The organism is Stenotrophomonas sp. YJH_SMC_40 (genome assembly GCF_059368615.1).
The window spans coordinates 225916-440209 of sequence record NZ_JCAFRX010000005.1 but is presented as its reverse complement, the minus strand read 5'-3'; the positions used below and the strand labels follow the sequence as shown (position 1 = coordinate 440209).

Below are 214294 nucleotides of genomic sequence, written 5' to 3'. Positions count from 1 at the left end.
CGGTGCCGTAGGCGGCACGCTCAACAACACTGTAGGCGCCGTGGGTGGCGCACTGAATGGCACCGTAGGCAGCGTCGGTGGTGCGGTCGGTGGTGCCCTGAATGGCACGGTTGGCAGCGTGGGCGGCGCCGTAGGCGGCACGCTCAACAACACTGTAGGCGCCGTGGGTGGCGCACTGAACGGCACCGTAGGCAGCGTCGGTGGTGCGGTCGGCGGAGCCCTGAATGGCACGGTCGGCAGCGTCGGCGGTGCCGTAGGCGGCACGCTCAACAACACTGCAGGCGCCGTGGGCGGCGCACTGAACGGAGCCGTGGGCACCGTCGGTGGTGCGGTCGGCGGCGCCCTCAATGGCACCGTCGGCAGCGTGGGTGGCGCAGTCGGCGGCACGGTTGGCAGCGTCGGCACTGCGGTCGGCGGCACGCTCAACAACACCGTCGGTTCCGTCGGCGGTCTGCTCAATGGCGCCACCGGCTCCGGCACTGGCCTGGGTGGGCTGCTGGGCAACACGCTCGGCAACGTCGGCAGTGCCGTGGGCAACCTGCTCAACGGCAACCTCAATGGCACCCTCGGCAATCTGGGCAGCGCGGTCGGCGGCCTGGTCGGCGGCACGCTCGGTGGCCTCGGCCTGACCAAGCCCTCGGCGATCCCGCCCACCAGCCCGAAGGCGCCGGCTCCGGCCGATCCGAATGCGGGGTTGATCATCGGCACTGGCGGCCTGGTCGGCAATGTCGGGCAGCTGATCGGCCCGACCACCACCAGCCTGTTCGGTGGCAACGGCTACCTGAGCAACGGCAACCTCAAGCTCAGCAACGCCAACGTGATGCAGACCTACTCGACGGTCAATGTGCTGGGCCTGCCGGTGGTCAACCTGTCGCCGGTCGGCAGCACCCTCAACGGGCTGGGCGGTGCCGCTACCGGTGGCAGCTCGCACCTGACCCTGATCGGTGGCGTCACCTCCGACAGCTACATCTACAACATCAACAACGGCAATCCGGGTGGCCTGCTGGGCCTGCTGCTGCCGAAGGACTCGCCGGCGTGGGCCGCCAAGTGCCTGGACGTCGCCCTGGCTGACATCTCGTGCTGGGCCGTGAACGCCGCGCAGGACTACCAGGTGCTGATGGGCGATGGCGCCTTCGCCAACGGTTCGAAGGAAGTGGTGATCGGTGCCAATGCACGGCACGAACTGCCGAAGGTCGATGCCAACGTCGCCTTCCCGGGTGATGGGGTCAACGACCCGAGCAATCCGACCGGTGTACCGACCGCCGACTACGCTGCGCGCATGGGCCATTCGGTGATCGTCGGCGACAGTGCCGTCGGTACCGCAAACGGGCAGACCCTGCTCGGTGCTGAAGCCACCTCCAACCAGGCCAACTCGGTCGCACTGGGCTACCGCTCGGCCGCACTGCGCGGCGCGCAGGCCAGCTACAGTGCTTACGGCCTGACTGCTCCGCAGGTTTCGGCGGGCGAAGTGTCGGTGGGCACCGCCGGTGGTGGCGAGCGCCAGATCACCAACGTGGCTGCCGGTAGCGTCAACACCGATGCGGTCAACGTAGCCCAGCTGAAGGGCGCGATCAGCCTGATCAACGGCGTGGCCGATGCCGCCGTCACCTACGACCTGGATGCTGGCGGCAATCCGAACTACCGTCGTGTCACGCTTGGCGCGGGCACCGGCACCACCACCATCGGCAACCTGGCCGGCGGTGCGGTCACGGCAGGCAGCCTGGAAGCGGTCAATGGCGGCCAGCTGGCGGCGACCAATGCTGCCATCGCCAGCTTCTTCGGCGGCCGCGCGGCCTTCGATCCGGCCAGCGGCGCGTTCACTGCACCGCTGTTCGAGATCAGCACCATCTCCACCGGCGGCGCCATCGCCAAGGGCCTGTATGAGAACGCCACCGATGCTTTCGCCGCGGTCGACGGCTCGCTGGTCAATCTCAACACGCAGATCACCGATATCCGCAACGGTGGCACCAAGTACCTGCGGGTGAACTCGACCGGTACCGAGGCGCTGGCCACCGGCGCCGACTCGATCGCGGTCGGTACCAACGCCCGCGCCACCGCCGCCAACAGTATCGCGGTGGGTGCCGGCAGCCTGGCCGACCGTCCCAACAGCGTGTCCATCGGTGCGGCCGGTGCCGAACGCCAGGTCACCAACATGGCCGCCGGTACCGCCGCTACCGATGCGGTCAACCTGGGCCAGCTGCAGGCGTCGGAGCAGGGCGCCCTGCGCTATGACCTCAACGGCGACGGCAGCGTCAACTACGCCAGTGCCACGCTGGGCCAGAGCGGCACCGCCACCACGCTGCGCAACCTGGGCCCGGGCCAGGTCAGCGCCACCAGCAGCGAGGCCATCAACGGTGCCCAGCTGTTTGCGGCCAACCAGGCAGTTGCCACCCACCTCGGAGGTGGCGCGGCGGTCAACGCGAGCGGCGTGCTGACCGCACCGACCTACTCGATCAACAACGTCGCCGCCAACGGCACGATTACCAAGGGCAACTACAACGACGTCGGTACCGCCTTCGACGCGGTCAGCAATTCGCTGGCCAACGTTGCCGACCAGACCGGCGAGATCGACAAGCTGGCCGTGAAGTACGACGTCGACGCCAGCGGCAACGTGCTCAACCGCGTGACGCTGACGGGCACCGGCACCGGCGCGGTGAAGATCACCAACGTCGCCGCCGGCAGCATCCTGGCCGGCAGCAGCGATGCCATCACCGGCGACCAGCTGTTCAGCACCCACAGCACCATCGCCAACTACTTCGGTGGCACCACCGCCTACAACGGCACCACCAACGTGTGGACCGCGCCGAAGTTCAGCATCTCCAGCATCGCTACCGATGGCACTTTCACCAGCGGCGACTACAACAATGTCACCGCCGCCTTCACTGCGGTGGACGGCTCGCTGAAGGTCCTCAACCAGCGCATCACCAACGGCGGCGGTGGCAGTGCCTACCTGGCGGTGAACTCGACGGCAGCGGCCGCAACGGCGGCCGGGGCGGAGGCGGTGGCGGTCGGCCCGCAGGCCAGTGCGGCCGGTGCCAACAGCGTGGCGGTCGGCAACGGCGCCAGCGCCAGTGCCGGCAACAGCGTGGCACTGGGTGCAGGTTCGGTGGCCAGCGTCGGTGCGCAGAGCGGCTACACCGGTGCCTACGGCCAGACCGGTGCCAGCAACTCGGCCGGTGAGGTCTCGGTCGGCAGTACTGGCAGTGAGCGCAAGATCACGCATGTCGCCGACGGTTCCGATACGTACGACGCAACCAATGTCGGCCAGCTGAAGAACGGCGTGAACTACGCCATCGACGAGTCGAAGAAGTACACCGACCAGAAGATCCAGAACATCACCAACGTAGCCGGCAGCTTCCGCGCCAACAACACCAACAACCTGGCCGACCCGTCCGCCAGCGGTGCCAACTCGGCCGCCGGTGGTGCAGGCTCAACCGCAGCCGGCGCCAACTCGACCGCGCTGGGCAATGGTTCGCAGGCGCAGGCCGACAACTCGGTGGCGCTGGGTGCGGGTTCGGTGGCGAACCGGGCCAACACGGTCTCGGTGGGTGCCGCTGGTGCCGAACGCCAGGTGGTCAACGTGGCCGACGGTTCGCAGGCCACCGATGCGGTCAACGTACGCCAGCTGCAGGCCTCGCAGCAGGGCACGATCCGCTACGACACCACGGTGAACGGTGCGACCAACTACAACAGCGTCACCCTGGGCAGCACCAACAGCGGCCCGACCACGGTGCGCAACGTCGCCGCCGGCACCGCCGGTACCGACGCGGTCAACGTGGACCAGCTGAAGTCGGGCATGGCGCAGACCCTGGATTGGTCGAAGGCGTACACCGACGAGCGCATGGGCGGCTTCGAGCGCGACCTGCGCAAGACCGACAACCGCGCGTCGGCCGGTATCGCGTCGGCGATGGCCACCGCAGCGCTGCCGCAGCCCAGCGAAGCGGGCCGCAGCATGGCCTCGGTCGCCGCTGGCAGCTACAACGGCGAGTCGGGCGTGGCGATCGGTATCTCCGGTGTCTCTGAAGGTGGTCGCTGGATCTACAAGTTCAGCGGCTCCACCAACAGCCGTGGCGAGGCCGGTGTGGCCGTCGGTGCCGGCATCCAGTGGTGATCCCCGCGGCCGGGCCGCACGCGCGGCCCGGCATCGCGGAAACGTCCAAAGGGGGGAATGACATGAAACAGCATCGCATCGCCCGCACCGGCCAGATGGCCGCAGTGCTGGGCCTGGTCCTGGGGATGGGCCTGCTGGCCGCCTGCCGCAGCCATGCGCCGGCCGCCGACCGTCCTGCCGACACCACCGCCGTGCAGTTCCCGGAGGCGTCGAAGGCTTCGTTGAAGGAGGGCATCTATCCCGACGTCGCCGACCTGCGCAGATTCGCGCCGGGCATGAGCAAGCGGCAGCTGTATACCTTGCTGGGCACGCCGCACTTCAACGAAGGCATGTGGGGCGTGCGCGAGTGGAACTACCTGTTCAACTTCCGCACCGCGCAGGGCGCGGAGTATTTCACCTGCCAGTTCCAGGTGCGCTTCGACAGCAAGGGCATCGCCCAGGGGGGCTACTGGAAGCCGGAGTCGTGCGCGGCGGTGATCGAACCGCCACGGCCACCGGCGCCGCCTGCACCGGCACCGCTGCCGGAGCAACCCCTGCGGCTGTCGGCCGACGCGCTGTTCGGATTCGACAGCGCGGTACTCAGCGCCGAAGGCCAGCAGGCGGTGCAGGGCATCCTGGCGCAGGTGCGCGAGGCTGCGCAGGTGCAGTCGATCCGGGTGACCGGGTACACCGACCGTATCGGCAGTGCCAGCTACAACCAGACCCTGTCGCAGCGACGTGCCGAGGCCGTACGCAGCGCGCTGGTGCAGGGCGGGGTGCCTGCGGCCAGCATCAGCGCCGAAGGGCGGGGCGCAGCCGAGCCGATCGTGCAGTGCGAGCAGCGCAATCGGCGCGAGCTGATCGCCTGCCTGGCGCCGAACCGTCGCGTGCAGATCGCTGGGATCGCCCAACCGCGCTGAGAGTCCCGCACCGGGGCCATGCCCCGGTATCCCGAGTCCCCCCTGACCGTCGGCAGGACGTGGTTACGTCTCCCCCGTTGACCACGCCTGCCGGCGGCTCAGGTTTCCCATGGTGCACGCGATGAACGCTCAATTCCTGCCTCTTTCCATGAAGACGGAAACCACACTCAGCGTGTACGGCCAGCTCGGCAACCATGCCGTGGTACGCATTCCCGGGCGGCGCCTGCCGGGGCTGATCCTGCAGGCAGACACCGTGGCGGGGTTCCTGGCCCAGCTGCAGGAAGCCCAGGCCTGCCTGCGCAGTGGCCGCGCACAGCGTACCGACGACGAGCTGGACATGCTGATCGACGTGCTGCAGCAGTGGTATGCGCTGATCGAATCGCGCCTGGCCGACGCCGGCGAGGCGCTGTAGGGAAAAAGGGGACGGAGGGGATTAAGTCGTTTCCGGCACACTCGGGGCAAGAGCGACTTAATCCCCTCCGTCCCCTTTTCCTAGCCGCGGGCGCGGACCAGCCAGCAGGCGGCATCCACGCGTACGCGGTCGCCCTCGATGAACGGGGTGAATGCCGCTACCGCCTTGTTCCGGAGCGAGGTGGCCCGGTCTTCGGGCAGATTGCGCAGTGCCAGGCCCAACGGGCCCAGCTGGCCGACATAGGTCGGCAGGTCTTCGCGGGCGAGCGAGCAGGGCAGGTCGACCGCAACAACCTCCACGTCATTCCAGCCGGCGGCCTGCAGCAGGTGCTGCACACGCTCGCCATCGGCAAAGGCGAACTGGCCCGGTGCGCCGGGCGCGCGGGGCGGAAGATCCAGTGCATCGCCGATGGCGCGCTCGGCCGTTGTCATGAACGGGTTCTCCGCTGCGCTGCGCCAGGCGATGAAACGCAGGCCGGCACCCGGTCGCGCGGCACGGTGCAGGTTGGCGAAGGCGGCCTGGCTGTCTTCGAAGAACATCACACCCAGCCGCGATTGGATCCAGTCGAAGTGCGCGGTGGGCAGCGGATGCTGCTGTGCGTCGGCGACGATGAAGTCTGCGTCCAGTCCTGCCGCCTCGGCGCGTTGACGGGCCAGCGCCAGCATCGGCGCGGAGATGTCCAGGCCGGTGCAGTGCGCCGACGGGCGTGCGGCGGCTGAGGCCAGCAGGCTGGCACCGGTCCCGCAGCCTACATCCAGCAGTTGCGTGACGGTGTCGGGCAGTTCGTCGACCAGCAGGTCGGCCAGGGGTTGGAACAGGCCGTCGAGGATGGCCTGCTGCGCAACCCAGATCTGACCGCCGGGGCCGTTCCACAGCGCGTTCTGATCAACGGGGGATGTACTGGTCATGGTCTTGCCTTGCGGGGAAGTCGCCCATAGGTTGGCGCTTGAAGGTCACTTGAGGTCAAGCCCGTGCGTGAACTGGATATCGGCGAGGTGGTCAAGCGCAGTGGCGTGCCGGCCTCGACCCTGCGCTACTACGAACAGCTTGGGCTGCTGCAGGCACTGGGCCGTCGCGGCCTGCGCCGGCAGTACGACGAGCGCGTGCTGGAACGGCTGGCGCTGATCGGTCTTGGCCAGGCGGCCGGATTGTCGCTGCAGCAGATCGGGTTGTCGCTGCCGCCGCAGGATGGATGTATCTCGCTGGACCGTGAGGCGCTGCTGGCACAGGCCGATGTGCTCCAGCGGCAGATCACCCAGTTGCAGCGGGTGCGCCGGCACCTGCAGCGCGCGGCGGCCTGCCCGGAAGCGCAGGACGCGCGGCAGTGCGGTTCATTCCGCAAGCTGCTGCGCGCACAGCAGCGCATGGCGGGTGGGTGAGAGAAGCATCCACGCATGGCGTGGATCTACTTCACCTCGACCTCGGTAGATCCACGCCATGCGTGGATGAATCAATCGCGGGTGCTGACTTCCCAGGTGGCATGCAGCACGCCCGGCACCTGCTCCATCCGCGCCAGCACCACATCCAGTTCATCGGCACTCACGGCGGTACTGACCAGCACCGCGATCACATCGGTGGGCGCGTCGGCATGTTCGACCACCTGCACATCACCGACCGGATACTGCGCCGCTTCCAGCGCATCGACCAACCGCTCGCGCACCCGCGGCACGGCGTCGGCATCCACGCTCAGGCGCACTTCGTAGGTGGCTTCGGTGGCGGCCTCGTTGATCGGGATGCGGTTGATCGCATTGACCAGCGGCCGCAGCAGGGTGTTGCCGGCGATGATCAGCACGGTCAGCAGCACGCCTTCGGCCAGCATGTCCGCGCCGGTGCAGCTGCCCACCGCCGCCGAGCACCACAGGGTGGCGGCGGTGTTGAGGCCGCGAACGTTCATGCCTTCCTTCATGATCACGCCGGCACCGAGGAAGCCGACGCCGGAGACCACGTAGGAGATCACCCGTACCGCCTCGGCGCTGCCGGCGATGCGCATGCCGAGGTCGACGAAGGCTGCGGCGCCGACGGCGACCAGCACGTTGGTGCGCAGGCCGGCGGTGCGTTGCCGGTACTGGCGCTCGGCGCCGATCAGCGTGCCCAGCACGAAGGCGGCCAGCAGGCTCACCACGGTGTCGGCGAAGGGACCGGCCTGGAAGGTCTCAATGAAGCGCATGGCCGGAGTCTACCCGGTCATGGTGACAGTAGATCCACGCCATGCGTGGATTTCCAGCGGTCCACGCCACGCGTGGTTAGTCAGGTACCAGAAACGACTTAATCCCCTCCGTCCCCTTTTTGCGGGGTCAGTCGGTGTCCTCGACGCGCTCGCCCATCAGTTCGCGCTGGCGCTTGTCCAGTTCCTCGGCGTAGCGCTTGCGTACGAAGGCTTCGGAGACCACGCCCAGCACCAGGCCGTCGGCGGCGACCACGGCCAGTTCGTCGGCCTGGGTCTGGTCGAAGCGCTGCATCACGCTGACCACGTCCGCGGCCGGCGACAGCGACACACCACGGTTCTCGGCCAGCTCGCCGATCGTGGTTTCCGGCTTCACGCCGTCGCCGTAGACGCGCGGAATCTGCACGATGCCGGCGTAGTGGCCTTCGCTGTCGATCAGGATCACCCGGCTGCCCGAGCCCAGCGGGAAGCGCTGGCGGAACGCGGCGGCATCGAGATCGGCCGGCGCGGTGGCCACGCCCTTGCGCATCAGCCGGCCGGCGTTGAGGTTCTGCACCCAGCCGACGTCGCGGGCGCTCTTGATGGTCTCGCCGCGCAGGTGCATGCGCCAGGTCGAGAACGAGTAGCCGAACCACTGCCGTACCAGCGTGCTGGACACCAGCACCGCGCTCATCACCACGCTGGTCAGCAGGAAGTCGTGGGTGCCTTCCAGCACCAGCATGGCCATGGTCATGGGCGCGCCGACCACCGCCGCAGCCAACGCTGCCATGCCGGCCAGCGCAGCGGACGTGGCGTCGACCACCGGCACGCCGGTGGCCATCGCCAGCAGGCCGGCGAACAGGGCGCCGACCAGGGTGCCCATGAACAGCGAGGCGAAGAACAGGCCGCCACGGAAACCAAACCCGAGAGAGATGCCGGAGGCCAGGCACTTCAGGGTCAGCAGGCCGCCGATCCAGATCAACGGCAGGTGGGTAGTCAGGTCCAGGTGCAGCGCGCCATGGCCGGACGAGAGCACCTGCGGGCTGGCCAGGGCCAGCGGGATCAGCAGCAGGCCGCCCACCACCGGGCGACCCCACAGCGGCAATGGACTGCGCTTGACCGTGCCTTCGATCGAAGCGATCAGGCGCATGATGACAATGCCGACCATCGCGCAGCAGCAGCCGAGCAGGCCGTAGATGGCGTAGTCGGCGGCACGCACGTCGATGGTAGAGGCAGCGGGCAGCAGGTAGGCCTCGATGCCAGCCTGGTCGGCCACGAACGCACCGGCCAGCGCGGCGACGGCCACCGGTGCCAGTGCGGCCGGGGTGTAGGCGCCAATGACGATTTCGAAGGCATAGAACGCACCAGCGAATGGCGCACCGAAGGCGGCGGCGATGGCACCGGCGGCACCGGCACCGACCAGGATGCGCACGTCGTTGCGACGCAGGCGCATCACCCGGCCCAGCTGCGAGCCGCTGCCGGCACCCATCTGCGTATACGAAGCCTCCAACCCGACCGAGGCGCCGCAGCCATTGGACAGCAGGGTCTGGGTCAGCACGATCAGATTGTCGCGCATCGACATGCGGCCGCCATGCAGGGCATTGGCTTCCACCGCATCGAGCAGGGGGCGCTTAAGCCGCGTCGCCGCCAGGCTGACCAGGCCGACCAGCAGCCCGCCCAGTGGCAGCACCAGCAGCGCGGTCCAGGTCAGCGAGGGCAGGGAGCTCAGGCGCATGCCTTCGTCCAGCCCATACAGCGTGCCCTGCAACCAGCGCGCGATGCCCGACTGCAGCAGGGTCAGGTAGCCGGCGATCAGGCCGACCAGCAGCGCCAGTGCGATGAACCACAGATCACTGCCACGCAGTCGCAGGCGCAGGCCCTGGAAGGCCAGATGCAGGCGCGATGGCAAAGCAGACGGTGACATGGTGGCGGCATGATACGCTGCCACCGTGATCGCCACCGTCACTGCATCGGGCGATTACCGCTTCAGAAGCGGTAGTGGCCCTGCACGTAGAAGGTACGCGGCGCGGCCACCATGCGGCCGGCGTTGCCATCGACATTGCGGGTGTACCAGCGCTTGTCGGCCAGGTTGTTCACGCCCAGTGCGATCTCGCTGTCACCCAGTCCCGGCACCTGCCAGGCCACCTGCGCGTTCCACAGGCGAACACCCGGCACGCGGCCCACGCGCGCATCGGCGCTCTCGGCCCAGGTGTTGGCGGCGTCGGCGTACTGGCCGCTCTGGTGGGTGCTGGAGACATTGAAGGTCCAGCCGGCCAGTGCGTAGCGGGCGCCGACGCTGTCGGTGTCGCGCGCGTAGAAGGGCACGTCCAGGCCACGGTTGTCGCCGGACTGCTGGATCGCCTTGGTCCAGGTGTAGTTGGCGTACAGCTCCAGCCCGGCCAGCGCGCTGTCCTCGGCGAAGCGGTATTCCAGTGCGCTCTCCACACCCTTGTGATCGGTGGCGCCGATGTTCTGGAAAGTCGGCGGAGTGATCCCCGGCACCTGCAGGATCTGGTTGTCGAAGCGCATCTTGAACACGGTTACTTCCGCGCGCAGTGCACCGTCCTGCCAGCGCGCACCGAGTTCGGTGGTCTTGGCGATTTCCGGGTTCAGCGGATTGCTGGCGGTCTGCGAATTCAGCTGGATGTTCTGCACCGGCCCGAACGAGGTGGTGTAGTTGCCGAACACGGTCAGCTGCGGGGTCAGCAGGTAGGCGATGTTGAGCGAGGGCAGGGCCTTGTCGTTGCGGCTGCTGAAGGTCGCCGTGCCACCGGCCTGGCGGCGGTCCATGTCGATCCATTCCATGCGCACGCCCGGGGTGATCCGCCACTGGCCGATCGCAATGCGGTCGTCGATGTAGAACGCGTGGGCGTCGGTGGCGTTGTCGAAGCGGTTGGTGGCGCTGGCCACGCCGGTGCGGCGGGTGACGGTGTAGCTGCGGTCGTTGCCACGTTCGCGCAGGAAGCGGTAGCCGGCGGTGATGTCGTGCACGCTGGCGCCCCAGTGCAGGCGCTGGGTGTAGCGCGGCTCGATGCCGAGCACGCGGTAGTCACGCGGCTGCACGGTCAGCTGGGTGTTGGCGGCGTTGATCAGCGAGCTGGCGCGGCTGCTTTCGTTGTAATAGGCCAGCACCTCGAACTCGCTGTTGGCCGACAGCGTGTTGGTGTAGCCCAGGTCGATGCCGGTGCGGTGGCCCTTCCAGAAATCGGTGGGGCGGGTGTTCTGGAACGGATCGGCCTGGTACTGGGCGCGGGTCAGGCCGCCCGGGGTCAGCGAACGCACATCGTAGTAGGACAGTTTGGCGCGCAGTTCCTGCTGTTCGTCGATGGCATAGGCGAACTTCAGCGCGAGGTCGTTGAAGCGGTCATCGCTGCCCTGGCGCCAGCCACGCCCGTCCTGGCCGGAGTAGAGCAGCGCCGCGCCGAGGCCGTTGCCGCCGGTGCCGCCGAGGAAGGCGTTGTACTGGGTGCTGTCACCGCCGCCATGGTCGTAGGCGCTGTAGCGCACACCCGCTTCGCCGTGCAGGCCCGCGCCGGTCGGAATGGCGCGGGTGCTGAAGTTGATGATGCCGCCCACGTTCTGTGGGCCGTAGCGCACCGCGCCGCCGCCGCGCACCACGTCGATCGATTCGATGTTGGACAGGCTGGTCGGTGCGAACGACAGCTGTGGCTGGCCATACGGCGCCACCGCCAGCGGCACGCCGTCCAGCAGTACGGTCGAGCGCGGCGAGTAGCGCCCGGTCAGGCCGCGCACGCCGATGTTCAGCGAGACCGAGCTGCCGGCCGTGCCGGAGTTGTCGGTGACCTGCACGCCGGGGATGCGGCGCATGGCATCGCCGATGCTGGCCGCGCCGCTGGCCTCGATGCGCTGGCGGTCGACCACCGTGCGCGCGCCGGCGAAGCTCTTGACGCTGTCATGCAGGCCGGTGCCCAGCCAGCTGCCGGAAACCTGGATGCTGTCCAGCGTGGTGGCGCCGTCCTGGGCGAAGGCACGGGTGGCCGGGAGCAGGCACAGGGCGAGGGCGGCAGCCAGGGACAGGCGGGCCGGTTGCAGGGCGTGAATGGGCATCGGTGCGGGTTGTGGAAGGTCGTAAATGAGAATTATTGCTGATTCCATTCGCTATTGGAATGCGCCTCCGGTTCATGCCGATGCCCCGGTGGTAGAGTGGGCGATTGCTTCCTGACTCGCTGAGATCCGCCATGTCCCAAGCTGCTTTCTACCCCGTCGGAACCCCTGGCCAGCCGTGGGGAGCGGCGGAGCGGGAGGCGTGGCGTGGCCGCCAGCAGCGCCTGCGTCGCTATGACGAAGAGGTGCTGCCGCGCATCGAGGCGTTGGCTTCGCGCTTTGACAAGGTGGCCTACGGCCAGCTCGACTACGCGGGCGAGACCTACACCTTGTTCGCCCTGCGCAGCCGCGACTGGAACCCGGCGCTGCCGGCTGCCCTGGTCACCGGTGGCGTGCACGGCTATGAGACCAGCGGCGTGATGGGCGCGCTGGAGTTCCTCGAAAAGCACGCCGCCGACTATGCCGGCAAGGCCAACCTGCTGGTGACGCCGTGCGTGAATCCGTGGGGCTTCGAGCGCATCAACCGCTGGAACTTCGATGCGATCGACCCGAACCGCAACTTCCGCGCCGACGGCCCGGCCCGCGAATCGACCGCCGTCATCGAACTGATCGCGCCGTACAAGGGCCAGTTCGTGCTGCACATCGACCTGCACGAAACCACCGACAGCGACGAGAGCGAGTTCCGCCCGGCGCTGGCCGCGCGTGACGGCAAGCCGTTCGAGCCGGGCCTGATTCCCGATGGGTTCTACCTGGTGGACGACAGCGAGAACCCACAACCGGCCTTCCAGCAGGCGGTCATCGCCGCGGTGGAGAAGGTCACCCACATCGCGCCGGCCGACGACAAGGGCGAGATCATCGGTTCGCCGGTGGTGGCCCATGGCGTGATCGAGTACCCGCTGGTGAAGCTGGGCCTGTGCGCCGGCATTACCGGTGCGAAGTACACCACCACCACCGAGGTCTACCCGGACAGCCCGCGGGCAACCCCGCAGCAGTGCAACGACGCGCAGGTGGCGGCGGTGTGCTCGGCGCTGGACTACGCGCTCGCCCATCGTTGATCGGCAGTGCCGGCCGCTGGTCGGCAACCACGGGACACTGGGATTGCCGGCCAGCGCCCGGCACTACCTCATCCAAGCGCGTCGGCCCACCATAGTGCGGCCGGTCCGGGAGGCGTGTCGCGACGCCACAGCAGTGCAACGACGCGCAGGTGGCGGCGGTGTGCTCGGCGCTGGATTACGCGCTCGCCCATCGTTGATCGGCAGTGCCGGCCGCTGGCCGGCAACCACGGGACACTGGGATTGCCGGCCAGCGGCCGGCACTACCTCATCCCAGTGCGTCGGCCCACCACAGTGCGGCCGGTCCCGGCGGGGTGTCGCGACGCCACAGCAGTGCAACGACGCGCAGGTGGCGGCGGTGTGCTCGGCGCTGGACTACGCGCTCGCCCATCGTTGATCGGCAGTGCCGGCCGCTGGCCGGCAACCACGGGACACTGGGATTGCCGGCCAGCGGCCGGCACTACCTCATCCAAGCGCGTCGGCCCACCATAGTGCGGCCGGTCCGGGAGGCGTGTCGCGGCGCCACAGCAGGTCGCTGTGGATGCGCCGCGGCCACCCGGGCAGGGTCAGTTCCACCAGTTGCCCGCGGTCGTAGCGTTGCACCAGCGCGCGGGGCAGCTCGGCCCAGCCGATGCCGTCCTCGGCCATCTCCATCACCATCAGGTAGTCGGTGGCGGTCCAGGCCAGGCCGGTGACCACGCGGGACTGATCGACCTCCGCGCTCAGGCGCACCTGCCGATGCCGCGCCAGTTGTGCGGCGGCGCGACGCCCGGCGCTGGCCAGCGGATGGTCGCGCGCCACGTACACCGACAGTTCGCTGTGGTGGGCCAGCGGCCGGGCCATCAGGCCATCTGGATAGTGTTCCTGTCGCGGCAGCAGGCCCAGTGCGGCGCGGCCGCTTCCGACCAGCTCCAGCACGTCCTCACCCTCCGCATCCAGCCATTCCAGTTCGATCTCCGGGAACGCCTCGGAGAAGCGCTGCAGGATCCGCTGTTCGGGATCGAGCTGATAGACATCGGAGAACACCACGGTCAGTCGCGCTTCGACCGGTGCGGCCAGGCGCACGCTCAACTGTTGCAGGCGCGCATCGGCAGCCAGGATCTCCTGCGCGTGCCCCAGCACCTGGCGCCCGGCCTCGGTCAGCTGCGGGTAGCGCCCGCTGCGATCGAACAGGCTCACGCCCAGGTCGGTTTCCAGGTGGGCAATGGCGGTACTGACCGTCGACTGGGTCTTGCGCAGCCGTCGCGCGGCGGCCGAGAACGAGCCCAGCGCCGCGGCTTCCACGAAGGCCTGCAGGGATTCAGGGGAGTAGGGCATATATCCATCGCTCCTGTCGATGGAATCCATTTTGATTCCACCGTAAAAGGCGATGATACTGGCCGCCGTCGCCCCTGTCTGCGGGGCGTTCCGGACCCTCCACGCATGCCGTGGATCCATTGATGAGGCGGCGTGGTCCCCGCCCTGCAAGGAGCTTCACATGTCCCGTACTGTTCCCGCCCGTGGCGCGCTGGTCGCCTGGGCCTGCCTGACCGTGGCGATCGTCGCCGAAGTGGTCGGCACCTCGTTCATGGCCCATGCCGCCCGCGATGGCGGCTGGACCGGCTACCTGATCATGGCCGGCGCACTGGCGCTGTCCTACTTCTTCCTGGCGCAGTCGGTGCGCCGCATCGCCGTGGGCGTGGCCTACGCAGTGTGGGAAGGCCTGGGCCTGACCCTGCTGACCGTAGTCGGCCTCACCGTGTTCGGTGAGAGCCTGTCGCTGCAGCAGCTGGCCGGCCTGGTGCTGGCAGTGGTCGGCATCGTCTGCGTCACCCTCGGGGAGGCGCACTGATGAACACCCTGGCTCTGTTTTTCGTGATCTGTTCGGCGCTGATCGACGTCGCCGCCAACATGATGGTGGCCAAGTCGGAGGGGTTCCGTCGTTGGCGCTGGGGCGTCGGTGCGATCGTCATGGTCTGGATCGCCTTTGCCCTGCTGGGCCAGGCCGTGCGCTACATGGACCTGGCCACCGCGTATGCGATGTGGGGAGCCATCGGTGTGATCGGCACCGCCACCTGCGGTCGCCTGTTGTTCGGCAACCGCCTGCGTCCGATCGGCTGGATCGGCATCGCATTGGTGACCGTCGCGGTGCTGCTGCTGAGTACCGCGAAGTAACGCGTCGCCGTGCCAACCAAGGTTGGCACCTACCAGTGCTGAGTCGCTGTGCCAACCAAGGTTGGCACCTGCCAGAGCGTGAGCCGCCGCAAGCAAGCGCCCCGGGAATGATCTCCCCGGGGCGTTGCTGTTTCTGCCGCAGTTAGAAACGTGCGGTGAAGTTCAGCCGCGTGGTGCGGCCCGGGCCCGGCATCAGGCTCATCGCCAGCGTGTCCATGTAGTAGGTGTTGCGCAGGTTGCTGACCACCAGTTCCACTTCGGCCTTCGGGGTGAACTGCCAGCGCGCATAGAAGTCATAGATCGCGGTCGGCAGGTAGATGTTCTGCAGGCCGGTCGAGCCGGTGGTGTTCCAGGGCTTGTCCAGTTCATGGGTAGGGCCGCTGTTGTAGGTGCGGCGGATGCCGGTATCCAGTCGCTTGTCGAACAGGCGGAAGCCCAGCGTGCTGTGGATCGAGTACTTCGGCGGGTTCTGCGCGTTGACGAACGAGGTGCCGAAGCCGCCGTCCACGCAGTCCGGCGTGGTGTCCAGCTTGCTCCATTTCGCATACGGGTCTTCGCGCAGGCGTTTGGCAGTGGCCGCATCGCAGGTGCGCGCGCGCTGGTAATAGCTGGCCGACAGGTCCAGGTAGGCAATGCCGGCGTCATAACCGGACTGCAGCTCGTAGCCCGACACCGTGTAGTTGTCGACATTGTCGACGTAGAAGGCCCAGTTGCTGGAATCGAAGCGGCGGGTGATGGCGTTGTCGATATCGTTCTTGAACCAGGCCACCTTGAACGCCAGCCGGTCACCGTCGCGCCACAGGTCCTGCTTCAGCAGGCTGAAGCCGATGTCCCAGGAGCGGTTCTTTTCCGGCTTCAGGTCGGCCACCGGCGCCGAGGTGCTGTTGCCCAGCGTCGATTCGAACAGACTGGGCATCTTCCAGCCCTGCGCGTACTTCACGTAGAAGAACATGTCCGCGTCGAGGTTGAAGCGCGCTTCTGCATAGGGCGCAACGCCGTGGCCGGAGCGACGGATCGCCGGCTTGTAGCCCCAGGCGGTGGGAATCTGCTTGGTATGGAAGCCGTTGGCACCGCGCGGGTCACGGATGAAGCCGTCGAAGTCGTAGGTCTGGCCCAGCGTGCTGTCGCCATAGGGCGTGGCGCGCAGCGAGTCATACGTATAGTTGCCCTGCGCATCCGGGTACCACTCCTTGTACCAGCCTGGCAGCAGCTGGCCGCCCTTGCTCAGGCGCGCGAAGGTATAGCGCAGGTCACGCGATTCACTGACGAAGGCCACGCGGTTGCGGTCGCGGGTGCGGTAGTCGATGAAGCGGCCGCCTGCGGTCAGCGACAGCCAGTCCCACGGCTGCCATTGCAACGACGCCACCACGCTGGCCTCGCGGCGCGTGCCCGATCGCAGGTAACGGTTGTTGTTGTAGTCCACCGGCAGCACCGGTGAGTTCGGTGCGGTGTCTTCGTGCTGGAAGGACGCGCCATAGCGCAGCGTCCAGTCGCCCAGATCGTTGCTGAAGCGGGTGGTGTTGCTGCTGTCCAGGCCCCAGCGCCGGGTCTTCACGTCCGACTGCAGGCCCGGGCCGTAGGTCTCGCCCAGCGTGTCGGGCATCTGGTCGTTGGGCACGTCCTTGAACAGCGGCGTGTTGGCGATGTTGCTGTTGAACATGCGGCTGGTGGCGGTGGTGAACCACAGCGTGCTGCTCAGGTCCAGCCACGGGTGCGCCTCGGGGCGGTAACGATGGCGAAACGAGGTGGCGTTGACCCGCATCTTCCCGGGCTCGAACTGGAACATGGTGTTGGCCTTGTCCACGTAGGTCACCCATTCGTTGGACTCGCCCACGCGGCCGATCGCCGACGGCATGATTTCGCCGAAGCTGGAGTTGAAGAAGCGGTGGCTCAGCTCCATGCGCTGGTCCGGGTTGGGCGTCCAGGTGAACTTCAGCAACGCCGATTCGTTTTCGGTGTGGGTGTTCAGGACTTCATCGCCCGGGTGGTACAGCTTGGAAACGGCCTGGCTGGACATGCCGGTACCGCCGCTGGACAGGTGCTGGTCGTCGTAGCGGTGGGCGCCGTTGCTGCCGGCGAAGTAGTTGCCCTGGCGGCGCCGTGCGTAGGCTGCGACAAGCTGCCAGTCTTCGCCGCGCTGGGCGAAGGCGACGCTGCCGTTCCAGTCGCGCGGGTCGCGCAGGCTGTTGCGGTTGTCGCTGCCACGCGCGATCTGCTTGAAGGTGCGGGTGCGGTCGATGCTGTTGTCGGCCACGCCGCCACGCACGCGCAGCCCCCAGCCCTGGCCGTCGTCGAGGATGTCCTCGGCCTTCAGCGTTTCCATGTAGACCACGCCACCGATCGCGCTGGCGGCATTGGCGGCCAGGCTCGGCCCCTTCTCGATGCTGATCGCGCTGATCAGGTCCGGGTCCAGGTAGCTGCGCTGCTGCACGCCGGCATAGCCGCGGTACACGTCGATGGCCTGCTGGCCACCATCAATGATCACCGGCACCCGGTTCTGGCCCTGCAGGCCGCGGATGTTGACGTCCAGCGCACCACCATTGCGTACGTCTCCGGTGTGCACGCCGACTGCGCCGGCCAGCACATCGCCGATCGACTGGCCGCGGAAGCGTTCCAGCTGCTGGTGGTCCAGATGCACGCGCGAGCCGCTGTCGCGGTAAACGGCATCGGCATCGGCCAGGCCCCACGGCGAAGCGCCGTCGCCGGCCTGGCCGGCCACACGCAGGGTGCCGATCTGGCGCACGCCGGCGTCGGTGGCGGGGGCGGCCTGCAGCACCACGCCGCTGGCATCACGCTGGAAGGTCAGGCCAGTACCGGCCAATACCTCCGCCAGCGCGGCCTCGGTGTTGAGCGAGGCCTGCACGCCACCGCTGTGCCGCCCGCGGGTCAGGCGCGCATCGGCAGCGATGGACAGGCCGGACTGCTGACCGAACGCGGTCAAGGCCTGGTCGAGCGGACCGGCCGGGATCTGCCAGCGAAAGGCGGCGGCAGCATCCTGTGCGTGGGCGGCGGCCGGCAACAGGCACGGCGTGGCCAGGGCCAAGCACAGCGCGATGGCAAGCGGGCGAGGGGAAGGGCAGGGTCGTTTCATGGGGGCGGCAACATCCGCAATGGGTTCCCTTGTAGTGCCCGCCGAGCGCGCAGAAAGGGAACCGCGATTTCAACGCGGACGCACAACGGTCCACCATGGCCAGCGCTGCTCGATGCGGATCGGCAGGGCGCGCGCCAGCAATTTCAGGGCCTGCAGGCTGTCCAGGCGCGGCAATACCGCGGTGACATTCAATGCGGACAGTGCCGGATCACAGCCCAGATAGCCCCGATGGTGACGGGCCAGTTCGTCGATCACCAGGATCAGTTGCGTGTCCTGCACCTGCAGGCGTCCGTCCTGCCAGTCGCCGCGCAGAGGATCGGCAGCGACCGTTGTGAGTCCCCCCATCGGTCCGATCTGCAGCGCACTTCCCGCAGGCACATCCAGCGCCGCGCCGAACATCGGCAGGCACCGCACCACGCCTTCGAACACGTCCAACCGGCTGTCCTGCGCTTCGCGGCCGACCGCGAAGCGTGTGCCGATCGGCTGCAGGCGCGCGCCGGGTACATGCACGCTCAGGGGCAACCCGACGAATGCGGGGTGGTGGCCGGTCTGCAGCAGCAGTTCGCCGCGCAGCAGATGCAGGGCGCGGTTGCCGTTGCCGATGTCGACGGTCACTTCGCTGCCGGCGTTGAGCCACAGCTGGCTGCCATCGGCCAGCGTCCAATGACCGGTGCGCCCGGCAGCGGTGCGTTGCGTCTGCAGGTGGCGCTGCGCCTGCAGCCCGTGCAGGCCGAGAAGCGAGACCGCACCGATGCCGAGGGCGCCACCGAGACTGCGAAGCGCGCGCCGGCGGCGATGGCCGGCGGCATCGAGCGCCGTTGCTGCGGCCGGTGCCGACAGCGGGGCGAACGACTGCCAGACCGCCTCGACCCGGCGCCAGGCGTCGGCGTGACCGGCGTCGGCCTGCAGCCACGCACGCCAGTGTTGCTGGTCGTCGTCGCTCCAGCCCTGTTGGCGCAGCGCGAACCACTCTGCCGCCTGCTCCAGCGCCGGGCCGGCCACTGCCGCGCTCATGCCGCCGCGTCGCCGGACAGGCGCAGGCAATGCAGCATCGCCTGCGCCATGTACTTCTTGACCATGCGCTCGGACACGCCCAGCTGTTGGCCGATCTCCGCATAGCCCAGTCCGGACAGCCGGGCCAGCAGGAAGGCACGCCGTGGCCGCTCGGCCAGCCCGCATAGCATGTCAGCGATGGCATGCAGCAGCTGCAGCGCCTGCGTACGTTCCTCCGCAGAGGGATGCACCGGCTCCGGTTGTGCGGCCAGCGCGGTCAGATAGGCGCGCTCCAGGTCCGCGCGCTGCCAGTGGTTGACCAGCAGCGCGTGCGCGATGGTGCTGAGATAGGCGCGCGGCAGGCGCAGTTCGGACGGATCGACGCGCCGGCTGAGCAGGCGCAGGAAGGTGTCCTGGGTCAGATCGGCGGCGCAGTCGGCGTTGTGGGTGCGGCGGCGCAGCCAGCCCAGCAGCCAGCCATGGTGTTCGCGGTAGAACCCCGCCAGCGCGGTGCTGGAGGCGGCGGGCACGGCCATCGGCACGGGTCATTAATGAGAATGATTCCCATTATAGGGTGATCGGGCGGCGCACGACAAATCCTGCGCATGCCGCAGCAGGAGAGATCGCCGGATTTGCGATGCCCGGCGTGCTCGCCGACACTGCGGCTTTCCACAAGGAGTGCCCGCATGTTCAGCCACATCACCGTAGGAACGAACGACATGGATGCCGCGCGCCGCTTCTACGATGCCCTGTTCGCCGCGATGGGGGCACGTCCGGGTGTGTTCGACGAAAAGGGTCGGCTGCTGTACTTCAAGGATGGGCGGATGTTCGGCGTCACCGCGCCCATCGATGGGCAGCCTGCATGCCATGCCAACGGCGGCACCATTGGTTTCACCCTCGACAGTGCCGAGGCCGTGCGCGGTTGGCAGGATGCTGGCGTGGCCCATGGCGGTACGGCCATCGAAGACCCGGCTGGCATCCGCAGCATCGCCGGGCGCCAGCTGTTCCTGGCCTACCTGCGCGATCCGGATGGCAACAAGCTGTGCGCGGTACATGTGATGTCGTGATTGGACAGTACGCGCGTGGCCGCGATGCACGCGGTCCGCGCGCGGCTGCGCTCGCAGATATGCTTCGGCGCGCGCGTGATAACACGGAATGGCGGGCCGGGCCTGTGACCACAGGCCGCAACTTCATGCTCTGTCCACTGCGGTTCAGCCAGAATTGGTCGGCTAACCCTTTGATCTACCGGAGAACGCCGCCCCATGGATGTACTGGAGCCGCAACAATCCCCGGTGCGCACCCTTCGGCCTGTGTTCGCCTTCGCGGCGATCGTTGTCGTGGCGTTCGCGCTGTTCGTCAGCCTGTTCCCGCTCGGTGCGGGCCGCCTTCTGGTCAAGGCGCAGGACTGGGCCGCACTCAATGTCGGCTGGTACTACCTGCTGGCGATGACCCTCTACCTGGTGTTCGTGGTGGGGGTGGCGCTGTCCAAATACGGTGGCATCAAGCTCGGCGCCGACCATGACGAGCCGGAGTTCAGCTACCTCTCCTGGGCCGGCATGCTGTTCGCCGCCGGCATCAGCATCACCCTGTTCTTCTTCTGTGTTTCCGAACCGCTGACCCACTACCTGCAGCCGCCGCAGGGCGATCCGGCCGCGGGCGAGGCCGGCGCACGCCAGGCCATGCAGCTGCTGTTCCTGCACTGGGGCCTGCATGGCTGGGGCGTGTTCGCGCTGGCGGCGATGGCGATGGCCTACTTCGCCTACCGTCACAACCTGCCGCTGGCGCTGCGTTCGGCGCTGTATCCGCTGATCGGCAAGCGCATCAACGGCCCGATCGGCTACACCGTGGACGCGCTCGGCATCGTTGCCACCGTGTTCGGCATTGGTGCCGACATGGGCTTCGGCGTGCTGCACCTCAACGCGGGCCTGTCGCACCTGTTCAACATCCCGCACTCCAACCTGGTGCAGATCATCCTGGTGGTCAGCATGATGGGCGCGGCGGTGGCCGTGGCGGTTTCCGGCGTGGAGAAGGGCGTGCGCTGGATGGCCAACATCAACATGCTGCTGGCGATCGCGCTGGTGCTGTTCATGCTGTGCGCCGGCCCCACCCAGTACCTGCTCAGCACGCTGATGCAGAACCTGGGCGACTACCTGGGCAGCGTGGTCGGCAAGAGTTTCGATGTGTATGCCTATGGCGGCCGGCCGGAATGGCTGGGTGGCTGGACGGTGTTCTACTGGGCCTGGTGGATCGGCTGGGCGCCGTTCGTCGGCCTGTTCATCGCGCGCATCTCGCGTGGCCGCACCATCCGCGAATTCGTGTTCGGCGTGCTGCTGATTCCGCTGGGCTTCACCCTGGCGTGGCTGTCGATCTTCGGCAACAGTGCGCTGGACCAGGTGCTGCACCACGGCCAGCAGCAACTGGCACAGCTGGCGGTGGATGATCCACCGACAGTGCTGTATGCACTGCTGGATGGCTACCCGTGGAGCCGCACGGTGATCGCGGTGACGGTGCTGGTCAGCTTCATCTTCTTTGTGACGTCGGCCGACTCGGGGGCAGTGGTGTTGTCCACGCTGTCCTCGCACGGCGGTGCGCCGGAGGATGATGGTCCGCGTTGGCTGCGCGTGTTCTGGGGCACGGTGATCGCGGTCCTGACTGCTGGGCTGCTGCTGGCTGGCAGCATCGATGCGCTCAAATCTGCAGTGGTATTGGCCTCGCTGCCGTTCTCGGCGGTACTGCTGCTGATGATGTGGGGCCTGACCCGCGCCTTCAGTGACGAATCGCACCGCAAGCGCGCGCTGCAGTACCGGCCATCGCCGCTGATCGGCGACGATCGCCATCACCAGGGCTGGCGCCAGCGCCTGAGCCAGGCCATGCACTTCCCGGTGCGCGACCAGGTCTATCGCTTCATGGACGACACGGTGAAGCCGGCGATGGAAGCGGTGGCCGAGCAGCTGCGCGGGCAGGGCTGGGATGTATCCACCCGCTTCGAGGCCGGCGACATGGAGCTGACGGTGAACCACGGCGAGCAGCAGGACTTCCTGTACCGGGTGATCCTCAGCGGCTACCTGACCCCGTCGTTCGCCGCCCAGCAGCTGCGCAACCAGCGCTACTACCGCGCCGAGGTGCACTTGTTCGAAGGCAGCCAGGACTACGACCTGGTGGGCTACAGCCGCAAGCAGATCATCAACGACATCATCAGCCAGTACGAACGGCACCTGCAGTTCCTGCACCTGAGCCGGTGATGCACGACCGCCGGGCATTCCCCCGGCGGTCGGTGGATTCGATGGTAGTGCCGGCCGCTGGCCGGCAACGCGAACGGGGCGGCCCATCACCGCCGCCCCCTTTGCCGCATCAGAACCGGTAGCGCGCCCCCAGCGAAATGAACTGCCCGCGCAGGTTGTACTGGCTGATGTCGAAACCATTGGAGCCACCGGCCGGGTCGAACGGCGGGTCCTTGTCGGTCAGGTTCAGCACCGACAGCGACAGCGTGGTGTTGGGAATCCCCTCGTAGGCCACGTACAGGTCCAGCTGGTGATACGGCTTGATGCGATCACGCAGGCCGGGGTTGCTGGTCGCTGTCGCCACGCGCTGGTCGTAGCCGCTCACGTACTGCAGGCTCAGCGTGCTGCTCCAGTCGCCCACTGCCCAGTTCAACGACGTGGTGCCGCGGGTGCGCGGCAGTGCGCCGTGGCGGTTGTTGCCGGCCCCTTCATACGGTGCCTGGCCGGCCACCAGCGGCTGCTTGAAGCTGAGCAGATGGGTCCAGCTGCCGGCCACGGTGAAGTTGCCCCAGCCTTCGGTGCGGAAGGTGCGGTTGGCTTCCAGGTCCAGGCCCGAGGTGGTCAGCTCGCCCTGGTTGGCGTACTGGTTGGTGATGAACGTGATGCGCCCCTGTGCATCACGCTGCACGCGGCCGGGGAACAGCGTCGGGTTGTCGACGATGAACTGCGCGCTGTCCGGCTTGACCAGGTTGTCCTGCTCGATGCGGTACCAGTCCAGGCCGATGCTGGTATCGCCATCCGGCGACCACACCGCGCCCACGTTGAAGTTGCGCGAGCGTTCGGCCTTCAGGTCCGGATTGCCGGTGCGGATGTTGGTCACGCCACGGCTGCCACCGGGCTGCAGCGGGTCCAGCGGATCGATCACCGAGCCGTAGCTGACGGTCTGGCCCGGCGCGATCTCCGGCAGCGACGGTGCACGGAAGCCACGCGAGAACGAACCACGCAGCAGCAGGCTGTCCAGCGGCTGCCAGCGCAGCGCCACCTTCGGCGAGAACGCGTTGCCGAAGTCGTCATAGTGGTCGCCACGACCGGCCACCTGCAGCTCCAGCGTGCGGTGCAGCGGCACGCTCAGTTCGGCGTAGGCGGCGCTGACCTGACGCTCGCCGTTGACCACGTTGATGGCCGGGCGCAGTTCGGTGCCCGACAGCACCTGCGCACTGGTGCGCGCGTCCAGTGATTCCTTGCGGAACTCGGCACCCCAGGCGAAGCCGACCGCGCCGGCCGGCAGCTCCCACAGCGAGGTCGAGGCCTTCACGTTCAACGAATGCAGCTTGTACCAGCCCGGACGCTTGGTCTGCAGGCGCAGTGCATCCAGCGCCCCCGGCGTGCTGGACGGGTTGAGGAAGTTGTAGCTGCCATCGCGCAGGATCTGCTCGAACGCGTAGCGGTTGACGAAGTTGTCGACGTATTCGCGCTGCGCGCTCTGCGAGGTCAGCGCCGCCACTTCCCAGTCCCATCGCTCGCCGCTGCCGCGCACGCCGGCCAGCGCACGGTAGAACACCTGCGTGTTGTCCTTCAGGCGCGGGCCGAGATCGAAGAAGGTGTACTCGAACGGCAGCGGCACGCTGCCCGGGTTGTTCGGATGGCCGACCGGCAGCACCGCCGGCACGTCGATCAGGGTGCCGGTGGCCGGGTTGTACGCGCGCAGGCCCGGGCCGACGGTCAGCGGCGCGCTGAAGATCTGGTCGGCCTTGTTGTGGCTGTACAGCACATCGGCGAACGCCTCGACGCTGTCGTTGAAGCGGTAGGTCGCACTCAACGACGCCTGCAGGCGCTCGGCGCCGGGCTGCAGGGTCTTGAACGGCTGCGCGTTGAAGGCGCAGGCCTGGCCGGGCAGGGTGCTGCCGAAATCGCTGTACGGGCGCAGCTGGCTGCCATCCGGGCAGTTGGCGAACGGTTGCGGTGCGCGCGGGTTGGACAGCCAGTTGCCACCGGCGGTGGACCAACCGGCCAGGCGACCGCCGGGCTTGTCGCGGAAATCGCCGCTGCGGGTGTAGGCACGCTGGTCGGCGTCGAGGCGATCACGCTTGAGCAGGTCCAGCCCGAACAGCACGTTCCAGCCCTGCTGTTCGAGGTCACCGAAGCCAGCCAGCAGGCTGGCCTTGCGCTCGTTCAGGCCGCCCTGAGTGGCGGTACCGAAGCCGCCGCCGACTTCCACGCCCTGGAAGTTCTTTCGCAGGATGATGTTGATGACGCCGGCGATGGCATCGGAACCGTACACCGCCGAGGCGCCATCCTTCAGCACTTCGATGCGTTCCACTGCGCTGATCGGCAGCGCGTTGAGGTCGACGAAGGTGTCCTGGGTGTTGAGCGCGAAACCGAAGTTGGAGACGCGGTAGCCGTTGACCAGCACCAGCGTGTTCTTCGGAGACAGGCCACGCAGGCCGATCGAGGCCGAGCCGGCGGCGAAGCTGCCGGTGTACTGTTCGTCGAAGCTGTTGCCGGCATTGGCCGACAGGTTGCGCAGCACGTCGGTGAGGGTGGAGCGGCCGGTCTGCTCGATCTGTTCGCGGCTGACGATCTGCACCGGGTTCGGCCCGGCGGTATCGCTGCGCTTGATGTTGGAGCCGGTCACCAGCACGGCGCCGAGGGTGGTGCTGTCCTTGCCGGTGTCGGCGGTTTCAGCGGCGCCGGCAGCGCCGGCGGTGAGGCCCAGCGCGATCGCGCCGGCAAGCAGGTTCAGGGTGGTGCGGTACATGGAAGCGACAACGCCGAACGGGGGAGGAGCCGTCAGTACCGCACGCAGGCACGTGCGCCTTCCAATGACGAAAGCGCATTCAGTTATACATCACAGGTTCTTAACGAAAGTCGGTGCCTCCGTTGGAGCAGACCCACTCGGTGGGTGCGGCACCGATCTTTGGTGGGTGCGGACCGTTGGTCCGCATACCCTGCAGGGTCACAGCCCTTTCCCTGTGGAAAGAAGCCTTATCCCCCCGCGCTACGCGCGAGAGTCGACTGACAGTCGACTCTACCGGGACAGCGCCATTACCGGGACAGCGCCATCCGCTGAGGCATCAAGGCCGCAGCAGCACCTTGCCGTTACGGCCCGAACCGGCGCCAGCCTTCGCTGCCTGGGCGATGTCGTCCAGTGCGAAGATCTGCTCCACCGGCAGGGTCAGTTCGCCGCTCCCCGCACGCTTCAGCAGTTCGCCGACCAGCCGGCGCTTGTCCTCCACCGCCATCGCCTGGCTGACCTTGCTGCCCCAGAAACCCTTCACCGTGGCTTCCTTGTAGATCAGGCCGCCGGCGGGAATGCGCATCGGTTCGCCGCTCATCACTCCGAACGACACCAGCGTGCCGTGGTGGCCGAGCAGGTCGACCAGGTCACCGCTGGCGTCGCCGCCGATGGAATCCACGGCGGCCGCCGCCTGTGCTTCGCCGGTTGCTTCACGAACGCGATCCTTCCAGCCGTCCACCGAGGTGTCGAACACATGATCGATATCCAGCGCCTGCAACTGTGCGACGGCATCCGCATTGCGCACCAGGTTGGCTACATGCACGCCACGCGCCCGCGCCAGCATCGCCAGCGACTTGCCCACCGCGCCGTTGGCGGTGTTCTGCACGATCCACTGGCCCGGCTCGACGTGCAGGAACTCCAGCAGCATCAGCGCGCTCAGCGGCATGGCGATCAGCTGTGCGGCCATTTCGTCGGGGATCGCCTCCGGCATCGGAATCACCATGCGTGCCGGCGCGATGAACGCTTCGGCCCAGGTGCCGTGTACCGAGGCTGCGGCGACGCGCTGGCCGATCTGCAGGCCGTCGACACCATCGCCGAGTGCATCGACCACGCCCAGCGCTTCACTGCCACCGATCGCCGGCAGGGTCGGCTTGTAGCCGTAGAGGCCGCGCACGGTCAGCAGATCGTGGTTGTGGATCGAGGCCAGCACGGTGCGGATGCGCACCTCGCCGGGGCCGGGCTCAGGCAGCGGCGCATCGGCAATGGCAAGGACGTCGGCCGGGTTGCCGAAGGAGGGGTACTGGGCAGCGCGCATGGGCGGTGTTCCGGGGAAAGTGGATGTTGTACCGAACTGGGGACGCAGGCGTTGTCGACAAGGCGCCGCAGCTGCAACACGGCATCCTGCGACTGATCGTCGCGACATGTGCTGATTACCGCATCTTGTGTTGACGGTTCGGGATATCCCCACTATGTTGTGGCCGTCACTCCCGGTCAGCCGCCGCCGCCGGACATGCAGCAAACGTCCCGCGGACCGCCCCTGAAGGCTTGCCGTGTCGACGCGGCCGCCATCGTGCGGACGCAGGTCGCCCCCACGGCCCGGATACCGGCCGCAGGCGCAGGCAGATGCCGACGACCTACGTTCCCGTGCCCTGGCAATCCACCCGTTCGCCCCGTGCGCCGGTATCGCGTTCAGGGCCGCCATGGCGTCGACCGCCAAAGCGCGTGCGAGCCTGGAGTTTCACCACCATGACCGACAGTACCTTCCGCGTGGCCGATCTGGCCGGCGCCGGCGACGCCTTGCGCGCCGGTGGCGAGCGCGTGCCGACCTGGATCACCAAGGAGGCCGGCAACCGCCGCCTGCCGTTCGAGGCCGAGCGCCTGCAGCGCAGCATCGACGCCGTGCATGCCGAGTTCCCGCAGCTGGACGTGAGCGACTATCGCCGCGTGGTGCAGGCGATGGTCGAGCGCAAACCGAGCATCAGCGCCGACGACCTGGTCGATCTGCTGATCCGTGAGGCCGAATCGCGCGTGGACCTGGTCGCACCGGAGTGGGAGCAGTTCGCCGCGCGCATCTACCTGCGCCGCCTGTACAAGCGCGCCAGCCGCAACCGCTTCTACGATGTCAGCCTGAAGTACGGTTCGTATGTCGGCCTGCAGGAGAGCCTGGCCGACCGTGGCATCTACAGCAACGACATCCTGCGCTGTTATTCCAAGGAAGAGCTGCAGCAGGCCGGCGAGATGATCGATCCGGAGCGCGACCGACTGTTCGCCTACAACGGCCTGTACCTGCTGGCCACGCGCTATCTGGCCAGCGATCGCAGCCGCGAGGTCTACGAGCTGCCGCAGGAGCGTTGGCTGACCATCGCGCTGTACCTCATGCAGGAAGAAAAACCGCGTGAGCGGCGCATGCAGCTGGTCGGCGAGGCGTACTGGGCGCTGTCCAACCTGTACATGACGGTCGCCACACCAACGTTGGCCAATGCCGGCAAGGTGGGTGGGCAACTGTCCAGTTGCTTCATCGACACGGTGGATGACAGCCTGCAGGGCATCTATGACTCCAACACCGATATCGCCCGTGTGTCCAAGCATGGCGGCGGCGTTGGCGCCTACCTGGGCTATGTGCGCAGCAGCGGCGCACCGATCCGCGGCGTGCCCAATTCTTCCGGCGGCGTGGTGCCGTGGATCAAGCAGCTCAACAACACCGCGGTGTCGGTTGATCAGCTCGGCCAGCGCAAGGGCGCGGTGGCGGTGTACCTGGACATCTGGCACCGCGACATCGAAGCGTTCCTGGACCTGCGACTGAACAACGGTGACCAGCGCCTGCGCGCGCACGATGTGTTCACCTCGGTGTGCGTGCCCGACCTGTTCATGGAGGCGGTCGAGCGCCGTGCCGACTGGTACCTGTTCGACCCGCACGAAGTGAAGCAGGCCAAGGGTTGGTACCTGCAGGACGTCTATGACGAGAAGCGCGGTTCGGGCAGCTTCCGCGACCGCTACGCCGAACTGGTGGCCGATGAGCGCATCAGCCGACGTACGGTGAAGGCCATCGATCTGTTCAAGCGGATCATGCTCAGCCAGCTGGAAACCGGCAACCCGTTCCTGTTCTACCGCGACGAGGTCAATCGCAGGAATCCGAACAAGCACGCGGGCATGATCTATTCCAGCAACCTGTGCACCGAGATCCTGCAGAACATGAGCCCGACGCGGATGATCCAGGAGATCGTCAGCGGCGACCAGATCGTCACCACACGCCGTGCCGGTGATTTCGTGGTCTGCAACCTGTCCTCGATCAACCTCGGCCGGGCGATCAGCGCACCGGATGACCTGCTGGCCACCGATGTACTGGAGCGCCTGATCCCGATCCAGGTGCGCATGCTCGACAACGTGATCGACCTCAATGCGTTGCCGGTGCCGCAGGCCACGATCACCAATCGCAAGTATCGCGCCATCGGCCTGGGCACGTTCGGTTGGCACCACCTGCTGGCGCAGCAGGCAATCCAATGGGAATCACCGGATGCCGAGGCGTTGGCCGACCGGCTCTACGAACGCATCAATTTCCTGACCATCCAGGCCAGCGCGCAGCTGGCGAAGGAGAAGGGCAGCTACCCGATGTTCGCGGGTAGTGACTGGCACAACGGGCGTTACTTCCGTGACCGCGACTACAGTGGCGCCGCGTGGGACAGCCTGGCCCACGAGGTGGCCACGCACGGCCTGCGCAACGGCTGGCTGCTGGCGGTGGCGCCGAACATGAGCACCGCGCAGATTGCAGGCTCCACGGCCTCGATCGACCCGATCTACAGCGCGTTCTACTACGAGGAAAAGAAGGACTTCCGGCGGCCGGTGGCGGCGCCGGGCCTGTCGCTGGAAACCTGGCCGTACTACGAGAAGGGGGCCTACAAGGTCGACCAGTTCGCCAGCGTGCGCCAGAACGCGCGCCGCCAGCGCCATGTCGACCAGTCGATCAGCTTCAACCTGTACGTGCCCAGCACCATCCGCGCCAGCACGTTGCTGGAGCTGCACCTGAGCGCCTGGCGCGAGGGCCTGAAGACCACCTACTACGTGCGCTCCAACGACATCGACATCAGCGAATGCGAGTGGTGCTCCAGCTGATCAATGGTAGTGCCGTCCGCTGGCCGGCAACCCCGCGATCTTCGGTAGTGCCGGCCGCTGGCCGGCAACCCCGTGATCTTCGGTAGTGCCGGCCGCTGGCCGGCAACACGATAGAAAGAGAACGAAGGCAGAAAACCATGGCAACTTCCCTCGACCGCATCAAGATCCTCGAACCTCGCCATCCCAACCGCAGCACCGGCATCATCAACGGCCAGACCAGCGGCATCCTCAACTGGAACGACATCCCGTACCCGTCGTTCTATCGGGCCTACAAGGAGCTGTCCACCAACTTCTGGATTCCCGACGAGGTCGACATGAAGCTGGACGCCCGCCAGTACGGCGAGCTGAACGCACGCGAGAAGAACGCCTACGACTCGATCATCGGCCTGCTCGCCACGCTGGATTCACCGCAGACCCGCTTCATCTACAACGTGGCGGAGTACATCACCGACCCGGCCGCGCACGCCAATGCGGCGATCATCGGGCAGCAGGAAGTGATCCACAACGAGAGCTACAGCTACGTGCTGGCCTCGATCACCGACCTGCCGAACCAGAACCGCATCTTCGAGATCGCCCGCACCCACCCGACCATCATCAAGCGCAATGCGCCGATCATGGGGGCGTATGACGATTTCATGCGCGAGAAGACCGCCGAGACCCTGCTCAAGTCGTTGATCCAGTCCTCGATCCTGGAGGGCATCAATTTCTATTCCGGGTTCGCCTACTTCTACAACATGGTGCGGCAGAACCGCATGAACGGCACCGGCAAGATCATCAGCTTCATCAACCGCGACGAGCTGGCGCATACCAAGTTCATCAGCGAGCTGATCCGCGCCATCATCGGCGAGAACCCGGAGCTGCAGACCAATGAGCTGACCGCCTACGTACACCAATCGTTCGAGCATGCCATCGAGCTGGAGACGCAGTGGTCGTCGGAGGTGCTGGATGGCATCGACGGCATCGACGTGGACGAGATGGTGCGCTACGTGAAGTACCGCGCCAACAAGATGGCCGGCATGCTCGGCATCGAGCGCCTGTACAGCGATACCACCGACAACGTGATGCCGTGGATCAAGGCCTACGCCGACAACTTCACCGAAACCAAGACCGACTTCTTCGAGATGCGCAATGCAAGTTACAAGAAGACCAACGTCGACAACGGCTTCGACGACCTGTGAGTCCGGCGCCGCGCTGAGCATCCTGGTGGTGGTCGCCTCGTTGAGCGGCAATACCCGCGAACTCGGCCGGCAGATCGCCGAGCGCTGCCGCGCTGCCGGCCATGCGGTTCACTGGCAGGAGGCTGACGACCTGCGCCAGGCGCCGCCGCTGGCGGCCGACGAGGCCGACCTGGTGCTGCTGGGTTGCTGGACCGACAACGCCGGCCGCACGCCGTCGGAGATGAAGGCATGGGTGGCCGGCATCGCCGAGCGCGGCGAGCGGCCGCGGCAGCTGGCGGTGTTCGGCACCGGCGAAACGCAGTGGGGGCAGGAGTATTACTGCGGCGCCGTGCACCGCCTGATCCGCTACTTCCGCAGCGACTATCCGCCGCTGGAAATCGAACAGATGCCGCATGGTCAACGCCATGCGGGGGCCATCGAGGCCTGGACCGACGCGGTCCTGGCCCACTATTGGAGCAACACCGATGCAGATCATCGACGCCACCACGCCTGAGCAGTTCCATCAGCTGCTGGCCGAGCACCCGCGGGTGCTGGTGGATTTCCACAAGGACCAGTGCCCGGGGTGCCGGATGCTGGAGATGTCGTTGCACCGGGTGGCCAACAGCGTGGCGGGGCAGGGCACGACCCTGCTGCGCGTGCAGCTGGAAGTGCTGGGTGAGGCGTTCTTCAGGGAGCTGGGGCTGCGGCAGACGCCGACGCTGTCGCTGTTCCGTGACGGTGACGAACGTACGCGCCTGGCCGGATTCCAGTCGCCGCAACAGATCGAGGCCGCGATCGCGTTGCATCTGTAGCGTGGAGATGGTGGGGTCATCCCTTGCCAGAGGCAAGGGCTCTGACCCCGCATCGTGTAAAGGCATCCACGCATGGCGTGGATCTACTGGGTCCAACCCCTGGATCTGGCATTACCCGCCGCTGAAGATGTCGACCAGCAGCTTCACGTTCAACCCCACGATCACCAGCGCGATCACCCAGGCAATCGCGCCCAGCCAGCGCGGGGCTACCAACGCGCCCATGGTCACCTTGTCGGTCACGATCCGCACCAGTGGGATGATCGCGAACGGCAGCTGCATCGACAGCACCACCTGGCTCAGCACCAGCAGCTTTACCGCGCCCTGGTCGCCGAACAGCATGATCACCACCACCACCGGAATGATTGCCAGTGCGCGCGTGATCAGCCGCCGCAGCCACGGCGGCAGGCGCAGGTGCAGGAAACCTTCCATCACGATCTGGCCGGCCAGCGTGGCGGTCACTGTCGAATTCAGGCCCGACGCCAGCAGGGCCACTGCGAACAACGTTGCCGCCGCGCCCACCCCCAGCATCGGCGCCAGCAGCTGGTGGGCCTGTTCGATGTCTTCCACATCAAATCGGCCATTGGCATGGAACACCGCCGCCGCCAGGATCAGGATGCTGGCGTTGATGAACAGTGCCAGGGTCAGCGCAAGGGTGCTGTCGGTCACCGCCCAGCGCAGCGCGCTGCGACGGCCCTCATCGGTGCGCGGGTAGGCGCGGGTCTGCACGATGGACGAATGCAGGTACAGGTTGTGTGGCATCACCGTGGCACCAATGATGCCGATCGCGATATACAGCGCGTGCGGATCGGTCACTACCTGCGCGCGCGGAATGAATCCGCCCAGCACGTCCATCACCGGCGGTGCGGCCAGCGCGATCTGCACCATGAAGCAGCCGAAGATCACCATCAGCAGCGCGATCACGAAGGCTTCCAGCGCCCGGAAGCCGCGGTTCATCAACAGCAGTACCAGCAGCGTGTCCAGAGCGGTGATCACCGCGCCCCACAGCAGTGGCAGATCGAACAGCAGTTTCAGTGCGATCGCGGTGCCGATCACCTCGGCCAGGTCGCAGGCGATGATCGCCGCCTCGCACAGCGCCCACAGCGCCAGGTTCACCGGCTTGGGGTAACGCGCGCGGCAGGCCTGCGCCAGGTCCATGCCGGTGGCGATGCCGAGCCGAGCCGACAGCGCCTGCAGGATCACCGCCATCAGGTTGGAGACGAGGATGACCGACAGCAGCAGGTAGCCGAAGCGTGAACCGCCGGCGAGGTCGGTGGCCCAGTTGCCCGGGTCCATGTAGCCGACCGAGATCATGTAGCCGGGGCCGAGGAAGGCCAGCAGGCGGAACCACCAATGGCCCTTGTCGGGCACCGCGACCGAGGCGTTGAGCGCACCCAGGCTGGCCGGAGTGGAGGCCGAAGGGTCGCGGGGCGCCAGGGTGTTCATGGATTCGAATATAGCTCCTGCTATAGTCATTAGCAATGTGAAACAATCGTCTTTATCGCGTCACTGGTCCAGAATTCAGGTTCAACACCGGATCCCCCGGAAGGACAGGCGCAGGCGTGGGCAAGACCGACGATTCGACATCGCTGAAAAGCACCCCCTTGATCGAGGCCGAGCGCCAGGTCGAGAGCTTCCGGCAAGTGCGCGAGGCGCACCGGATGGAGCTGGTGGAGGACTATGTCGAGCTGATCTCGGACCTGCTGGCCGACGGCGGCGAGGCCCGCCAGGTCGACATCGCCACCCGCCTGGGCGTGGCCCAGCCCACCGTGGCGAAGATGCTGCGGCGCCTGGCCCGCGATGGCTGGGTGGTGCAGCGGCCGTACCGCGGCGTGTTCCTGACTCCGGAAGGCGAGGCGCTGGCCCATGCCAGCCGCCAGCGCCACCAGACCGTGGAGCGATTCCTGCTGGCGCTGGGCGTGGACCCGGATACCGCACGGCGCGATGCCGAGGGCATCGAGCACCACGTGAGCGAACAGACGCTGGCGTTGTTCGAGGCGTTCGTGCGCAAGGCCGAGGGCGGGGCGCCTTAACGGTAGCGCCGGGCCATGCCCGGCGGGCGCGTCGCCGTGTTCATGCCTTTCGCCGGGCATGGCCCGGCGCTACCGTGGTTGGATGGCGCCGCTGGGGCAGCGCGCCTGTTCCTGCGCGCAGGCCCGTTTGGTCCATTCCTTCAACACCGCTTGCAGGCCTTCATAGCGCCGGCCTTGCCAGCCATTGGCCAGCACCGTGCCGTCGGCATCGATCAATACCAGATTCGGCGGGGCCAGCCCGGCCAAGGCCTGCAGTGCGGGCATGCGCGCGGCGCGGCGTGGGTCCAGTACCGGCCACGGCATATTCTGCGCGTGCATGTAGCGGCGCAGCGCGCTCTCACTCTCATCCAGGCTGACGTACACCACTTCGGTATCGGCGCCGGCCTCGCGCAACGCGTCGCGCACGCTGCGCAACGTGGGTACGAAGGCGTGGCACGGTGCACACCAGTCGGCGCCGAAGTACAGCGCCACCAGTTTCGGCGGCGGCGTCCACTGCATCGGTCGCAGCGAGCGCTGTTCCGGCCGCATCAGCGAGGCCGAAACCTGCGCGTGCAGGTCCGCAGCCATCGCCGGTGCGGCCAGCAACACGGCACAGGCCAGCAACAACGCTCGCTGCAGCTCAGAACGCATAGCGCAGGTTGACGTACCACGAACGTGCGAAACGCGGCCCGTAGACATAGTCGCTGTCTCGCAGCGCGCCCACTTCCAGATCCTTCTGGCGCTGGTCGAATACGTTCTTGACGCCCGCAGCTACCGACACTTCCTGCTGCGCCTGCGCGCCCAGATGGCGGTGCCAGCGCGCCCCGAGGTCGGTGACCAGGAATGACCGCGTGCGGTGCAGCTCGCCCAGCCGGTTGTTCAGCACCGACATCGGCCCGGTATGGCGCAGCGCGACGAAGGTCTCCCACGGTTCGGCCGGCATCCAGCTGAGCTGTGCCAGGCCGGTCCAGCGCGGGGTCTTCAGGTAGTCGCGGCTTTCGATCACGGTGTCGCCACCGTCGCCGGTGTCGTCGAAGATGCGCTGCGGTTCGCGGAAGCGCGAGCGATACCACGAGGCACCGGCGGTCAGGCGCCATTGCGGTGAGGGTTGCCAGCCCAGGTTGGTTTCCGCGCCCAGCACATTCGAGCCGGAAGCGTTGTAGCGCAGCTGGCTCAGCTGGCCGTCATCGCCGCGCTGGATCTCGCCCAGCGCGAAGGTATCGCGGATGCGTGCATAGGAGGCCGTAGCATCCCAGCTCCACACCGGATTGGCCGGGTCCGAACGCCAGTCGAAGCCGAACAGGGTGGTCAATGCGCGCTCTTCCTTCAGGCCATCGGTATTGCGCACGCGTACCTGTTCGCCGCCGAGCGTATCGACGTGCACGTCCTCGACGAAGATCTCCGGAGCACGGAAGCCGGTAGCGATGCCGGCGCGCCATTTCAGGTTCGGGGTAGCCTGCCAGGCCAGCGCGATGCGCGGCGAGAACACCGCGTTGTCCAGCTCCGAGCTCTTGTCCACGCGGGCGCCCACCACCAGGTCGACGTTGTCACGCAGGCTCCATTCGTCCTGGATGAAGGCGCCCAGGTTGTGGAAGGTCGCATCCTCCAGCACCGCAAGACGCTGGCCGTCACCGGTGCGATTGTCGTCGCGCAGCGCCTCGTGCTTGTACTGCACGCCGAAGGCCAGCGCGTGCGCGCCCAGCCGCCAGTTCAGCTGGCTGTCGATGTAGTGCAGCGGGTTGTGGGTGCGACCGTACTGGCGCCATGAACGCGAGGCCGCGCTGCCAGCCACGTTCGGGTCCAGCTGCGACGGGTCATAGCCGGGCGCGGACGGATCGGTAACGACGTCGCCAAGACCGCCATAGAAACTGTCGCGATCGATGTCTGCGAAGGCGTAGGCCAGGCGGAAATCGACGTCGGCGTTGACTTCCTGATCCCACGACACGCTGCCTCGGCGATATTTCGTATCCAGCGATTCGGCGATGTTGGCCAGATACTCTGGCTGGTCCAGGCGGTTGCCGCCGCGGCGGGTTTCATCGGTCACCTGCAGGTCCAGGCGCAGCCGCGTGCCCGGCGTGGGCGCATACCAGGCCTGCAGCCCGCCGACCTTGAGGTTCTTGCGGGTGATCTCGGTGTAGCCGTCACCGTTGTAGTCGATGCCGCTGTTCCAGTTGCGCTGGGCAATCACCGACAGGCCGGCGTCTGCTTCCTTGGCCACCAGGTCCAGCCGCACATCGGCGTTCTTCTGCGGCGTGCCTTTCAGTACATCCACGCCGGCCTGGGCATGCCCACCGCTGCGCGGCGGCAGCGGCGGAATCAGGTTGATCACACCGGCAACCGCACCCGGCCCATACAGCGCCGAACCACCGCCCTTGACCACTTCGATGCGGTCGACGAATCCGGCAGGAATCTGTTCCAGGCCGTACACGCTGCCCAGCGTGGACAGCAGCGGGATGCCATCGAACAACAGCTGGTTGTAGGCGCCGGGCAGGCCCAGCAGCTGTACTTCGCTGGTGTTGCAGTTCTGGCAGTTGCTCTCCACGCGCAGGCCGTTGATCAGCTCGGCGGCACGCGAGAAGTCGGTGGCCGCGCGCAGCGCGATGTCTTCCTTGCGCAGCACTTCGGTGCGGATCGGGACATCGGACAGCAGGCGTTCGCTGCGGGTGGCGGTGCTGACCTTGACCTGCACGCGGTCCAGCTCGGTTGGCTTCGGTGTGGCGGCCAGTGCGGGCAGCGGCAGGGTCAGGGCGATGGCGGCGGCCAGGGGCAGCCGATGGAAGAAGGGGGTGGCAACGGGCATGAGGGCGTCGTCCTTGGGGAAGAAAGGCGGCGAGGGCGACCTGGCTGACGCATATGAAAGCAGCGGCTCATCAATATAGCAAGTGCTATACAAAGAAGCCACAGCAATTCCGAGTGGAGCGCTGGTCGAGTCAGATCATGCAGGTGTTATAACATTACATAAAAGACCGGCAACCCTGCCGGTCGTCATGTCCGGAAGTTGGAGTTGCCGTTTGGGGCAGGGAGACGGGGGCAGTGCCCTTTCCTGAGGAAAGCGACCCGGCCCCGGGGCCGATCGTCAGCCGCGGCGGAACGCGGCGGGGGTGCGGGCGCCGACGATGATCATGCGGATCATCGTGGAGATCTGCTCGACCAGTTCCGGATCTTTCTCCGGCGGCAGGTCCATGGCGGTGGCGCCCATCGCGAACACCAGCCGGGTGATGGCCTTGGCCACCAGTTCCGGGGCATGCAGTACGGCGCCATCCAGTGCGGCCAGGCGCACCAGGTCGTGCTGCAGCTCTTCTTCGAAGTAGTGCAGCTCGCGTTCGACCGCGTGCTTGAAGTCGTCCGAGCCGACCGCGCCTTCGCGCAGCAGCACGTGCAGCAGCTTGTCGTCGGCGCGCAGCTGCTCCATGAAGGTCTCCACGGAAACGCGCACCACGCTGGTGGCGGTAGAGGTGGCGCGCTGGCGGGCCTCGCCGATGATGGTGCGCAGCGAGCGGCCGGCGGCGTCGATCAGCGCCACGGCCAGTTCATCCATGTCGCGGAACTGACGGTAGAAGCTGTTCGGCGCGATGCCGGCCTCACGTGCCACTTCGCGCAGGCTGAGCGTGGACAGGCTGCGGTGCGGCCCGATCAGTTTCAGGGCGGCGGCCAGCAGATCCTCGCGGCTCACCGTACGGCGGGCCGGGCTGTTGGCATCTTCGGGCGTCGACAAGGCGGTGGCGGCGGCCATGGGGGTTCCGGTGGGGCGAGGCTGAATCATACCCAATCCGGTTCAATATACACGTGTATACACAGGTGTATGTGCGCCCGTATAGTTCGCTCATGAGCGCTGTCGTCCGTCCGTCCCTGTTCTCTCCGTACCGCTGGGTCTCGCCGTCGCTGTTCGATTTCTGGGCGGGCCAGCTCAATCCCCTGTGGACCCTGCGCGAGCCGGTGGCCCGCCTGGTCCGGCGTGAGCCGGCCGGCGAGGGCGCGGCGACCCTGGTCCTGCGCACCAACCGGCACTGGGCCGGCATGCGCGCTGGCCAGCACGTCACCCTCGGCGTCGAGATTGAAGGACGCCTGTGGCAGCGCAGCTACAGCCCCACCGCACTGGGTCGGCGCGAGCTGGCGATCACCGTCAAGGCGGTCGATGGCGGCCGGGTCAGCCAGCACCTGGTCAACCACGCGCAGCCGGGCGAACTGTTCCGCCTCGATGCCGCCTTCGGCGAGTTCCATATGCCGGCCGCGGCGCCGGTGCTGCTGCTGGCGGCCGGCAGCGGCATCACGCCGATGCGCAGCCTGTTGCGCGACGCCTGCCAGCGCCCGCTGGCAGCGCCGGTGGACCTGTTCTACTGGGAGCGCACCGCCGCCCATCTGCAGTTCCGTGATGAACTGCAGGCGCTGGCCGCGGCCCATGCGAACCTGCGCGTGCACCTGCTGACCACCCGCGAGGGTGAGGCGCCGGCCGCGCGAATCGATACCCATGATCTGCAGGTGGCCGGCGATGACACGCCGCTGGCGCAGCGCCATGTGCTGGCCTGCGGCCCGGACGGCTTCGTTGCTGCCGCGCGTGAGCGCCTGGCGCACCAGGTGGCTGGTTTCCAGGCCGAAGCCTTCACCCCGCCGGCGCCGCTGCGCGATGCCAGCAGCGAAGGCGAAGTGTCGCTGACGCTTGCGCGCAGTGGGCGCCAGCTGAGCGTGCCGCGTGGCCGCTCGCTGCTGGAAAGCCTCGAAGCCCATGGCATCAAGCCCAAGCATGGTTGCCGCATGGGCATCTGCAATACCTGCACCTGTGATCGCGTCAGTGGCGCCACCCGCCATCTGCGCACCGGCGACCTGCAGTCCGAATCGGCACAGCCGGTGCGGATCTGCGTGAGCGCACCGACCACCGACCTGACTTTGGATCTCTGAGGACGCCTGCCATGACCCGCGCTACCGACCGTGCCCTGAGTACTGCCGAGATGCATGCCTTCGGTGAGGAACTCGACGCGATCCGCGACCGTGTGATCGGCAGCCTCGGCGCTTCCGATACCCGCTACATCCGCCGGGTGGCTGCCGCCGTGCGCTGGTTCGGCGTGGGCGGCCGTGGCCTGCTGTTCCTGGCGGCATTCTCGCCGCTGTTCTGGATGCCGCTGCTGTGGCCGGCTGCGATCACCGGCACGCTGCTGCTGGCGCTGTCGAAGATCCTGGAGAACATGGAGCTGGGCCACAACGTCATGCATGGCCAGTTCGACTGGACCGGCGACCCCAAGCTCAACGGCAACACCTACGAGTGGGACATCGTTGCCACCGCCGACAACTGGCGCAAGACCCACAATTTCCGCCACCACACCTACACCAACGTGCGTGGCATGGACGATGACATCGGCTATGGCCTGCTGCGCATCTTCCCGGAACAGCGCTGGAAGCCGTTCTACCTGCTGCAGCCGATCATCGCACCGATCTTCGCGCTGCTGTTCCAGTGGGGCGTGGCCGCGCAGGACCTGCGCCTGGGCCGTTGGCTGAAGGGCCGCATCAGCGGCCGTGCGATGTGGATGCAGACCCGCCCGGTGGCGCGGAAAATGGCCCGCCAGGTGCTGAAGGACTACGTGTTCTTCCCGCTGCTGGCCGGCCCGTTCTTCCTCACCGTGATGCTGGGCAACATGGTGGCCAACGGCCTGCGCAACATCTGGACCTACGTGATCATCTTCTGCGGCCACTTCACCGCCGAATCGGAAACCTTCCCGAAGGAATGCCTGCGCAATGAATCGCGCGGTCACTGGTACCTGCGCCAGCTGCGGGGTTCGTCCAACATCAGCGGCGGCTTCCTGATCAACGTGCTGTCGGGCAACCTCAGCCACCAGATCGAGCACCACTTCTACCCGGACCTGCCGGCCAACCGCTATGCGGCCATTGCCAAGGAAGTGAAGGACATCTGCCGCCGTTACGGCCAGCACTACAACAACGGCTCGCTGCCGCGCCAGTTCGGCCAGGTGGTCTGGCGCATCCTGCGTCACGCGTTCCCGAGCAAGCCGCGCCGCCTGCCGATGTCGGACATCATGTCCGCACCGGCATCGGCCAACGCGGGCTGATCGACTCAGCCCGCTTTCGCCAGGTCCGCCTGCTCGCGGTCCAGGCGTCGCAGGAACACCTGCATTTCCTTGCGTGCCTGCTGGTCGCCCTTGCTGCCGGCCACGCTCAGGCCGCGTTGCCATGCTTCGCGCGCCGCCTGCGGCTGGCCACTGGCCAGCCAGGCCTTGCCCAGCAGCTTCCACGCCGCCGAGTACTGCGGATCAAGCACCACGCAACGGCCCAGATGGGTGGCCGCGCGCACCGGATTGCCGGCGTCCAGCCAGCCCTTGCCCAGGCCGAAGCGCAGCAGCGCGCCGTCCTTGCCGGCGGCGAGCATGCATTCCAGAGCTTCGATGTTCATCAGCGCACCTCCACCAGCAGCTCGGCCGGGCCGGGCTGGAAGCGGCCGCGATGGAACAGCAGCGGCGCGCCGCCGTTCTCGTGCACGTCGATGATGCGGCCGGCCAGCAGCAGGTGATCGCCCACCGGCCACTGTGCGTGGCGGGTACAGGTGAGATGGGCGACCGCACCGGCGATGCGCGGTGGGGCGTCCTCGTCGTCATCCAGCAATGCCAGGCCATCGAAGCGGTTGCGCAGCTGCGGATCGGCAAAGCGCCGGGCCAGCGCTTCCTGGTCGGCCGCCAGCACGCTGATCGCAAAGCGGGTGGCGCGCTGGAAGGTGGACAGGCTCTGCGCGTGCAATGCCAGGTTCCACAGCACCAGGGGCGGCTGCAATGACACCGGCACGAACGAATTGATGGTCAGGCCGATGGGCTTGCCCTGCGCATCGCGTGCGCAGACGATGGCCACGCCGGTAGGAAAGTGGCCGAGCAGCCGCCGCAGTGCGCGCGGCGGCATCTCGACCGACGGCACCGGGGCCGGGGCGGGGAATACCCCCGCCCACGGCCCGGCGTACGGCAGTGTCTCGCCGCTCATGAGGCCCTGGCCTGGCGGTAGCGGCGGCCGACCTCGGCCCAGTTGATGATGTTGAAGAACGCACCGATGTAGTCCGGGCGACGGTTCTGGTAGTGCAGGTAGTAGGCGTGTTCCCAGACATCCAGTGCGAGGATCGGGGTGTTGCCCGACAGGCCCACGGCTGCACCCATCAACGGGCTGTCCTGGTTGGCGCTGCTTTCCACCTGCAGGCGGCCATCGCGATCGCTGGTCAGCCAGGCCCAGCCGCTGCCGAAGCGGGTCTGCGCCGCCTTGGTGAAGGCGTCCTTGAAGGCATCGAAGCCGCCAAGATCGCGGTCGATGGCGGCGGCCAGCTCATCATCGGGTGCACCACCGTGGGTGCTGAGTACGGTCCAGAACAGGCTGTGGTTGGCGTGGCCACCGCCGTTGTTGCGGACCGCGCCACGCTGGGCCTCGGGCACGGCATCCAGGTTGGCGATCAGCGCCTCGACCGGCTGCTCGGCGATGCCAGCCTGCTCGATGGCGGCGTTGAGGTTGTTGACGTAGGTCTGGTGGTGCTTGCTGTGGTGGATCTCCATCGTGCGCGCATCGAAATGCGGCTCAAGGGCGTCGTAGGCGTAGGGGAGCGGGGGAAGCGAGTACGACATTGAAGCAATCTCCGTGGGGAAGGCCAGAGGGCTGACCGTGGGGAGACTGTTATCGCACCTCAACATTGGTTGAGGTCAAGGGGCGGGATTGAAATGCGTGCGCGTTCGTCGCCTTGATTCTTCCTGGCAGGCAGGGGCTGATGGGGCAGCGCAGGACACGCCGTGAACCCATCCATGGGGGCTCGATGGCGCTATCCTTGGCGCCAACGGTCCTGCGCTGACCCATCAGCCCCTGCAGGACAGCTCCCTGCGCTGGCGCGGAGACGGAGTCAAAGGCAGGAGCAGGAGGGACGTGGTAGTGCCGGGCGCTGGCCGGCAATCAGCGAAGGTCGGGTTGCCGGCCAGCGGCCGGCACTACCAGAACCCGCTTTTCGAATCCTCACCGGCGCGCTGTTGCGCTGCCCGCGCTCGCAGGAAACTGTCAGGAGGGGGCGGGGGCCGCTGGACAGGGCCGTTGGCGCCAAGGATGGCGCCATCGAGCACCATGGAGGGGCTTTTGCGTGTCCTGGCCAGCGGCCCCCGCCCCCTCCCGCACGGATCAACAAAAGCGCCGGCAGGCGAACCAGCCGCCGGCGCCTTCATCAACTCAACTCAACCAATCCTTGCACGCACCATCAACCTGGTCACCGCACGCCTGCTGCATCCGCTGCTGCAGCCGCGCCAGTGTCTCCGCGCCCTGGTGCTTGCCGCTCCACGCCTTCAACTGCCCGGCCAGGCGCTCGAAACGCTGGCGGGTGCGCTGGTGGTAACCCGACGGCTGTGCTTCCAATTCGGCGATCAGTGAGGCGGTGGCCTGCTCGATGCGTGGTGCATCGTCCGGCGCCAGCTTCAGCAGGCCCTCCACGTACAGCACGCCCCATTGCACGCGGGTGGCCGGGCCCTGGGCACCGTCGTAGGCACGCTTCAGCCAATCCAGCGCACCGGCGGTGTCGCCGCGCTGCTCGGCCAGTTCGGCCAGCTCGGGCATGTAGTAGTAGGGCTGTTCGCTGCGCTTCAGCTCGGCCAGCAACAGCGCCTCGGCACCCGCGTCGTCGCCGACCTCACGCAGGGCATAGACCGCGCTGCTGATTGTGGCCTGGCGCGCATGCGCATCGGTGGCGGCGGCATCGGCAGCGGCCACGCGCTGCTTGACCCGCTCAACCAGGGCCGCGGGCAGTGCACCCTTCGGCTGCTGCTGGCGGGCCAGCGATACTTCGGTCAGCGCACGCGACAACGCGTCGTCCGCGCGATCACCGCGCTCGGCATCTGCGCGCTCCAGTGCGACCAGCAGCTGCTGTCCCAGCGTGTTGCTGGTGGCCGGCCCGGCACTGGCCTGCTTGACCAGCTGCACGCCTGCATAGCCCAGCAACTCACGGTTGCGGCGTACTTCTCCCGGTTGCGCCAGCACTGCCTGCAGCAGCTCGCGTACTTCGGTGGGCGAGGCATCGGGTTTTTCGGCCGTTGCCAAGGCAAGCAGAGCGAAGCGGCGCTGCAGGGCGGCATCCGGTGCGGCCTTGGACAACTGGCGTAGTACGTCCTGGCTCCTGCGCTCGCCGGCCAGGCGGTTTGCGTCCACTTCCCAGCCGTAGTCGCCCAGTACCTGCCAGTCTTCGGTGGCCAGTCGGTCCGGCGTTGCCAACGCGGTGGCCAGGGTGGCGGCAACAGCACTGCGGCGGCCTGCGGCAACGGTCAGTGCCCGGGTCAGTTCGGCGGCGTCATTGCCGCCGGCCACGCGGGTGATTTCGTTGCGCTGTGGGTCCAGCACGATCAGGGTCGGATAGCCGCGTACGCCGAAGCGCTCGCCCCAGGCCTGCGCACCTTCCTCGTCGCCATCCAGATAGACGGGAACGAATTTGCTGGTCAGCGCGATGAAGGCCGGGTCCTTGAACAGGCCCGCCTTGAGCTGGTTGCACGGAGGGCACCAGACCGCGCCCCAGTACAGCAGCACCGGCTTGCCGCTGTCGGCGGCTTCGGCGAAGGCATCGTCCACATCGCCCTGGCGCCAGGCGATGGCGGACGCCGGCGCGGGTGCCTCGGCGGAGTTGGCGGTGGAAACCGGGGCCGGGGTGCAGGCGCTCAGCGCCGAAGCCAGCAGCAACACGGAAAGCGCGACGCGCATCGGCAGCATCTCGAAGGGCAGGGTGACAGGCCATTGTAGGAACCGCCGGCGAGCCCGCTGATTCAGTTTGCTCATGACGGGCGTGCTGCAGGGCATGACGCCCACCCGGCATTGCCGGGCAACGCCGGGCGCATGCCTTCAGGCCGCTGCCCGCACCATCTGCTGATACACCAACCCATTGAACTCGCCGACGTCACCGTCCAGCGCAAAGCCATAGCGCAGGTAGGTCGGTACCGCATTGAGCGAGGCGCGCACGGTAAGGACCGGATCGCGCACCTGTGGAAGCACCGCCTCGAACAAAGCATGGCCAATGCCCTGGCCCTGGCAGGCGGGATCGACGAACAGCATCGCAAGGTGCCGGCCCTCCTTCAGTTCGATCACGCCGACGACACGGCCGTCCTGCTCGGCCACCAGGATGTGGCTGTCACCGTGCAGGCGCGCGCCGAATGCTTCGGCAGCGGCGACACTGCCGAAGGTGGCGATGCCGGCCGCGCTGAGCGAAGGCGCGACCGCCGCAGTGAACGCGGCCAGGCACACCGCGCTGATCGCAGGCAGGTCATCGACGTGGGCAGGGCGGATCGTCGGCATGCAGTGTTCTTCCGGTAGTGGGCGGCGCGTCATCGTTGCCGCAGGCCTGCACGCTAAGCTGGCGGCATGAGTGATTTCAATCCTGCTTACGCTGCCTTGTTTCCGCAACAGGGCCTGAGCCTGGGCCTGATGACGCCTGTCGCCGCGCATGGACTGGCCGATCCGAATGAGGCGCGGCGCATTGCGCGACTGGCCGATGATCTGGGCTTTGCCGCATTGTGGACGCGTGATGTACCACTGATGGTGCCGCAGGGTCCGGACGCGACAGCAAGCGCGCTGGATGACCCGTTCCTGTGGCTGGGCATGCTGGCTGCCGCGACCGGACGCATCGTGGTCGGCAGCGCGGCCATCGTGCTGCCATTGCGGCAGCCGCTGCAGGTGGCGAAGTCGGCCTTGAGCCTGGACCGGATCAGCGGCGGACGGTTCGTGCTGGGCCTGGGTTCGGGGGACCGCCCCGAAGAGTTCGCCGCATTCGGCGAGGATCTGGAGGGCAGGGCGGCGACCTTCCGTGCGCGCTGGACGTTGCTGCGCGCGGCGCTGTCACCGGAGGCCGATGAGCGGACCGCCGTACTGCAGGCGACGGGTGGCTTCGACGTGCTGCCGGCGCCGGCAACCCGCATCGCGATGCTGGTGGTGGGTACCGCGCGGCAGAGCCTGCAGTGGATCGCGCGCGAGGCCGAAGGCTGGGCCACCTATCACCGCGAGGAGGCCGCGCAGGAAGGGCGCATCGGCCTGTGGCAGCAGGCGCTGGTGCAGCGTGGTGGGCCAGCCAAGCCGTTCGTGCAGTCGATGCTGCTGGACCTGCAGGCCGATCCGCAGGCGCCAGCCGAGCCGCTGCCGCTGGGCCTGAAGGTCGGCCGCGATGGCCTGCGTGACTACCTGCTGCGCGTGCGTGCGCAGGGCGTGGCGCACGTGATGTTCAACCTGGTCGACAACGGGCGGCCGATGGACGCGATGCTGCGTGAGATCGGGGAGCACGTTCTGCCACACACGCTCCGGTAGCTGTCCACCTCGGTGGGCACGCTCCAGCAGTCGAGCACGGCTCGACTCTACATGGGGTTCGCATCTGCGTATCATTCGCATTTGATACCCCGATGCTGGAGCCCCGCGTGACCCAACGTTCCCCCATGCACCCGACCGGACGTCTGTTCGCCGCGGTCGCTTTCATCGAGGCCGTGACCTGGGCCGGCCTGCTCATCGGCATGTGGATGAAGTACGGCCCGATGGCCAACGTGGCGCTGGTGAAGCTGTTCGGGCCGCTGCACGGCGTGGCCTTCCTGGTCTATGTGGCAGTCACCCTGTTCGCGGCGGTGCGCCTGCGCTGGCCGTGGTGGGCCAGTGCGCTGGCGCTGCTGGCAGCCATCCCGCCGCTGGTGACGCTGCCGCTGGAGTGGTGGTTCAAGCGCCGTGGCTTGCTCGGCCTGCATGCAATGCGCTGAACCCACTGTTGCGCGCCCATTCAAGAGAATGGGTATCAAATGCAAATACGAGCCGTTATCATTTAAGGGTGGCGTCCGGTCCTGAGCAGGGCCGGTGCCGGGCGGGGTGCGCAGGCGTGCCCGGCCATCCTTTCCTGTTACGGCTGGTGTTCCATGCACGCACGTCCCGTCGTTCCCGGCTTGCCGGCGCTGGTGTTGGCTGCCCTGATCGGCACCATGGCGATGATGTCCTTCGTCGCCGTGATCGGCCCGGTGGTCCGCATGCTCGGCTTGTCCGAGTGGCATGCCGGCCTGTCGGTCACCGCCGCAGGCGTGTTGTGGATGCTGGCCGCGCGCCCCTGGGGCCAGCTCAGCGACCGCATTGGGCGCAAGCGCGTGCTGATCCTGGCGATGAGTGCCTATACGGCGGTCTACATCGCACTGGCGGTGTTCATCGACGTCGCCCTGCAGGCGGTGCCGCCGGTACTGGTGTCGGTGCTGGTGCTGGTCGGCGCGCGTGGCCTGATCGGCCTGTTCTACGCGGCGGTGCCTCCTACCGCAGCCGCGCTCATCGCCGACAAGGCACCGACCGGCCAACGTGCGAAGTTCCTCGCCCGCCTGGGTAGCGCCAACGCGCTGGGCATGGTGCTCGGCCCGGCCGCCGCGGGCTGGCTGGCCTATACGAGCCTGTCGTTGGCGCTGTACGTGGCCGCGCTGCTGCCGTTGCTGGCACTGGCGTTGCTGGCCTGGCGGCTGCCGGCCACGCCGCCGGTGGTGGGTGTTTCCGCGCAGCGCCGCGCGCCGATGAGCCGTCTCGACGCGCGCCTGCGCCTGCCGCAGCTGGCAGCGTTCATCGCGATGGTCTCGGTGACCATCGCGCAGGTCACGGTCGGCTTCTTCGCGATTGATCGCTTGGGCCTGGATGCGGCGGCCGGTGCACGCATGGCCGGCATCGCACTTACCGCCGTTGGTGTTGGCCTGATCCTGGCGCAGGCGCTGGTGATGAAGCTGGAGGTGCATCCACGCCGGTGGATCGTCCTTGGCGCCCTGATTTCCGGCATTGGCTTTGCCTCGGTGGCAGGCGTGCAGCAGGCCTGGCAGTTGCCGGCGGCGTATGCGCTGGCCGCGTTTGGCATGGGCTTCGTATTCCCCTCGTTCCAGGCGCTGGCCGCCGATGCGGTGGAGGCGCACGAGCAGGGCGCCGCCGCCGGCACCGTCGCTGCTGCGCAGGGGCTGGGCATGGTGGCCGGGCCGATGCTCGGCACGCTGTTGTATCGCGGCGGGCCGAGCCTGCCTTACCTGCTGGTCGGTGCGCTGCTGCTGTTGCTGTGCGCGCTGGCTGCAGCGCATCGGATGAAGGAGACCCCATGAACGATTCCCTGATGCAGGGCGCGTGGCCGGAGGCTGCGCCAGCGCCACTGGACAGCGCCTACGACGCGTCGCTGTTCCTGCTGCAGCATGCCGGCCAGCACGTGCATGCACGCGGCTGCCGCGCCACGCTGCCGGCCGGTGCACTGGCGACATTGGCAGAACGCGTCTCGGCGTTCTTTGCCCGGCAGCGTGGCGGCCCGGGCCTGCTGGTTGGCGCAGTGCCGTTCGAACCGCGTGCGGACGATGCGCTATTCCAGCCCGAGCGCTTGCTGCCGGCGCTGGCACTGCAGCCGCAGGCCGCACCGCCGCTGGACGGTTCCCTGAAGGCCGAGCCTGCGCCGCAGGACTATGCGTCAGCGGTTGCAGCGGCGGTGCAGGTACTGCGCGCGCCCGAACTGAACCTCCAGAAGGTGGTGCTGGCGCGCAGCCTGCTGGCACGCACCCGCCAGGCGCTGTCTCCGGACGTGCTGCTGGCACGCCTGGGCGCAGATCCGTCGGTGGCGACCTACGCGGTGCCGTTGCCGGTGGAGCTGGGCCAGGCACCGGCCTGGCTGGTGGGGGCGACGCCGGAACTGCTGCTGCGCAAGCGCGGCGCCGAGTTGTTGTCGCATCCGCTGGCGGGTTCCGCGCGGCGCAGTGCCGATGCCGCCGAGGACGAGCGCGCCGCGCAGGCGCTGCTGGCCTCGGCCAAGGACCACGACGAGCATCGCCACGTGGTCGAGGCCATCGTCGAGGGCTTGGCACCGTACTGCAGCCACATCGATGCGCAGCCGCGCCCGGTGCTGCATGCCACCGCCAGCATGTGGCACCTGGGCACCCGCATCCACGCCACCCTGAAGGATCCGCAGACGTCTGCCGCCGAACTGCTGGCGCAGCTGCACCCCACGCCGGCAGTCTGCGGTACGCCACGGTTGGCGGCGCTGCAGCGCATCCGCGAGCTGGAACCGGTGCCGCGCGGCTTCTACGCCGGTGCCGTGGGCTGGTTGGACGCGCAGGGTGACGGCGACTGGTACGTGGCGATCCGCTGCGCGCGCCTGCAGGGCAGGCAGCTGCGCCTGTATGCCGGTGCCGGCATCGTCGCCGAGTCACACCCCGAGGCCGAGGTGGCCGAAACCGCAGCGAAGTTCGCTGCCCTGTTGAACGCGCTGGGTGTCCATGAATCCGCGCCCGCCATCGAGCCTGCCGCATGAGTACCTCCACTGACTCTTCCCGCCTGCCGCTGCAGCAGGTGTGGCCCGACACGCTGGTGGCGCGCTATCGCGAAGCCGGTCACTGGCGTGGCGAGACCTTCCCGGGTTTCCTGCGCGAGCGTGCAGAACGCTATGCCGATGACATCGCGGTGGTCGCCGGCGACGTACGCCTGAGCTATGCGCAGCTGTGGCATGAGGCAGGCCGCATCGGTGCGGGCCTGCTGGCGCTCGGCCTGCAGCCTGGCGAACGGGTGCTGGTGCAGCTGGGCAATACCGCCGGGTTCATCACCACGGTCTGCGGCCTGTTCCGCGCCGGCCTGGTGCCGGTGTATGCGTTGCCGGCGCACCGCATCACCGAGCTGGTCCACTTCGCCAGCAAGGCGGAAGCCAGTGCCTACATCACCACCGCACTGCACGATGGCTTCGATCATCGCGGGTTGGCAAGGGCGCTGCAGGCCGAAGTGCCGGCGGTTCGCCATGTGGTGATCGACGGCGATGCGGCGGAGTTCATCGCGCTGGAGGCACTGCAGGGCGATCGCAGCCAGCTGCCGTCCGATCCGGACCCGCAGTCGGTGGCGTTCCTGCAGATATCCGGAGGCAGCACCGGGCTGTCCAAGCTGATTCCGCGTACCCACGACGACTACATCTACTCGTTCCGCGCCAGCAATGACCTCTGCGGCATCGACCGCGACAGCGTCTATCTGGTCGCGCTGCCGGCCGCGCACAATTTCCCGATGAGTTCGCCGGGCTTCTTCGGCGCACTGTATGCCGGCGCCCGCGTGGTGCTCAGTCCCGGCCCCGGTCCGGATGCGGCCTTCCCGCTGATCGCCCGCGAGCAGGTGACCTGCTGCGGGCTGGTGCCGCCGCTGGCGTTGCTGTGGGCACAGGCCGCCGCCACCAGCAAGCATGACCTGTCCAGCCTGCAGGTACTGCAGGTAGGCGGCGCCAAACTGGTGCCGGAAGCCGCACGACGGGTGATCGATGGCCTTGGCTGCACGCTGCAGCAGGTGTTCGGCATGGCCGAAGGCCTGGTCAACTACACACGGCTGGATGACCCGGAGGAACTGATCGTGGTCTGCCAGGGCCGGCCGATCAGTCCGGATGATGAAGTGCGCGTGGTCGATGACCATGACCAGCCGGTGGCCGAAGGCGAGGTAGGGCATCTGCTCACCCGTGGGCCGTACACCATCCGCGGCTACCACAACGACGCGGTGGCCAATGCGCGCTCGTTCACCGACGACGGCTTCTATCGTACCGGCGACCGTGTGCAGCAGCTGCCCGGAGGCTACCTGGTGGTGCAGGGCCGCGCCGGTGACCACATCAACCGTGCCGGAGAGAAGATCTCCGCCGAAGAGATCGAAGATCACCTGCTGGCCCACCCCGGTGTGTTCGACGCCGCCGTGGTCTCCATTCCCGATGAGTACCTGGGCGAGCGCAGCTGCGCCTTCGTGATTCCGCAGGGCGAGCCGTTCAAGGCGCCGGCGCTGAAGTCCTGGATGCGCGGGCGCGGCCTGGCCGCGTTCAAGGTGCCCGACCAGGTCGTGTTCGTCGACAGTTTCGATACCACCGCGGTCGGCAAGATCAGCCGCCGCGAACTGCGCGCGCAGTTGCGTGCGCGTCATCTGCAACAGACAGGAGGAACGCGCTGATGGCGCTGCCCCGTATCACCGATTACCCCTTGCCGACCGCCGCCGAACTGCCGCAGGCACGCGGCCCGTGGCGCCCGCAGCGCGATCGTGTCGCCTTGCTGGTGCACGACATGCAGCGCTACTTCCTGGCCGCATTCGACGCCGGCAATGCACCGCTGCGGCCGGCCGTGGACAACATCGCACGCCTGCTGGCGCATTGCCGCGCGCGCGGTATTCCGGTGTTCTACACCGCCCAGCATGGCGACCAGGATCGCCGTGACCGTGGCCTGCAGGCCGACCTGTGGGGACCGGGCATGCGCCGCAGCGCCGACCATGAACCGATCATCGACGCGCTGGCACCGCAGCCGGGCGAGCACGTGCTGGTGAAGCACCGTTACAGCGCGTTCCAGCGCAGCAACCTGGAGACGCTGATGCGGGTGCGTGGCCGCGACCAGTTGCTGGTGACCGGCGTGTACGCCCATATCGGCTGCACCGCGACCGTGGTCGAAGCGTTCCAGCGTGATATCGAGGCCTTCATCGCCGCCGATGCCGTGGCGGACTTCTCGCGCGCCGATCACGATCAGGCGCTGCATTGGATCGCACGCACCTGTGGCGTGCCGATGACCACCGACCAGTTGCTGGAGGTGCTGTGATGGCTGCCACCGCTGAGATGCTGGATCTGGAGCGGATGCGTGCCGACGTGGCGCGCGTTCTGGAATGTACGCCGGCCGAGATCGGTGACGACGACAACCTGATCGACCTGGACCTGGACTCGATGCGCATGCTCGGCCTGGTCCTGGCCTGGGGCAACACCGGCCTGCCGATTGAGTTCTCGCAGTTGGCCGAGCACACCACGCTGCGCCAATGGTGGAACGTGGTGCAGACGCTGCAGGCCGCGCAGAACGCATGAACGCCGCTGCGCTGGCCACGCCGGTGGCATTGACCGAGGCCCAGACCGGACTGTGGTTTGCACAGCGGCTGGCGCCGGACAATCCGTCATTCAATACCGCGCACGCGGTGTGGATCGATGGCCCGCTGGACGTGACCGCGTTCGTTGCAGCGGCAGACCAGGCTGCGTTCGAAGCCCAGGCCTTTGCGCTGCGCTTTGCCGAAGGGGCCGATGGCCAGCCGCTGCAGTGGTACGACCCGGCACACGTGCCGCTGCTTTCGGTGCGTGATGTTTCCGCCGAAGCGGATGCTGCCGCTGCGGCACGCAGCCTGATGCACGCCGACCGGCTGAGCCCGGTCGACCCCGCCCGCGACCGGATCAGCCAACAGATGCTGCTTGAGCTGGGCGGGCAGCGCTGGGTCTGGTACCTGCGGGTGCATCATCTGGCGGCTGATGGCTATGGCATGGCGCTGTTCACCGATCGCGTGTGCGCGTTGTACGCCGGCCGCATGGGTGAGCCACTGCCGGGGCTGGCGGGCGTGCTGGCCGATGATGCCGCTTATCGTGCCGATCCGCGCCGCGCGCTGGCCGGGCAGTGGTGGCGTGAGCACATGCAGGGCGCACCGGCAGGCGTGGGCCTGGCCGGCACGCTCGCGGCCAGTGACGACGCGCTGCGCTGGGTGCAGCCGCTCGATGCGGCCTTCCGTGAGCAGCTGCTGCAGGCCTCGGTGCGTTGGCTGCAGCCCTGGCCGGATGTGCTGGCCGCGTTGTCGGCCGAGTACCTGCGGCGGATGAGCGCGGCCGATGAAGTGGTGCTGGGCGTGCCCTCCATGGGGCGGCTCGGCAACGCGTCGGCGCGGGTGCCGGCGATGGTGATGAATGTGTTGCCGCTGCGCGTAGCGGCCGGCGAGGGCAGCGTCGAGGCCTTCACCCGCGGCCTGGGCCGGAAGCTCAGCCAGGGGCGCAAGCACGGCCGTTACCGCGGTGAGCAGCTGCGCCGGGACCTCGGCCTGGTCGGAGCGCAGCAGCGCCTGCATGGCCCGTTGGTGAATGTGCAGCCGTTCTACAAGCCGCTGGCGCTGGCCGGCGTGCAGGCGACGCTGGAGGTGCTGTGCACCGGGCCGGTGGATGACCTGACGCTGGGCTTCCGTGGCGATGGCCAGTCGCTGCTGGATCTGGAAATCGAGGCCAATCCCGCGCTGTACAGTCGCGAGGATGTCGAGGCGCACGCAGCGCGGCTGCTGCATTTCGTATCGGCGGCGCTGCAGGCTGACGATATCGCAGCCGTGCCCCTTGCGACGCCCGAGGAGGCGCAGCAGGTGCTGCAGGAATTCAACGCCACCGCGCACGCGCTGCCGGAGACGACCCTGGTCGAGCTGCTACAGCAGGGCATGGATCGGGACCCACACGCGCCTGCGCTGGTGTTCGGCGACGCTGCTTTGGATTACGCAACGCTGGAAGCGCGCAGTTTCGCGCTGGCGGCGCAGCTGCGGGCGATGGATGTCGGCCCGGGCAGCGTGGTGGCGGTGGCATTGCCGCGCTCGCTGGAGCTGGTGATCGCGCTGGTCGCGGTGCTGCGCGCAGGCGCGGCCTATCTTCCGCTGGACCTTGCCCATCCCGATGAGCGACTGGCGCGTATTCTCGCCTCGGCACAGCCTGTGTGCGTACTGGCTGCGGCCGAGGATTCGGCGCGCATGGCTGGCGTACCGATGCTCGCGCCGGAACAGTGGACCGCGCTGAGCTTCGCCGCGCCATGGGCCGATCCGGCGCCCAGCGATGCGGCCTATGTGATCTACACCTCCGGTTCGACCGGAGAGCCGAAGGGCGTGGTCATCGAACACCGTGCCATCGTCAACCGCCTGCTGTGGATGCGCGAGCACTACGGCATCCGCGCCGATGACCGCGTGCTGCAGAAGACCCCGGCCACCTTCGATGTCTCGGTCTGGGAGTTCTTCCTGCCGCTGCTGTGTGGGGCCACCCTGATGGTCGCCGGACCTGACGCGCATCGCGATCCCACCGAACTGGCGCGCTTGATCCGTGGGCATGGGATCACCACGGCGCATTTCGTGCCGTCGATGCTCGATGCCTTCCTCGCTGCGCCGGCTTCGGCAGGGCTGCAGCTGCGCCGGGTGTTCACCAGCGGTGAGGCGCTGGACGCATCGCTGCGCGATCGTTTCCATGGGCGCGTGCAGGCCGAGCTGCATAACCTGTATGGCCCGACCGAGGCCGCAGTGGATGTCAGCTACTGGCCGGCGTCGGCGCAGGATCGCTCGCGGCCGGTGCCGATCGGGTTCCCGGTCTGGAATACCCGCCTGTACGTGCTGGACGCGCGGATGCAGCCGGTGCCGATAGGCGTGGCCGGTGACCTCTACCTGGGTGGCGTGCAACTGGCACGTGGCTATCTCGGTCGCGATGACCTGACTACCGAGCGCTTCCTTGCCGATCCTTTCCTGCCGGGCGAGCGTATCTACCGCACCGGAGACGTGGCACGCTGGCGGCGCGATGGTGCGGTGGAGTACCTGGGCCGCAGCGACCACCAGGTGAAACTGCGCGGCCTGCGCATCGAGCTGGGCGAGATCGAGGCGGCACTGCGCGAACTGCCTGGCATGGAGCGCGTGGAAGTGCTGCTGCGCCAGGATGCGCCCGGCGATGCCCGGCTGGTGGCCTATGTGCCAACCGCGCTTGCCGATGCCGTAATGCTGCGCAGCCACCTGGCCACGCGCGTGCCGGACTACATGGTGCCCTCGGCGTTTGTCGGCGTGGACCACTGGCCGGTAACCGCCAACGGCAAGCTCGATCGCAACGCGTTGCCGAAGCCACCGCAACTTGAAGTTGCCGGCTTGGCGCCACGCACGCCGTTGGAACAGGAGCTGGCGTTGCTGTTCGCACAGGCGCTTGGGCGTGAGGCGCCGGTGGCGGTGGATGCGGACTTCTTCAGTCTCGGCGGTGACTCGCTGTCGGCGGTGCACCTGCTGCTGGCGATCGAGCAGCGCTGGCGCTGTGATCTGGGTCTGGGTGCCTTGTTTGCCCAGCCCACCGTGGCCGCGCTGGCAGTTCGCATTGCCGAGCCGCCCGCGCTGGCCGATCACGCACTGGGGCCAGTGATCGCGCTGGCCGCGACCGACGCTGCCGGGCCCACGCCGCTGTTCGTGCTGCACCCGGCCGGGGGCATCGCCTGGAACTACCGCACCCTGGCCCGGGCACTGCAGCCGGCACGCCCGGTGTATGGCCTGCAGTCGCCGGCCCTGGACGCGCGGCTGCCGCTGCCAAGCAGCATCGAGGCGATGGCCAACGACTACGTACAGCGCGTGGTCGCACTGCAGCCGAAGGGGCCGGTGCATCTGCTGGGCTGGTCGGTGGGTGGCATCCTCGCCCAGGCGATGGCGGTGCGCCTCCACGAGATCGGCCGCGAGGTAGGCGAGCTGGTGCTGCTGGACGCTTATCCCAGCGAGTGCTGGCGGGCCGAGCCGGAACCCGATGCCATCGCTGCATTGCGGGCACTGCTGGCGATTGCCGGTCATGACCCGGATGCGCATCCGGAACTGGACAGCCGTGAACGCATTCTCGCGTTCCTGCGACGTGGCGGTAGTGCACTCGGCAGCCTGCCGGATGTGGTGCTCGATGGCGTGGTGCGCGCGGTGACCGGCACCAATCGATTGATCCGCGAACACATCCACCAACCGTTCGACGGCACGCTGGTGCACGTCCGCGCGGGCCGGGATCACCACGCGCGGCCGCAGCTGCAGTCGGCGTTGTGGCGGACCCACGCGCGCAAGGTGCAGGCGCTGGAACTGCCGTTCCTGCACGCCGAGCTGACCGGCCGCGATGCGGTGGCGAAGCTGGCGCCGTGGTTGTCGGCGCGACTGCGCCAATGGGATGAGCAACAGGAGATCGCGACATGCAGTTGACTGGCTTTGAAGGCCGCGTGGCGTTGGTGACCGGTGCCGCCGGCGGCATCGGCGAGGCACTGGTACGGCTGTTGGCCGAGGCCGGCTGCACGGTGGTGGCGACCGATCGTGAGGCGCCACACGTGGCCGATACGCGGGTCAGGTCGTTCGCACTCGACGTGACCGACAGCGCAGCGGTGGACGCCCTGGTGGATCAGGTCGAATCCAGCATCGGGCCGATCACGCTGGCGGCCAGCGTGGCCGGCGTGCTGCACGTGGGCAGCGTCGCCGAGACCGGCGACGCCGACTGGCGCCGAGTGTTCGCGGTCAACGCCGATGGCGTATTCCACGTTGGGCGTGCCTTGGCGCGGGTGATGTCGCCGCGCCAGCGGGGCGCGATCATTACCGTCAGTTCGAATGCCGCCGGCGTGCCGCGGCACGGCATGGCCGCCTATGCCGCGTCCAAGGCCGCCGCCACCATGTTCACCCGCTGCCTCGGGCTGGAGCTGGCGCCGCTGGGCATCCGCTGCAACATCGTCGCCCCGGGGTCCACGTTGACCCCGATGCAGACCGGCATGTGGCAGGACGAGCGCGGTGCCGAGCGGGTAATCGCCGGCAGCCCGGAGACCTACAAGGCCGGCATTCCACTGCGCAAGCTGGCCACCCCCGAGGACATTGCGCACTCAGTGATGTTCCTGCTCTCCGACCAGGCCGGGCATGTGGCGATGAGTGATCTGTACGTCGACGGCGGCGCCACCCTACGCGGCTGAGCCCCGACGGCCGCCTGCCGGCAGTGGTAGTGCCGGCCGCTGGTCGGCAATCCATAGTCCCGGTAGTGCCGGCCGCTGGCCGGCAATCCATAGTCCCGGTAGTGCCGGCCGCTGGCCGGCAATCCATAGCCCCGGTAGTGCCGGCCGCTGGCCGGCAACCTCATTCAACTTCAGACATCTCCCAACCTCCATCGAGGCATGGCCCGACAGCCAACGCCCAATGATCGACCCATCATGGCGCATGAGCAGCCATCGCCTCCGTCTGGGCCGTCACTCGATCATCGGTCAGTCCTACGTTCTGACAACCACGACACACCAGCGCCGCCGGCTCTTTGAAAGCGAAGCTGCAGCAGCATGTGTAATCGACCAGTTCCACTACATCGAACAGCGCGGGCTCGTACAGTCACACGCATGGGTCGTCATGCCGGATCACGTCCACTGGATGTTCGAGCTGCGCGCAGCTCACCTTCCCGACATCGCGCGCCGGATGAAATCGTCGAGCGCGCTTGCGCTGAATCGCTTGGTGGGGCGTCGATGTACGGTCTGGCAGCCTGGTTACTTCGATCACGCAGTGAGGGCCGAGGAGTCGCTGGCGCGACAGGCGCTGTACATCCTGGGGAATCCGGTACGCGCCGGTATTGCTGGGCAGATTGGTGAGTATCCGTATGCGTGGTCGGTCTGGTTGTGATGCCGGCCAGCGGCCGGCACTACCAGTGAATGTTCAGCACGGCCATTCGCTGTTCAGCGCCGCTTTCGCGCGCGTCGGCGATGGTCGGCCTGGTTGTGATGCCGGCCAGCGGCCGGCACTACCACAGCAAAGGCGAAGCGCAGCGCAGATTGCGTTCCGGCGCACTGAGCACCCTCGGTGGTAGTGCCGGCCGATGGCCGGCAACCTCATGACCTGCGCGGAGATGCATGGCTGCCGGCCAGCGGCCGGCACTACCAGTGAATGTTCAGCGCGGCTTGCGTGTCCGCTTCGGCTTCGCGGTATCTGCACCGCTGGCGGCGCCGTCCTGCAGCGCCTGCAGCCACGACAACGTATCCACATAGTCGATGAAGTGCCGCAGGTAGCCGGGGCTGGTGGCCTGCATCGTGTCCAGCATGCGCTGCACCAGCACCGCCGAGTTCAGCGGGCCGCCGTCGGCCGGGGCCTCGGTGCGCAGTGAGCGGCGCACCTGCAGTTCACTGCGCAGCTCCGACCACTCGCGCTGCACCTGCTGCAGCATCGGCACCTGCGGGTAATGCGGCAGCGAGCGCGACCCCGCATCGAGGTCGCGCACCAGTGCGCGCAGGCCTTCGAGCGCTGGCGGCTTACTTGGCATCCGGAGCCTTGGGCTTGGGAATCGGCGCGATTTCCACGCGGCGGTTGCGTGCGCGGCCTTCCTCATTGGCATTGGAACTGACCGGCTGCTCGCTGCCGAACGCGGCGGCGAACACGGCGTCAGCCGGTACGCCATCGGCGATCAGGGTGCGGGTCACGGTCAGCGAGCGCTGCGCGGACAGCTCCCAGTTGTCGGCGAAACGCCGGTTGCCTTCGCGTACCGGCGCGTCATCGGTGAAGCCGCTGACCATCAGGATTTCTTCGCGGCTGCCCAGGTAGGCGGCCAGCGGCGCGGCCAGGCTGCGCAGCAGCTCCTGGCCTTCCGGCTGCAGCTGGTCGGAGTTCAGCGCGAACAGCACGCTGCCGCTGATGCCGATGCGTCCATCGACCAGGGTCACGCGACCGGCGGCCAGCGGGCCAGCCAGTGCCTGCTCCAGTGTCTGCAGGCGCTTGGCTTCGGCCTGGCGCTGCTTCACTTCCTGGTCCAGCCGCTGCGACAGCTCCAGCTGCACCGCGACCACACCGACCAGTATCAGCACGAACGCGCCCAGCAGCACCGACATCAGGTCGCCGAAGGCGGCCCAGATCGGGGCATGCGAGCCGCCATCGACCTCCAGCTCGTCGCTCATGCGCTGCCGGCCTTGCCGCGGCGCGCGGCCAGCTGCTGCAGTTCTTCCATCACCTGCTTCTGCGACAGCAGGCTGAGGTCGACCACCTCGCGCGCCTGCGCCACGTAGTAGGCCAGCTGCTCGTCGCTGCGGGCCAGCGAGGCGTCCAGTGCGCCGCCAATCTGTTCCAGGCGGCCGGACAGCTCGGTGGAGGCGCTGCCGAACTGCGCGACCGCTTCGCCGAAGCTGCTGGCCAGCTGGCCGACTTCACCGGCGCTGTCGTGGAGCGCTGCGGCGATACCGTCCAGCTTTCCGGTCTCGGCGGCGATATGGTCGGTGAAGCGGTTGCCAACGCGTTCCAGCAACTCGGCCGAGCCACCGACCAGTGCGTCCACAGCGGTGCGCTGTTCGTGCGAGGCATGGTTGATCGCATCCAGCAGGGTCTGCACGGTGGCCAGCAGGCGTCCGCGCTCCTCCAGCATCGCGTTGTCACGCACCAGGCTCTCGGACAGCGTGCTGCGCAGCTCGTTGATGACGTCGGCTGCGGCCTTGGGCGCGGCGGCGGCGGTCTGCAGCACGGTGGACACTTCGGCCAGCGTGGCGCTGGCCTGTGCGCGACCATTCTCGCCGATCTGCTGTGCGGTCTCCGCCAGCGTGTCGCAGACGCGCTGCTGCTGCGCGGCCAGGCGTTCGCCATTGGCCTGCAGGCGCTCGGCCAGCTCGGTGGAAACGTGCTGCAGAGCATCGCTCCAGCGCTGCAGGCGCTGTTCGTCGCCGGCCTGCAGCTGCGCCTGCAGGGCGGCGTGGGCCTGCTGCAACTCGGCGCTGACCGCGTCCCAGCGGGCCTGGCGTTGCTGCTCGCGGCTGTCCAGGCTGGCCTGCAGTTCGGCGTGCGCGGTCGCGGCGCTGGCCTGCGCGGCCTGCCACTGCTGCGAGCGCTGCGCTTCATGATCCTGCAGCAGCGACTGGCTGGCGCTGTGCTGCTGCTCCAGTGCCTGCAGCAGCGCCTGCGCACGCGCGTCCAGATGCTCGCTGGCGGCGATCAACGCCTGCTGCTGACGTTCGACCAGCGCAGTATTCAGGGCCTGCTGCTGTTCGGCGGCAGCACGCAAGGCCTCCGCATTGTCCTGTGCATCGGCCTGCAGGCGCTCGCCGATACGTGTGACCAGCGCTTCGGCATGCGTGGCCTGGCCATCGCTGAAGGCCTGCAGGTGCTGGCGCAGGTCGCTCACCAGTGCCTGCTGTGCCTGGGTCTGTTCACTCACCACCTTGGCCCAGCTGGCCTCGGTTGCGACGCGGCTGCGCTCGAAACCGTCGCTCAGGCCGGCCAGCTGCTGCTGCACGGCCTGCTCGACGCGGGCATGCAGTGCTTCGCCGTGATGGGCCAGGCCAGCTAGGGTGGTCTCGGCCATCGGCTGCAGCGCGCCACCGATGGCGGCGGCGCTGGCTTCAGCTCCTTCGCGCAGCGACTGCTGCAGCGAGACCGCCAGGCGTTCCTGCAGTGCCTGGCTCTGGGTCAGGAACTCGGCCTGGCCGGCCAGCAGGCGCTCATTGGCGGCCGCACTGTGCTGTTCAAAGGTGCTGGTCATCGCCTGCAGGCGGTCGACCAGCGCCGGCAGCGCCGCGGACTGTGCCTGCAGCAGGCGCAGCGACTCGGCGCGCTGCCAGGCCTGCGAGTACGGATGCAGGTCGCCGGAAATGGCGCGATCCAGCTGCTGCACGGCCTGCAGGCGGTCACGACGCAGCAGCGCCGCCAGCAGGCCGAGCATGGCCGAGCTGGCCACACCGGCGATCGAGGTGCCGAATGCCACCGCCAGACCCTGCACCGGCGAGGCCAGCGAGCCGCGGATCGCGGCCATGTCGGTCGCGCTCTGCAGGGCCAGTCCGGTGCCACGCAGCGTGTCCATCATGCCCAGCAGGGTGCCGAGCATGCCCAGCAGCACCAGCAGGCCGACCAGGTAAGGGGTCAGCACCGGAGCGGGCAGGGCGGTACGCTCGCCTTCCACGCGCAGGCGCACGGCGTTGCGCAGGCCTACCGGTACGCGCTCCAGCCAGGGAGCGAGGCTCTCCTTCGCGCTGGACAGGTCGTTCAGTGCGCTGCGCAGGCCGTTGCTGGCCTGGCGGTAGCGGTACAGCTCCACGCCACCGGCGATGTAGCAGGCCGCGATGATCGCCGCCACCGCTGCACCCAGCGGATGCACCGAAACATAGCCAATGCCGATCCAGCACACGGCCAGCAGGCCGACAAGGAAAACAACGACATGGAAAGCAGTTCTGGACATGGTGTTCCGGTCAGTGGGAGCGCAGGGCGTCTTGCAGCCCTTCGATCGGGTGGAAGCGCAGCTGCAGCTCGGCGAGCAGCAGGGTGCGCATGTCATGGCGGAAGGCCGCGCGCCAGCCGGGCTGGCCGTGCACGCGTTCAAAACGGGCACCGAGCACGGCCGGCGCAGTGGTCAGCAGGCTGTGCTCGCGCGGGGTGAGGGTCTGTTCCATCACCGCATCGACCTCGGCCAGCCGCGCCAGCTCGGGCGAAACCTGCACCAGCTGGTCGCGCAGGCGGCCGCGCAGGAGCCCGGTGGCGGTCTGGATGGCCTGCTGCAGTACCCGATAGCGCTGGCGCAGGGAGGCGAAGTTGGGTGCAGCGGCAGCTTCGGCCAGATCCAGCAGGCGCTCGGCCTCGGCGTCCTCACTGATCGAGGCCAGCAGGCTGGCGTGCGCCTGCGCGCAGTCGGCCAGCACATCCTCGACCGCCTCGGCGGCTTCACCGGGCTCGGGCAGGCGTCCGCCGAGCGCCCCGGACAGGGCCACGGCACGGCTCCAGTCCACCCACTGGCCGAGGCGATCGGTCAGGGCGGGACTGCTGGCCGGCATCGCGCCGTCGCTGAGACGGGCGAGCAGGCGGAGGAATTCCGGTCCACCCAGGACCGGCTGCGCTGCTTTCGCCATCAAGGGGTGAGGGGCCAAAAACCGTTGATTTTACAACCAGATGACCCGGCCTGGATGAAGGCGGGGCCGGGCGGGGGCGCCCGCAGGCGCGACAAGGCTTAGAATGTCCGGCTGCACCCATCCGTTCGACCCCTGGAGTTCCCCAATGACCGTTGCGCAGTTCTACCCGATCGGCACCCCCGGACAGCCCTGGGGCGACGCGGAACGCGCACAGTGGCGGGCCCGCCAGCAGCGCCAGCGCAGCTACCACGATGACGTGGTGGCAGCGCTCGAGCGCCTGGACGACAGCTTCGATGTGATCCAGTACGGCCAGCTGGACTATGCGCCGGACCATTACCCGCTGTTCGCCGTGGTCAACCACGACTGGAACCCGGCGCTGCCGACCGCACTGATCACGGGTGGCGTGCATGGCTACGAGACCAGCGGCGTGCATGGCGCCCTGCAGTTCCTGGAACAGCAGGCTGAGCGTTACCTGGGCCGGCTGAACCTGATCGTGGCACCGTGCGTCAGCCCGTGGGGCTACGAGCGCATCCAGCGCTGGAACCCGGATGCCATCGATCCCAACCGCAGCTTCCGTGACGGCGGCCAGATCGAGGAAGCGGCCGCGCTGATGGCCTGGGTGGCCGAGCGCAAACCGAACCTGCTGGTGCACCTGGACCTGCACGAGACCACCGACAGCGACCTGCACGAGTTCGATCCGGCGCGCTGCGCCCGCGACGGCAAGCCGTTCGAGCGCGACACCATTCCGGATGGCTTCTACGTGATCGGCAACAGCGAGGATCCGCAGGCCGAGTTCCAGAAGGCCCTGATCGCCGCGGTCGCGCCAGTCACCCATATCGCCCCGGCCGACGCCGAGGGCAACCTGGTCGGCCTGCCGCTGCAGTCGCCGGGCGTGGTGTGGGGTGAGTCGCGCTCGATCGGCGCCTGCGCCGGCTTCACCGACGCGCGCTTTGCCACCACCACCGAGGTCTACCCGGACAGCCCGCGCACCAACCCGCAGGAATGCAACGACGCCCAGGTGGCGGCGGTGTGTGCGGGCCTGGATTTCGCCCTGGCGGCGCAGTAACGCGCCACGTTGCGGGCAGCGACCGGCATCAACCGGCGCCGTTCTTTGGCTGGCGAGGTGGCCACAGCCGGCGAAGCCGACGCGCGGCAGCCGGCGAAGACATCCAGATCGGGCTGGTACACCGTGGTGTTGACCCCGAACAGGCCCAGCAGTGAGTGGAAGACATTGTCGTGGCTGTGCGCCCGGTGCAGGGCATTCCCGCGCAGGCAGGCCAGGTCCACGCCCGCGTTGCGGCTGAACTCCGGTGAGAACCACATCACCATCGGCACCTGGGTCTGCTCGCGCGGCGCGATGAAGTAAGGCGTGCCGTGAAGGTACATGCCACGTTCGCCGAGCGACTCGCCATGGTCGGACACATAGATCAGCGCGACATCACGCTGGTCCGAATAGCCCTGCAGCAGGTCGATGGTCCTGCCAAGCATGCGGTCGGTGTGGACCAGGGTGTTGTCATAGGTGTTGACCAGCGCCTCGTTGCTGCACTGCTGGATCTGGTTGCTGTCGCAGGTCGGACTGAATGCCCGCGACTGTGCCGGGTAGCGTTCGAAGTAGGTCGGGCCGTGGCTGCCAAGCTGGTGCAGCACGACCAGGGCGTCACCGTTCATGGCGTCAATGCGTGTACCGAGCTGATGCAGCAGCACCTCGTCATAGCAGGTGCCGTCGGCATTGACACATTGGCCGGCCACCTTCAGCGCGGGCATGTCCTCGGTCGGCACGCGTTCGCACACGCCTTTGCAGCCCCCGTTGTTGTTGTTGCGCCAGAGCACGCTGATGCCGGTGCGCTGCAGGATGTCGAGCACGTTCTCCTCGGTCGCTGCGCGTACATCGTCATACTGGCGGCGGGTCATCTGCGAGAACATGCACGGCACCGAGATCGCCGTTGCGGTTCCGCATGAGGAAACATCACTGAAGCTGATGACGCCTTCCTTGCGCGATAGCCGGGGATTGGTCGCGCGTGGGTAGCCGTTGAGCTGGAAGTTCTGTGATCGCGCGGTCTCGCCGACGACCATGACCACCAGCTTCGGACGCGGGCCCGGTACGCGCCGTGCGTCCATGCCGATCGGGCGCAAGGGTTGCTGGAGGGCGCTGTAGAGGCCTTTCAGATAACCGTGGGTATGGCGCACGACATTCAACGGCAGCACCTGGTCACGGAGATAGCGGTTGTTGCGCAGCAGCGAGGAGTAGTCCTTGTAGAACGCGAAGCCGATTGCCAGCAGTACCAGCAATGACGCCAGAGCGCTGGCCGGCCACACCAGCAGCGAACGTATCGAGCCGGCCCCGCTGGTGGTGCGCACCAGGGCGAGCCCGGCAGCAGGCAGCACGCCCAGCGCCAGCAGGGTCAACAGTAGTGGCAGCGACAGATAGGCGTTCAGTTCGGCCTGGTTGGTCTCGAACACGTTCTGCACCATGCTGCGATCGATCAGCACGTTGTAGTGCAGCATGAAGTAGCTGCAGGCGGCGCTGACGACAACGAGCAGCACCAGCAGCGGCCTGCGCAGGAACGGCAGTGCCAGCAGTGGCGTCAGCAACAGGTTGAACAGGCAGAACAGCACCACCGGCAGGCTGGCCAGGAACAGCACGCTGCGCACGCTGTTGAGGTCGACCAGCCCCCACAGCGTCTTCCAGAGGGCGATGTTTCCAATCGTGGTGAAGAACAGTGCGACGGCCCAGACCAGAACGATCGGATGGGGCCGTGGAAAACGGCGGCATTGACGCACGAGCAGGTTCCGTGGAGCGGGAGTGCGCGCAGTATCGAAACCGCTTTATCAGGAAGTTGTCAGGTTGGGCGGACTAGCCCAGCAGGATGACGCCCCACACCGCGCCCACCATCAACAGTGCGGTGGTCTGCGCGGCGCTGCCCATATCCTTGGCGTTCTTTGACAGTGGATGCTGTTCCAGGGAGATGCGATCAACCACCGCTTCGATCGCCGAGTTGAGCAGTTCCACCAGCAGGCTGATGAAGCAGACCGCAAGCACTATCGCGCGCTCGACCGCGCTGATGTCCAGTACGAACGCTGCAATGATCAACAGCGCGTGCAGAAGCAGCAGCTGGCGAAAGGCTGCCTCGCCGCGGAAGGTGGCGACGAATCCATCGCGCGAATGGATGAGGGTGTGGAAGATGCGGCTCAGGCCGGTCTTCCCGTGCGGGTACTTGCCGCTGTCCTTGGGGTGCTGCATGCGGTTTCCGCCGTGAAGTGAGCAATCCCCAGCATGTGCACGCGTGCGTCAGGAAATCGTCAGAGGGGCCACTCCAGGCTGAACCGGCATCCCTGCTGCGATGAATGCACCGTCATCCTCCAACCCAGGTGCTCGACGATGCGCTGCACGATCGACAACCCCAGCCCCTCGCCGCTGTGCACGCTACCGGGCACGAAGCGCTGGAACAGCTGTGGATCGATACTGGAGGGCAGGCCGGGCCCCGTGTCGGCGACGATGAGTGCGGCGTCGTGGAGGGTGATCCGGACTTCGCCGCTTTCGGTGTACTGGCAGGCGTTGCGCAGAAGGTTCCAGATCACGCTGTGCGCAAGATCCGCGTTGGTGTGCAGCACGGTGTCATGCAGGGCATCAAACGCAACGATCACCGGCTTGCCGGAAAGCCAGGGCTGGCACCGATCCATGCAGCATTCAACCAGCGCACGCAGGGCCACCTCGTTGCGTGGCACGGTGCTGGGGGCGCGAGAGAGCAGCAGCAGGCAGGTCAGCTGGCGCTGCATCTCCTGGGTGGTGCGCAGGATGCGCTCGGCACTGGGAACCAGGTGGCTGTCGGTCGGAAGCTGGCAGGCCAGCGTCTCGGCAGCACCACCGATGATGGCCAAGGGCGTGCGCAGCTCGTGGCTGGCATCGCCGCTGAAGCACTGTTCGCGATGCAGGAACCGTTCGAGCTCGTCACTATGGCGGGCAAAGGCGCGCGCGAGCACGCCGATCTCATCGCGTGCGTCCTGGTAGGGAAAGGGCTTGTGGCCGTCCTGCACCGCATCGGCCAATCGTGTGATGGGCGCGATGACGTGGGTCGCGACCTTGCGACCGATCAGGAAGGCGCCAAGCACGCAGATCGAAATGACCAGTGCCGCAAAGGCATTGATCAGGTATTCCAGATAGCCATAGGGGGCTGCGTCCTGCAGCAGGTAGTAACGTTGGCCGGCACTGTCGAACACGCGCAGGTGCCACTCGTTGGGTGCTGCTTCGCCGTGATATCCCGGGCCATATTGGCGCAGCACGACAGGCACGTCCTGGGCATCGAACAGTGCGCTGCCGGAGGGCAGGTCGGGACGCCGACCACGGGCGAGTTCGTCCTGCAGGCGGCGTACTTCATTGTCCTGGGTCCGCGCGACGACAGCGGCCCGGACCTGGTCGTAGTCCACCTGTTCCGCCAGTACGATGAAGCCCATGGCACCGGCCATCAACAGCACGAACGAGATCGTGATGCGGGTGCGCAGGCTCAGGCGGCGGTAGAGGGAGGCACGAGTCACGCCTGCATGCGCCAGCCGACGCTGTGCACCGTGGTGATCAGCGCGGTGTCGAAGCTGCGGTCCACCTGCAGGCGCAGCTCATGGATGTGGGTTCGCAGCGCGCCGCTGTCCGGTGGCTCGTCGCCCCAGACCAGGTACTCCATTTCCTGCTTGCGCACCACGGCCGGCGCCGCACGCACCAGGCACATCAGCAACTTGTGCGACGTGGGCGTCAGCGCAATGCAGCGGCCTTGCCGCCAGGCTTGTGGCGAGCGCGTGTCCACCTGCAGGTCCTTCCACGCCAGCACGCTCTGGACCTGGCGACCCTGCGCCCGTCGTACCAGGGCCTTGATCCGCGCATCCAGTTCCGTCAGCGAGAACGGTTTGACCAGGTAGTCATCCGCGCCCAGGGCCAGGCCCTGCACGCGGTCTTCGACCGGATCGCGCGCGGTCAGCATCAGGATCGGCACCGGGTTCTGGAACTCCTGGCGCAGCTTCTGGCACAGCGTCATGCCGTCCAGCCGCGGCAGCATCAGGTCCAGCAGGATGGCGTCGTAGTCGTGCTGCGTGGCCCGGCGCAGTCCGCTGGCGCCGTCGCGGGCGTCGTCCAGTACGTAACCCAGCGGTTCAAAGAAGGCATACAGGTTGGCAACCAGCTCGGGGTTGTCTTCGATGATCAGCAGGCGGGTCATGGCATGCGTCCTTGCGCGTGGCCGAACTCTGCCCGATCGCTGGCCGAATGCCAATGCCCTTGCTGAATGGATCGCGGCCTGGGTTCGGCCCCATCAAGCGACGTTCAATCGGCCGGGCTGCGAGAATCGCGGACCGAGTAGATCACCGAGAAGATCTTCCAGCCCTGTTCGGTGCGGATCAGCTGCCACATTTCCTTGCCCCAGTTGGTCTTCACCCCATCGTCGTGGAAGCTGTAGTCAAACGAGACCGAAGCCACATCACCATCCGTCTCGATCTTCGTGTTGGAGAACTTCTCCTCCTTCGGCTTCGGCGAGGCCACCGCCCCGTCGATCAGCGCGATGAAGTTGTTTGCAGGAATCTGCCGCGCCTTGATTGCATCGGGCTTGGCCTTGCGGATGTGCTGCAGGCGCACATCCTCGGAAACGAACTGCCAGCCGATGTCTTCTGGTTTGTCCGAGAAGAACAGGCCCATGTAGGTCGGCTTGTCCTTGTTGATCAGCGAGGTGCGGAACGCTTCGACCACCTGTTCGATCGCTTTTACATCCGCCGCTGATGGTTGCTGGCTAGCGTGGGCCGGCTGGCCTGCGATGAGGCCAACAATGAGAAACGCGCTCTGGAATCCGGTGGTTCGCATCATTCATGTCGGCCGCAGTGTGGTGGGAGCGCGCCAGGGCCACGGCTACAGGGCCCCGGCGCGCTCCGCATTCAACGATGCAGCGCGTCAACAATCAAGCCGGTGGCGATCTCCACCAACAGGTACTCGTTATCGGACTGGCGCACCCAACGCCGGTCGCGGCCCGGCTCGCGCAGGTCATAGCGCGCGTAGTCGTCTACCCAGTAGCGGCGGTCCACTTCGGCCCACGGCAGGCGCTCGCCACGTCGCCAGGCCTTCTTCTGCCAGCCCGGCGGCGGCGCATCGCGGTGGTGCGGGCCGCCTGCGTGCGGCGGCGGGCCGTTGCCTCGGGCGTGGTGCGGCGGATCGGCGAAGGCGGGGGCCGCGGCCAACGCGGTGGCTGCGCTCAATGCGATGGCAAGCAAACGTGTGGTCTTCATGGGGATGCCTCCGTCATGGCCGCAGCATGCGGCGCTGTGGCGGGAATATAGGGCAATCCATGTGAATGAATGCGGGTGTAGGCGGTGCTTTTCTGAACGGACGGCGCGGCCTGCAGTCGTCGCCAGGCAGCGGATCATTGGACCGCGCCCGGGGCCGAGTCCGTTGCGGCCCAGCCTCCGCCCAACGACAGAAAAAGATCCATTTGCCGGTCAATGCGCTCCGCGCGCGATGCAGCCAATGCGGACTCCGCATCTGCCAGCGCGGCCTGGGCCGAAAGCACGTCGAGAAAATCGATCCTGCCGAAACGGTAGAGTTGCTGTGCCTGCCCGGCGGCCCGCGCTGCGTCCATCCGCGCCTGCGCCAGGCTGTGCTCGCGTTCGAGCTCCTGTGTGCAGGCAGAAAGCGCGGTCTCGGTCTGGCGCAATGCTTGCAGCACGATGCCGTCAAAGGACGCGAGAACTGAATCTGCATTGGCACCGGCCGCTGCGATGCGGGCCTTGGCCGCGCGCCGGTTGGGCCAGTGCCATGACAGCACGGGGCCGATGCTCGCACCGAAGCCGTCAGCCGACAGCAGATGCGCCGGTGTGCCGGCCACGCCCGAAGAGGCGCCCAGGGTGATCTGCGGATAGAGACCCGCCGTCTCAGCGCCGATCATCGCAGTTGCGGCGGCCAGCCTGCGTTCGGCTGCGCGTATGTCAGGGCGCCGCTGGAGCAGTTGCCAGCCGTCACCGACCGGTAGCGCCTGCTCCAGCTCAGGGGGCTGCGGGCATGCTTCGGCCTCCCTGGGATAGTCTGCCGGGAGCCTGCCCATCAATGCGGCCAGTTCGAACAGTGCGGCCTGGCGTTCGGCCAGCAGGCGCGGTATCCCCGCCGCGCTGCGATTGACGGCTGCACCGGCACGGCTGACATCGAAGTCCGTTCCGCGCCCACCTGCAGCCAGGCGTCGGGTTGCCTCCAGCGTGGCGCGCTGTATCGCCAGCACTTGCCGGGTTGCGGCGAGCGTGTGATTGCGGGTGCACACCTGGAGATAGGCACGGGTGACGGCCGCAGCGACGACCACGCGGATTTGGTCCCGTGCCGCAGCGACGGCCTCCGCGTCTGCGTTGGCGGCTTCGATGCCGCGGCGGATGCCGCCTGCGAGATCCAGCGGATAGGAGAGGTGGAGGCCCAGCGCATAGGATTGCGGTGCGGCCGACGCCTGGGTGTAACCACCGGCATGGGTGAGCGTGCCCGACGCATCCACGTCGGCCTGTACGGCACCGCGCGCGCGATACTCCAGCACGGTAGCGCTGGCGCGCCGGAGGTTGGCATCGGCAGCGCGCAGGTCGGTGTTGGCCGCCAGTGCTTCGCGTACGTAGGCGTCAAGCTGAGGGTCGCCATACAGTTGCCACCACCGATCCGGTGGCGCGTCGTGGCTGAACGATGCCTCCCCGCCCGAGACGAATGCCCGCGCTGCCCGTGGCGTGGCGGCGACGGCATTCGCAGGCAGGTGATAGTCGGGGCCGGAGACGCAGGCCGTCATCGGCAGCAGCAGGGCAAGCAGCCCACCGCGTAGTGTTCGCAGGCTCACTTGCAGGCTCCCTGTGCCGAGGGCGTGATGGTCACGCTCGCAGTGCGACCCACGATCAGGCGGGTGTCCGACGGCGCATCATCGATGCGGATGCGTACCGGGATGCGCTGCGCCAGCCTCACCCAGGTGTAAGTTGGCGCCACGGCGGGCAGCAGGTTGTGTGTGCTTGAGCGCTGATCGTCGGCAATGCCGGCGGCGATGGTTTCCACGTGCCCGCGCACGTCGTGGTTGTCCCCCATCAGCCGCGCCACCGCGGCATCGCCCTCGGTGATGCAGGCCAGTTTGGTTTCCTCGAAGTAGCCCTCGATACGCAGGCTGCGGGTGTCGATCAGCGCCAGCGCCTGCGCACCGGGTTGCAGGTAGTCGCCCGCATGCAGGTCCAGGTTGGTGACGATGCCATCGGTGGTTGCGCGCACTTCGGTGCGTTGGACATTGAGCTGGGCAACGCGCTGTTCGGCCCGTGCCTGCGCCAGGGCAGCCAGCTCGGTATCGACCTTGGCGGCATTGCGTTCGCGCGTTTCCGAGGCGACCAGGTTGCCAAGTGCGTTGTCCCGGGTCGATTCGCGGCGGGCCAGTGCCAGCGTGGCATGCGCGCTCCTGACCGCCGCGTCTGCCTTCTCCAGCGTGGCGGCGAAGCGTGGCTGATCGAGCACCAGCAGCAGCTGGCCGGCACTGACCCGCTGGTTGTCGTGCACCAGCACCTGGGTGACCAGCCCCCCCATGTCCGATGCAACGCGCACCACATCGGCGCGCACCCGTCCATCACGCGTCCACGGGCGTGTTTCGTAACGCTTCCAGATGGACAGTGCGGCGACGACAGCAATCGCGAATACAACCAGCGTAGCGCTCCAGCGCCCGATGACGGCAAGCAGGTGTTTCATTTCATTTCTCGAGCAGGGGCGGGAGCCGGATCATCAGCTCCGCCAGGATCACGAACAGGGACAGGCCCACCAAGGGCCGCGCGGCGAACAGCCGGTACAGGCCGAGGCTGGCGAGCAGGCGCGAGGTCAGCATCGACAGCGCCAGCGCGGCGGCAGCCACGGCGAGCAGGCCGGGGATCAGTACGCCATCAATGGAAATATCAGAAAACATGGTCAGTGCCGATGGGTGAGCAGGGGGACCAGCAGATCGCGGCGCAACCCGCAGAGCAGGTGCAGCAGATACCCTCGATCGGCCTCGGCGCTGGCTGCCGCTGCCTCGCGCATGTGGTCCAGGAGTTCCAGAAGATGGGCGTCGACACTGCGTGGTGAGTGGGCGCGAACCCTGAAATGTGCGGCGACGCGTTCGATCAGCGCCGCATGAAGCGCCCGAACGTGCGGGGTGTCCAGGCACTTGTCCAGCGCGCGGAGTTGGCTGGATGCACGTGCCGCACGCACGTCCGCAAACAATGCCCGCAGGTCGTGTGCGGCGCTGGAACGGCCTTGCAACCTGGGAGCGAGCAGCCCGATTCGATCCAGCATGCGGCTGAGCCAGGCCCGGGTCACATCACCTTGACCGGCGGCGTGGCGTGCGATGTCCCGACGGATCGAACGCTCCAGCCGAGCGCGGTTGCGGCCCGCATCGGCGGTCTGGAACAGCTGCATGCTGCACAGTGCCACCGTCGTACCCACGAACAACGCAACGCTGTTGTTGAGTGCGCCGACGATGTTGACCGTATTGGTCGCGCCCAGGCCGGCGATGAGCGGAAACGTCAGCACCACGCCCAGGGCGGCCATGATGAAGGGTGGCCGGGCCAGGAACGATCCGCACAGCAGCAGCACCGGCGCGAGCGCGGCAATCAGGCCGGTGATATCGGACAACGCGGGGAAGATCAGCAGGCCGTAGAGCAGGCCGACGGCAACGCCGATCGACGACCCCACCAGATAGCGCATGACATGCGGCGCAGGCGCTTCGATCGTGCCGAACAGCACGCACGCCGTGCCGATGATGGACACCGCCGTGGCGCCCTCCGACCAGCCGGTAACGATCCACAGAACGCAGCTCAGCAGGATACCGACGAACGCGCCCAGCGCGCTACGCAGGGCAAGTCGATGGTCCCGGTGAAGTACCGCACCATGTGCACGTCGCGCAAGGCGGGCAGGTACATGCCGGCGCCAGTCGGGCCGGGCAGTGTGCAGTTGCGCCTGCAGCACGCGGCAGTCGGCGTGGGCGAGGTCGAGCTCGGCCTGTTGCGCGGCGAGGCCGGTCTGTATCAGCTCGCGCCAGCCAGGCGAATCCATCGCGCTGGCCTGTGGTGAGCGCAGCCGTGCGATGGAATCTTCCACCGCGCTGGACAGCATCAGTACGTCCAGCATCCGGTCATGCAGGGCACGCAGGATCTGCACCTGGGCCACGCCGTGGGCGCTGTCGAAGGGCAGGTGGATCGACAGCACATGCAGCTCAAGCAGGTCGGCGGCCACTTTCGAGCGGTCCGTCGCCAGTACCGCGTCCGATGCACCGGCGCGCATGTCCCGTGTCCATCGTTCCGCATCTTCCAGCACGGCAGCAACCCGTGCGTGCACGCGCATCGAGACCCGACGCGGCAGCACCAACCCATGTACCAGCGTGGCGGCCAGGATGCCGATGGCGATTTCCTGCACCCGCGTGATGGCAATGGTGAACACGTCTCCCGGCACCATCACCGCAGGAAACCCGATCAGGCTGGTGGTATAGCCGGCCAGCAGGAACGCATAGGCACGTGGCGTGCGGTCGAGCATCGCCAGGTACAGGCACAGCGCCATCCAGGTGGCGAGCGCGGCGCTCAGCACCAGGGGCGCATTGGCGAAACGGGGCACCAGCGCGACGGTGGCGATGGCCCCGCCGACGGTACCGAGCAGGCGGAACAGACCTCGGCTGAGCGTTGCGCCGGACAACGTTTGCGACACCAGATAGACCGTGCCGATCACCCAGAACGGGCGGTTCAAGCCGATCCGTAGAGAGACATACAGCCCAAGCGATGCGGCGAGCAGGCATTTGAGCGAGAACAGCACCGCCTCCTGGTCGGTCCTGAGGGTAGGGCTTTTGAACCGTGCAAATGCCTGGAGCACATGGGGGCGGAGCGGGCTGGGGGAGTGCATGCGGCTCATGCTAGTGACCGGCCGCACTGGCGAATTTCGCTACAATGACAACCAATCGCTAAAACCGGTCAATGTGAGAATGGCTCGCATTTCGCTCCCCGGCTTTGACCTGGACCCGGACGAGACCGATCGCCCGGCGGTTGCCAGCCGCCTTCAGGTGGCCGAGCACGACGCGGAAATTCCGGTGCATGAGCATCGAAAGGGTCAGCTCATTCTTGCGCTGCATGGGGCGGTGACCTGCGAAGTGGCCAATGCGCTGTGGATCGTGCCGCCCCAGTGTGGCGTCTGGATTCCGGGCGGCATGCCGCACAGCAACCGCGCCACCGCCAACGCGCGCCTGTGCTACCTGTTCGTCGAGCCCGGCATCGTCGACCTGCCGGCGCAGTGCGTGACGCTGGCCATCTCGCCGATGCTGCGCGAGATGATCCTGCATCTGGCCGACGCGCCGCTGGACTATCCGCATGGCAGCCACACCGACCGGCTGGCGCGGGTGTTGCTGGACGAGCTGGTACAGATGCCGGCTGAGCATCTGTCGCTGCCGGTCAGCCATCACCCGAAGGTGCGTGTGCTGGCTGCGGCGCTGTCGGCGGATCCGGCAGACCGCAGCACCATCGGCCAGTGGGCCGTGCGCCTGGCCCTGGGCGAGCGCACGTTGACCCGCCTCATCGAACGGGAAACGGGACTGTCCTTCGGGCGCTGGCGGCAGCAACTGCACCTGCTCATCGCCATTCGGGAACTCGCCGCCGGTGCACCCGTACAACGCGTTTCCGAGACGCTGGGCTATGAGTCGGTGACGGCCTTCATCACGATGTTCAAGAAAGCGCTTGGCCTTTCCCCGGCGCGGTACTTCGCGGTTCGCCTGCGCGGGCAGTAGCGGGGAACAACGGGGGAAGCCGTTGCCTGGAACGGCTACTTCGAGGTGCCGGAGACCGATTGAATCGCGGCCACCACCGCAGCAGGATCCTCGCGCTGGAGGGTATGCCCGGTCGCCAGGTAGCGATGCGTACCGCGCGTGAACCCTGAGAAGAGCAGGGCGTGCTGCGCCTTCCAGAGCGCCTTGCCCGCTGCGGTTTCCTCGAAGAACAGCGGTTCGGCAGCCAGCTGGGTTGCAGTCAGCAGCGCAACCGGCACGTCGGGCATCGTGCGCGGAGTCTCCGCACCGGGTGCATCCAGCTGTTCGGTCAGCACGGCGTAGTCGGCGGCCATGGCCGGCGGCAGCATTGCCCGCAGTTGGGCATCGTCTGCCTGCACGCGTGCACTGTCGGCCTGCTTGAACGCATGGCGCTGTCCCATCGTGGCCGGGTCCACCAGCACCAGGCCCTGCAGGCGCTCCGGATGGCGGCGTGCAAACTCCGTGGCCAGCAGGCCGCCATAGGAATGACCCACCAGCACAACGCGGCGACCGGGTGCGAGGGTATCGATCACGGCCGTGAGGTCGGCCAGATGCCCATCGATGCGCTTGGGGTGACCGTCGCTACCGGACTTGCCGAGTCCTGCACGGGCGTAGGTGATGCTGTGATAGTCGCGCCCCAGACCCGCAACCACCTCCTTCCAGGCGCCCGCGCCCTGCCCGAAACCGGATTCAAAGACCACGGTGATCGGGCCGGCCCCGGTCTCTTCGGCCTGCAGTGCGTAGGCGCCGCGATCCACCTGGATTTCCCCTGCGTGGGCGGTGCCTGCAGCGACCATCATCGCGGCCAGCACCCACAACGTCACTCGGCTGCTCTTCATTGCCATTCCCCTGGGCCGTGACGCGTGCCAGCCCTTCCGATGGGTCAGGTCTGCAGCGGAGCGCCGCAGCCTGCCGACCTCGCGACAGGTCGTGCTGGTAATGTAGTGAGGTATAACACCGACTCCCTGTGCAGGAAGTCATGGGGACGGGGCGTAGACCGCTGAATGGCGTTGGATGCTTGAATCTGTGATCGGTTACGCGGCTCCACACTTGAACGTGCAAGCGTCCTCAACGATAAAGGCGGCATTTGGCACTGCCGCATTCCGGACCAGGGACGATCCGAAGCATGACGCGGGGCACAGCTCCGCGTTCTCGTTCCCGCCGGCGCTGTGTTCGTCCAGGAAGGAGAACAGGGATGTTGGAACGACTGAAGACCATTTTGTGTGCCGTGCTGGCGATTGTTGCCGTCGGCGGCTTCGCCCCTGCCGTGGCACAGGCGCAGGAAAGCAGGATCACCTGGCGTATTTCGCAGCCCGGCGGCGATGCGACTCAATACAAGACCCAGCAGGCGGCGGTGGCTGCCATCAAGAACCTGCCCGCACCCAGCCCGTTCCCGCCGGAGTTCCAGTTCGGCTGGCAGTACGTCGACAAGATCAAGTCGAAAGTCGTGGACTTGAACGGCAACACGTCGATCACCTACTGGATGGGGAAGGCGCAACCCTCCGATCCGGACTGGTCCTACATTGGGCGTGACATATTCCCGACCGAAGAGGCGATGGTTGCTGATTTTCTTGCGGACCAACAAGCCAACAATCCCGTGTGCCCCGGGGCGGCGGTCACTCCGTCTGGCGATTGGTTTGCAGCCTCGCCCGATCAGGAAGGTGTCATGGAGTCACGCTACTACGATCTGACTTCAATGGCTGGTAACAATACGGCTGAATCACCCTGCACGCCGTACACCGGAACGGTGGCGGTCGCGCGTACCCGGCGCTTGAACTGCCCGATCCCATTCACGCAGTGGTCCAACAAGCACAACGCCTGCGTCAGCGAAGAATTCGTTGCTACCATCACCTCGAAGTCGCAGAAGTGCGACAAGGACAGCGCCGGTACGAATTGTCCCTCGGAAGAGGACAGCGAGGCGACGAATAAGGCACCTTGCGACGGCAATGTCGGCAATCCGTGTGACGTCAAAACCGGCGAGAAGTACGAAATCGCGCAGGACTTTGATCTGGGCTGGATCGCACTGACGCGTTTCTATCACTCCGGCATCTCCACCTCATCCGGTGGCTTCGGTTATGGCTGGACCCATTCGCTGGGCGCCCACCTGGCACTGGATGGCGTTGACAGTGTGGGCATCATTGAAAGCACTGGTTTCCAGCGTGCATTCAAGAAGATCGGGCAAGCCTATGAGGCGGACGACGACAGTGGCGATCGTCTGGTCCAGAACGGCAACTGGACACTGTACTCGGCAAATTCCATCTCTACCTTCGGCGCGGACGGGCGTCTTGCCGCCAAGCGCTTCCCGGATGGCACGTCGCTGACCTACATCTATGACGACAGCGACCGCCTTGCAGCCGTCACCCACAGCAGTGGCCGCACGCTCGAGTTCGTTTACCAGTCCAACGACTATGAGGCGTTGATCAGTTCGGTGCTGGTCGAAGGCGTTGCGCTCGCCACCTATACCTACTCGCCGCAGAACCAGGTCGCCACGGTGACCTATGCGGGTGGTGGTGTGCGGACGTATCACTACGAGAACCAGGACTTCCCCCAGCACTTGACCGGTATCACCGCCGAGGACGGTCGCCGCTACAGCACTTTCAGCTACGATTCCATCGGTCGTGTGATCTCCAGTCAGCATGCCGGCGGTGCCGATGGTGTGACACTGGCCTACAGCCCCAACGGCGGTGCAGTCGTGACCGACGCGCTGGGGCGGCAGACCGACTACACCCTGACGCCCGGCGGCGATACCGCCCCGTCGCGCAAGGTGACCGGCCTGACCGATTCGCAGGGAACCGTCAGCCGGACCTACTACGACCAGAGTGTCGACTTCCGCCGGCGCCTGGATACCTACACCGATCGCCGCGGTATCCAGACCAAGCACACCTATGCGCAGGGCACCGATCCGGTGAGCAGTCGCGCCGTCAGCATCCATACCGTGACCGAAGCGGTCGGCCTGCCCGAACAGCGTGTGGTGACCACCGCGCGCGACATCGAAACCAATGCGGTACTGACCACCCGGATTGGCAGCCGCGAAACCCGCACGGCCTTCAATGCCCGGCGCCAGCCAACGACCAACACGGTAACCGACACCGCGTCCGGCCAGACGCGCATTACCAGCTATACCTACTGCGAAGCCGCGGACGTGGCTGCCGCAGGCAGCTGCCCCGTGGAAGGGTTGCTGAAGAGCGTGGATGGCCCGCGCACGGATGTGGCCGATGCCGTTACCTATGCCTATTACTCGGCGGATGATGCAGGGTGCGCGACCGGAGGTGCCTGCAGCTATCGCAAGGGCGACCTGCGCAGCGTGACCAATGCGCTGGGCCAGACGGTCGAGACCTTGGCCTACGACGCTTTCGGGCGGCCGTTGTCGGTCAAGGACGCCAACGGCGTGGTGACTGATTACACCTACCATCCCCGCGGCTGGCCGACCTCCATCACCGTGCGCGGCGCGACCACTGCCGAGGATCGGGTCACCCAGCTGAGCTACTGGCCAACCGGCCAGGTGCAGAGAATCACCGAGCCGGATGGCAGCAGCGTGTCCTACGTCTACGATGCGGCGCTGCGCTTGACCGACATCGAGGACAACGCCGGCAACACGATTCACTACACGCTGGACAACGCCGGCAATCGCCTCAAGGAAGACACGCTCGATGCAGGCGGTACCCTGCGCCGTACCCTGGCACGGACGTTCAACACACTCGGCCAGCTGACCGCACTGAAGGACGCAGGCAACCACGCTACCGGCTTTGCCTACGATGCCAACGGCAACCCGCAGACCGTGACCGACGCCCTGCAGCGCGTGACCAGCCAGCAGTACGACCCGTTGAACCGCTTGGCGCAGACCCTGCAGGATGTCGGCGGCGTGGCGGCGGAGATCCGCAGCCAGTACAACGCGCTGGACCAGGTCACCCAGGTCACCGACCCGAAAGGCCTGCATACGACCTATGCCTACAACGGTTTCGGTGATCTGACCGGGCAGGTCAGCCCGGACAGTGGCGCCAGCAGCTTCACCGTGGATGCCGCCGGCAACCGCAAGACGGCTACCGATGCGCGTGGCGTCACCGCCACCTATCACTACGATGCACTCAACCGCCTGATCGGCATCGCCTACCCGGATCCCAATCTGGACGCGGGCTACAGCTATGACGTGGCGCCTGCCGCCTGTGCCGCCGACGAGCGCTTCGCCAAGGGACGGCTGGGGCAGGTGCTGCACGCCAATGGCAGTACCCAGTACTGCTATGACCGTTTCGGCCAGGTCACCCGCAAGGTACAGACCGTCAACGGCGTTGCCAGCACGCTGCGCTACGCCTATAGCAAGTCGGGCCGCCTGACCGCGTTGACCTACCCCGACGGCAGCGTGGCCGACTACGTACGCGACACCCAGGGCCGCATCAGCCAGATCGGCCTGACCCGGCCCGGCCAGGCACGCCAGATCGTGGTGAACAACGTGACCTATGCGGCCTTCGGCCCGGCGACGGGCTGGACCTATGGCAATGGCCGACAGCTGCAGCGTCCGCTGGACCTGGACTATCGCCCGCAGGCGGTACACGACCCGGCCGCAGGTGGCCTGTCGCTGGGCTATGGCTACGACCCGGTCGGTTCGATCACCGAGCTGAAGAACGGCACAGGCTCAACGGTACTCGCCAAGTACGCCTACGACACGCTGGGCCGCCTGACCCAGACCCAGGACGGCACGACCGGCACGCCGATCGAAACCTATGCCTACGACGCCACCGGTAATCGGACCGCGCTGACCACGTCGGCAGGCACCGCCAGCTACACCTATCCCACAACCAGCCATCGCCTGACTGCGGTGGATGGCGAAGCGCGCACCCATGACGCGGTGGGTAACACCGCCAGCATCGGCAGCAAGACGTTCACCTACAACGATGCCAACCGCATGAACGCGGTGAAGCAGGGCAATGCGGTGCTGGAAACCTATGGCTACAACCATCGTGGAGAGCGCGTGCTGCGCACCCCGGCCGGTGGCGCGGCGCAGATCACGCTGTACGACGAGGCAGGACAGTGGCTGGGCAACTACTCGGCCACGGGCCAGGCGCAGCAGCAGGCCATCTGGCTGGACAACTACCCGGTGGCGCTGATCAATGTGCAGAGTACCGGCGTGCCGGAACTGGCCTACGTCCAGCCGGATCACCTGGGCACACCGCGCGTGGTGATCGACCCGGTGCGGAATGTCTCGATCTGGGAGTGGAGCAACAAGAGCGAGGTGTTCGGCAACCAGATTCCCAATGCCGATCCGGATGGCGATGGTGTGGCATTCGAACTGGCGCTACGCTTCCCGGGCCAGCAGGCGACGGATGCGAGCGGGTTGTTCTACAACTACTTCCGTGACTATGACCCGGCGTCGGCTAGATACGTGGAGAGCGATCCCGTTGGGTTGAACGCGGGCGTCAGTACGTATGGCTACGTGATCTCGAACCCCGCCCGATTTACTGATCCGCTTGGGCTGACGACGACGCTAATAACGACATACGATTTCGGTATTGCAAGCCATTCGGCGATTCATGTTTCGATACCTGGCAAGCCTGATTTCCTCTACGACCCTTCCGGCAGCTACGCACCTGGTGGTCGTCGAGGAACCGGTGGGCTATTTGAGGGGCGCGATGCCAGCTTGGCCAGCTACAAAAAGTATCAGGTGGGAACTGGTAGTCGAGTTGAATTAACGGTGATCCCTCTGACTCCGGAGCAAGAGTTAACTCTCATTGCGAACGCGGAGGAGTGGGGGGATGCACGTGGCTTCTGGTGTGCGAGCCACGTGTCCGGCGCGTTGGATGGAATGTGTGGGATAAAGCAAACACTCTTCCCGGGTGTTCTTCAAAAGAGTACAAAGGCGGCAGAATGTCCAGTCAAGTGAAGGATAGGCTCATCTCATCATTGATATGCTTCACTCTATCTGTCTCTCTGAATTCTGCGGGATGGATATGGATATCCGCTTTCATGAAGATAGGGGCGATGCGAGTTCCATACGTACTGCTTCTCTCACTACTTCTTTCGATTACATTCTATGCGCTCTCTCGATGCGAAAGTATGCGCCGCATCCCGCGAAGTTTAGTGGTGGGGTTGATCGCTGGTCTTGTACTCGGGGTCGTGGCTGTAACTTCTTCCAATCTGGCAATTGATGGGGGGGGGCGCTTGCTTCTACAGAGCCTTGAGAGATTCGGAGCAACGGCGTTGGTCGCAGACCTTTGGCCGTCGCTATTACTTGGAAGCTGGCTTGTGGGGGCGGTCGCATTTTGCGGGGCGTCGGTTTACTTAAGGCGAGCGTTCCTGAGGACGCCCTGAATAATCGCCGTAGAGCCTTGGATTTCGACCGCGCTGAATTGATCCTATGCCTGCGGCGCCACCGGTAATGGCCGCGCTGATCACCTCGGCGGGAACTGCCGGCTACACCTATCCAGCATCCAGCCATCGACTGACTGCAGTGGATGGTGAAGCGGGCAGCCATGACGGGACCGGCAACACCACCAGCGTCGATAGCAATGCGTTCGCCTACAACTATGCCAAACGCATGAATGCACGGTGATGCGGTGCTAGAAAGCTATGCCTACCCCCTTCGCGGTGAACGCGTGCTGCGTACCCGACCGGTCACGTTGTACGACGAGGCTGTGCAGTAGTTGGGCAACTAGTCGCCACGGGCCAGGCGCAGCAGTGGGCCATCGCGCTGGACAACTATCCGGTGGCGATGATCAGCGTGCCAAGCGCAGGTGTGCCAGAGCTGGCCTACATCCAGCCGGATCATCTAGGCACGCCGCCGCGCGGTGATCGACCTGGTGCGGAATGTCGCGATCTGGGAGTGGAGCAACAAGAGCGAGGCGTTCGGCAAGCAGATTCCGAGGGCCGACCCGGATGGGGATGGTGTGGCGCTCAAACTTGCGCTGCGCTTCCTGGGGCAGCAGGCGACGGATGCGAGTGGGCTGTTCTACGACTACCAGGGCGAGTATGACCCGGCAGTGGGGCAGTACTCGCAGAGCGACCCACTCGGGCTGAGCGCGGGGATGACGACGTACGCATACGTATCGTCGGGTCCGCTTGGTACGGCTGATCCGTTTGGTCTGTGCGAGGATGATCACGTCTACCGCATTGATCGATTCAGCCTCTGCTCTCCGCAGTCCGCATTCAGAGCTGCGAGAGTGGTAAGTGCTCCAGGCGCGCCGCCGGCCCGAGAGGGGTTCACTCCGGACGTTGAGATTGTCGGGAACGGTGGACGAAACCCCATTACTCAGTGGGTGGACTCAACGAACATGACGATCGTAAATTCAACGCGTCCTGGCCATCAGTTCCATCCAGGCACGGTATCGTGGAAGGTGGCGCCTGGGCCGCTGGGAATCGGGTCGCAGATCACAATCGTGGGCGATGGCTCCGGGCCCAATCCGATACTCAACGATGCGCTTGGTTTCCTGATTTTTGGCCCTGCGGCGACGTTGGCCGCCACACTCTGCATACTTGGACCTCGATGATGGTGAGGCTCCTGACAGCGCTACTTCTGATTGGAGCGGGACTTGGATTCTCTGGCGGCGCATGGGCTGTAGGAAAACGGCCCTTCAAGATGATCCAGTTCTGCGTGCATGACCAAGAGGGCATGAAACGGTTCAAGCAGACCCTCAGCGCCATTGCCCAGGACGAAAAGATGCAGTTCTTTGATGGCAGCGCGGAATTGGATCGCCAGCTTGCCAGGTCAAAGGTGGACGTGAAGCGCCCTGTCGTCTACGTCGGAGTGAAGCGGGAAGATGGCTCGGGACTGGAGGCGGGGAACCTCGGATTGGATCGCTTCGAGATAGCCATCGGCTTCTCTGAAGGGAAGATGCCCGCCGAGGCACGGTCATTCTCTGTTCGCGTCGAACGCACCTTGGCCGAGCGCTGGAATGTACACGCGATTCCAGCAGACAAGGGCGCTACGCCGCTGGCATGTCGGGCGGGAAGGCCGCAATCGGTTGGGCCATGAAGGAGTCAATGTCGGATGATGGAAGGAGCAGTCTGATCGTCCACTGCCATCACGGGTCGACCTGCAACCGCCCCACCGCCTGCGCGCACAACGACTGGCAGGCCATGACCAATCCCTCCATCACCCGGTCGCCCACGTACTCTTCCGGTTCGCCGTTCTGCCGCGTGCGTTCCGCCGCCAGCAGCATTTCCAGCACCACCCGCAACCCGCTCAACGCACAATCGGCATCGGCCAGAGCCAGGCAGCGCCCGGGCAGCTGGTGCCGCTCCGGCCAGGGTTGTCCGTCGGCCGCCGCACCAGAGCCGATGCGGTTGAGGTTGGCAATGAAGGTGTTCCTGTCCACAGCCGGCGCAGCCTGTGGCGAACCGTCGCCGCGGGCGGTGCTGCGGTAGGCATGCAGATGCGGGAAGTCCGATTCGTTCATGGCAAGGCTCCGTGCAGGGCAATCGGTAGCCGCCACCCGAAAGGTGGCGGGCGGTACGTGGTTCGAATCCGGGTTGGCTTCAAGCCGGCGGGCGCGAACGCCCCCAACGCACCGCCCGCCATAGCCGGCAGACGGATTGCCAGCCGGCGCCACGCATGGTGACGCCGGCTGGCAAGCGCACTTACTCAAAGCCAACACGGGATTCGAAGCCCGGCCACCCTTTTCCGGTGGCACGCCATCTGAGCCCGTGGCGCTGTGCAATGCCAATCAGAAGAGTTGCAAAGATCACTCGATTGGAGACGCTTTCGGCATTCTCCCACGCTGTTAAGCACTGCCAGCACAGGCTGGCGCGGTGATCCGCCCGCACCGTGCAATCTGCGACAGGTGTCGAGGTTGGAAGGAGGAAGGGGGCGGGTGGGGAGGGGCGATGGCGACAGGGATAACAGGACCGGTAGCGCCGGGCCATGCCCGGCGGAATCCTCCATGTTCATGCGCCGTCGGCTCGCCGGGCGTGGCCCGGCGCTACCGATTCCGTTGTTCCTTGACGTTCCCAGCCACCAAGCGCAGGCTTGTTCAGCACGTTTCCTAAACAGAAGGAGACTTATGACCGCGACCGCTTCGCTGCACCCAACCCCCGACACTCAGGGCCGTTCCCGCCTTTGGAGTGTTTTCTGGCTGCAGGGCGTCATTCCCAGCAATATTCTGTGGGCGGTGGCCCTCTGGGCCCTGGCCAACCAGCGCACCCCGCTGCTGCTGGGGGTATTTGCCGTGCTGCTGCTCTATACCGGCTGGATCATCCCGGCGGTCTGGCGGGCGGCGCCCGCCGCGCACAACCCCAACCTGGGCGTGGCGGCGCGCGGGCTGACCGTGGCCTGGGGGCTGAACACTGTGCTGGTGATCTTCTTTCTGACCCTGCAGCTGGTGGCTCAATAGAACTGAACAGGCTCGCCGCCCCGGTCGAAGGCGGCGAAGCGGCTGATCTGACCGTCGTGGATGGCGTTGACCATCAGCTTCAGCGGGCGCGCGGCTTCGTCGCTGTTGGGTGCGAAACCACCTCTGCCATCCAGTGCCGCCACGAACACCAGGTCCCAGTCGATGCCGGTGGTGGTCGACTCGGCCGCCAGCGCCTGGAAGCTGGGCACCTCGTCCGGCAGCTTGTCCACGCACAGCACCGGCGACAGGGTGCCGCCCTCGCGGCGGTCATGCCGGTCGCGCTGGTCACCGGTGGGCGATTCGGGCAGCTCGGCGCGCACGAATACGAACAGCAAGCGTTGCGGTTCAGCCTGCTGGCCGGCGGCATGCAGCAGTTGCTGGAAATCGTTCATCATCATGAGGGTTGTCACACGCCCGCTGCACGGAAAGCCGCATGCTGCCATAACGCCTGCCGCGCGGGGCCGAAGACGATTGATTTAAGTCATGCCCATGGAACTGAAGGCCGCGTACTCTGGCAATCGTTCCAGCAGGCGAGGGTATCCGGGCCGTTCCGGGCACAGGCAAGACGGTGGAGCAACAAGGTGGACCAGCCATGAGCCAACTCACCGACGGTTTCGGACGCAGCTTTCCGTACCTGCGCCTGTCGTTGACCGAAGCCTGCAACTTCCGTTGCAGCTACTGCCTGCCCAACGGTTACCAGGCCGATGGCCGCCCGCGCTTCCTGCAGGTGGATGAAATCGCGCGTCTGGTGCGTGCGTTTGCCGCGCTGGGCATGAGCAAGATCCGCCTGACGGGTGGCGAGCCCAGCCTGCGCAAGGACCTGGATGAGATCATCGCCACCGTGGCGGCGGTGCCGGGCATCCGCAAGGTGGCCATCACCACCAACGGCACGCTGCTGCCGCGGCGCCTGCCGGGGTGGCACCGCGCCGGCCTGACCGCGCTGAACGTGAGCATGGACAGCCTGCAGCGCGAACGCTTCAGGACCATCACCGGGCATGACCGCCTGCCGGAGATCGAACAGGGCCTGGCCTTGGCGCAGGCGCTGGGCCTGCCGACGATCAAGCTCAACGCGGTGCTGCTGCGTGGCCTGAACGACGACGAGCTGCCGCAGTGGATGGACTACCTGCGCGATCGTCCCTTCAGCGTGCGCTTCATCGAACTGATGCGCACCGGCGACAACGAAGCCTATTTCCAGCGCCACCACCTGCGCGCCGACGTGGTGATCGAGCAGCTGCTGGCGGCTGGCTGGCACGAACGGCCGCGCGCCGCCGATGCCGGTCCGGCGCGCGAGTTCGGCCACCCTGACCATCGCGGCAGCATCGGCATCATCGCCCCGTATTCACGCGACTTCTGCAAGGGCTGCAACCGCCTGCGGGTGACCGCCAAGGGCGACCTGCGGCTGTGCCTGTTCGGCGAGTTCGGCGTGCCGCTGCGCCCGCTGCTGCAGAGCGACGATGACCATGACGCACTGCTGGCACGCATCACCACACAGCTTGGCCTGAAAGCGGCCGGGCATGGACTGCACCAGGGCCAGACCGGGCTGACCCCGCACCTGGCCTCCATCGGAGGATGAGCAACACGATGAGTGGGGAATTGAATGCGGCCTTCCATATGGCCGATGTCCGCAACAAGCGCATCACCCGCCGACGTGCGGTGGCGGTGGGCGAGCTGCATGCCGGTCCAGTGGCCTATCCGCTGATCGTCGAGCGCCGCCTGCCCAAGGGCGATGCGCTGGTGATGGCCGAGATTGCCGGCCTGCAGGGCGCCAAGATGGCCTCGATGCTGATGCCGCTGTGCCATCCGCTGCCGCTGGAACTGGTGCAGGTGTTCTGCGCGCCGGTACCGGAACGGCAGGCGATCCGCGTGTGGTGCGAGTGCGCCAGCGAGGCGCGCACCGGCGTGGAGATGGAGGCACTGGCCGGCGTCAACGCGGCGCTGCTTACCCTGTACGACCTGAGCAAGCCGGTGGAACCGGCCCTGCGCATCGAAGGCATCCGCCTGCTGTTCAAGGAAGGCGGCAAGCGCGGTGTCTGGCTGCACCCCGACGGCATGGACGATGCCGAGCGCACGCGTTTCAAGCCGCGTGCGCCGAAGGGCCTGGAGGGCGCGGCCTGCGCGGTGATCACGCTGAGCGATCGCGCCAGCGACGGTACCTATGAGGATATCTCTGGCCCGACCCTGGTGACCGGCCTGAAAAAGCTGGGCGGCGAGGTGGTGGCCGCTGAGGTGTTGCCCGATGGCATCGAGCCATTGGCGGGCCGCCTGCAGGCCTTGGCCGCCGAGGGCGTGCGCCTGTGCCTGTGTACCGGTGGTACCGGGCTGGGCCCGCGTGACCTGACCCCGGAGGCGCTGCGTTCCCTGAACGCGCGGCCGGTACATGGCCTGGCGCAGATGGTGCGGGCACTGAGTGCACAGCACACGCCGATGGCCTGGCTGAGCCGCGCCGAGGTGGTGCAGCTGGGCAACATGCTGGTGTTCGCACTGCCCGGCAGCCCGAAGGCGGCGGCGCAGTGCCTGGACATCCTGGCGCCGGTACTGGGCCATGCCCTGGCGATGGTCGAGGGTGGTGGCCACTGATGATTGCCTACAGCGAAGCCCTGCAGCACCTGCTGGACGCAGCCACGCCGCTGCCGGCCGAGCGCCTGCCGCTGCATGAGGCCGGCGGCCGTACCCTGGCCAGTGACATCCACAGCGGGCAGTCGTTGCCGCCGTTCGACAACTCGGCGATGGACGGCTTCGCGCTGCGCGCCAACGGCGCGGCGTTCGAGGCCGGTACCGAATTCGCGGTGCAGGGCTGGCAGGCGGCCGGCGATGCCGGCGCCGAAGGCGGCGAGGGTGCATGGGAAATCATGACCGGTGCACGTATGCCGTCCGGGCTGGATACGGTGGTGCCGGTCGAGAACGTGGAGATCCTCGCCAGCGAGGAGGGACGCCCGACCCGCATCGCCTTGAAGGCATCGGTGAAGCCGGGCCAGCATGTGCGCCTGCGCGGCCAGGACGTGAGCGAAGGCGAGCGCGTGCTGCAGGCCGGGCAGGTGCTGGATATCAATGCGCGCACCCTGCTGCATGCCATCGGCGTGGGCCAGGTGGCGGTGGTGGCGCGGCCGAAGGCGGCAGTGATCGCCACCGGCAAGGAGTTGGTGACCGAGGCGGCGCAGGCGCTGGAATCCGGCCAGATCCGTGACAGCAACCGGCCGTATCTGGTCGGCCGCCTGCAGGCCGCCGGTGCCGAGGTGGTCTGGCAGGGCGCGGTGGGCGACGACGTGGCCGCGTTCAATGCGGTGCTGGATGAAGCGCTGGCCGCTGGCGCGCAGGTGCTGATCAGCACCGGCGCGGTGTCGGCCGGGCGCTACGATTTCGTTCCCGATGCGCTGCGCGGCCGTGGTGCGCGCATCGTCTTCCACAAGGTGGCCATCCGCCCGGGCAAGCCGCTGCTGTTCGCGGTGCTGCCCAATGGCGCACTGTACTTTGGCCTGCCGGGCAACCCTGTGTCGGCGGCCGTGGGCCAGCGTTTCTTCGTCGAGCCGGTGCTGCGCCGCCTGTTGGGGCTGGCGCCGGAGCTCATGTTGCAGCTGCCGCTGCAGGCCGACGTGCGCAAGCCGCCGGGCCTGCGCTTCCACGCGCGTGCGCGGGTGGAAATGGATGGGCAGGGGCGCCTGAGCGCGCGCGTGCTGTCCGGGCAGGAGTCGTTCCGTTTGATGTCCATGCTGCAGGCCAACGCCTGGGTGGTGCTGGAGGCCGAGGGAGACCTGGCCAGCGCTGGCACCTTCGTGCGCGTGCAAGGCTGGGGTCACCACGAACCGGTGCAGCTGGTGAGCCAGGAGTCATGATGAAACAGGTGAATCTGCAGTTGTTCGGTGCGTTTTCCGATCTGGATGCCAGCCGCGAGATCGCCGTGGATGTGGCCGGTGGCACCGTGGCCGATCTGCGCCAGGCGCTGCGCGAGTTGCTGCCGGTGCGTTGGCCGGGTTTCCGTGCCGGCCTGCTGGATTATTCGGCGTTCGCCGACCAGCAACGCGTGCTGCGCGACCACGAGGCGCTGCCCGACGATGGCCGGGTGGCGATCCTGCCGCCGGTGAGCGGGGGCTGAGCGATGAGCGGGAAGATCATCGCGAAGGTGGTGGACCGCGCGCAGGCGGCGATCGATCCGGCCGAGGGCATCGCCGCGGTCTCCGATCCAGGCTTCGGTGGCATCGACGTGTTCATCGGCAAGGTGCGCGACGTCAACATCGGCCGGCCGGTGACCGGGATCACCTACGACCTGTTCGAGCCGCTGGTGTTGAACGAGTTCAAGCGCCTGGCCGCCGAGGTCGAGGCGACGTTTGGTCCGAAGCTGAAGCTGTATGTGGCCCACGCCAAGGGCCGGTTGGGCATTGGCGATGTGGCGGTGGTGGTGGCTGCCGGCAGCCCGCACCGGGACGAGGCGTTCCGGGCCTGCCGGCAGTTGATCGAGGTGGTCAAGCACCAGTGCCCGATCTGGAAGCAGGAGCATTACGAGGACGGCGACAGCGAGTGGAGCGAGGGCTGCAGCCTGTGTCACGTGGACAGCGAACCCGGACATGCCGATGACCATGCGCATGATCATCAACATTGATGCCGACGCAGCCACGCATGGCGTGGCTCTACTGCGATGAGCATCAACGGCATCGTACTGGCCGGTGGCCTGTCCAGCCGGATGGGTCGCGACAAGGCACTGCTGCCGTGGCAGGGCCGCACGCTGCTGGAACACATGCGTGGCCTGTTGATGCAGGCTGGCGCCGAATGGGTATGGGTAAGCGGTGACTATCCGACCTTCGGTGGCATCCCCGATCAGGTTGCGCGCTGCGGCCCACTGGGAGGGTTGCACAGCGTGATGCAGCAGATGCCCGACAGCCAGGCCTGGGTGGTGGCGGTGGACACGCCGTTGCTGGCACCGCGGCTGCTGCAACGGCTGGCTGGCGAGGGTCTGGGCGCATGCACGATCTTTGACGGGCATCCCTTTCCCATGCTGTTGAATGTGGACAATGCCACTCGTAGCGTGCTGGCCGCGATGCTGGATGATGCGGAAGGGCCGCGCTCTGTACAGGCGTTCCAGCGTCGCCTGCAGATGCACGTGCTGGCGCTTGAAAGCGTTGACGAAGCCTGCCTGGTCAACTGCAATACCCCCGAACAATGGGAGGATGTTGCGTCATGAAAGTGCAGTTGCAGGACCAATCGGTACGGCTTCGCCTGGACGAGGCCGAACTGGCTCGCCTGCTGGCCGGTGAATCGGTCGAGAACATGACCCGCTTCGGCGGCATTGAAGGTTGGGGCATGGCGGTCTCGCTGCATGGCGGCGAGCAACCGGTACTGCTCGATGGTGGCACCTTCTGCCGCCTGGTACTGCCGCGCTCGGCAGTTGAGGCCTTGGCGGCACGGCTGCCGTGCCGGGATGGCCTGCCATTCGACATTGCCCTGGAAGATGGCAGCCAGCTTCAGCTGCAGTTCGATGTGGACGTGCGCGATAGCGTGCGCCAGCGCGGAGTCACGCGCCGCAATACCGCTTCATCGGTTTGACATTTGTCAGGGGCAGGGTGGAAACCGGCTCCTGATTGATCCAGATCAACCCCGTCGTAGTTGCTGCACGGCCTAATGGCTGCATGACGACGGGTCACAACTTGAAAGCAGTACCCACGTCATTCCACAGCCTTGGAGCCATGTATGACCGTCGGTAGCGATCCTGTTGTCCGCAGCACTGCCCGTCCGGGTCGCGTCATCAGCGACTGGACGCCGGAGGACCCCGGCTATTGGGAGCGCACCGGCAAGCGGGTTGCCACCCGCAACCTGGTCATTTCGATCCCCTCGCTGCTGCTGGCCTTCTCGGTCTGGGTGCTGTTCTCGGCGGTGTCGATCAGCCTGCCGAAGATCGGCTTCAACTTCAGTACCGACCAGCTGTTCTGGCTGGTGGCGCTGCCCAGCCTGTCCGGCGCAACCCTGCGCATCTTCTATTCGTTCGTGATCCCGATCTTCGGCGGCCGCCGCTGGACCGCGCTGTCCACCGCGTCGCTGCTGGCGCCGACGCTCTGGCTCGGCTTTGCGGTGCAGGACCCGGCCACGCCGTACTGGGTGTTCGTGGCCATCGCGATCCTGTGTGGCTTCGGCGGCGCGAACTTCTCGTCGTCGATGTCCAACATCTCCTTCTTCTACCCCAAGCAGAAGCAGGGCCTGGCGCTGGGCCTGAACGCCGGCCTGGGCAATGTGGGCGTGTCGGTGGCGCAGGCGGTGATCCCGCTGGTCATCACCGTAGGCGTGTTCGGTGCGCTGGGTGGTGCACCGCAGCCCGCGGTGGAGGGTGGGGCACCGCTGTTCCTGCAGAACGCCGGCTTCATCTGGGTGCCGGCCATCGCGCTGTGCGCCATCGCGGCCTGGTTCGGCATGAACGACCTGACCAGCGCCCGCTCGTCGTTCTCCGAGCAGGCGGTGATCTTCCGCCGCAAGCACAACTGGCTGATGTGCTGGTTGTACATCGGCACCTTCGGTTCCTACATCGGTTTCTCGGCCGGCTTCCCGATGCTGGTGAAGAGCCAGTTCCCGGACGTGAACCCGCTGGCCTACGCCTTCATCGGCCCGCTGCTGGGCGCGCTGATGCGTTCGGTGGGCGGCAGCATGGCCGACCGCTGGGGTGGCGCCCGCCTGACCTTCTGGGTGTTCGCGCTGATGATCGCGGCGGTGTTCGGCGTGCTGCACTTCCTGCCCAGCCATGGCCAGGGCGGCAACTTCCATGGCTTCCTGCTCAGCTTCATGGCGCTGTTCGTGCTCAGTGGCATCGGCAACGGCACCACCTTCCGCATGATCCCGGTGATCTTCCGCACCCTGCATGAGCGCTGGTCGGCCAACGACAACGCCGAGGGCAAGGCCACGGCCGCACACCAGGCCAGCATCGAGTCGGCCGCGGTGGTCGGTTTCTCCGGTGCGATCGGTGCCTACGGCGGTTTCTTCATTCCCAAGAGCTACGGCTCGTCCATTACGTTGACCGGCAGCCCCGACATGGCGCTGTACGGATTCGTTGTTTTCTATGTCACCTGCCTGGCCGTGACCTGGTGGTGGTACTACCGGCGCGGTGCCGAGACACCCTGCTGACGACATGAAAACGCACCGCAGCCAGATGACACACACAGCCACGATGCCGATGTCCGCAAAGGGAGATCCCCGATGAGTTATTTCCTCGATCGCTTGCAGTTCTTCAAGCGTGACCCCCAGACCTTTGCCGATGGCCATGGTTTTGCCAAGAGCGAGGGCCGCGACTGGGAAAACAGTTACCGCGCCCGCTGGCAGTACGACAAGATCGTACGTTCCACACACGGCGTGAACTGCACCGGCTCCTGCAGCTGGAAGATCTACGTCAAGAACGGCCTGGTCACCTGGGAAACCCAGCAGACCGATTATCCGCGCACGCGCCCGGACCTGCCCAACCATGAACCACGTGGCTGCCCGCGTGGCGCCAGCTATTCCTGGTACCTGTACAGCGCCAACCGGCTGAAGTACCCGCTGATCCGCGGCACGCTGCTGCGCCTGTGGCGCGAAGCCCGCAAGAGCAAGGCCCCGGTCGATGCCTGGGCCAGCATCGTGGAGGACAAGGAGAAGGCGCGCTCGTACAAGACCCGCCGCGGCATGGGTGGCTTTGTGCGCCTGCAGTGGGAAGAGGCCAACGAGATCATCGCCGCCTCCAACCTGTATACGGTGAAGCAGTACGGCCCGGACCGCGTGGTCGGCTTCTCGCCGATTCCGGCGATGTCGATGGTGTCCTACGCTGCCGGTGCGCGATACCTGTCGCTGCTGGGTGGCGCCTGCCTGTCCTTCTACGACTGGTACTGCGACCTGCCGCCGGCCTCGCCGCAGATATGGGGCGAGCAGACCGACGTGCCCGAGTCGGCCGACTGGTACAACAGCCGCTACATCATCGCCTGGGGCTCGAACGTGCCGCAGACGCGTACGCCCGATGCACATTTCTTCACCGAGGCGCGCTACAACGGCACCAAGACGGTGGCGATCTGCCCGGACTATTCCGAGCTGGCCAAGCTGACCGACCACTGGCTGCACCCCAAGCAGGGCACCGACGCGGCGCTGGCCTTTGCCTTCGGCCATGTGATCCTGCGCGAGTTCCATGTCGATTCGCCCTCGCAGTATTTCCAGGACTACTGCCGCCAGTACTCGGACATGCCGATGCTGGTGCGCCTTGAGCGCCGCGACGATGGCCGCCTGGTGGCGGGCCGCTTCCTGCGTGCCAGTGAGCTGGGCGGACTGGGTGAAGCCAACAACCCGGACTGGAAGACCCTGGCCTACGACGAGAACAGTGGCCAGATCGTGGTGCCCAATGGCTCCATCGGTTTCCGCTGGGGTGAAAAGGGCCGCTGGAACATCGAAGAGAAGGCCAGCAATGGCGCCGACACACGCCTGCGCCTGAGCTTGTCCGACGCCAACGACGGCATCGAGGCGGTGAGCTTCCCGTACTTCGGTGGCATTGAAAGCGACGGCTGGACTGCCGCGCCGGCCGAAGACGTACTGGACCGCAACATTCCGGTGCGCCGGCTGGTCACGGTCGACGGCGGCGAGACGCTGGTGGCCACGGTCTACGACCTGCTGCTGGCCCAGTACGGCGTGGACCGTGGCTTTGGCGGCGGCAACGTGGCATCGAGCTTCGATGACATGGTGCCGGGCACGCCGGCGTGGCAGGAGCGCATCACCGGCGTGTCGCGCGCCGAGGTGATCGAGATCGCCCGCGAGTTCGCGCGTACCGCCGACAAGACCCATGGCCGTTCGATGATCATCGTCGGCGCGGGCATGAACCACTGGTTCCACAACGACATGAACTACCGCGGCCTGATCAACATGCTGATCATGTGCGGTTGCGTGGGCCAGACCGGTGGCGGCTGGGCGCATTACGTGGGCCAGGAAAAGCTGCGCCCGCAGACCGGCTGGCAGCCGCTCGCGTTCGGGCTGGACTGGAGCAAGCCGCCGCGCCACATGAACGGCACCTCGTTCTTCTACTTCAACACCGGGCAGTGGCGCTACGAGAAGCTGCAGGTGGACGAGCTGCTGTCGCCGCTGGCCGATGCCAGCAAGTACGGCGGCAGCCTGGCTGACCTGAACCTGCGCGCGGTGCGCATGGGCTGGCTGCCGAGCACCCCGCAGCTCGACCGCAACCCGCTGCAGCTGGTACGCGAGGCCGAAGCGGCCGGCGTGGCCCCGGCGGACTACGCGCTGGGCAAGTTCAAGGACGGCTCGCTGGACTTCGCCTTCGCCGACCCGGACGCCAGCCAGAACCACCCGCGCATGATGTTCATCTGGCGCTCGAACCTGCTCGGTTCCTCGGGCAAGGGCCATGAGTACATGCTGCGGCACCTGCTGGGTACGCGCCACGGGCTGCAGGGCAAGGACCTGGGCGAAATGGGCGCAGTGAAGCCGCAGGAGGTGAAGTGGCGCGACGAGGCGCCGGAAGGCAAGCTGGACCTGCTGGTCACGCTCGACTTCCGAATGTGCACCACCGCGCTGTACTCGGACATCGTGCTGCCGACCGCGACCTGGTACGAGAAGGACGATCTCAATACCTCGGACATGCACCCCTTCATCCACCCGCTGTCCAAGGCGGTGGACCCTGCGTGGGAATCGCGCAGTGACTGGGACATCTTCAAGGAGGTGGCCCGCACCGTGAGCGAGATGGCGCCGGGCGTGCTGGGTGTGGAGAAGGACCTGGTGCTGGTGCCGACCCTGCACGACACCCCCAACGAGCTGGGCATGCCGTTCGGCGTGGCCGACTGGAAGAAGGGCGAGTGCGAGGCCATTCCGGGCCAGACCATGCCGTCGATGACGGTGGTGGAGCGTGACTACCCGAACCTGTACCGCAAGTTCACCTCGCTCGGCCCGCTGCTGGACAAGCAGGGCAACGGCGGCAAGGGCATGAGCTGGGATACCAGGCACGAGGTCGAGTTCCTCGGCAAGTTGAACCACACCGTGCACGAAGAAGGCGTAAGCCAGGGCCGCCCGGCCATCTCGACCGCGATCGACGCGGCCGAAGTGATCCTGCATCTGGCGCCGGAAACCAACGGCCACGTGGCAGTGAAGGCGTGGGAATCGCTGGGCACCTTCACCGGCCGGGAGCACACTCACCTGGCAGTGGGCAAGGAGCACGAGGCGATCCGCTTCCGTGACATCCAGGCACAGCCGCGCAAGATCATTTCCTCGCCGATCTGGTCGGGCCTGGAAGATGACAACGTCAGCTACAACGCCGGCTATACCAACGTGCACGAGCTGATTCCGTGGCGCACGGTGACCGGTCGCCAGCAGTTCTACCAGGACCACGAGTGGATGATCGACTTCGGCGAGGCCTTCATGAGCTACCGGCCGCCGGTCAACACGCGCACGGTGGAGCCGCTGCTGAACCAGCGCCCGAACGGCAACAAGGAGATCGTGCTGAACTGGATCACCCCGCACCAGAAGTGGGGCATCCACAGCACCTACAGCGACAACCTGATCATGCAGACACTGTCGCGTGGCGGCCCGATCGTGTGGATCAGCGAGGACGACGCGCGCAGTGCCGGCATCGTCGACAACGACTGGATCGAGCTGTTCAACGTCAACGGCGCGATTGCCGCGCGTGCGGTGGTCAGCCAGCGCGTGATGCCGGGCATGGCGATGATGTACCACGCCCAGGAACGCATCATCAACGTGCCGGGCTCGGAGATTTCCGGCACCCGTGGTGGTATCCACAACTCGGTGACCCGCATCGTGCTCAAGCCGACCCACATGATCGGTGGCTACGCGCAGCTGGCCTATGGCTTCAACTACTACGGCACCTGCGGTACCAACCGCGATGAGTTCGTGATCGTGCGCAAGATGGACAAGGTGGATTGGCTAGATGGCGAGGCCGTACCGGCCGCCGCCAAGGAGGTGGTGTGATGAAGGTCCGTGCACAGATCGCGATGGTGCTGAACCTGGACAAGTGCATCGGCTGCCACACCTGCTCGATCACCTGCAAGAACGTCTGGACCTCGCGCGAGGGCGTCGAGTACGCCTGGTTCAACAACGTGGAAACCAAGCCGGGCATCGGTTACCCGAAGGAATGGGAAAACCAGGACAAGTGGAATGGCGGCTGGGTGCGCACCCGCGCCGGCAAGCTGGTGCCGCGTGCCGGTGGCCGCTGGCGCATGCTGGCCAAGATCTTCGCCAACCCGGACCTGCCGCAGATCGACGACTACTACGAGCCGTTCGATTTCGACTACCAGAACCTGCATACCGCCAAGGACAGCCAGCACCAGCCGACCGCGCGGCCGCGTTCGCTGATCAGTGGCGAGCGCATGCAGAAGATCGAGTGGGGCCCAAACTGGGAGGAGATCCTCGGTTCGGAGTTCAGCAAGCGCTCGCGCGACTACAACTTCGACCAGGTGCAGAAGGAGATCTACGGCGCCTTCGAGAAGACCTTCATGATGTACCTGCCGCGCCTGTGCGAGCACTGCCTGAACCCGGCGTGCGTGTCGGCGTGCCCGTCGGGTGCGATCTACAAGCGCGAGGAAGATGGCATCGTGCTGATCGACCAGGACAAGTGCCGCGGTTGGCGCATGTGCGTGTCGGCCTGCCCGTACAAGAAGATCTACTACAACTGGAAGAGCGGCAAGTCGGAGAAGTGCATCTTCTGCTATCCGCGCATCGAGATGGGTGAGCCGACCGTGTGCTCGGAAACCTGCGTGGGCCGCATCCGCTACCTGGGCGTGATGCTGTACGACGCCGATCGCATCGCCGAGGCCGCCTCGGTGCCGGCCGAGAAGGACCTGTACCAGGCCCACCTGGATATCTTCCTGGACCCGAACGATCCGGCGGTGATCGCTGCCGCGCGCAAGGAAGGCATCCCGGACAGCTGGCTGGATGCGGCCAAGCAGTCGCCGGTGTACAAGCTGGCCATCGACTGGAAGCTGGCGCTGCCGCTGCACCCGGAATACCGCACGTTGCCGATGGTCTGGTACGTGCCACCGCTGTCGCCGATCCAGTCCGCCGCCGAGCGTGGCCGTGTGGGCATGAGCGGCGAACTGCCGGACGTTGCGTCGCTGCGCATCCCGATGCGCTACCTGGCCAACCTGCTGACGGCCGGTGACGAGGCGCCGGTGGTACGCGCGCTGGAACGGCTGATGGCCATGCGTGCCTGGCGCCGGGCCAAGAACGTGGACGGCGTGGAAGACACCGCGGTACTGGAGCAGACCGGGCTGAGCATCGCCCAGGTGGAGGAGATGTACCGCTACCTGGCCATCGCCAACTACGAGGACCGTTTCGTGATTCCGACCGGCCACCGCGAGTACGCCAACGATGCCTTCGGCGAGCGCGGCGGCTGCGGCTTCACCTTCGGCAACGGCTGCAATGGTGACAGCCCGGCCGACCTGTTTGGCCAGCGCAAGAGCACCACCTTCGTGGTCGACAACGGTCCCAACCACCGCCGCAAGGAGGTGGTCTGATGAGCGTGCTCAAGCTGGTCGGGGTGCTGCTGGACTACCCCCGCGAGGAACTGTGGGAGCACGGCGAGGAACTGCTCGCCGCCTGTGACGACCCGGCGCTGAACGCCACCCGCCGCCAGCAGCTGCGCAGCTTCGTGCAGCAGCTGCTGGCCACCGATGCGCTGGATGCGCAGGCGGCGTGGCTGGCCAGTTTCGACCGCGGCCGCTCGATGAGCCTGCTGCTGTTCGAGCACATCCATGGCGAGTCGCGCGACCGCGGCCAGGCCATGGTCGACCTGGTCGAAACCTACCGCCGCAACGGCTTCGAACTGGATGCCCGCGAGCTGCCGGACTACCTGCCGCTGCTGCTGGAGTTCCTGGCCCATCGCCCCGGCAGCGAGGCCCGCGAGTGGCTGCACCACATCGGCCATATCGCCGGGATGCTGGCGGCGCGTGCCGCCGAGCGTGAGCTGCCGCACCGGGCGCTGTTCGAGATCCTGGTCGAAGCCGGTGATGGCAAGGCCGATCTGCAGGCGCTGCGCCAGCGTGCCAGCGAGGAAGTCCGCGACGATACCGCCGAGGCCATGGATCGCTTGTGGGAGGAGGAGGCGGTGCGCTTCGGCGCCGAAGCCCCCGCCGAAGACTGCAAGCCGCCCGTGCGTTCGCCGGCCCGTCCTTCGCATCGAGAGGTCCAGCCATGAGTTACTCCCTGCATCAATTCGCCTTCCAGTACTACCCGTACATCGCCGTGGCGGTGCTGCTGATCGGCAGCTGGGCCCGCTATGACAAGGCCATGTACACCTGGCGCACCGGCTCCAGCCAGATGCTGTCGGACAAGGGCATGCGGATCGGCAGCAACTGCTTCCACATCGGCATCCTGGCCATCCTCGGTGGCCATCTGGTCGGCCTGCTGACCCCGCACGCGGTGTACGAGCACTTCATCACCTCCTCGCAGAAGCAGATGCTGGCGATGGTGGTTGGTGGTGTGTTCGGCGCACTGTGCTTCATCGGCATCAGCATCCTGCTGGTACGCCGCCTGTTCAACGCGCGCGTGCGGGCCACCGGCAGCTTCGGTGACACCCTGGTACTGGTGCTGCTGTTCGCGCAGCTGTGCCTGGGCCTGTACAGCATCCGCATCTCGTCCGGGCACCTGGACGGCGGGGTGATGGTGCAGCTGGCCGAGTGGGCGCAGCACATCGTGACCTTCCGCGCCGGTGCCGCTGATTACATCGAGGGCGTCAGCTGGGTCTACAAGATGCATATCTTCCTGGGCCTGACCCTGTTCCTGATCGCGCCGTTCACCCGCCTGGTGCACGTGTGGAGCATTCCGATCAGCTACCTGTGGAGGCCCTACCAGGTGGTGCGCCGCCGCCAGGCCACGCTGCGCTACGGTCCGCGGGAGTAAGCCATGGGCAGCCTGCCGAAATTCCTGCCGATCACCGTGATCGACTCCGCCGCACCGGTTCCCGCCGAGGCGCATTCGCACCACCATGACGCGGCGGCACAGGGGCCGCGCTCGCTCGGGCAGCCGGCACCGTGCCGGCTGTTCGTGGACGAGACCGCGATCAGCGAGGCTGACATCGCCCGCGAGATGCAGCACCACCGGGCGATGCGCCCGGAGCAGTCTCGTGCTGAAGCGGCACGTGCACTGGTGGTGCGTGAGCTGCTGCGCCTGGAAGCGCAGCGGCTTGGGCTGCAGGCGCCGGAGGGCAACCGGGTAAGCGACGAGGAAGTGCTGATCCAGCAACTGCTGGAAGATGCGATCGAAGACCGCGTGCCGACCGATGAAGACTGCCGCCGCTACTTCGAGCAGAACCCGGAGCGCTTCCGCTCGCCCGACCGCGTGCGCCTGCGCCATATCCTGCTGGCCGCGCCGGCCGACGACGTGGCTGGGCGCTTCGCCGCACGTACCGAGGGCGAGCGGCTGGTCGGGCTGCTGAAGGAGTCGCCGCACCTGTTCGCCGATTTCGCCTTGCGCCATTCGCGTTGCCCATCCAGCAGCGAAGGCGGCGACCTGGGCTGGCTGCAGCGCGGGCAGACCACGCCGGAGTTCGACCGCCAGGTGTTCCGCCTGCGCGAGGGCCTGGCCGGTTTCCCGGTGGAATCACGCTGGGGCTACCACGTGGTCTGCGTCGATGCCCGCGAGCAAGGCCACCCGCAGCCGTTCGAAACGGTGCTGCCGCAGCTGCGTGACTACCTGGAGCTACAGGTACGGCAACGCGAGGTGCAGGCCTACCTGCTGCAGCTGCAGGAGCGCTACCCGGTGCGCGGGCTGGATGAGATCGAAGCCGAAGCGGATATCGGCTGAACCCCCTTGAACGAGGAAAATTCATGAACCAGGCCCTTGCCCCCGCCAGTGCCGGGCAGCAGCAACGTGCGCTGTGGCTGAGCACGTTCGCCTTCACCGTGTGCTTCGCGGTGTGGATGATCTTTTCGATCATCGGTATCCAGATCAGTCAACAGCTCGGATTGAATGACACCCAGTTCGGCCTGTTGATCGCCACGCCGGTGCTGACCGGCTCGGTCAGCCGCGTCTTCCTCGGCATCTGGTCCGACCAGTTCGGTGGCCGCAAGGTGATGGTGCTGGTGATGCTGTGTGGCGCAGTGGCCACCTGGATGCTGACCTACGCACAGACCTACACCCAGTTCCTGATTGCCGCGCTGTGCGTGGGCATCGCCGGCGGTAACTTCTCGGTGGGCGTGGCCTACGTCTCGAAGTGGTTCCCGGCCAGCAAGCAGGGCACCGCACTGGGCATCTTCGGTGCCGGCAACATTGGCTCGGCGGTGACCAAGCTGCTGGCGCCGCTGGTGATGGTGGCGGCCGGCTGGACCATGGTCGCCAAGGTCTGGGCCGTTGCGCTGGCAGTTACCGCGGTGCTGTTCTTCCTCTTCAGCAAGGAAGACCCGTCGCTGGAGCAGCGCCGCCGCGAGGGCGTGAAGCCGGTCCCGTTCGCCGAGCAGATGGCGCCGCTGAAGAACCTCCAGGTCTGGCGGTTCTCGCTGTACTACTTCTTCGTGTTCGGCGGCTTCGTGGCGCTGGCGCTGTGGCTGCCGCACTACCTGGTGGGCGCCTATGGCATGGACGTGGGCCACGCCGGCATGTTGGCGGCGTGCTATTCGATCCCGGCCAGCCTGTTCCGCGTGGTCGGTGGCTGGATGTCGGACCGGATGGGCGCGCGCCGGGTGATGTACTGGACCTTCGGCGTGTCGGCCATCTGCACCTTCCTGCTGGCCTACCCGGATACCGAGTATGTGGTGAAGGGCATCCATGGCCCGATCCACTTCCATCTGGCCATCGGGGTGGTGATGTTCACCGTGCTGGTGTTCGTGCTGGGCTTCTTCATGTCGTTGGGCAAGGCCGCGGTCTACAAGCATATTCCGGTGTACTACCCCAGGCACGTGGGTGCGGTGGGCGGCGTGGTCGGCATGATCGGTGGCCTGGGTGGCTTCATCCTGCCGATCGTGTTTGGCGCGCTGAATGACGCGGTGGGCATCTGGAGCAGCTGCTTCATGCTGCTGTTCGTGCTGGTGGCGGCTGCACTGGCGTGGATGCACTTTGCGATCCGTCGCATGGAACGCCGCCACTTCCCGCAGATCGACCGCGAAACCGATCTGCCCGAAGCCATCGATGCGGCCGCCGCCGAGCGGGTGCGCGGCGGGTGAAGGTGTTTGCCGGCCAGCGGCCGGCACTACCAAATGGTGGGTGAAGGGGTAGTGCCGGCCGCTGGCCGGCAGCCACCATCAGATGCGCCGCGCTTGATTTCAATCAGGGCCACGCGAAGAGGAACGCCCGAAGATGTCTGCCATGAGCTTCCACGTTGACGAGAGCGAGGACACTGCGCTGCAGGCGGCATTGCTGCGGCAGCCCCGGCACGTGCTGTTTCCGCCGGCTGACCAGTTCAGCACCGGCTTTGGCGAAAGCGGGTGGCGCGCCGCCGTGCGCGCCAGCAACGAGCACCTGATTCCGCGTGGCTTGACGCTCGGCTTCCAGGCCGGCCGTGGCGGACGCGATGCGCCACCGCAGGCGTATCTGGATACCCTGCTGCTGGCGCTGCGGCTGCAGGCCGACGCGCTGGCCGAGGACCGTGAAGTGGTGGCGATGGTGCTGCAGCTGGGGCTGGCCGAGACGTTGCCGCCGCCGCAGCTGGGCCAGCTGCTGGATGCGGTGCCGCAGCACCTGCGCACCGTGGCGCGGCCCCAGGTGGAGGTGCGGCTGGACGCAGGCAGCGCGCTGGCGCCGGCGCAGCTGCGTGCGGTGGGCTGCACCCGCTTGAACGTGATCGATCGTGCCGATGCACCGGGGCCGACCCTGCTGGCACAGGCGCGACAGGTGGGCTTCACCGCGCGCTACTACCAGTTGCGGGTACCCGGCAGCGAGGACGCCGGCTTCATTGAACGGCTGCACGAGGTGCTGGCCGAGGCGCCGGAGCGCATCCTGCTGCCGGCGCCGTGTGCGCTGCCGGAACATCCCTCGGCCGTCCATTGGCTGCAGGCCTGGCGCCTGCTGCGCGCTGCGGGTTATGAACCGATCGGTGGCGATCACTATCAGCGCGGCGATCTGCCGAACCCGCACGGTCCGGGCGATGGCCAGCGCCATTGCGATCTTGCCGGTGTGCCACGCCGCGACCGCAGCGATTTCATCGGCCTTGGGCTGTCCGCCTGCAGCCAGATCGGCGAGGTGTTCTACCGGCTGGAGGACGAACTGGGCGAATGGCGTGCGCGGCTGCAGGCCGGGCACATGGGCGTGTCTGCCGGGTTGATCCTGTCCGAGGACGAGCGGTTGGTGGCCGAAGTGGCGCAGAGCATCGCCTGTGACCACGCCCTCGATGCGGCTGCCTTCGAGTGGCGCAACGATGAACCGTTCGAGGAATGTTTTGCCGAACAGCTGCCCGCGTTGTCGCCGTTGCTGGCACGCGGCTGGGCGCAGTGGGATGCGCGCGTACTGCGCCTGGCCGAAGAAGGGCGCCTGCTGTGGCGTATGATGGCCGCATGCTTCCGGCCGGCGGCCGCCATCGCTTGAGTCTTGCCCCGATGTCTTCAATTCCGCCTTCGCAGGGCCGTCTCGGCCGGGCCACACCCAACCCCGCCGCCGCCGATGATGGCGACGCACTGCACTTCTGCAGCACCTGTGCGTTCTCCGACGCATGCATGTCGCAGGGTTACGACAAGACAGCACTGGGCGATCTGCACGTGCTGGTGGACCATGTCGGTCCGTTCCATGCGGGTGACTACATTTTCCGCGCTGGCGAATCGTTCGATTCGATTGCTGCAGTGCGCGCTGGCATGGTCAAGACCTTCGTCGATGACAGCCAGGGCAACGAGCAGGTGCTGGGCTTCAGCCTGCCGGGTGAAGTGATCGGCCTCAACGCGATCCACGGTTCACGCTTTCCCTGCAATGCGGTGGCGCTGGACACCGTGCACCTGTGCCGCATCTCGTTCCCCAAGCTCAGCCTGTTGGCCACCCGCATGCCGGGGCTACAGGCCAAGCTGTTCAGCCTGCTCAGCGCGGAGATCGGCAAGGTCGCGACCCTGGCCGCCAACCACCGTACCGAAGAACGCATGGCTGCGTTCCTGCTGGACATGTCCGAGCGCTACGCGCGGCGCGGCTTTTCCGCCACGCGCTTCAACCTGACGATGGCGCGTACCGAGATCGCCAATTACCTGCGGATGGCGCCGGAAACCGCCAGCCGCGTGCTGCGCCGCCTGAGCGATGATGGGATCATCGCGGTGAAGCAGCGCGAGATCCTGTTGCTGCAGCCCGAGCGCCTGGCAGCGCTGGCGGTGGCCGACGAATCCGATCCGAACTGAACCTGGCCGGGAGCCGACGATGAAGCGAGCTGGACTGTTGTTGCTGGGCCTGCTGGCCACGGTACCGGCCTGGACGGCTGAGCTGACGGTGTCGGCGGCGTCGAGCCTGACCGAGAGCTTCCGTGAACTGGGCGCGGCCTACGAAAAGGCGCACCCGGGAACCAAGGTGGATTTCAACTTCGCCGCCTCCGGCGTGCTGCTGCAGCAGATCAGCCGCGGCGCACCGGTGGATGTGTTCGCGTCGGCCGATGAAACCACGATGGACCAGGCCGAACAGCAGGATCTGCTGGCGGCCGGCACCCGCGAGGTGTTCGCGGTGAACGCGCTGTGGGTGGTGGTGCCGCCGCAGGCCAAGGCGGCGCCGCGTACCTTGAAGGACCTGGCCGGTGCCGGTGTGCAGCGCATCGCACTGGGCAACCCGGACAGCGTGCCGGTCGGCCGCTATGCCAAGGGCGCGCTGGAAGCGGCGGGCCTGTGGCCGTCGGTGCAGGGCAGGATCATCACGACGCAGAACGTGCGCCAGTCGCTGGATTACGTGGCGCGGGGTGAAGTGGATGCCGGCTTCGTCTATGCCACCGATGCGCAGGCGATGCCCAACCGCGTGCGCCGTGCCTTCGCGGTGCCGGTGCCCGGGCGCATTGCCTATCCGCTGGCCGTGATCAAGGCCAGCCCACAGCAGGCGGAAGCCAGGCGCTTCACCGCCTTCTTGCGTTCGGCACAGGGCCAGGCGATCCTGGCCAAACACGGGTTCGGCAAGCCCTGAGGCATGGATCTGGACTGGAGCGCACTGTGGTTGTCGCTGAAGGTGGCCGGCTGGGCCACCGCGATCAATCTGGTGCTGGGCGTGGCACTGGGCGCATTGCTGGCGCGGCGGCGATTTCCCGGCCGTGAGCTGCTGGATTCGCTGCTGACCTTGCCGATGGTGCTGCCGCCGACGGTGCTGGGCTACTACCTGCTGGTGCTGATCGGCCGCAATGGCCCGATCGGCGCGTGGCTGCAGTCGTGGTTCGGTATCAACCTGGTGTTCACCTGGCAGGCTGCAGTGATCGCGGCGGCGGTGGCTTCGCTTCCGCTGGTGTTCAAGCCTGCGCGCGCGGCGTTCGAGGAAGTGGACGGGCAGTTGGAACAAGCCGCACGCACGCTCGGTGTGTCCGAAGCCGCGGTGTTCTTCCGCATCACGTTGCCGCTGGCTTGGCGTGGCATTCTTGCCGGGCTGCTGCTGGCATTCGCACGCGCCATGGGCGAGTTCGGTGCCACGCTGATGGTGGCGGGCAGCATTCCGGGTCGCACGCAGACGCTGTCGATCGCCATCTACGAGGCGGTGCAGGCCGGTCAGGATGGCAAGGCCAATGCGCTGGTGATCCTGACCTCGGTGGTCTGCATCGTGATCCTGTTGCTGGCTGCGCGGCTGGTGGGCGGACGTCGCCGGGAGCTGCGTGATGTGGCTTGACCTGCAGGTGCAGCGCCGCCTGCGGGCGGCCGGCCAGGATTTCGTGTTGGACGTATCGCTGCAGTGCACGCAGCGGCAGGTAGTGCTGTTCGGACCCTCGGGTGCCGGCAAGAGCCTGACGCTGAAGGCGGTGGCCGGGCTGCTGCGGCCCGGGCAGGGACATGTGCGCGTGCAGGGGCAGACCTTGTTCGATGCGGCCAACGGCGTGGATCTGCCGCCGCAGCGCCGCCGGCTGGGCTACGTGTTCCAGGATTACGCGTTGTTCCCGCACCTTAGCGTGCGCCAGAACGTGGCGTTCGGGCTGGAGCGCGGGTGGTTGAATCCGCGCGCGCGCCAGCGCTTCGATGCGGTGGAGCAGTGGCTGCACGCATTCCGCATCGACACGGTGGGCGATCTGCTGCCCGCGCAGGTCTCCGGTGGCCAGCGCCAGCGCACTGCATTGGCGCGCGCCCTGGTGACGCAGCCGCAGGCGCTGCTGCTGGATGAGCCGTTCTCCGCACTGGACCACGACCTGCGGCAGCACCTGCGCCAGGAGCTGGAAACCGTGTTGGACCGGACCGGCATCCCGTTGTTGCTGATCAGCCACGACCCGCAGGACGTGGCCATGTTCGGCCAGCAGGTGGCGCGCGTGGTCGACGGCCGCATCGTCGGCGATTGACCTGCACCTGTAGAGCCGAGCCCATGCTCGGCTGCTCTGCGCGACACCGCCAACAGCAGCCGAGCGTGGGCTCGGCTCTACAGGATCAACGGATCAATACAGTTCACAGTGCGTGCGGCCTTCGCCCCGCAGTGTGTCCCAGTGTCCTTCACCACCGATGGCATCGATGGCCTCGCGCACCGCGCCTTCCAGGTGGCGCTTGCTGCCGCACAGGTACAGATGCCCACCGCGGGCCAGGACGTCGCGCACTTCGCTGGCGCGCTGCTGCAGCACATGCTGCACATAGACCTTTTCGGTGCCATCGCGCGAGAACGCGGTATGCAGGCCGGCCAGCACGCCACGCGTGTGCCAGTCCTGCAGCTGGTCGCGGTACAGGTAGTCGTGCTGGCGATGCTTCTCGCCGAACACCAGGTGCACTTCACGTTCGCAGGCGTTGGCCTGCAGCTCCTGCATCAGGCCCATCAGCGGTGCGATGCCGGTGCCGGTGCCGACCAGCAGCAGCGGCGCTTCGCCGGTGTCAGGTAGATGGAATCCGGGGTTGGAGCGGCAGTACACACGGGCATGGTCGCCGCCATGCAGCAGGCTGCCGGTGGCAGTGCCGAAGCGTTCGCGGCCGCGCAGGGTGTAGCGCACTTCGCGCACGCATAGGCTCAGCTGGTCGTCGCACGGGTGCGAGGCGATGGAATAGGCGCGCGGCAGCCGCGGTGACAGCAGTTCGCGCAACCGGGCCAGCGGCACGCTGTCCGGCGTGGCGTGGTCCTGCAGCACATCCAGCAGGTCCAGGCCGTGCAGGTAGGCGTCCAGTTCACGCTTCTGGCTGACCTTCAACAGGTCCTTCAGCAATTCGCTGCCACTGAGCCGGGCCAATTCGCGCAGCACCCCCTTGCTCAGCAGGCGCAGCTCGCGGTCATGCAGGGCGGCCACGGCGGTGGTGTCGCCGTACCAGGTGGCCAATGCCTGCAGCAGGGCAGGATCGTTCTCGGGTACTACGTGCAGGGTGTCGCCCGCGCGATAGGCCATGCCACTGCCGGCAATGTCCAGTTGCAGGTGCCACGCGGCCGGGTCGCTGCTGTTCAGGCGGCGACGCTCGAGAATGGGGGCGGCAAAGGCATTGTCTTCGCCATAGGCGGTGACCTGCAGGCGCAGGTCCTGGCCAGCGCTGAGGTCACCCTCCAGCACCTGGCCCAGCACCGGCTGCCATTGCTGGAAGAACTGCTCGTAGCCCAGATCGGCGTCCACGCGGTGCAGCAGCGGCTGGGCCTGGCGCTCGCTTAGTGCTACATCCAGCGCCTTGGTGAAGCCGCAGAAACTGGGGTAGCCGGTGTCACCCAGGCCGAACACCGCATAGCGCAGGCCGCGCAGCGTCGGGGTCTGGCGCAGTGTTTCGAAGAACTGCTCGCCATTGGCCGGCGGTTCGCCATCGCCGAACGAGCTGGAGATCGCCAGCAGCACATCGCCGTGGCCGAGACTGGCCACGTCGATGTCGTTGAACGGGAGCACCTGCGGCCCGTGCGGCTGCAGGTCCGCGCCCAGGCGCTGGGCCAGGGCGCGGGCGTTGCCCGACTCGGACGCGAAACCCACCAGCAGGCGGCTGAAGGGCGTACTGGCCGGGAGGGCGTTCACGCGGCCTCGTAGAAGTCGTCGAACTTTTCCTTGCTGAACTCGACCAGGTCGTAGTTCTGCATCAGGTCGTTCACCACGCGGCGGATGCTGATGTACGAGGTGATGTTGCCGTCGGCGTCGAACAGCGGCTGCACGGTGGTGTCTACCACGTAGAGCACGCCGCCCTTGCCGAGGTTGGGCACGATGCCGGTCCAGGTCTTGCCGGCCTTGATGGTGTCCCACATGTCCTTGTAGACCGCCTTGGGCACATCCGGGTGGCGCACGATGCTGTGCGGCTGGCCGATCAGTTCCTCGCGGGCGAAGCCGGTGAGCGTGCAGAACAGGTCGTTGGCATAGGTGATATTGCCCTGCAGGTCGGTGGTGGAGATCACCATGACGTTCTGCATGGCGTTCAGAAGCTGGACGTTGTCGGGGGTGTAGCTCATCGCAGGGTCCTTGTGGATGCCGGCAGCGCCGGCGTGTTCGGGTCCTGCATAGAAATACGCCCGCGCGGCGGCGGGCGGTTTGACATTGATCAAGTGGGTGATGCGATGGCCTGCGACCGGGTGTCGCAGGGAGATGCCATGTAGAACCGAGCCCACGCCAGAGCGAGCGCCTCAGCCCATCAGATAGCGCAGCACCCCGGCCGAGACCACGCCGATCAGCACCGTCGGCAGCATCGACAGCCGCGTGGCGGCCAGCAGGGTGATCGCCAGCGCGGCGAGGTCGGCGGGCTTGTCGGCGACGAAGTCCGGGGCGATCACCGAGATCAGCACGCAGCCCGGCGCAGCTTCCATCACCGTCACGGCGCGCCTGCTCAACGTGCGGTTGCGCAGCGCGAGGAAGCCGACGATGCGGGTCAGGTAAGTGGCGGCGGCCATCAGCACGATGGTCAGCACCGAGGTCCAGTGGATCAGTCCATTGAAGATCATTCCGCGTCCTCCGCCAGCAGCCAGGCGGCCGCCAGGCCGGCCAGTGCGCCGCTGGCCACGTACCACGCGCCCGGGATCAGCAGGTAGGTGGCGGCGGCCACGATCAGGCTGACCAGCCACGGCCGTGCTGCCTTCATGCCCTGCCACATGCCGCGCAGCAGCACCAGGAATACCGCAGGGAAGGCCATGTCGAAACCGTAGGCATGGATGTCGCCCAACATCGGGCCGACGATCGCGCCCAGTGCCGTGCAGGCCACCCAGACCGTGTACAGCCCTGCCGAAACGCCCAGGTAATAGGCCAGGCTGAAGCCGAGCGCACGGCGGCGCGCATCGGCAACCCCCATCGCCCAGCTTTCGTCGCACATGAAGAACAGCGCCGGCAGCACCCGGCGGCGCGGCAGATGCTGCAGCAGCGGAGCCAGGCTGGCGCCCATCAGCAGGTGGCGGCTGTTGACCAGCGCGGTGATCGCCACGATCAGTGCGATATGCGGCGGCGAGGTCCACAGTTCGACGGCGGCGAACTCCGAGCCGCCAGCGAAGTTGAGGCCGGTCATCAGTGGCACTTCCAGTGCGCTCAGGCCTTTCTGGGCCGCCTGCGCGCCGAGCACCAGGGCGAACGGAATGAAGCCGATCATCACCGGCACGGCGGCACGCAGGCCGCGCAGGAATTCGGCACGCGGGGCGGTATCGCAGGTGTCGGGCAGGGGGAGGGTGGTACGGGCGTCCATCGAACGGCACAACAAGGTGGGGGTGGCCCATGCTAGCGGTCCAATCGCGAAATCGGGTTGCGTTGATGCCACTGGATTCCGGATGATTGATATTTCATGCGGCCAGAAGTGACAAGGGCGAAATTGCATGCAGTATCAACTCGACAACCTCGATCGGCGCATCCTCGACGCCCTGCAGCGCGACGGCCGCCTGCAGAACCTGGAGCTGGCCCGGCTGGTCGGGCTGTCGCCGTCGGCCTGCCTGCGGCGGGTACGGCTGCTGGAGGAGGGCGGCTACATCGACCGCTACGTTGCCCTGCTGAATGAGGCCAAGGTGGGCCGTGGCTTCACGGTGTTCGTGCGGGTCTGGCTGCGCGGGCAGGACGAGGACACCACCAACCACTTCATCAACAGCATCAAGTCTTTCCCGGAAGTGCTTGAATGCCATCTGATGGCGGGCGACTGCGATTTCCTGCTGCGGGTGGCGGTGGCGGACCTTGATGCCTACCGGCAGTTCCAGATGCAGCACCTGAACCGGATTGCCGGGGTGCAGAACACCAAGACCGAGATTCCGATGCAGCGGATCAAGCAGACGACCCAGCTGCCGCTTTGAGGGATGGGTGGTTGCGGCCGGGTTGCACCCGGCACCCGCGGGTAGTGCCGGCCGCTGGCCGGCAACCTCAGGAGCAACAGCAACAGCAACAGCAACAGCGATGCTCCGTGGGGCGGCGGGGCGGTGTGGCCAGGCAGGACACGCCGTAAACCCTTCCTTGGGGGCTCGATGGCGCCATCCATGGCGCCAACGGTCCTGCCTGGCCACACCGCCCCGCTGCCTGACAGTTCCCCGCGATCTGTCGGGGTTGGATCCCGTTGCTTCGCAATGGGCTCTGACCCCCATGCGGAGATGGCGTGGTCTGTTCGATTCATTGATTCCTGATGCGTGACTGGCTCTACGGAGCCTGGCTCGACGCCAGGCTGTGGGCGGCGGTCATCGCAATGACATGTGCCCCCGGTACGGTTTGAGCCCGCTTGCGGGTCGCGCGCGGGCCGGGGTTCCGGTCGTGGTGCGCGTCCACTGCAGCTGCTGTCGCTGCCGAGGGTCATGTGTTCTACGTCAGGGGGCTGAATGGACACCATGCGGTCAGAACTTGGAAGGTGGCCATCGCCGCATGGCTGCTGCTGTCCTTTGCCGCTGTCGCGCAGGACGCTGTTCATGCCTACGACATCCCTGCGCAGCCGCTGGAACAGGCGGTCGAGCGCTTCAGCGTCATCAGCGGGTGGTCGGTGATGTACCCGGGCGATCTTGCCGCGGGTCGCAGCAGCCATGCGCTGCGCGCCAGCCTGCCGCCGCTGCCCGCCCTGCAGGCGCTGCTGCAGGACTCCGGCGTCGAGGCCGAGGTGATCGGCGAGCAGCGCGTGGTGCTGCGTCGGGGCATGCCCTCGGCCGCCGAACCCGGTGTTGGTGCCGAACTTCCCGAGGCCGAACGTCGGCGTCGTTATGGCGGCCTGCAACAGCGGCTGCGCGCGGCGTTCTGCGACGACCCCGAGATCGCGCCCGGCCGCTATGCCGCGACGCTGCGCTTCCGCATCGACGGCGCGGGCAAGGTGAGCGAGCCCGAGCTGCTGTCCGGCAGTGGCAGCGATCGCCGCGATGCTCACCTGCTGCAGGCAATGCAGGGCCTGGTGCTGGCGACCGAGACCGCCGCGCTGCCACAGCCGGTGACGCTGCAGATCCGTCCTTCCGGCACCGACCACGACTGTGGCGGGCGCGCGCCCCTTCCATGACTTCAAGGATTCGAACATGAGCAACGGTACGGCTGGGGCAGTTGACCTGATGGACCACCTTCTGGGTGCCTACGATGAGTTGAAGCGCCGGCTGGTGCGCAAGCTGGGCTCGGAAGAGCTGGCTGGCGACGCGTTGCAGGACACCTGGATGCGCCTGAGTGCGCGGCCTGACCGCCTGGACGCGGTGCAGAACCCCGCGGCCTACCTGCTGCGCATGGCGATGAACACCGTGATCGACCGCCAACGTGCTGACCACCGCCTGCTGAGCCTGGAGGAGGTGGATACGCTGATGGACATGGCCGACCCTGCACCTGGTCCAGCACAGGCGGCCGAGCTGGACTTCGCGCTGGAAGACATGGTCGGCCTGCTGCAGCGCATGCCCGAGCGCCGTCGCCGCATCCTGCTGGCAATCCGCGTCGATGGCCTGCAGCAGCGCGACGTGGCCGACCACCTCGGTGTGTCGCTGCGGCTGGTGCAGCGTGAGCTGAAGGCGGCCCAGGACTACCTGGCCGAGCGCAGCGGGCAGGGGCGCCAGGTGCGGTTCTGAGCGACGGCATCCGTCTACACTTTGACGCCGAGCAGAACCCCGCAGCGTGCGGGTCCGGCATGAGCCCCCATGGATCCTGACGATCGCCCGCAACGCCCGTTGGATGCCGTTGAGCGTCAGGCGCACGCGTGGGTGGTGCGGCTGACCTCGGGCGAGGCGACCGCCGCCGACGGGCGCCGGTTCCGCGCGTGGTGCGAGTCCGACCCGCGTCATCGTGAAGCGTTCGGACGTGCGCGCCGGCAGTGGGAGCAGGTGCGGCTGGCCGGCGAGCAGCTGCCCGCCGCCGCGCGCCAACCGGTCGCGCCGTCGCCGGCCCAGCGCTGGAGCCGGCGTGCCTTCCTGGGCGCGGCGATTGCCGCGCCGGCCAGTCTGGTGGTGGTGGCGGCGATCCGTCCGCCGCTGGGATTATGGCCCTCGGTGACGGCGATGGCGGCCGATTTCCACACCGGCACCGGTGAACGGCTGCAGATTGCACCCTTGCCGCAGCTGAAGATCGAACTGGATACGCAGAGCAGCCTGCGCCGCCGCGCGGACACGCAGGGCGAAGGCTTCGAGCTGGTGCAGGGCCAGGCCGCGATCGAGACCCAGGCCGGCCTGCGCCTGGCGTTGTTCGCGGGCCCGGGCTGCGTGATTGCCGATGAGGGAGCGGTGCGCCTGGACGTACGCAACACCCATGGCCAGGTGCGGGTGACCTGCCTGCAGGGCAGTGCCCGCATCGAGCATCCGCAGGGCCGGCTGCAGCTGCAGACGGGCCAGCAGACCCAGTACGACGAGCGCCTCAGTGGTGTGGTGACCGAGGCCGTGGCGTCGGAAGTGAGTGCGTGGACCGAGGGCATGCTGGTGTTCCGCCGCGCACCGCTGCGTGAGGTGGTGGAGGAGATCAACCGTTACCGCCGCGGCAAGGTACTGCTGGGCGAATCGGCATTGGCGCGCGCACCGGTCAGCGGTCGCTTCCGCATCGATGATCCGGACGCGGCACTTGAGCAGCTGCGACTGACGATGTCGCTGGATCTGCGTCGCTTTCCGGGTGGCATTGCCGTCCTTGGATAGATGAAGACGCTGGCCGTGCGCACCGCGCAGGGCTGTTGCAAGCAAGGAGAAGCCAAGGATGCGCAACGAGACCATCGGCGTGCTGGATCTGCGTCGCAATCTGTCGGCGTTGCTGGAAACCACGCAGCGACGGCCGTTGATGGTGCACCGCTACGGCTCGCCATGGGTGTGTGTGGTGTCCGACGCGCAGTGGCAGGAAAAGGCTGTGCTGCTGGACTTCGATCCGCAGTCGCACCCGCTGGCGATGCTGTTGCGCCTGCAGCAGCAGGTGTTGCCACTGGCTGAAACCGGTGCGTTGCCGCCTGCGGCGCTTGCTCGTGCGCTGTTGCTGATGGACATGCATGGCATCGGGGATCTGGCGCAGCTGCATGAGCAGGTGCTGCACCATCGGCTGTGGCACTGGTTCGTGGCCGGTACCCACGGTGTGATGGACAGCTGGCAATTGCCGGCGCTGCGCGTTGCGATGGGGTCATGGTGCGATGACGCGGAGATGACCGATGCGCTGGCCGCGTTCGCCGCGCGCAGCGATGTGGCGATACTGGCGCGCCGTTGCGGGGGCGACGCACCGCGACTGGAGCGCGAAGCCTGCAGGCAGATGACGCTGCGATGACGTTGGCGATGAAGCGCCACGCAGCGCACAGAGCTGCATGTGCGCTGTCGCTTCACCTGCCTTGCTGACGTCTTCTCCAGAGTACGGCGCACCACGCGTCGCGGAGCACGGGCGGCGCCGATGGCAGACAGTCGCAGGATCAGCATGCTGGAGCTGGATCGTCACCTGAGCCAGTCACTGGAGCAGGCGCGGCATACGCCATTGAACGTGCAGCGCTATGGGCACTCCTGGGTCTGGGTGCTGTCCAGTGACGCCTGGGCAGATGCGGCGCGCTGGGCGGCATTGGATGGTAGTGCGCACCCACTGGTGGCGCTGCGAAAAGCCATCGATCTGCAGCTGCGGCCCTGGCCCGAAGTGGCCATGAGCCTGCTGCCGCTTGATGGAGGCGATGCGCGGCTGCTGCAACGCGCGGCCCTGCTGGTGGTCATGCGCGATCTGAATAGTGCCCAGCGCGTGTACGACGACCTGCGCTATCACCAGGCCTATCGGATGTTCATCGGCCTCGATCATGGAACAGCGTGGTCGCCGATGCAGTGCGTGCGGCTGCTGCAGGCCTGTGCGCACCCATTGCTGCGCGGCTGCATCGACGATGCGCTGGCCGGCGTGCCGCGGCACCTGCTCGAGTCTGCATGTGCGCCGGCTGCGCGTGTTGCGCCCGTACAGGCACACGCGCAGCGAATTACCGGCGGATGTTTATCGTACTGACACATGCACCGCTGACCATGGCGCAGCGGTCTCTTCCAGGATGACGAGGGCGGAACAATGGCAAGGCAGGTTCGTGGTCGCAAAGCTCGGCAGAAGGGTTTCAGCCTGATCGAGATCATGGTGGTGGTGGTGATCATCGGCATCCTCGCCGCGCTGATCGTGCCGCGGTTGATGGACCGTCCCGACCAGGCACGCGTGGTGGCGGCGCGCCAGGACATCGCCGCATTGATGCAGGCCTTGAAGCTGTTCAAGCTGGACAACGGTCGCTATCCCAGTGCCGAGCAGGGCCTGCAGGCACTGGTGAAGCCCCCGCAGGGCGGTGGCACGATGCCGGTCACGCCCTATCTGGATCGCCTGCCCAATGACCCGTGGGGCCATCCGTACCAGTACCAGATTCCCGGAACCCATGGCGACATCGATGTGTTCTCGCTAGGCGCGGACAGCAAGCCCGGCGGCGACGCCGGGAACGCGGACATCGGCTCCTGGCAGCTGTGAGGCAGGCCGATGTCAGCCCGGATGCGTTCTGTTTCGAGTGTCCGTCAACGTGGCATGGCGGTGATCGTCGCCCTGCTTGTGGTGGCACTGGTGGCGGTGATTGCCACGGCACTGCTGACCCGGCAGTCGGCGCAGCTGCGTGCGTTGCGTGGTGACCAGCTACGCGCGCAGGTGCGCATGGCGGTGGACGTCACGCTGGAGCGTGCGGCGCAGCAGCTGCGTGAGGATGTAAAGGAACAGCTGACCACGGTGCGCAGCGGGCGCTGGGCGCGCCCGTTGGAACTGCAGGCGCCGTTGCCGGTGCAGCTGCAACTGGTCGATGCGCAGTCGATGTTCAACCTGCGCAACCTGCTGGCACATGGCAGGCCGGACCCCGAGGCGCGGCACGCGTTCATCGCGTTGTGTGCTGCACAGGGGCTGGGCCAGGGTGCCTGCGCATCCGCGGCGGACCACATCCAGGCGCGCCTGCGCGACGGTGACATCCAGGCACAGGCCCCACTGCCGCGCGAATCACTGATCGCGCAGGCACTGGCCGGTGCCGATCCGGTGGCACTGCAGGCGCTGGCGCGACGCACCGTGGTGCTGCCGGCGCAGACCCTGGTCAACGCCAATACCAGCGACCTGAGCGTTCTGCAGGCGGTGACGCCTGCGGTCGAGCCCGCACGGCTGCAGGCGCTGCTCGGTGAGCGCGACGGCGGTCATTGGCTGCTCAACCGCGGCGACATCGCCAATCGACTTCAACTGAGCAACGAACAGATGGCCGTGCTTCCCCTGGGTATCCATAGCGAGTGGTTCCTGGCCGTCGGCCAGGTGCAGGCTGACGGCAGCGCGGTTGATTTTCGCGCGCTGCTCTGGCGCGAGTACCGCGACGATGGCGTGCGTGTGCAACGCGTGTGGACGAGGATCGGCGCATGACCGTGCAGCTTCGGGTGCGCTTGCCGGCGCTTGAGCGTCTGCGCGCCGACAGCGCGGTGGACTGGGCGCAGCTGCACAAGGGCGAGGTGCTGGCTCACGGCCGCGACACGCTGGCGGCGCTGGGCCTGCGCCATCCGCAGGCTGCGGTGCATGCCTGCCTCGATCCGAACGACCTGATCCTGCTGGAACTGCAGTTGCCACCGTTGTCCGGGCGCCGTCTGCAGTCGGCGCTGCAGGGTGAGGTGGAGGCGATGCTGCTGGATGACCTGCAGGAGGTAGCGCTGGCCCACGGTGTGCAGGCGACGGACGGCACGGTTCCTGTGGCCTGGCTGGGCCAGCAGGCGCTCCTGCAGGCGCAGCAGCTGCTGGCTTCGTGTGCACTGCGGTTGCAGGCACTGTATCCGACGCCGCTGCTGCTGCCCTGGCAGGACGGTCATGCCACGCTGCAGGTCAGCGGCGAGCACCTGCTGGTACGCAGCGGGCGCGACCGGGGTTTCGTTCAATGGTATGGCGGACGTGATGCCTGTGCGGTGATGCATGCGTTGGCAGTGCGCCTGCAACAGGCCGGCATGCAGGCCGTGCAGTGGATCGATGGTGTGCCGCCCACGTGGCCGGACAGCCTGCCGGCCACCGCCATCCCCCATGAACGGCAGGCCTCTGGCCCCTTGCCAGGCTGGTCATTGCCGCTGCCCGGGGCGAGCCAGAAAGCGCCGCGGCTTGCGATCGGGCTGGCATTGGCGGCGATGTTGCTGGCCGCGCTCGGTCTGCAGCTGCAGGTCTCGCGGTGGCGAAGTGAGGGCGAGGCCCTGCAACAGGACATGGCACGCCAGTTCAGCGCACGCTTCCCGGAGGTCACCGATGTGGTGGACCCGGTGTTGCAGGCGAGGCGAGCACTTGCGGTGCCACCGCCGGCGCCGCCATTGCCGCCGCTGCAGCGCCAGGTTGCCAGCACGCTGCAGGCGGTCCCGGAGCTGGCGGGGCAGGTGCGCAGCCTGCATTACCAACCGGGCCAGCTGGACATGGAGCTGGATGCCGATGCCCAGGCATTGGCCGATGATCCACAGCGACTTGAGCGCTGGCAGCAGGCAGTGCAGGCGCAGGGCCTGCAGCTGGCGCGCGAAGCCGGTGGACGCCTGCGGGTGAACGGGGCTGGACAGTGACCACCCGAATCTTGCGACTGGGCGAGGGACTGGCAGGCCTGCAGCAACGCTGGCAACGCCTGCCACCGCGCGACCGGCTGATGCTGTGGGTGATGGTGGTGGCGCTGCTGGTGGCGGGTCTGTGGTCGTTGTGGCTGGAGCCCCTGCTGAAGCAGCGCACGCACTGGCAGGCCGAGCTACCGCGGCTGCAGGCACAGGCGCGTGTACTGGCACCACTGCTGCAGGCACGCGAGCGCCAGCAGCAGACGCAGGGGCAGCGCCCGACGATGGCCGGGTTGCGTGATGGAATCAAGTCAGCCGGCCTCGCCGACGGACTGCATATCGAAGCGCGCGACGGGCGTTGGCACCTGCAGGTGCACGCGGTGCCCGCTGACGCGCTGTGGAACTGGCTGCTGCCCGTGCTGGCCGATCCGGCCATCGAACTGCAGCAGCTGCAACTGACACGCACAGGGGATGCGAACATGCCGGCGGCGCGGATTTCCGGAAACATCGTGATGGCGCTCAACGTGGGTGCCCATCCATGAGGGCGATGCGCAGCCTTGCCTGCAGTACCGCACTGGCCTTGATCGTGTGCATGGCCCACGCACCGGCGTCGGTGCTGGCGCAGGACGCTCGCGATGAGCCGGTGCAGTTGAACCTGGTCGACACCGATATCGGTGGCGTGTTGCGCATGGCCGCACGCTTCACCGGCCGCCAGTTCCTGGTCGACCCACGGGTGACCGGCAAGATGACAGTGGTTTCCGATGGCCCGGTCAGCCGTACCCAGGCCTACCAGTTGCTGCTGGGCGCACTGCGCATGCGTGGCTTCGCCGTGGTAGAGAACGGCGGCATCAGCCGGGTGGTGCCGCAGGCCGATGCCAAGCTGTTGGGAGGACGCGTCGGCACTGGTGGTGCCGGCGGTGAGGTGACCACCCGCACCTTCGCGCTGCGCTACGAGAACGCAGCCGCGCTGGTGGCGGTGCTGCGGCCGATGATCAGTCCGGACAATCCGATCACCGCCAATCCGGGCAACAACACCCTGGTGATCACCGACTACGCCGACAACCTGGAGCGCATCGCACGGGTGATCGCAAGCGTCGATACACCGGCCGGCATGGATACCGATGTGGTGAAGCTGCAGCAAGGTATTGCCGTTGACGTCGCGGCGATGGTCGCGCCGCTGCTGGATGCGCAGGGCGCCGAGCCCACCCAGAAGGTGGTGGTGATGGCCGACCCGCGCAGCAACAGCGTGCTGCTGCGTTCCAGCAGCCCCGGGCGCACCCGCCTGGCGCGTCAGCTGGTGGAGAAGCTGGACCGTGCCCAGGATGAATCCGGCAACCTGCATGTGGTCTACCTGCGCAATGCCCAGGCCAACCAGCTGGCCGGTGTGCTGCGAGGCGTGGTGGCGGGTCAGAGCGATGCAGCGGCGATGGGCAGCAATGAAGGCATCACACCACTGCCGGGTGACGCCAACCGTTCCGCGCCCGCGCAGCCGTCGCAGCCGCAGCAGGCCAAGACCGGAGGCAATGCGCTGGAATCGCAGCGGCTGGACCCGAGCCGGCGTGACCCGATCGACGCAGGAAGCACCGGCTTCAGCCAGAACGGCATCTCGGTGCAGGCGGACGTGGCCACCAATACGCTGCTGATCTCGGCACCGGAGCCGGTGTACCGCAACCTGCGGCGTGTGATCGACCAGCTCGACCAGCGCCGTGCACAGGTGCTGGTGGAAAGCCTGATCGTGGAGGTCAACCAGACCGACGCGGCTGAGCTGGGCGTGCAGTGGATGCTGGGCAATGGACGCACCTTTGGTGGCACCCACTTCGGTGGTGCCACCGGCGGCAGCGGGCTCAATACCGGCGCGCGTACCACGCTGGACGTGCTGCCCAAGGATGGCCTGAAGATCGGCGTGATCGACGGCACCATCAACCTGCCCGGTGTCGGCCAGATCCTCAACATGAAAGCGCTGGCCACTGCGCTGCAGAGCAAGGGCGGTGCCAACATCCTGTCCACGCCGAACCTGATGACGCTGGACAACGAGGCGGCCAGCATCATGGTCGGCCAGACCGTGCCGTTCGTCAGCGGCCGCTACGTCACCGACGGCGGTGGCGGCAGCAACAACCCGTTCCAGACCATCGTGCGCGAGGACGTGGGCCTGAAGCTGCGCGTACGCCCGCAGATTTCCGAGGGCGGCACGGTGAAGCTGGACATCTACCAGGAAGTCAGCAGCATCGATGCGCAGAGTGCCAACAGTGCCGCCGGCATCATCACCAACAAGCGTGCGCTGGATACCAGTGTGCTGCTGGATGATGGCCAGATCATGGTGCTCGGTGGCCTGCTGGAGGACAACGTCAGCCATGGCCGTGATGCGGTGCCGGGCCTGGGTAGGATCCCGGTGCTGGGGGCGCTGTTCCGCAGTGATACGCGCAAGCGCTCCAAGACCAACCTGATGGTGTTCCTGCGCCCGCACGTGGTGCGTGACCCCGCCGCCGGCCAGCGTTTGACCCGCGACCGCTACGACTACATGCGCAATGCGCAGGCCGGTGCGCAACCCGTGCAGAGCTGGGCGTTGCCGGCGCTGTCGGCACCGCAGTTGCCGCCGCAGGACCTGTCTGTGCTCGGCCAGAGCAATGCGCGCGATGGCCAGGGCCAGCCGTTGCAGAACACCAGCCTGGCAGCGCTGTATCCGGCCGGTGACGGCGATGCTCAGCTGGTGCAGTTCGCACAGGGGCTGGACCCGGCGCGTGCCAGCCAGGGCGTGGCGCAGGTGCGGGCACTGGGCTTGCAGGCCTATGCCGAAGCGACGCCGGGCGAGAGCGGGCAGCGCCTGCGCGTGCGATTGCCGCGCGATCCGGCAACGCTGGACCCGGCACTGCAGCAGCTGCGTGGGCTGGGCTACACGCCGGAACTGGTGATTGGGCCGTGAGCGCCGCCGCGCCGCTGCCGTACGCCTGGGTGCGCAGCCATGGCGTGATGCTGTCCGAGGCCGGCGGCGAGCCGGTGCTGCTTGGCACCGCCGACACCGCGGCGTGGGCCGTGGCCGAGCTGCGCCGCCGGCATGGACCGCTGCCGTTCCAGACACTGGATGCCGCGACCTGGCAGCAGCGGCTGGGTGAGCAGTACCGTGACGGCGGTGATGCCGCTGCCGTGGTCGGTGCCGCCGAAAGCGAAGTCGACCTGGACCGGCTGATGCAGGACATGCCGGAGGTCACCGATCTGCTGGATGCGCAGGACGATGCGCCGGTGATCCGCATGATCAATGCGCTGCTGGCACAGGCTGCACGCGATGGCGCCAGCGATCTGCACATCGAGCCGTTCGAGACCCATTCGGTGGTGCGCTACCGGGTGGACGGCACGCTGCGCGACATGGTGCAGCCCCGGCGCGCACTGCATGCGGCGCTGGTGTCGCGCATCAAGATCATGGCCCACCTGGACATCGCCGAGAAGCGCCTGCCGCAGGACGGGCGCATCGCGATCCGTGTGGGCGGCCGGCCACTGGATATCCGTGTCTCCACGGTGCCGACGGGGCATGGTGAGCGTGCTGTGCTGCGCCTGCTGGAGAAGGATGCCGGCCGGCTGCAGCTGCAGCGACTCGGCATGGCCGATGACACCCTGGCCACGTTTACCGGGTTGATCCGGCAGCCGCACGGCATCGTGCTGGTCACCGGGCCGACCGGCAGCGGCAAGACCACGTCGCTGTACGCCGCACTGGGCCAACTCGACAGCAGCACCAGCAACATCCTCACCGTGGAAGACCCGGTGGAGTACGACTTCGCCGGCATCGGCCAGATCCAGGTCAACGCGCGCATCGGCATGAGCTTTGGCACCGCGCTGCGCGCGATTCTGCGTCAGGATCCGGACACGATCATGATTGGTGAGATCCGCGACCTGGAAACCGCACAGATTGCGGTGCAGTCGTCGCTGACCGGGCATGGCGTGCTGGCCTCGCTGCACACCAACGATGCGATCTCGGCGGTGACCCGCCTGGCCGACATGGGCGTGGAGCCGTTCCTGCTGGCTTCGTCGTTGCGCGGCGTACTGGCGCAGCGGCTGGTGCGGCGGCTGTGCACGCAGTGCCGTCGTGCCGAGGTGGACGGCGAGGGTCGCACCGTATGGCGCGCGGTGGGCTGCGCGGCCTGCGCCAACAGCGGCTATCGCGGACGCACCGGCATCCATGAGTTGTTCGTGGTGGACGACCGCGCGCGCGCGTTGATCCATGAAGGGCAGGGCGAACCTGCGCTACGCGAGGCGGCACGGCGTGCCGGCATGCGGACGTTGCGGCAGGACGGCCAGCGCTGGGTCGACAGCGGGGTGACCACGCTGGAAGAGATCCTGCGCGTCACCGGCGACGATTGAGACGACGATGGCACTGTTCGATTATCAGGCCGCCAACGCGCAGGGCCGCATCGAGAAGGGTCAGCTGGATGCCGACAGCCCGCGCGGTGCGCGCCAGCTGTTGCGCGGGCGTGGGCTGACGCCTGTGCAGGTCAGCGCGGCGCGCAGTGCCGGCAGTGGCTGGGGCGCTCGGCGGCTGTCCGCCAGCGAGCTGGCCTGGGCCACGCGCCAGCTGGCCAGTCTGCTGGCCGCCAGCCTGCCGTTGGAAGGCGCATTGAGTGCGGTGATCGAGCAGGCCGAGCGCCCGCACGTGGCCCAGGCACTCACCGCGGTACGCGCCGACGTGCGTGCCGGCCAGCGCCTGACCGTGGCATTGACCGCGCGGCCGCGCGATTTCCCACCGATTTATCGGGCACTGGTGGGGGCAGGTGAAGACTCCGGCGACCTGGCGCGAGTGATGGAGCGCTTGGCCGACTACATCGAAGAACGCAACGCGCTGCAGGCCAAGGTGCTGACCGCCTTCATCTACCCGGCGGCGATCAGCCTGGTATCGGTGGCGATCGTGATTTTCCTGCTCAGCTACGTGGTGCCGCAGGTGGTGACTGCGTTCGTGCAGGCGCGGCAGACGCTGCCGATGCTGACCCAGGTGATGCTGGCGGCCAGCGCCTTCGTGCGCAGCTGGGGCGTGTGGGTGGGTCTCGGCATCGCTGCGCTGGTGGTGGCCTGGCGGTTGGCCCTGCGCAGGCCCGAGTTGCGCCTGCGCTGGGACGCGATGCTGCTGCGGCTGCCGATGATCGGGCGCTTCGTGCTGGGGGTGAACAGTGCGCGCTTCGCCTCGACACTGGCGATCCTGCTGGATGCGGGCGTGCCGCTGCTGCGCGCGCTCGAAGCTGCCCGGCAGACGCTGAGCAATGCACTGCTGGCGCGCTGTGCCGATGATGTGTCCGCACGCGTGCGCGAAGGTGCGGCGCTTGGCTCTGCGCTGAAGGTGCAGAAGGTGTATCCGCCGATCCTGGTGCATCTGGTAGCCAGTGGCGAAAAAACCGGTTCGCTGGCGCCGTTGCTGGATCGCGCCGCACAGACCATCTCGCGCGAGATCGAGCGTCGCGCGATGGCACTGACCGCGCTGCTGGAGCCGACCATGATCCTGGTGATGGGCGGCGTGGTGCTGACGATCGTGCTGGCGGTGCTGATGCCGATCATGGAGATGAATCAGCTGGTGCAGTGATGCGCAAAGCGCAACACGGGTAGCGCCGGGCCATGCCCGGCGAGCGCGCAGCACGGCGTGCCTTCGATTCTCCACACAATCCTCCACACCTTTTTCCGATCTTCCACAGGTTTCTTAAGCGGCCTGTCATCGGCGCGGACCAGCATGGACACGTCGCCGCAGAGTGGGCTGGGAGGCCCTCGGCGGCAGCAGGCGTGTAGTGACCGTTCCTCCCTTGGTGTTTCCCTTCGCAGTAAACCCTTCAGGAGAAGATCATGAACAAGTACAAGACCCTGGCCGCGCTGGTTGCCACCGCGCTGCTGGCCACTGCCGGTGCCGCTTCGGCCCAGACCGCCGTCACCGGCGGCGGCGCCTCGCTGCCGGCCGACCTCTACAAGGGTTCGGCTGACAGCATCCTGCCGGCCAACTTCAGCTACGCCGTGACCGGCTCGGGTACCGGCAAGAAGGCCTTCCTGGAAAACAACTCGGCGCTGTTCTCCACCACCGGTACCGTGCACTTCGCCGGTAGCGATTCGGTGCTGAGCAGCACCGAGCTGAACACCTACAACAGCACCTACAACGTGTCCGGCGATGCCAACCGCTACGGCGCCCTGGTGCAGATCCCGTCGGTAGCCACCTCGGTCACGATTCCGTTCAACAAGGCCGGTTCGGCCGTTGACCTGTCGGTGACCCAGATCTGCGGCATCTTCTCCGGCAAGATCACCAGCTGGTCGAGCATCGACAGCGCCCGCAGCGGTGCCATCCAGGTGGTCTACCGTGGCGAGAGCAGCGGTACCACCGAGCTGCTGGCCCGCTTCCTGACCAGCGCCTGCAAGCCGGCCGACGTCTCCGGTACCGCGCTGAAGCTGACCAATGGCGTGCCGGCTTTCTCGGTGCAGTCGACCTTCGCCAACCTGTTCACCACGGTTCCGTCGAACTTCGTCGCTGCCCCGGCCACCGGCGGCACCTCGGTGTACAACGCCGTGTACGCTGCCGATGGCCGCATCGGCTACGTCGGCCCGGACGTGATCCCGAGCCTGACCGACGCCACCAAGGTCGCCAAGGTCAAGGGTTTCTCGCCGGACGAAGTGAGCGTGCAGGCGACCTTGGAAACCGTCGCTCCGCCGACCGATGCCGCCGCTGAGAACCCGGCCAACTGGGTGCCGGTGTTCGGCAACCCGAACGCGGGCTACCCGATCGCGGGCTACACCAACTTCGTGTTCGGCCAGTGCTACAAGAACGGCACCGTGGGCGCCAACATCCGCGGCTTCCTGACCCGCCACTACGGCAGCACGGTGATCAACGGCGTGGAGCAGGGCCCGAACGACGCCGCCATCCGCGCGCACAAGTTCATCCCGCTGACCAAGGCTTGGCGTGATGCGATCCGCACCCGCTTTGCGACCGCCACCAACGCCGGGGCCGTGAACAACCCCAGCACCTGCTCGGGCATCGGCCGTCCGCTGTAACTGCGATTGCTTTGGTAGTTGCAGGAAACGTACAAGGGCGCCGGCAGCAATGCCGGCGCCTTCTGCGTATGTCCGCTGCATGACAGTGATGCGCCTGTCGCCTTCACGCCGCCGCCACCGTCTATGAGGTGCAGGGCGTGCCTTGTGCAGGCCCATCCGTACACGCCGCCGCCAGCGCGGCCCATCAGGTTGACGAGGTCCCCGATGTCGCACCCGCATTCGCCCACCGCCCGTTTCCCTGCTGCCCTGTGGCGCAGCCACCCGATGGCCTGGGCCGTCGCAGTGGCCCTGGGCAGCGTGGTGGCTCCGGCCACTCAGGCCCAACAGGCGTTCAGCCCCGGCTGGTTCGCCGAGCGCGGTGCGGCGCAGGGCGCGGCCGCACAGAGCGGGCGCATGCCCAATGGTGTGCCGATCCAGTTCCAGCTACCCGCGCAGCAGCAGGATGCGGCACGGCAGAAGCTGCAGCAGTCGATCGACAACCTTGGTACGGCCGCGCAGGCCATCGCCCTGCAGCAGCGCCTGCAGGAACAGGCACGGCAGGCGCGCCGCGAGGCGGGATTCGTAGTGGCCGATGGCCTGGGCAAGGATGGCCTGAAGGTTGACGAGAATCCGTTGACGCGTGGCTGGATCAATGCGCGCGACGCGATCCAGTCGCAGGCGGCCGACGGGCGGGTGCTGGTCAACATCGAGCAGACCGCCGACCAGGCGATCCTGAACTGGGAAACCTTCAACATTGGTGGCAACACCACACTGAATTTCCTGCAGAACCCCGACTGGGCCGTGTTGAACCGGGTCAATGATCCCGCCGCAAGGCCCAGCCAGATCCTTGGCCAGCTGAAGGCCAATGGCACGGTGTTCGTGGCCAACCGCAACGGTGTGGTGTTCGGCAACAACAGCCAGGTCAATGTCCGCAATCTGGTGGCAGCGGCCGCACGCATCAGCGATGCGCAGTTCCGCGAGCAGGGCCTGTACAGTGCCGACGCGAACACCTCGGTGCTGACCGACGCCGTGGGCAAGGTCATGGTCGAACGCGGTGCGCGCATCACCACGCACGAACCGACCACGGCTACACGGGGCGGCGGTTATGTGCTGCTGGCTGGCCACAGCGTGGAAAACGCGGGCCAGATTGAAACCCGCAAGGGACAGACCCAGCTGGCCGCCGGTGACAGTTTCGTGATCCGTCGCGGCGTGGGAACCGCCCAGAACACCGCGTCCACCACCCGCGGCAATGAGATTGCCCCGCGCTTCGTCGCTGACAGCACGGCGGGCAGTGTTCGCAACAGTGGTCTGATCCAGGCGCGCGAAGGCGATGTCACGCTGGCCGGCCGCACCGTCGAGCAGGCCGGCGTTGCGGTTGCGACCACCACGTTGAACCAGCGCGGTACGGTGCACCTGTTGAACTCGGCGTCCGATGCGGCCGGCAGCGTGACCCTGGCCGCCGGCTCGACCACGGCAGTACTGCTGGAAGACGATGGCAAGAGCACGGCGCTGGACAGCCAGCGCAACGCGCTCATCAAGGAATCGGCCGAGCAGGACAAGCTGCGCGGTTCCAGCAACAGTGGCACCTTCGACAATCTCTCGCGCCTGCAGGACCGCCGTGAGCAATCCCGCATCGAAGTCGTCTCCGGCGGCGATGTGAACTTCCAGGCCGGTTCGCTGGCGGTGGCCACCGGCGGCCAGGTGATCGCCGACGCCAGCCGGCGCAGCTATCTGGATGATGGCGCGCGCGTGGACGTCTCCGGTGCGGTGGGTGTGCAGGTGGCGATGGAAAGCAACAACGTCAAGGTGAAGGTGCAGGGCAATGAGTTGCGCGATTCGCCGGACAACCGTGACAGCGGCAAGCTGATCAGCAGCGAGGTGTGGATCGACCGCCGCCAGTTGACCGAAGTTGCCGCCGGTACCGGCGGTTATGAAGGCACGCGCTGGTATGCCGGCGGCGGCCTGCTGGAAGTGGGTGGCTACCTGGACAATCAGGGGCATTCGATCAGCGAATGGGCGGCGCAGGGCGGCACCGTCCAGCTGGCAGGCAAGGAAGTGGTCAGCCACGCCGGTTCGCGCATCAATCTGGCCGGTGGCAGCCTGGATGTGCAGTCCGGCGTGGTGCAGCAGAGCTGGCTGCGGGGCCGCGACGGGCAGTTGTACCGGCTTGATGATGCACCGGCCGAGATGCTGTACGACGGTCTGTACCAGGGCTATGAAGTGAAGCAGGAGCGGTGGGGGGTGACCGAATCGTTCCGCAATCCGCTGGTGGCACCCACCCAGCGTTTCGACAATGGCTATACCGTGGGACGCGATGCTGGCCGCCTGTTGATCTCGGCGCCCACGGCCGTTCTGCAGGGCCAGGTGGATACGGTGGCCTTCCAGGGCGCACAGCAGACGCGCCGGCCCGATCAGGAGCAGGAGGGCTACGCGCAGGCACAGACGGCGGTGGCCCGCAACGCCCAGCTCTGGCTCGGGCGTTTCGACAACAGCGGGCGCAGCGCGGTGTTCGACTCGAATGTCCGCATTGGAGCGCTCCAGGCCGACACCCGGCCGTGGACGCTGCAGGCGCCAGTCGGGGAAGCACAGCGCAATACCGTGTGGTTGGACAGTGAGGTGCTGAGCGCCCAGCGATGGGGGCAGGTGGACCTCGCATCGGCCGGTCGTATCGACCTCGATGGCACGCTCAGGTTGCAGGAGGGCGGCCGGCTTGGACTCACCGCAAGCCGCGTCAACTTTGGTGGAACGGTGCAGATTGCCGGCGGGCAGGTGGAAGCCGGAAATCTGCTTGCGGCGCTTGGCGGGCCCACGGCATTGCTGACGTCCGGACGTGGTGCGGTGGATGTTGCGGCTGGCGCACGGATCGATCTTGGCGGCGGTTGGGGCAACGCGCTTGCTGCGCCGGATGGCGGTCCCGCACAGGCGTGGATCGACGGCGGACAGGTGCGCTTCAACAGCAGCCACGATATCCATGTGGGCGAGCGGGCCGCGATTCTGGTCGATGGCGGCGGCGCGATCGATGCCAGTGGCAAGGGGCGCGTAGGCAAGGGTGGCAGTGTCAGCCTGCTCGCGGCCAGCACCGAGGTTGGCACTGACGGCAGCGGACGGATCCGTATCGGCGAGGACGCACGCTTCAGCGCGCTCGGCAATGGCAGCGGCAACTTCACGTTGGCAACCGGCGGTGTGGTGTCCATCGGCGCGCCTGGCACGGATGCATCGGCGGCGTCGCTGCGACTGCAGCCAGCACTGTTCAGGAGTGGGTTTGCCGGCTATGACATCGCCGGTCACAACGGATTGACGGTTGAAGAAGGTACCCAGCTGCAGGTGGAACGACCGGCGCTGCGGCTGGCCGAAGGCGCACAGCAGGCACTGACCCGCGAGCTGGGCGTGCAGGCCTGGACGCCGTCGCTGTATGAGGCCGATCCGAGCAGCGGGCGTGTGTCGCAGCGCGGCGGTGCGCGCCTGACACTGCGCGCCGGGCATCTGCTGTCCACGGCCGATCTGCGCGTTGGCAAGGGCGCCAGGATCGAGGTCGACCCGGGCCAGTCGATCGAACTGTTCAGCGCCGGCAACGTGAAGGTGGCCGGCAACCTGAAGGCGGCCGGCGGCCGCATCCGCCTGGACGAGGCATTCGATCCGTCGGGCGTACGCGGCGATGCACGCCGCGAGCGCCAGTGGACGATCGCCGATGGCGCACTGCTTGACGTGAGCGGCGATAGCGTTTCCCTGCCCGACGCGCGCCGGACATTGCGCGGCCAGGTGCGCAAGGGCGGAGCGATCGAGATCGGCGGGGCGCTGGACTGGGAAGACCGGGACAACGTACGCCACCTGCCGCCCGATACCTTCGTGGTGGTGGAGCGCGGTGCGCGGCTGGACGCGTCCGGTGCTTCGGCGCTGCTGGACATTGATGGCAGCGGGCGCACCCGGGTGGACAGCGATGGCGGCAGCATCGTGCTGCGCGCGGGCAATGCGCTGTACCTGCAGGGCGAACTGGACGCAGCAGCGGGCGGCGACGGCGCGCGCGGCGGCACCCTCGGTGTTGCCTTTGGGGGCGGCACCTACGGCAGAACGGCAGTGGGCAAGGACGTGCTGGCGCCGCGGGTGATCTCGCTGACCCAGCACGCCGCGCAGACGGCGGACCTGCCTGCACGCCTTGAGTACGGCCATGCGGCACTGTCGGTGGAGCAGATCGAGGCCGGTGGTTTCGATCATCTGGCCCTGTTCGGCGACTTCCGCGTCCAGGGAGATGTCAATCTGCGCCTGGACCAGAGCCTGCGCATCCATGGCATGAATGAGCGCGCCCTGGGGTTTGCGGAAGGCAACAGCGAGGGCAGCCGCCTGTTGCTGAGCGCGCCCTACGTGCGCCTTGCGCAGGGACGCTGGTGGCAGCCGGCGGGGGAGGGCACGCTGCGGCCGGTCGAGGCGCGGTTCGACGAAGGGAAGCAACATCGTTTCGATGTGAAGGCGAACCTGATCGACCTGCGCGACGTTAGCTGGCTGGCGGGCTTCGACCATGTCAACCTGGACAGCCGTGGCGACATCCGCCTGCTGGCACCGGGAGCCAGCAGCGCCCAGGAAACTTCGTTGTCGTCCCCGGGTTCGATCGATATCAGTGCAGCCCGTCTGTACCCGGCGGCCCGGGCGCGCGGGCGCATCGTCGCTGGCGTTGCGGACATCGGTCCGTCGGGACAGCCTGCCTGGCAGAACCCGGAGGCTGTATTGCGCATCCACGGCGTTGGCAGTGCCACGCAACCGGCACCGGATTCGGCATTCGGCCGCCTGGAACTGGTCGCGGCGACGGTGGTGCAGGGCGGCAACGTGCAGGCGCCGTGGGGCCGCGTCCAACTGGGTGGCGGTGAAAGAAACACCAATCGCGCCAGCCGCGTCGACCTGCTGGGTGGCAGCGTGACCTCGATCAGTGGCGCCGGCCTGGCGCTTCCGTTTGGCGGTACCGTGGACGGTGTGACATGGCGCCGGAACGGCGCCGAGTTCGATGTGCTGGTTCCTGGATCGATCGATGCCCCGATCGGTGTGGACATCGTCGCCAACGCCTTCAACGGTGCCGCAGGCAGCATCGTGGATGTCTCCGGCGGAGGTGAGTTGACCGGCGCTGCGTTCGTCGCCGGGCGCGGTGGCTCGGTCGATGTCCTGCGGCATTCGTTGGCGGATGCCAATCCACGCTATGGCTTCAGTCGCGCGGGCAATGCGGTCTACGCAATCGTGCCGGGCCGAGCGGACGTGCAGGCACCGCTGGCGACCGGTGACGGCAGCGTCGATCCCCGTGTCGGCCAGGAGATCGTCATTCCGGACGGCGTGCCTGGACTCCCGGCGGGAAACTACACGTTGCTGCCGGCGAACTACGCATTGCAGAAGGGCGCATTCCGCGTCGAGATCGGCGCCGAGAGCGCGCTGGGCAACGTCTCGCCGGTGGCGACCGGCACCGGCTCCTGGCGCATCAGCGGGCACCGCGCGCAGGGCCTGGGCGGGGCGGTGTCGCCGTTGCTCACCGACCTGGTGCTGACACCAGCGGAGGCGGTTCGCCGCCACGCCGGCTACAACGAAACCTCCTACAACGCGTTCGTGCAGGGCGTGGCCGAGCGGCGTGGCGAAGCGCTGCGCTGGCGGACGGTGGATGCCGGGAGCCTCAACCTGGTGTTCGGTGAAGGCGCAGGACGGTCGGGTACCCCGGCGGCAACCTTCCTCGGCCTGTCCCGCTTTGGCGCCGGCAGCAGTGACGGGCTCGGCGGCACGCTCTCGGTCAATCTGCGTGTCTCCAATGGTGCAACGCTGGAGATCGCCAGCGAGGGCGCCGATGCCGCCAGCGGGCGCGGCGCTACCGTCTCCGATACCACGCTCAATGCATTCCGTCCGGTAACGATGCTGATCGGCGGCACGCTGCGGCGCGATGCAACCACCTATGCGCTGGAGGGCGGCGCACAGCACATCGTGGTGCGCAACGGCGTCAACCTGACGGCGCAGGAAGTGCTGCTGTCGGCCGCGTTCGGAGGCAGGGGTATCCTGGTCGAGCAGGGCGTTTCGATCGACACCCTGTCCCAGTCGGGCCCGTCGAGCGTGGCGCAGCCCACGGCGCCCTACCTGGTCGCGGGCGGCCTGCTTGCCGTGTCCAACCAGCGCCTGACGGCGCTCAGTGCACAGGGCGGAAGTGCCGGCGGGCCGGTAGCGATCGACATCGGCGGTTGCGAGGCGGACTGCAGTGGGCAGACCCGCTTGCTGTCGGCGGGCAGCATCAACGTGGTCACCGACGGCGCCTTGAACATGGGTGACTCGCTGAGCTATGGCACGCGCCAGCTCGGCCTGGGCATGTCCGCACTCAACCTGGGCAGCACCGAGGCCATTGCGATGGCGTCGGCGGCCGGCGGCCTGCCCACGGGCATGACCATGAACCAGGAGGTGCTGCAGCGGTTGCTGCGCGGAAACACCGCCATCGGCGCTCCCGCACTGGAGGCGCTCAGCCTGACCGCGCGTGATGCCATCAACGTGTTCGGCAGTGTCGACCTGGATACGCGCGATGGCGCGACCGGTCGCAGCAGCCTGCGCAATCTGGTGCTGGGTGCGCCGGCCATCCACGGCTATGCTGCCGCCACCGACCGCGCGCGCATCTTCGCCGACACGCTGGTCTGGGATGGGACATTGGCCGGCACCGACCTGCCCGGCGGCGAGCTGGCACAACCGCCCGGCGAGGCGATGGTGGGCCGGCTCGGCCAAGGGCAGCTGGAGATCAATACACGGGTGCTGGAACTGGGGCGTGCGCCGTTCACCCGCCCCAACTCGTCTGTGGCGGCCGGTCGCCAGGTGCTCGGCTTTGCCGGCGTTACCCTGGCAGCGTCGGACCGCATGCTGTTCTCGGGCAAGGGCAGCCTCGATGTGTTCCAGCAGCAGGGCGACTATCTGCCAGGCAGCGGCTGGCAGTTCAGTGGCGGCGCGCTGGACATCGTCACTCCCCTGCTGACCGGTGATGCCGGTGCGCAGCTGGCAATCCGCAATGGCGGTACGGTGCAGCTGCGCGGCGCCGCGGCGACCGCGGGCAGCGATGCGTTGGGTGCCGAGTTGTCCATCACGGCCGAACGCGTTGTGATCGACAGCAGGGTGGCGCTGGCGTCCGGCAGGTTCGAGGCCAACGCACGCCAGGGCGTGGTGCTTGGCAGCAATGCAGTGCTGGACATGGCAGGGCGCAAGGTCAGCCTGTTCGACGTGGACAAGTACAGCTGGGGCGGTGACGTGGCGCTGTCGAGCCGCGAAGGTGACATCGTTGCCGACGCGGCGTCGCGGATCGATCTTTCCGCCCGCAACAACCGCGGCGGCCGCTTGACCGTTGCTGCGCTGGGCCCGCAGGGCGGCCGTGTCGATCTGGCAGGTTCGTTGCTTGGCGGTGCCAGCGGCCGCTACGACGCCGGTGGCACCGAAGTGCCCTATGACGGTGGCGAAGTGGTGGTGCGCGCACGCCAGTTGCAGGACTTCTCCGGGCTCAATACACGGCTTACCGCCGGTGGTATTACCGGTGGCCGGACCTTCCAGTTGAGCGAAGGCGACCTGGTGATCGGCGATGAGGTGAAGGCCCGCAACGTTGATATCAGCGTCGATGGCGGCAGCCTGCAGGTCAATGGCCGCGTTGATGCCAGTGGCGAACAGGTCGGCAGCATCCGCCTGTCCGCCCGCGACGTGCTGCGTATCGATGGCACATTGGACGCGCATGGCAGCGCCTTGCGCGTGGACAGCTACGGCAAGATCATCGACAGCCCGAACCGGGCCATGATCGAACTGACCTCGGCCAACGGCAGCCTGCAGTTGGGTGCGGCTGCCTCGATGGACCTGCGCGCCGGCACGTCGGTGGCGACCGGTAGCGGCCCGGGCCAGAACGACGCCCGCGCGCGCGGCAGCGTCAAGCTCAACGTGCCCCGCGTGGGCAGCAACGATGCAGCAATCGAAGTGGCCAGCGGCATCCGCATTGCCGGCGCCGGCGACCTCCAGGTCAACGCCTTCCGCAGCTATGATTCGGCGCCTTTGGCCAGCGCTCCGGACGTGCATGGCCATCGTCCGCAGGTGATCAACCAGCAATGGTTGGATACGGTGGTGGATCCGGACAACAGCCAGTGGATGAACGCCGCGCTGGCCAATACCGTATTGCAGCAGCGCATCTCCGCACTGGGCAGCTATCGCCTGCGCCCCGGTGTGCAGATCATGGCGCGAACCAGCAGTGACAACCCGCGCGGTGATCTGGTCGTGGCCGGTGATATCGATCTGTCCGGCTACCGCTACGGACCGCAGTCGAACCGGGCCGATCCTGCGCGCCGTGGCTTCGGTGAGTCGGCCGCGCTGGTACTGCGTGCCGAGGGCGACGTCAATGTCTACGGCAGCATCAACGATGGGTTCGCGCCACCGCCTGCCAATCCCGATGAAGACGGCTGGGTGTTGCTGGAAGGACGCAGTACGGGTTCACCGAACACCGCGTTTGGCGGTGACCTGATCGTGCCGGGCGAGGGTGTCCAGCTCCAGGGCGGCACCGAGTTCCGCGCCGGTGCCACGCTGAATTATGCGCTGCCCTTCGAGGCGGTAACCCTGCCGGCCGGAACCGTGCTACCGGCGGAGATGGTGTTGTCCGGGCCGCTGCTGCTGCCGGCCGGTACCGTGCTGGGCGCGGTAGTGACCACAGACAGCGGACAGGTGATGGTGGCCGGCACCGTGCTGGCACAGGCGCTGGCGTTGCAGCCCGGTGCCCGACTGGGTGCCGGTTTCCGCCTGCGCACGCCGGCGCCGTTGGCCGCACAGGTGTGGCCGGCCGGCGTCGCCCTGCCCATGGCGATGAAGCTTTCAGGCGCGCTGAACCTGCATGCCGGTGCGATCATCCCGTCGATGACCAAGGTGGAGCTGCCAGGCGATGCACCGGTGAAGCTGCGGGCGGCCGATGCCAGCGGACGCCAGGGCCGCAACTGGGCGCTGGCGGCCATGCTGCCCGAAGGCACCACCTCGTGGGACCTGACCGCGGTGGCCGGTGCTGATACGACCGCCGCCGATCCGCGTACCCGGCGCTGGGGGAGTGACGGCAGCATCGTGCTGGCCGACAGCCACTACAGCACCATCGGTACGGTGACCACGACGACGGAATGGAAGGGCGACCGCGTGATCACCGTGGATGGCTCGCTGGATCTATGGGGCGATGAGTCGTGGGTCGGAAAACCCGTAGCGGATCTCGCTCGGGAGCTTGGCATGACCGAGAGCGATGTCTGTGATTCCGGACCCTACTGCGGTCCGGCCCCGCGCCTGGTCGACAAGGAAGGCTCGCTGGCATGGTGGGGCGATGAATCGTGGGTCGGCCGCCCGGCTACGGAGCTCGGGGCCGAGATGGGCATGTCGGAGGAAGAAATCTGCGCGGCGATGGGCTACTGCTATGGCGGCGGCACGTTGACTGAAGTCACGACCTATGGCAAGCGCCTGGGTGCACCGGCCTGGAGCGTCCTGCGCACCGGCAAGGGTGACCTGGCGCTGCTGGCCGCGCAGGATGTGCGCATGAAGTCCGGTTTCGGTGTGTACACCGCAGGTGCGCCGACGGCGCTGGGTGATGGCCGTGACACGCAGTTCACCCCGGGGCGGGCCCCAGTGCCCAGGAACACCGCGCTGCTGGGCCCGGTCCAGGCGTCCGGCCGCTACGATGCCGCCATCGCCACTTACCAGGCGTGGTATCCCGACCAGGGTGGCAATCTGCACGTGCAAGCGGGCCGCGATATCACCGGTGATACCTGGAGCGCGCGCGCAGAGGCGGGCACGCCGCAGCGCGACCAGGCCGGGCATTCCAGCGCCGCGGTGGGCAACTGGTTGTGGCGCCAGGGATCGGGCACGACTGCTGGTGTAGTGCAGAGCGCAACCAGCTGGTGGATCAATTTCGGTACCTACAGCACGGTGGGCCCTGAGCTGGATGCGACGCCTCGCCTGGTCGGCTTTACCGGTTTCGGCACGCTGGGCGGCGGTAATCTGTCCCTGGAAGCAGGCCGCCACTCGGGCGTGATCGCGCCGATGGGCAATGCTCTGGGATTGTTGACGGCGCCCCATTCCAGCGCGATCGTCGCGGCGGTCGGGTCGACCGGACGGGTCAGCAACGGTGAATTGCATCTGACGGGGGGCGGAGACCTGACGCTGCGAAGCGGCGGAGCGGTCAACCCCGGCCTGCGCGCAAGCGCGCAGCAGCCCGAGGGTTTCCAGCAGGATCTGGATCTCAACGGCACCGTGACCAATCTACGCGGCAGCACGCTGCTGCAGGCGGCGCGCATCGGCGGTCTCAGCGCGATACAAAGCAGCTACGGCACGTTGGGCCTGCACAATCCGTTCGTGGCCGACGCACCCGTTGCGATGGCCGGGCCGGTGCTGGTGCTGGGCGATTCCACCGCCCAGGTGCAGGCGCGCGGCGATGTGGTACTGGGTAGTGCCGCCGATCCCGGCCGGGTTCCCGTGGCCAACTTCAACGATATCCTGCTGGAAGGGGGCGGCCACGCGTCGGGCACAAGCTGGTTCTCGCTGTGGACGCCGCGCACCGCGCTCGACCTGTTCTCCGCAGGCGGAAATCTCTCGCCGGGCCTGGTTGGCACGCAGCACACGACCGGCAGCAACCAGGGTAGGGAGGTGATCAGGATCAACCCCAGCAATGGCGATGCCTATCTCAACTACTGGTTGTATCCCTCCCGGTTCACGGCCATCGCGGCCTCCGGGAACATCAATCTCGCCAGTCTGCGCAGTGGCAGCGTGCCCGATGCCCAGGACGTCATCGTGCTGGCGCCCTCGGCGTCGGGTCGGCTGGAGGTATTGGCGGGAGGATCGATCCTGGCTACCGACCGGGCCACTCAGATTGTGCGCTCAAGCAGTGATGCCCGTGTCCCCGGCCCATTCAATCCCGGCTTCATCGCGCAAGGCCCCGGAAACGCAGGAACCGTGCGCAGCAATGTACCCGCGGACGGGAACGGCGCCAGTCCTGGCACTACGCTGCCGTACTTTGCCTTCGGTCCCAATACCGCGCTCGGCGTGCTGTTGCCAACCACACCGACCGTGGCCAGCCGGTTCTATGCAGTGGCCGGCGATATCATCGGGCTGGGAAGCGGCGACAGGCGGCAACTGTCGCGCAATGCCGAGAACGGCGCGCGTACCGTATTCGACTGGTACGAAGCGGGCTCGGCGGTACAGCTGCGCGCCGGTCGCGATGTGATCGGCGCGGATGTCACCGCGCTCAACACCAGCGGTACCGATATCAGCGGGATCGAAGCGGGCCGGGACATCATCCGCAGCAACCTGACGGTTGCCGGCCCCGGCAACGTCGAAGTGAGTGCGGGCCGGCAGCTGCGCCAGGAAGAGGCCGGAAGCATCGTGAGCCTGGGCGGCGTCGTGCAAGGCGATGCCCGTCCCGGCGCCAGCATCGCAGTGACTGCCGGCAACCAGGGCATTGATTTCGATGCACTGCGCACGCACTACCTGGATCCGGCCAACCTCGCCGATTCCTCGCAGTCGTTGGCTGCGCAGCCGGGCAAGGCGGTGAAGATCTACGACAAGGAGTTGAGGGAGTGGCTGCAGCAGCGCTTCGGTCTGGCGGTTGATGGCGCCGAGGCCCTGGCAGCATTCGACCGGCTGCCGAAGGAACAGCAGCGCATCTTCCTGCGCCAGATCTACTACGCCGAGCTGCGCGAAGGCGGACGCGAGTACACCGATGCCGAAGGGCCGCGCTTCGGTTCGTACCTCCGTGGGCGCGAGGCCATCGCCACGCTGATGCCGGACAAGGATGCGACGGGGGCGACGATCCAGCGCACCGGCGACATCCTGATGTACGGAGGCTCCGGCGTGCGTACCGAAGCCGGCGGCAACATCGAGCTGATGGCGCCGGGCGGACAGATCGTGGTGGGTGTGCAGGGCGTGGTGCCGCCGGCCAGTGCCGGGCTGGTGACCCAGGGGCAGGGTGACATCCGTCTGTTCAGCCAGGACAGCGTTCTGCTGGGGCTGTCTCGGGTGATGACAACGTTCGGCGGAGACATCCTGGCCTGGTCGGAGCAGGGTGACATCAACGCCGGTCGTGGTTCGCAGACCACGTTGTTGTACACGCCACCGCGTCGCGTCTATGACGGCTGGGGCAACGTGATCCTGTCGCCGCAGGCCCCGGCCAGTGGTGCAGGTATCGCAACGTTGAACCCCATTGCCGAAGTACGACCGGGCGACGTCGACCTGATCGCGCCGCTGGGCACCATCGATGCGGGCGAGGCTGGCATCCGCGTCTCGGGCAACATCAACCTGGCCGCGCTGCAGGTGCTCAACGCCGCCAACATCCAGGTACAGGGTGAAAGCAAGGGCCTGCCCGTGCTGGCCACGGTGAACGTCAACGCGCTGGCCTCGGCCAGTGCAGCAGCCAACAGCGCCAGCCAAGCGGCACAGGATGTGATGCGCAAGAGCCAGGATGATGCGCGGCGCAACCAGCCATCGGTGATCAGTGTGCAGATCCTCGGCTTCGGCAGCGGCACCAGCAGCATCAACCCGCCGGCGCGTGGCAATACTGCCAACGCTGGCTATGACGCCAACAGTGCCTTCCAGTTCCCGCAGGCAAGTCGCGACGAGGGCACACAGCGCCGGTAGGCCTCTTGCAAGCGTGCCGACCAACGGTCGGCACCAAGGTAGATCCACGCCTTGCGTGGATGCGATCGGGCCGGAAGAGCGGACAGCATCGGGCCAGCCGCCACGGAGCGGTGGCGGCCCCAGCCAGGACGGCACGGAGGGCAGGGAGCGGCCATCAGCGGTGAGGACCACCGACACAACGCCGCCGGGTGCAGGAGAGTGCCCGGCGGCAGGCGGGGGGATCCATGCAATGCGCGGATTCCGGAGCCAACAACAATGCCGACCAACGGTCGGCACCCACCAAGGCACGGTCGGCACCCACCGTAGATCCACGCCGTGCGTGGATGCTTTGCCTGGGAAGAATCCTAAAGCTCCAGCACCCGCCGGTAACTCAGCGGCCCACGCCCATCGCGCAGGCCCAACCGCAGTTCAAGTCCGGTGGCCGGCATTACCTCGCCTTCGCTCGGCAACACGGCCCATCCCGTTCCTGGCTGCCAGGCCCGCACCTCGAACCGCTGTACCTCGCGCGCCACGGCAATGCCCTTCGACAGATCCGGCGCCGGCAGGGGATACCGATCCGTCGCTGCGCCGCTGGCCCGCCAAAGCGTACTTCCCTGCCGCCACCAGCGCACCCGCTGCCAGCGCAGCCCATCGCTGCCGACACTGCGGGTGATCTCCAGCGCGAAGCTCCCATCCGGATGCCGCTCGCTCACCAGCGAAGGCGGCAGCAGCCGCTGCGGTTGATCGGCCGGCCGCACTGCACCATTCATCAACGCATCGTCTGCGCGCATTTCGATATCACGCTGGAACTGCTGCAGCACGCGCAGCGCCGTCGTGGTCTCGGCATCGGCCTGGCGCAGACGCTGGTCGCTGCTGGCCACGCTGTCGAGCGTCCGCCAGCAGATCAGCGCCAGTACGCCCATGATGGTGATCGCAATCATCACCTCGATCAGGGTGAAGCCGCGGACGGCGCGCCTCATTGCGCCGCCGTCCACGGCAACTGCATCCGCGCCAGCGACTGCCGAGGAGCGTCCTCGGCAACCACACTCAGTTCCAGCTGCGGCTGGCCATCGTTGCCCGTGCCCAGATGCTGAAGCACCAGGAAGCTGCTGCGCCCCTGCACACAGCGTTGCCGGGCATCCTGCGGTGCCTGTCCGCTCAGGCGCAGTTCCTGCCAGCGATCCTGCGCACACATCAATGCCAGGCGACGGTCACGCAGCCGTGACTGATCGTCAGTCGCCACTGCCACCGAGCGCATCACCGCCGCCAGTGCAATCGATACGATCGCCAATGCGATCAGCACTTCGATCAGGGTGAATCCGCGCGCCGCCTGCTTCATTGCACGACCTGCAACTGTCCGCTGCCATCATCACGAAGACGCAGTTTGCGACCCTCCAGCGACAATCCAAGCTCCCAAGCGATACCGATCCACTCCGGGCTCAGCTCAATGGGGTTGGCGGGCTGCACCGCAATGCCCGTTGCCTGCCACTTCTGCGGACGCAGCAGATCATCGTGTTCAACGGTCACCCAACCGCTGCCTTCGCGGCGGCTGAAACGATAGCCGTTGGCGTCGGCCTGCCAACGCAGGGGGCGGCCATCGATGCGCGCCTCATCGCGCGCCACCTGCAGGCGCTGCGCCAACCGCTCGGCTTCCTGCCGCAGCTGCCGGCCCGGGTCGAGCAGGCTGCCCAGGCCCAGCCCGATTCCGGCCGTGCAGATGCCGATGATCACCAGCACCACCATCAGTTCCAGCAGGGTGAAACCACGCGGCACGCGCTGCATCGACGTTGCCTCCTGTCCGGGTCGATACCTGCCAGCGTAGGCCGGCATGATGAAACAAAAGCGTCAGCCACAGCTGCTAGCGTGGGCGGACACGAACGTGGCGGTGGTGCGGAACATGGATGGCAGGCGCTGGGATCGCAATCGCATACTGACCCTGCTGGCGGCGACGCTGCTGCTGGCCGTGGTGGCCTATTGGGGTGTCACCCTGTCTGCCGTGGCGCCAGCGGCCGCGGCCAGCGAGGCGAAGGCCGTGGCGCCGGTACGGCCGATGTTCGATGCAGTGGCTAGCCTGCCGCTGGTGCGGCTGCTGTCCCCCGGTGCAGTGCAGACCGAGGTGGTGGTGCTGGGCGTGATGGCCGGTGACCATGCGCCATTGGCCCTGCTCTCGGTGGATGGACGCCCGGCGGAAGCGTATGCGCCCGGCCAACGGCTCGGACCTTGCACGGTGCTGGCCAGCATCAGTGCCAGCGCGGTGGAACTGAACCAGGCCGGGCAATCGCGCAGCTTGCCGGTGCCTGAGCTGCCGCCGGTGCCGATCGATGGCATCGTGCCGGCCGCACTGTAGAGCCGAGCCTACGCTCGGCTGCGCCTGGAAGAACAGTCGAGCATGGCTCGACGCTACAGAATCCTGCCGGGCTGGGGCTTTGCACCGCGACTGTGCAGGCTCAGCGCGCCGGGCGCTGCGGTACCACCGAACGACCAAAGGCCTCGCCCATGCGCTGTCGTGTGCCTTCCAGGTTGTACTGCATCAGTTGGTTGCCGGGCTGCCGCATCAGGCGTTCGGCTTCAGGTAGAGCCGGTGACTTCGCCGATTTCGGCGCCGGGGCCAGTTTGCGTTGCAGACACTCCCAGGCGGGGATGCGCTCGCCGTTGACCTGTACTTCGATGCAAGGTGCGGCATCGTCCTGCTTCTTCGCCTCTCCGGCGAGAACCGGGGCCAACGCCAGCAGCAACGCAAGGGTGAGGGCAGCGCGCAGTTCCACCATCAATGATTCACGCATCTCGAATCTCCCGCAGCAATCGACGTTCTGCAATGAAGACGTGTGGCGAAGGCAGGGTCCGCCTGCGTGCGTTGCGGCGCTGTCAAAAGATGACAGTGCTGTCATAAAACTGTTGGCGGTTTTGACGCGACGTGCACGTCCTGTTGGTAGACCCACGCGCCGCTCCATGGCCATTACCTTCGATACGACGCGATGCCTTCGATGACTCCTGTTCCGTGCCGAGCCGTTCGCCTTCCCTTGCGCCTGCATCCCTTGGTGCTGGCCCTGGCCGCGATGCCGCTGCCGTTGTTCGCGCAGGAGGCAGCGCCTGCGCCCAGCGTGAACATCAATGAATACATCGTGCGCGGCAATACCGTGCTCGATCCGCGCCAGATCGAGCGCGCGGTCGAGCCCTTCCTCGGCCCGGGAAAGACCCTGGCCGATGTCGAGAACGCACGCGATGCAGTCAATGCGCTGTACCAGCAGGCGGGCTACCAGTCGGTCTACGTGGAGCTTCCCGAGCAGCAGGTCAGTGGTGGCGTAGTGCTGCTGAAGGTACAGCAGACACCGATCGGCCAGCTGCGGGTCGTGGGAACGAAGCACGAATCGCCCGAGCGCATCCGCGAACGCGTACCAGCGCTGGCGGAAGGCAAGGTGCCGGACTTCGACCAGGCCCAGAAAGAACTGACCGCGCTGAATGAGGGCGGGCGTCGCCAGGTGATGCCGCTGGTGCGCGAAGGCCAGGTGCCGGGCACGATGGATGTGGACCTGCAGGTCGAAGAAAAGTCGCCGTGGCGTGCCAGCGCGTCACTCAACAATGACCACAGCGCCGACACCGAGAAGCTGCGCCTGAGTGCATCGCTGGCCTACGACAACCTGTGGAAGCGCGGGCACAGCGCCAACATCGGCGTGTATCTGGCACCGGAAGACACCAAACAGGCCAAGGTGTTCTCGGCCTCGTACACGATGCCGTTCGAAGGCACGCCGTGGAGCCTGGAAGCGTCCGGCTACAAATCCGACAGCCGCGTGCTGAACGCGGGTGGGCAGGTGGGTACCGGCACCGGTACCAACGTGATCGGCAACGGTCACTCGATCGGCCTCAAGCTCAACTATCGACTGGCCGGCAGCAGTCAGTGGTGGCGCCAGCTCAGCCTTGGTGTGGATTTCAAGGACACCGAGGAAGATACCCAGATGGGCAAGGACAGCCTGAAGACGCCGCTGAAGTACGCGCCTATCACGCTGGCCTTCGTGGGCGTGCGCCAGGGCGAGCAGGATCAGCTGAGCATCAACACACAGCTGGTGGCCGGCACCCGCCGCCTGTTCGGCTACGGCAGCGACGCCACCGCCTTCGGCCAGAAGCGCTATTGGGCCGACCCGAGCTTCGTGGCCTTCAAGGCCGACGTGGCCAACACCCACACCTTCGGCAACGACTGGCAGTGGTACGCACGTGGCTCACTGCAGGTGACCGACGCGCCGCTGGTGTCGGCCGAGCAGTTTGCCGCCGGTGGCATGTACACCGTGCGCGGCTATCTGTCGGCCGAGGCGATCGGCGACTACGGCGGCCTGGCCAGCCTGGAATGGCGCACCCCGGCGTGGTCGCTGTGGAGCGGCACTGATCTGCGCGTCTACAGTTTTGCCGACGCGGCCTACCTGCGCCTGCGCCAGCCGCTGCCCGAACAGCGTGACAAGTACAACCTGGCCTCGGTCGGCCTGGGCGCGCAGATGCGCCTCGGCGAACACCTGCAACTGCGCCTGGACTACGCCTGGCCTTATGCCGATGGCCCGGTCACGCGCAAGGACGACCCGCGCCTGCATTTCAACATCAGCACCAGTTACTGACCCTTCCCTTGAACATGCGTTCTCCGGAGACCCTTCGCATGGACCGTTTGCTTTCCCGAGTGTTGTTGCTGCTGGCCGCGCTGGTTGCGCTGCCGGTCGCTGCAGCCGATGCCAATTGGTGGCAGGCCGAATGGAAATACCGCAAGCCGATCACCGTCGACGCCGGCCCGCAGGGCGCGGGCCTGGCCGGTGACCCGGGTCGCACGCCGCTGCTGCTGCGCCTGCATACTGGCAACTTCGGTTTCGACGGCACCCAGGACGCGGGCAACGACCTGCGCTTCGTCTCGGGTGATGGCCGCACCGTGCTGGCCCACCAGATCGAACAGTTCGATCCCAAGCTGGGCCTGGCCTTGGTCTGGGTGGACGTACCGGCGGTCAGCGCCGCAGCACCGCAGACGATCTGGATGTACTACGGCAACGAGAAGGCCCCGGCCAGCGGCAATGGCCAGCAGGTGTTCGACCCGGACTACACGCTGGTCTACCACTTTGCCGAGGCCAATGCGCCGGCACGCGACACCACCGCCTATGGAAACAACGCCGGGGCCGTGGCGCCGCCGTCGGAAGGCTCGGTGATCGGCCGCGGCGTTCAGTTGGGCGCAGCCCCGCTGCCGCTGCCGGCCAGCGCATCGCTTGCGCAGGAGGCGGGCGCGCCGCTCACCGTCTCGGCCTGGATCAAGCCGGGCAGCAACAACGCCGCACAGGCGATCTACGCCCGTCGTGACGGTGCTTCCGAACTGGTGCTGGGCATCGAGAACAGGGTGCCGTTCGTGCAGCTCAATGGCCAGCGCAGCACGCCGGCACAGCCGATTCCAGAAGGGCAGTGGGCGCATGTGGCGCTGACTGCGGAGAAGGGCGCTCTGCAGCTGTACCTCAATGGCCGCGTGGTCGCACAGCTGAGCGGCGAATTGCCGGCGCTGGGCACCGCTCCGGTGGTGGGCGCCGATGCTCCTGGCGCGGTGCAGCCGCTGGCCAATTTCGAGGGCGCACTGGATGAGCTGCGTATCTCGCGCGTAGCACGACCGGCGGCACTGCTGCTGGCCGATGCCACCGCACAGGGCGCCGACTCGCGCCTGATCAGCTATGGCGCCGACGAGCAGTCGGCCGGGCAGAGCCACTTCGCCTTCATCCTCAAGGCGATGCCGTTCGATGCCTGGGTGGTGGTGGCGATCCTCGGCCTGATGATGCTGCTGTCGTGGGCGATCATGATCGCCAAGGGGCGCCACTTCGGCCGCACCAGCAAGGCCAACGCGGTGTTCACCGAGAGCTTCGGAAAGTTGTCCGGCGTGCCGCTGCGCACCCTGTCCGACATGGACCGCCAGGGCAAGGCGCCGACCGCGATGCACGACGGTTCGCTGTGGCGGATCTACCAGGTGGCCATCGATGAAATGCAGCAGCGCCACCAGCGCGATGGCAACAGCGGTTACCTCAGTGGCGCCACCATCGCCGCGATCCGCGCCTCGATGGATGCGGTGATGGTGCGCGAGCAGGAAGCGATGGCACGGCGCATGAACTGGCTGTCGACCACCATCGAAGGCGCGCCGTACGTGGGCCTGTTCGGTACCGTGATCGGCATCATGCTGGTGTTCGTGGTGGCGGCGATGGCCGGCGCGGTGGACATCAATTCGGTGGCACCGGGCATGGCCGCGGCGCTGCTGTGTACCGCAGCCGGCCTCGGCGTCGCGATTCCGGCGCTGTTCGGCTACAACTACCTGGGTGCACGTGCCGAGGCGATCGGCGCCGACATGGCGGTGTTCATCGACGAGTTCGCCGCGCGCCTGGCCGAAGAGCAGGACGGGCGCGGCCCGGCCGCGGTCCAGGGCTGAGGGGCGCGCCATGGGCCAGAAGGCGAAGTTCGGCATCAAGAAGCGCGAGAAGGGCATCAACGTAACGCCCTTCGTCGACGTGCTGCTGGTGGTGCTGGTGATCTTCATCCTGACCAGCAACGCCTCCATCCCCGGCATCGAGGTCAACCTGCCGAAGGCCAGCAACAGCGTGGCGCTGGAGAAGCCGAAGACCAAGGCGATCACCATCGACCCCAGTGGTCAGGTGTTCCTGGATGCCTATCCGGTGACGATGGCCGAGCTGGAAGACCGCCTGCGCACCGAGCGCGCGACCACGCCGGATTTTCCGGTGATCGTGCGCGGTGATGCGCAGGTGCAGTACGCCCGTGTGGTCGAGGTGCTGGACCTGCTGCGGCGGCTGGAGCTGGCCCAGGTCGGGCTGGTCACCGGCAAGGCGCAGGGCTGAGGCATGACGGCCCATCAATCCCCTCGGCCGGAGCCCGGCATGCGCGGTCGTCAGTTGCTGGTGACCGTCGCGCTGGTGCTGGCCGCCTTGCTGGTGCTCGGCATCGCCGTATGGTGGATGCTGTTCAAGGACACCGCCAGCACCCGCAGGCCGGTGGTGCAGCCGCCGATGCTGGCATTGCCGCCCCCCCCTCCGCCGCCGCCACCGCCGCCGGAAAAGCCACCGGAGCCGGAGACGCCGCCGGAAGAGACCATTCCCGAGCCGGAGCCGCTGGATCAACCGACGCCGGCGGAAGAGCCGACGCCGACCCCGGACAACGCCGACCCGGTGACGATGAATGCCGATGCGCAGGCCGGTGGTGACAACTTCGGCATCCAGTCCGGCAGTGGCGGCGGTTCATCCGGCGTGGGCCGTGGCGGCGCCGGCAATGCCACCTATGGGCGCTATCTCGGCTACCTGATGCAGCAGGCGATCTCGCGCGACGACAAGGTCAAACGCCTGGCGTTCCAGCTGCAGGTGAATGTGTGGCTGTCCAACGATGGCCGCCTGGAAAAGGTCGAGCTGGTGCGTGGCAGTGGCAACGAGGAGGCCGACGCGGCCGTGCTCGATGCGCTGCGACGCATCGGCAAGGTCGACCAGGCACCGCCGCCGTCGCTCGATTTCCCCGCCCGCGTGCTGATCCAGGGCCGCCGGCCCGGGGCCTGATTCCCGACCTCCGTGATTTCCCTTCTTTCGATGAGAACCGTGATGAACGACCACGTCCGCGCACGAACCGACTCCCGCCGCCCGCGGCCGGCCCGACGGGCGCTGCTGTGCTGCGCCGTGCTGCTCAGCCTGGCCGCCCCGGCCGGTGCGATGGCCGCAGAAACCACCATGGTCAAGCTGATCAAGGGCCTGATCGCCAGCGGCGCGCTGAAGCCAGAAGACGGCCAGGCACTGCTGGTGCAGGCCGAGGCTGAAGCAGCGGCCGCATCGCGCACTACGACCACCGCACCTTCGGCCGCCAGCGGTGGCGTGGCCCTGGAGGCCGGCGACGTGCGCGTGCCCTACGTGCCGCAGAGCGTGCGCGACGGCATTCGTGACGAAGTACGCCAGGACGTGATGGCGCAGGCCAGGTCCGAGGGCTGGGCGGCACCGAACGAAGTGGCTGAGTGGACCAAGCGCATCAAGGTGACCGGTGACATGCGCGTGCGCAGCGAGTCGCGCTTCTATTCCGAGCGCAACAGCGACATCGTGAGCAACTGGTCGTCGATCAATTCCGGCAACGGCTTCGACACCAACACCAACACCAACCTGCAGCTGCCGCCGCTGCTGAACACCCGCCAGGACCGCCGCAACCTGTGGCGCATCCGCGCCCGCCTGGGCATCGAGGCCACCATCGGCCAGCACACCACGGCCGGCGTGCGCCTGGCCAGCGGCAGCAGCAATGGCCCGGTGTCGACCACCGAGCAGCTGGGCGGTGGCCTGAGCAAGAAGGACGTGTGGCTGGACCAGGCCTGGCTGGCCTACAGCCCGGCCGACTGGGTGACGGTGCGCGGCGGCCGCTTCGGCAATCCGTTCTGGACCAGCGACACGCTGTTCTCCAACGACCTGAACTTCGACGGCCTGGCCGCCAACCTGCAGCATGACTTTGACGGTGGTGACCTCGGCCTGTTCGCCAACCTGGCCGTGGTACCGCTGGAGTACACCTCCGACAGCGCGCCCAGCCAGAGCCGGGTCAAGACCCCGAACGAGAACAAGTGGCTGTCCGGTGCACAGGTCGGCATGAACTGGCGCTTCAACGACGACAATGCGCTGCGTGCCGCACTGGGCTACTACGATTTCAAGAACATCAGCGGCCGCCTGTCCTCGCCGTGCGCGCTATATGCGGGCGCGGTGGGCTGCGATACCGACTGGTCGCGCCCAGCGTTCATGCAGAAGGGCAATACCCTGATGCTGATCCGCGACATCGCGCGCAATCCGCTGGACCCGGCCAACACGCCGACCCCGCAGTATGTCGGCCTGGCCTCGGCATTCCGCCTGGCCACGCTCAACCTGCGCTGGGATACGCAGCTGGCCCAGGGCATCGGCCTGCGCCTGGATGGCGACTACATCCGCAACCTGGCCTACGACAAGCAGGCCATGTTCAGCCGCGCCAACAACGGCATCGTCAACAACTACGGTGCCGGTGGCGCCGCCAGCATCGATACCTTCCGCAGTGGCGACACCGCCTGGATGGTGCAGGCCACCTTCGGCGCCACTGACCTGAAGGAGAAGGGCCAGTGGCAGGCGCTGCTGGGCTACAAGCATATCGAGGCCGATGCGCTGCCGGACGCGTACAACGACCCGAACTTCCACCTCGGCGGCACCAACGCCCGTGGCTACTACGTGGGCGGCGCCTACGCGCTGGATGCGCGCAGCTGGATCAGCGGCAAGTGGATGGCGGCCAAGGAAGTGTCCGGTGCGCCGTTGTCGATCGACGTGTTCCAGCTGGAGTTCAATACCGGGTTCTGAGTGGCGGGCGTGATGCGGATCACGTCGTGCGTGGCGGGGGCGCAGCGATGCGCCCGTCTAAGGAAGGGAGACCACGCGTTGTTCAAAAGGAGGAGTGGATGAGCCGTCGCAAGCTGTTCGAGAGTCCCGAACCGTCCAGCCAGGTGCTGGGTGTTGGACCGGCCTATGTTTCAGTGGAGGGCCTGCGCCAGCACCTGGCCGAGTTCCTGCTGTATGCGGGCCGGCCGGTGGTGATCATGCGCGGTCGCAGCGAAGTGGGCTATTTCCTGCCGGCGCGCTGCTGGCGCCAGCGCGACGATGATCCGCTGGCGGCCGCCGCCGCCGACCAGCTGCTGGATGCGGCCGGGTTCCAGGCCGAAGACATCCAGCAGGTGGAGCAGGAATTCAACGCGATGCGCCAGCGCACCGTGCTGCATTCGCGGCGCTGAGTGGCCGCCGGGCATGGCCCGGCGCTACCCGATGGCCCCGCGCCGCTCCGGTAGCGCCGGGCCATGCCCGGCGAGCGTCGTCTGTAGATCCACGCCAGGCGTGGATGGGGTTACGCTGCAGCCCCACGCTCACTGGAGATGCGTGCACCTTCGCGCATCACCAGGGTCACCGGGGTCTTTTCCACCACCTCCAGCAACCGCTGCCACTGCGCATCGCTCAGCTCGGCGCTGGCATGCAGCACGCGGTGCACGTGGAAGCGTCCATCCGCGTCACGTTCCGAGCGCAGCTCGGCATGGAATTCGCCCAGCTCCCAGCCCTTGCGCTGCGCGTACATGCGCAGGGTGATGGCGGTGCATGCCGCCAGCGAGGCCAGGTACAGGTCGAACGGTGCGAAACCCTTGCCCTGGCCGCCCAGCGAGGCGGGCTCGTCCGCATCCACATCGAACCTGCCATTGCTGATGTGGTGCAGGTAGTTGTCGGCGGTCGAAACAATGCGTGCGTAGGCCATCGGGATCTCCTGTTGTCTGTAGGGCCGAGTCATGTTCGGCCAATCCCACTGTGGCGTCGAGCCATGCTCGGATCTGCCCTGCATGGATGATGTGGGCGGCGGCGGCTTGCCGCCTGCGGCCCGGCAGCCCACAATCCACGTCCGGACCGTCGCCATCACGCCCATCATTCCCCGGTCCGGCCTTGGCACCTATGTCCCCCAATGCCCTGGCGCTGGTCGAACTGCTGATCCGCGAGCGCCGTGCGCTGTCTCGCTTCATCGCGCGCTACCTCGACCCGGCCAGTACCGAGGACACGCTGCAGAACCTGTACCTGAAGGCCAGCAGCGTACCCGGCGATCCGCCCATCCTGGAGCCGCGCGGCTATCTGTACCGGATGGCCTATCACCACGCGCTCAACCGCAGTCAGGCCGACGCCCGCGAGCGGCGCGCAATGGCCGCGTACGCCACCGACATGGCCGATGCAGGCCACGACGGTGAGGCACAGGCGCTGGACCAGGCACAGCTGCGCGAGATCACCCAGACCATCCTTGCCTTGCCGGCGCAGGTGCGCGAGTGCTTTGTGCTCAATCGATACCTGGGCCTTAGTGAGCGCGAGATCGCCACCCGCCTCGGCATCTCCAAGAGCGTGGTGGGCAAATACGTGCTGCGCGCGGCGCTGCTGATCCAGCAGCACCAGCAGGGAACACGCCGATGAGCTGCGATTGCCGTGGGCAGATCGCGCCCGCCGTTGTCACAACAGGAAAGCGCACCCGTTCGCGGTGCGGCAGGCCACAACCATGACCACGTCCGAACCCTCGCCGCGTCGGGCCAGGCAGGCGTTGCGCTGGGTGATCCGGTGCAGTGCAGGCCCGCTGCCGGAACGCCAGCAACGAACCCTGCAGCGCTGGCTGCGGGCCGATCCGCAGCATGTGCTGGCCTGGCGCCAGCAGCAGGCATTCTGGCGGGGGCTGGATGCCGCCGGGCCGGAGGTGCTGGCCGCGCTGCCCGAACTGACCGAAGACCGCCAGGGGCTGCGCCCGATCGCGCCACGCCGCCGACTGCCGTGGCTGCTGGCCAGTGCTGCCGCCGTGGTCCTGATGGTTGCCGCTGCGCCGCACGCGCTGCTGCTGGCACGCAGTGACCTGCACAGCACCGATGCACCGCGCATGGTGCAGTTGGAGGACGGCAGCATCGCGGTACTCGACGCCGGCACCGCACTGGCGATTGAATTCGATGGCCAGCAGCGCCACCTTCGTCTGCTGCGCGGCCAGGCCTGGTTCCAGGTAGCGCACGAGGCGCGCCCGTTCCAGGTGGAGGCGGCGGGCGGCGAGATCCGTGACATCGGCACGGCCTTCAGCGTGTCGATGCAGGACACCACGGTCCTGACCCAGGTCAGCGAGGGCGGGGTCGATGTGCGCCCGGGTGATGGCAGTGTGCAGCGCCTGCATGCCGGGCAGGCACGTGTGTTCCGTGACGGTCGCTGGCTGCAGCCGGTGCAGCTGGAAGATACCGCGACCATGGCGCCGTGGCGGCGTGGCGAGGTAGTGATCGACGATCAGCCGGCCGCGCAGGCCATCGCCGACCTGGCGCGCTACCGGCGTGCCCCGGTCTGGGTACTGGGCGGGCAGGGCGCGAGCGTGCGGGTCAGTGGCCTGTTCCACCTGCAGCAATCGGAGACCGCCATCAATGCGGTGGCCGCGCAGGCAGGACTGCGTGTGCAGCGCTTGCCCGGCGGAGCGCTGGTGGTGTGGTGAGGTGCCTGCGGCACAGCGCACAGCGCGCCACATGGAAAAAAGCATGAAAAAACCGTGGGCACTCGCTGTGCCCTGCTGTCTATAGAGGTATAGCCAGAGCGAAACACCGTTTCTCCTCAAGCCAGACATGCCACCGGCACTGGATGTGCCCGTGGTTCCGCCACGCTTGAGGAGTTCCTGTCCATGCCGTCCACTGCATCCGCCTGTCATCGTCGCGCCACCGTCCTGGCTCTTGCCATCTCCACCGCATTGCTGCCGCTGGCCTGGGTGCCGGCCGTGCAGGCGCAACCGGTGGTCGTCGCACCGTTGCGCCAGTACACCATTCCGGAACAGCCCCTGGCCGACGCCGTGCGTGCCTTTGGCCGCCAGGCCGATGTGCAGGTGGTGTTCCGCAGTGACCTGGTGGAGGGCCGCCGCTCCAGTGCAGTGAGTGGTGAGTACAGCCAGATGCAGGCACTGCAGCAGCTGTTGCGCGGCAGCGGCGTGCGTGCACAGCGCGGCATGGACGGTACCTGGAGCCTGCGGGCCGCAGCGGAGGCGGGTGAGGGGGAAGGGGTGCGGGTGACCAAAACACTGGACGTGGCCGGCCGCCTGCAGTCGGAAGGGGGCGAGGCGCGTGATCGGCGCGGCTACGATGATGTGTTCGCGCTGGACCTGACCACGGCGTATTCGGGGCGCGACCGGGTGGAGCGCTATCGCGGCTCCAACCCGGCCGACGTGGTAAAGGATCTGGTCGGTGTGCTCAGTGGCGATGCGCGCAACAGCGGCGCGCTGGACATCAACATCCGCGGCATCCAGGGGCCGGGGCGGGTGCCGGTCAGCATCGACGGTGGCGAACAGGCGCTCACGGTCTGGCGCGGCTACAACGGCGTCAGCAACCGCAATTACATCGATCCCAACCTGATGGGTGGCATCCAGGTCATCAAGGGGCCAGGGCTGGTGCGCGATGTGCACAGCGGGATCGGTGGCGCGCTGGTGATCAAGACCATCGACGTCGATGACATCGTGGAAGCGGGTGAGCGCTTCGGCGGGGAGCTGAAGATCGAAGGCAGCAGCAATGCGGTGGCGCCACGCCTGCCGCGGCTGCACACCGGCGAGGATTACCGCACCGTGCCGGGGTTTCCGCAGGGCTCGCCGAACTCGCCCTACGACGACCGCACCCTGGTGGTGCCGGTGAAGTCGCGCAGTGGCAACAACCCCCTCGATGGCGAGGACCAGGCCTGGCGCCTGGCGCTGGGCGTGCGTGGCGACAACGTCGACCTGATGGCCGCCTACGCCTGGCGCAAGCGCGGCAACTACTTCTCCGGGACCCAGGGCAGCGCCTACTACGACCAGGACCGGCGCGAGCAGTTCGAGTACCAGGGCATCGACTACATCACCACGCTGGCGCGCTACTTCAAGCCCGGCGATGAAGTGCCCAATACTTCCAGCGAACAGGAGTCCTGGCTGGTCAAGGGCAGCTGGCAGATCAACGATGACCAGCAGTTGAAGGCGACCTGGCGGCGAACGCTGTCGCACTACGGCGAGATCATGCCGTCGCGCATCCTGTCGGCACCGGACTATGGGCGCATCCAGTGGCCGCTCAGCCGGGTTGCGTCCGATGCCTGGAACCTGGAGTACCGCTTCCAGCCGGCCGGCAGCCGCTGGCTGGACCTCTACGCCAACCTGTGGCGCACAGAGACGGACAGCGATACCTACACCGCAGGCGGCTTTCCGAACTTCGCCCCGGGCAATCCGGACTGGAATGCCGGCGCCAGCCCGATTCTGCGCAACACCGCGCTGGCAAATGCGAGCAACGACCGGACCGGCCTGACCCTGAGCAACCGCTTCGCCCTGCATTCGACCCTGGACCTGACCGTGGGCGGCAACTGGCAATACGAGAAGCTCGGTTCGCGTGACCCGTATTTCGGCCCGTCCGACGGCTGGCGCATGTACCCGCGTGCCGGCCGTCGCCAGGAGGGCGAGGGCTACCTCACGCTGGAATGGCGTCCGGTCGACTTCCTGACCCTCAATGCCGGCGTGCGTTACAGCCGTTACTGGGCGTTCGACGACTTCCTGCAGGCCCACCCGGAACTGCAGACGACCTCGATCGTGCCGCGCGAAGCGCAGTACCGGGTGAATGAACTGCCGCCGCGGCCGGACAGCCTGCAGGGCGAGATCGACGCACTCGAGAGCGAGCGGGAATTCTGGGACAGCATCGGCATGGGCTGGATCGTCGATCAGTCGCTGGCCGACCTGCTGCGCAAGTACGAGACACCCAGGGAGGTCCAGCACGGCATTCCCTGGTTGCCCGATGCAAACGGCAACTACAGCCGGGCCACCAATCCCTGCCTCAACGGTCAGGTCGCCGCCATCCCCGGGCTGCTGCCGATGGTCCTCGGCACCGACATCCGCTGCAGGATCGGGGGCGGGGCGATGCAGTCGGTGGCCGGGCGCAACGAACGGCACCGCGATCACGCCTGGTTGCCGACGTTCTCGGCGACGGTGCGTTTCTCCCCGGCCGCTCGTGCCTATCTGCGCTACAGCGAGGCGGTGCGCTTCCCCAGCATGTTCGAAAGCACCATTGCGTTCTCCAGCAGCCTCAATCCGCTGTATCCACTCAAGCCGGAGCATGCCTACAACTACGAGCTGGGGTACGTGCACAACCTTTCCGGGCTGTTCGGCAACACCGCCGATGCCGACGTCAAGCTGGCCTATTACGTGCACAAGACCCGCAATGTCATCGAGCGTGATGCGTACTTCATGTTCGACAACATCGACAAGCAGACCATCCGCGGCATCGAGCTGCAGGCGCGCTTCGACAACCGGCGCTTCTTCACCGATCTGGGCATCAGCCGCATCCTTGAAAACGAAGTCTGCGATGAAAGCTCGGCGGTACGGCTGGATGCGGACCAGGGGCGGGTGCCCAACTGCGTCCAGGATGGCTTCGTCAGCGGCTATCTGCTGACCCAGGCCACGCCGAAGCTGTCGGTGAACTGGTCACTCGGCACCCGCCTGTTCGATGAGCGCCTGGAGCTGGGCAGCCGCATCGTGCACTACCAGCGGCACGACAATCCGGACCTGCAGGCCTACCGCGACCGCCTGATCGCCGGGGGCAGCAGCCTGCTCTGGCAGAACGTGCCCTTCACCTGGGGAAACATCACCACGGTGGATGCCTACGCCCGCTGGCGCTTCAACCAGCACGCCAGCGTCGAGCTGGTCGGCAGCAATCTCGGCAACCGCTATTACGTCGACCCGGCAACACGCTCAACGCTTCCGGCACCGGGCCGCACGATCAAGCTTGGCATCACCGCGCGCTTCTGAGTCCGCATTCGACAGGGAGAATCAACCGTGAAACAGCCCCGCACCCTTGTACTTTCGATCGGCCTGCTGGCTTCCATGCCGGTCATGGCTGCCGACATCGCTGGCGGGCAGAGCCCGGCCCAGGACGGCGTCCATTACATCAACGCAGGCGAATCGACACTCAATGCCGGTCCGCACCGTTCCGGTCGCGCAGGCGTTTCGTTGGGGCCGTATGCCAACGCGGCGCGAGTGGACGTGGCCAGCCTGGTGCCCTACGCCACCACGGTGGTGCGTGGCGCAACCACGGTCCGCACGCTGGGCCCGGACGCAGGCCTGCCGTTCGCCACCGCTGGCGTGGGCCACTTCAGCTTCGTGCAGGTGGGCAATGCAGATGTCTGGTTCGGTGAATGGTCATCCAGCGGCGCGCAGGCGGGCTTCAATCACCGCCAGGTGTTCTTCGTCGGTGACCGTGCCGGTACTTCGCTGCCAGCAGGCATCGTGACCTACACCTTGGCTGGCATCAACCGCTTTGATGGCAGCGGCGTGCTGGAAGGTGCACTGCGGGCGAATTTCGATACCGGCACCGTTATCGCCGGCCTGGTCGGGACCGGATACAGGCTCGCCGCGAGCGGCACGCTGGATCGCGCCACCGGTGCGTTCAGCGGTTCGGCCATCGCCAATGGTTCGATCATCGGTACCAGCAGCGGCCAGTTCTTCGGCGCCGGTGCCAGTGCGGTGACCGGCATCGCAACCTTTGCCGGCAACAGCCAGTTCGATACGTCCTTCGGCGGTCAGCGCAACTGATCCGCCGCCGTTCCTTTTTGTGTTGTACCCGTAGTTCCCTCAACCCAAGGAGCAATACCATGAAAATGATCAACCGTTCCCTGTTGGCCGTCGCCGCTGCACTGGCCCTGGCCGGCACTGCGCAGGCGGCCGACATCGTCGGCGCTGCCAGCCCGGCGACCGATGCGCAGCTGTACGTCAAGGTGGGTGCGTCGGAAGTCAACGGCGGCCCGCACTCGGCCGGCAAGGCCGGTATCGGCGTTGGCACCGTGTCCAATGCCAAGCCGGTCGATTTCCAGGGCCTGGCGGCCTACTCGGCCCCGACCACCGTCAATGGTGTCACCGTACGCACACTGGCCATGCCGATCACCGGTACCCCGGGCAGCCATTCCGGCATGGGCCACTTCAACTTCGTCAAGGTCGGCAGCGGCGATGTGTGGTTCGGTGAGTGGTCCAAGGATGGCGCCGCTGGTGGCTTCAACAACCGCCAGGTCTATTTCGTCGGTGACCGTGCCGGCACCACGCTGCCGGCCGGCGTGGCCACCTACAGCGTGGCAGGCCTGAACAAGTTCAATGGCAGCAACCTGCTGTCGGGTACCTTCCGCGCCAACTTCGGCAATGGCACCCTGCTCGGTGGCCTGAGCGGTGGCGGCCTGTCGATCAACGTCAACGCCAACATCAACAGCGCCAACGCCTCGTTCGCCGGCACCGCCACCGCCAACGGCAGCGTTGCCGGCACCACCCAGGGCCAGTTCTTCGGCGCCAACGCGGCCACCCTGGCCGGTATCGCCACCTTCAGCGGCAACAGCCAGTACGACACCGCCTTCGGCGGCAGCAAGAACTGATCGCCACGCCCCTGACGGGGCAGGGCAGGGACAAGCCGCGATCCGCCAGTCCCTGCTTCGGCCCGCTGCATGCACCACCACGGATCGACCATGCGCCATTCCATCTTCCTTGTCGTACTGCTGTTGGCTGCCACCGAGGTGCGCGCCCAGCAGGACGATCTTCGTCGTGTGCTTGAACAGGGCACCGAACTGCGCCACCAGCAGCAGGACCAGCAGCGCCTGCAGCAGGCCGAGTCGGAGCGGCCGACCATCACCATCGACGGCCAGACGCTGCGCGTGGAGCGCACCGTCGATGATCTTGGCCAGGCCCTTTACCTCTCTCTGCAGCATCAGCAATGGCAGGCCGCCGCTGCGTTCCTCGATGAGTACATCGAACTGCCGGGGCATGACCCCCTGCTGCGCCACTATGCGCAGGGGGCGCTGGCGCGGGTGGCAGGCGACCATCGTCGCGCGGCGATGGAGTACGAAGCGCTGCTGGCGGCGCAGCCGGATTTCCTGCCGGCCCGCCTCGAGCTGGCACGTGTCTATGCGGAAGACCAGCGCGATCGCGATGCGGCCGCGCTGTTCACAGCCATCGCTGCAGGCATCAATGCCGATGATCCGGCCACGGCCGGCGTCCGCGCGCGCGTGGACGGTTACCTGAGTGCCCTGCAGGCGCGCCAGCGCTGGAAAGGCGCGCTGTCCGCCGGCCCGGCATGGAGTGACAACATCAACCGCAGTTCGGCCAGTCGCACCTGCCTGTTCGGCGTGGGCGACGCCTGCATCATCGAACGGAAACTGCCGGACGCCCAGCGCGCGGCGGGCCTCGACTACGACGCCAGCCTGGAACGGCGCTGGGTGCTCGGCGGGCATCATGGGCTGTACGTGCGCGGTCTCGCCTTCGGCCAGGCATGGCGCGGGCACAGTGCGTACAACGAGCTCAATGCCAACGTGCAGGCGGGTTACAGCTGGCGTAGTGCACGGCAGACCGTGATGCTCGCCCCCAGCTATGACTACCAGGCCCTGGGCAACCATGCGCTGCAGGGCGGCAGCGGCGTGCACGCGGAATGGCAGTACGCCCTGGATGCACGCAGCCTGCTCAAGCTGGAGGCTGACTGGAAGCGCCAGCGCTATCGCCAGCAGGGCCTTGCCAGCAACTACGACGGCGAGCTGGCATCGCTGTACGCCACCTGGTTCCGCGCGCTCAATCCACGCTGGACGGTCTTCGCCGGGCTGGATGTCACCGACAGCAGCGCAGCCGACGCGGCCAACGGCTTCCGCCAGCGCGGCCTGCGGCTGGGCGCGGCGCGGCAGTGGAGTGGCACCACGGCCACCGTATTCGTGTCGCTCCGCCAGCGCGACTACGACACCTGGAGTCCGTTGCTGGAGGCGCGCAGGCAGGACGACGAACAGAACCTGATCGCCATCGTGCGCAGCGAGCGCCTGGCCGTGGCCGGGCTGGTACCCAGCCTGAGCCTGCGCTACGCGCGCATCGACAGCAACGTCGGCTGGCTGTACAGCCACGACCGCAGCCTGCTCAGCCTGAAGTGGGAACGGGCCTTCTGAACGCGGCGTTGCAATGCCGCGGTGAACGCGCCGTGGCCGCGACCTTCATCCATCATCACGCGCTCTTGTAGCCCGGTTCGCGCATCCTGCGGGCGTTGCGGCAGAGGTGGGCCGCGTGTATCGAGGAGCGCCGGTCGTGCTGGAAGCGGGTAACAAACCAGAGGGCCTGAAAGGGCTGCGTGTACTGGTGGCGGAGGATGAATTCGCCATCGCGATGTTCCTGGTCGACTATCTGGAGCTGAAAGGCGCACAGGTGGTGGGGCCTGCCGGTGACCTGCAGGCGTTGGGGCAGCTGGTCGATACCCATCCCATCGATGTGGCGTTGCTGGACATCAACCTGGGCGGTGAGCAGGTCTATCCGCTGGCCGATCGGCTGGCCGAGGCGGGTACCCCCTTCCTGCTGACCTCCGGTTACGACGACAACCTGCCCAGCCGCTTCGCCAGCGCGCCGCGCTGTACCAAGCCTTATCACATCGAAACCCTGGTACAGCAGCTGGCCGGGCTGGTGGCGGCGCCGCAGGTCTCTGCGGGCATCGCCTGATTGCGCGGCATGTCGCGCCGTCCTGAAGGCATCCACGCCGCCACGCTGCGTGGCGGGATGCCACCTGCGCCGCGCCTGCATGCGCGCCACGATGGCATGGCCGCGCGTATCGCCCGCCATGACTGGTCATCCACGCCCTTGGGTGCCTGCGCGCAGTGGCCGCCCCACCTGCGCGCCACCGTCGACCTGATGCTGGCCCATGGCTTCCCGATGATCGTGCTGTGGGGCGAGCAGCTGGTGCAGCTCTACAACGATGGCTATGCCGAGATCCTGGCCGACAAGCATCCCGGTGGACTCGGCCAGCCGACCCGCGAGTGCTGGCCCGAGGTCTGGCACATCAACGGGCCGCTCTATACCCGGGTTTGGCAGGGCGAGACGCTCACCTTCGAGGACAAGCTGTATCCGCTGGTCCGCCGGGGGCGTCTGGAGGACATCTGGTTCACCATCACCTACAGCCCGATCCGTGGTGAGGAAGGGCGCATCAACGGCGTGCTGGTGACCATGTTCGAGACCACCGCCGCGCATCTGGCGCGGGCCGCGCGCGAGCGCGAGGAACTACGGCGGCGCGAGAGCGAGCGACGCCTGGAGCTGGCCTTCAGGATGCTGCCGGTCGGCCTGTGCATCGTCGATCTGCAGGGTCGCATGCTGCTGTCCAACGACCAGATGCGTGCCTACCTGCCCAGCGGCAAGGTGCCTTCCACCGATGAGGCCAACCTGCATCGCTGGCGTGGCTGGCATGCCGACGGTAGCGCCATCGGGCCGGAGGATTTCGCCATCGCCCGTGCGATGCGCGGCGAGACCGTGGTGCCGGGGCTGGAGTTCCAGTACCTGCACGACGATGGCCGCGCGCGCTGGACCCGGGTCGCGGCCGCGCCCCTGCGCGATGGCGATGGTGAGGTCAGCGGGGTGTTCGCCATCGCCGTGGACATCGACGATCTCAAGCGTGCCGCCGAGCGCCAGTCGGTGTTGCTGGCGGAGCTGCAGCACCGGGTGCGCAACATCATGTCGACCATCCATGCCATTGCCTGGCGGACCCGCGAGTCGGTCAGCAGTGTGGATGAATACGCCGAACGGTTGTGCGGGCGACTGATGTCGCTGGCACGCACGCAGAGCCTGCTGACCCGTGGCGCCAATGCCGGGGTCTGCCTGCGTGGCATGATCGATGAGGAGATCGCGGCGCAGACGCCAGCAGCGGCCGCCTGCCGCCTGCAGGGCGAGGACGTGCTGCTGCCGCCGAAGGCGGCCGAAGTGCTGTCCTTGGCGATCCACGAATTGGCGACCAACGCCCTGCGGCATGGTGCGCTGACCCATGAGAACGGCCGGATCGACGTGTCCTGGCACCTGCAGGTGCAGGACGGGCAGCCGTGGTTGGGGCTGCACTGGTGTGAACGCCATGCCACCGTGGAGGACTGGGAGCTGCCCCGGCAGCGTGGCCTTGGCCGGGCGCTGATCGAGCAGCGCGTGCCGTACGAGCTCGCCGGCAGCGGCGAGCTGCGCTTTGGCCCACAAGGCCTGGATGCCTGGATCCGCTTCCCGCTGCGCGAGCGTGACAGCCTGCTGCAGACCGATGCTCCGGACGCGGCGGCGGACGGTTCCGGCAGGTAAAGGTCCATTTATCCCCAATTGGGCCAAATTGGGTATAGTGGCCATTATCCACCCTGCCCGGAGCCGTGCCATGACCCTGCCGCTGGATCTGCCTGGCCTCGAGAAGGCCCCAGCCTCGTCGGTGAAGACCCGGGGCTGGCCGAGCCTGATGCGTACCGTGCGCGAGAAGCAGGCGCTGGTCATCACCAACCACAACCACCCCGAAGCGGTGATCGTGGACATCCGCACCTACCAGGAGCTGCTGGCCAAGGCCGCCGGCAGCGATGCCGGTGAGCGCAGTGAAGAGCTGCTGCGCCTGCGCGGCGAATTCGACCAGACTCTGGCTGGCCTGCAGCGCGGTGAGGGGCTGGGCAAGGTGCTGGGCCAGCCGATCCGCCGCGGCCGCAAGGTCACCCTCGGCCGTCCGCTCTGACCGATGGGGCGGATCCTGGTGCTGGCCGGCGTCAACGGCGCCGGCAAGAGTTCGCTGCTGGGAACCTGGCTGGAAGCCGAAGGGCTGGGCTGGTTCAACCCCGATTCGTTCACCCGCCGCCTGGTAGAGGCGGGCTGGCCGCTGCCCGACGCCAATGCCGAGGCCTGGCAGGAAGGCACCCGCCGCCTGCGCCAGGCCATGGCTGATGGCACGGACTTCGCCTTCGAGACCACGCTGGGCGGCAACACCATTCCGCGCCTGCTGCGCGAGGCCTGCGAGCACCATCACGTCGCGATCTGGTTCTGTGGCCTGGCCACGGTGGACCTGCACATTGCCCGTGTTGCAGCGCGGGTGGCCGCCGGCGGCCATGACATTCCGGTGGAGAAGATCCACGCCCGCTTCGATTCGGCACGCGAGAACCTGCTGGAACTGCTGCCACACCTGGCCGAGCTGCATGTCTACGACAACAGCGCTCCCGCCGACGCCGACGGCTGCGTCGAGCCGCTGCCGGTGCTGGCGATGGCGCACGGCCAGCTGCAGTACCCGGTCTCGGTGGCCGAGCTGCTGCACACGCCGGACTGGGCCAAACCCATCGTGATGCGTGCGATGGAGTTGAACGCTGCGCGCGATTGAGGGCGCGTACGTTGTAGAGCCGAGCCCACGCTCGGCTGATCCCTCGAAAGGCAGCCGCGCGCGGGCTTGGCCGTACAACAACGCCGGCTTCGCCGAGCCTCAGGCGGGCTTTACCTGCTCAGGCTCCGCAGTCTCCGGCAGTGGCGGCAGGCTCGGGTCCACCGTCACCGGCACATCGCTCTTCAGCAGTGCGGCGGCTTCCTTGTCGCTGCCGACCGCCGGCGGTGAACCGCGCAGCGGCAGGCCAGCGGTCTCCTTCACGAACAGCATGGTGACCAGGCCGATCACTGCCGCGCCCATCAGGTAGTAGGCCGGCACCAGCGGATCGCCGGTACGTTCCACCAGCCATGCGGTCACCAGTGGCGTGGTGCCACCGAACAGCGACACCGACACATTGAAGGCGATCGACAGTGCGCTGTAGCGCACCGGGGTATAGAACAGCGCCGGCAGCGTGGACGGCATCGAGCTGGTGAAGCACACCAGTGCCAGGCCCAGCAGCATCAGGCCGAGGAAGATCAGCCAGTCGTTGCCGCTGCCGATCAGCAGCAGGCAGGGCACGGCCAGCACCAGCAGCGCGATGCAGGCACCGATGATCATCGGGCGGCGGCCAAGCTTGTCACTGAGCAATCCGCCGACGATGTTCAGCGGCATCATCACCAGCATCACGATGATGATCAGCAGCAGGCCCTTGCTCTCGGCATAGCCCATGGTGACGCTGAGGTAGCTGGGCATGTAGGTCAGCAGCATGTAGTCGGTCACGTTGAATACCAGCACCAGGCCCATGCAGACCAGCAACTGGCGGCCATGTACCTGGAACAGCGCGGCGAGCCCGGGCCGGTCGTGCTCGCGCTTCTCGGCTTCCTCGGCGAAGGCGCGGAAGGCCGGCGTTTCCTCCAGTTTCATGCGCATGTACAGGCCGAGCAGGCCCAGCGGGCCGGCCACCAGGAATGGAATGCGCCAGCCCCAGTCCAGCATCTGTCCGCTGCTCAACAGCATGTGCAGCGCGGTCACGGTTCCGGCGCCGGCGATGTAGCCGCCCAGCGTGCCGAACTCCAGCCAGCTGCCCATCAGGCCGCGGTTGCGGTCGGTGGAATACTCGGCGATGAAGGTGGCCGCACCGCCGTACTCGCCGCCGGTGGAGAATCCCTGCACCACACGTGCCAGCAGCAACAGCACCGGTGCCCAGATGCCGATGCGCTCGTAGGAGGGAATCAAGCCGATCGAGAACGTGCCCAGCGCCATCAGGATCATGGTGAACGCCAGCACTTTCTGGCGCCCATAACGGTCGCCGAGCGGGCCGAACACCAGGCCGCCGAGTGGACGCACCAGGAATGCCACGGTGAAGGTGGCGAAGGCGGCGATCACCTGTGCCGTGGGGTTGCTGGACGGGAAGAACACCTGGCCGATGGTGACGGCCAGATAGCCGTAGACACCGAAGTCGAACCACTCCATGGCATTGCCAAGTGCGGCGGCGCCCACGGCGCGCTTGAGCATGGGCTTGTCGACGACGGTGATCTCATCGACCTTCAGGTGGCGGCGGCGTTTGAACCAGCCGAAGTGGGCATGGGAATCGGGCGTGTCCTGCATAGGGGCTCCCTTGTAGGTATGGAATAGGGGAATGGGTGCTGTGGTGTGTCCCGGAAATCGGAAACGGCGATGCAGGCGCAAGTGGCGCAGGGGCATCGAAAGGCGGCGTGGGGGCCGGGGAATGTGTGCAGGCGCAACGCCACGCGCACGGCAAAGCACCGCCGCAGGGGCGGAGACGCGAAAACGGGATCACAGCGGCCGCGCAGTCAGCGGCCAGGTATCACATCAGCGTAGGGGGTGCAGGCAGAGCGCCTGCGGGCGTCATCCGCCGGGATCCAGCGCGAGGGGATGGAAATGCAGGGCGGGAGCATTCGTGGCAAGCGAAGCGCCGGTCGGCAGTGCTTCCCACGTAACAGGTGCGCCCGTCACGTAGTGGGTCGTGTCGATCATCCGTTCATCATAACGGCATCGGCGTGAGCATGCAGCGAAGCAGGCTGATCTGCACGCTGTGTTCCACCTCGCCTGTTCAGAAGGCTCAGGCCGACTTCGCCACCAAACCGAACACCGTGCAGGCCATCGCCAAGGCGCCCGGCAGTGCCAGTTTCCGCGTGACCAGTGCGGCGCCGATCATGGTGAGCACCGAGAGCATGATGGCCAGGGCGAAGAACGGTTGGCCCTGCAGGAACTGGTGAATGCAACCGGCACAGCCGGCAATGGCCAGGCTGGTGGCAAAGCAGACGTGGAACAGTGAGCCAGCGTACACAGAGGTTCCTCGCGATGATGGAGGCCATAGCGGCAGGCAGGCGGACAAATTTAGCGCTGATTGCAGATTGCGATGACGGGATCACATCCTGTACCCGCTCTGGTGACATCGGCGTGCATAAGGTGGAGCGCACACCCACTTTTCGGATTGATGGAGGATGCAATGGCGCGGACGATTCCCGAAGGAACTCTGATCGTGGTAGCCGACGGTGGTTCGGCGCGGGTGTTCACCAACGTGGGCAGCAACCACCAGTTGACCCTGAAGCAGGAAGGCGAACTGCGCCTGCAGGACATCAGCGAGCAGGGTGTATCCGGGCAGGGGCCTGCGGGTGCCGTGCCGAAGGACATGTCGGTCTCGCAGCTCAATGAGGCCACGTTCGCCAAGCAGGTGGCCGAACAGCTCAACGAAGATGCCTTGAAGAACCGCTATGCGCACCTGGTATTGATCGCCGACCCGACCACGCTGGGTCGCATTCGTCCCCTGCTGCATAAAGAGGTCCAGGCGCGATTGCTCGGGGATATTGCCAAGGATCTGACCAACGCGCCGCTGGAAGACATCCAGAAGGCACTGGCGGCGTAGCGCTCATGCCGTTCATGCGTGATCACCTTGCGAACGGGCCCACCTCTGCGGAGGTGGCGGCGCAGCCTGGCTGGCAGGTGCTGGAGTTCGGTGCGCCCTGGTGTGGTCATTGCCAGGCCGCGCAGCCCGCGTTGCAGGCCTTTGTCGAAGCGAACGATCTGCCGCATTGGAAGATCGAGGATGGCAAGGGAAGGCCATTGGGGCGAGCGTTCAAGGTGAAGCTGTGGCCGACGGTGGTGCTGCTGCGCGATGGAGAGGAGATCGCGCGGGTGGTAAGGCCGTTGGACAGCGCGGATCTCATGTCGTTGCAGAGCGCACTTCCCGGTTGAAGAGTAAACCCGGTGCGGGACACCGGGCAGTCGCACTGCAGCATGCGGCGTGACAGGCCCGGTGCTAGGATCCCGCTATCACCTGAATCGATCCAAATGCCGATGCCCACGCTGGACCGTCGTCTCCTGATCGCTGTCGCCGCCACGGCGATGTTCGCTTCCGGCCTGGCGTCGGCCGCGCCTGCCAGAACCGCCGCCGACAAGGCCTATGCCTCGGTCGACCCGTTCATTGGTACGGGTGGTGAAGGCCACACTTACCCGGGTGCCACGGTGCCGTTCGGCATGGTCCAGCTCAGCCCGGACACACGCATCCAGCCACGCGAAAAGGCCTATGGCTGGGCAGCCGGCTACCGCTACGACGACAGCAGCATCGTCGGCTTCTCGCACACGCATTTTTCCGGCACTGGCCATTCCGATCTGGGCGACATCCTACTGATGCCGTTCACCGGCAGTCCCGGCCTGGAGCGTGGCGATCCTGAGAAGCCGGGCAGCGGCTATGCCTCTCGCTTCCGCCATGATGATGAGAAGGCCGAGCCGGGCTACTACGCCGTCACCCTGGACGACTACAAGGTGCGCGCCGAGCTGACCACCAGTGCGCGCGTGGGCGTGCATCGCTACGCCTTCCCCAAGGGCGCCGACGCCAAGGTGCTGCTGGACATGCGCACCAGCATGTACGACTACCCGGGCAAGGTGCTGTGGTCGCGGGTGCGGGTGCGCGCCGATGGTACCGTGACCGGCTTCCGGGAGACGCGCGGCTGGGCGCCAGGTCGCCAGCTGTACTTCGCGATGCGTTTCTCGCGGCCGCTTTCCGGGCATGAGCTGCACAACACCGAGCAGGACATCGTCTACAAGGGCTTCCCGCCGCCGGGCGAGAAGGATCCAGCGCAGCGCGCACAGGTCGAAGGCCGCCAGCTGGTCGGTACCTTCGCATTCGGCAAGCTGGATGCACCGCTGGTGGTCAAGGTCGCGATCTCGCCGGTCAGCGAAGTCGGCGCCATTGCCAACCTCGACGCGGAAGTGGCCGACTTTGATTTCGATCGCGTGCGTGCGCAGGCGAAACAGGAATGGACGCAGGCGCTGTCGGTGCTCGATATCGATGCGCCCGAGCACGCCCGCCGCAGTGCCTATACCGCGCTGTACCACACCCTGCTGGGGCCGACGCTGTTCATGGATGCCGATGGCCAGTACCGCGGGCCGGACAATGCCCTACACAAGGCCGAGGGCTACACGAACTATTCCACGTTCTCGCTGTGGGACACATACCGGGCGCTGCACCCGTTGCTGACGCTGGTGCAGCCGGAGAAGCGCAACAGCGACTTCGTCAATTCGATGCTGGCCCACCACGAGCACAGCCCCTACGGCATGCTGCCGGTGTGGTCGTTCCATGGCCTGGAAGACTGGTGCATGATCGGGTACCACGCGGTGCCGGTGATTGCCGATGCCTACGTGAAGGGCATTCGTGGCTTCGACGCCGACAAGGCACTGAAGGCGATGATCGAGACTGCCAACTACGGCCCCTATGACGGCATCGCGCAATACCGCGAGCTGGGCTATGTGCCGATCGACGAGGAAGGCGAGGCCGCCAGCAAGACGCTGGAGTACGCCTTCGATGACTGGACCATCGCGCGCATGGCGCAGGCGATGGGCAAGACCGATGTGGCGGCGACCTTCGACAAGCGCGCCGGCAACTGGCGCAATGCCTTCGACAAGGACACCGGCTTCATGCGTGCGCGCAAGCGCGATGGCAGCTTCCGCACTCCGTTCGACCCCAGCGCCAGCGGCTATGGCACCGACTACACCGAAGGCAACGCCTGGCAGTATTCGTGGTACGTGCCGCAGGATGTTGCCGGACTGGCAGCAGCGCACGGTGGCAGCGACAAGCTGCTCGCGCGCCTGGACGATGTATTCAACGCCAAGGTGGATCCGTCCATCTTCGAGCACATGGAAGACATCACCGGCCTGATCGGCTGGTATGCGCATGGCAACGAGCCCAGTCACCATGTGGCCTACCTGTATTCGTACGCTGGCCAGCCGTGGCGCACCCAGGCGCGCCTGAAGCAGATCATGGACACCCAGTACGCCGATCGCCCCGATGGCCTGGCCGGCAACGATGATGTCGGCCAGATGTCGGCGTGGTACGTGTTCACCGCCCTGGGCTTCTATCCGGTGGCCCCGGGCTCGGGCGAGTACATCCTCGGCCGCCCGTTCCTGCCGAAGACCGCGATGCGCCTGCCGAACGGCAAGGCGTTCACCATCGTGGCCGATGGGCTGGATGACGGGCACACCTACGTCGGCAACGTGAGCCTCAACGGCAAGCCGCTGCAGCGCACCTTCCTGCGCCATGACGAGATCCTGGCAGGTGGCGAGCTGCGTTTCACCATGCAGGCCGAGCCGAACAAGGATTGGCCGGGGCAGGGCGCGCAGGCGCCCTATTCGATGACGGCGCCGTAACGGAAACGCCGGGCCATGCCCGGCGGAGTGCATTGATGCGCCCTGGGTAGGTGCCAACCTTGGTTGGCACGCAGGAGGTCAGCGGGAACGAAACCGCAACCCCACCCGCGCACCGCCGATCGGGGCGGTATCAATCATCAGGGTCGCCCCATGTCGCTGCGCGATCTCGGCCACGATCGCCAGTCCCAGGCCGCAGCCATCGCCCTCGCTGCTGGCCCGGTAGAAGCGTTCCGTGACGCGCGAGCGCTCGGTTTCGGCAATGCCGGCGCCGTTATCGTCCACCCATACCTGCATGCCTTCGACCTCCTGCCGAACGCCGAGGGTGATCACACCGCGCGAGGCGCCATAGCGAAGCGCGTTGTCCAGCAGGTTGCCCAGTGCCTCGCGCAGCAGCTGTGGATCGCCCTGCACCTGCACGCCGTCGTCGGGTCCGTCGTAACCCAGGTCCACGCGCGCAGCCAACGCGCGATCGGCGTAACGCTCGACCACGCCGCGCGCCAGCGCGGCCAGATCCAACGGCTGCAGCGGCAGTGCACTGCCATGTGGATCTTCCGATCGGCTGAGCATCAGCAGCTGGTTGACCAGGTGCTGCAGCCGCGCCAGCCCGGCCAGCGTGCCGGACAGCGCCAGTTGCTGGGCCTGCGGATCGTGCTGGCGCAATGAACTCTCAAGCTCCACCTGCATCGCTGCCAGCGGCGTGCGCAGCTGGTGCGCGGCATTGCTGACGAAGCGCCGCTGTGCATCCTGCATCGCGTCCAGGCGCTGCAGCAGCGCGTTGTAGGCCTCCACCGCCGGCCACAGTTCGCGCGGAGCTTCCTGCGCCGGATCCAGCGGCGCCAATGGATCCGGCCGCGGGCTGGCCAGCTTCCGCGCAACCAGGTTGGCATGGCGTGCGGCAGCGCCTGTACCGGACCAGGCCAGCCATGCCGCCAGTGCCAGGATCGCAGCCTGGAACGGAACGCTGGTCAGCAGCAGCTTGCGCTCCAGCCGGTGCCGCTTGCGCAGTGTCTCGGCCACGCGCAGCCGGATGTCATGACCCGGCCCGGCGCTGACCACCACTTCGACCATGCGCACGGCCTGCCCACGCAGCCGCGCATCATAGTAGACTGGGTCGTCGCTGCCGGCGGACATCGACGGGCATGGCAATGCCTCGGGCAGGTCGCCATACAGGCGCCCACCCGCGGCGTCGACCACCTCGCCATGCACTTCGTCGGCGGTGTCCCAGGTGAACATGCGCGACACCGCCGGGGTGATCTCGATGGACGCGCGGCCGTCCTGCACCGTCACCAGCTCGGACAACGACATCGCCGAATCCAGCAGCCAGCGGTCGTAGACCTGGCCGGCGTAGAAGCGCGCCAAGGCGAATGAACCCACTGCGCTGCACAACAGCAGTACCAGCAGTGGCAGCCACAGGCGTCTCAGCAGCAGGCCACGCAGGCTGTGCACGCGCTCAGTCACCCACGGCCTCCAACCGGTATCCAAGCCCACGCAGCATGCGGATGCCGACGCCGGCGTGGGTCTGTTCCAGTTTGCGGCGCAGGCGGCTGACATGCACTTCGATCACCGACAGGTTGGCCTCGTGGTCCCAGCTGTACAGCGCGTCGAACAGGCGCTGCTTGGTAACCGTGCGGCCGGGATGCTGCATCAGTGCCTCGACCAGCGACAGCTCGCGCGCGGTCAGCTCGATGCGCTGACCTTCCACCTGCACTTCATTGCGGACGCTGTCGAAGCACAACCGGCCCAGCCGCTTCTGCGCCGGTGCATCGCTGCGGCGGCGCGACAGCGCACGCAGGCGCGCTTCCAGTTCTCCCAGGGCGAAGGGCTTGGCCAGGTAGTCGTCGCCACCGCGGTCGAGGCCGAGGATGCGGTCCTCCACACCATCGCGTGCGGTCAGGATCAGCACCGGCAGGGTGATGCCGTCGTTGCGCAGGCGTGAGAGCAGGTCCAGGCCATCGACGTCAGGCAATGAAAGGTCCAGCACCATCACGTCATACGGTGCGCTGGCCAGTGCCGCCGGCGCGTGCAGCCCACGCGAGAGGTGGTCGCACAGATGGCCGGCGCCCTGCAGGGCGCGGATCAGTCCATCGGCCAGCGCGGCGTCGTCTTCGATCAGCAGGATTCGCATTGCAAGCTTCGTGCAAGGTTGGGGCAAGTTTGGCGCAAGTGCATCACCTTACCGTGACGTGCATGAATTTCTCCCCTCGTTTTGCGGCCGTGCTGGCCACTCTTCTGTGCGCGCCCACCGCTTCGGCGCTGTCCCTGCAGGAAGCGCAGCGCGCCATGGAAGCACACAACCCGGACCTGCGTGCGGCGGCACTGGCGCTGCGCGGCGTGCAGGGCGATGTGCAGACGGCGGCGTTGCGCCCGGCCACCGAGTTGTCGATCGGCACCAGCAAGATCAGCCCCAAGCATGGCATCGGCTCCGGACGCTGGCAGGACAAGCGGGTGGACAGCACCGTGGGCCTGAGCTGGACCTGGGAGCGCGGTGGCAAGCGTGCGTTGCGTATCCGCCAGGCCGATGCGCTGCTGGAAGTGGCCGGGCTGGAGATGCTCGATGCGCGGCGCCGCCAGCAGGTGGCGCTGCATGAAACCTATTTCGCTCTGAAGGGCGCACAGGAGCGGGCGCAGATTGCCGATGCCAACCGCCAGAGCTCGGCCGATCAGATGGCGGCGGCGGACAAGCAGGTTGCCACCGGGGCGATGGCGCCGGTCGACCGCGCGCGGCTGGCAGTGGACGACCTGGCGGTGGCCGACGCGGCGCGCGAGGCGTCGCTGGATCTGCGCGATGCGCAGCATGCGTTGGGGCTGCTGCTCGGCCGCGACGACAGCCATGACCTCAGCGCCGATGATCCTTGGCCGGAGGCCAGCAGCGTGGCCAGCGTGCGTGCGTTCGATCCGCAGCAGCGTGCCGATCTGCGCGCGGCACGTTCGCGCCTGGCCGCGGCCGACGCCGGTGTGGCACTGGCGCGCAGTGAGCGCCACCGCGACATCGAGTTGGGCGTGGAGGCCGAGCGCGAGCCGGCTGACATCAGCGGCGTCACGTGGGGTGTGTCATTGACCATTCCGCTCGGCGGCCCGTCACGTGCACGCGGCGCGATCCAGCGTGCCGAGGCCGACCGTGACAGTGCCGCGCTGGAGCTGCAGGTGCTGCAGCGCGAAGCGCACGCCGAACTGGACCAGTTGCAGGCCAGCGCGCAGTCCGCCGCGCAGCGTCGCAGCGACTACGAAGGACTGCAGTCCGATGCCGCACGCAAGGCGGTGCAGGGCATTGAACTGGCCTACCGCCGCGGCGCCGCCAGCCTGACCGATCTGCTGGATGCGCGCCGCAGCTGGCGCGAGTTCGAGGCTGCGTTGATTGAAGCGCGTGCCGACCATGCCATTGCTTTGGCGCGCTGGGAAGCGGCCACATCCATTGCTGAAGGAGAGTTCCGATGAAGTCCACCGTCGCCTATCGGCCGCAGGCGCGACACGCCGTGCTGCCGGCCCTGCTGGCGCTGGCTCTGCTGGGTGGCTGCGGCCGCGAGCCGGCGTCCTATACCGAGGACGCGCCGAAGGTCAGCGCCGGCCAGATCCAGTTTCCTGCCGGTAGCCGCCAGCTGGACGTGCTGCGCAGCGAGGCGGTCACCGCCGGCGCCAGCGCCAGCCTGCAGCTGCCGGGCCGGGTGGTCTGGGACGAGACGCGCTCCAGCGCGCTGCGTACGCCGTTGGCGGGGCAGGTGGCGCGCATCGAGGCACAGCCGGGGCAGAAAGTGAAGGTGGGCCAGGTGATCGCCTGGATCACTTCGCCCGAATTCGGCCAGGCCCAGGCGGAGGGCGTGCGCGGCCGTGCCCAGCTGCAGCAGGCGCGCAAGGAGCTGGAGCGCACCCGCGAGTTGCATGCGGCAGGTGTGGCGTCGGGCCGCGAACTGGACGAGGCCGAGGCCAATTTCGCCGGCAGCCAAGCCGATCACGCGCGTGCGACCGCCTTCGCCAAGGCCTATGGCAATGGCCAGCACGTCGACCAGCGCCTGCCGTTGCGCGCGCCGATCGATGGCGTGCTGGTGGAGCGGCGGATGAGCCCGGGCATGGCGGTCAGCCCCGACAGCGAACAACCGTTGGCGGTGATTGGCGATCCGGACCGCCTGTGGCTGCTGCTGGATGTTCCCGAGAGCCTGGCCGGACGCTTGAAGGCGGGCATGCAGGTGAGCGTGCCCGGGGCCGATGGACAGCCGCTGCAGGCGACCCTGCAGCACGTGGATGACTTCGTCGACAGCGAACGCCGCGTGGTGCAGGCGCGCGCCGAGCTGGACAACCGCGCACGCGGTTTCAAGGCGGGGCAGTACGTGCGCGCCCAGGTGGCATTGCCGGCCGAGGGCGGTGTCTCGCTGCCCGATGCGGCCGTGTTGTTGATCGACGGCAAGCAGGTGGTGTTCGTGGAGGAGGGCAAGGGCCGCTTCGTGCGTCACGCGGTGCATGCCGAGGAACTGGGCGATGGCCGGCTGTGGGTCCGTGAAGGCCTGGCCGCAGGCGCCAGGGTGGTGGTCGAGGGCGGCCTGCTGCTGCAGCAGCTGGCGGACAGCGCACCGGCCGCCGCCAGCAGCGGCACGGGGCACGCCGCCCCATGATCGATCGCCTGATTGCCTACTGCCTGCGCCAGCCGCTGATGGTCATGCTGGCACTGCTGCTGTTCATCGGCGCTGGCATTGCCGCGTTCCGCGTGCTGCCGGTGGAAGCCTTCCCGGATGTGTCCGACACCCAGGTGACAGTGGTGTCGCTGCACCCGGGCCGTGCCGCGGAAGAGGTCGAGCGCGAGGTGACGATGCCACTGGAAGTGGCGTTGTCCGGTATCCCGCATTCGGTGCGGGTGTTCTCGCATACACAGTTCGGCCTGTCGATGATCATCCTGACCTTCGACGACAAGGCCGATGACTACTTCGCGCGCCAGCAGGTGCTGGAACGCCTGCAGGGCGTGGAACTGCCGGAAGGGGTAACGCCGGAACTGGAGGCGATGAGCTCGGCGGTAGGTGAGATCTACCGTTATGTGCTGAAAGGCCCGCACATGACGCCGACCCAGCTGCGCACCGTGCAGGAATGGACAATGGAACGCAGCCTGCGCACCGTGCCGGGCGTGGCCGATGTGATCAGCTTCGGTGGCTTCGCGCGCACCTTCCAGGTCAAGCCGGACCTGGACAAGCTGCGTGACCGTGGCATCAGCCTCGGTGAGTTCGCCGAGGCGCTGGAGAAGGGCAGCTCGAATGCGGGCGGCGGCTACGTGGAGCGTGGGCAGCAGCAGTTCCTGATCCGTGGCGTGGGCCTGATGCGTTCGCCGGCGGACATCGGCAACGTGGTGGTGGCGCAGCGCGGGGGCACGCCTATCCTGGTGCGCGACCTGGCCGGCATCGCCGACACCGGCCTGCCGCGCCAGGGCCTGGTCGGCCAGGACTACAATGACGATGCGGTGTTCGGCATGGTCCTGATGCGCAAGGGCGAGAACCCGTCCGACGTGCTCGACGCCCTGCATGCGCGCATCGCGGAGATCGAGGCCAACCAGTTGCCGGCCGGCGTCAGCATCGAGCCGTTCTACGACCGCTCGTGGCTGGTCACGACCACGCTGAAGACGGTCTTCCGCAACCTGCTGGAAGGCGCAGTGCTCGTGTTCCTGGTGCTGTGGCTGTTCCTGTACAACGCCCGGGCCGCGCTGATCGTGGCGGCGATGATGCCGCTGGCCCTGCTGTCGACCTTCCTCGGCCTGCATCTGTGGGGTGTGCCGGCGAACCTGCTGTCGCTGGGTGCGATGGATTTCGGCATCATCATCGATGGCGCGGTGATCGTGACCGAACACATCGTCTCGCGACTGTCGAAGCTGCCGTCCACCGCCGACCGGAAGACACGGTTCTCGACCATTCTTTCAGCTGCATCGGAAGTGGGTCGACCGACGTTCTTCTCGATGCTGATCATCATCGCCGCGCATATCCCGATCTTCACCCTGCAGCGCCAGGAAGGCCGCATGTTCGCGCCGATGGCGTACTCGGTGACCTCGGCATTGATCGGCGCGCTGATCCTGGCGCTGACCGTGGTGCCGTTGTTCTGCTACTGGTGGCTGCGGCGCGACCGCATGCGCGACGGCAATCCGCTGATGGACCGCCTGACCGGCTGGTATCGGCCGGTACTGGAGCGCGCACTGGCTCGCCCGCGTGCGGTGGTGCTGACCGCGGTTGCGCTGCTGGTCGGCACGCTGGCACTGGGTACCCGGTTGGGTTCGGAGTTCCTGCCCGAGCTGGACGAAGGCTCGATCTGGCTGACCGCCACGCTCGACCCGAGCACCAGCCTGGTCGAAGCGCAGCAGCAGTCGCGGCGCATCCGTGAGCTGGTCGGCACCTTCCCGCAGGTGTCGACGGTGGTGGCCAAGCTTGGCCGCCCGGAAGACGGCTCCGACGCCAAGGGCGCCAACCAGATCGAGGCGCTGGTGGCGTTGAGGCCGGAGAAGGAGTGGCCGAAGGGCGTGGACAAGCGGCAACTGGTGAGCGACCTGCAGCGCACGCTGGAGCAGCGCATCCCGGGGCCTGAGTTCTCGATCTCGCAGCCGGTGCGCGACAATATCCTGGAGAGCATCTCGCAGATCAAAGGCCAGGTGGTGATCAAGGTCAGCGGCTCGGACCTGGACGTGCTGAATCAGCAGGCGCAGGCGATCCTGGGTCAGGTGCGTGGTGTGGAGGGCGTGGAGAGCGCCTTCATTGACCGTGACGGGTCGTTGCCGCAGCTGCAGATCGAGATCGACCGCGACCGTGCCGCGCGCTATGGCCTCAATGTGCGCGACATCGACGAGGTGATCGAGACCGCACTGGGCGGGCGCCAGGTCGGTGAACTGTGGGAGGGCGACCGCAGGTTCCCGATCACGCTGCGCCTGGATGACGCCGACCGCGACCTGCAGCGGCTGCGCACGGTGCCGGTGGGCATCGGCGATGGCCACACCGTGACGCTGGCCGACGTGGCCGACTTCCGCATGGCCAGCGGCGCGATCAACATCTCGCGCGAGAACGCACAGCGGGTAAAGGCGGTGAGCATCTTCATCGCCGGGCGTGACATGGGCAGCGTGGTGGCCGACATGCGCAAGCGCGTGGAGGCCAGCGTGCAGCTGCCGGAAGGCTACCGGCTGGAGTGGTCCGGCGAGTTCGAGAACCAGCAACGTGCGATGAAGCGTCTGGGCTGGGTGATCCCGCTGTCGGTGCTGATCATCTTCGTACTGCTGTTCGATGCCTTCAAGGACGTCAGCAGCGCCGCGCTGATCCTGGCCAACGTGCCACTGGCGATGATCGGCGGCATCCTCGCCCTGTGGTTGACCGGCATTCCACTGTCGGTGTCGGCGGCGATCGGCTTCATTGCATTGTTCGGGCAGGCGGTGCTGAACGGGGTGGTGATGCTCAGTCGCTTCGCGCAGCTGCGCGAGCAGGGCATGGACCTGCTGCAGTCGGTCGTGCAGGGCTCGCTGCAGCGCCTGCGCACCGTACTGATGACCGCACTGCTAGCGATGTTCGGCCTGCTGCCGATGGCCACCTCGCATGCGATTGGTGCCGAGACCCAGAAGCCGCTGGCGGTGGTGGTGATCGGTGGCCTGCTGTCGGCGATGCTGCTGACCCTGCTGGTGTTGCCTACGCTGTACTACTGGGTACACCGGCGCCGCGAGGCCCGCGCCGGATGATCCGCACGGTAGATCCACGCCATGCGTGGATGCCGTTCGCGCGATCTACACCATCCCGCCGTTGGCGCGCAGGACCTGGCCGTTGACCCACCCGCCATCGGTGCCTGCCAGGAAGGCGACCGCACCGGCGATGTCCTCCGGCGTACCCAACCGCTCCAGGGGGTTCATCTTCGCCAACCGCTCGATCAGTTCCGGTGACTTGCCGTCCAGGAACAGGTCGGTAGCGGTCGGGCCTGGGGCCACTGCGTTCACGGTGATGTTGCGCCCGCGCAGCTCCTTGCTGAGGATGGCGCCCATCGTCTCCACCGCTGCCTTGCTGGCCGCGTACACGCTGTAGTTCTCCAGCTTGATGCCGACCACGCTGGTGGACAAGGTGATCAGCCGGCCACCGTCGCGCACCCGTCGTGCGCTTTCGCGCAGCACGTTGAAGGCACCCTTGAGGTTGATGCCGATCACCCGCTCGAACAGGGCGTCGTCGGTGTCGGCGAGCGGCGCCAGCTGCAGCACGTCGGCGCTGTTGACCACCACGTCGATGCCGCCGAAACGCGCCTCGATGGCATCGAAAAGCTGCCGCACCGCCTGCGGATCGGCGACATCGGCCTGCAGCGCGATCGCCTGCGCGCCGGCTGCGTTGAGTTCGGCCGCCAAGGCTTCGGCGTCGTCGCGGCGGCCCGCATAGTTGATCGCGACCGCGTGGCCATCGGCGGCGAGCCGGCGGGAGATGGCGGCGCCGATGCCACGGGAGCCGCCGGTGACCAGGGCGACAGTGCGGGCGGGGGAGAGGGTCATGGTCGGTTCCAGCGGAGCGCGCCGGAATGGCGCAGGGCCATCTTCGTCATCTCTCCCGCCCGGATAATCATGCATAATCCGCCAACATCATTCGGGTAGCCGAACAATGGACCGCTTCACGGCCATGCGCGCCTTCGTCCGTATCGTCGAGCGCCGCAGCTTCACCCGGGCCTCCGAGGACCTGGACCTGCCGCGGGCCACGGTGACCGACGCGATCAAAGCGCTCGAACAGCGGCTGGGCGTGCGCCTGCTGCACCGGACCACGCGGCTGGTGGTGCCGACGCTGGAAGGCGAGGCTTTCTATGGTCGTTGCCTGCGCTTGATCGCCGACATGGATGATGCCGAGGCTGCGTTCCGTGACGCGCCGCCACGCGGCCCGTTGCGTATCGAAGTGCATGGCACGCTGGGCCGGCACCTGCTGTTTCCGCACCTGCCGGGATTCCTGCAGCGCTACCCGGAGATCGAACTGGACGTCAGCGAGGGTGACCGCTATGTCGACCTGCTGCGTGAAGGCGTGGATGCGGCGTTGCGGGTGGGGACGCTGGCCGACAGCGATCTGGCGGCGCGACGGTTGACCATGCTGCGCGAGGTCACGGTGGCCTCGCCGGGCTATGTGCAGGCGCACGGCCTGCCCGATACCATCGAATCGCTGCAGGACGGCCACCAGATGGTCGGCTACCGCTCCAGTGCCACCGGCCAGCTGATTCCCCTGGAGTTCCAGCAGGGCGGGCAGGTGCGCTACGTGCCGCTGCCGGTGCGGGTGCGTGTGTCCGGTGCGGATGCGTTCCTCGGCGCCGCGCTGGCGGGCCTGGGCATCATCCAGGCGCCGCGCTACCGGATGGACCCGTATATCGCGCGCGGGCAGCTGGTGGAGCTGTTGCCGGACGCGCCGCCGACCCCAAGCCCGTTGAGCCTGGTCTACCCGCGCAACCGCACGCCGTCACCGCGCTTGCGGGTGTTCATCGATTGGGTGGCCGGGGTGTTTGAGCAGACCGGGGTTGCCGGCCAGCGGCCGGGACTACCGGGCTGAGGTGCTCGGCAGCACCAGCTCGAACAGGGTGCCGGTGTCATCCGAGACAACACTCACGCTGCCGCCGTGCGCCTGTGCGATCGCGCATGTGATCGCCAGGCCCAGTCCGGCACCTTCGTGGCGGCCACGCTCGCCGCGGTAGAAACGATCGAACAGGCGCGGCAGCGCCTCGCTGGCGATCGGCGTGCCAAGGTTGTGCACGCTGACCCTGCACACGCCTTCGGCCTCGACCAGCCGCACCCGCACTTCGCTGCCCACGGCTGCGTACTTCAACGCGTTGGACAGCAGGTTGGCAATCGCCCGGTGCAGCATCAAGAGGTTGCCTTCCACGCTCGCCACACCTTCGCGGCGCAGGGTCAACTGTCGGTCCTCGGCCAGAAGCTCGTAGAACTCCAGCAGCGAATCCACTACCGCATCCAGCGCCACTGGCTCGCGCGAGGGCAGTGCACCCGGCGCTTCGGCCTGCGCCAGGTACAGCAGGTCACCCACGGTCTGCGCCAGCTGCTGCAGTTCCTCGGCGCAGGACGCCAGCGTCTCGCGATAGGCCTCATTGCTGCGCGGGTGCGCCAGCACCACCTGCACCTGGGTCAGCATGTTGGTGATCGGTGTGCGCAGTTCATGGGCGAGATCACCGGAGAACTCGGTCAGCCGCGCGAAGTCCTGCTGCAGGCGCGCCAGCATGCCGTTGAGCGTCTGCGCCAGCTGCTCCAGTTCGGCCGGTGCGCTGCGTGCACTCAGTCGGCGCTGCAGCCGGCCGGCGGTGATCTGCCGGGCCTCATCGGCCAGCGTGCGCAGCGGCCGCAGCGTGCGCCGCACCACGTAGCCGCCGAGCAGGCTGCTGGCCGCGGCGGCGCCGATGATGGCGATCGCCAGCAGATGGCGGAAGCGCTGCAGGAAATCGGCGTGGCGGTCGTCATCGATGGCCAGCAGGGTGACCAGCTCGCTGCCGTCGGCCAGGGTCTGGCGCAGGTGCAGGGCATGCATGCAGCGACCATCGGCGAGGATCCAGTCGTGCCGCCGTGGCGCGGCGTCGATCGGCTGGCTGCGTGCATGCTCGCGCAGCAGTGCCGGTGCGGTCGAGAAGAGCACTGCGCCGCTCCCATCAACAATGTGGAAGGCGATATCCGGATGGTGGCCCAGTGCGTCCGCCAAGCGCTGCCCGCGTGCGGACGCAGGTCCGTTGCCGGCCAGGTCACGGATCAACGCAACCTTGTTCTCCAGTTCGCTGAAGTCCTGGGCCACCAGGTCGTGGCGGGCGCTGACATAGATCGCCACGCCCAATGCGGCCAGCACCAGCGTAGCCACGATGGCGAACAGCAGCGTCAGCCGTACCGCGATGGAGCGACGCAGGCTCATCCGCTGTGCAATGCACCGTCGTCCGGCGCCTCCAGCACATAGCCCATGCCGCGCACGGTGACGATCAGCTTGGCGTCGAAGTCATCGTCGATCTTCGCGCGCAGGCGGCGGATCGCCACGTCGATCACGTTGGTGTCGCTGTCGAAGTTCATGTCCCATACCTGCGAGGCGATCAACGAGCGCGGCAGCACTTCACCGCGTCGGCGCGCCAGCAGTTCCAGCAGGGTGTATTCCTTCTGGCTGAGGGCGATGCGCTGGCCGCCGCGTTCGACCCGGCGGCGCAGGGTATCCACCACCAGGTCGGCGATGACGATGCGCTCGGCCTGCGGCAATGCCTGGCCGCGGCGCAGCAGGGTACGCACGCGCGCCAGCAGTTCGGCGAAGGCGAACGGCTTGGCCAGGTAATCGTCGGCGCCCAGCTCCAGGCCCTGAACGCGGTCGGCGATGCTGCTGCGCGCGGTGAGGAACAGCACCGGCACCTGCCATCCGGCCTCGCGCAGCCGCGACAGCACGTTCCAGCCATCCAGGCCGGGCAGCATCACGTCGAGGATGACCAGCTGGTACTCGCCGCTGCCGGCCAGATGCAGCCCGTCGATGCCGTTGCAGGCGAGATCGACCACGTAGCCGGCCTCGATCAGGCCCTGGCGCAGGTAGTTGCCGGTCTTGGGTTCGTCTTCGACGATCAGCAGTTTCATGGTGTGCCCATCATCGCAGCTTGGGCCCGTGCTGGAACGGATGAGTCATGCCAATGGGTCCAGAGTGCCGAGCACCGCCACGCAGGCCAGCACCAGCAGCGCCAGCACCGATTCGCAGGCCAGGCTGTGGCGAAGTGAGCGCAGCGGCCTGGGTTGCCAGCCGCCGCGGATGGAGACCGCCAGCGCCGGCACCAGCCGCCAGCGATGCAGCGCGGCAAGCCCCAGCATGCCACCGACCAGCGCCAGCTTGAGCAGCAGCCAACGCCCATGTGCGGCGCCGGTCAGGGTCTGTATGGAACCGCCGAGATCGACATAGGTATAGGTGCCGGTCATTGCCAGCAGGGCGACGATGATCGTGCCCGGCACGGCGAAGCTGTGCGCGGCCTGCCACAGTTCGCGGGTACGTTCGTGCAGGCGCAGGCCCTGTGGACGCAGCGCCAGCTGCAGGATGGCGGCGATCGCGCCGGCCCAGGCACCGGCGGCCAGCAGGTGCACGATGCCGGCCACGAGCCGCAACGTCCCGCCGAATCCATCACCGGCGGCGGCGTGACCATTCCAGGCGAGGCTGGCCAGAGCTACCGCCGTGAGTATCAGCAGCGCCAGACGGCGCAGGCCCAGCACCGGGCGATTGACTGCCAGCAGCGGCAGCATTGCCAGCAGGGCCAGGATGCGCAGCAGCCCCGCCTCACCCACCGGCGTACCGGTGAGGAACCAGTGCGCCGTTGCTGGGTCGATATCGGCTGCCGGGATGCCGAGCACGCCCGACAACCGGTTCACGGCATCGATGACGACCAGGATCAGCGCAACCACGGCGAGCGCCAGCGAGATGCCGCGTGGCAGCCCGGGGCGGACGAACAGCAGCCGCCCGAACAGCAGCATCAGTACCAGGTACAGCGCCAGCCGCAGCGCATACGGCGAGAGCTCGGCCATGGCGGCAGCCTTACTTCACGGTGAAGCGGTAGCTGCCGGTCATCGGATGACTGTCCTGACCGACCGCGCGCCATTGCAGTGCGTAGCTGCCGGCGGGCAGCGGCTTGGCGAAACGCGCGCGTAGCGTGTGGCCATCTTCGGAAACGTCCTGCGCGACGGTAGGCATGGCCATCTTCATGCGGCCATGGTCCATGCTCAGTTCGATGCGGGTGGCACGCGGCATCACCTTCTCACTGAACTGCAGCATGATCTCGGTCGCCGGGGCTACGGTGGCGTCGGCGGCCGGCGTCGAACGCACCAGACTGGGATGGGCCAGGGCCAGCGGCGCAACCGCCAGGCCGGACAGGAGAAGAGCAAGGGAGGCGGGGCGGAGCAGGGGACGGATCATGCGCGGAACGCCTGTGGGAGAACTGGCCCTCAGGGTGAAGAGTGGCGCCTTTCGCTGTTCTGACGCGGACATTACCGTCTTGTAATGTTGGTTGGCTGCCGGCCAGCGGCCGGCACTACCGGGTACGTGACTGCGCGATCCATGCAGACGGCGAACAGCCGAGCACGCGGCGGAATGCCGCGCTGAACTTGCTGGGATTGGCATACCCGCTGGCCAGGGCAACATCGGTGACACGGCGGCCCTGCGCGAGTTCGGTGCGCGCCCAGTGCATGCGGCGCTGGGTGAGGAACGCGTAGGGTGGCAGGCCTGTGGCCGCGCGTAGCGCCCGACTGAACGTTGCGGCCTCCATCTGCACTGCAGCAGCCAGCTGTGGGACCGTCAGCGCCCGACCGTGCTGCGCGTCGATGTAGGCCTCCAATTGTCGCAGCCGTCGTGCCGACAGCGCGGACGTGGTGCCGCGTGCCTCGCGAGGTTGGCCGGCAAGCTGGCCCAGGCGGTGCAGCAGCACCTGCGCGCCATGCTCAAGGAAGCCGGGCAGGCAGGCATCGGCCTGCGTGCTGCACCACAACGCGCTCAGCACCGCGGACACCACCGGATCGCGGTGCAGCCGCGCCGCCAGCGGCTGCAGGTGATGCAGCGTCTGCACGTTGTGCGGCAGCATGCGGGTATCGATGGCGATCCCGATCAGATCCACTGACGGGCTGACATAGGTGCCGGTGTCTGCGGGCAGCACCAGGTTGAACTGGCCAGGTCGCCAGGATGCCTGCAGAAGACCGTTGAGGGTGTGCTGCTGCAGTCGTCCGCCGCCGCCCACGGCCATGCCCAGGCGAAGCTGGTGCGGATGCCCCATCTCACCTTCACCTGCGTCGAAGTGGTGGCGCAGCAGCACCACCGCGCCATCATTGCTGGCGTGAACCGCAGGGGGCTGCGGGCCGGCTTCCTGCAACAGCTGGTCGGCGAGGGTTGGCATTTCGGATCCGGGAATGGAGCAGTGCCGCCCGGAATGGAGTGGCAGCGCGGCGCGGGTGTTGCATGATAACACTCTAGTCCCGCGCTGCCGCCGCTCGCGCGTCCTCCAGTCCAGCCCGTCGAGGTCTCCCCGTTGAAGTCGTCCACGCCTGCCGCCGCCCTCGTTGCGGCATCCCTGCTCATTCCCGCAATGCCCGTGCTGGCCCAGCAGGCCGACCCGGCCACGCTCGACGGTGTACGCGTCACCGGTTCAAAGCGCGATACCCCCTACCTGAAGAGCGACCTGTCGGTGACGGTACTCGACAGGCAGGCGCTGAAGGAGGCCGGTGTCACCGAGTTCCGTGACCTGGACAAGCTGGCGCCGAACGTGAAGTTCAACGCGATGGGCCAGCTCAGCAACATGTTCATCTCAATCCGTGGCATCGAGTCCAATCCGTTCCTGGTCAACCGGGCCTCGGTCTACATCGACGGCATTCCGTTCCGTGAGCTGAGCAATGCCGTGCTCAACCAGGTAGAGTCGGTGGAGGTGCTGCGCGGGCCGCAGGGCACGCTGTACGGTGCCAACAGCGAGTCGGGGCTGGTGCTGGTGCGTACACGCGGCCCGGCCGATGCGCGAGAGGGCGAGGTCAATGTGCGCAGCACCTGGTTCGGCAACGGCAATGGCACCGCTCTCGATGGCTTCCTGACAGGGCCGTTGAACAAGACGGGCAGCCTGTCCGGCTCGGTGGCGTTCATGGGCTCGGATGAGGACGCCTACCTGAAGAACCTCACGCCGTCCGGTGCGCGCGGCAGGGTGGGCGAAGGCTACCTGCAGGGCAAGCTGCGCTGGCGGCCAAGCGACTATGTTTCGGTGAACGCGCTGGCCTATCACCTGCGCACCCGCGCGCCCGGCATGTTCGAGTACGAGTACCTGCCGCTGGACACCGGCCTGTACAACCGCACCTACGGCACGTCGCTCAACGGTGGCCGTCGTGCCGGTGATTTCACCTACATCAACGACGCACCCAAGCGCACCGAAAAGGATGAGTCGGTTGCGGGCCTGAGCGCGCAATGGCAGCTGCAGGCAGGCACGCTGGACGTGGCCGCCTCCTGGCGAAGCGAGGAAGTGACCTCCGCCGGCTATGACTTTGACATGACCCAGAGCCCAGCATTGGCAGGCCGCATCTACGACAGGAAGCGCGAGTGGACGGCCGAGGCGCGCTTCAGTTCGCCCAGTGACCAGGCCCTGACCTGGATGGCCGGTGTGTCCACCTACCGCAACAGCAAGGATTCGATCCTTGGCACGTTCGTCGGCCCGGCGCTGCATGGGCTGGACAGTTACAACCTGGCGCCGCGGCAGACCTCGAAGGGCGAGGATTACAGTGTGTTTGCTACCGCAAGCTACACCTTCCCCGCGCTGCCCAAGCTGACCGCCAGTGCCGGCCTGCGCCATGAGCAGGCACGGCGTTCCACCGAGCAGCGTGCCGGTGCGCTGGATCTGGGCGCCGGTGGCCGCGTGCTGTACCGCGACGCCGCGCTGGCGCATACCTTCACGGCGACGCTGCCGCGGGTGTCGCTGCGCTACGACGCCACTGACGACCTGTCGTTCTATGCCGCCTCGGCCAAGGGCTACATTCCAGGTGGCTTCAACCTGGCCGCAGCACAGAGCGATGTGGTCAACGACAAGGTGCTGCGCTACGAATCCGAACGCATGTGGAGCCACGAGCTGGGGTTCAAGATGAATCTGGCTGGCGGTCGTGGCCACATCGGCGGGGCACTTTTCCACATCACCTCGGACAACTGGCAGGAGATCCAGGTGGCCACCGATGCCAACGGCCGCCCGATTTCGTCGGACTACGTGGGATCGGACGCCTCGATCCGGTCACGGGGTGCAGAACTGGAGGGGGTGTTCGAAGTAGTGCCTGGCTTCACGCTGATGGCGAATGTGGGCTACGTCGACGCGAAGTACACCAAACTGTGGGTCACCGTCGACCAGAACCTGGATGGCAAGCGGGTCAAGTTGACGCCGCATTACACCGGCTACCTGGCCGCACGCTACCAGTTTGAATCCGGGCTTTACGCGCGGCTGGAGTCGCAGTTCACCGGCTCCAGCGCACTTGACGAGCGCAACCGCGCCTTCCAGCCGACCGTCGCCGTGCTGGGGGCGCAGCTGGGCTACGAAACCGGGCCGTGGAGTGCACGGGTATTCGTGCAGAACCTGACCAACAAGCGTCGCATCAACGGCCTGATCTTCGACAATCTGGCTTTTGGGCGTGATGGCAACTACTACGGCCCGGTCGACAGCCCGCGCATCTTCGGGGCGGAAGTGGGCTACCGCTTCTGATGATAGGTAGTGCCGGCCGCTGGCCGGCATCTTCGGGGCGTCGGTCAACGGCCGGCGCTACCGGCGGTTACGCAACGCCCGTCGATTGCCGACGTGCGCCGCCGCCAACAACACGCCACCACATGCCGTGGCCACACCATGCCAGAGCAGCGATTCCTTCAGCGGCAGATACAGAGAGGCTGACAGCAGCAGGATGGCGCCAACGCAGGCCAATCTTGCAGGCCGCCAGCGCCCATGCCGGTGCACCCCGGCCGAGGTACTCGCCAAGGCCAACGAGGAGGCCAGCAGCGCGAACAGCCATTCCCAGCGCGACATCATCAGCAGCAATGTCATCGCGCCATGGCCGGGATGCTGGAACGAGCGCAGCGCCATCATCGCTGCCGGCACGAAGGCCAGCAGCAGGGGCAGGGCGATGCAGTGGGCGGCGCAGGCCAGGGACAGCCAGGCACCGGCAAGATCGAAGCGGGGGTGCCAGCGTGCCGAAGTTGGCGGCTGGGCCAGGGCCCTTGCGGTCGTCGTGGGGATATGGTCCATAATGTTACATAGTAACAATTTGAGACTCCCCCATGAAGCTTCCTGCTGCTCTTTTCCTGCTGCTGGCTGCCAGCGCCGCACAGGCCCATGACATCCGCCAGCACGCACCGCACGTGCATGGCCAGGCGACCGTTGATGTTGCGCTTGACCAGCAAACTCTGGAATTCGCCCTTCAGGCCCCCGGCATAGGCATCCTCGATTACGAGCGGCCGCCGGCCAATGCAGCCGAGCAGGCCGCGCTGGCACGGGCGACGTCGTTGCTGAAGGGCGGCAGCTGGGTCACCTTGCCCACCGCTGCAGAGTGCCGTCTGGCCACCAGTAACGCCGATGCAGAGGGCTTCGACGCGACGGCCGCCGCGCCGCCGCCGGGACAGCACCGGCACGCAGGTTTCAGCGCAACGCTGCAGTACCACTGTGCCAAACCTGCCGAGCTGCGGGCGATCGTCGTGCGCCTGCCTGTGCTGTTCCCCGGCCTGCACGAAGTCATCGTCAACAGCGCAACCGCCCATGGCCAGAATCGCAGCGTGCTCACGCCCGACAACCTGCGTGTGGTGCTGGCACCGTGAGCGCGGCACCGGTGATCTCGCTGGAAAACGTGCAGTTCGGCTACGGCATGCAGCTGGTGCTGGACATTCCGCGGTTATGGGTCGAGCAGGGCAGCAGCGTGTTGCTGCGCGGAATCAGTGGTGGCGGCAAAAGCACCCTGCTGGGCCTGCTGGCGGGCGTGCTGCTGCCCGGCAAGGGCCGCATCGAAGTCGCCGGTCACGCGCTGCAGGCGATGCGCGGTGCCGCGCGGGACCGCTTCCGCGCCGACCACCTGGGCGTGATCTTCCAGCAGTTCAACCTGCTGCCGTTCCTCAGCGTGCGCGACAACATCGCGCTGGGCCTGCGCTTTTCGCGCCTGCGCAGCGCGCGCATCAGTGGGCCGCTGGATGCCGAGATCGCCCGCCTGCTGCAGGCCCTGCAGCTCAACCCTGAGCTTATGCAGCGGCCCGCGGGTACGCTCAGTGTCGGCCAGCAACAACGCGTGGCGGCAGCACGTGCCCTGATCGGTCGTCCGGCATTGCTGCTGGCCGATGAGCCCACCTCGGCGCTTGACCGTGAAGCGGCAACCGCGTTCCTGAAGCTGATGTCGGCGCAGTGCCAAGCAGCTGGCACCACGGTGCTGGTGGTCAGCCATGACGACAGCCTGCAGCCCTTGTTCGACCGCACCATTTCACTGTCCGAGATCAACCACGCAGGTGCCGGCCATGCTTGAGCTTGCCTGGGCCAGCCTGCGCAGCCGTGCGTTGAGCGTGGGCCTGACCGTGCTGGTCATCACCCTCAGCGTGGTGTTGCTGCTGGGCGTCGAGCGTGTACGCACGCAGGCGCACGAGGGGTTCGCCAGCACCGTATCGGGCACCGACCTGATCGTCGGTGCGCGTTCGGGACCGGTGAACCTGCTGCTGTACTCGGTGTTCCATATCGGTGACCCGACCAACAACGTGTCCTGGCAGTCCTACCAGGAGCTGTCCGCATTGCCGCAGGTGAAGTGGTCGGTGCCACTGTCGCTGGGCGATTCCTGGCGCGGCTACCGTGTAGTGGGTACCACTGGCGGCTACTTTGAACACTATCGCTATGGTTCCGGCCACGAGCTGGCCTTTGCACAGGGGCGGCCCTTTGATGATCTGTACGACGCGGTAATCGGTGCGGAGGTGGCACGCGCGCAGAAGGTCGGCCTCGGCGATGAGATCGTGCTGGCGCACGGCACCGGCGCGGTCACCCTGGCCACGCATGCCGACAAGCCGTTCCGCGTTGCGGGCATCCTGCAGCGCACCGGCACGCCGGTGGATTCGTCGCTGCTGGTCTCGCTGCCGGCCATCGAGGCGATCCATGTCGACTGGCGATCGGGCGTGCAGCTACGCAGCCAGAGCGTCAGCGCCGAGCAGGCGCGCCACCTGGACCTGACCCCGACCAGCATCACCGGCTTCATGCTCGGCCTGAATTCGCGCATCGCCACGTTCTCGGTACAGCGCAGGATCAACGAGTATCCGGACGAGGCGATGCTGGCGATCCTGCCCGGCGTGACCCTGCAGCAGCTGTGGCAGACGCTGGGCACGGCCGAGCGGGCGTTGCAGCTGATCAGTGCGATGGTGGTGCTGCTGGGCATGGTCTCGCTGGTGGCGCTGCTGGTCTCGACCCTGCAGGAGCGGCGGCGTGAGATGGCCATCCTGCGCGCGACCGGCGCACGGCCGGGTTACATCGCCGGCCTGCTGGTGGTGGAAGCGGTGGCGACCAGTGCGGTGGCCTGTGTGCTGGCCCTGTCGCTGCTGGTGGTCGCAAGCATTGCCGGGCGCGGCTGGGTACTGGCCACCTTCGGCCTGTCGATCACCCATGTCTGGCCGGATGGCCGCGAGCTGGCGTGGGTGGCAGGCGTGCTGGCGATCAGTGCGGTGGCTGGGCTGGTGCCGGCATTGCTGGCCTACCGGCGAACGCTGGTCGATGGCCTGTCGCCGGGAGGCTGAGCATGCGCTGGATGCTGTCGCTGCCGATGGTGCTGGCCCTGGTTGCCTGCGAGCGGCCGGTGGATACCGGTGTGCAGGCCCTGCCACCCGCGCCGGTTGTTGACCGCGATGACCCTGCAGACGTTGCAGAGCAGGAACTGGACTGGCTGCAGATGATGCCCAAGGACGAGCTGGCCGCGTTGGAACGCGGCGAGGGCCCGGAAGTCGAGCACAACGGCAACCGGCGCATGCCGCAGTTCGGCACCTTCCGCACCGTGGACACGGTACTGCAGCGGCCGGTGCGCCTGCCAGGCTACGTGGTACCACTGGCCAACGCTCAGGACGGGCGGTTGACCGAATTCCTGTTCGTGCCGTACTACGGCGCCTGCATCCACGTGCCACCACCACCGCCGAACCAGATCGTGCACGTGGTGCTGCCGCGCCCGATCGAGATGCCGGACATGTATTCGCCGTTCTTCCTGGCCGGCACCCTGCGGGCCGAACGCTTGGACGACGATCTGGCCGGTTCGGCCTACACCATGCGTGACGCACAGTTGAGGCCCTATGAACCGTAGTCACCTGTTGCTGGCGTTGGGATGCCTGTGGTTGGCGGGCTGTACCGCGCCGGGCGGCGATGCCGTGGTGGTCACGCTGCAGGACAAACCGGCGCCCTCCGCCACGGCCGAAGCCCCCATCGACCGTTGGGATGCGTTGCGGCCCGACGAGGTCACCTATCAGCGCCCGCCGCCGCAGATCGGCCTGTCACGCGGTGGCATGGATGATGTGGGCGGGCTGATCGACGACACCGGCTCAGGCACGCCACCGGGGCAGGAAATCGACCATTCCAGCCCGGATCGCGCCAAGCAGTTCGGCTCTTCGCGCGTGGTCGATGCTGTTGATGGTCGCGCGGTGGATCTGGATGGCTACGTGGTACCGCTCGGTACCAACGATGCAGGATTGGTGGATGAACTGCTGTTCGTGCCGTTCTACGGCGCCTGCATCCATGTGCCACCACCGCCGCCCAACCAGATCATCCATGTGACCCTGGCGACACCGATCGCACTGGGCAATCTGTGGGATCCGTACCGCCTTGCCGGCCGCCTGCAGGTGAAGCGCTTCGACGCGGACATCGCCAGCGCGTCCTACGATGCCGCGGCAGCCACGCTGACGGTAATCCGCAACTGATGCGCAGGCGATGGATCATGGCTGCCGGGGTGCTGCTGGGCGGGGTGGTGCTGCTGGTGTGGTGGCAGCGGCAGCGCGCACCCACCGCGCCGCCGGCGGTTGCGTTTCCAGCACCGGCGTCCGATGCCAGCCAGCGCATCGAACAGCGCCTGGGTGACGATCACGCGTTCCGCAACGACGTATTGTTCCTGCTCGCGGCAACATTGCGCGACCGCTGCCAGCCCGCGCAGGCGGGCCTGCTGGCGCGCATGGCCAATCGTGCGTCGCTGCCGGTGCTGGCGGCGGTGAGTGCGGTGACCCAGCAGGATCCATCGCTGGACCGGCCGATCTACCAGTACATCCAGCACCGCGCCGACGCGACGCAGTGCGGCCAGCCGCTGCAGATGCCGCAGGCCGGTGGGCGCAGCATGGCGGTGGACATCGAACAGTACGCGCGCACGTTCCCGGACAGCTACTTCGACCCGCAGCGCAGCAGCGTGCCGCGGGATTTCGGTGGACTGCCACTGCAGCAGCGTGCCGGCAATGCCTGCAACAGCGTGGTGTATTCGGTGCTGCCGCTGGGTGGCACCGACTGGCGGTGCAGCAGCCTGCGCGCGAATGCCCGTGCGCGCGTGCGCGGGCTGTGCGAGGACGAACTGCGGCGCCAGCATGGTGACATTGGTGGCGAGCTGGACGCCGCCGTAGGGCAGGGGATGCAGGCGGCGGTGGTATCGGCCATCGCCGCGCTGCCGGAAGACTGCCGGTGAGCGTCTACCAGTAGAGCCAGGCCACGCCTGGCTGGCGGTTCCGACGAGCAGGCTCGCCTCTACAAAAGCTGAATCGGCTGGCTCTCAAGGTCATAACTATACAGGACATCCTGTATAGTTATGATCGTACTCCACCCCCATCAGGTTCTCCCATGGCTTTGTCCCAGCCCTTGGCCGGTGCTCCGGCCCTGTCGCGTGCCCGTCGCTGGGCACTGTTGTTCACCGTCGCCGCCGGCCTGCTGCTGGTCACGCTCGACAACTCCGTGCTCTACACCGCGCTGCCGACGCTGACCGAGGAACTCTCGGCCAGTGCCGGACAGGCGCTGTGGATCATCAACGCCTATCCGCTGGTGATGGCCGGCCTGCTGCTGGGTGCGGGCACGCTGGGCGACCGCATCGGCCATCGCCGCATGTTCCTGATCGGCCTGGTGGTGTTCGGCGTCGCTTCGCTGGCAGCGGCGTTCGCCGACACCGCAGCGCAGCTGATTGCCGCACGCGCGTTCCTGGCGGTCGGTGCCGCAGCGATGATGCCGGCCACGCTGGCGCTGATCGGCCTGAGCTTCCACGAAGAGCGCGAACGCAACATCGCCATCGCGATCTGGGGTTCGGTGGCCATCGTCGGCGCGGCGCTCGGACCGATCATTGGCGGCTGGCTGCTGCAGCACTTCTGGTGGGGCTCGGTGTTCCTGATCAACGTGCCGGTGGTGGTGGTCGCGTTCGTGGCCACGCTGCTGTTGGCGCCGGAAGGCCAGCGCGACACCTCGCGGCCATGGGACCTTGTGTCCTCGGTGCTGGCATTGGCGGCACTGTCCGGCCTGGTGCTGGCGATCAAGTCGCTGATCGCTACGCCGCCGTCGTATGCGCTGGGCGCGGGCGCGCTGCTGCTGGCCGTCATCAGCGGTGCGGCGTTCGCGCGCCGCCAGCAGCAGCTGCCGTACCCGCTGCTGGACTTTGCGATCTTCCGCAATCCTGCGTTCCTGGCCGGCACGCTGTCGGCGGTGTTCACCCTGTTCGCGATGGCTGGCCTGCAGCTGGTCACCACCCAGCGCTTCCAGCTGGTTGCAGGCTTCACGCCGCTGCAGGCGGGCCTGCTGGTCTCGGTGGCGGCACTGGGCAGCCTGCCCAGCGCGCTGCTGGGCGGCAGCATCCTGCACCGGGTGGGCCTGCGCCCGCTGATCTGTGGTGGCCTGGCCGCAGGTGCGCTGGGCGTCGGCGTGGTGGCGTTCGGCTTCCCGCAAGGCCTTGGCTGGGTGGTGGCTGGTATGGCCATCACCGGCTTCGGCATGGGTTCGGCCATCTCGGTGGCATCCACCGCCATCCTCAACAATGTGCCGGCACACCGCGCAGGCATGGCCTCGTCGGTGGAAGAAGTGTCCTATGAGTTCGGTGGCCTGCTGGCGGTGGCGATGCTGGGCAGCCTGAGCGCCGCGATGTACAGCGCGTTCCTGCCGGTCTCGGCAGACATGCCGGCACTGGCCCGTGAAGGCTTCACCCAGGCGCTGCATGCCGCGCGCGAGAGCGGGCAGGGCGAGTGGTTCGCATTGACTGCGGCGGCGTATGACCGTGGCTACCAGATCGTGCTGCTGGTGATCACGGCGGTGCTGGCGCTGGGCGCGACGATCCTGGCGCGCCTGCTGCGCGGCCGCGTCGGCAGCCGCGAGGGTGCGGCCGATCGCGTAAAATGAGGCAATGAGAACCAGCAAGCGCGACCGCATCCTCGACGCCGCCGTCAACGTGATCAATCGTGATGGCGTGCGAGGGGTGACCTTCGAGTCAGTGGCGGCCGAGGCCAAGCTGACCCGCGGCGGCCTGCTGTACCACTTCCCGTCGCGCGAGGCGCTGCTGCGCGGCATCGACGAGCACCTGGTGCAGGCCTGGGAAACATCGATGGAAACGCTGCTGGGCAAGCGCGCGGATGAAGCGACGGCACTGGAGCGTTACCAGACCTTCGTGCGTGTCTCGGCGCAGAGTGCCACCCGTGCCGAACTGATGTTCATGCTGGAATCGGCCGACCCGGAGGCGGGCGAGCGTCCATGGGGACCGGCGGTACGGCGCTGGGCACCATCCGCGCCGGAGGCCGGGAATGTCGATCCGACGACGCTCGACAATTTCGTGGCGCGCCTGGCCGCCGATGGCCTGTGGATCTACGAGGCGATGTACGAAGGCCAGCTGGACGAAGGCGTGCGCGCCCGTGTTGCCGAGCGCATCGCCGGGTTGTTGGCGAAGTCTGAAGGAACGTCCAGTTGAGCGGCCCGCCGGCGCGCAGACATCACCCGTGGTAGAGCCGACCGCTGGTCGGCTGCCCTTCGGTCAGGCCACGAAAATGCGCTTCGGTAGAGTCGACTGTCAGTCGACTGCTCTTCGGTCAGACAACGAAAACCCCGCGCTTCGCGCGTTAGTCGACTGACAGTCGACTCTACCCCTCGCGCGTCTGCCCAGCTGGCCCCCAGCCGCTTGCGGAACGCCTTCGACAGCGAGAATGACGGAACGTCCAGTTGAGCGGCCAGCCGGCGCGCAGACATCGCCCGTGGTAGAGCCGACCGCTGGTCGGCTGCCCTTCGGTCAGGCCACGGAAATGCCGCTTCGGTAGAGTCGACTGTCAGTCGACTGCTCTTCGGTCAGACAGCGAAAACCCGCGCTTCGCGCGTTAGTCGACTGACAGTCGACTCTACCCTCGCGCGTCTGCCCAGCCTGCGCGGCGCCCGAGGCCAGCCACGCCCTCGGCGATACCCCCAGCCGCTTGCGGAACGCCTTCGACAGCGAGAATGACGGAACGTCCAGTTGAGCAGCCAGCCGGCGCGCAGACATCGCCCGTGGTAGAGCCGACCGCTGGTCGGCTGCCCTTCGGTCAGGCCACGAAAATGCGCTTCGGTAGAGTCGACTGTCAGTCGACTGCCCTTCGGTCAGACAACGAAAACCCGCGCTTCGCGCGCTAGTCGACTGACAGTCGACGCTACCCCTCGCGCGTCTGCCCAGCCTGGCCCCCAACCGCTTGCGGAACGCCTTCGACAGCGAGAATGACGGGACGTCCAGTTGAGCGGCCAGCCGGCGCGCAGACATCGCCCGTGGTAGAGCCGACCGTTAGTCGGCTGCCCTTCGGTCAGGCCACGAAAATGCGCTTCGGTAGAGTTGACTGTTAGTCGACTGCTCTTCAATCAGAGAACGAAACCCCGCGCTTCGCGCGCTGGTCGACTGTCAGTCGACTCTACCCCTCGCGCGTCTGCCCAGTCTGGCCCCCAGCCGCTTGCGGAACGCCTTCGACAGCGAGAATGACGGAACGTCCAGTTGAGCGGCCGGCCGGCGCGCAGACATCGCCCGTGGTAGAGCCGACCGCTGGTCGGCTGCCCTTCGGTCAGGCCACGAAAATGCGCTTCGGTAGAGTCGACTGTCAGTCGACTGCCCCTCGGTCAGATCACGAAAACCCCGCGCTTCGCGCGTTAGTCGACTGACAGTCGACTCTACTCCTCGCGCGTCTGCCCAGCCTGCGCGGCGCTCGCGGCCAGCCACGCCCTCGGCGATACCCCCAGCCGCTTGCGGAACGCCTTCGACAGCGAGGCGGTATCGGCAAACCCCACCTCGATCGCCACCTGCTTGACCGCCACGCCTGCCCGCAGCTGCGCGCAGGCCAGGCTCAGCCGCCAGTCCAGCAGATAAGCGGCCGGCGTCGCCTGCATCACCTCCTTGAACACGGCCGCGAACGCGCTGCGCGACATGCCGGCAGTCGCAGCCATGCGCGGCAGCGTCCATTCGTCCTGCGGCGCCTGGTGCATCGCCACCAGCGTACGGGCCAGCCGCGCATCGGACAGCCCGCGCATCAGCCCATGGCTGACGCCCGCCGCATCCGGGTGGTCCACCACCCAGCGCAGGATCTGGATCAGCGCCACCTCGAACAGGCGGTTGGTCAGCAGCCGGGAACCGCAGCGCTGGCGATCGGCCTCGGCGAACAGCAGGTGCAGGGTGTCATCCAGTTCGCGGATCGCCGCCAGCGGCACCACCATCACCGGTGGCAGCGACTGCACGATCGGATTGCGCGCGCCGCCATCGAAGTCCAGCGTGGCGCAGGTGAAATCCGGGCCATCCAGCGGTGCGTTGAAGAACACATGGTGCAGCGGCTGCGGATACAGCAGCAGGCTGGGTGTGTCGATCTTCAACCGGGGCAGCGCGATATCGCCCCCGGGATGACGGACCTCCATTTCACCCTGGCGCAGGATGTGCAGGAAGGCACGACCGGGCTGCGGCTCGAAGACGTGGCGCCCGCACAGCGGACCACTGTGGAACAGCGCGGCCTGCACCCGGAAGCGTTCCAGCAGAGAGGAGAGGCGGTCGGGTGCGGAAGTGTCGGCGGACACGTTCATGGCTGAATGGACAACATGTGTGGCTTATTGCGCCTGATTCGTCCAGGAAGTCTACCTAGGATGAGCGGGTCGTCCAATCCCGGGCGCTTTCCCAAGGAGATCCACCATGTCCCGTGTCCCCCTGATCGATGCCGCCAACACCACCGCCGACCGTCAGGCCCTGCTGGGCCAGGTCCACGCCGCCTTCGGCGCCACCCCGGCCATGTTCCGTGCCGTGGCCAACTCGCCGGCTGCCCTGAAGAGCATGTGGGGTGCGTTCGGCGCGCTGGGCGGCGGTCGCCTGTCGCCGCTGCTGGGCGAGCAGATCGCCGTGGCCATCGCCAACCGCAATGCCTGCGAGTACTGCCTCGCCGCGCACACCGCGCTGGGCCGCAAGGCCGGCGCCAGCGGCGAGCAGATGGCCGCCGCGCAGATCGGCCAGTCCAGCGATCCGGCCACCTCGGCGGCATTGGACTTCGCGCTGAAGGTGGTTGAGCAGCGTGCGCAGATCGCCGACGGCGACGTGCAGGCGCTGCGCGCGGCTGGCTTCGATGATGAGCAGATCGTTGAGATCCTCGCCCACGTCGCGCTCAACCTGTTCACCAACTACATCAACGTAGCATTCGACGTCCCGGTGGACTTCCCGAAGGTCGCGCTGCGCTGAGATCTGGCCTGGCCCGGGTGGCAGTGGTCGCCCGGACCGGTCTGAATGGAGCCGACCGGGTAGAGTCGACTGTCAGTCGACTATCGCGCGCAGCGCGGGGTTTTCGGGGCTACTTGTCGTCTGCCTGCAGCCGTTCGGGATGGGTATACACATTGAACCCGCTTTCCCGCGCGAACCCGACCAGGCACAGGCCGGCGCTGCGCGCCAGATCGATCGCCAGCGCGGTCGGCGCGGACACCGCTGCCAGCACGCTGGCGCCGGCGCGCACTGCCTTGCTGACCATCTCGTAGCTGGCCCGGCTGGAAATCACCAGCAGACCACCCTCGATCGTGTGTTCATTGTGATGCAGGGCGCCGATCAGCTTGTCCAGTGCGTTGTGGCGGCCGACGTCTTCGCGTACCCAGCCGATGCGCCCACTGGCGTCGGCCCAGGCCGCGGCGTGGATCGAACCGCTTGCCGCATTCATCGGCTGGTGCTGCGCCAAGGTGGCCACCGCCCGCTGCAGGGCGGTGGCGGAATAGCTGCGTCGCTCGCGGATCTGCGGGAGTGGGCGCAGCACTTCTTCCAGCTGGCGCGTGCCGCACAGGCCGCAGCCACCACGGCCGGGCAGCAGGCGCCCATTGGCGGGGTCCAGGCCGGCACCGGGTGCCTCCTCGGCCACGGTCATCTGCAGTTCGATGCCTTCCAGCTGTGGGCGGATGTCGATCGACAGCAGCTGCGAGGGCGTGGCAATCAGTCCCTCGCTGAGCGAGAACCCAAGCGCAAAGTCCTCCAGGTCGCAGGGCGTGGCCATCATCACCGCGAAGGCGGCGCCGTTGTAACGCAGCGCCACCGGCACTTCCTCGGCCACCACGTCGACCAGGGGCTGTCGCCCCTCGCTGCGCCAGCGCTGCAACGGGCGCTGCGCCGTGCCGGCAGGCGGGGTGTGCGGTGGGGTCGAATCAGGCATGCAGCGCGTCCGGACAGGGGAGATGCGCAGGTGGTGGACCACCCACGCCATCGAGAATAGCGTAGTGGCCATGCGCTGACGCAGGTGTAACCGTTGTCATGGCAGGCTGCGCCGAAAACAGCGCGCACCCACTGGCGAAGCCGTGCAGGCCGTGTTTGACTGTGGGGCTGGCTGTGCATCCGAAAGCGCCGCCGGACCGCGTTGTGCCCATGGTTGCCGCGTTCCTCCCGTCAGGTTCCCGAACATGTCCGAGCAGAAGCCGCCGCGTTACAAGCCCTACAATCAGCCCGCAGGTGGTTGGGGTGCCGCCGGAGCCACCGCCAAGGTGCTGCTGCAGCAGAGTGTGATCGGCAAGGGGTCGAAGGCGTTGCTGGCGATGAACCAGCCCGGTGGCTTCAAGTGCCCCAGCTGCGCGTTCCCCGATGCCGACGAACGCAAGAAGCTGGAGTTCTGCGAGAACGGCGCGAAGGCACTGGCCTGGGAAGCCACCCAGTTCCGTGCCGGTCGTGAGCTGTTCGCCCGGCATACCGTTACCGAGCTGATGGCGCAGACCGACTACTGGCTGGAGATGCAGGGCCGGTTGACCGAGCCGATGCGCTACGACGCGGCCACCGATCACTACGTGCCGTGCAGCTGGGACGATGCCTTCGCACTGATCGGCCGCCACCTGCAGGCGCTGGACAGCCCGCACCAGGCCGAGTTCTATACCTCCGGACGCACGCCCAACGAAGCGGCGTTCCTGTATTCGATCTTCGTGCGCGAGTTCGGCACCAATAATTTTCCGGACTGCTCGAACATGTGCCACGAGCCGACCAGCCGCGGCCTGCCGCCGGCCATTGGGGTAGGCAAGGGCACCATCGTGCTGCAGGATTTCGAGCACGCCGAGGCGATCTTCGTGATCGGCCAGAACACCGGCACCAATTCACCGCGGATGATGAGCAACCTGGTCGAGGCGCGCAAACGCGGCATTCCGATCGTGGCGGTCAACCCGATGCCCGAGCGCGCGCTGATCCGCTTCGCCGAGCCGCAGGACATGGTGCAGATGGCCACGTTCGGTTCGACCGAGATCACCAGCGAGTTCGTGCACACCCGCATCGGCGGCGACCTGGCCCTGATCAAGGGCATGATGAAGGTGATGTTCGAGCGCGAGGCGCAGGGTGAGCGTGTGCTCGACCATGCATTCCTCGCCGAACACACGGTGGGCCTGGAGGCGCTGCGCGAAGACGTGATGGCGCAGGACTGGGACGAGATCGTGCAGGTGTCCGGCATTTCGCAGGCGCAGATCCGTCGCTGTGCGGAGATCTACATCCGCTCCAATGCCACCGTGATCTGCTACGGCATGGGGCTGACCCAGCACCAGTACGGCTCGCGCCTGCTGCAGCAGGTCGCCAACCTGCTGTTGCTGCGTGGCAACTTCGGCAAGCCCGGTGCTGGCATCGGGCCGATCCGGGGCCATTCCAATGTGCAGGGCGACCGCACCGTCGGCATCGACGAGAAGCCCAAGCCGGCCTATCTGGACCGCGTGCAGCAGGTGTTCGGTTTCGACCCGCCGCGCGAGCATGGGCACCATGTGGTCGAATCCATCGAGGCGATGCTGGACGGCAGCGCCAAAGTGTTCGTCGGCCTGGGTGGCAACTTCATCCATGCGGTGCCCGATACGCCGCGCGCGTACGAGGCAATGCGTGGCCTGGACCTGACCGTGGGGATCGCCACCAAGCTCAACCGTGGGCACCTGGTTCATGGCCGCGATGCGCTGATCCTGCCGGTGGTGGCGCGCTCGGAGCGCATCGTCACGCCGGCCGGCGAGCAGTTCGTCACCATCGAGGACGCGATGTCCAATGTGACCGCCTCGCGCGGCGTGCTCGAACCGGTCAGCGCCGATGTGTTGCCCGAGGTCGAGATCGTCTGCCGCATGGCGCTGGCCACGCTGCCCGACAGCAGGGTTGACTGGGCCAGCTGCATGCACGACTACGCACCCATCCGCGAGCTGATTGCTGCGGTGTATCCGGAGATCTACACCGGCTTCAACGAGCGCATCCAGCAGCCACACGGTTTCCATCTGGACATTCCGCCGCGCCGCCGGGTGTGGCCCACGCCGAATGGCAAGGCCAACATCCTGGTGATGCCTGGGCTGGACGTGGACGATCCCGTACATGATCCGGACATGCTGCGGTTGGCCACCGTGCGCTCGCACGATCAGTACAACACCACCATCTACAGCTACAACGACCGCTATCGCGGCGTGTACAACGATCGCATGGTGCTGTTCATGAACATCGAGGACCGGCTGGCGCGCGGGCTGGACAAGGAAGCGCGGGTCAGCCTGGAGACGATCAGCGGTGATGGCGTGCAGCGGCGCATCGAAGGCCTGACCGTGCTGGATTACCCGATGCCGCGCGGCGCGCTGGCCGGCTACTACCCCGAACTGAACCCGTTGTTGCCGCTGGACTACTACGATCGGGTCAGCGGTACCCCAGCGGCCAAGTCGATCCCGGTGCGGATGAGTGCAATGGCGGCGGTCGCATAGCAGTGGATGAATCCAGTCCTATGGGCCTTCGGCATGTGGGTTGGGTTCATCCAGAGCAAAGGAGCAACGGAAATAGTTGGCCGTATCCCGCCAAGCGCCAACGATCGGTTCCTGGATCTGCGCCAGCAGTTCACGGGCCTTGACGGGATCATTGGCCTGGCAGGCGAAGTACGCGAATGATTGCAGGTTCCATGGCGAGGGATAACGTGACAGCACGTCTTCGAAGCCGCGTTTCATGGTCGGCCAGTTCACTTTCGAATCGGTGAACAAACGGTCCTCGTACTCCCGCTGCGAGGCGACCCAGTAGATACGGGCGTACAGCATGTATTGGTCCTGCGGTGGGGCCGCGGCCATGACCCTGCGAGCATAGGCTTCCAGGCCAGCCGGATCGCCGCCCCACTTCGGAGCGAAGTAGCGTACGGCAGCAAAGTAGAGCGGGAAGTAGCCCGGGTAGCGCGCGATGCCTTCGTCATGCAATGCGAAGAAGCGGTCTGCATCCCAACTCTGTTCGATCGCCCGGTGTTCCATCGACTCGTACCAGTACGGGTCCGTGCTGGCGATGTCCTTGTACTTCAGCAGGTAGTCAACGGCCTGCTGCTGCAGCGCCTTGAACGGTGCCCAGTCCTCTTCCTTCACCGTATTTGCATAGCCGGGGCCGCGGATGCTCCAGCCTTGGCGGCTGAGCATCTCAGCCATGGCCAGGCGCGCCGACGGCGACCTGGGGTAGCGCGAGATCCACGCCTGCACGAGCTTCTCGCGACCCTGCCAGTAGGCCGGCTCACGGTTGCGCATGCTGAAGGCATAGCCGATGCCTACGTAGTACGCCGAAAGCTTCCAGACACCACTGCTGAAGTAGCGATCCGTATCCCGGTAACGACTGGCAAGTTGTTCCAGTCTGGCAAAGTCCTGCTTCTCCAGCAGTTGCTGTGCCTGCCGGGAGACTTCAGCGCGTTCGCTTGCTTCATCTTCGCTTGGTTCTTCGGCGTGGGTGATGGTCGCGCACGACAACAGCAGCACCACAAGCAGTGTTCGCATGAATCCTTTCATGAGGGGGACTCCGTGTCGGGGACAGAGGTAGGGGCGTGGCAAGGCAGGGTGGCACGATTGCCATCTCGCCATAGCAAGGGGCATCGCGCAAGTCGGCCGCGTGGTTGTCAAGCTGTCAGGGTCGTTGCCCCCCCAACGTTCAGGGCGCCTGCATCGGCTATCATCGGCCGGTGAACCTGCCTGGCCTGCTGCTGCGATGGATGTTGCTTGTCGCCCTGGTGCTGAATGCACCGGCGCTGGCGCTCGCTGCGTCTTCGTACAGCGGCCCGTCCAGCCAGGGGCATTGCGCTGCACCGCACTCGGCCGCGATGGCTGCAGCCGGCTGCTGCGATGATGCAGCCCCGGCGGCCTGCCAGAGTGGTGAGTGCGAATGCCCACCGGCCTGTCTTGGCATGCTGGCGACATTGAACGGAACACCGGCCTCGCCGTGGCGCGAGGCGCCTGTTCCGGCCAATGCCCAGCAACGCGCACCGCCGCCGAGACTCGACCCGCTGCGGCCCCCCATCGCGTGATTCCCTGCAGGCCCTACGCGCCTGCCGTAGCTGCTCGACTTCTTCTCGACTCTGCCCGCGGCTTCGATGCGCGGGCGGCGGGCTACGTTGCCCGCCTCTGCAAAGGAATCACTCAATGAGCCGTACTCTCTCCCTCGGCCTGCTGCTGGGCACCGTGCTGGCCACGACCGCCTGCGCTCGTGCCGCCGAAGAATCCTCCGCGGCACCGGTCGCCAGCGAAGCACCGGCACCGGCCCAGGCCAGCCCGGCCAAGATCGATCCAGCCTTGCCGATCGCCATCGTGCACAAGACCGCCAGCTGCGGTTGCTGCGGCATCTGGGTCGACCACCTGAAGGCCGCCGGCTTCCAGGTCGATGTGCGCGACACCGATGACATGAATCCAATCAAGGTCCGCTTGGGCGTGCCGGTCGGCAAGGCCTCCTGCCATACCGCCGAGATCGGCGGTTACGTGGTCGAGGGTCACATCCCGGCCGAGGACATCAAGCGCCTGCTGGCCGAACGCCCGGCCGCGCGCGGGCTGGTGCTGCCCGGCATGCCGGCCGGTTCGCCGGGCATGGAAATGCCGGACGGCTACGTGCAGCCGTACACCGTCGAGCTGGTGCGCACCGACGGCAGCACCGAGCCGTTTGCCCAGCACGGGCAAGGTGGCTGACAGCCAGTGGTGGTGCCGGTCGGTCTGACCGGCACCTTTCCTCGCGGCCGACTTGCTCTCTGCAGAGTCGAGCCGTGCTCGACTGCTCTGCGGCTCCGTCGAGCAAGCTCGACGCTACAGAATCAGCGGGTCCCGGCCGTTTCCCTGGCCAACTGCGCGTCGAACTTCTCCTCGGCCGCATCTGCGTAGGCGTTGCAGGTCAGTGCCTCGGCGCTGGCCTTGCTGCCGGCGGCATAGTTCCAGTTGCTGGCGCCCGGATGCGGGGTGAGCAGCAGATCGCAGGGCAGCGCCCGTACCGTTGCGAAGCTGCGCTTGTAGTCCTCGATCAGGCGCGGATAACGGGGATTGCCCTTCAGCTGGTAACCCGGTGCACTCAGGCTGTCGGCGTAGGCGATGCGCACCGGCTTGCCATTGCGGGTGTCGGTCCAGGTCCAGGCGGTGCTGCCCGGGGTGTGCCCTGGCATGAAGTGCGCGGTGAATGCGATGCCGCCCACCGTGACCACTTCGCCATCCATGATGATGCGGTCGGCGCTGGCCGGCGGATAGGTGATGCCGTCGCCAAAGTGCAGGTCGTTGCTGCCGCCGCGCGCCAGCAGCACCGCCGTTTCTGCATTGGCCGCCACATGCGCGCCGGTGCGACGCTTGAGCTCGGCGACCGGGCCGGCGTGGTCGGCATGCGCATGGCTGAGCAGGATCAATCGCAGGTCCTGCGGGGCCACGCCGCGCAGCTTCATGTTGTCCAGCAGGTGACCGGCCATCTGTGGCATGCCGCCATCCAGCAGTACTGCGCCCTCGGCGGTCTGCACCAGCAGCGCGGTCAGGTCCTCGGTGCCGATCTGCCAGGTGTGGTCGGCAACCTGCAGCGGCGCCATCGGCTGCAGCCAGGACGCATCCACGGTATAGGCCCGCAGTTGTGGCAGCGGTGCCTCGGCGGCGCTGGCGTGGGCGGCCGGAAGAGCGACGGCCAGGGCGAAGGCGAGCAGGGTAAAACGCATGATCCACGTCCGCTTGAAGGAGGCCCAGAAACTAGCATGGGCCTCCTTCATCGCGTCTCGCATAGATTTCATGGCTCCCATAAGGACGCCATGGATCAGTACCGGTACTGCCATCCCAGCGTCAGCACCCGGCCGCGGCCGGAGAAATAGCTCGGGTTCGACGGCGTGGTCTGCGAGTAGTAGCTGATGTACTGCCTGTCCGCCAGATTCTGCGCGCCCAGCGTGAAGGCATGCTTGTCCAGCGTATAGCGCGCGACCAGATCCACGGTGGTGTAACCCTTGAACTCGGCCACCCGCGCGCCACGCAGGTCGAAGTCGCGGTCGAAGGCGTGACTGGCCTGCAGGCGGGTGCTCAGCTGCGGCGTCCAGCTCTGTTCCCAGAACGCAGTCAGCCGGTTCGGCGCGATGTTCACACCAGCCAGGTCGCTGTCGAGGCGACCGTCAACGTCGGCGTCGTAGCGGCCGTTGGCGCGTGCATAGCCCAGTCCGAGGCGGCTGTTGCCCAACCGCAGGCGAAGGTTGCTTTCAAAGCCTTCCACGCGGGTGGCCTGGCGCTGTACCGCATAGGCATCGATGCCCGGATCGTAGATCAGTACCGAGCCGAGCCCGGATTCGGAGGTGTAGTAGGCAATGTCACCGCTGAAGCGGCCATCGTCGTACTCCAGTCCGATCTCGCGGTTGTCCGACACCACCGGTGACAGGTCGATGAGGCTGTCCACGCGCTGGCCGTCGCGGTTGATCGCGCGCAGCACGCGGCCGACGTCGGCCACGGTGTAGCCTTCCGAGTATGAGGCATAGGCGTTGAGGCGATCGTTGATGTACCAGACCGCGCCGAAGTTGGGCAGGGTCTCGCTCATGGTCGGCTTGCCACCGGCCACCTTGCGTGCGCCGTAACGGGGCAGGGTGGTGTAGTCGCCTACTTCCAGCTCGCCCTTTTCGTAGCGCAGGCCGCCGGACAGCATCAGGTGATCGGTCGGCCACCAGTGCAGCTGCAGCAGCGGTGACAGGCTCTGGTAGGTGGTCTGCGGCACCCAGTTCATGCCACTGGCCAGCAGCACCTGGTGGGTGCGGTCGCGCAGGCCGTCCAGGCCCAGGGTCACGTCCAGCGTGATGTCGGCGACGCGTGTCCAGCTCTGGGTCAGCTTGAAGCCGCGCTTGTCCGATTCGTTCTGGGTCTGGTCCCAGGCGGCATTGGCGCCGGTGTTGCCCCACGGGTCCCATTGGCTGGCACCGTAGCGGCCTTCGAAATCGACCGCGAAGGCCTGCGCCTGGAAACGGCCGCCGAGCAGGTCGGCGGCGCTGTAGTCCACCGTCAGCGAACGCGAGCGGTTCATCGGCGGGTCGAGCGGCGTATCGCCGGGGACCGAAATGGTCGGGCGACCGGTCCGGTAGTCACCATTGATGGCCAGGTAGTTGTCCAGCCCGCGCAGTTCGTAGCGGTTGGCCACGACCTGCAGGCGGTGGCCGTCGGCGATGTTCCAGCCCAGCTTGGCGAATACGTTCGATGAGGTCGAGTCCATCAGCTCGCCCTGCGCGTTGGTGCCGATCGATCGGCCCTCGCCGTCGTGATACAGGCCCTGCTTCTCATAGGCCAGACCGGCGACCAGGTCGAACTGCCCGCCACGCACGCCCACCAGGGCCGAGCCGCGCTGGCCGTTGTCGTCGTGGCGGCTGGGCACGGCAGCGCTGTAGCTGACATTGGTGTCGAGCAGGAACGCGCCCGGCTCACTGGGCGCACTGCGGGTGATGATGTTGACGATGCCGCCGGTACCGCCGATGCCCTGCAGCGCGTTGGCACCGTGGATGACCTCGATGCGTTCGATCATCGCCGGGTCGATGGTGTGCGAATCACGGGAGCCATCTCGCAGCGGCGTGGACTGCGGCACGCCGTCGACCATGTACAGGATGCCGCGGCCGCGCATGGTTTCGCCGTAGTTGGACATCTTCTCGCGCGCCGGGGCAAACGCCGGGATCTGCGACGACAGCACCCGCGACACATCCGAGCCCAATGCCAGCTGCTGGGCGATGTCCTCGCGGGTCAGCACCGTGATGGTATTGGGCATGGCGGTCTCGCCCTGCGGCATGCGCGCGGTCGAGGCCGAGACCGTGACGCGGGCCAGCGACGTCGTCGAGGCGGATGACGGCGCCGATGATGCGGCCCGGGCCGGGGTGCGCGGCTTCGCCGGCGCTGGCGCGGCACTCACCACGAACACCCCTGGCGAACGTTCCTGCATCGCCAGGCCTTGGCCTGCCAGCAGCCGCTGCAGGGCCTCACGCGGGGTGTAGCGGCCATCAACAGCCGGGGCGCTGCGGCCGCTCACGCTGTCGGCGGCGAACAACAGCTGGATGCCACTCTGCCGCGCCAACGCAGTGAGCGAGGCCTGCAACGGGCCGGCCGGCAGGTGCAGCTCGACGGGCGCGGATGCAGCGGTCTGCGCCGTGGCGGGCAGGGCCGCACAGAGGCAGGCAGCGAGCAGGGTAGGGGCCAGCCGGCGCAGGGCGGCAGGCGGAACAGGGCGGGTCATGCGGGGGTCCTTCGGAAGGGTTCAAGCACTTGCCGGATGGGACGACGCGCAACCCACCCTCGGTGTGGCATTCAATCGCGGGCGCGCAGATGCAGGCTGCCATCGGAAGCGGTGTGCACCTGTACCGGCAGGATCTCGGGCAGCAGCGCGAGTACGGTTTCGGCGCGGTCGGCATCGAAGACGCCTGACACCTGCAGCGGCCCCAGTGTCGGGTCGTCCAGCACGATGGGACGGTCGTGATAACGCTGCAGGATGCGCAGGACCTCGCTCAGTGGCATGCGGTCGAACTGCAGGCGCCCGCTGGTCCAGTCCGCCTGCTCTGGATCGATGGCCTCCGGGGGTGACAGCGAACCGCGTTGTGCCAGCAGGCGCTGCCCTGGCTTCAGCCGCTGTTCGCTGCCGCCCTCGTCGACGCGTACGCCGACCTCGCCGCGCCACAGTGTCACCTCGCTCAGTTCACCCTGGCGGTCGACGTCGAACACCGTGCCGTAGTTGCGCACGTGGACCGCGCCGGCATCCACCTCGAAGCGCCGCCAGGCCGAGTGCTGCACCTCGAAGCGTGCCCGCCCTTGGTCCAGCAGTACCTGCCGGGAGCGCAGATGGCGGCGCACCTGCACGTGGGTGCCCGCATCCAGTTGTAGCCGACTGCCATCGGCCAGGACGAGTTCGCGGCGTTCGCCCACGCCGGTCTGGTAGTCGCGGACCTGCCAGGCCGGGTCGGCCACGAATACGGCACCGGCCAGCACCAGCAACATGGGCAGGACCCGCTTCGTGCCGCCACCGCGGCGGCGCAGCGTTTCCGGCTCGGGCAGCGGGAAGCGTTGCTTCAGGGCGTCCCGATGCTGGTCCAGGACCTGGTCGGTGGTGGGGACCTCGGGCGGCGGTGGTGGTGCAGGTGCATCGCTCATTGCGGCGTGCCCTGCTGGCGGCAATCGGCCATGGCAAGCCGCAGGTGACGCTCCACCGCCTTCAGACCGATGCCCATGCGCTGCGCGACGTCGGCCTGCGGCAGCTCGTGGATCTTGTGCAGGATGAAGACCTGCTGGCGCCGGCAGGGCATGCGCTCGATGGTAGCGCTCAGGCGTTGCAAGGCCTGCTGTCCCTGCGCCTGCTGCTCGGGGCCCGGGCGTGGGCAGGCGTCATCGGGCAATTCGGCACGCGCCTCCACCCAGTGCCGGCGCAGATCCTCGGCGCGGCAGCGGTCCACCGCCGCATCATGGGCGATGCGCCGCAGCAGCGCGATGGGTTGCCGAGCATCGTAGGCGGCTGGACGTTCCAGCAGCCGCACGCAGACATCGTGCACCACTTCACGGGCCAGCCCTGGCGACCGGAACCGGCAGCGCAGGTACTCCACCAGTTCCTCGTAGTGGCGCACCAGCGAGGACACCAGCGGCAGCGCAGGAGGGGGCAGGGAAGGCAGCTGGGACATCCGGACTGGAAGCAAGGGCAAGGGGCGGGCGCGGGGAGGGCATCCCTGCGCGATGACGCAATACTAATGGGAACCGTTCGCGTTTGCTATGTCGCGCGGGGGTCGGGATTGTTCGACGGGGCTGGAAAGTGAAACCACGATCATCGTCTGGAGCGCAGAATCGGCCGCGGCTAGCCTGCCAGCAGGCTCAAGGAGATGGACCATGCATGTGCTTCTGGTGATGGTGGGTGGTGTGGTGCTGCTGGGCGTTTTCCTGCTGTTCGGGCGGCTGTGGAGCGTAGGCCAGTCACAGCTGCCCACGGCCCTGATCGCGTTCATCGCCACCTGGCTGCTGGTGACGGTGGCCAACATGTGGGTGGGCGTAAGCAAGGCCGGTTACGCCGTCCGGGAGGAGCTGCCGATCCTGCTGCTGGTGTTTGCCGTGCCGGCGTTGCTGGCTGGTCTGCTGTACTGGCGCCTGGCGCGCTGAAGGACGGCCATGAGCACACGACTGAGACTGCCTGCCCTGCGCCAGCGCGATGGCCACCACGCTCGCGTGACCTACGAAGAGCTGTTCTTCGACCTCGTCTACGTCTTTGCGGTTACCCAGCTCAGCCACCATCTGCTGCATCACCTGGACCTGGTCGGGGTGATGCAGACGCTGGTGCTGTGGTTCGCGGTCTGGTTGGGCTGGCAGTACGCCTGCTGGGTCAGCAACTGGTTCGATCCGGAGGCGCCACGCATCCGCAGCCTGCTGTTCGTCACCATGCTGCTGGCGCTGCTGATGTCCTCGTCCATTCCCGAGGCCTTCGCTGAACGCGCCTGGGTCTTCGCGGGGGCCTACGCCACCATGCAGGTCGGGCGCACGGTGTTCGTGCTGCTGGAGGTCGGTCGCAGCCATCCGCTGGCGCCCAACTTCCGCCGCATGCTGGCGTGGGTAAGTGTATCGGCCTGTTTCTGGCTGGCCGGCGCTGCGGCCGAGGGCAATCTGCGGCTGGCACTGTGGGCGATGGCGGTGGCCTGCGAATACATCTCGCCGATGTTCGGCTTCGCGTTCCCGGGCATGGGCCGGTCGCACACCCGTGACTGGACCATCGAAGGCGGGCACCTGGCCGAGCGTTGCCAGTTGTTCGTCATCGTCGCCCTGGGTGAGACGCTGCTGGCCACTGGCGGCGTGCTCAGCGAGGTCGAGCATTGGAGCGGCGATGTGGTCTCGGCGGTGCTCGCCACCTTCGCCGGCACCATCGCCATGTGGTGGCTGTATTTCGGTATCTCCAGCCGCGACGCCACTGCGGCGATCACCCATTCCGAGGACCCCGGGCGGATGGGCGCCAACTTCCACTACGTGCATGCGCTGCTGATCGCCGGCATCATCGCCACCGCGGTCGGCAACGATCTGGTCATGGACCATCCTGGCGCAGCGGTGACCCCGGTCTACGCCACGGTGCTGGTAGCGGGGCCGTTGATCTACCTGCTGGGCAGTGCCTTGTACAAGCGCATCGTGTACGGGCGCGCCCCGTATTCGCATCTGGTCGGTGCAGTGGCGTTGGTCGTGTTGGGGGTGGTTTTGCCGCACACCCATCTGCTGGGCGCCGGCTGGCTGACCAGCGCGGTGCTGCTGGCGGTGGGCTTGATGGATACGCAGTTGAAGCGTCGCCTGCGGCGCGCATGATCCGCACGCGCCGTTGCCGCATTATCGACGAGGGAGAGCAGGATGCAGGGCGAAGCGCGCAGAACCTTTGAAGTGAAGCTGCTGCCGATCGGTGGCAACGACGGCCCGATCGGGGTGATGTCGATCGACAAGGTCTTCCATGGTGACCTGCAGGGCAGCAGTGTCGGCCAGATGCTGGCCTTCCGCAGCCCGGTGCAGGGCTCAGCGGGCTATGTGGCGATGGAACGGGTAACGGCCACGCTGGCTGGGCGTCAGGGCGCTTTTACCTTGCAGCACAACGGTCTGATGACTCGGGGAACGCCGGAGCTGAACGTGGTGGTGGTGCCCGATTCGGGCAGTGAAGGACTGCTCGGTCTGAGCGGCACACTGGAGATCTCCATCAGTGAAGGCCGCCACGACTACCGGTTGGTCTATGTGTTGCCGGAGCCGGAATAGACCGTTCCCGGAGTCACGCGCTGCCGGCCTGCAGGCGGTCATACATCCGCACCAGGTCGACCAGGGTGCGTGCGCCCATCTTGCGCATCACCTGCGCACGACGCACCTTCACCGTGATCTCGCTGACGCCGAGGTCGCCGGCGATCTGCTTGTTGAGGCGGCCGCGTACCACGCCGTCGACCACCTCGCGCTCGCCCGCGTTCAGCGAATCCCAGCGTTGCTGGAGCGCGCCGAGCACGTCGCCCTCGCGGCGGCGCTGGCGGTCGATCTCGATGCCCTTGTGGATGGCATCCAGCAGTTCCTGGTCGCGGAAGGGTTTGGTCAGGAACTCGATGGCGCCGTCCTTGATCGCGTTGACGCCCATCGCGATGTCGCCGTGGCCGGTGATGAACACCACCGGCAGCTGCAGGCCGTGACTGCCCATCGTGCGATGGAACTCCAGCCCACTCTGGCCGGGCATGCGCACGTCCAGCACCAGGCAGGCCGGTGCATCTTCCAGTTCGTGTTCGAGGAAGGCCTGGGTGGAAGCGAACGCCCGCACCTGCAGGCCCATCGAGGCCAGCAGGTCTTCCAGTGCCGCGCGCACCGACGGGTCGTCGTCGATTACGTAGACGATGGGTGCTGAATCAATGGCTGGGGCAGCGGGCTTACGCATGTTGAACGTCCGTGGCGATGGGCAGGTCGAAGACGAAGCAGGCACCGCCGCCTGCTGGTCGTTCGGCGCGGATCTGGCCGTCGTTGGCCTCGATCATCGAACGGCTCAGGCTGAGGCCCAGTCCCAGCCCGTGTGACTTGGTGGTCCAGAAGGCATCGAATACACGCTCGGGATGATCGGCGGGCAGGCCGACGCCGCGGTCGCGCACGCTGAGACTGACCCGCTGACCGTCACGTCGGGTCAGCAGCGACAGGCGTCGGTCGGCGGGAGGCAGGGTTTCCATTGCGTCCACCGCATTGAGAATCAGGTTGCCGATCACCTGCTGCACCTGCACACGATCGGCCTGCACCGGGGGCAGGTCGGCATCCAGCAGCAGGGCCACGGCCACGCCGTGCTGATCCAGTTCGCTGCGTGACAGCGCCAGCATTTCCTCCACCGCGTGGTTCAGGTCGAAGGCGTGCCGTTCCGGAGCGGCGCCTTGGGTAAGTCCGCGGATGCGGGCGATCACGTCACCGGCACGGTGCGCGTCGGCCAGGATGCGGGCCACGGTCTGGCGTGCCTTGTCCACGTTCGGCGGATCCTGTGCCAGCCAACGCTGGCAGGCTTCGGCACTGCTGGCAATAGCCGCCAGCGGCTGGTTCACTTCATGCGCGATGGAGGTGGTCAATTCGCCCACGGTCGAGGCGCGCGCCACCCGCAGCAGGCGGCCCTGCGCTTCCTGCACGGCGGCCTTGGCCGCTTCCATGTTCAGGGCGAGGTAGGTGGTGATGCCGATCACCAGCATGCCGATCACAGAATTGACCAGGCCGATGCGATAGGTGCCGAAGCGGGTCAGGAAGAAGCTCAGCCCGGTGAGTGCGATGCAGGCGACGGCCAGGGTGATCAGCCCGCGCGCGCTCAGTACGCGCGCTGCGGCGAGGATGACCGCCGCGTAGAAGCAGGCTGCCGCGACCGCGTAATCGGTGACGGTATCGATCAGGAAGATCGCCGCCATCACGACGATCAGGGCCAGCAGCATCAGCGGGCGGCGGGGCGACAGCGATGGCATCGGGATGGCTCCCTGGCGTGGGCGGAAAGGATAGCAAAGCCGCCATCGGTGGATGCCGACCCTGGTCGGCAGGCTCTAGTGCCGTGGGTGCCGGCTCATGGTAGGTGTCGACCGTTGGTCGGCACAGCACTTGAACGGCGGGGTGATGAGGGTTTGTGCCGACCAACGGTCGGCACCCACCAAAGCGATGCACGGTGCGTCCGGAGTTCATGAGGTTGCCGGCCCGCGGCCGGCACTACTCTTCCAGGCTGGCGTTCCAGAACCCCTGCAGTACGCCGGGCGTGGTCGCCAGCGTGGCCAGTACCGCATCCAGTTCGCCGGCATCCACCGTGGTGGCATACAACACCGCTTCGATCTCCACGTCACGCTCGCCGAATGGCCGCTGGTCCACCGCGCGCACCGGGTACTGCGCCTGCTCAAGCAGCAGCAACAACCGGTCCAGTACCTCGGCCTGCTGCTCGCGCTGGCAGACCACGTTGATCGCATAGGTCGCCTCGCTGAACGCTTCCGGCAGCGGCTGCCGCTGGATGCGGTTCACCACCGGCCGCAGCAGGGTGTTGGCAGCCAGCACGAACACTGCCGCCAGCACCGCTTCGGGCAGCAGCTTGATACCGGCACACGCACCCACCGCCGCCGAGCCCCACAGGGTGGCGGCGGTGTTCAGGCCGGACACCTGGGCGCCGTCCTTCATGATCGCGCCGGCGCCGAGGAAGCCGACGCCGGAGATCACATAGGCCACCACATGCAGCGGCGAGGGTGGACCGCCGTACAGGTCATGGAAGCGCACCGCCAGATCGACGAACACTGCCGCGCCCACCGCTACCAGCGTATTGGTGCGCAGGCCGGCGGTGCGTTGGCGCAGCTGCCGCTCCAGGCCGATGATCGTGCCCAGCACGAACGCCACCGACAGGCTGATCAGCGAGCTCAAGGTCGCGCCGGCGTTGAAGGCCGGCAGGTTGGGATTGATGTCCATTGTGCTTCTCCCTGGACAAGCGGCGGACGTTTACTGCCAGCCGTACCGGCGGATGTAGAACTTCTTCAGCGCGGTGGTCAGCACCGCATAGCCGAACAGGATCGCCACCAGGAACGGCCAGTAGCCAGCCGGAAGCGCCTGCAGCTTGAAGTAGCCGGCCAGCGGACTCATCGGCAGGGCCACGCCAATGGTCATGATCAGGCCGGTCATCAGCAGCAGTGGCGGCGCGGCAATGCTCTGCAGGAACGGCACCTTCGGCGTACGGATCATGTGCACGATCAGGGTCTGGGTCAGCAGTCCGACCACGAACCAGCCGGACTGGAACAGGCCCTGGTCGGCCGGCGTGCGTGCATCGAACACGTACCACATCAGCGCGAAGCAACTCAGGTCGAAGATCGAGCTGATCGGCCCGAAGAACACCATGAAGCGGCCGATGTCCGCCGGATTCCATTTCAGTGGCTTGCGCACCAGCTCCTCGTCAACGTTGTCGAACGGGATGGCGATCTGCGAGACGTCGTACAGCAGGTTCTGCACCAGCAGCTGCAGCGGCAGCATCGGCAGGAACGGCAGGAAGGCCGAGGCCACCAGCACCGAGAACACATTGCCGAAGTTGGAGCTGGCGGTCATGCGGATGTACTTCAGCATGTTGTTGAACGTGCGCCGGCCCTCGATGACACCTTCCTCCAGCACCATCAGGTTCTTTTCCAGCAGGATGATGTCGGCGGCCTCCTTGGCGATGTCCACCGCACTGTCCACGCTGATGCCGATGTCGGCCGCGCGCAGCGCCGGTGCATCGTTGATGCCGTCGCCGAGGAAGCCGACCACCTTGCCCTGTGCGCGCAGCTCGCGCACCAGGCGCTCCTTGTGCAGCGGCGTCAGCCGGGCGAATACGCGGTGGTGGTGCAGGGCGCGTGAGAGTGCACCGTCATCCATGCGCTCGATCTGCGGGCCGGTCAGTATGGTGTCGGCGTCCAGCCCCACCTGTGCGCAGACGCGGGCGGTCACCAGTTCGTTGTCACCGGTGAAGACCTTGACCTCCACGCCATGCGCGGCCAGCGCCTGCAGCGCCTGCGCTGCCGATTCCTTGGGCGGGTCCAGGAAGGCCACGTAGCCGACCAGGGTCAGGTCGCACTCGTCGGCCTGAGAATAGGTGGTCTGGCTGGCAGCGGTCTCCTTCATCGCCACCGCCACCACGCGCAGACCCTGCTCGTTCAGTTCCTCGGTGGTCTGCCGCACGCGGGCCAAGCGGTGCTCGTCCAGTGGCATGTCCTGGCCGTTCTCGCGAACGGTACTGCACACCGCCAGCATTTCTTCCACCGCGCCCTTGCAGATCAGCTCATGATGGTCCTCGCGCTCGGACACCACCACCGACATGCGGCGGCGCTCGAAGTCGAACGGAATCTCGTCCACCTTGTGGTAGTCCTGCGACAGCCGCAGCGAACTCTGCAGCTCCACGTGCTCCAGCACCGCGCGATCCAGGAGGTTGATCAGCCCGGTCTGGAAGTGGCTGTTGAGATAGGCGAACTTCAGTACGTCTTCCGAATCGTGGCCGAACACATCGGTGTGGCGCTCCAGCGCGATCCTGTCCTGGGTGAGCGTGCCGGTCTTGTCGGTGCACAGCACTTCCATGGCGCCGAAGTTCTGGATCGCATCCAGGCGCTTGACGATCACCTTGCGCCGCGACAGCAGCACCGCACCCTTGGCCAGGGTGGAGGTGACGATCATCGGCAGCATCTCCGGCGTCAGGCCCACTGCCACCGACAGCGCGAACAGAAACGCCTCGGTCCAGTCACCCTTGGTCCAGCCGTTGATCAGCAGCACGAACGGCACCATCACCAGCGCGAAGCGGATCAGCAGCCAGCTGACACTGTTGACGCCGGCCTGGAATGCGGTCGGCGCACGGTCGGTGGCGGTGCTGCGCTGGGCCAACGTGCCGAAGTAGGTGCGGTTGCCGGTGGCCAGCACCACGGCGGTGGCCGTGCCGGACACCACATTGGTGCCCATGAACAGCAGGTTGTGCTGTTCCAGCAGGCCGGCCAGGCCGTCGCCCGGGTGCGCGAACTTCTCTACCGGCAGCGATTCGCCGGTCATCGCGGCCTGGGCGACGAACAGGTCCTTGGCGGTCAGCACGCGGCAATCGGCCGGAATCATGTCGCCTGCCGACAGCACGATGTGGTCGCCGGGCACCAGCTCACGGATCGGCAGGTCCAGCAGGCGCGCCGGACGGCGGCTGTGCAGGTGCGCACCGAAGTACTGGTCAGCCACATCGGCGGCTTCGGTACCCGGATTGCGGCGCAGCACGCGTGCGGTATTACCGACCAGTGCCTTCAGTCGTTCGGCGGCACGGTTCGAACGCCCCTCCTGCACGAAGCGGATCAGCGTGGACAGCAGCACCATCGCACCGATCACCACGGTGGCCTTGATGTCCTCGGTCAGCCAGGACACCGCCGCCAGCACGGTCAGCAGCAGATTGAACGGATTGCGGTAGCACTGCCACAGGTGCCGCCACCACGGCAGCGGCTTTTCGTGATCCACCTCGTTGGGGCCGAGCGCGGCCAGCCGCTCCTCGGCTTCATGCGGGCTGAGGCCGTCGGCGTGCGATTCCAGCGTGGCCAGCAGCTCGGCTTCCTCCTGCTGGGCGAGGGTGACCAGGCCGGTGGTAAGCGCGAACGGCGCAGCTTCGGCGCTGCCCGGGCCGAATCCAGCTTCGGGCATCGCACGGCGGCGGAACAGGTTGCCTGCGCGACGGCTGCGCAGGAAGGCATTGAACCAGGCGTTGAGCAGGCTCATGGGACTCTCCTCGAATTTCAGAGCCGGCCGCGGCCGGAACACGAACGGAACGGTTGGAACAGGTCAGGCGTGGCGCATCGCCAGCACCGCCGGCGACCACGGCTGCATGTGCAGGCGCTGGCTGCCGCCGATGCACAGCGGCTTCATGGCATCGCGCAGGGGGTAGGGCAGATGACGCAGCACGGTGATGCGCTCGCTGATCGGCAGCAGCGACAGCGCGTCAGCCACCACGCGTGGCGAACCGAGCGACAGGGAACGGGCGAACATCACCGGGCCGTGCTGCAGCAGCTGGCTGCGCAGGGCGGCGACATCGCGCTCGCCGATCAGGCGGCGCAGGGTGATGTAGAGGATCTTGTAGGACATGGGGGCGATCTCCAGGCAGGCGGCACCTGGCGATCCCCCGTCACTCAGGCAGGCAGGGACCGGCGGGCAGGCGCCAGGAACAGGCAACAAGCGGTCATCCGGGGCGCGTCGCGCCCGGCAGGGTCGGGGTCCATCTGCGTCTCCATGAGGGGAGGGTGCCGGCCAGGGTTGCCCTGGCCAGTGGCGCTATTGTCCGCCCCTGAATGGGGCAGGCCTAGAGGCTCGTGGGTTAGCCCGGCTATACCTTGGTATAGCCGGGTACCCGTAGCGCCAATCGAGGGTTCAGTGATGGATCAATGCGAAGCGCTGGTCTGCTTGCACACGTCGTACTCGCCACGGCTCAGCGTCTTGTTGCGGTCTGTGTCGCAGGAGTGCAGTCGTTCGGCCCAGTCCGGTGCCACGGCATCCACCTCGGCCAGCGTGACGATGCCGTCCTTGTCCTTGTCCAGCGATTCGTAGGCAGGGATGAGCCTTACTTCGGTCACGTCCTCGGCGGCCGTTGCCTTGCTGGCCTCCTGGGTCTTGGAACAGGCGCCCAGCAGCAGACCCGCACACAGCGAGAGAGCGATGGGAAGGCAGCGGTAACCGGTCATGGCGTGCTCCTGGGGAAAGGGCGAACCACCGGTGTGGTGGCCACGGCCGGATCTTCTGCGCGGGGCTGTAAGCGGGCTGCGAAGAATGGGGCCTGTGGACCGTTGCCGGTGGGCCGCCATTCACCGGGCCGCGCAGCAGCGATTGCACGGAGCTGGCCCTACCCTCGAACGGTGGGATGCCGGCCAGCGGCCGGCACTCCCCATCTGCTCAGAAACGGTCGGCAAACGCATCCGTCGCCCGCACCAGCGCATCGACCGTGGCCGGCTCGTTGGCGCTGTGGCCGGAGGTCACCATCTCCAGCCGCGCTTCCGGCCAGGCCTTGGCCAGGTCCCACGCGCTGCGCGCCGGGCAGATGATGTCGTAGCGCCCCTGCACGATCACACCCGGGAGGTGGCGGATGCGATCGATATCGCGCAGCAGCTGGTCGGGTTCCAGGAAGATGCCGTTGCGGAAGTAGTGCGCTTCAATACGGGCCTTCGCCAGCGTATCCAGCGGATCATCGGTGGATTCGGCATCCACGTCGTGCTGCAGGGTGGCGGCGTTGTCTTCCCAGCCCAGCCAGGCCTGCGCGGCTTCGATGCGGGTCGCTTCATCCGGGCCGTCCATGCGGTTCCAGTAGGCGGCGATCATGTCGCCGCGCTCGGCTTCTGGAATGTAGGCCTCATAGCGGTCCCAGCGCTCCGGGAAGATCCAGCGCGCACCGCCGTTGGCCTCGGCAAACCAGCGGTTCTCGATCTCACGACCGAGGAACACACCACGCACGATCAGGCCAGTAGCGCGCTCGGGATGTGCCTGTGCATAGGCCAGCGACAGCGTCGAACCCCAGGAGCCGCCGTAGACCAACCAACGTTCGATGCCGAGGTGCTCGCGCACCTTCTCGATGTCGGCCACCAGATCCTGCGTGGTGTTGTCGCGCAGTTCGCCAAACGGTGTGGAGCGGCCGCTGCCACGCTGGTCGATCAGCACGATGCGGTAGCGCGCTGGGTCGAAGAAGCGGCGATGGGTCGGCGAGATGCCAGCACCCGGGCCGCCGTGCAGGTACACCACCGGAATGCCCTCCGGCGTGCCGCACTCTTCGATGTGCAGCGTGTGCAGATCGCTCACCGGCAGGGTGAACTCGCGATAGGGCTCGATGGCGGGGTACAGGGTGCGCATGGCGGGGGCCTCACAAGCAGGGGCGGCCAGCATACCCCCACCCGTGGCACCCGGCAGCGCTGGCTGCCTGCCCGGTGATGGAAATGCGCTTGCCGATGCGCATAAGCTTCGATGATGCAAGCAACCCCGACACGGATGTTCACCTTCGACCCCGGCCTCAGCAGTGGCGCTCGCGAGCTGCTGAAGTGGATCGCACTGCTGGCCATGACCGGCGATCATGTGGCCAAGGTGGTCTTCGGCGGCTACGTGCCGGTGGTCAGCGAACTGGGGCGTATCGCGTTCCCGCTGTTCGCGCTGGTGATGGCCTGCAACCTGGCCCAGCCCGGCGCCGACCTGCGCAAGTCGATGCGCAGACTGGCCTTATGGGGCGTGATCGCGCAGCCGTTGCATGCACTGGCGTTCGGTTCCTGGCTGCCGCTCAACATCCTGCTCACCTTTGCTTTTGCTGCAGTGGCCGTGCATGCGCTGGCGAACAATCGGCCGGTGCAGCTGTTGCTTGCCGCCGGCGTGTTGCCGATGTTCGTGGATTACCAATGGGCCGGTGTGGGCTGCGTGCTGCTGGCCTGGATCGCGTTCCGGCATCGGGCGTGGTGGCTGTTGCTGGTTGGGCTTGCAGCGGTGTGCTGGGCCAACCACAACGGCTGGGCGCTGCTGGCCGTTCCGGTGGTGCTGTTGGCCACGCGGGTGCCGTGGCAACTGCCGCGCTGGCGCTGGATGTTCTATGGGTACTACGTAGGGCATCTGGCGGTGCTGGCGTTGATTGCCCATCTGCTTGCGTAATGTCGGAACCGGCATGTCGCATGTCTCGAATGCCAGACGCAGTCAAAGAATGCGCGTCGCAGGCATGGGTGAAGCATGCCGCCATTGGCGTGGTGCAAGTTATTGAATTTTCGGCGCGATTGTCGATATGCGACAATGCTGCCACTGCGTGAACGTTGCTGTCTTTGCACTTGGGTTGTTGGCGCCTGCCACCCCGTTGTGCACATGATGGGGTGCCATCGAAAAAGGATGGCCGGGGGCTGGAATCCCCGTTGGTTGTGTTGTTCGCGCTTGTCAGCCGGCGTCGCCTTGTGCGGCGCCGGCTGACAACCCGTCCGCGCCTTATGGCGGGCGGTGCGTGGAGGTGCGCGCAAGCGTGCCTACCGGACTGTCTTCACACAACCACCGGATTCCAGCCACGTACCGTCCGCCGCCTTTGTTAAGGGCGGTGGTCCCGCATGCCTTGCACGGAGACCTGCCATGAACGCATCGGAGTTCCCCCATCAGCGCGCCCCGGCCAATGCCGATGAGGGGCACGGCATTCCATTCGACCCCAACAGCCTGATGACCCTGCTGCATCGCATCGGGCTGGGCGCTGCCGCCGACGGCCAGCCTTGGCCCGAGCGCCATCAGCTACCGGGCCGTTGCCTGGCGTTGGCTGATGCTGATGGTGCACTGGCCGGGCTGCGCATCGTGCAGGAAATCCTGCTGGCGGCCGAGCGCGCCCGTCAGAATGGCGGCCCGGACCAGTACGTGGGCGATCGCGTGATGGAAGGGCTGAAGCTGGCTGCATTGGCGTTGACCAGCCATGCCATCTATTGCCTGCACCCGGAATGAAACGTAGATCCACGCCATGCGTGGATGCTGTTGGTGGATCGATATGGCGTCAGCCAGGCATGGCCTGGCTCTACTGATGGATTTCCAGTAGATCCACGCCATGCGTGGATGTCTTTCAGAAATCCATCGTCGCCGACACCAGCACCGTTCTCGGTGCACCCAGCGCCAAGCTCGACAGCAGCGGCATGCCCCAGTACGACTTGTTGGTCACGTTGTTGACGGTGGCGCGCAGCGCAAGTGGTCGCCCGGCCAGCGTCGTGCTGTAGCGCGCCCCCACATCGAACAACGTGCGCCCCGGCACAGACAGGCTGTTGTCGGCACTGATGTACTGCTTCGACATCGCCGTGGCATTGCCGGTCAGGGTGAGGCCCTGCAAGGTCGGCACATCCCATTCCACACCCAGCTTGGCCTGCCGTTGCGCTACGGCAGTGGCGATACGCCCCTCATTCACACCGCCTGCCGTGCGGGTCAGCTTTGGTTGCACGTAGGCCACGCCACCCAGCAAACGCACGTCATCCAGCGGCGTACCGAAGAAGCCCCATTCCACGCCACGGTTACGTTGTTCGCCGCCAAACGAGAAGATATTCGTGATCGGGTCGGTGTAGCTGCTCGGTCGCTTGATCTCGTACACGCTCAAGGTGTGCGCGAAGCTGCCCAGGTCCAGCTTCAGGCCCAGCTCCTTCTGCTTGGTACGGAACGGTGCGAACACATCACCGGCATTGGCAGCGGTCATCGGCGCGGTGGCGCCCTGGCTGAGGCCTTCGATGTAGTTGGTATAGAGGGAGACCGTGTCGGTGGCCTTCACCAGCAGGGCCGCGGCCGGCGTTGTGGCGCTCTCGTCGTAGCGCGAGGTGCGCGCACCACTGGCGACATTGAAGGTCTCACTGACCACCTGCTGGCGCCGCACGCCCAGCGTCAACTGCACGCGCTCATCGGCGAAGGCGAGGGTGTCGGCGAAACCGAGGCTGTCCAGCTTCAGCTCGGTATGCGAAATATGCGGCGCGACGAACGGTGCCGCCGGGCCCCATATCGGGTTATACAGATTGGTGGTCCAGTCCCAGCCCGGTACGCTGCGGCGGCCGTAGTCGTTCTGGGTGTGCTGGTAGTGGGTGACGTTGGCGGCCCACTGGTGGCCGACGCTGCCGGTGTGGAACGAGCCGCGCAGGCCGGCATCTGCGGATTGCTTCTTGATATCGAAGGCGAGCTGGCCGATCACCGTGCTGAAGTCGCCAGCCGGATTGAGGATCTGCGCGCTGATCGAACCGTTGTAGCGGTAGTCGGTTTTGCTGGTGCCGTAGGCCAGGTAGGCCATCAGGCTATCGTTGATGTCCAGTTCGCCGCGCAGCATCGCACCCTTGTCCTGGCTGTCCACGTAGGCCCAGTCCGGGTTGATCAGCGTATCGCCGCGTGGCGGCCGCGGAATGGCGACGCCCGGTGCCAGGCCGACGCCACGCGCGGGGCCGTCCACGCGGTCATCGGCGCTGTACAGATCGGCCGACAGCCGCGCACGTTCGCCGCGCCAGTCCAATGCCAGCGAACCGAGCTGTACCTTCTTGCTCTGCTTGCCCACGGCGCCATCTCCGTCACGGTACGCGCCGTTGAAGCGGATGCCGAACTGCTTGTCGGCGCCCAGGCGACGGCCCATATCCACATGGGTGCCGAACTGCGCATCGGAGGCAAAGTTGGCACTGACGCGCAGCAGCGGTTGATCGCCGGCACGCTTGGGGACCAGGTTGACGCTGCCACCAACCGAACCGCCCGGCGGCATGCCGTTGAGCAGCGCGGAGGGACCCTTCAGCACCTCGATGCGTTCGAACATCTCCGGGGAAGTGCGGTAGTACGGCGCCATGCCGCTGAGGCCATTGAAGGTGGTGTCGCTGGTGTTGGAGGCGAAGCCGCGGATCGCGTAGTTCTCGCTCCACGAACCGGTGACGCCATTGCTGAACACCGTGGGGTCGGTGGCGGCGATGACGTCGGTCAGGTCCATGGCCTGGCGGTCGCGGATGAACGACTCGGTGTAGCTGACCGTGCTGAACGGCGTGTCCATGAAGTCCTTGTCGCCGAGCAGGCCGACGCGGCTGCCGGCGGCCACTTGCCCGCCCGCATAGTCCGCAGTGACCCGGCGCTGTTCCTGCACCTGCACCGAGGGCAGGGTGGACGGTGCGGTGTCGGCCAGCGCGGCAAACGAGGCCAGCAGCCCCAGCGCGAGGGCTGACATCCGGTAGCGCATGGGCATGCCCGGCGGATGCATCAGGCCGGAGAATGCGGCCGCAGCGCGAAGCTGCGCAGAAGTGAAGTTGTAAACGGTCATGCCAGAGTCCTGTGAATCGCAGGCGCGAGCGCGCCTGGCGCGCTGCCGACGGCAAGCACGGGGGTAGGGCGCAGCGCAGGGTTGTTGGCTGGGTGGGGACCTGGCGAGAGGTGAGCCATGGGCTCGATTACGGGCAGCGTGCTGGACGCATTCCTAATTAGTTGAGTAAAGTAAACTAAATCAATCCAAGCGGACAAGAGGGTCCCTTTGCTGGCACCCTCAGCAGGGTATGAACACCCACCCCGATCCAACGGCGCCGACCCGTGGCCGCCCGCCCACCATCACCCCGGAGCGCCTGGCCGACATCGGCATCCGCCTGGGCTTGCCCAACCTGACCATGGCCAACGTGGCCGCCGAACTGGCGGTGACCCAGGCAGCGCTGTACAAGCGCGTGGCCAACCTGGAGGCGTTGAAGCGCCTGGTGGCGGAGGCGGTGTTCCAGCGCTGGCAGATTCCGCGCGCGTCGATTGACGCACCGGGTGGGCTGGAGGCCTACCTGATGGGGTTCGTGGAGTCACTGTGCGAGGTGGTGAAGGCGCATCCCGGGCTGCCGCCGTACCTGCTTCGGCGCACGGTGGCGACCGCGCCGATGCTGGAGAAGATCGCCTCGCACCAGGCGCACGTGGCCGAGGTGTTCGGCCTGCCGGTGGACAAGGCGCGCTGGCTGCTGGCCACGATCGCGTTCTACTGCATCGCCGGCGCCGACACCATCTACGCGATTGCGGATGACGAGGAGGGGCAGGTGATCACCGAGTTCAAGCAGGGCATGCGGGCGCTGGTGATCGGTTCGCTGGAGGTATCGCGGCTTCGGTAGATCCACGCCATGCGTGGATGCCGTTGCACGGTTCGCCACGGCCCCACCTACGCATGGCGTGGATCTACAATGCGGCCATGCCTGCCACGCCTACTCTCGATGACCTTCGCCGCTACGCGGTGGCGCGCACCCTGTTCAAGCCGACCACGCTGCTGACCGCGATACGGCGGCTGGGCTTCGTGCAGGCCGACCCGATCCGGGCACCGGCACGCGCACAGGACCTGACCCTGCGCCACCGGGTGAAGGACTACCGCGCTGGTGACCTGGAGCGCCGCTACACGCGTCTGCCGGTGGAAGAGGATTGCCTGGTGAATTACGGCTTCCTGCCGCGTGAGCATCTGGCACTGATGCACCCGCGTGTCTCCAAACGCGAGTGGGACGCCGAGACCCATCGCCGTGCGGCCGACGTGTTGGCCTTCGTGCGCGAGCGCGGCAGCGTGCACCCACGCGAGGTCGACCAGGCGTTCGCGCATGGGCGGGTGATCAACTACTGGGGCGGCACCAGCAATGCCAGTACCCATCTGCTGGACGGCATGCACTACCGCGGCCTGCTGCGCGTGCAACGGCGCGATAGCGGTACGCGCATCTACGCGGTGGCCGATCATGCCGAGCCCGATTCCAGCGAACAGGCGCAGATCAAACGTGCCGCCGCCCTGATCGATCTGGTGGTGCGCAAGTACGCACCGCTGCCTTCGGCCAGCCTGACCTATCTGGTGCGCCTGCTGGGCTATGGCGCACCACATCTGGCCGAGCAGACCCGCAAGGCATTGGCGTTGGCCAAGCAGCAGCTGGCCAGCTGCACGTTGGAGGGCACCACCTGGTACTGGCCGGAAGACGAAAATCCGCGCTGGCGCCGCCATGCGCCGGACGAACAGGTGCGCCTGCTGGCGCCATTCGACCCGGTGGTGTGGGACCGCCGCCGTTTCGAGTTGCTGTGGGATTGGGTCTACAAGTTCGAGGCCTACACGCCTGCACCGAAGCGTCAATACGGCTACTACGCGTTGCCGGTACTGTGGCACGACCAGGTGGTGGGCTGGGCCAACCTCAGCATGCGCGAGGGTGAGTTGGTGTCGAACGTGGGCTATGCCGGCAGGTCGCTGGCCCGCGACAAGGTATTTCGTGGCGCGCTGGACGACGAACTGCAGCGGATGGCGGGGTTCCTGTAGCGCTAAGCGGCGCATGGGTACCCATCGCGCCCGGTAGTCGCCAACCTTGGTTGGCGCGGGCTCCCGCCGGTGCCCACCAAGGTGGGCATCTACCAGAGCAACGCCGCTCAGGCCTGGTAGCCGCCAACCTTGGTTGGCGCTGGCTTCCATCGGTGCCCACCAAGGTGGGCATCTACCGGTCAAGCGGCGTCCTTGTGGTCTGCATCGTCCATGCCGGGGCTGACTCGCCGGCCGATGTCCTTCAGCCGCGCGAGCTGATCCACCATCGACGGTGCATCGTCCAGGCTGCCGGCGAAGGTCCACAGATAGGTCATCACCGCATAGACGTGACCGGGGGTAACGCCATCGGTGGTGGCAAGGCGGCCGATGGTCAGTGCGAACAGGGCTGCTGCCGTCGCGCCGACGGCCAGCACGGCGCCGGCTTCGCGATCGGAGAGCAGGATGCGCAGGCGTGACAGCGTGGTGTAGTGACGGCGCAAAACCGAGTGACTGACCCGGTCCACCAGTCGGATTTCCTGTTCCAGGCGGTTGTTGAGGCGCCCATGCAACTGCTCGTTGCGACGCGCGAACGACGGCAGCAGCAGGAGAGCACCGAACAGCGCGAGGAGAGCGGCTCCACCGACCAGCGGTTCAATTGCGAGCAGCATGACCGCAGCGCCAAACATGGATACCAGTGCGGTGGCGATGATCGGCACGTGCTTTTCAAAGAAGTCGACGAACTCGCGGGCCAGCACCACGCGTGCCGCCGAGGTGGACGTGGCCTGGCCCAGGCGGCGCTGCGCCTGCACCACGCTCACTGCTAGATCGGCATAGATGCGGGTGAAGGTGCGCGTATCGACCGCTCGACGGGCGGCACCTACCAGCCAGAACAGCAGTACCACGCCGGCATAGGAGACGGCATGGCCGATGTTGCCGTTGATGATCGCGTCCACCGCGAAGCCGGCGAACAACGGATAGGCCAGCAGCAGGGTGTTCTCCAGCGCCACCAGCGAGAACGTGCCGGTGAGCTGCCAGGGATAGGTGCGCAGGATCGCCTTCAGGGTGGCGGCCGCATTCTGCTGGCCGATGCTGCCGGCGGCGGCCGCTGGATCGTGGGTGTGTTGCATGGGATGCCTGGGTGGGTCGGGGGTAGAGTCGACTGTTGGTCGACTGCTCTTTGCGAACTGCTGGAAGAACCCGCGCTTGCGCGCGCAAGTCGACTGACAGTCGACTCTACCCAGGCAGTTCCGGCATTTCGGGCTTTCCAGGGCAGCGATGGCCCTCAACGACGCGCGTGCACCGGCCAGCGGATCTCGAACGCGCTACCACCGCGTTCGGTCGCCCTGCATCGCGCCGTTCCGTGATGGGCCACGGCAATCGCGCGCACCACCGCCAAGCCAAGCCCGGAGCCACCACTCTGCCGCGAGCGCGACACATCGGTGCGCTGGAAGGCTTCGAAAATGCTGTCGCGAAGCTCGTCCGGCACACCGGGGCCACCATCCTCAACGGTCACGGTGCAATGGCGCTCGGCCAGCGTCACGTGCACTCGCAGCGGGCAGGGAATGGCATGGCGGCGCGCGTTTTCCAGCAGCGCCAGCACCGCCTGGCGGATGCGTGCCGGATCGCAGTCGGCCAGCGACGGCCGCGCGCCCAAGGTCACCGAGAAACCACTTTCGGTCAACGCCCCGGACATCGCTTCGACCACCGCCGCCACCTGCACGCTGACATCGCTGCGCTGTAGGCGCAAATCCAGGTGACCGCTTTCGGCCAGGCTGACCACGCGCAGGTCCTCGATGATGCGGGTCAGGCCCTCCAGCTGGGTGAGCATGCTGTTGAACTGCTCCGGCCCCGGCTCGAACACGCCTTCGGCGATGCCCTGCAGGCGGCCACGCAGGATGGTCATTGGTGTGCGCAGTTCGTGTGCGATCGCCGCGTTCCAGAACACGCGGTTCTCCGACATCCGGCTCAATCGCTCGGCCATCGAATTGAAGTCGCTGACCAGTGTGGCGGCCTCGGTCATCGAGCTGTCGCCGCCGCGCGCACGCGCCTCCAGATCACCGCTGGCCACGCGACGCAGGCTTTCGGCCACCGAGTTCAGTGGGGTGATGATGCGCCGGGTCAGGCGCGAGGCGATCAATGTGGCCAGCGCAACGACGACGGTTGCGGTCAGGCCGATCCACAGCCATTCAAGGCCCGACGGCATGATGGTTTCCGGTTCGTCGTACCAGCGTGGATAGAACACCTCCATCAGGTAATAGAACAGGTAGAAACCACTGATCGACAGTACGGTCGAGCACAGCGACGCGACCGTGATGGACAGCGTGATCTGGCGCCCGATGCTCTTGCCTTTGGGGTTCATCGGTTCAGTCCAGGAAGCGGTAGCCGACACCGCGGATGGTGGCGGGAATGCCGATGACGCCTACGTCCTCCAGCTTGCGGCGCAGCTTGCTGACGTGGCTGTCCACGGTGCGCTCCTGCGCATCGCCTTCCGGCAGGCAGCTCTGGAGAAGATCCAGCCGGCTGTGCACCATGCGCGGTGCGCGCGCCATGTGCACCAGCAAACGGAACTCGGTGAGTGTGAAATTCAAAGCGTGCACATGGTCATCGGTGCGCACGGTGACCTCATGGCTGCGCAGGTCGATCTCGAACGGGCCCTGCCGGATCAGCCCGTTGGGTTCTTCTGCCATGGGCTTCGCGCTACGGCGCAGCACCGCCTGGATGCGGGCGACGATCTCGGCCGGATTGAAGGGCTTGGCCACATAGTCGTCGGCGCCGACGCGCAGGCCGGTGAGCTTGTCCACGTCCTGGTCCAGTGCGGTGAGCATGATCACCGGGGTGTTGCCGCGCCGGCGCAGCTCACTCAGGACCTGCCAGCCATCCAACTTCGGCATCTGCACGTCCAGCAGCACCAGGTCGGGGCGCAGCTGGCGGTGGCTGGCGAGGGCGGCTTCGCCATCGGCGGCGCGGGCGCTGCGCAACCCGGAGCGGGCCAGGTAGGCGCCGAGAATGTCAGCAATTTCGCCTTCATCCTCGGCAATCAGCACCAGGGGCGCCTGGTGCGTGCGTGCATCGGTCTTCATTGAACGCTGCAGTTTCAAGTGCGAGATGGGGAGTGCCGGCGGCGGTGTCATCGTGGCCGTTCCAGGGTCTGTGCTTCTTCGTGGGCGGCCCAGGCGAGGGTGGCCAGCACCAGCGTGTGCTGCAGGGCGGGCGCAGCGTTGCGGTCCCGCGCAGGTGCTGTGCGAGCAGGGCCGATACGGCCGCAGGCAGCTTGCTCCACCGTGATTGCATGCCCGTTGCGTCCACCCGGTCCTGCAAGCGGCGGGCCATGCGGACCAGGGCCCACAGGCGCCGGGCAAGCAACGCAGCCACCAGGACCGCCGCTATCCCTGCAGGCATGAGACTCAGGCCAGCGCTGGAGGCGGACCAGGCCGCGAAGCCGATCAGCACCAGCGACGCCAGGGTGCCCGTGCGCGCCGAATGGGCGGGGCCTTCGCTGCGGAAGCACACCAGCGCGGCGGCACCGGCGCCCGCCAGCAGGGGCGGCGCCGGGTTCGCGCTGGCAAGCATCCAGGCGCTGGTCGACGCCATTACCAGTGCAAGCAGCCACGGCGAAGGCGCGCACCAGGCGAGGTAGGCGCGGCGGACATCGATGGGAGGCAGGTCAGGAAACGGGAGGGACACGGCGGGAACGCAGTCGGCGAGGCCGACAAGGCTAGGGGCCGTTGATGGAGACTTGGTCGAGATTGTGTCGAGATTTCATGGACGCGATCCGTGCCGTTCAGGAGCGGATGCCGTGCCTGAACGGATGTGCGGCCTCCATGCAATCTCCACAGTGGCTCCAAGAAACATCCACCACCACCTCCCAGACTGCGGCTTCTGCGGTCACATCCGGTGGCTGCGTGCATGCGAGCCTTCCGA

At 67.1% G+C, this 214294-nt stretch carries 183 protein-coding genes and 2 pseudogenes (1 of these 185 cut by a window edge); 110 read left to right on the top strand and 75 right to left on the bottom strand.

Translation table 11 applies throughout. The features are described 5' to 3' along the window. From AC5P6X_RS12535 to AC5P6X_RS12525, 3 genes are all read left to right on the top strand, one after another. A partial coding sequence (locus tag AC5P6X_RS12535) for a YadA family autotransporter adhesin (RefSeq protein WP_495215488.1) occupies positions 1-4111 on the top strand: 4111 nt, incomplete at its 5' end. A gap of 62 nt (positions 4112-4173) precedes the next feature. After that, positions 4174-5010 carry an OmpA family protein gene (locus AC5P6X_RS12530; protein WP_005409988.1) on the top strand — a complete coding sequence of 279 codons (837 nt, stop codon included), beginning with the start codon at positions 4174-4176 and terminating at the stop codon, positions 5008-5010. Between the two features lie 121 nt (positions 5011-5131). Further along, entirely contained in the window at positions 5132-5422 is a 291-nt protein-coding gene (locus AC5P6X_RS12525; protein WP_495215487.1) for a DUF6959 family protein, read from the top strand. 80 nt (positions 5423-5502) lie between these two features. Here the strand turns inward: AC5P6X_RS12525 and AC5P6X_RS12520 are convergent, their stop codons facing one another. Then, positions 5503-6330 (bottom strand): class I SAM-dependent methyltransferase, encoded by an 828-nt coding sequence (locus tag AC5P6X_RS12520; RefSeq protein ID WP_099604938.1) that lies wholly within the window; start codon positions 6328-6330, stop codon positions 5503-5505. Positions 6331-6393: 63 nt separating this feature from the next. On the opposite strand from AC5P6X_RS12520, the gene AC5P6X_RS12515 reads away from it, so the two are divergent. Then, entirely contained in the window at positions 6394-6801 is a 408-nt protein-coding gene (locus AC5P6X_RS12515; protein WP_005413733.1) for a MerR family transcriptional regulator, read from the top strand. Between the two features lie 71 nt (positions 6802-6872). Here AC5P6X_RS12515 and AC5P6X_RS12510 read toward each other — a convergent pair whose 3' ends face one another. The 3 genes from AC5P6X_RS12510 to AC5P6X_RS12500 form a co-directional block, all read right to left on the bottom strand. Beyond that, positions 6873-7589, bottom strand: a complete 717-nt coding sequence (locus tag AC5P6X_RS12510) for an MgtC/SapB family protein (protein WP_005416969.1) — start codon at positions 7587-7589, stop codon at positions 6873-6875. Positions 7590-7716: 127 nt separating this feature from the next. Beyond that, a complete protein-coding gene (locus AC5P6X_RS12505) occupies positions 7717-9489 on the bottom strand; it encodes a chloride channel protein (RefSeq protein ID WP_234411843.1) in 1773 nt (590 codons plus the stop codon). Positions 9490-9551: 62 nt separating this feature from the next. Continuing rightward, positions 9552-11633, bottom strand: coding sequence for a TonB-dependent receptor family protein (locus AC5P6X_RS12500; RefSeq protein WP_099604936.1), 2082 nt, complete (start codon positions 11631-11633; stop codon positions 9552-9554). Positions 11634-11764: 131 nt separating this feature from the next. Between AC5P6X_RS12500 and AC5P6X_RS12495 the strand changes: the two genes are divergently transcribed. Next, on the top strand, positions 11765-12685 hold the full coding sequence (locus tag AC5P6X_RS12495; RefSeq protein ID WP_005409981.1) for a M14 family metallopeptidase: 921 nt from the start codon (positions 11765-11767) through the stop codon (positions 12683-12685). A gap of 462 nt (positions 12686-13147) precedes the next feature. On the opposite strand, the gene AC5P6X_RS12490 is transcribed toward AC5P6X_RS12495, so the two are convergent. Continuing rightward, positions 13148-13999, bottom strand: a complete 852-nt coding sequence (locus AC5P6X_RS12490) for a LysR family transcriptional regulator (RefSeq protein WP_049396525.1) — start codon at positions 13997-13999, stop codon at positions 13148-13150. A gap of 160 nt (positions 14000-14159) precedes the next feature. Between AC5P6X_RS12490 and AC5P6X_RS12485 the strand changes: the two genes are divergently transcribed. Together AC5P6X_RS12485 and AC5P6X_RS12480 are read left to right on the top strand one after the other, a co-directional pair. After that, positions 14160-14513, top strand: a complete 354-nt coding sequence (locus AC5P6X_RS12485) for an SMR family transporter (RefSeq protein ID WP_010485170.1) — start codon at positions 14160-14162, stop codon at positions 14511-14513. Beyond that, positions 14513-14836: a DMT family transporter gene (locus AC5P6X_RS12480; protein ID WP_012480533.1), complete on the top strand. Its 324-nt coding sequence runs from the start codon at positions 14513-14515 to the stop codon at positions 14834-14836. Before AC5P6X_RS12485 ends, AC5P6X_RS12480 begins: the two co-directional genes overlap by 1 nt. A gap of 142 nt (positions 14837-14978) precedes the next feature. Here AC5P6X_RS12480 and AC5P6X_RS12475 read toward each other — a convergent pair whose 3' ends face one another. From AC5P6X_RS12475 to AC5P6X_RS12465, 3 genes are all read right to left on the bottom strand, one after another. Continuing rightward, positions 14979-17927, bottom strand: coding sequence for a TonB-dependent receptor (locus AC5P6X_RS12475; RefSeq protein ID WP_329757294.1), 2949 nt, complete (start codon positions 17925-17927; stop codon positions 14979-14981). 69 nt (positions 17928-17996) lie between these two features. Beyond that, positions 17997-18941, bottom strand: a complete 945-nt coding sequence (locus AC5P6X_RS12470) for a FecR family protein (RefSeq protein ID WP_049451630.1) — start codon at positions 18939-18941, stop codon at positions 17997-17999. Beyond that, complete coding sequence (locus tag AC5P6X_RS12465) at positions 18938-19456, bottom strand: sigma-70 family RNA polymerase sigma factor (protein WP_049451628.1); 519 nt, start codon at positions 19454-19456, stop codon at positions 18938-18940. Before AC5P6X_RS12465 ends, AC5P6X_RS12470 begins: the two co-directional genes overlap by 4 nt. Before the next feature lie 150 nt (positions 19457-19606). On the opposite strand from AC5P6X_RS12465, the gene AC5P6X_RS12460 reads away from it, so the two are divergent. Then, positions 19607-19987, top strand: coding sequence for a VOC family protein (locus AC5P6X_RS12460; protein ID WP_187757559.1), 381 nt, complete (start codon positions 19607-19609; stop codon positions 19985-19987). A 195-nt stretch (positions 19988-20182) separates the two neighbouring features. Beyond that, on the top strand, positions 20183-22162 hold the full coding sequence (betT, locus tag AC5P6X_RS12455; RefSeq protein WP_187757560.1) for a choline BCCT transporter BetT: 1980 nt from the start codon (positions 20183-20185) through the stop codon (positions 22160-22162). 109 nt (positions 22163-22271) lie between these two features. On the opposite strand, the gene AC5P6X_RS12450 is transcribed toward betT, so the two are convergent. Both AC5P6X_RS12450 and AC5P6X_RS12445 read right to left on the bottom strand, forming a co-directional pair. Further along, a complete protein-coding gene (locus AC5P6X_RS12450) occupies positions 22272-24899 on the bottom strand; it encodes a TonB-dependent receptor (RefSeq protein WP_169448416.1) in 2628 nt (875 codons plus the stop codon). Between the two features lie 316 nt (positions 24900-25215). Then, positions 25216-26193, bottom strand: coding sequence for a zinc-binding dehydrogenase (locus AC5P6X_RS12445; RefSeq protein WP_088437022.1), 978 nt, complete (start codon positions 26191-26193; stop codon positions 25216-25218). A 431-nt stretch (positions 26194-26624) separates the two neighbouring features. On the opposite strand from AC5P6X_RS12445, the gene AC5P6X_RS12440 reads away from it, so the two are divergent. The 4 genes from AC5P6X_RS12440 (at position 26625) to AC5P6X_RS12425 (ending at position 30957) form a co-directional block, all read left to right on the top strand. After that, positions 26625-28988, top strand: a complete 2364-nt coding sequence (locus AC5P6X_RS12440) for a ribonucleoside-diphosphate reductase subunit alpha (protein ID WP_108270443.1) — start codon at positions 26625-26627, stop codon at positions 28986-28988. Between the two features lie 137 nt (positions 28989-29125). Further along, positions 29126-30166, top strand: a complete 1041-nt coding sequence (locus tag AC5P6X_RS12435; RefSeq protein ID WP_049451617.1) for a ribonucleotide-diphosphate reductase subunit beta — start codon at positions 29126-29128, stop codon at positions 30164-30166. Positions 30167-30191: 25 nt separating this feature from the next. Beyond that, positions 30192-30659 carry a flavodoxin gene (locus AC5P6X_RS12430; RefSeq protein WP_012480523.1) on the top strand — a complete coding sequence of 156 codons (468 nt, stop codon included), beginning with the start codon at positions 30192-30194 and terminating at the stop codon, positions 30657-30659. After that, positions 30631-30957 carry a thioredoxin family protein gene (locus AC5P6X_RS12425; RefSeq protein ID WP_049451616.1) on the top strand — a complete coding sequence of 109 codons (327 nt, stop codon included), beginning with the start codon at positions 30631-30633 and terminating at the stop codon, positions 30955-30957. Before AC5P6X_RS12430 ends, AC5P6X_RS12425 begins: the two co-directional genes overlap by 29 nt. A 111-nt stretch (positions 30958-31068) precedes the next feature. Here the strand turns inward: AC5P6X_RS12425 and AC5P6X_RS12420 are convergent, their stop codons facing one another. Beyond that, complete coding sequence (locus tag AC5P6X_RS12420; protein ID WP_049451614.1) at positions 31069-32400, bottom strand: Nramp family divalent metal transporter; 1332 nt, start codon at positions 32398-32400, stop codon at positions 31069-31071. 116 nt (positions 32401-32516) lie between these two features. On the opposite strand from AC5P6X_RS12420, the gene mntR reads away from it, so the two are divergent. Further along, on the top strand, positions 32517-32987 hold the full coding sequence (gene mntR / locus AC5P6X_RS12415) for a manganese-binding transcriptional regulator MntR (protein WP_014037494.1): 471 nt from the start codon (positions 32517-32519) through the stop codon (positions 32985-32987). 69 nt (positions 32988-33056) lie between these two features. Here the strand turns inward: mntR and AC5P6X_RS12410 are convergent, their stop codons facing one another. The 3 genes from AC5P6X_RS12410 to fabR form a co-directional block, all read right to left on the bottom strand. Then, positions 33057-33617, bottom strand: a complete 561-nt coding sequence (locus tag AC5P6X_RS12410; protein ID WP_049451613.1) for a thioredoxin-like domain-containing protein — start codon at positions 33615-33617, stop codon at positions 33057-33059. Then, on the bottom strand, positions 33607-35766 hold the full coding sequence (locus AC5P6X_RS12405; protein WP_149501165.1) for a TonB-dependent receptor plug domain-containing protein: 2160 nt from the start codon (positions 35764-35766) through the stop codon (positions 33607-33609). Before AC5P6X_RS12405 ends, AC5P6X_RS12410 begins: the two co-directional genes overlap by 11 nt. A gap of 276 nt (positions 35767-36042) precedes the next feature. Continuing rightward, complete coding sequence (fabR, locus tag AC5P6X_RS12400; RefSeq protein ID WP_005409961.1) at positions 36043-36699, bottom strand: HTH-type transcriptional repressor FabR; 657 nt, start codon at positions 36697-36699, stop codon at positions 36043-36045. 92 nt (positions 36700-36791) lie between these two features. On the opposite strand from fabR, the gene AC5P6X_RS12395 reads away from it, so the two are divergent. Next, positions 36792-37862 carry a ferredoxin reductase gene (locus tag AC5P6X_RS12395; RefSeq protein ID WP_171039742.1) on the top strand — a complete coding sequence of 357 codons (1071 nt, stop codon included), beginning with the start codon at positions 36792-36794 and terminating at the stop codon, positions 37860-37862. An 11-nt stretch (positions 37863-37873) separates the two neighbouring features. After that, the gene (locus AC5P6X_RS12390; RefSeq protein WP_005413710.1) at positions 37874-39022 is read left to right on the top strand and encodes a fatty acid desaturase family protein; all 1149 of its coding nucleotides are present in this window, start codon (positions 37874-37876) and stop codon (positions 39020-39022) included. Between the two features lie 5 nt (positions 39023-39027). On the opposite strand, the gene AC5P6X_RS12385 is transcribed toward AC5P6X_RS12390, so the two are convergent. The 5 genes from AC5P6X_RS12385 to AC5P6X_RS12365 all read right to left on the bottom strand — a co-directional run bounded on the left by AC5P6X_RS12385 (position 39028) and on the right by AC5P6X_RS12365 (position 43250). Next, positions 39028-39363 carry a tetratricopeptide repeat protein gene (locus AC5P6X_RS12385; protein ID WP_005409958.1) on the bottom strand — a complete coding sequence of 112 codons (336 nt, stop codon included), beginning with the start codon at positions 39361-39363 and terminating at the stop codon, positions 39028-39030. Beyond that, positions 39363-39938, bottom strand: a complete 576-nt coding sequence (locus AC5P6X_RS12380; RefSeq protein WP_329757293.1) for a flavin reductase family protein — start codon at positions 39936-39938, stop codon at positions 39363-39365. The genes AC5P6X_RS12385 and AC5P6X_RS12380 overlap by 1 nt, the downstream gene beginning before the upstream one ends. Continuing rightward, positions 39935-40564, bottom strand: a complete 630-nt coding sequence (locus tag AC5P6X_RS12375; protein WP_049451607.1) for a superoxide dismutase — start codon at positions 40562-40564, stop codon at positions 39935-39937. The genes AC5P6X_RS12380 and AC5P6X_RS12375 overlap by 4 nt, the downstream gene beginning before the upstream one ends. A gap of 586 nt (positions 40565-41150) precedes the next feature. Then, a complete protein-coding gene (locus tag AC5P6X_RS12370; RefSeq protein ID WP_164223272.1) occupies positions 41151-42671 on the bottom strand; it encodes a thioredoxin family protein in 1521 nt (506 codons plus the stop codon). Between the two features lie 129 nt (positions 42672-42800). Further along, positions 42801-43250, bottom strand: coding sequence for a GNAT family N-acetyltransferase (locus tag AC5P6X_RS12365; protein WP_088437107.1), 450 nt, complete (start codon positions 43248-43250; stop codon positions 42801-42803). A 66-nt stretch (positions 43251-43316) separates the two neighbouring features. On the opposite strand from AC5P6X_RS12365, the gene AC5P6X_RS12360 reads away from it, so the two are divergent. The 10 genes from AC5P6X_RS12360 to AC5P6X_RS12315 all read left to right on the top strand — a co-directional run bounded on the left by AC5P6X_RS12360 (position 43317) and on the right by AC5P6X_RS12315 (position 55091). Then, the gene (locus AC5P6X_RS12360) at positions 43317-44252 is read left to right on the top strand and encodes a TIGR03571 family LLM class oxidoreductase (protein WP_108269729.1); all 936 of its coding nucleotides are present in this window, start codon (positions 43317-43319) and stop codon (positions 44250-44252) included. A 125-nt stretch (positions 44253-44377) separates the two neighbouring features. Then, a complete protein-coding gene (locus tag AC5P6X_RS12355; RefSeq protein WP_005413704.1) occupies positions 44378-44689 on the top strand; it encodes a DUF3817 domain-containing protein in 312 nt (103 codons plus the stop codon). A gap of 153 nt (positions 44690-44842) precedes the next feature. Next, positions 44843-46039: an MFS transporter gene (locus AC5P6X_RS12350; RefSeq protein WP_149501162.1), complete on the top strand. Its 1197-nt coding sequence runs from the start codon at positions 44843-44845 to the stop codon at positions 46037-46039. Continuing rightward, positions 46036-47229 carry an isochorismate synthase gene (locus tag AC5P6X_RS12345; RefSeq protein ID WP_164223269.1) on the top strand — a complete coding sequence of 398 codons (1194 nt, stop codon included), beginning with the start codon at positions 46036-46038 and terminating at the stop codon, positions 47227-47229. The genes AC5P6X_RS12350 and AC5P6X_RS12345 overlap by 4 nt, the downstream gene beginning before the upstream one ends. Continuing rightward, positions 47226-48878, top strand: a complete 1653-nt coding sequence (locus tag AC5P6X_RS12340; protein WP_108269732.1) for a (2,3-dihydroxybenzoyl)adenylate synthase — start codon at positions 47226-47228, stop codon at positions 48876-48878. The genes AC5P6X_RS12345 and AC5P6X_RS12340 overlap by 4 nt, the downstream gene beginning before the upstream one ends. Further along, positions 48878-49510 (top strand): isochorismatase family protein, encoded by a 633-nt coding sequence (locus AC5P6X_RS12335; RefSeq protein WP_033835614.1) that lies wholly within the window; start codon positions 48878-48880, stop codon positions 49508-49510. Before AC5P6X_RS12340 ends, AC5P6X_RS12335 begins: the two co-directional genes overlap by 1 nt. Then, a complete protein-coding gene (locus tag AC5P6X_RS12330) occupies positions 49510-49767 on the top strand; it encodes a phosphopantetheine-binding protein (RefSeq protein ID WP_005409947.1) in 258 nt (85 codons plus the stop codon). Before AC5P6X_RS12335 ends, AC5P6X_RS12330 begins: the two co-directional genes overlap by 1 nt. Beyond that, complete coding sequence (locus AC5P6X_RS12325; protein WP_329757328.1) at positions 49764-53654, top strand: enterobactin synthase subunit F; 3891 nt, start codon at positions 49764-49766, stop codon at positions 53652-53654. The genes AC5P6X_RS12330 and AC5P6X_RS12325 overlap by 4 nt, the downstream gene beginning before the upstream one ends. Further along, entirely contained in the window at positions 53645-54403 is a 759-nt protein-coding gene (locus AC5P6X_RS12320; RefSeq protein WP_329757330.1) for a 2,3-dihydro-2,3-dihydroxybenzoate dehydrogenase, read from the top strand. The genes AC5P6X_RS12325 and AC5P6X_RS12320 overlap by 10 nt, the downstream gene beginning before the upstream one ends. 241 nt (positions 54404-54644) lie before the next feature. After that, entirely contained in the window at positions 54645-55091 is a 447-nt protein-coding gene (locus AC5P6X_RS12315) for an REP-associated tyrosine transposase (protein WP_049452221.1), read from the top strand. Positions 55092-55356: 265 nt separating this feature from the next. On the opposite strand, the gene AC5P6X_RS12310 is transcribed toward AC5P6X_RS12315, so the two are convergent. From AC5P6X_RS12310 to AC5P6X_RS12295, 4 genes are read right to left on the bottom strand one after another with little or no spacing between them, the layout of a single operon-like run. Further along, positions 55357-55725 carry a DUF2894 domain-containing protein gene (locus AC5P6X_RS12310; RefSeq protein ID WP_005413695.1) on the bottom strand — a complete coding sequence of 123 codons (369 nt, stop codon included), beginning with the start codon at positions 55723-55725 and terminating at the stop codon, positions 55357-55359. Further along, positions 55715-56353 carry an OmpA family protein gene (locus AC5P6X_RS12305; protein ID WP_005409939.1) on the bottom strand — a complete coding sequence of 213 codons (639 nt, stop codon included), beginning with the start codon at positions 56351-56353 and terminating at the stop codon, positions 55715-55717. Before AC5P6X_RS12305 ends, AC5P6X_RS12310 begins: the two co-directional genes overlap by 11 nt. Beyond that, positions 56350-58614, bottom strand: coding sequence for a DUF802 domain-containing protein (locus tag AC5P6X_RS12300; RefSeq protein ID WP_088437095.1), 2265 nt, complete (start codon positions 58612-58614; stop codon positions 56350-56352). The genes AC5P6X_RS12305 and AC5P6X_RS12300 overlap by 4 nt, the downstream gene beginning before the upstream one ends. Positions 58615-58624: 10 nt before the next feature. Then, the gene (locus AC5P6X_RS12295; protein WP_088437094.1) at positions 58625-59278 is read right to left on the bottom strand and encodes a DUF3348 family protein; all 654 of its coding nucleotides are present in this window, start codon (positions 59276-59278) and stop codon (positions 58625-58627) included. 145 nt (positions 59279-59423) lie between these two features. Between AC5P6X_RS12295 and AC5P6X_RS12290 the strand changes: the two genes are divergently transcribed. Continuing rightward, complete coding sequence (locus AC5P6X_RS12290) at positions 59424-60344, top strand: M14 family metallopeptidase (RefSeq protein WP_005409936.1); 921 nt, start codon at positions 59424-59426, stop codon at positions 60342-60344. Here AC5P6X_RS12290 and eptA read toward each other — a convergent pair. From eptA to AC5P6X_RS12240, 10 genes are all read right to left on the bottom strand, one after another. After that, positions 60248-62059 (bottom strand): phosphoethanolamine transferase EptA, encoded by a 1812-nt coding sequence (gene eptA / locus AC5P6X_RS12285; RefSeq protein WP_329757284.1) that lies wholly within the window; start codon positions 62057-62059, stop codon positions 60248-60250. The genes AC5P6X_RS12290 and eptA overlap by 97 nt on opposite strands. A 73-nt stretch (positions 62060-62132) precedes the next feature. Beyond that, a complete protein-coding gene (locus tag AC5P6X_RS12280) occupies positions 62133-62519 on the bottom strand; it encodes a diacylglycerol kinase (protein ID WP_005409934.1) in 387 nt (128 codons plus the stop codon). A gap of 59 nt (positions 62520-62578) precedes the next feature. Further along, positions 62579-63811 (bottom strand): sensor histidine kinase, encoded by a 1233-nt coding sequence (locus tag AC5P6X_RS12275; protein WP_088437092.1) that lies wholly within the window; start codon positions 63809-63811, stop codon positions 62579-62581. Continuing rightward, the gene (locus tag AC5P6X_RS12270; protein WP_032962486.1) at positions 63808-64482 is read right to left on the bottom strand and encodes a response regulator transcription factor; all 675 of its coding nucleotides are present in this window, start codon (positions 64480-64482) and stop codon (positions 63808-63810) included. The genes AC5P6X_RS12275 and AC5P6X_RS12270 overlap by 4 nt, the downstream gene beginning before the upstream one ends. Positions 64483-64586: 104 nt before the next feature. Next, positions 64587-65117 carry a nuclear transport factor 2 family protein gene (locus tag AC5P6X_RS12265; protein ID WP_329757283.1) on the bottom strand — a complete coding sequence of 177 codons (531 nt, stop codon included), beginning with the start codon at positions 65115-65117 and terminating at the stop codon, positions 64587-64589. Positions 65118-65188: 71 nt separating this feature from the next. Continuing rightward, the gene (locus tag AC5P6X_RS12260; protein WP_005409930.1) at positions 65189-65536 is read right to left on the bottom strand and encodes an RcnB family protein; all 348 of its coding nucleotides are present in this window, start codon (positions 65534-65536) and stop codon (positions 65189-65191) included. Between the two features lie 134 nt (positions 65537-65670). After that, positions 65671-67107 carry an efflux transporter outer membrane subunit gene (locus AC5P6X_RS12255; protein WP_329757282.1) on the bottom strand — a complete coding sequence of 479 codons (1437 nt, stop codon included), beginning with the start codon at positions 67105-67107 and terminating at the stop codon, positions 65671-65673. Then, positions 67104-67988, bottom strand: a complete 885-nt coding sequence (locus AC5P6X_RS12250) for an HlyD family secretion protein (RefSeq protein ID WP_495215482.1) — start codon at positions 67986-67988, stop codon at positions 67104-67106. Before AC5P6X_RS12250 ends, AC5P6X_RS12255 begins: the two co-directional genes overlap by 4 nt. Position 67989: 1 nt before the next feature. Beyond that, complete coding sequence (locus tag AC5P6X_RS12245; protein WP_111687374.1) at positions 67990-68199, bottom strand: DUF1656 domain-containing protein; 210 nt, start codon at positions 68197-68199, stop codon at positions 67990-67992. Between the two features lie 2 nt (positions 68200-68201). Beyond that, positions 68202-70163, bottom strand: coding sequence for an FUSC family protein (locus AC5P6X_RS12240; protein WP_495215494.1), 1962 nt, complete (start codon positions 70161-70163; stop codon positions 68202-68204). 79 nt (positions 70164-70242) lie between these two features. Between AC5P6X_RS12240 and AC5P6X_RS12235 the strand changes: the two genes are divergently transcribed. Next, positions 70243-71037, top strand: a complete 795-nt coding sequence (locus tag AC5P6X_RS12235) for an AraC family transcriptional regulator (RefSeq protein WP_049451571.1) — start codon at positions 70243-70245, stop codon at positions 71035-71037. 35 nt (positions 71038-71072) lie between these two features. Here the strand turns inward: AC5P6X_RS12235 and AC5P6X_RS12230 are convergent, their stop codons facing one another. Beyond that, complete coding sequence (locus tag AC5P6X_RS12230; protein WP_099604962.1) at positions 71073-71894, bottom strand: alpha/beta fold hydrolase; 822 nt, start codon at positions 71892-71894, stop codon at positions 71073-71075. 356 nt (positions 71895-72250) lie between these two features. Between AC5P6X_RS12230 and AC5P6X_RS12225 the strand changes: the two genes are divergently transcribed. The 3 genes and pseudogenes from AC5P6X_RS12225 to AC5P6X_RS12215 all read left to right on the top strand — a co-directional run bounded on the left by AC5P6X_RS12225 (position 72251) and on the right by AC5P6X_RS12215 (position 79018). Further along, positions 72251-76930 carry an RHS repeat-associated core domain-containing protein gene (locus AC5P6X_RS12225; protein ID WP_495215481.1) on the top strand — a complete coding sequence of 1560 codons (4680 nt, stop codon included), beginning with the start codon at positions 72251-72253 and terminating at the stop codon, positions 76928-76930. A gap of 470 nt (positions 76931-77400) precedes the next feature. After that, a pseudogene (locus AC5P6X_RS12220) lies at positions 77401-78131 on the top strand (RHS repeat-associated core domain-containing protein); the annotation flags it as partial. A gap of 524 nt (positions 78132-78655) precedes the next feature. Further along, positions 78656-79018 (top strand): hypothetical protein, encoded by a 363-nt coding sequence (locus tag AC5P6X_RS12215; RefSeq protein WP_241900370.1) that lies wholly within the window; start codon positions 78656-78658, stop codon positions 79016-79018. A 49-nt stretch (positions 79019-79067) separates the two neighbouring features. On the opposite strand, the gene AC5P6X_RS12210 is transcribed toward AC5P6X_RS12215, so the two are convergent. Next, the gene (locus AC5P6X_RS12210; protein WP_099559501.1) at positions 79068-79442 is read right to left on the bottom strand and encodes a hypothetical protein; all 375 of its coding nucleotides are present in this window, start codon (positions 79440-79442) and stop codon (positions 79068-79070) included. Between the two features lie 603 nt (positions 79443-80045). Between AC5P6X_RS12210 and AC5P6X_RS12205 the strand changes: the two genes are divergently transcribed. Then, positions 80046-80375, top strand: a complete 330-nt coding sequence (locus tag AC5P6X_RS12205; protein WP_010485292.1) for a hypothetical protein — start codon at positions 80046-80048, stop codon at positions 80373-80375. On the opposite strand, the gene AC5P6X_RS12200 is transcribed toward AC5P6X_RS12205, so the two are convergent. Next, positions 80369-80773, bottom strand: coding sequence for a ribonucleotide reductase subunit alpha (locus AC5P6X_RS12200; protein ID WP_495215492.1), 405 nt, complete (start codon positions 80771-80773; stop codon positions 80369-80371). The two genes, AC5P6X_RS12205 and AC5P6X_RS12200, sit on opposite strands and share 7 nt — an antisense overlap. 194 nt (positions 80774-80967) lie before the next feature. Here AC5P6X_RS12200 and moaA point away from each other — a divergent pair, with 194 nt between their 5' ends. The 19 genes from moaA (at position 80968) to AC5P6X_RS12105 (ending at position 100728) form a co-directional block, all read left to right on the top strand. Next, positions 80968-81948 carry a GTP 3',8-cyclase MoaA gene (gene moaA, locus AC5P6X_RS12195; RefSeq protein ID WP_049480921.1) on the top strand — a complete coding sequence of 327 codons (981 nt, stop codon included), beginning with the start codon at positions 80968-80970 and terminating at the stop codon, positions 81946-81948. Between the two features lie 8 nt (positions 81949-81956). Next, a complete protein-coding gene (gene moaCB / locus AC5P6X_RS12190; protein WP_071305329.1) occupies positions 81957-82952 on the top strand; it encodes a bifunctional molybdenum cofactor biosynthesis protein MoaC/MoaB in 996 nt (331 codons plus the stop codon). Continuing rightward, complete coding sequence (locus AC5P6X_RS12185) at positions 82952-84205, top strand: molybdopterin molybdotransferase MoeA (protein WP_049455113.1); 1254 nt, start codon at positions 82952-82954, stop codon at positions 84203-84205. The genes moaCB and AC5P6X_RS12185 overlap by 1 nt, the downstream gene beginning before the upstream one ends. Then, positions 84205-84465 carry a MoaD/ThiS family protein gene (locus tag AC5P6X_RS12180; RefSeq protein WP_017354494.1) on the top strand — a complete coding sequence of 87 codons (261 nt, stop codon included), beginning with the start codon at positions 84205-84207 and terminating at the stop codon, positions 84463-84465. Before AC5P6X_RS12185 ends, AC5P6X_RS12180 begins: the two co-directional genes overlap by 1 nt. Positions 84466-84468: 3 nt before the next feature. Then, positions 84469-84969 (top strand): molybdenum cofactor biosynthesis protein MoaE, encoded by a 501-nt coding sequence (locus tag AC5P6X_RS12175; protein WP_100445933.1) that lies wholly within the window; start codon positions 84469-84471, stop codon positions 84967-84969. 36 nt (positions 84970-85005) lie between these two features. After that, positions 85006-85548: a molybdenum cofactor guanylyltransferase gene (mobA, locus tag AC5P6X_RS12170; protein ID WP_019337812.1), complete on the top strand. Its 543-nt coding sequence runs from the start codon at positions 85006-85008 to the stop codon at positions 85546-85548. Further along, on the top strand, positions 85545-85910 hold the full coding sequence (locus tag AC5P6X_RS12165; RefSeq protein WP_019337811.1) for a DUF7009 family protein: 366 nt from the start codon (positions 85545-85547) through the stop codon (positions 85908-85910). Before mobA ends, AC5P6X_RS12165 begins: the two co-directional genes overlap by 4 nt. A gap of 144 nt (positions 85911-86054) precedes the next feature. Beyond that, positions 86055-87473, top strand: a complete 1419-nt coding sequence (locus tag AC5P6X_RS12160; RefSeq protein WP_019337810.1) for a NarK family nitrate/nitrite MFS transporter — start codon at positions 86055-86057, stop codon at positions 87471-87473. A gap of 72 nt (positions 87474-87545) precedes the next feature. Continuing rightward, positions 87546-91289, top strand: coding sequence for a nitrate reductase subunit alpha (locus tag AC5P6X_RS12155; RefSeq protein WP_019337809.1), 3744 nt, complete (start codon positions 87546-87548; stop codon positions 91287-91289). After that, on the top strand, positions 91289-92833 hold the full coding sequence (narH, locus tag AC5P6X_RS12150) for a nitrate reductase subunit beta (RefSeq protein WP_071305323.1): 1545 nt from the start codon (positions 91289-91291) through the stop codon (positions 92831-92833). Before AC5P6X_RS12155 ends, narH begins: the two co-directional genes overlap by 1 nt. Then, on the top strand, positions 92833-93513 hold the full coding sequence (gene narJ, locus AC5P6X_RS12145) for a nitrate reductase molybdenum cofactor assembly chaperone (RefSeq protein ID WP_171954407.1): 681 nt from the start codon (positions 92833-92835) through the stop codon (positions 93511-93513). Before narH ends, narJ begins: the two co-directional genes overlap by 1 nt. Further along, positions 93510-94217, top strand: coding sequence for a respiratory nitrate reductase subunit gamma (gene narI / locus AC5P6X_RS12140; protein WP_010485313.1), 708 nt, complete (start codon positions 93510-93512; stop codon positions 94215-94217). Before narJ ends, narI begins: the two co-directional genes overlap by 4 nt. 3 nt (positions 94218-94220) lie before the next feature. Further along, complete coding sequence (locus AC5P6X_RS12135; protein ID WP_010485314.1) at positions 94221-95120, top strand: peptidylprolyl isomerase; 900 nt, start codon at positions 94221-94223, stop codon at positions 95118-95120. Positions 95121-95143: 23 nt separating this feature from the next. After that, positions 95144-96475, top strand: coding sequence for an MFS transporter (locus tag AC5P6X_RS12130; protein WP_010485315.1), 1332 nt, complete (start codon positions 95144-95146; stop codon positions 96473-96475). A 142-nt stretch (positions 96476-96617) separates the two neighbouring features. After that, on the top strand, positions 96618-97832 hold the full coding sequence (locus tag AC5P6X_RS12125) for an oxygen-independent coproporphyrinogen III oxidase (protein WP_010485316.1): 1215 nt from the start codon (positions 96618-96620) through the stop codon (positions 97830-97832). Positions 97833-97843: 11 nt separating this feature from the next. Then, positions 97844-98620, top strand: a complete 777-nt coding sequence (locus tag AC5P6X_RS12120; protein ID WP_010485317.1) for a helix-turn-helix domain-containing protein — start codon at positions 97844-97846, stop codon at positions 98618-98620. 19 nt (positions 98621-98639) lie between these two features. Further along, positions 98640-99383: a molybdate ABC transporter substrate-binding protein gene (modA, locus tag AC5P6X_RS12115; RefSeq protein WP_010485318.1), complete on the top strand. Its 744-nt coding sequence runs from the start codon at positions 98640-98642 to the stop codon at positions 99381-99383. A 3-nt stretch (positions 99384-99386) separates the two neighbouring features. Beyond that, positions 99387-100070 (top strand): molybdate ABC transporter permease subunit, encoded by a 684-nt coding sequence (modB, locus tag AC5P6X_RS12110; RefSeq protein WP_005413347.1) that lies wholly within the window; start codon positions 99387-99389, stop codon positions 100068-100070. Beyond that, a complete protein-coding gene (locus AC5P6X_RS12105) occupies positions 100060-100728 on the top strand; it encodes an ATP-binding cassette domain-containing protein (protein WP_010485319.1) in 669 nt (222 codons plus the stop codon). Before modB ends, AC5P6X_RS12105 begins: the two co-directional genes overlap by 11 nt. A 93-nt stretch (positions 100729-100821) precedes the next feature. Here AC5P6X_RS12105 and AC5P6X_RS12100 read toward each other — a convergent pair whose 3' ends face one another. From AC5P6X_RS12100 to AC5P6X_RS12085, 4 genes are all read right to left on the bottom strand, one after another. Beyond that, the gene (locus tag AC5P6X_RS12100; RefSeq protein ID WP_010485320.1) at positions 100822-102351 is read right to left on the bottom strand and encodes a diflavin oxidoreductase; all 1530 of its coding nucleotides are present in this window, start codon (positions 102349-102351) and stop codon (positions 100822-100824) included. After that, the gene (locus tag AC5P6X_RS12095; RefSeq protein ID WP_010485321.1) at positions 102348-102776 is read right to left on the bottom strand and encodes a PAS domain-containing protein; all 429 of its coding nucleotides are present in this window, start codon (positions 102774-102776) and stop codon (positions 102348-102350) included. The genes AC5P6X_RS12100 and AC5P6X_RS12095 overlap by 4 nt, the downstream gene beginning before the upstream one ends. Before the next feature lie 171 nt (positions 102777-102947). Next, positions 102948-103262, bottom strand: coding sequence for an AzlD family protein (locus tag AC5P6X_RS12090; RefSeq protein WP_010485323.1), 315 nt, complete (start codon positions 103260-103262; stop codon positions 102948-102950). Then, complete coding sequence (locus AC5P6X_RS12085; RefSeq protein ID WP_010485324.1) at positions 103259-103990, bottom strand: AzlC family ABC transporter permease; 732 nt, start codon at positions 103988-103990, stop codon at positions 103259-103261. The genes AC5P6X_RS12090 and AC5P6X_RS12085 overlap by 4 nt, the downstream gene beginning before the upstream one ends. A gap of 127 nt (positions 103991-104117) precedes the next feature. Here AC5P6X_RS12085 and AC5P6X_RS12080 point away from each other — a divergent pair, with 127 nt between their 5' ends. The 15 genes from AC5P6X_RS12080 to AC5P6X_RS12010 all read left to right on the top strand — a co-directional run bounded on the left by AC5P6X_RS12080 (position 104118) and on the right by AC5P6X_RS12010 (position 130817). Then, positions 104118-104582 (top strand): Lrp/AsnC family transcriptional regulator, encoded by a 465-nt coding sequence (locus tag AC5P6X_RS12080; RefSeq protein ID WP_005413654.1) that lies wholly within the window; start codon positions 104118-104120, stop codon positions 104580-104582. A gap of 491 nt (positions 104583-105073) precedes the next feature. Then, entirely contained in the window at positions 105074-105754 is a 681-nt protein-coding gene (locus AC5P6X_RS12075; RefSeq protein ID WP_071305319.1) for an STN domain-containing protein, read from the top strand. Positions 105755-105770: 16 nt separating this feature from the next. Next, a complete protein-coding gene (locus tag AC5P6X_RS12070; RefSeq protein WP_043396312.1) occupies positions 105771-106301 on the top strand; it encodes an RNA polymerase sigma factor in 531 nt (176 codons plus the stop codon). Between the two features lie 69 nt (positions 106302-106370). After that, a complete protein-coding gene (locus AC5P6X_RS12065; RefSeq protein WP_043396250.1) occupies positions 106371-107351 on the top strand; it encodes a FecR family protein in 981 nt (326 codons plus the stop codon). A 58-nt stretch (positions 107352-107409) separates the two neighbouring features. Further along, complete coding sequence (locus AC5P6X_RS12060) at positions 107410-107961, top strand: hypothetical protein (RefSeq protein WP_019337775.1); 552 nt, start codon at positions 107410-107412, stop codon at positions 107959-107961. Between the two features lie 120 nt (positions 107962-108081). After that, positions 108082-108666, top strand: coding sequence for a hypothetical protein (locus tag AC5P6X_RS12055; RefSeq protein ID WP_043396248.1), 585 nt, complete (start codon positions 108082-108084; stop codon positions 108664-108666). Positions 108667-108723: 57 nt separating this feature from the next. Beyond that, complete coding sequence (gene gspG, locus AC5P6X_RS12050) at positions 108724-109161, top strand: type II secretion system major pseudopilin GspG (RefSeq protein WP_043396245.1); 438 nt, start codon at positions 108724-108726, stop codon at positions 109159-109161. A 9-nt stretch (positions 109162-109170) separates the two neighbouring features. After that, entirely contained in the window at positions 109171-110076 is a 906-nt protein-coding gene (gspK, locus tag AC5P6X_RS12045) for a type II secretion system minor pseudopilin GspK (RefSeq protein WP_043396242.1), read from the top strand. Then, a complete protein-coding gene (gene gspL, locus AC5P6X_RS12040; RefSeq protein ID WP_043396239.1) occupies positions 110073-111236 on the top strand; it encodes a type II secretion system protein GspL in 1164 nt (387 codons plus the stop codon). The genes gspK and gspL overlap by 4 nt, the downstream gene beginning before the upstream one ends. Then, a complete protein-coding gene (locus AC5P6X_RS12035; protein WP_010485333.1) occupies positions 111233-111760 on the top strand; it encodes a type II secretion system protein M in 528 nt (175 codons plus the stop codon). The genes gspL and AC5P6X_RS12035 overlap by 4 nt, the downstream gene beginning before the upstream one ends. Then, positions 111757-114138 carry a type II secretion system secretin GspD gene (gspD, locus tag AC5P6X_RS12030; RefSeq protein WP_043396236.1) on the top strand — a complete coding sequence of 794 codons (2382 nt, stop codon included), beginning with the start codon at positions 111757-111759 and terminating at the stop codon, positions 114136-114138. Before AC5P6X_RS12035 ends, gspD begins: the two co-directional genes overlap by 4 nt. Beyond that, on the top strand, positions 114135-115568 hold the full coding sequence (gene gspE, locus AC5P6X_RS12025; RefSeq protein ID WP_019659863.1) for a type II secretion system ATPase GspE: 1434 nt from the start codon (positions 114135-114137) through the stop codon (positions 115566-115568). Before gspD ends, gspE begins: the two co-directional genes overlap by 4 nt. A 7-nt stretch (positions 115569-115575) precedes the next feature. Then, complete coding sequence (gspF, locus tag AC5P6X_RS12020; protein ID WP_099559520.1) at positions 115576-116775, top strand: type II secretion system inner membrane protein GspF; 1200 nt, start codon at positions 115576-115578, stop codon at positions 116773-116775. A 254-nt stretch (positions 116776-117029) separates the two neighbouring features. After that, positions 117030-118220 carry a substrate-binding domain-containing protein gene (locus AC5P6X_RS12015; protein ID WP_010485337.1) on the top strand — a complete coding sequence of 397 codons (1191 nt, stop codon included), beginning with the start codon at positions 117030-117032 and terminating at the stop codon, positions 118218-118220. Between the two features lie 204 nt (positions 118221-118424). Next, positions 118425-130817 carry a filamentous hemagglutinin family protein gene (locus AC5P6X_RS12010; RefSeq protein ID WP_495215477.1) on the top strand — a complete coding sequence of 4131 codons (12393 nt, stop codon included), beginning with the start codon at positions 118425-118427 and terminating at the stop codon, positions 130815-130817. A 344-nt stretch (positions 130818-131161) separates the two neighbouring features. On the opposite strand, the gene AC5P6X_RS12005 is transcribed toward AC5P6X_RS12010, so the two are convergent. Genes AC5P6X_RS12005 through gspH form a run of 3 tightly spaced genes read right to left on the bottom strand, consistent with a single transcriptional unit; the run spans position 131162 to position 132578 of the window. Then, a complete protein-coding gene (locus AC5P6X_RS12005; protein WP_241877214.1) occupies positions 131162-131776 on the bottom strand; it encodes a prepilin-type N-terminal cleavage/methylation domain-containing protein in 615 nt (204 codons plus the stop codon). Continuing rightward, entirely contained in the window at positions 131773-132135 is a 363-nt protein-coding gene (gspI, locus tag AC5P6X_RS12000) for a type II secretion system minor pseudopilin GspI (RefSeq protein WP_049480967.1), read from the bottom strand. The genes AC5P6X_RS12005 and gspI overlap by 4 nt, the downstream gene beginning before the upstream one ends. Further along, on the bottom strand, positions 132132-132578 hold the full coding sequence (gspH, locus tag AC5P6X_RS11995) for a type II secretion system minor pseudopilin GspH (protein WP_010485346.1): 447 nt from the start codon (positions 132576-132578) through the stop codon (positions 132132-132134). The genes gspI and gspH overlap by 4 nt, the downstream gene beginning before the upstream one ends. 115 nt (positions 132579-132693) lie before the next feature. On the opposite strand from gspH, the gene AC5P6X_RS11990 reads away from it, so the two are divergent. After that, positions 132694-133143 carry a general secretion pathway protein gene (locus AC5P6X_RS11990; protein WP_043396221.1) on the top strand — a complete coding sequence of 150 codons (450 nt, stop codon included), beginning with the start codon at positions 132694-132696 and terminating at the stop codon, positions 133141-133143. Between the two features lie 100 nt (positions 133144-133243). On the opposite strand, the gene AC5P6X_RS11985 is transcribed toward AC5P6X_RS11990, so the two are convergent. Next, on the bottom strand, positions 133244-133579 hold the full coding sequence (locus AC5P6X_RS11985) for a hypothetical protein (RefSeq protein ID WP_495215490.1): 336 nt from the start codon (positions 133577-133579) through the stop codon (positions 133244-133246). A gap of 201 nt (positions 133580-133780) precedes the next feature. Between AC5P6X_RS11985 and AC5P6X_RS11980 the strand changes: the two genes are divergently transcribed. The 6 genes from AC5P6X_RS11980 to AC5P6X_RS11955 all read left to right on the top strand — a co-directional run bounded on the left by AC5P6X_RS11980 (position 133781) and on the right by AC5P6X_RS11955 (position 140565). Then, positions 133781-135397 (top strand): ShlB/FhaC/HecB family hemolysin secretion/activation protein, encoded by a 1617-nt coding sequence (locus tag AC5P6X_RS11980; RefSeq protein WP_241885186.1) that lies wholly within the window; start codon positions 133781-133783, stop codon positions 135395-135397. Positions 135398-135435: 38 nt separating this feature from the next. Then, positions 135436-137220 (top strand): DUF2341 domain-containing protein, encoded by a 1785-nt coding sequence (locus AC5P6X_RS11975; protein ID WP_333581001.1) that lies wholly within the window; start codon positions 135436-135438, stop codon positions 137218-137220. Between the two features lie 10 nt (positions 137221-137230). Then, positions 137231-137644, top strand: a complete 414-nt coding sequence (locus tag AC5P6X_RS11970; RefSeq protein WP_005409874.1) for an ExbD/TolR family protein — start codon at positions 137231-137233, stop codon at positions 137642-137644. Positions 137645-137683: 39 nt separating this feature from the next. Further along, positions 137684-138349 carry a cell envelope integrity protein TolA gene (gene tolA / locus AC5P6X_RS11965; protein WP_010485357.1) on the top strand — a complete coding sequence of 222 codons (666 nt, stop codon included), beginning with the start codon at positions 137684-137686 and terminating at the stop codon, positions 138347-138349. A gap of 42 nt (positions 138350-138391) precedes the next feature. Continuing rightward, positions 138392-140137: a putative porin gene (locus AC5P6X_RS11960; protein WP_010485359.1), complete on the top strand. Its 1746-nt coding sequence runs from the start codon at positions 138392-138394 to the stop codon at positions 140135-140137. A 98-nt stretch (positions 140138-140235) separates the two neighbouring features. Continuing rightward, a complete protein-coding gene (locus tag AC5P6X_RS11955; RefSeq protein ID WP_019337758.1) occupies positions 140236-140565 on the top strand; it encodes a hypothetical protein in 330 nt (109 codons plus the stop codon). Positions 140566-140675: 110 nt separating this feature from the next. Here the strand turns inward: AC5P6X_RS11955 and AC5P6X_RS11950 are convergent, their stop codons facing one another. After that, the gene (locus AC5P6X_RS11950; RefSeq protein ID WP_019337757.1) at positions 140676-141074 is read right to left on the bottom strand and encodes an OsmC family protein; all 399 of its coding nucleotides are present in this window, start codon (positions 141072-141074) and stop codon (positions 140676-140678) included. A gap of 191 nt (positions 141075-141265) precedes the next feature. Between AC5P6X_RS11950 and AC5P6X_RS11945 the strand changes: the two genes are divergently transcribed. From AC5P6X_RS11945 to AC5P6X_RS11900, 10 genes are all read left to right on the top strand, one after another. Further along, on the top strand, positions 141266-141769 hold the full coding sequence (locus tag AC5P6X_RS11945; RefSeq protein WP_010485363.1) for an RNA polymerase sigma factor: 504 nt from the start codon (positions 141266-141268) through the stop codon (positions 141767-141769). An 82-nt stretch (positions 141770-141851) separates the two neighbouring features. Beyond that, entirely contained in the window at positions 141852-142808 is a 957-nt protein-coding gene (locus AC5P6X_RS11940; protein WP_495215475.1) for a FecR family protein, read from the top strand. 183 nt (positions 142809-142991) lie between these two features. Beyond that, positions 142992-146111 (top strand): TonB-dependent receptor, encoded by a 3120-nt coding sequence (locus AC5P6X_RS11935; protein WP_495215474.1) that lies wholly within the window; start codon positions 142992-142994, stop codon positions 146109-146111. Positions 146112-146138: 27 nt separating this feature from the next. Then, on the top strand, positions 146139-146894 hold the full coding sequence (locus tag AC5P6X_RS11930; protein ID WP_495215473.1) for a HupA family protein: 756 nt from the start codon (positions 146139-146141) through the stop codon (positions 146892-146894). Positions 146895-146953: 59 nt separating this feature from the next. Then, positions 146954-147718, top strand: coding sequence for a Slam-dependent surface lipoprotein (locus AC5P6X_RS11925; protein WP_019659846.1), 765 nt, complete (start codon positions 146954-146956; stop codon positions 147716-147718). Positions 147719-147808: 90 nt separating this feature from the next. Further along, positions 147809-149263, top strand: coding sequence for a surface lipoprotein assembly modifier (locus AC5P6X_RS11920; protein ID WP_224328206.1), 1455 nt, complete (start codon positions 147809-147811; stop codon positions 149261-149263). A 136-nt stretch (positions 149264-149399) separates the two neighbouring features. Further along, positions 149400-149804: a response regulator gene (locus AC5P6X_RS11915; protein WP_019337750.1), complete on the top strand. Its 405-nt coding sequence runs from the start codon at positions 149400-149402 to the stop codon at positions 149802-149804. Between the two features lie 9 nt (positions 149805-149813). Further along, on the top strand, positions 149814-151409 hold the full coding sequence (locus AC5P6X_RS11910) for a PAS domain-containing HWE histidine kinase family protein (protein WP_495215472.1): 1596 nt from the start codon (positions 149814-149816) through the stop codon (positions 151407-151409). Positions 151410-151479: 70 nt separating this feature from the next. Continuing rightward, positions 151480-151821 (top strand): type II toxin-antitoxin system prevent-host-death family antitoxin, encoded by a 342-nt coding sequence (locus AC5P6X_RS11905; RefSeq protein WP_010485378.1) that lies wholly within the window; start codon positions 151480-151482, stop codon positions 151819-151821. 3 nt (positions 151822-151824) lie between these two features. Further along, positions 151825-152454: an ATPase gene (locus AC5P6X_RS11900; protein ID WP_010485380.1), complete on the top strand. Its 630-nt coding sequence runs from the start codon at positions 151825-151827 to the stop codon at positions 152452-152454. A gap of 99 nt (positions 152455-152553) precedes the next feature. Here AC5P6X_RS11900 and proP read toward each other — a convergent pair whose 3' ends face one another. Then, positions 152554-154041: a glycine betaine/L-proline transporter ProP gene (gene proP, locus AC5P6X_RS11895; protein ID WP_495215471.1), complete on the bottom strand. Its 1488-nt coding sequence runs from the start codon at positions 154039-154041 to the stop codon at positions 152554-152556. A 475-nt stretch (positions 154042-154516) separates the two neighbouring features. Further along, positions 154517-154744, bottom strand: coding sequence for a hypothetical protein (locus AC5P6X_RS11890; protein ID WP_019337747.1), 228 nt, complete (start codon positions 154742-154744; stop codon positions 154517-154519). Positions 154745-154906: 162 nt separating this feature from the next. Here AC5P6X_RS11890 and AC5P6X_RS11885 point away from each other — a divergent pair, with 162 nt between their 5' ends. The 3 genes from AC5P6X_RS11885 (at position 154907) to AC5P6X_RS11875 (ending at position 158103) form a co-directional block, all read left to right on the top strand. Then, complete coding sequence (locus AC5P6X_RS11885) at positions 154907-155323, top strand: baeRF12 domain-containing protein (protein ID WP_019337746.1); 417 nt, start codon at positions 154907-154909, stop codon at positions 155321-155323. A 5-nt stretch (positions 155324-155328) separates the two neighbouring features. Then, positions 155329-155652, top strand: coding sequence for a thioredoxin family protein (locus AC5P6X_RS11880; protein ID WP_019337745.1), 324 nt, complete (start codon positions 155329-155331; stop codon positions 155650-155652). 96 nt (positions 155653-155748) lie between these two features. Further along, positions 155749-158103, top strand: coding sequence for a GH92 family glycosyl hydrolase (locus tag AC5P6X_RS11875; protein WP_099559534.1), 2355 nt, complete (start codon positions 155749-155751; stop codon positions 158101-158103). Positions 158104-158181: 78 nt separating this feature from the next. Here AC5P6X_RS11875 and AC5P6X_RS11870 read toward each other — a convergent pair whose 3' ends face one another. After that, positions 158182-159561, bottom strand: coding sequence for a sensor histidine kinase (locus AC5P6X_RS11870; protein ID WP_224328204.1), 1380 nt, complete (start codon positions 159559-159561; stop codon positions 158182-158184). Further along, on the bottom strand, positions 159554-160228 hold the full coding sequence (locus AC5P6X_RS11865; protein ID WP_495215470.1) for a response regulator: 675 nt from the start codon (positions 160226-160228) through the stop codon (positions 159554-159556). The genes AC5P6X_RS11870 and AC5P6X_RS11865 overlap by 8 nt, the downstream gene beginning before the upstream one ends. Before the next feature lie 62 nt (positions 160229-160290). On the opposite strand from AC5P6X_RS11865, the gene AC5P6X_RS11860 reads away from it, so the two are divergent. Genes AC5P6X_RS11860 through AC5P6X_RS11850 form a run of 3 tightly spaced genes read left to right on the top strand, consistent with a single transcriptional unit; the run spans position 160291 to position 165781 of the window. After that, positions 160291-161538 (top strand): TolC family protein, encoded by a 1248-nt coding sequence (locus AC5P6X_RS11860; RefSeq protein WP_224328202.1) that lies wholly within the window; start codon positions 160291-160293, stop codon positions 161536-161538. Beyond that, on the top strand, positions 161535-162707 hold the full coding sequence (locus tag AC5P6X_RS11855; RefSeq protein ID WP_311068556.1) for an efflux RND transporter periplasmic adaptor subunit: 1173 nt from the start codon (positions 161535-161537) through the stop codon (positions 162705-162707). Before AC5P6X_RS11860 ends, AC5P6X_RS11855 begins: the two co-directional genes overlap by 4 nt. Beyond that, entirely contained in the window at positions 162704-165781 is a 3078-nt protein-coding gene (locus AC5P6X_RS11850) for an efflux RND transporter permease subunit (RefSeq protein ID WP_495215469.1), read from the top strand. The genes AC5P6X_RS11855 and AC5P6X_RS11850 overlap by 4 nt, the downstream gene beginning before the upstream one ends. A 45-nt stretch (positions 165782-165826) precedes the next feature. Here the strand turns inward: AC5P6X_RS11850 and AC5P6X_RS11845 are convergent, their stop codons facing one another. Continuing rightward, complete coding sequence (locus AC5P6X_RS11845) at positions 165827-166570, bottom strand: SDR family oxidoreductase (protein WP_495215467.1); 744 nt, start codon at positions 166568-166570, stop codon at positions 165827-165829. 106 nt (positions 166571-166676) lie between these two features. Between AC5P6X_RS11845 and AC5P6X_RS11840 the strand changes: the two genes are divergently transcribed. After that, complete coding sequence (locus AC5P6X_RS11840; RefSeq protein ID WP_495215466.1) at positions 166677-167600, top strand: LysR family transcriptional regulator; 924 nt, start codon at positions 166677-166679, stop codon at positions 167598-167600. On the opposite strand, the gene AC5P6X_RS11835 is transcribed toward AC5P6X_RS11840, so the two are convergent. From AC5P6X_RS11835 to AC5P6X_RS11815, 5 genes are all read right to left on the bottom strand, one after another. Further along, entirely contained in the window at positions 167589-168956 is a 1368-nt protein-coding gene (locus AC5P6X_RS11835; RefSeq protein ID WP_495215465.1) for a heavy metal sensor histidine kinase, read from the bottom strand. The genes AC5P6X_RS11840 and AC5P6X_RS11835 overlap by 12 nt on opposite strands. Beyond that, positions 168953-169651 (bottom strand): heavy metal response regulator transcription factor, encoded by a 699-nt coding sequence (locus tag AC5P6X_RS11830; RefSeq protein ID WP_049481014.1) that lies wholly within the window; start codon positions 169649-169651, stop codon positions 168953-168955. Before AC5P6X_RS11830 ends, AC5P6X_RS11835 begins: the two co-directional genes overlap by 4 nt. Positions 169652-169696: 45 nt before the next feature. Continuing rightward, complete coding sequence (copD, locus tag AC5P6X_RS11825; RefSeq protein ID WP_197577944.1) at positions 169697-170581, bottom strand: copper homeostasis membrane protein CopD; 885 nt, start codon at positions 170579-170581, stop codon at positions 169697-169699. A gap of 10 nt (positions 170582-170591) precedes the next feature. Beyond that, on the bottom strand, positions 170592-170969 hold the full coding sequence (gene copC / locus AC5P6X_RS11820; protein ID WP_197577943.1) for a copper homeostasis periplasmic binding protein CopC: 378 nt from the start codon (positions 170967-170969) through the stop codon (positions 170592-170594). A gap of 115 nt (positions 170970-171084) precedes the next feature. Further along, positions 171085-171939 carry a helix-turn-helix domain-containing protein gene (locus tag AC5P6X_RS11815; RefSeq protein WP_049481020.1) on the bottom strand — a complete coding sequence of 285 codons (855 nt, stop codon included), beginning with the start codon at positions 171937-171939 and terminating at the stop codon, positions 171085-171087. Between the two features lie 189 nt (positions 171940-172128). Between AC5P6X_RS11815 and AC5P6X_RS11810 the strand changes: the two genes are divergently transcribed. Next, on the top strand, positions 172129-174261 hold the full coding sequence (locus AC5P6X_RS11810) for a TonB-dependent receptor (protein ID WP_227199364.1): 2133 nt from the start codon (positions 172129-172131) through the stop codon (positions 174259-174261). A 57-nt stretch (positions 174262-174318) separates the two neighbouring features. Here the strand turns inward: AC5P6X_RS11810 and AC5P6X_RS11805 are convergent, their stop codons facing one another. Continuing rightward, positions 174319-174795, bottom strand: a complete 477-nt coding sequence (locus AC5P6X_RS11805) for a MerC domain-containing protein (protein WP_495215464.1) — start codon at positions 174793-174795, stop codon at positions 174319-174321. 32 nt (positions 174796-174827) lie between these two features. Here AC5P6X_RS11805 and AC5P6X_RS11800 point away from each other — a divergent pair, with 32 nt between their 5' ends. From AC5P6X_RS11800 to AC5P6X_RS11765, 8 genes are all read left to right on the top strand, one after another. Further along, positions 174828-175361: a ZrgA family zinc uptake protein gene (locus tag AC5P6X_RS11800; RefSeq protein ID WP_108269802.1), complete on the top strand. Its 534-nt coding sequence runs from the start codon at positions 174828-174830 to the stop codon at positions 175359-175361. After that, on the top strand, positions 175358-176053 hold the full coding sequence (locus AC5P6X_RS11795; RefSeq protein WP_108269803.1) for an ATP-binding cassette domain-containing protein: 696 nt from the start codon (positions 175358-175360) through the stop codon (positions 176051-176053). The genes AC5P6X_RS11800 and AC5P6X_RS11795 overlap by 4 nt, the downstream gene beginning before the upstream one ends. Next, complete coding sequence (locus AC5P6X_RS11790) at positions 176046-177299, top strand: ABC transporter permease (protein WP_108269804.1); 1254 nt, start codon at positions 176046-176048, stop codon at positions 177297-177299. The genes AC5P6X_RS11795 and AC5P6X_RS11790 overlap by 8 nt, the downstream gene beginning before the upstream one ends. Before the next feature lie 2 nt (positions 177300-177301). Beyond that, on the top strand, positions 177302-177853 hold the full coding sequence (locus tag AC5P6X_RS11785) for a DUF3299 domain-containing protein (protein WP_495213536.1): 552 nt from the start codon (positions 177302-177304) through the stop codon (positions 177851-177853). Continuing rightward, entirely contained in the window at positions 177843-178463 is a 621-nt protein-coding gene (locus AC5P6X_RS11780; protein ID WP_495215463.1) for a DUF3299 domain-containing protein, read from the top strand. The genes AC5P6X_RS11785 and AC5P6X_RS11780 overlap by 11 nt, the downstream gene beginning before the upstream one ends. After that, positions 178463-179209, top strand: a complete 747-nt coding sequence (locus AC5P6X_RS11775; protein WP_088436280.1) for a hypothetical protein — start codon at positions 178463-178465, stop codon at positions 179207-179209. The genes AC5P6X_RS11780 and AC5P6X_RS11775 overlap by 1 nt, the downstream gene beginning before the upstream one ends. 152 nt (positions 179210-179361) lie before the next feature. Beyond that, positions 179362-180894, top strand: a complete 1533-nt coding sequence (locus AC5P6X_RS11770) for an MFS transporter (RefSeq protein ID WP_495215462.1) — start codon at positions 179362-179364, stop codon at positions 180892-180894. Between the two features lie 4 nt (positions 180895-180898). Then, a complete protein-coding gene (locus AC5P6X_RS11765) occupies positions 180899-181456 on the top strand; it encodes a TetR/AcrR family transcriptional regulator (protein WP_088436282.1) in 558 nt (185 codons plus the stop codon). Positions 181457-181894: 438 nt separating this feature from the next. On the opposite strand, the pseudogene AC5P6X_RS11760 reads toward AC5P6X_RS11765, so the two are convergent. Together AC5P6X_RS11760 and AC5P6X_RS11755 are read right to left on the bottom strand one after the other, a co-directional pair. Continuing rightward, positions 181895-181972, bottom strand: a pseudogene (locus AC5P6X_RS11760) (helix-turn-helix transcriptional regulator); the annotation flags it as partial. A 695-nt stretch (positions 181973-182667) separates the two neighbouring features. Further along, positions 182668-183564, bottom strand: a complete 897-nt coding sequence (locus AC5P6X_RS11755) for an AraC family transcriptional regulator (RefSeq protein WP_495215460.1) — start codon at positions 183562-183564, stop codon at positions 182668-182670. Positions 183565-183670: 106 nt separating this feature from the next. On the opposite strand from AC5P6X_RS11755, the gene AC5P6X_RS11750 reads away from it, so the two are divergent. Next, the gene (locus AC5P6X_RS11750; RefSeq protein ID WP_495215459.1) at positions 183671-184207 is read left to right on the top strand and encodes a carboxymuconolactone decarboxylase family protein; all 537 of its coding nucleotides are present in this window, start codon (positions 183671-183673) and stop codon (positions 184205-184207) included. 109 nt (positions 184208-184316) lie between these two features. Here the strand turns inward: AC5P6X_RS11750 and fdhD are convergent, their stop codons facing one another. Then, positions 184317-185156, bottom strand: a complete 840-nt coding sequence (gene fdhD / locus AC5P6X_RS11745) for a formate dehydrogenase accessory sulfurtransferase FdhD (protein WP_088436284.1) — start codon at positions 185154-185156, stop codon at positions 184317-184319. Positions 185157-185400: 244 nt separating this feature from the next. Here fdhD and AC5P6X_RS11740 point away from each other — a divergent pair, with 244 nt between their 5' ends. Then, positions 185401-187683: an FdhF/YdeP family oxidoreductase gene (locus tag AC5P6X_RS11740; protein WP_108269809.1), complete on the top strand. Its 2283-nt coding sequence runs from the start codon at positions 185401-185403 to the stop codon at positions 187681-187683. A gap of 18 nt (positions 187684-187701) precedes the next feature. Here AC5P6X_RS11740 and AC5P6X_RS11735 read toward each other — a convergent pair whose 3' ends face one another. Beyond that, a complete protein-coding gene (locus tag AC5P6X_RS11735) occupies positions 187702-188718 on the bottom strand; it encodes a DUF4034 domain-containing protein (RefSeq protein WP_234411867.1) in 1017 nt (338 codons plus the stop codon). Positions 188719-189357: 639 nt separating this feature from the next. Between AC5P6X_RS11735 and AC5P6X_RS11730 the strand changes: the two genes are divergently transcribed. Continuing rightward, complete coding sequence (locus tag AC5P6X_RS11730; protein WP_108269811.1) at positions 189358-189894, top strand: DUF411 domain-containing protein; 537 nt, start codon at positions 189358-189360, stop codon at positions 189892-189894. Between the two features lie 122 nt (positions 189895-190016). Here the strand turns inward: AC5P6X_RS11730 and blaL1 are convergent, their stop codons facing one another. From blaL1 to AC5P6X_RS11710, 4 genes are all read right to left on the bottom strand, one after another. Beyond that, positions 190017-190889, bottom strand: a complete 873-nt coding sequence (blaL1, locus tag AC5P6X_RS11725) for a L1 family subclass B3 metallo-beta-lactamase (RefSeq protein ID WP_088436320.1) — start codon at positions 190887-190889, stop codon at positions 190017-190019. Between the two features lie 95 nt (positions 190890-190984). Continuing rightward, the gene (locus AC5P6X_RS11720; protein WP_108269812.1) at positions 190985-193414 is read right to left on the bottom strand and encodes a TonB-dependent receptor; all 2430 of its coding nucleotides are present in this window, start codon (positions 193412-193414) and stop codon (positions 190985-190987) included. 71 nt (positions 193415-193485) lie between these two features. Continuing rightward, positions 193486-194322, bottom strand: coding sequence for a FecR family protein (locus tag AC5P6X_RS11715; protein WP_049450832.1), 837 nt, complete (start codon positions 194320-194322; stop codon positions 193486-193488). Beyond that, on the bottom strand, positions 194319-194843 hold the full coding sequence (locus tag AC5P6X_RS11710) for an RNA polymerase sigma factor (RefSeq protein ID WP_049450831.1): 525 nt from the start codon (positions 194841-194843) through the stop codon (positions 194319-194321). The genes AC5P6X_RS11715 and AC5P6X_RS11710 overlap by 4 nt, the downstream gene beginning before the upstream one ends. A gap of 202 nt (positions 194844-195045) precedes the next feature. Here AC5P6X_RS11710 and AC5P6X_RS11705 point away from each other — a divergent pair, with 202 nt between their 5' ends. From AC5P6X_RS11705 to AC5P6X_RS11695, 3 genes are read left to right on the top strand one after another with little or no spacing between them, the layout of a single operon-like run. After that, positions 195046-195312 carry a hypothetical protein gene (locus AC5P6X_RS11705; protein WP_049450830.1) on the top strand — a complete coding sequence of 89 codons (267 nt, stop codon included), beginning with the start codon at positions 195046-195048 and terminating at the stop codon, positions 195310-195312. A 9-nt stretch (positions 195313-195321) separates the two neighbouring features. Then, on the top strand, positions 195322-196494 hold the full coding sequence (locus AC5P6X_RS11700; RefSeq protein ID WP_108269813.1) for a low temperature requirement protein A: 1173 nt from the start codon (positions 195322-195324) through the stop codon (positions 196492-196494). 42 nt (positions 196495-196536) lie between these two features. Continuing rightward, the gene (locus tag AC5P6X_RS11695) at positions 196537-196929 is read left to right on the top strand and encodes a DUF3224 domain-containing protein (protein WP_108269814.1); all 393 of its coding nucleotides are present in this window, start codon (positions 196537-196539) and stop codon (positions 196927-196929) included. Positions 196930-196942: 13 nt separating this feature from the next. Here the strand turns inward: AC5P6X_RS11695 and AC5P6X_RS11690 are convergent, their stop codons facing one another. From AC5P6X_RS11690 to pip, 7 genes are all read right to left on the bottom strand, one after another. Then, complete coding sequence (locus AC5P6X_RS11690; RefSeq protein WP_099606016.1) at positions 196943-197584, bottom strand: response regulator transcription factor; 642 nt, start codon at positions 197582-197584, stop codon at positions 196943-196945. Continuing rightward, positions 197577-198632, bottom strand: coding sequence for a sensor histidine kinase (locus AC5P6X_RS11685; protein ID WP_495215457.1), 1056 nt, complete (start codon positions 198630-198632; stop codon positions 197577-197579). Before AC5P6X_RS11685 ends, AC5P6X_RS11690 begins: the two co-directional genes overlap by 8 nt. A gap of 235 nt (positions 198633-198867) precedes the next feature. Next, positions 198868-199605 carry an MgtC/SapB family protein gene (locus tag AC5P6X_RS11680; protein WP_049430484.1) on the bottom strand — a complete coding sequence of 246 codons (738 nt, stop codon included), beginning with the start codon at positions 199603-199605 and terminating at the stop codon, positions 198868-198870. A 30-nt stretch (positions 199606-199635) separates the two neighbouring features. Further along, positions 199636-202395: a magnesium-translocating P-type ATPase gene (mgtA, locus tag AC5P6X_RS11675; RefSeq protein ID WP_088436551.1), complete on the bottom strand. Its 2760-nt coding sequence runs from the start codon at positions 202393-202395 to the stop codon at positions 199636-199638. Between the two features lie 63 nt (positions 202396-202458). After that, on the bottom strand, positions 202459-202758 hold the full coding sequence (locus AC5P6X_RS11670) for a hypothetical protein (RefSeq protein WP_005413574.1): 300 nt from the start codon (positions 202756-202758) through the stop codon (positions 202459-202461). A 293-nt stretch (positions 202759-203051) separates the two neighbouring features. Continuing rightward, positions 203052-203351 (bottom strand): EF-hand domain-containing protein, encoded by a 300-nt coding sequence (locus AC5P6X_RS11665; RefSeq protein WP_088436550.1) that lies wholly within the window; start codon positions 203349-203351, stop codon positions 203052-203054. A gap of 208 nt (positions 203352-203559) precedes the next feature. After that, a complete protein-coding gene (pip, locus tag AC5P6X_RS11660) occupies positions 203560-204507 on the bottom strand; it encodes a prolyl aminopeptidase (RefSeq protein ID WP_088436549.1) in 948 nt (315 codons plus the stop codon). Between the two features lie 114 nt (positions 204508-204621). Here pip and AC5P6X_RS11655 point away from each other — a divergent pair, with 114 nt between their 5' ends. Both AC5P6X_RS11655 and AC5P6X_RS11650 read left to right on the top strand, forming a co-directional pair. Continuing rightward, a complete protein-coding gene (locus tag AC5P6X_RS11655) occupies positions 204622-205287 on the top strand; it encodes a TraX family protein (RefSeq protein WP_088436556.1) in 666 nt (221 codons plus the stop codon). 459 nt (positions 205288-205746) lie between these two features. Continuing rightward, on the top strand, positions 205747-206103 hold the full coding sequence (locus tag AC5P6X_RS11650; RefSeq protein ID WP_088436548.1) for a hypothetical protein: 357 nt from the start codon (positions 205747-205749) through the stop codon (positions 206101-206103). Positions 206104-206218: 115 nt separating this feature from the next. Here the strand turns inward: AC5P6X_RS11650 and AC5P6X_RS11645 are convergent, their stop codons facing one another. Further along, the gene (locus tag AC5P6X_RS11645) at positions 206219-208414 is read right to left on the bottom strand and encodes a TonB-dependent receptor (RefSeq protein ID WP_088436547.1); all 2196 of its coding nucleotides are present in this window, start codon (positions 208412-208414) and stop codon (positions 206219-206221) included. Positions 208415-208643: 229 nt separating this feature from the next. Between AC5P6X_RS11645 and AC5P6X_RS11640 the strand changes: the two genes are divergently transcribed. Together AC5P6X_RS11640 and AC5P6X_RS11635 are read left to right on the top strand one after the other, a co-directional pair. Further along, entirely contained in the window at positions 208644-209228 is a 585-nt protein-coding gene (locus AC5P6X_RS11640) for a TetR/AcrR family transcriptional regulator (protein WP_088436546.1), read from the top strand. A gap of 53 nt (positions 209229-209281) precedes the next feature. Continuing rightward, entirely contained in the window at positions 209282-210394 is a 1113-nt protein-coding gene (locus AC5P6X_RS11635; protein ID WP_234411821.1) for a DNA glycosylase AlkZ-like family protein, read from the top strand. Between the two features lie 179 nt (positions 210395-210573). Here AC5P6X_RS11635 and AC5P6X_RS11630 read toward each other — a convergent pair whose 3' ends face one another. The 3 genes from AC5P6X_RS11630 to AC5P6X_RS11620 all read right to left on the bottom strand — a co-directional run bounded on the left by AC5P6X_RS11630 (position 210574) and on the right by AC5P6X_RS11620 (position 213453). Continuing rightward, positions 210574-211500: an ABC transporter six-transmembrane domain-containing protein gene (locus tag AC5P6X_RS11630; RefSeq protein WP_088436545.1), complete on the bottom strand. Its 927-nt coding sequence runs from the start codon at positions 211498-211500 to the stop codon at positions 210574-210576. Between the two features lie 155 nt (positions 211501-211655). After that, entirely contained in the window at positions 211656-212732 is a 1077-nt protein-coding gene (locus AC5P6X_RS11625) for an ATP-binding protein (RefSeq protein WP_495215455.1), read from the bottom strand. Between the two features lie 4 nt (positions 212733-212736). Continuing rightward, the gene (locus AC5P6X_RS11620; RefSeq protein ID WP_049450798.1) at positions 212737-213453 is read right to left on the bottom strand and encodes a response regulator; all 717 of its coding nucleotides are present in this window, start codon (positions 213451-213453) and stop codon (positions 212737-212739) included. An 840-nt stretch (positions 213454-214293) separates the two neighbouring features. On the opposite strand from AC5P6X_RS11620, the gene AC5P6X_RS11615 reads away from it, so the two are divergent. After that, position 214294 carries a 1-nt sliver of an efflux RND transporter periplasmic adaptor subunit gene (locus tag AC5P6X_RS11615; RefSeq protein WP_088436543.1) on the top strand. Its footprint extends 1181 nt past the window's final position, so only 1 of the gene's 1182 nt is visible here; only part of the start codon is in view: it crosses the right edge, with 1 base visible at position 214294; the stop codon falls past the right edge of the window.

Bases quoted from the DNA above. Each gene is read 5' to 3' on its own strand.
- AC5P6X_RS11645 (WP_088436547.1), bottom strand. From the start codon at position 208,414: ATGACCGTTTACAACTTCACTTCTGCGCAGCTTCGCGCTGCGGCCGCA.
- AC5P6X_RS12280 (WP_005409934.1), bottom strand. From the start codon at position 62,519: ATGCAGCACCCCAAGGACAGCGGCAAGTACCCGCACGGGAAGACCGGC.
- AC5P6X_RS12520 (WP_099604938.1), bottom strand. From the start codon at position 6,330: ATGACCAGTACATCCCCCGTTGATCAGAACGCGCTGTGGAACGGCCCC.
- tolA (WP_010485357.1), top strand. From the start codon at position 137,684: ATGCGCGGTCGTCAGTTGCTGGTGACCGTCGCGCTGGTGCTGGCCGCC.
- gspF (WP_099559520.1), top strand. From the start codon at position 115,576: ATGGCACTGTTCGATTATCAGGCCGCCAACGCGCAGGGCCGCATCGAG.
- AC5P6X_RS12015 (WP_010485337.1), top strand. From the start codon at position 117,030: ATGAACAAGTACAAGACCCTGGCCGCGCTGGTTGCCACCGCGCTGCTG.
- AC5P6X_RS12365 (WP_088437107.1), bottom strand. From the start codon at position 43,250: ATGCCGACGATCCGCCCTGCCCACGTCGATGACCTGCCTGCGATCAGC.
- AC5P6X_RS12505 (WP_234411843.1), bottom strand. From the start codon at position 9,489: ATGTCACCGTCTGCTTTGCCATCGCGCCTGCATCTGGCCTTCCAGGGC.
- AC5P6X_RS12290 (WP_005409936.1), top strand. From the start codon at position 59,424: ATGACCGTTGCGCAGTTCTACCCGATCGGCACCCCCGGACAGCCCTGG.
- blaL1 (WP_088436320.1), bottom strand. From the start codon at position 190,889: ATGCGTTTTACCCTGCTCGCCTTCGCCCTGGCCGTCGCTCTTCCGGCC.
- AC5P6X_RS12315 (WP_049452221.1), top strand. From the start codon at position 54,645: ATGAGCAGCCATCGCCTCCGTCTGGGCCGTCACTCGATCATCGGTCAG.
- AC5P6X_RS12405 (WP_149501165.1), bottom strand. From the start codon at position 35,766: ATGCCCGTTGCCACCCCCTTCTTCCATCGGCTGCCCCTGGCCGCCGCC.
- modB (WP_005413347.1), top strand. From the start codon at position 99,387: ATGGATCTGGACTGGAGCGCACTGTGGTTGTCGCTGAAGGTGGCCGGC.
- AC5P6X_RS12245 (WP_111687374.1), bottom strand. From the start codon at position 68,199: ATGTTTTCTGATATTTCCATTGATGGCGTACTGATCCCCGGCCTGCTC.
- AC5P6X_RS12205 (WP_010485292.1), top strand. From the start codon at position 80,046: ATGACCGCGACCGCTTCGCTGCACCCAACCCCCGACACTCAGGGCCGT.
- AC5P6X_RS11710 (WP_049450831.1), bottom strand. From the start codon at position 194,843: ATGTCCCAGCTGCCTTCCCTGCCCCCTCCTGCGCTGCCGCTGGTGTCC.
- AC5P6X_RS12125 (WP_010485316.1), top strand. From the start codon at position 96,618: ATGAGCTTCCACGTTGACGAGAGCGAGGACACTGCGCTGCAGGCGGCA.
- AC5P6X_RS12530 (WP_005409988.1), top strand. From the start codon at position 4,174: ATGAAACAGCATCGCATCGCCCGCACCGGCCAGATGGCCGCAGTGCTG.
- AC5P6X_RS12185 (WP_049455113.1), top strand. From the start codon at position 82,952: ATGATTGCCTACAGCGAAGCCCTGCAGCACCTGCTGGACGCAGCCACG.
- AC5P6X_RS11875 (WP_099559534.1), top strand. From the start codon at position 155,749: ATGCCGATGCCCACGCTGGACCGTCGTCTCCTGATCGCTGTCGCCGCC.
- AC5P6X_RS12065 (WP_043396250.1), top strand. From the start codon at position 106,371: ATGGATCCTGACGATCGCCCGCAACGCCCGTTGGATGCCGTTGAGCGT.
- gspK (WP_043396242.1), top strand. From the start codon at position 109,171: ATGTCAGCCCGGATGCGTTCTGTTTCGAGTGTCCGTCAACGTGGCATG.
- AC5P6X_RS11905 (WP_010485378.1), top strand. From the start codon at position 151,480: ATGACCCTGCCGCTGGATCTGCCTGGCCTCGAGAAGGCCCCAGCCTCG.
- AC5P6X_RS11700 (WP_108269813.1), top strand. From the start codon at position 195,322: ATGAGCACACGACTGAGACTGCCTGCCCTGCGCCAGCGCGATGGCCAC.
- AC5P6X_RS11850 (WP_495215469.1), top strand. From the start codon at position 162,704: ATGATCGATCGCCTGATTGCCTACTGCCTGCGCCAGCCGCTGATGGTC.
- AC5P6X_RS11940 (WP_495215475.1), top strand. From the start codon at position 141,852: ATGACCACGTCCGAACCCTCGCCGCGTCGGGCCAGGCAGGCGTTGCGC.
- AC5P6X_RS11845 (WP_495215467.1), bottom strand. From the start codon at position 166,570: ATGACCCTCTCCCCCGCCCGCACTGTCGCCCTGGTCACCGGCGGCTCC.
- AC5P6X_RS12360 (WP_108269729.1), top strand. From the start codon at position 43,317: ATGAGTGATTTCAATCCTGCTTACGCTGCCTTGTTTCCGCAACAGGGC.
- AC5P6X_RS12495 (WP_005409981.1), top strand. From the start codon at position 11,765: ATGTCCCAAGCTGCTTTCTACCCCGTCGGAACCCCTGGCCAGCCGTGG.
- AC5P6X_RS12355 (WP_005413704.1), top strand. From the start codon at position 44,378: ATGCACCCGACCGGACGTCTGTTCGCCGCGGTCGCTTTCATCGAGGCC.
- narH (WP_071305323.1), top strand. From the start codon at position 91,289: ATGAAGGTCCGTGCACAGATCGCGATGGTGCTGAACCTGGACAAGTGC.
- AC5P6X_RS11900 (WP_010485380.1), top strand. From the start codon at position 151,825: ATGGGGCGGATCCTGGTGCTGGCCGGCGTCAACGGCGCCGGCAAGAGT.
- AC5P6X_RS12180 (WP_017354494.1), top strand. From the start codon at position 84,205: ATGAAACAGGTGAATCTGCAGTTGTTCGGTGCGTTTTCCGATCTGGAT.
- gspL (WP_043396239.1), top strand. From the start codon at position 110,073: ATGACCGTGCAGCTTCGGGTGCGCTTGCCGGCGCTTGAGCGTCTGCGC.
- AC5P6X_RS12120 (WP_010485317.1), top strand. From the start codon at position 97,844: ATGTCTTCAATTCCGCCTTCGCAGGGCCGTCTCGGCCGGGCCACACCC.
- AC5P6X_RS12095 (WP_010485321.1), bottom strand. From the start codon at position 102,776: ATGAGCTACACCCCCGACAACGTCCAGCTTCTGAACGCCATGCAGAAC.
- AC5P6X_RS12130 (WP_010485315.1), top strand. From the start codon at position 95,144: ATGAACCAGGCCCTTGCCCCCGCCAGTGCCGGGCAGCAGCAACGTGCG.
- AC5P6X_RS12080 (WP_005413654.1), top strand. From the start codon at position 104,118: ATGCAGTATCAACTCGACAACCTCGATCGGCGCATCCTCGACGCCCTG.
- AC5P6X_RS12420 (WP_049451614.1), bottom strand. From the start codon at position 32,400: ATGAACACCCTGGCGCCCCGCGACCCTTCGGCCTCCACTCCGGCCAGC.
- AC5P6X_RS12310 (WP_005413695.1), bottom strand. From the start codon at position 55,725: ATGCCAAGTAAGCCGCCAGCGCTCGAAGGCCTGCGCGCACTGGTGCGC.
- AC5P6X_RS11860 (WP_224328202.1), top strand. From the start codon at position 160,291: ATGAATTTCTCCCCTCGTTTTGCGGCCGTGCTGGCCACTCTTCTGTGC.
- mobA (WP_019337812.1), top strand. From the start codon at position 85,006: ATGAGCATCAACGGCATCGTACTGGCCGGTGGCCTGTCCAGCCGGATG.
- gspI (WP_049480967.1), bottom strand. From the start codon at position 132,135: ATGAAGCAGGCGGCGCGCGGATTCACCCTGATCGAAGTGCTGATCGCA.
- gspG (WP_043396245.1), top strand. From the start codon at position 108,724: ATGGCAAGGCAGGTTCGTGGTCGCAAAGCTCGGCAGAAGGGTTTCAGC.
- AC5P6X_RS12460 (WP_187757559.1), top strand. From the start codon at position 19,607: ATGTTCAGCCACATCACCGTAGGAACGAACGACATGGATGCCGCGCGC.
- AC5P6X_RS12165 (WP_019337811.1), top strand. From the start codon at position 85,545: ATGAAAGTGCAGTTGCAGGACCAATCGGTACGGCTTCGCCTGGACGAG.
- AC5P6X_RS11685 (WP_495215457.1), bottom strand. From the start codon at position 198,632: ATGCCATCGCTGTCGCCCCGCCGCCCGCTGATGCTGCTGGCCCTGATC.
- AC5P6X_RS12260 (WP_005409930.1), bottom strand. From the start codon at position 65,536: ATGAAGACCACACGTTTGCTTGCCATCGCATTGAGCGCAGCCACCGCG.
- AC5P6X_RS11705 (WP_049450830.1), top strand. From the start codon at position 195,046: ATGCATGTGCTTCTGGTGATGGTGGGTGGTGTGGTGCTGCTGGGCGTT.
- AC5P6X_RS11620 (WP_049450798.1), bottom strand. From the start codon at position 213,453: ATGAAGACCGATGCACGCACGCACCAGGCGCCCCTGGTGCTGATTGCC.
- AC5P6X_RS12380 (WP_329757293.1), bottom strand. From the start codon at position 39,938: ATGAGCGGCGAGACACTGCCGTACGCCGGGCCGTGGGCGGGGGTATTC.
- AC5P6X_RS12230 (WP_099604962.1), bottom strand. From the start codon at position 71,894: ATGAAGAGCAGCCGAGTGACGTTGTGGGTGCTGGCCGCGATGATGGTC.
- AC5P6X_RS11805 (WP_495215464.1), bottom strand. From the start codon at position 174,795: ATGGACCATATCCCCACGACGACCGCAAGGGCCCTGGCCCAGCCGCCA.
- AC5P6X_RS12090 (WP_010485323.1), bottom strand. From the start codon at position 103,262: ATGATCTTCAATGGACTGATCCACTGGACCTCGGTGCTGACCATCGTG.
- copD (WP_197577944.1), bottom strand. From the start codon at position 170,581: ATGGCCGAGCTCTCGCCGTATGCGCTGCGGCTGGCGCTGTACCTGGTA.
- AC5P6X_RS11800 (WP_108269802.1), top strand. From the start codon at position 174,828: ATGAAGCTTCCTGCTGCTCTTTTCCTGCTGCTGGCTGCCAGCGCCGCA.
- AC5P6X_RS12200 (WP_495215492.1), bottom strand. From the start codon at position 80,773: ATGATGATGAACGATTTCCAGCAACTGCTGCATGCCGCCGGCCAGCAG.
- moaA (WP_049480921.1), top strand. From the start codon at position 80,968: ATGAGCCAACTCACCGACGGTTTCGGACGCAGCTTTCCGTACCTGCGC.
- AC5P6X_RS11735 (WP_234411867.1), bottom strand. From the start codon at position 188,718: ATGCGAACACTGCTTGTGGTGCTGCTGTTGTCGTGCGCGACCATCACC.
- mgtA (WP_088436551.1), bottom strand. From the start codon at position 202,395: ATGAGCCTGCTCAACGCCTGGTTCAATGCCTTCCTGCGCAGCCGTCGC.
- pip (WP_088436549.1), bottom strand. From the start codon at position 204,507: ATGCGCACCCTGTACCCCGCCATCGAGCCCTATCGCGAGTTCACCCTG.
- moaCB (WP_071305329.1), top strand. From the start codon at position 81,957: ATGAGTGGGGAATTGAATGCGGCCTTCCATATGGCCGATGTCCGCAAC.
- AC5P6X_RS11925 (WP_019659846.1), top strand. From the start codon at position 146,954: ATGAAAATGATCAACCGTTCCCTGTTGGCCGTCGCCGCTGCACTGGCC.
- AC5P6X_RS11730 (WP_108269811.1), top strand. From the start codon at position 189,358: ATGAGCCGTACTCTCTCCCTCGGCCTGCTGCTGGGCACCGTGCTGGCC.
- AC5P6X_RS12085 (WP_010485324.1), bottom strand. From the start codon at position 103,990: ATGGACGCCCGTACCACCCTCCCCCTGCCCGACACCTGCGATACCGCC.
- AC5P6X_RS12055 (WP_043396248.1), top strand. From the start codon at position 108,082: ATGGCAGACAGTCGCAGGATCAGCATGCTGGAGCTGGATCGTCACCTG.
- AC5P6X_RS12500 (WP_099604936.1), bottom strand. From the start codon at position 11,633: ATGCCCATTCACGCCCTGCAACCGGCCCGCCTGTCCCTGGCTGCCGCC.
- AC5P6X_RS12155 (WP_019337809.1), top strand. From the start codon at position 87,546: ATGAGTTATTTCCTCGATCGCTTGCAGTTCTTCAAGCGTGACCCCCAG.
- AC5P6X_RS11975 (WP_333581001.1), top strand. From the start codon at position 135,436: ATGGACCGTTTGCTTTCCCGAGTGTTGTTGCTGCTGGCCGCGCTGGTT.
- copC (WP_197577943.1), bottom strand. From the start codon at position 170,969: ATGATCCGTCCCCTGCTCCGCCCCGCCTCCCTTGCTCTTCTCCTGTCC.
- proP (WP_495215471.1), bottom strand. From the start codon at position 154,041: ATGCAGGACACGCCCGATTCCCATGCCCACTTCGGCTGGTTCAAACGC.
- AC5P6X_RS11625 (WP_495215455.1), bottom strand. From the start codon at position 212,732: ATGAACCCCAAAGGCAAGAGCATCGGGCGCCAGATCACGCTGTCCATC.
- gspH (WP_010485346.1), bottom strand. From the start codon at position 132,578: ATGCAGCGCGTGCCGCGTGGTTTCACCCTGCTGGAACTGATGGTGGTG.
- AC5P6X_RS11665 (WP_088436550.1), bottom strand. From the start codon at position 203,351: ATGACCGGTTACCGCTGCCTTCCCATCGCTCTCTCGCTGTGTGCGGGT.
- AC5P6X_RS12510 (WP_005416969.1), bottom strand. From the start codon at position 7,589: ATGCGCTTCATTGAGACCTTCCAGGCCGGTCCCTTCGCCGACACCGTG.
- AC5P6X_RS11920 (WP_224328206.1), top strand. From the start codon at position 147,809: ATGCGCCATTCCATCTTCCTTGTCGTACTGCTGTTGGCTGCCACCGAG.
- AC5P6X_RS11680 (WP_049430484.1), bottom strand. From the start codon at position 199,605: ATGGACATCAATCCCAACCTGCCGGCCTTCAACGCCGGCGCGACCTTG.
- AC5P6X_RS11670 (WP_005413574.1), bottom strand. From the start codon at position 202,758: ATGTCCTACAAGATCCTCTACATCACCCTGCGCCGCCTGATCGGCGAG.
- AC5P6X_RS12060 (WP_019337775.1), top strand. From the start codon at position 107,410: ATGCGCAACGAGACCATCGGCGTGCTGGATCTGCGTCGCAATCTGTCG.
- AC5P6X_RS12010 (WP_495215477.1), top strand. From the start codon at position 118,425: ATGTCGCACCCGCATTCGCCCACCGCCCGTTTCCCTGCTGCCCTGTGG.
- AC5P6X_RS11980 (WP_241885186.1), top strand. From the start codon at position 133,781: ATGACTCCTGTTCCGTGCCGAGCCGTTCGCCTTCCCTTGCGCCTGCAT.
- AC5P6X_RS11750 (WP_495215459.1), top strand. From the start codon at position 183,671: ATGTCCCGTGTCCCCCTGATCGATGCCGCCAACACCACCGCCGACCGT.
- AC5P6X_RS12445 (WP_088437022.1), bottom strand. From the start codon at position 26,193: ATGCGCGCTGCCCAGTACCCCTCCTTCGGCAACCCGGCCGACGTCCTT.
- AC5P6X_RS11880 (WP_019337745.1), top strand. From the start codon at position 155,329: ATGCCGTTCATGCGTGATCACCTTGCGAACGGGCCCACCTCTGCGGAG.
- AC5P6X_RS11630 (WP_088436545.1), bottom strand. From the start codon at position 211,500: ATGCAACACACCCACGATCCAGCGGCCGCCGCCGGCAGCATCGGCCAG.
- AC5P6X_RS12320 (WP_329757330.1), top strand. From the start codon at position 53,645: ATGCAGTTGACTGGCTTTGAAGGCCGCGTGGCGTTGGTGACCGGTGCC.
- AC5P6X_RS12335 (WP_033835614.1), top strand. From the start codon at position 48,878: ATGGCGCTGCCCCGTATCACCGATTACCCCTTGCCGACCGCCGCCGAA.
- AC5P6X_RS11970 (WP_005409874.1), top strand. From the start codon at position 137,231: ATGGGCCAGAAGGCGAAGTTCGGCATCAAGAAGCGCGAGAAGGGCATC.
- AC5P6X_RS11910 (WP_495215472.1), top strand. From the start codon at position 149,814: ATGTCGCGCCGTCCTGAAGGCATCCACGCCGCCACGCTGCGTGGCGGG.
- AC5P6X_RS12470 (WP_049451630.1), bottom strand. From the start codon at position 18,941: ATGAGCGCGGCAGTGGCCGGCCCGGCGCTGGAGCAGGCGGCAGAGTGG.
- AC5P6X_RS12340 (WP_108269732.1), top strand. From the start codon at position 47,226: ATGAGTACCTCCACTGACTCTTCCCGCCTGCCGCTGCAGCAGGTGTGG.
- modA (WP_010485318.1), top strand. From the start codon at position 98,640: ATGAAGCGAGCTGGACTGTTGTTGCTGGGCCTGCTGGCCACGGTACCG.
- narJ (WP_171954407.1), top strand. From the start codon at position 92,833: ATGAGCGTGCTCAAGCTGGTCGGGGTGCTGCTGGACTACCCCCGCGAG.
- fabR (WP_005409961.1), bottom strand. From the start codon at position 36,699: ATGGCCGCCGCCACCGCCTTGTCGACGCCCGAAGATGCCAACAGCCCG.
- AC5P6X_RS11945 (WP_010485363.1), top strand. From the start codon at position 141,266: ATGTCCCCCAATGCCCTGGCGCTGGTCGAACTGCTGATCCGCGAGCGC.
- AC5P6X_RS11815 (WP_049481020.1), bottom strand. From the start codon at position 171,939: ATGCCAACCCTCGCCGACCAGCTGTTGCAGGAAGCCGGCCCGCAGCCC.
- AC5P6X_RS12390 (WP_005413710.1), top strand. From the start codon at position 37,874: ATGACCCGCGCTACCGACCGTGCCCTGAGTACTGCCGAGATGCATGCC.
- AC5P6X_RS11935 (WP_495215474.1), top strand. From the start codon at position 142,992: ATGCCGTCCACTGCATCCGCCTGTCATCGTCGCGCCACCGTCCTGGCT.
- fdhD (WP_088436284.1), bottom strand. From the start codon at position 185,156: ATGCCTGATTCGACCCCACCGCACACCCCGCCTGCCGGCACGGCGCAG.
- AC5P6X_RS11835 (WP_495215465.1), bottom strand. From the start codon at position 168,956: ATGAGCCTGCGTCGCTCCATCGCGGTACGGCTGACGCTGCTGTTCGCC.
- AC5P6X_RS12235 (WP_049451571.1), top strand. From the start codon at position 70,243: ATGGCTCGCATTTCGCTCCCCGGCTTTGACCTGGACCCGGACGAGACC.
- AC5P6X_RS11650 (WP_088436548.1), top strand. From the start codon at position 205,747: ATGAACGCATCGGAGTTCCCCCATCAGCGCGCCCCGGCCAATGCCGAT.
- AC5P6X_RS11635 (WP_234411821.1), top strand. From the start codon at position 209,282: ATGGCGTGGATCTACAATGCGGCCATGCCTGCCACGCCTACTCTCGAT.
- AC5P6X_RS11755 (WP_495215460.1), bottom strand. From the start codon at position 183,564: ATGAACGTGTCCGCCGACACTTCCGCACCCGACCGCCTCTCCTCTCTG.
- AC5P6X_RS11740 (WP_108269809.1), top strand. From the start codon at position 185,401: ATGTCCGAGCAGAAGCCGCCGCGTTACAAGCCCTACAATCAGCCCGCA.
- gspD (WP_043396236.1), top strand. From the start codon at position 111,757: ATGAGGGCGATGCGCAGCCTTGCCTGCAGTACCGCACTGGCCTTGATC.
- AC5P6X_RS12225 (WP_495215481.1), top strand. From the start codon at position 72,251: ATGTTGGAACGACTGAAGACCATTTTGTGTGCCGTGCTGGCGATTGTT.
- AC5P6X_RS12485 (WP_010485170.1), top strand. From the start codon at position 14,160: ATGTCCCGTACTGTTCCCGCCCGTGGCGCGCTGGTCGCCTGGGCCTGC.
- AC5P6X_RS12475 (WP_329757294.1), bottom strand. From the start codon at position 17,927: ATGAAACGACCCTGCCCTTCCCCTCGCCCGCTTGCCATCGCGCTGTGC.
- AC5P6X_RS11955 (WP_019337758.1), top strand. From the start codon at position 140,236: ATGAGCCGTCGCAAGCTGTTCGAGAGTCCCGAACCGTCCAGCCAGGTG.
- AC5P6X_RS11960 (WP_010485359.1), top strand. From the start codon at position 138,392: ATGAACGACCACGTCCGCGCACGAACCGACTCCCGCCGCCCGCGGCCG.
- AC5P6X_RS11810 (WP_227199364.1), top strand. From the start codon at position 172,129: ATGCCCGTGCTGGCCCAGCAGGCCGACCCGGCCACGCTCGACGGTGTA.
- AC5P6X_RS11765 (WP_088436282.1), top strand. From the start codon at position 180,899: ATGAGAACCAGCAAGCGCGACCGCATCCTCGACGCCGCCGTCAACGTG.
- AC5P6X_RS12440 (WP_108270443.1), top strand. From the start codon at position 26,625: ATGACCGACAGTACCTTCCGCGTGGCCGATCTGGCCGGCGCCGGCGAC.
- AC5P6X_RS12005 (WP_241877214.1), bottom strand. From the start codon at position 131,776: ATGAGGCGCGCCGTCCGCGGCTTCACCCTGATCGAGGTGATGATTGCG.
- AC5P6X_RS12210 (WP_099559501.1), bottom strand. From the start codon at position 79,442: ATGAACGAATCGGACTTCCCGCATCTGCATGCCTACCGCAGCACCGCC.
- AC5P6X_RS11715 (WP_049450832.1), bottom strand. From the start codon at position 194,322: ATGAGCGATGCACCTGCACCACCACCGCCGCCCGAGGTCCCCACCACC.
- AC5P6X_RS12490 (WP_049396525.1), bottom strand. From the start codon at position 13,999: ATGCCCTACTCCCCTGAATCCCTGCAGGCCTTCGTGGAAGCCGCGGCG.
- AC5P6X_RS11885 (WP_019337746.1), top strand. From the start codon at position 154,907: ATGGCGCGGACGATTCCCGAAGGAACTCTGATCGTGGTAGCCGACGGT.
- AC5P6X_RS11785 (WP_495213536.1), top strand. From the start codon at position 177,302: ATGCGCTGGATGCTGTCGCTGCCGATGGTGCTGGCCCTGGTTGCCTGC.
- AC5P6X_RS11770 (WP_495215462.1), top strand. From the start codon at position 179,362: ATGGCTTTGTCCCAGCCCTTGGCCGGTGCTCCGGCCCTGTCGCGTGCC.
- AC5P6X_RS11780 (WP_495215463.1), top strand. From the start codon at position 177,843: ATGAACCGTAGTCACCTGTTGCTGGCGTTGGGATGCCTGTGGTTGGCG.
- AC5P6X_RS12240 (WP_495215494.1), bottom strand. From the start codon at position 70,163: ATGCACTCCCCCAGCCCGCTCCGCCCCCATGTGCTCCAGGCATTTGCA.
- AC5P6X_RS12425 (WP_049451616.1), top strand. From the start codon at position 30,631: ATGCAGATCATCGACGCCACCACGCCTGAGCAGTTCCATCAGCTGCTG.
- AC5P6X_RS12300 (WP_088437095.1), bottom strand. From the start codon at position 58,614: ATGTCCAGAACTGCTTTCCATGTCGTTGTTTTCCTTGTCGGCCTGCTG.
- AC5P6X_RS12375 (WP_049451607.1), bottom strand. From the start codon at position 40,564: ATGTCGTACTCGCTTCCCCCGCTCCCCTACGCCTACGACGCCCTTGAG.
- AC5P6X_RS11790 (WP_108269804.1), top strand. From the start codon at position 176,046: ATGCTTGAGCTTGCCTGGGCCAGCCTGCGCAGCCGTGCGTTGAGCGTG.
- AC5P6X_RS12480 (WP_012480533.1), top strand. From the start codon at position 14,513: ATGAACACCCTGGCTCTGTTTTTCGTGATCTGTTCGGCGCTGATCGAC.
- AC5P6X_RS11855 (WP_311068556.1), top strand. From the start codon at position 161,535: ATGAAGTCCACCGTCGCCTATCGGCCGCAGGCGCGACACGCCGTGCTG.
- AC5P6X_RS12305 (WP_005409939.1), bottom strand. From the start codon at position 56,353: ATGAGCGACGAGCTGGAGGTCGATGGCGGCTCGCATGCCCCGATCTGG.
- AC5P6X_RS11840 (WP_495215466.1), top strand. From the start codon at position 166,677: ATGGACCGCTTCACGGCCATGCGCGCCTTCGTCCGTATCGTCGAGCGC.
- AC5P6X_RS11720 (WP_108269812.1), bottom strand. From the start codon at position 193,414: ATGACCCGCCCTGTTCCGCCTGCCGCCCTGCGCCGGCTGGCCCCTACC.
- AC5P6X_RS12175 (WP_100445933.1), top strand. From the start codon at position 84,469: ATGAGCGGGAAGATCATCGCGAAGGTGGTGGACCGCGCGCAGGCGGCG.
- AC5P6X_RS11775 (WP_088436280.1), top strand. From the start codon at position 178,463: ATGCGCAGGCGATGGATCATGGCTGCCGGGGTGCTGCTGGGCGGGGTG.
- AC5P6X_RS12330 (WP_005409947.1), top strand. From the start codon at position 49,510: ATGGCTGCCACCGCTGAGATGCTGGATCTGGAGCGGATGCGTGCCGAC.
- AC5P6X_RS12350 (WP_149501162.1), top strand. From the start codon at position 44,843: ATGCACGCACGTCCCGTCGTTCCCGGCTTGCCGGCGCTGGTGTTGGCT.
- AC5P6X_RS12295 (WP_088437094.1), bottom strand. From the start codon at position 59,278: ATGGCGAAAGCAGCGCAGCCGGTCCTGGGTGGACCGGAATTCCTCCGC.
- AC5P6X_RS11655 (WP_088436556.1), top strand. From the start codon at position 204,622: ATGCAAGCAACCCCGACACGGATGTTCACCTTCGACCCCGGCCTCAGC.
- AC5P6X_RS12325 (WP_329757328.1), top strand. From the start codon at position 49,764: ATGAACGCCGCTGCGCTGGCCACGCCGGTGGCATTGACCGAGGCCCAG.
- AC5P6X_RS12215 (WP_241900370.1), top strand. From the start codon at position 78,656: ATGAAACGGTTCAAGCAGACCCTCAGCGCCATTGCCCAGGACGAAAAG.
- AC5P6X_RS12105 (WP_010485319.1), top strand. From the start codon at position 100,060: ATGTGGCTTGACCTGCAGGTGCAGCGCCGCCTGCGGGCGGCCGGCCAG.
- AC5P6X_RS12450 (WP_169448416.1), bottom strand. From the start codon at position 24,899: ATGTACCGCACCACCCTGAACCTGCTTGCCGGCGCGATCGCGCTGGGC.
- AC5P6X_RS12345 (WP_164223269.1), top strand. From the start codon at position 46,036: ATGAACGATTCCCTGATGCAGGGCGCGTGGCCGGAGGCTGCGCCAGCG.
- AC5P6X_RS12395 (WP_171039742.1), top strand. From the start codon at position 36,792: ATGAGCGCTGTCGTCCGTCCGTCCCTGTTCTCTCCGTACCGCTGGGTC.
- AC5P6X_RS12135 (WP_010485314.1), top strand. From the start codon at position 94,221: ATGGGCAGCCTGCCGAAATTCCTGCCGATCACCGTGATCGACTCCGCC.
- narI (WP_010485313.1), top strand. From the start codon at position 93,510: ATGAGTTACTCCCTGCATCAATTCGCCTTCCAGTACTACCCGTACATC.
- AC5P6X_RS12525 (WP_495215487.1), top strand. From the start codon at position 5,132: ATGAACGCTCAATTCCTGCCTCTTTCCATGAAGACGGAAACCACACTC.
- AC5P6X_RS11695 (WP_108269814.1), top strand. From the start codon at position 196,537: ATGCAGGGCGAAGCGCGCAGAACCTTTGAAGTGAAGCTGCTGCCGATC.
- AC5P6X_RS12385 (WP_005409958.1), bottom strand. From the start codon at position 39,363: ATGAACATCGAAGCTCTGGAATGCATGCTCGCCGCCGGCAAGGACGGC.
- AC5P6X_RS12070 (WP_043396312.1), top strand. From the start codon at position 105,771: ATGAGCAACGGTACGGCTGGGGCAGTTGACCTGATGGACCACCTTCTG.
- AC5P6X_RS12370 (WP_164223272.1), bottom strand. From the start codon at position 42,671: ATGCTGCCGATGCGCGTCGCGCTTTCCGTGTTGCTGCTGGCTTCGGCG.
- betT (WP_187757560.1), top strand. From the start codon at position 20,183: ATGGATGTACTGGAGCCGCAACAATCCCCGGTGCGCACCCTTCGGCCT.
- AC5P6X_RS12465 (WP_049451628.1), bottom strand. From the start codon at position 19,456: ATGGCCGTGCCCGCCGCCTCCAGCACCGCGCTGGCGGGGTTCTACCGC.
- AC5P6X_RS11640 (WP_088436546.1), top strand. From the start codon at position 208,644: ATGAACACCCACCCCGATCCAACGGCGCCGACCCGTGGCCGCCCGCCC.
- AC5P6X_RS12410 (WP_049451613.1), bottom strand. From the start codon at position 33,617: ATGCGTTCTGAGCTGCAGCGAGCGTTGTTGCTGGCCTGTGCCGTGTTG.
- AC5P6X_RS12270 (WP_032962486.1), bottom strand. From the start codon at position 64,482: ATGACCCGCCTGCTGATCATCGAAGACAACCCCGAGCTGGTTGCCAAC.
- AC5P6X_RS12265 (WP_329757283.1), bottom strand. From the start codon at position 65,117: ATGCGAACCACCGGATTCCAGAGCGCGTTTCTCATTGTTGGCCTCATC.
- AC5P6X_RS12435 (WP_049451617.1), top strand. From the start codon at position 29,126: ATGGCAACTTCCCTCGACCGCATCAAGATCCTCGAACCTCGCCATCCC.
- AC5P6X_RS11950 (WP_019337757.1), bottom strand. From the start codon at position 141,074: ATGGCCTACGCACGCATTGTTTCGACCGCCGACAACTACCTGCACCAC.
- AC5P6X_RS11690 (WP_099606016.1), bottom strand. From the start codon at position 197,584: ATGCGTAAGCCCGCTGCCCCAGCCATTGATTCAGCACCCATCGTCTAC.
- AC5P6X_RS12250 (WP_495215482.1), bottom strand. From the start codon at position 67,988: ATGAAACACCTGCTTGCCGTCATCGGGCGCTGGAGCGCTACGCTGGTT.
- AC5P6X_RS11990 (WP_043396221.1), top strand. From the start codon at position 132,694: ATGGATGGCAGGCGCTGGGATCGCAATCGCATACTGACCCTGCTGGCG.
- AC5P6X_RS11865 (WP_495215470.1), bottom strand. From the start codon at position 160,228: ATGCGAATCCTGCTGATCGAAGACGACGCCGCGCTGGCCGATGGACTG.
- AC5P6X_RS12160 (WP_019337810.1), top strand. From the start codon at position 86,055: ATGACCGTCGGTAGCGATCCTGTTGTCCGCAGCACTGCCCGTCCGGGT.
- AC5P6X_RS11985 (WP_495215490.1), bottom strand. From the start codon at position 133,579: ATGCGTGAATCATTGATGGTGGAACTGCGCGCTGCCCTCACCCTTGCG.
- AC5P6X_RS11830 (WP_049481014.1), bottom strand. From the start codon at position 169,651: ATGAAACTGCTGATCGTCGAAGACGAACCCAAGACCGGCAACTACCTG.